214 protein-coding genes, 5 tRNA genes and 1 pseudogene (1 of these 220 running past the window's edge) are annotated in these 226,898 nt (G+C 57.6%); 108 read left to right on the forward strand and 112 right to left on the reverse strand.

Annotation, left to right across the window (positions count from 1 at the left end; translation table 11 throughout):
• Positions 1–343: 343 nt before the first annotated feature.
• The 6 genes from AC2FF7_RS05170 to AC2FF7_RS05195 are packed head-to-tail and all read left to right on the forward strand — an operon-like array spanning position 344 to position 3,364.
• Entirely contained in the window at positions 344–646 is a 303-nt protein-coding gene (locus AC2FF7_RS05170; protein WP_496905301.1) for a hypothetical protein, read from the forward strand.
• Positions 647–653: 7 nt separating this feature from the next.
• Positions 654–1,487 (forward strand): terminase large subunit domain-containing protein, encoded by an 834-nt coding sequence (locus AC2FF7_RS05175; protein ID WP_496905302.1) that lies wholly within the window; start codon positions 654–656, stop codon positions 1,485–1,487.
• Between the two features lie 29 nt (positions 1,488–1,516).
• Positions 1,517–2,308 (forward strand): hypothetical protein, encoded by a 792-nt coding sequence (locus tag AC2FF7_RS05180; RefSeq protein ID WP_496905303.1) that lies wholly within the window; start codon positions 1,517–1,519, stop codon positions 2,306–2,308.
• Complete coding sequence (locus tag AC2FF7_RS05185; protein WP_170756416.1) at positions 2,308–2,832, forward strand: hypothetical protein; 525 nt, start codon at positions 2,308–2,310, stop codon at positions 2,830–2,832. Before AC2FF7_RS05180 ends, AC2FF7_RS05185 begins: the two co-directional genes overlap by 1 nt.
• The gene (locus tag AC2FF7_RS05190) at positions 2,832–3,128 is read left to right on the forward strand and encodes a hypothetical protein (protein WP_496905304.1); all 297 of its coding nucleotides are present in this window, start codon (positions 2,832–2,834) and stop codon (positions 3,126–3,128) included. The genes AC2FF7_RS05185 and AC2FF7_RS05190 overlap by 1 nt, the downstream gene beginning before the upstream one ends.
• A gap of 26 nt (positions 3,129–3,154) precedes the next feature.
• Entirely contained in the window at positions 3,155–3,364 is a 210-nt protein-coding gene (locus AC2FF7_RS05195; protein ID WP_496905305.1) for a hypothetical protein, read from the forward strand.
• Between the two features lie 637 nt (positions 3,365–4,001).
• Here the strand turns inward: AC2FF7_RS05195 and AC2FF7_RS05200 are convergent.
• The 12 genes from AC2FF7_RS05200 to AC2FF7_RS05255 form a co-directional block, all read right to left on the reverse strand.
• On the reverse strand, positions 4,002–4,262 hold the full coding sequence (locus AC2FF7_RS05200) for a hypothetical protein (protein WP_496905306.1): 261 nt from the start codon (positions 4,260–4,262) through the stop codon (positions 4,002–4,004).
• Positions 4,259–4,840 carry a hypothetical protein gene (locus tag AC2FF7_RS05205; protein WP_496905307.1) on the reverse strand — a complete coding sequence of 194 codons (582 nt, stop codon included), beginning with the start codon at positions 4,838–4,840 and terminating at the stop codon, positions 4,259–4,261. The genes AC2FF7_RS05200 and AC2FF7_RS05205 overlap by 4 nt, the downstream gene beginning before the upstream one ends.
• Entirely contained in the window at positions 4,837–7,047 is a 2,211-nt protein-coding gene (locus AC2FF7_RS05210; protein WP_496905308.1) for a DNA polymerase, read from the reverse strand. The genes AC2FF7_RS05205 and AC2FF7_RS05210 overlap by 4 nt, the downstream gene beginning before the upstream one ends.
• Positions 7,040–7,552 (reverse strand): hypothetical protein, encoded by a 513-nt coding sequence (locus AC2FF7_RS05215; protein ID WP_496905309.1) that lies wholly within the window; start codon positions 7,550–7,552, stop codon positions 7,040–7,042. Before AC2FF7_RS05215 ends, AC2FF7_RS05210 begins: the two co-directional genes overlap by 8 nt.
• A 324-nt stretch (positions 7,553–7,876) precedes the next feature.
• Positions 7,877–9,469: an MTBMA_p00010-related P-loop-containing protein gene (locus AC2FF7_RS05220; protein ID WP_496905310.1), complete on the reverse strand. Its 1,593-nt coding sequence runs from the start codon at positions 9,467–9,469 to the stop codon at positions 7,877–7,879.
• Between the two features lie 96 nt (positions 9,470–9,565).
• Entirely contained in the window at positions 9,566–10,429 is an 864-nt protein-coding gene (locus AC2FF7_RS05225) for a bifunctional DNA primase/polymerase (protein WP_496905311.1), read from the reverse strand.
• On the reverse strand, positions 10,429–10,836 hold the full coding sequence (locus AC2FF7_RS05230; protein ID WP_496905312.1) for a hypothetical protein: 408 nt from the start codon (positions 10,834–10,836) through the stop codon (positions 10,429–10,431). The genes AC2FF7_RS05225 and AC2FF7_RS05230 overlap by 1 nt, the downstream gene beginning before the upstream one ends.
• A complete protein-coding gene (locus tag AC2FF7_RS05235) occupies positions 10,833–11,291 on the reverse strand; it encodes a hypothetical protein (protein ID WP_496905313.1) in 459 nt (152 codons plus the stop codon). Before AC2FF7_RS05235 ends, AC2FF7_RS05230 begins: the two co-directional genes overlap by 4 nt.
• A 131-nt stretch (positions 11,292–11,422) precedes the next feature.
• On the reverse strand, positions 11,423–11,641 hold the full coding sequence (locus AC2FF7_RS05240) for a hypothetical protein (RefSeq protein WP_496905314.1): 219 nt from the start codon (positions 11,639–11,641) through the stop codon (positions 11,423–11,425).
• 87 nt (positions 11,642–11,728) lie between these two features.
• Positions 11,729–12,187, reverse strand: a complete 459-nt coding sequence (locus AC2FF7_RS05245; RefSeq protein ID WP_496905315.1) for a hypothetical protein — start codon at positions 12,185–12,187, stop codon at positions 11,729–11,731.
• The gene (locus AC2FF7_RS05250; RefSeq protein WP_496905316.1) at positions 12,184–13,707 is read right to left on the reverse strand and encodes a tyrosine-type recombinase/integrase; all 1,524 of its coding nucleotides are present in this window, start codon (positions 13,705–13,707) and stop codon (positions 12,184–12,186) included. The genes AC2FF7_RS05245 and AC2FF7_RS05250 overlap by 4 nt, the downstream gene beginning before the upstream one ends.
• A 228-nt stretch (positions 13,708–13,935) precedes the next feature.
• Entirely contained in the window at positions 13,936–14,691 is a 756-nt protein-coding gene (locus AC2FF7_RS05255) for a 3-hydroxyacyl-CoA dehydrogenase (protein WP_480865716.1), read from the reverse strand.
• A 206-nt stretch (positions 14,692–14,897) separates the two neighbouring features.
• Between AC2FF7_RS05255 and AC2FF7_RS05260 the strand changes: the two genes are divergently transcribed.
• Positions 14,898–15,926 (forward strand): hypothetical protein, encoded by a 1,029-nt coding sequence (locus tag AC2FF7_RS05260; RefSeq protein ID WP_496905317.1) that lies wholly within the window; start codon positions 14,898–14,900, stop codon positions 15,924–15,926.
• A 73-nt stretch (positions 15,927–15,999) separates the two neighbouring features.
• Here AC2FF7_RS05260 and tyrS read toward each other — a convergent pair whose 3' ends face one another.
• Positions 16,000–17,244, reverse strand: coding sequence for a tyrosine--tRNA ligase (gene tyrS / locus AC2FF7_RS05265; protein WP_170752715.1), 1,245 nt, complete (start codon positions 17,242–17,244; stop codon positions 16,000–16,002).
• Between the two features lie 181 nt (positions 17,245–17,425).
• Between tyrS and AC2FF7_RS05270 the strand changes: the two genes are divergently transcribed.
• Genes AC2FF7_RS05270 through AC2FF7_RS05280 form a run of 3 tightly spaced genes read left to right on the forward strand, consistent with a single transcriptional unit; the run spans position 17,426 to position 19,971 of the window.
• A complete protein-coding gene (locus AC2FF7_RS05270) occupies positions 17,426–18,538 on the forward strand; it encodes an anhydro-N-acetylmuramic acid kinase (RefSeq protein WP_496905318.1) in 1,113 nt (370 codons plus the stop codon).
• A 40-nt stretch (positions 18,539–18,578) separates the two neighbouring features.
• Positions 18,579–19,343, forward strand: coding sequence for a hypothetical protein (locus tag AC2FF7_RS05275; protein ID WP_496905319.1), 765 nt, complete (start codon positions 18,579–18,581; stop codon positions 19,341–19,343).
• Positions 19,336–19,971, forward strand: coding sequence for a hypothetical protein (locus tag AC2FF7_RS05280; protein WP_496905320.1), 636 nt, complete (start codon positions 19,336–19,338; stop codon positions 19,969–19,971). The genes AC2FF7_RS05275 and AC2FF7_RS05280 overlap by 8 nt, the downstream gene beginning before the upstream one ends.
• A gap of 6 nt (positions 19,972–19,977) precedes the next feature.
• On the opposite strand, the gene AC2FF7_RS05285 is transcribed toward AC2FF7_RS05280, so the two are convergent.
• Together AC2FF7_RS05285 and AC2FF7_RS05290 are read right to left on the reverse strand one after the other, a co-directional pair.
• Positions 19,978–20,868 carry a fatty acid desaturase gene (locus AC2FF7_RS05285; RefSeq protein ID WP_480865711.1) on the reverse strand — a complete coding sequence of 297 codons (891 nt, stop codon included), beginning with the start codon at positions 20,866–20,868 and terminating at the stop codon, positions 19,978–19,980.
• A gap of 3 nt (positions 20,869–20,871) precedes the next feature.
• Positions 20,872–21,291 (reverse strand): cupin domain-containing protein, encoded by a 420-nt coding sequence (locus tag AC2FF7_RS05290; protein WP_480844877.1) that lies wholly within the window; start codon positions 21,289–21,291, stop codon positions 20,872–20,874.
• Positions 21,292–21,377: 86 nt separating this feature from the next.
• Here AC2FF7_RS05290 and AC2FF7_RS05295 point away from each other — a divergent pair, with 86 nt between their 5' ends.
• The gene (locus AC2FF7_RS05295; protein ID WP_496905321.1) at positions 21,378–22,796 is read left to right on the forward strand and encodes a protein adenylyltransferase SelO; all 1,419 of its coding nucleotides are present in this window, start codon (positions 21,378–21,380) and stop codon (positions 22,794–22,796) included.
• Here AC2FF7_RS05295 and AC2FF7_RS05300 read toward each other — a convergent pair.
• Positions 22,772–23,683 carry an FHA domain-containing protein gene (locus AC2FF7_RS05300; RefSeq protein ID WP_480865709.1) on the reverse strand — a complete coding sequence of 304 codons (912 nt, stop codon included), beginning with the start codon at positions 23,681–23,683 and terminating at the stop codon, positions 22,772–22,774. The genes AC2FF7_RS05295 and AC2FF7_RS05300 overlap by 25 nt on opposite strands.
• Positions 23,684–23,876: 193 nt before the next feature.
• Here AC2FF7_RS05300 and AC2FF7_RS05305 point away from each other — a divergent pair, with 193 nt between their 5' ends.
• The 5 genes from AC2FF7_RS05305 to AC2FF7_RS05325 all read left to right on the forward strand — a co-directional run bounded on the left by AC2FF7_RS05305 (position 23,877) and on the right by AC2FF7_RS05325 (position 27,973).
• Positions 23,877–24,581, forward strand: coding sequence for an endonuclease/exonuclease/phosphatase family protein (locus tag AC2FF7_RS05305; protein ID WP_480865708.1), 705 nt, complete (start codon positions 23,877–23,879; stop codon positions 24,579–24,581).
• 75 nt (positions 24,582–24,656) lie between these two features.
• Positions 24,657–25,070, forward strand: coding sequence for a Fur family transcriptional regulator (locus AC2FF7_RS05310; protein ID WP_170752731.1), 414 nt, complete (start codon positions 24,657–24,659; stop codon positions 25,068–25,070).
• A gap of 126 nt (positions 25,071–25,196) precedes the next feature.
• Positions 25,197–26,078 carry a DMT family transporter gene (locus AC2FF7_RS05315; RefSeq protein WP_170752733.1) on the forward strand — a complete coding sequence of 294 codons (882 nt, stop codon included), beginning with the start codon at positions 25,197–25,199 and terminating at the stop codon, positions 26,076–26,078.
• Between the two features lie 124 nt (positions 26,079–26,202).
• Entirely contained in the window at positions 26,203–27,480 is a 1,278-nt protein-coding gene (eno, locus tag AC2FF7_RS05320; protein WP_480865706.1) for a phosphopyruvate hydratase, read from the forward strand.
• Between the two features lie 325 nt (positions 27,481–27,805).
• Complete coding sequence (locus tag AC2FF7_RS05325) at positions 27,806–27,973, forward strand: hypothetical protein (protein ID WP_170354408.1); 168 nt, start codon at positions 27,806–27,808, stop codon at positions 27,971–27,973.
• A gap of 36 nt (positions 27,974–28,009) precedes the next feature.
• Here AC2FF7_RS05325 and AC2FF7_RS05330 read toward each other — a convergent pair whose 3' ends face one another.
• From AC2FF7_RS05330 to mazG, 3 genes are all read right to left on the reverse strand, one after another.
• Positions 28,010–28,459, reverse strand: a complete 450-nt coding sequence (locus tag AC2FF7_RS05330) for a GNAT family N-acetyltransferase (protein ID WP_480865705.1) — start codon at positions 28,457–28,459, stop codon at positions 28,010–28,012.
• Complete coding sequence (locus AC2FF7_RS05335) at positions 28,456–29,394, reverse strand: nucleoside hydrolase (protein ID WP_496905322.1); 939 nt, start codon at positions 29,392–29,394, stop codon at positions 28,456–28,458. The genes AC2FF7_RS05330 and AC2FF7_RS05335 overlap by 4 nt, the downstream gene beginning before the upstream one ends.
• 63 nt (positions 29,395–29,457) lie before the next feature.
• A complete protein-coding gene (gene mazG, locus AC2FF7_RS05340; protein WP_170354436.1) occupies positions 29,458–30,315 on the reverse strand; it encodes a nucleoside triphosphate pyrophosphohydrolase in 858 nt (285 codons plus the stop codon).
• Between the two features lie 66 nt (positions 30,316–30,381).
• On the opposite strand from mazG, the gene AC2FF7_RS05345 reads away from it, so the two are divergent.
• From AC2FF7_RS05345 to AC2FF7_RS05360, 4 genes are all read left to right on the forward strand, one after another.
• Positions 30,382–31,545, forward strand: coding sequence for a M20 aminoacylase family protein (locus AC2FF7_RS05345; protein WP_480865703.1), 1,164 nt, complete (start codon positions 30,382–30,384; stop codon positions 31,543–31,545).
• A gap of 12 nt (positions 31,546–31,557) precedes the next feature.
• On the forward strand, positions 31,558–32,523 hold the full coding sequence (speB, locus tag AC2FF7_RS05350; protein WP_170752744.1) for an agmatinase: 966 nt from the start codon (positions 31,558–31,560) through the stop codon (positions 32,521–32,523).
• Between the two features lie 63 nt (positions 32,524–32,586).
• Positions 32,587–33,528, forward strand: coding sequence for an agmatinase (gene speB / locus AC2FF7_RS05355; RefSeq protein WP_496905323.1), 942 nt, complete (start codon positions 32,587–32,589; stop codon positions 33,526–33,528).
• A gap of 71 nt (positions 33,529–33,599) precedes the next feature.
• Positions 33,600–34,004, forward strand: a complete 405-nt coding sequence (locus AC2FF7_RS05360) for a DUF1499 domain-containing protein (RefSeq protein WP_480865701.1) — start codon at positions 33,600–33,602, stop codon at positions 34,002–34,004.
• Here the strand turns inward: AC2FF7_RS05360 and AC2FF7_RS05365 are convergent.
• The gene (locus AC2FF7_RS05365; protein ID WP_480865700.1) at positions 33,945–34,232 is read right to left on the reverse strand and encodes a hypothetical protein; all 288 of its coding nucleotides are present in this window, start codon (positions 34,230–34,232) and stop codon (positions 33,945–33,947) included. The two genes, AC2FF7_RS05360 and AC2FF7_RS05365, sit on opposite strands and share 60 nt — an antisense overlap.
• Positions 34,233–34,295: 63 nt before the next feature.
• Between AC2FF7_RS05365 and prfA the strand changes: the two genes are divergently transcribed.
• The 3 genes from prfA (at position 34,296) to AC2FF7_RS05380 (ending at position 37,001) form a co-directional block, all read left to right on the forward strand.
• Positions 34,296–35,351: a peptide chain release factor 1 gene (gene prfA / locus AC2FF7_RS05370; protein WP_496905324.1), complete on the forward strand. Its 1,056-nt coding sequence runs from the start codon at positions 34,296–34,298 to the stop codon at positions 35,349–35,351.
• Positions 35,348–36,193 carry a peptide chain release factor N(5)-glutamine methyltransferase gene (gene prmC, locus AC2FF7_RS05375; protein ID WP_480865698.1) on the forward strand — a complete coding sequence of 282 codons (846 nt, stop codon included), beginning with the start codon at positions 35,348–35,350 and terminating at the stop codon, positions 36,191–36,193. The genes prfA and prmC overlap by 4 nt, the downstream gene beginning before the upstream one ends.
• A gap of 238 nt (positions 36,194–36,431) precedes the next feature.
• On the forward strand, positions 36,432–37,001 hold the full coding sequence (locus tag AC2FF7_RS05380) for a DUF4167 domain-containing protein (protein WP_170354398.1): 570 nt from the start codon (positions 36,432–36,434) through the stop codon (positions 36,999–37,001).
• A 56-nt stretch (positions 37,002–37,057) separates the two neighbouring features.
• Here AC2FF7_RS05380 and rsmA read toward each other — a convergent pair whose 3' ends face one another.
• From rsmA to lptG, 5 genes are all read right to left on the reverse strand, one after another.
• A complete protein-coding gene (rsmA, locus tag AC2FF7_RS05385) occupies positions 37,058–37,900 on the reverse strand; it encodes a 16S rRNA (adenine(1518)-N(6)/adenine(1519)-N(6))-dimethyltransferase RsmA (RefSeq protein ID WP_170752754.1) in 843 nt (280 codons plus the stop codon).
• A gap of 81 nt (positions 37,901–37,981) precedes the next feature.
• Positions 37,982–38,947 carry a 4-hydroxythreonine-4-phosphate dehydrogenase PdxA gene (pdxA, locus tag AC2FF7_RS05390; protein WP_480865697.1) on the reverse strand — a complete coding sequence of 322 codons (966 nt, stop codon included), beginning with the start codon at positions 38,945–38,947 and terminating at the stop codon, positions 37,982–37,984.
• Positions 38,944–40,194, reverse strand: a complete 1,251-nt coding sequence (locus tag AC2FF7_RS05395; RefSeq protein ID WP_170752759.1) for a peptidylprolyl isomerase — start codon at positions 40,192–40,194, stop codon at positions 38,944–38,946. The genes pdxA and AC2FF7_RS05395 overlap by 4 nt, the downstream gene beginning before the upstream one ends.
• Complete coding sequence (locus tag AC2FF7_RS05400; RefSeq protein WP_480865696.1) at positions 40,185–42,347, reverse strand: LPS-assembly protein LptD; 2,163 nt, start codon at positions 42,345–42,347, stop codon at positions 40,185–40,187. The genes AC2FF7_RS05395 and AC2FF7_RS05400 overlap by 10 nt, the downstream gene beginning before the upstream one ends.
• Entirely contained in the window at positions 42,347–43,447 is a 1,101-nt protein-coding gene (gene lptG, locus AC2FF7_RS05405; RefSeq protein WP_170752763.1) for an LPS export ABC transporter permease LptG, read from the reverse strand. The genes AC2FF7_RS05400 and lptG overlap by 1 nt, the downstream gene beginning before the upstream one ends.
• A gap of 240 nt (positions 43,448–43,687) precedes the next feature.
• On the opposite strand from lptG, the gene AC2FF7_RS05410 reads away from it, so the two are divergent.
• Genes AC2FF7_RS05410 through AC2FF7_RS05420 form a run of 3 tightly spaced genes read left to right on the forward strand, consistent with a single transcriptional unit; the run spans position 43,688 to position 46,696 of the window.
• On the forward strand, positions 43,688–45,154 hold the full coding sequence (locus AC2FF7_RS05410; RefSeq protein WP_480865695.1) for a leucyl aminopeptidase: 1,467 nt from the start codon (positions 43,688–43,690) through the stop codon (positions 45,152–45,154).
• Positions 45,155–45,158: 4 nt separating this feature from the next.
• Positions 45,159–45,617, forward strand: a complete 459-nt coding sequence (locus tag AC2FF7_RS05415; protein WP_170354391.1) for a DNA polymerase III subunit chi — start codon at positions 45,159–45,161, stop codon at positions 45,615–45,617.
• Between the two features lie 32 nt (positions 45,618–45,649).
• Positions 45,650–46,696 carry an aldo/keto reductase gene (locus AC2FF7_RS05420; RefSeq protein ID WP_496905325.1) on the forward strand — a complete coding sequence of 349 codons (1,047 nt, stop codon included), beginning with the start codon at positions 45,650–45,652 and terminating at the stop codon, positions 46,694–46,696.
• 93 nt (positions 46,697–46,789) lie between these two features.
• Here the strand turns inward: AC2FF7_RS05420 and AC2FF7_RS05425 are convergent, their stop codons facing one another.
• Complete coding sequence (locus AC2FF7_RS05425) at positions 46,790–47,776, reverse strand: GlxA family transcriptional regulator (protein WP_353390162.1); 987 nt, start codon at positions 47,774–47,776, stop codon at positions 46,790–46,792.
• A 131-nt stretch (positions 47,777–47,907) separates the two neighbouring features.
• Here AC2FF7_RS05425 and bcoG point away from each other — a divergent pair, with 131 nt between their 5' ends.
• The 3 genes from bcoG to AC2FF7_RS05440 are packed head-to-tail and all read left to right on the forward strand — an operon-like array spanning position 47,908 to position 51,109.
• Positions 47,908–48,822, forward strand: a complete 915-nt coding sequence (gene bcoG / locus AC2FF7_RS05430) for a 3-dehydrocarnitine:acetyl-CoA trimethylamine transferase BcoG (RefSeq protein WP_170752771.1) — start codon at positions 47,908–47,910, stop codon at positions 48,820–48,822.
• Between the two features lie 47 nt (positions 48,823–48,869).
• On the forward strand, positions 48,870–50,351 hold the full coding sequence (locus AC2FF7_RS05435) for a carnitine 3-dehydrogenase (RefSeq protein ID WP_496849070.1): 1,482 nt from the start codon (positions 48,870–48,872) through the stop codon (positions 50,349–50,351).
• Positions 50,348–51,109 (forward strand): SDR family oxidoreductase, encoded by a 762-nt coding sequence (locus AC2FF7_RS05440; protein WP_496905326.1) that lies wholly within the window; start codon positions 50,348–50,350, stop codon positions 51,107–51,109. The genes AC2FF7_RS05435 and AC2FF7_RS05440 overlap by 4 nt, the downstream gene beginning before the upstream one ends.
• Here the strand turns inward: AC2FF7_RS05440 and AC2FF7_RS05445 are convergent.
• Both AC2FF7_RS05445 and AC2FF7_RS05450 read right to left on the reverse strand, forming a co-directional pair.
• Positions 51,106–51,288 carry a hypothetical protein gene (locus AC2FF7_RS05445; protein WP_209194450.1) on the reverse strand — a complete coding sequence of 61 codons (183 nt, stop codon included), beginning with the start codon at positions 51,286–51,288 and terminating at the stop codon, positions 51,106–51,108. The two genes, AC2FF7_RS05440 and AC2FF7_RS05445, sit on opposite strands and share 4 nt — an antisense overlap.
• A 71-nt stretch (positions 51,289–51,359) precedes the next feature.
• On the reverse strand, positions 51,360–52,220 hold the full coding sequence (locus tag AC2FF7_RS05450) for a helix-turn-helix domain-containing protein (RefSeq protein ID WP_480865691.1): 861 nt from the start codon (positions 52,218–52,220) through the stop codon (positions 51,360–51,362).
• Between the two features lie 106 nt (positions 52,221–52,326).
• On the opposite strand from AC2FF7_RS05450, the gene AC2FF7_RS05455 reads away from it, so the two are divergent.
• Genes AC2FF7_RS05455 through AC2FF7_RS05465 form a run of 3 tightly spaced genes read left to right on the forward strand, consistent with a single transcriptional unit; the run spans position 52,327 to position 54,325 of the window.
• The gene (locus AC2FF7_RS05455; protein WP_480865690.1) at positions 52,327–52,530 is read left to right on the forward strand and encodes a DUF2061 domain-containing protein; all 204 of its coding nucleotides are present in this window, start codon (positions 52,327–52,329) and stop codon (positions 52,528–52,530) included.
• Positions 52,523–53,401: a fatty acid desaturase gene (locus AC2FF7_RS05460; protein WP_480865689.1), complete on the forward strand. Its 879-nt coding sequence runs from the start codon at positions 52,523–52,525 to the stop codon at positions 53,399–53,401. Before AC2FF7_RS05455 ends, AC2FF7_RS05460 begins: the two co-directional genes overlap by 8 nt.
• Before the next feature lie 21 nt (positions 53,402–53,422).
• Complete coding sequence (locus AC2FF7_RS05465; protein WP_480865688.1) at positions 53,423–54,325, forward strand: EamA family transporter; 903 nt, start codon at positions 53,423–53,425, stop codon at positions 54,323–54,325.
• Here the strand turns inward: AC2FF7_RS05465 and AC2FF7_RS05470 are convergent.
• From AC2FF7_RS05470 to AC2FF7_RS05480, 3 genes are all read right to left on the reverse strand, one after another.
• The gene (locus tag AC2FF7_RS05470; protein WP_496905327.1) at positions 54,322–55,725 is read right to left on the reverse strand and encodes a DEAD/DEAH box helicase; all 1,404 of its coding nucleotides are present in this window, start codon (positions 55,723–55,725) and stop codon (positions 54,322–54,324) included. The genes AC2FF7_RS05465 and AC2FF7_RS05470 overlap by 4 nt on opposite strands.
• Before the next feature lie 184 nt (positions 55,726–55,909).
• On the reverse strand, positions 55,910–56,848 hold the full coding sequence (locus AC2FF7_RS05475; RefSeq protein ID WP_496905328.1) for a glycosyltransferase family 2 protein: 939 nt from the start codon (positions 56,846–56,848) through the stop codon (positions 55,910–55,912).
• Positions 56,849–56,866: 18 nt separating this feature from the next.
• Positions 56,867–58,471 carry a peptide chain release factor 3 gene (locus tag AC2FF7_RS05480; protein ID WP_480865685.1) on the reverse strand — a complete coding sequence of 535 codons (1,605 nt, stop codon included), beginning with the start codon at positions 58,469–58,471 and terminating at the stop codon, positions 56,867–56,869.
• Positions 58,472–58,580: 109 nt separating this feature from the next.
• On the opposite strand from AC2FF7_RS05480, the gene AC2FF7_RS05485 reads away from it, so the two are divergent.
• From AC2FF7_RS05485 to AC2FF7_RS05520, 8 genes are all read left to right on the forward strand, one after another.
• Positions 58,581–58,943, forward strand: a complete 363-nt coding sequence (locus AC2FF7_RS05485) for a SnoaL-like domain-containing protein (protein ID WP_480865684.1) — start codon at positions 58,581–58,583, stop codon at positions 58,941–58,943.
• 70 nt (positions 58,944–59,013) lie between these two features.
• Positions 59,014–59,793: an SDR family oxidoreductase gene (locus AC2FF7_RS05490; protein ID WP_480865683.1), complete on the forward strand. Its 780-nt coding sequence runs from the start codon at positions 59,014–59,016 to the stop codon at positions 59,791–59,793.
• 3 nt (positions 59,794–59,796) lie between these two features.
• Positions 59,797–60,906, forward strand: a complete 1,110-nt coding sequence (locus tag AC2FF7_RS05495) for a YhaZ family DNA alkylation repair protein (RefSeq protein ID WP_496905329.1) — start codon at positions 59,797–59,799, stop codon at positions 60,904–60,906.
• Positions 60,907–60,993: 87 nt separating this feature from the next.
• Entirely contained in the window at positions 60,994–62,052 is a 1,059-nt protein-coding gene (locus AC2FF7_RS05500; protein ID WP_480865681.1) for a methyltransferase domain-containing protein, read from the forward strand.
• An 80-nt stretch (positions 62,053–62,132) separates the two neighbouring features.
• Positions 62,133–63,218, forward strand: coding sequence for an ABC transporter ATP-binding protein (locus AC2FF7_RS05505; RefSeq protein WP_480865680.1), 1,086 nt, complete (start codon positions 62,133–62,135; stop codon positions 63,216–63,218).
• Positions 63,219–63,339: 121 nt separating this feature from the next.
• Positions 63,340–64,122, forward strand: a complete 783-nt coding sequence (gene surE, locus AC2FF7_RS05510) for a 5'/3'-nucleotidase SurE (RefSeq protein ID WP_496905330.1) — start codon at positions 63,340–63,342, stop codon at positions 64,120–64,122.
• Positions 64,119–64,769 (forward strand): protein-L-isoaspartate(D-aspartate) O-methyltransferase, encoded by a 651-nt coding sequence (locus AC2FF7_RS05515; RefSeq protein ID WP_170752802.1) that lies wholly within the window; start codon positions 64,119–64,121, stop codon positions 64,767–64,769. The genes surE and AC2FF7_RS05515 overlap by 4 nt, the downstream gene beginning before the upstream one ends.
• Positions 64,770–64,832: 63 nt before the next feature.
• The gene (locus AC2FF7_RS05520) at positions 64,833–65,996 is read left to right on the forward strand and encodes a peptidoglycan DD-metalloendopeptidase family protein (protein ID WP_480865678.1); all 1,164 of its coding nucleotides are present in this window, start codon (positions 64,833–64,835) and stop codon (positions 65,994–65,996) included.
• A 61-nt stretch (positions 65,997–66,057) separates the two neighbouring features.
• On the opposite strand, the gene AC2FF7_RS05525 is transcribed toward AC2FF7_RS05520, so the two are convergent.
• Both AC2FF7_RS05525 and AC2FF7_RS05530 read right to left on the reverse strand, forming a co-directional pair.
• Positions 66,058–66,729 carry a helix-turn-helix transcriptional regulator gene (locus AC2FF7_RS05525; protein WP_353390124.1) on the reverse strand — a complete coding sequence of 224 codons (672 nt, stop codon included), beginning with the start codon at positions 66,727–66,729 and terminating at the stop codon, positions 66,058–66,060.
• 21 nt (positions 66,730–66,750) lie between these two features.
• Positions 66,751–67,056: a hypothetical protein gene (locus AC2FF7_RS05530; protein ID WP_170774376.1), complete on the reverse strand. Its 306-nt coding sequence runs from the start codon at positions 67,054–67,056 to the stop codon at positions 66,751–66,753.
• Between the two features lie 219 nt (positions 67,057–67,275).
• Between AC2FF7_RS05530 and AC2FF7_RS05535 the strand changes: the two genes are divergently transcribed.
• The 4 genes from AC2FF7_RS05535 to AC2FF7_RS05550 all read left to right on the forward strand — a co-directional run bounded on the left by AC2FF7_RS05535 (position 67,276) and on the right by AC2FF7_RS05550 (position 69,779).
• The gene (locus AC2FF7_RS05535) at positions 67,276–67,491 is read left to right on the forward strand and encodes a twin-arginine translocase TatA/TatE family subunit (protein WP_170354368.1); all 216 of its coding nucleotides are present in this window, start codon (positions 67,276–67,278) and stop codon (positions 67,489–67,491) included.
• A gap of 6 nt (positions 67,492–67,497) precedes the next feature.
• Positions 67,498–67,956, forward strand: a complete 459-nt coding sequence (gene tatB, locus AC2FF7_RS05540) for a Sec-independent protein translocase protein TatB (RefSeq protein WP_480865677.1) — start codon at positions 67,498–67,500, stop codon at positions 67,954–67,956.
• Positions 67,953–68,825: a twin-arginine translocase subunit TatC gene (tatC, locus tag AC2FF7_RS05545; RefSeq protein WP_170752810.1), complete on the forward strand. Its 873-nt coding sequence runs from the start codon at positions 67,953–67,955 to the stop codon at positions 68,823–68,825. The genes tatB and tatC overlap by 4 nt, the downstream gene beginning before the upstream one ends.
• 111 nt (positions 68,826–68,936) lie before the next feature.
• Positions 68,937–69,779 carry an ATP-binding protein gene (locus tag AC2FF7_RS05550; RefSeq protein WP_480865676.1) on the forward strand — a complete coding sequence of 281 codons (843 nt, stop codon included), beginning with the start codon at positions 68,937–68,939 and terminating at the stop codon, positions 69,777–69,779.
• Positions 69,780–69,842: 63 nt separating this feature from the next.
• On the opposite strand, the gene AC2FF7_RS05555 is transcribed toward AC2FF7_RS05550, so the two are convergent.
• The 10 genes from AC2FF7_RS05555 to alr form a co-directional block, all read right to left on the reverse strand.
• The gene (locus AC2FF7_RS05555; RefSeq protein ID WP_170354364.1) at positions 69,843–70,487 is read right to left on the reverse strand and encodes an SDR family NAD(P)-dependent oxidoreductase; all 645 of its coding nucleotides are present in this window, start codon (positions 70,485–70,487) and stop codon (positions 69,843–69,845) included.
• 41 nt (positions 70,488–70,528) lie between these two features.
• Complete coding sequence (locus AC2FF7_RS05560) at positions 70,529–70,777, reverse strand: hypothetical protein (protein WP_170752815.1); 249 nt, start codon at positions 70,775–70,777, stop codon at positions 70,529–70,531.
• Between the two features lie 265 nt (positions 70,778–71,042).
• Complete coding sequence (gene purF, locus AC2FF7_RS05565) at positions 71,043–72,566, reverse strand: amidophosphoribosyltransferase (RefSeq protein WP_170354362.1); 1,524 nt, start codon at positions 72,564–72,566, stop codon at positions 71,043–71,045.
• Positions 72,567–73,192: 626 nt separating this feature from the next.
• The gene (locus AC2FF7_RS05570; RefSeq protein ID WP_170354361.1) at positions 73,193–73,789 is read right to left on the reverse strand and encodes a CvpA family protein; all 597 of its coding nucleotides are present in this window, start codon (positions 73,787–73,789) and stop codon (positions 73,193–73,195) included.
• Positions 73,790–73,830: 41 nt separating this feature from the next.
• A complete protein-coding gene (radA, locus tag AC2FF7_RS05575) occupies positions 73,831–75,192 on the reverse strand; it encodes a DNA repair protein RadA (protein WP_496905331.1) in 1,362 nt (453 codons plus the stop codon).
• A 121-nt stretch (positions 75,193–75,313) separates the two neighbouring features.
• Complete coding sequence (locus tag AC2FF7_RS05580; protein WP_480865674.1) at positions 75,314–76,096, reverse strand: DNA repair protein; 783 nt, start codon at positions 76,094–76,096, stop codon at positions 75,314–75,316.
• A 156-nt stretch (positions 76,097–76,252) separates the two neighbouring features.
• Entirely contained in the window at positions 76,253–76,699 is a 447-nt protein-coding gene (locus tag AC2FF7_RS05585) for a paraquat-inducible protein A (RefSeq protein WP_170752820.1), read from the reverse strand.
• 536 nt (positions 76,700–77,235) lie between these two features.
• On the reverse strand, positions 77,236–77,982 hold the full coding sequence (locus tag AC2FF7_RS05590) for an ABC transporter ATP-binding protein (protein WP_170724251.1): 747 nt from the start codon (positions 77,980–77,982) through the stop codon (positions 77,236–77,238).
• Positions 77,979–78,761: an MlaE family ABC transporter permease gene (locus tag AC2FF7_RS05595; RefSeq protein ID WP_480865673.1), complete on the reverse strand. Its 783-nt coding sequence runs from the start codon at positions 78,759–78,761 to the stop codon at positions 77,979–77,981. The genes AC2FF7_RS05590 and AC2FF7_RS05595 overlap by 4 nt, the downstream gene beginning before the upstream one ends.
• A complete protein-coding gene (gene alr / locus AC2FF7_RS05600) occupies positions 78,758–79,792 on the reverse strand; it encodes an alanine racemase (RefSeq protein ID WP_480865672.1) in 1,035 nt (344 codons plus the stop codon). The genes AC2FF7_RS05595 and alr overlap by 4 nt, the downstream gene beginning before the upstream one ends.
• A gap of 218 nt (positions 79,793–80,010) precedes the next feature.
• Here alr and AC2FF7_RS05605 point away from each other — a divergent pair, with 218 nt between their 5' ends.
• Positions 80,011–80,550 carry a GNAT family N-acetyltransferase gene (locus tag AC2FF7_RS05605; protein ID WP_480865671.1) on the forward strand — a complete coding sequence of 180 codons (540 nt, stop codon included), beginning with the start codon at positions 80,011–80,013 and terminating at the stop codon, positions 80,548–80,550.
• Positions 80,551–80,553: 3 nt separating this feature from the next.
• On the opposite strand, the gene AC2FF7_RS05610 is transcribed toward AC2FF7_RS05605, so the two are convergent.
• The 6 genes from AC2FF7_RS05610 to AC2FF7_RS05635 form a co-directional block, all read right to left on the reverse strand.
• Positions 80,554–82,044 carry a replicative DNA helicase gene (locus AC2FF7_RS05610; RefSeq protein WP_170354353.1) on the reverse strand — a complete coding sequence of 497 codons (1,491 nt, stop codon included), beginning with the start codon at positions 82,042–82,044 and terminating at the stop codon, positions 80,554–80,556.
• A 224-nt stretch (positions 82,045–82,268) separates the two neighbouring features.
• On the reverse strand, positions 82,269–82,949 hold the full coding sequence (locus tag AC2FF7_RS05615; RefSeq protein WP_496905332.1) for an orotate phosphoribosyltransferase: 681 nt from the start codon (positions 82,947–82,949) through the stop codon (positions 82,269–82,271).
• 129 nt (positions 82,950–83,078) lie between these two features.
• Positions 83,079–84,260: an ammonium transporter gene (locus tag AC2FF7_RS05620; protein WP_480865670.1), complete on the reverse strand. Its 1,182-nt coding sequence runs from the start codon at positions 84,258–84,260 to the stop codon at positions 83,079–83,081.
• Positions 84,261–84,411: 151 nt separating this feature from the next.
• Positions 84,412–84,888, reverse strand: coding sequence for a CinA family protein (locus AC2FF7_RS05625; RefSeq protein ID WP_480865669.1), 477 nt, complete (start codon positions 84,886–84,888; stop codon positions 84,412–84,414).
• Complete coding sequence (locus tag AC2FF7_RS05630; protein WP_480865668.1) at positions 84,885–85,382, reverse strand: phosphatidylglycerophosphatase A family protein; 498 nt, start codon at positions 85,380–85,382, stop codon at positions 84,885–84,887. The genes AC2FF7_RS05625 and AC2FF7_RS05630 overlap by 4 nt, the downstream gene beginning before the upstream one ends.
• Positions 85,379–86,509: a bifunctional 2-C-methyl-D-erythritol 4-phosphate cytidylyltransferase/2-C-methyl-D-erythritol 2,4-cyclodiphosphate synthase gene (locus tag AC2FF7_RS05635; protein WP_480865667.1), complete on the reverse strand. Its 1,131-nt coding sequence runs from the start codon at positions 86,507–86,509 to the stop codon at positions 85,379–85,381. Before AC2FF7_RS05635 ends, AC2FF7_RS05630 begins: the two co-directional genes overlap by 4 nt.
• A 183-nt stretch (positions 86,510–86,692) precedes the next feature.
• On the opposite strand from AC2FF7_RS05635, the gene dusB reads away from it, so the two are divergent.
• The 5 genes from dusB to ntrX all read left to right on the forward strand — a co-directional run bounded on the left by dusB (position 86,693) and on the right by ntrX (position 93,936).
• On the forward strand, positions 86,693–87,676 hold the full coding sequence (gene dusB / locus AC2FF7_RS05640) for a tRNA dihydrouridine synthase DusB (protein WP_480865666.1): 984 nt from the start codon (positions 86,693–86,695) through the stop codon (positions 87,674–87,676).
• The gene (locus tag AC2FF7_RS05645) at positions 87,673–88,740 is read left to right on the forward strand and encodes a two-component system sensor histidine kinase NtrB (RefSeq protein WP_170354346.1); all 1,068 of its coding nucleotides are present in this window, start codon (positions 87,673–87,675) and stop codon (positions 88,738–88,740) included. The genes dusB and AC2FF7_RS05645 overlap by 4 nt, the downstream gene beginning before the upstream one ends.
• Before the next feature lie 34 nt (positions 88,741–88,774).
• Positions 88,775–90,142, forward strand: coding sequence for a response regulator (locus AC2FF7_RS05650; protein WP_170354345.1), 1,368 nt, complete (start codon positions 88,775–88,777; stop codon positions 90,140–90,142).
• A gap of 99 nt (positions 90,143–90,241) precedes the next feature.
• The gene (locus AC2FF7_RS05655) at positions 90,242–92,530 is read left to right on the forward strand and encodes a sensor histidine kinase NtrY-like (protein WP_170354344.1); all 2,289 of its coding nucleotides are present in this window, start codon (positions 90,242–90,244) and stop codon (positions 92,528–92,530) included.
• A complete protein-coding gene (gene ntrX, locus AC2FF7_RS05660) occupies positions 92,527–93,936 on the forward strand; it encodes a nitrogen assimilation response regulator NtrX (protein WP_496905333.1) in 1,410 nt (469 codons plus the stop codon). The genes AC2FF7_RS05655 and ntrX overlap by 4 nt, the downstream gene beginning before the upstream one ends.
• 12 nt (positions 93,937–93,948) lie before the next feature.
• Here the strand turns inward: ntrX and AC2FF7_RS05665 are convergent, their stop codons facing one another.
• Positions 93,949–94,428, reverse strand: coding sequence for a hypothetical protein (locus AC2FF7_RS05665; RefSeq protein WP_209194490.1), 480 nt, complete (start codon positions 94,426–94,428; stop codon positions 93,949–93,951).
• Positions 94,429–94,524: 96 nt separating this feature from the next.
• Here AC2FF7_RS05665 and trkA point away from each other — a divergent pair, with 96 nt between their 5' ends.
• The 4 genes from trkA (at position 94,525) to hflX (ending at position 99,076) form a co-directional block, all read left to right on the forward strand.
• A complete protein-coding gene (trkA, locus tag AC2FF7_RS05670) occupies positions 94,525–95,901 on the forward strand; it encodes a Trk system potassium transporter TrkA (RefSeq protein ID WP_170724253.1) in 1,377 nt (458 codons plus the stop codon).
• Entirely contained in the window at positions 95,901–97,439 is a 1,539-nt protein-coding gene (locus tag AC2FF7_RS05675) for a TrkH family potassium uptake protein (RefSeq protein ID WP_170752841.1), read from the forward strand. The genes trkA and AC2FF7_RS05675 overlap by 1 nt, the downstream gene beginning before the upstream one ends.
• Before the next feature lie 126 nt (positions 97,440–97,565).
• Positions 97,566–97,805, forward strand: a complete 240-nt coding sequence (gene hfq / locus AC2FF7_RS05680) for an RNA chaperone Hfq (protein ID WP_005982826.1) — start codon at positions 97,566–97,568, stop codon at positions 97,803–97,805.
• Positions 97,805–99,076 (forward strand): GTPase HflX, encoded by a 1,272-nt coding sequence (hflX, locus tag AC2FF7_RS05685; protein WP_496905334.1) that lies wholly within the window; start codon positions 97,805–97,807, stop codon positions 99,074–99,076. The genes hfq and hflX overlap by 1 nt, the downstream gene beginning before the upstream one ends.
• 3 nt (positions 99,077–99,079) lie before the next feature.
• Here the strand turns inward: hflX and AC2FF7_RS05690 are convergent, their stop codons facing one another.
• The 4 genes from AC2FF7_RS05690 to hemB form a co-directional block, all read right to left on the reverse strand.
• Positions 99,080–99,475 (reverse strand): SgcJ/EcaC family oxidoreductase, encoded by a 396-nt coding sequence (locus tag AC2FF7_RS05690; RefSeq protein WP_480865662.1) that lies wholly within the window; start codon positions 99,473–99,475, stop codon positions 99,080–99,082.
• A 108-nt stretch (positions 99,476–99,583) separates the two neighbouring features.
• Positions 99,584–102,046 carry a penicillin acylase family protein gene (locus AC2FF7_RS05695; RefSeq protein WP_496905335.1) on the reverse strand — a complete coding sequence of 821 codons (2,463 nt, stop codon included), beginning with the start codon at positions 102,044–102,046 and terminating at the stop codon, positions 99,584–99,586.
• Positions 102,047–102,215: 169 nt separating this feature from the next.
• Positions 102,216–102,788, reverse strand: a complete 573-nt coding sequence (locus tag AC2FF7_RS05700; RefSeq protein ID WP_170354336.1) for a lipid-binding SYLF domain-containing protein — start codon at positions 102,786–102,788, stop codon at positions 102,216–102,218.
• A gap of 139 nt (positions 102,789–102,927) precedes the next feature.
• A complete protein-coding gene (gene hemB / locus AC2FF7_RS05705) occupies positions 102,928–103,926 on the reverse strand; it encodes a porphobilinogen synthase (protein ID WP_496905336.1) in 999 nt (332 codons plus the stop codon).
• A gap of 120 nt (positions 103,927–104,046) precedes the next feature.
• Here hemB and AC2FF7_RS05710 point away from each other — a divergent pair, with 120 nt between their 5' ends.
• Together AC2FF7_RS05710 and mfd are read left to right on the forward strand one after the other, a co-directional pair.
• The gene (locus AC2FF7_RS05710) at positions 104,047–104,571 is read left to right on the forward strand and encodes a component of SufBCD complex (protein WP_209194497.1); all 525 of its coding nucleotides are present in this window, start codon (positions 104,047–104,049) and stop codon (positions 104,569–104,571) included.
• Positions 104,572–104,592: 21 nt separating this feature from the next.
• On the forward strand, positions 104,593–108,051 hold the full coding sequence (gene mfd, locus AC2FF7_RS05715; protein WP_480865659.1) for a transcription-repair coupling factor: 3,459 nt from the start codon (positions 104,593–104,595) through the stop codon (positions 108,049–108,051).
• Between the two features lie 136 nt (positions 108,052–108,187).
• On the opposite strand, the gene AC2FF7_RS05720 is transcribed toward mfd, so the two are convergent.
• The 4 genes from AC2FF7_RS05720 to AC2FF7_RS05735 form a co-directional block, all read right to left on the reverse strand.
• Positions 108,188–109,846: a tetratricopeptide repeat protein gene (locus AC2FF7_RS05720; protein WP_480865658.1), complete on the reverse strand. Its 1,659-nt coding sequence runs from the start codon at positions 109,844–109,846 to the stop codon at positions 108,188–108,190.
• 56 nt (positions 109,847–109,902) lie between these two features.
• Positions 109,903–111,111, reverse strand: a complete 1,209-nt coding sequence (locus AC2FF7_RS05725; RefSeq protein WP_480865657.1) for a multidrug effflux MFS transporter — start codon at positions 111,109–111,111, stop codon at positions 109,903–109,905.
• A gap of 75 nt (positions 111,112–111,186) precedes the next feature.
• Positions 111,187–111,846, reverse strand: a complete 660-nt coding sequence (locus tag AC2FF7_RS05730; RefSeq protein WP_496905337.1) for a DsbA family oxidoreductase — start codon at positions 111,844–111,846, stop codon at positions 111,187–111,189.
• Positions 111,843–113,360, reverse strand: coding sequence for a class I adenylate-forming enzyme family protein (locus tag AC2FF7_RS05735; RefSeq protein WP_480865656.1), 1,518 nt, complete (start codon positions 113,358–113,360; stop codon positions 111,843–111,845). Before AC2FF7_RS05735 ends, AC2FF7_RS05730 begins: the two co-directional genes overlap by 4 nt.
• Positions 113,361–113,425: 65 nt before the next feature.
• On the opposite strand from AC2FF7_RS05735, the gene AC2FF7_RS05740 reads away from it, so the two are divergent.
• Complete coding sequence (locus AC2FF7_RS05740) at positions 113,426–114,049, forward strand: helix-turn-helix domain-containing protein (RefSeq protein WP_170354328.1); 624 nt, start codon at positions 113,426–113,428, stop codon at positions 114,047–114,049.
• Here AC2FF7_RS05740 and AC2FF7_RS05745 read toward each other — a convergent pair.
• Positions 114,038–114,274 (reverse strand): hypothetical protein, encoded by a 237-nt coding sequence (locus tag AC2FF7_RS05745; RefSeq protein WP_170354327.1) that lies wholly within the window; start codon positions 114,272–114,274, stop codon positions 114,038–114,040. The two genes, AC2FF7_RS05740 and AC2FF7_RS05745, sit on opposite strands and share 12 nt — an antisense overlap.
• Before the next feature lie 468 nt (positions 114,275–114,742).
• Entirely contained in the window at positions 114,743–116,557 is a 1,815-nt protein-coding gene (locus tag AC2FF7_RS05750) for an extracellular solute-binding protein (protein WP_480865655.1), read from the reverse strand.
• A 292-nt stretch (positions 116,558–116,849) separates the two neighbouring features.
• Between AC2FF7_RS05750 and AC2FF7_RS05755 the strand changes: the two genes are divergently transcribed.
• A complete protein-coding gene (locus AC2FF7_RS05755) occupies positions 116,850–117,623 on the forward strand; it encodes a 3-hydroxybutyrate dehydrogenase (protein WP_480865654.1) in 774 nt (257 codons plus the stop codon).
• Between the two features lie 15 nt (positions 117,624–117,638).
• Positions 117,639–118,664 (forward strand): patatin-like phospholipase family protein, encoded by a 1,026-nt coding sequence (locus tag AC2FF7_RS05760; protein ID WP_480865653.1) that lies wholly within the window; start codon positions 117,639–117,641, stop codon positions 118,662–118,664.
• Here the strand turns inward: AC2FF7_RS05760 and AC2FF7_RS05765 are convergent, their stop codons facing one another.
• The 4 genes from AC2FF7_RS05765 to AC2FF7_RS05780 all read right to left on the reverse strand — a co-directional run bounded on the left by AC2FF7_RS05765 (position 118,665) and on the right by AC2FF7_RS05780 (position 121,864).
• Positions 118,665–119,342, reverse strand: a complete 678-nt coding sequence (locus AC2FF7_RS05765; protein WP_170354323.1) for a DUF502 domain-containing protein — start codon at positions 119,340–119,342, stop codon at positions 118,665–118,667.
• A 63-nt stretch (positions 119,343–119,405) separates the two neighbouring features.
• Positions 119,406–120,311, reverse strand: a complete 906-nt coding sequence (locus AC2FF7_RS05770; protein WP_480865652.1) for a pseudouridine-5'-phosphate glycosidase — start codon at positions 120,309–120,311, stop codon at positions 119,406–119,408.
• Positions 120,308–121,201, reverse strand: coding sequence for a PfkB family carbohydrate kinase (locus AC2FF7_RS05775; RefSeq protein ID WP_480865651.1), 894 nt, complete (start codon positions 121,199–121,201; stop codon positions 120,308–120,310). Before AC2FF7_RS05775 ends, AC2FF7_RS05770 begins: the two co-directional genes overlap by 4 nt.
• Before the next feature lie 45 nt (positions 121,202–121,246).
• Positions 121,247–121,864 carry a thiamine phosphate synthase gene (locus AC2FF7_RS05780; protein WP_480865650.1) on the reverse strand — a complete coding sequence of 206 codons (618 nt, stop codon included), beginning with the start codon at positions 121,862–121,864 and terminating at the stop codon, positions 121,247–121,249.
• 153 nt (positions 121,865–122,017) lie between these two features.
• Here AC2FF7_RS05780 and AC2FF7_RS05785 point away from each other — a divergent pair, with 153 nt between their 5' ends.
• From AC2FF7_RS05785 to AC2FF7_RS05800, 4 genes are all read left to right on the forward strand, one after another.
• Entirely contained in the window at positions 122,018–122,761 is a 744-nt protein-coding gene (locus tag AC2FF7_RS05785) for an RNA methyltransferase (RefSeq protein WP_170752876.1), read from the forward strand.
• 59 nt (positions 122,762–122,820) lie between these two features.
• Positions 122,821–123,966 (forward strand): heme A synthase, encoded by a 1,146-nt coding sequence (gene ctaA, locus AC2FF7_RS05790; protein WP_480865649.1) that lies wholly within the window; start codon positions 122,821–122,823, stop codon positions 123,964–123,966.
• Position 123,967: 1 nt separating this feature from the next.
• Entirely contained in the window at positions 123,968–125,437 is a 1,470-nt protein-coding gene (locus AC2FF7_RS05795) for a carboxypeptidase M32 (protein ID WP_480865648.1), read from the forward strand.
• A gap of 79 nt (positions 125,438–125,516) precedes the next feature.
• Positions 125,517–126,770, forward strand: a complete 1,254-nt coding sequence (locus AC2FF7_RS05800) for a DsbA family protein (protein WP_496905338.1) — start codon at positions 125,517–125,519, stop codon at positions 126,768–126,770.
• 186 nt (positions 126,771–126,956) lie between these two features.
• Here the strand turns inward: AC2FF7_RS05800 and gyrA are convergent, their stop codons facing one another.
• Positions 126,957–129,692 carry a DNA gyrase subunit A gene (gene gyrA / locus AC2FF7_RS05805; protein WP_170752886.1) on the reverse strand — a complete coding sequence of 912 codons (2,736 nt, stop codon included), beginning with the start codon at positions 129,690–129,692 and terminating at the stop codon, positions 126,957–126,959.
• Positions 129,693–129,886: 194 nt separating this feature from the next.
• On the opposite strand from gyrA, the gene AC2FF7_RS05810 reads away from it, so the two are divergent.
• Positions 129,887–130,156: an usg protein gene (locus AC2FF7_RS05810; RefSeq protein WP_170752888.1), complete on the forward strand. Its 270-nt coding sequence runs from the start codon at positions 129,887–129,889 to the stop codon at positions 130,154–130,156.
• Positions 130,157–130,160: 4 nt separating this feature from the next.
• Here the strand turns inward: AC2FF7_RS05810 and AC2FF7_RS05815 are convergent, their stop codons facing one another.
• Complete coding sequence (locus tag AC2FF7_RS05815; protein ID WP_480865646.1) at positions 130,161–131,705, reverse strand: caspase family protein; 1,545 nt, start codon at positions 131,703–131,705, stop codon at positions 130,161–130,163.
• Between the two features lie 159 nt (positions 131,706–131,864).
• On the opposite strand from AC2FF7_RS05815, the gene AC2FF7_RS05820 reads away from it, so the two are divergent.
• A complete protein-coding gene (locus AC2FF7_RS05820; protein ID WP_170354312.1) occupies positions 131,865–132,530 on the forward strand; it encodes a lipid-binding SYLF domain-containing protein in 666 nt (221 codons plus the stop codon).
• Here AC2FF7_RS05820 and AC2FF7_RS05825 read toward each other — a convergent pair.
• A complete protein-coding gene (locus AC2FF7_RS05825) occupies positions 132,527–133,480 on the reverse strand; it encodes a radical SAM protein (RefSeq protein ID WP_480865645.1) in 954 nt (317 codons plus the stop codon). The genes AC2FF7_RS05820 and AC2FF7_RS05825 overlap by 4 nt on opposite strands.
• 163 nt (positions 133,481–133,643) lie before the next feature.
• Here AC2FF7_RS05825 and zwf point away from each other — a divergent pair, with 163 nt between their 5' ends.
• The 12 genes from zwf to AC2FF7_RS05885 all read left to right on the forward strand — a co-directional run bounded on the left by zwf (position 133,644) and on the right by AC2FF7_RS05885 (position 147,501).
• Positions 133,644–135,092, forward strand: a complete 1,449-nt coding sequence (zwf, locus tag AC2FF7_RS05830; RefSeq protein WP_480865644.1) for a glucose-6-phosphate dehydrogenase — start codon at positions 133,644–133,646, stop codon at positions 135,090–135,092.
• On the forward strand, positions 135,089–135,760 hold the full coding sequence (gene pgl / locus AC2FF7_RS05835) for a 6-phosphogluconolactonase (protein WP_170354309.1): 672 nt from the start codon (positions 135,089–135,091) through the stop codon (positions 135,758–135,760). Before zwf ends, pgl begins: the two co-directional genes overlap by 4 nt.
• A 4-nt stretch (positions 135,761–135,764) precedes the next feature.
• Positions 135,765–137,372 carry a glucose-6-phosphate isomerase gene (pgi, locus tag AC2FF7_RS05840; RefSeq protein ID WP_480865642.1) on the forward strand — a complete coding sequence of 536 codons (1,608 nt, stop codon included), beginning with the start codon at positions 135,765–135,767 and terminating at the stop codon, positions 137,370–137,372.
• Between the two features lie 149 nt (positions 137,373–137,521).
• Positions 137,522–139,141, forward strand: a complete 1,620-nt coding sequence (locus tag AC2FF7_RS05845) for a long-chain-fatty-acid--CoA ligase (protein ID WP_480865641.1) — start codon at positions 137,522–137,524, stop codon at positions 139,139–139,141.
• Positions 139,142–139,334: 193 nt separating this feature from the next.
• Positions 139,335–140,531: a tyrosine-type recombinase/integrase gene (locus AC2FF7_RS05850; protein WP_496905339.1), complete on the forward strand. Its 1,197-nt coding sequence runs from the start codon at positions 139,335–139,337 to the stop codon at positions 140,529–140,531.
• 164 nt (positions 140,532–140,695) lie between these two features.
• Positions 140,696–140,959 (forward strand): helix-turn-helix transcriptional regulator, encoded by a 264-nt coding sequence (locus AC2FF7_RS05855; RefSeq protein ID WP_496905340.1) that lies wholly within the window; start codon positions 140,696–140,698, stop codon positions 140,957–140,959.
• A gap of 140 nt (positions 140,960–141,099) precedes the next feature.
• Positions 141,100–143,478 (forward strand): DUF5906 domain-containing protein, encoded by a 2,379-nt coding sequence (locus AC2FF7_RS05860; RefSeq protein ID WP_496905341.1) that lies wholly within the window; start codon positions 141,100–141,102, stop codon positions 143,476–143,478.
• 715 nt (positions 143,479–144,193) lie between these two features.
• Positions 144,194–144,772 (forward strand): hypothetical protein, encoded by a 579-nt coding sequence (locus AC2FF7_RS05865; RefSeq protein ID WP_496905342.1) that lies wholly within the window; start codon positions 144,194–144,196, stop codon positions 144,770–144,772.
• Positions 144,762–145,202, forward strand: coding sequence for a hypothetical protein (locus AC2FF7_RS05870; RefSeq protein ID WP_496905343.1), 441 nt, complete (start codon positions 144,762–144,764; stop codon positions 145,200–145,202). The genes AC2FF7_RS05865 and AC2FF7_RS05870 overlap by 11 nt, the downstream gene beginning before the upstream one ends.
• A gap of 2 nt (positions 145,203–145,204) precedes the next feature.
• Positions 145,205–145,777, forward strand: a complete 573-nt coding sequence (locus AC2FF7_RS05875) for a hypothetical protein (protein WP_496905344.1) — start codon at positions 145,205–145,207, stop codon at positions 145,775–145,777.
• A 237-nt stretch (positions 145,778–146,014) separates the two neighbouring features.
• Entirely contained in the window at positions 146,015–146,800 is a 786-nt protein-coding gene (locus AC2FF7_RS05880) for a terminase large subunit domain-containing protein (protein ID WP_496905345.1), read from the forward strand.
• On the forward strand, positions 146,785–147,501 hold the full coding sequence (locus AC2FF7_RS05885; protein WP_496905346.1) for a hypothetical protein: 717 nt from the start codon (positions 146,785–146,787) through the stop codon (positions 147,499–147,501). The genes AC2FF7_RS05880 and AC2FF7_RS05885 overlap by 16 nt, the downstream gene beginning before the upstream one ends.
• Before the next feature lie 149 nt (positions 147,502–147,650).
• On the opposite strand, the gene AC2FF7_RS05890 is transcribed toward AC2FF7_RS05885, so the two are convergent.
• Genes AC2FF7_RS05890 through AC2FF7_RS05900 form a run of 3 tightly spaced genes read right to left on the reverse strand, consistent with a single transcriptional unit; the run spans position 147,651 to position 150,863 of the window.
• A complete protein-coding gene (locus AC2FF7_RS05890; protein WP_496905347.1) occupies positions 147,651–148,715 on the reverse strand; it encodes a hypothetical protein in 1,065 nt (354 codons plus the stop codon).
• The gene (locus AC2FF7_RS05895; protein WP_496905348.1) at positions 148,712–149,755 is read right to left on the reverse strand and encodes a hypothetical protein; all 1,044 of its coding nucleotides are present in this window, start codon (positions 149,753–149,755) and stop codon (positions 148,712–148,714) included. The genes AC2FF7_RS05890 and AC2FF7_RS05895 overlap by 4 nt, the downstream gene beginning before the upstream one ends.
• Positions 149,739–150,863, reverse strand: coding sequence for a hypothetical protein (locus AC2FF7_RS05900; protein WP_496905349.1), 1,125 nt, complete (start codon positions 150,861–150,863; stop codon positions 149,739–149,741). Before AC2FF7_RS05900 ends, AC2FF7_RS05895 begins: the two co-directional genes overlap by 17 nt.
• Positions 150,864–151,160: 297 nt before the next feature.
• Between AC2FF7_RS05900 and AC2FF7_RS05905 the strand changes: the two genes are divergently transcribed.
• Positions 151,161–152,636: a DUF2779 domain-containing protein gene (locus AC2FF7_RS05905; protein ID WP_496905350.1), complete on the forward strand. Its 1,476-nt coding sequence runs from the start codon at positions 151,161–151,163 to the stop codon at positions 152,634–152,636.
• Positions 152,637–152,830: 194 nt separating this feature from the next.
• On the opposite strand, the gene AC2FF7_RS05910 is transcribed toward AC2FF7_RS05905, so the two are convergent.
• Positions 152,831–154,573 carry an adenylate/guanylate cyclase domain-containing protein gene (locus AC2FF7_RS05910; RefSeq protein WP_496905351.1) on the reverse strand — a complete coding sequence of 581 codons (1,743 nt, stop codon included), beginning with the start codon at positions 154,571–154,573 and terminating at the stop codon, positions 152,831–152,833.
• A 397-nt stretch (positions 154,574–154,970) separates the two neighbouring features.
• Entirely contained in the window at positions 154,971–155,678 is a 708-nt protein-coding gene (locus AC2FF7_RS05915) for a hypothetical protein (protein WP_496905352.1), read from the reverse strand.
• A 98-nt stretch (positions 155,679–155,776) separates the two neighbouring features.
• Between AC2FF7_RS05915 and AC2FF7_RS05920 the strand changes: the two genes are divergently transcribed.
• From AC2FF7_RS05920 to AC2FF7_RS05930, 3 genes are read left to right on the forward strand one after another with little or no spacing between them, the layout of a single operon-like run.
• Positions 155,777–158,158, forward strand: a complete 2,382-nt coding sequence (locus AC2FF7_RS05920; protein WP_496905353.1) for an ATP-binding protein — start codon at positions 155,777–155,779, stop codon at positions 158,156–158,158.
• On the forward strand, positions 158,158–159,837 hold the full coding sequence (locus tag AC2FF7_RS05925; protein WP_496905354.1) for a DEAD/DEAH box helicase family protein: 1,680 nt from the start codon (positions 158,158–158,160) through the stop codon (positions 159,835–159,837). The genes AC2FF7_RS05920 and AC2FF7_RS05925 overlap by 1 nt, the downstream gene beginning before the upstream one ends.
• A complete protein-coding gene (locus tag AC2FF7_RS05930) occupies positions 159,834–160,361 on the forward strand; it encodes a hypothetical protein (RefSeq protein WP_496905355.1) in 528 nt (175 codons plus the stop codon). The genes AC2FF7_RS05925 and AC2FF7_RS05930 overlap by 4 nt, the downstream gene beginning before the upstream one ends.
• Here the strand turns inward: AC2FF7_RS05930 and AC2FF7_RS05935 are convergent.
• The 10 genes and pseudogenes from AC2FF7_RS05935 to AC2FF7_RS05980 all read right to left on the reverse strand — a co-directional run bounded on the left by AC2FF7_RS05935 (position 160,358) and on the right by AC2FF7_RS05980 (position 168,302).
• Positions 160,358–160,966: an Eco29kI family restriction endonuclease gene (locus tag AC2FF7_RS05935; protein ID WP_496905356.1), complete on the reverse strand. Its 609-nt coding sequence runs from the start codon at positions 160,964–160,966 to the stop codon at positions 160,358–160,360. The two genes, AC2FF7_RS05930 and AC2FF7_RS05935, sit on opposite strands and share 4 nt — an antisense overlap.
• The gene (locus AC2FF7_RS05940) at positions 160,881–162,101 is read right to left on the reverse strand and encodes a DNA cytosine methyltransferase (protein ID WP_496905357.1); all 1,221 of its coding nucleotides are present in this window, start codon (positions 162,099–162,101) and stop codon (positions 160,881–160,883) included. Before AC2FF7_RS05940 ends, AC2FF7_RS05935 begins: the two co-directional genes overlap by 86 nt.
• Positions 162,098–162,508, reverse strand: coding sequence for a very short patch repair endonuclease (locus AC2FF7_RS05945; RefSeq protein ID WP_496905358.1), 411 nt, complete (start codon positions 162,506–162,508; stop codon positions 162,098–162,100). The genes AC2FF7_RS05940 and AC2FF7_RS05945 overlap by 4 nt, the downstream gene beginning before the upstream one ends.
• Before the next feature lie 153 nt (positions 162,509–162,661).
• A pseudogene (locus tag AC2FF7_RS05950) lies at positions 162,662–162,771 on the reverse strand (integrase core domain-containing protein); the annotation flags it as partial.
• Between the two features lie 117 nt (positions 162,772–162,888).
• Positions 162,889–164,220: a hypothetical protein gene (locus tag AC2FF7_RS05955; RefSeq protein ID WP_496905359.1), complete on the reverse strand. Its 1,332-nt coding sequence runs from the start codon at positions 164,218–164,220 to the stop codon at positions 162,889–162,891.
• Positions 164,221–164,228: 8 nt separating this feature from the next.
• Entirely contained in the window at positions 164,229–165,377 is a 1,149-nt protein-coding gene (locus AC2FF7_RS05960) for a UvrD-helicase domain-containing protein (protein WP_496905360.1), read from the reverse strand.
• 6 nt (positions 165,378–165,383) lie between these two features.
• Positions 165,384–166,754 carry a serine/threonine protein kinase gene (locus tag AC2FF7_RS05965; protein WP_496905361.1) on the reverse strand — a complete coding sequence of 457 codons (1,371 nt, stop codon included), beginning with the start codon at positions 166,752–166,754 and terminating at the stop codon, positions 165,384–165,386.
• A 279-nt stretch (positions 166,755–167,033) separates the two neighbouring features.
• Positions 167,034–167,108: transfer RNA gene (locus AC2FF7_RS05970), tRNA-Asn, on the reverse strand.
• Positions 167,109–167,237: 129 nt separating this feature from the next.
• Positions 167,238–167,312, reverse strand: a tRNA-Asn gene (locus AC2FF7_RS05975).
• 75 nt (positions 167,313–167,387) lie between these two features.
• Positions 167,388–168,302, reverse strand: coding sequence for an MBL fold metallo-hydrolase (locus tag AC2FF7_RS05980; protein ID WP_480865640.1), 915 nt, complete (start codon positions 168,300–168,302; stop codon positions 167,388–167,390).
• A 44-nt stretch (positions 168,303–168,346) separates the two neighbouring features.
• On the opposite strand from AC2FF7_RS05980, the gene AC2FF7_RS05985 reads away from it, so the two are divergent.
• Positions 168,347–169,666, forward strand: a complete 1,320-nt coding sequence (locus AC2FF7_RS05985) for an ATP-binding protein (protein ID WP_480865639.1) — start codon at positions 168,347–168,349, stop codon at positions 169,664–169,666.
• Between the two features lie 3 nt (positions 169,667–169,669).
• On the opposite strand, the gene AC2FF7_RS05990 is transcribed toward AC2FF7_RS05985, so the two are convergent.
• Positions 169,670–169,746 (reverse strand) — tRNA-Ile (locus tag AC2FF7_RS05990).
• 107 nt (positions 169,747–169,853) lie between these two features.
• Here AC2FF7_RS05990 and purM point away from each other — a divergent pair.
• The 3 genes from purM (at position 169,854) to rnd (ending at position 172,767) form a co-directional block, all read left to right on the forward strand.
• Positions 169,854–170,900 (forward strand): phosphoribosylformylglycinamidine cyclo-ligase, encoded by a 1,047-nt coding sequence (gene purM, locus AC2FF7_RS05995; protein ID WP_496850509.1) that lies wholly within the window; start codon positions 169,854–169,856, stop codon positions 170,898–170,900.
• Positions 170,897–171,493: a phosphoribosylglycinamide formyltransferase gene (gene purN, locus AC2FF7_RS06000; protein WP_480865637.1), complete on the forward strand. Its 597-nt coding sequence runs from the start codon at positions 170,897–170,899 to the stop codon at positions 171,491–171,493. Before purM ends, purN begins: the two co-directional genes overlap by 4 nt.
• A 116-nt stretch (positions 171,494–171,609) precedes the next feature.
• Positions 171,610–172,767, forward strand: coding sequence for a ribonuclease D (rnd, locus tag AC2FF7_RS06005; RefSeq protein ID WP_480865636.1), 1,158 nt, complete (start codon positions 171,610–171,612; stop codon positions 172,765–172,767).
• Between the two features lie 5 nt (positions 172,768–172,772).
• On the opposite strand, the gene AC2FF7_RS06010 is transcribed toward rnd, so the two are convergent.
• A complete protein-coding gene (locus tag AC2FF7_RS06010) occupies positions 172,773–173,303 on the reverse strand; it encodes a hypothetical protein (RefSeq protein WP_209194527.1) in 531 nt (176 codons plus the stop codon).
• Between the two features lie 138 nt (positions 173,304–173,441).
• On the opposite strand from AC2FF7_RS06010, the gene AC2FF7_RS06015 reads away from it, so the two are divergent.
• Positions 173,442–173,852: a SufE family protein gene (locus AC2FF7_RS06015; protein ID WP_496905362.1), complete on the forward strand. Its 411-nt coding sequence runs from the start codon at positions 173,442–173,444 to the stop codon at positions 173,850–173,852.
• 6 nt (positions 173,853–173,858) lie between these two features.
• Here AC2FF7_RS06015 and AC2FF7_RS06020 read toward each other — a convergent pair whose 3' ends face one another.
• Both AC2FF7_RS06020 and AC2FF7_RS06025 read right to left on the reverse strand, forming a co-directional pair.
• Positions 173,859–174,515, reverse strand: a complete 657-nt coding sequence (locus AC2FF7_RS06020; protein ID WP_480865634.1) for a DUF1638 domain-containing protein — start codon at positions 174,513–174,515, stop codon at positions 173,859–173,861.
• A 79-nt stretch (positions 174,516–174,594) separates the two neighbouring features.
• Positions 174,595–175,293: a corrinoid protein gene (locus AC2FF7_RS06025; RefSeq protein ID WP_480495167.1), complete on the reverse strand. Its 699-nt coding sequence runs from the start codon at positions 175,291–175,293 to the stop codon at positions 174,595–174,597.
• A 291-nt stretch (positions 175,294–175,584) separates the two neighbouring features.
• Between AC2FF7_RS06025 and AC2FF7_RS06030 the strand changes: the two genes are divergently transcribed.
• Entirely contained in the window at positions 175,585–176,649 is a 1,065-nt protein-coding gene (locus AC2FF7_RS06030) for a PA0069 family radical SAM protein (RefSeq protein WP_496905363.1), read from the forward strand.
• 51 nt (positions 176,650–176,700) lie between these two features.
• Here AC2FF7_RS06030 and gltA read toward each other — a convergent pair whose 3' ends face one another.
• The gene (gene gltA / locus AC2FF7_RS06035) at positions 176,701–177,996 is read right to left on the reverse strand and encodes a citrate synthase (RefSeq protein ID WP_480865632.1); all 1,296 of its coding nucleotides are present in this window, start codon (positions 177,994–177,996) and stop codon (positions 176,701–176,703) included.
• Positions 177,997–178,117: 121 nt separating this feature from the next.
• Complete coding sequence (gltX, locus tag AC2FF7_RS06040) at positions 178,118–179,518, reverse strand: glutamate--tRNA ligase (RefSeq protein ID WP_480866633.1); 1,401 nt, start codon at positions 179,516–179,518, stop codon at positions 178,118–178,120.
• Positions 179,519–179,596: 78 nt separating this feature from the next.
• On the opposite strand from gltX, the gene AC2FF7_RS06045 reads away from it, so the two are divergent.
• Positions 179,597–181,642: a ComEC/Rec2 family competence protein gene (locus tag AC2FF7_RS06045; RefSeq protein ID WP_496905364.1), complete on the forward strand. Its 2,046-nt coding sequence runs from the start codon at positions 179,597–179,599 to the stop codon at positions 181,640–181,642.
• Here AC2FF7_RS06045 and lexA read toward each other — a convergent pair.
• The 6 genes from lexA to AC2FF7_RS06075 form a co-directional block, all read right to left on the reverse strand.
• Complete coding sequence (gene lexA, locus AC2FF7_RS06050) at positions 181,636–182,334, reverse strand: transcriptional repressor LexA (RefSeq protein ID WP_496905365.1); 699 nt, start codon at positions 182,332–182,334, stop codon at positions 181,636–181,638. The two genes, AC2FF7_RS06045 and lexA, sit on opposite strands and share 7 nt — an antisense overlap.
• 78 nt (positions 182,335–182,412) lie before the next feature.
• A complete protein-coding gene (locus tag AC2FF7_RS06055) occupies positions 182,413–183,585 on the reverse strand; it encodes a molybdopterin molybdotransferase MoeA (protein ID WP_496905366.1) in 1,173 nt (390 codons plus the stop codon).
• Positions 183,582–184,055, reverse strand: a complete 474-nt coding sequence (gene moaC, locus AC2FF7_RS06060; protein WP_170354293.1) for a cyclic pyranopterin monophosphate synthase MoaC — start codon at positions 184,053–184,055, stop codon at positions 183,582–183,584. The genes AC2FF7_RS06055 and moaC overlap by 4 nt, the downstream gene beginning before the upstream one ends.
• Positions 184,055–184,867 (reverse strand): indole-3-glycerol phosphate synthase TrpC, encoded by an 813-nt coding sequence (trpC, locus tag AC2FF7_RS06065; protein ID WP_170354292.1) that lies wholly within the window; start codon positions 184,865–184,867, stop codon positions 184,055–184,057. The genes moaC and trpC overlap by 1 nt, the downstream gene beginning before the upstream one ends.
• On the reverse strand, positions 184,864–185,883 hold the full coding sequence (gene trpD / locus AC2FF7_RS06070; RefSeq protein ID WP_496905367.1) for an anthranilate phosphoribosyltransferase: 1,020 nt from the start codon (positions 185,881–185,883) through the stop codon (positions 184,864–184,866). Before trpD ends, trpC begins: the two co-directional genes overlap by 4 nt.
• Positions 185,880–186,461: an anthranilate synthase component II gene (locus AC2FF7_RS06075; RefSeq protein WP_170756363.1), complete on the reverse strand. Its 582-nt coding sequence runs from the start codon at positions 186,459–186,461 to the stop codon at positions 185,880–185,882. The genes trpD and AC2FF7_RS06075 overlap by 4 nt, the downstream gene beginning before the upstream one ends.
• Positions 186,462–186,654: 193 nt before the next feature.
• On the opposite strand from AC2FF7_RS06075, the gene AC2FF7_RS06080 reads away from it, so the two are divergent.
• On the forward strand, positions 186,655–188,163 hold the full coding sequence (locus AC2FF7_RS06080; protein ID WP_496905368.1) for a divergent polysaccharide deacetylase family protein: 1,509 nt from the start codon (positions 186,655–186,657) through the stop codon (positions 188,161–188,163).
• Positions 188,164–188,198: 35 nt separating this feature from the next.
• Here AC2FF7_RS06080 and trpE read toward each other — a convergent pair whose 3' ends face one another.
• The 5 genes from trpE to fabI form a co-directional block, all read right to left on the reverse strand.
• Positions 188,199–189,710, reverse strand: coding sequence for an anthranilate synthase component I (gene trpE / locus AC2FF7_RS06085; protein ID WP_496905369.1), 1,512 nt, complete (start codon positions 189,708–189,710; stop codon positions 188,199–188,201).
• Positions 189,711–189,721: 11 nt separating this feature from the next.
• Positions 189,722–191,563 (reverse strand): peptidyl-prolyl cis-trans isomerase, encoded by a 1,842-nt coding sequence (locus AC2FF7_RS06090; RefSeq protein WP_496905370.1) that lies wholly within the window; start codon positions 191,561–191,563, stop codon positions 189,722–189,724.
• Positions 191,564–191,642: 79 nt separating this feature from the next.
• Positions 191,643–192,818: an aminotransferase gene (locus AC2FF7_RS06095; protein ID WP_496905371.1), complete on the reverse strand. Its 1,176-nt coding sequence runs from the start codon at positions 192,816–192,818 to the stop codon at positions 191,643–191,645.
• Between the two features lie 67 nt (positions 192,819–192,885).
• The gene (gpt, locus tag AC2FF7_RS06100; RefSeq protein ID WP_170354285.1) at positions 192,886–193,395 is read right to left on the reverse strand and encodes a xanthine phosphoribosyltransferase; all 510 of its coding nucleotides are present in this window, start codon (positions 193,393–193,395) and stop codon (positions 192,886–192,888) included.
• Positions 193,396–193,400: 5 nt separating this feature from the next.
• Positions 193,401–194,207, reverse strand: coding sequence for an enoyl-ACP reductase FabI (gene fabI / locus AC2FF7_RS06105; RefSeq protein WP_170354284.1), 807 nt, complete (start codon positions 194,205–194,207; stop codon positions 193,401–193,403).
• Positions 194,208–194,343: 136 nt separating this feature from the next.
• Between fabI and pdxH the strand changes: the two genes are divergently transcribed.
• The 4 genes from pdxH to AC2FF7_RS06125 all read left to right on the forward strand — a co-directional run bounded on the left by pdxH (position 194,344) and on the right by AC2FF7_RS06125 (position 196,192).
• On the forward strand, positions 194,344–194,949 hold the full coding sequence (gene pdxH / locus AC2FF7_RS06110; protein ID WP_170354283.1) for a pyridoxamine 5'-phosphate oxidase: 606 nt from the start codon (positions 194,344–194,346) through the stop codon (positions 194,947–194,949).
• A 142-nt stretch (positions 194,950–195,091) separates the two neighbouring features.
• A complete protein-coding gene (locus AC2FF7_RS06115; RefSeq protein ID WP_174821856.1) occupies positions 195,092–195,598 on the forward strand; it encodes a cold-shock protein in 507 nt (168 codons plus the stop codon).
• Positions 195,599–195,604: 6 nt separating this feature from the next.
• The gene (locus AC2FF7_RS06120) at positions 195,605–196,072 is read left to right on the forward strand and encodes a DUF192 domain-containing protein (protein WP_480865622.1); all 468 of its coding nucleotides are present in this window, start codon (positions 195,605–195,607) and stop codon (positions 196,070–196,072) included.
• A 43-nt stretch (positions 196,073–196,115) separates the two neighbouring features.
• A tRNA-Pro gene (locus tag AC2FF7_RS06125) sits at positions 196,116–196,192 on the forward strand.
• 7 nt (positions 196,193–196,199) lie between these two features.
• Here the strand turns inward: AC2FF7_RS06125 and AC2FF7_RS06130 are convergent.
• Positions 196,200–196,610: a hypothetical protein gene (locus AC2FF7_RS06130; protein ID WP_353389949.1), complete on the reverse strand. Its 411-nt coding sequence runs from the start codon at positions 196,608–196,610 to the stop codon at positions 196,200–196,202.
• Positions 196,611–197,169: 559 nt separating this feature from the next.
• Here AC2FF7_RS06130 and AC2FF7_RS06135 point away from each other — a divergent pair.
• Positions 197,170–200,784, forward strand: coding sequence for a vitamin B12-dependent ribonucleotide reductase (locus tag AC2FF7_RS06135; protein WP_496905372.1), 3,615 nt, complete (start codon positions 197,170–197,172; stop codon positions 200,782–200,784).
• 300 nt (positions 200,785–201,084) lie between these two features.
• Here AC2FF7_RS06135 and AC2FF7_RS06140 read toward each other — a convergent pair whose 3' ends face one another.
• On the reverse strand, positions 201,085–202,629 hold the full coding sequence (locus AC2FF7_RS06140; RefSeq protein ID WP_480865620.1) for a trimethylamine methyltransferase family protein: 1,545 nt from the start codon (positions 202,627–202,629) through the stop codon (positions 201,085–201,087).
• A gap of 414 nt (positions 202,630–203,043) precedes the next feature.
• Here AC2FF7_RS06140 and AC2FF7_RS06145 point away from each other — a divergent pair, with 414 nt between their 5' ends.
• Positions 203,044–203,562, forward strand: coding sequence for an outer membrane protein (locus AC2FF7_RS06145; RefSeq protein WP_480865619.1), 519 nt, complete (start codon positions 203,044–203,046; stop codon positions 203,560–203,562).
• Positions 203,563–203,568: 6 nt separating this feature from the next.
• Here the strand turns inward: AC2FF7_RS06145 and AC2FF7_RS06150 are convergent, their stop codons facing one another.
• Positions 203,569–204,756, reverse strand: coding sequence for a pyridoxal phosphate-dependent aminotransferase (locus AC2FF7_RS06150; protein WP_480865618.1), 1,188 nt, complete (start codon positions 204,754–204,756; stop codon positions 203,569–203,571).
• A 258-nt stretch (positions 204,757–205,014) separates the two neighbouring features.
• On the opposite strand from AC2FF7_RS06150, the gene cysS reads away from it, so the two are divergent.
• The 3 genes from cysS to AC2FF7_RS06165 are packed head-to-tail and all read left to right on the forward strand — an operon-like array spanning position 205,015 to position 208,825.
• Positions 205,015–206,412 carry a cysteine--tRNA ligase gene (cysS, locus tag AC2FF7_RS06155; protein ID WP_496905373.1) on the forward strand — a complete coding sequence of 466 codons (1,398 nt, stop codon included), beginning with the start codon at positions 205,015–205,017 and terminating at the stop codon, positions 206,410–206,412.
• The gene (gene cimA / locus AC2FF7_RS06160; RefSeq protein ID WP_496905374.1) at positions 206,412–208,046 is read left to right on the forward strand and encodes a citramalate synthase; all 1,635 of its coding nucleotides are present in this window, start codon (positions 206,412–206,414) and stop codon (positions 208,044–208,046) included. The genes cysS and cimA overlap by 1 nt, the downstream gene beginning before the upstream one ends.
• The gene (locus AC2FF7_RS06165) at positions 208,043–208,825 is read left to right on the forward strand and encodes a squalene/phytoene synthase family protein (RefSeq protein ID WP_480865615.1); all 783 of its coding nucleotides are present in this window, start codon (positions 208,043–208,045) and stop codon (positions 208,823–208,825) included. The genes cimA and AC2FF7_RS06165 overlap by 4 nt, the downstream gene beginning before the upstream one ends.
• 4 nt (positions 208,826–208,829) lie before the next feature.
• Here the strand turns inward: AC2FF7_RS06165 and AC2FF7_RS06170 are convergent, their stop codons facing one another.
• Entirely contained in the window at positions 208,830–210,056 is a 1,227-nt protein-coding gene (locus tag AC2FF7_RS06170) for an MFS transporter (protein ID WP_496905375.1), read from the reverse strand.
• A 97-nt stretch (positions 210,057–210,153) separates the two neighbouring features.
• On the opposite strand from AC2FF7_RS06170, the gene AC2FF7_RS06175 reads away from it, so the two are divergent.
• The 4 genes from AC2FF7_RS06175 to AC2FF7_RS06190 are packed head-to-tail and all read left to right on the forward strand — an operon-like array spanning position 210,154 to position 212,252.
• Positions 210,154–210,786 (forward strand): DNA-3-methyladenine glycosylase family protein, encoded by a 633-nt coding sequence (locus AC2FF7_RS06175; protein ID WP_480865614.1) that lies wholly within the window; start codon positions 210,154–210,156, stop codon positions 210,784–210,786.
• Positions 210,783–211,448 carry an alpha/beta hydrolase gene (locus tag AC2FF7_RS06180; protein WP_480865613.1) on the forward strand — a complete coding sequence of 222 codons (666 nt, stop codon included), beginning with the start codon at positions 210,783–210,785 and terminating at the stop codon, positions 211,446–211,448. The genes AC2FF7_RS06175 and AC2FF7_RS06180 overlap by 4 nt, the downstream gene beginning before the upstream one ends.
• A gap of 4 nt (positions 211,449–211,452) precedes the next feature.
• Positions 211,453–211,947, forward strand: coding sequence for a GNAT family N-acetyltransferase (locus AC2FF7_RS06185; protein ID WP_480865612.1), 495 nt, complete (start codon positions 211,453–211,455; stop codon positions 211,945–211,947).
• Between the two features lie 2 nt (positions 211,948–211,949).
• Entirely contained in the window at positions 211,950–212,252 is a 303-nt protein-coding gene (locus AC2FF7_RS06190; protein ID WP_170354269.1) for a putative quinol monooxygenase, read from the forward strand.
• Here AC2FF7_RS06190 and AC2FF7_RS06195 read toward each other — a convergent pair whose 3' ends face one another.
• Positions 212,253–212,678, reverse strand: a complete 426-nt coding sequence (locus AC2FF7_RS06195; RefSeq protein ID WP_353389917.1) for a VOC family protein — start codon at positions 212,676–212,678, stop codon at positions 212,253–212,255.
• A gap of 31 nt (positions 212,679–212,709) precedes the next feature.
• A complete protein-coding gene (locus tag AC2FF7_RS06200) occupies positions 212,710–213,315 on the reverse strand; it encodes a pseudouridine synthase (RefSeq protein WP_480865610.1) in 606 nt (201 codons plus the stop codon).
• Positions 213,316–213,526: 211 nt separating this feature from the next.
• Here AC2FF7_RS06200 and AC2FF7_RS06205 point away from each other — a divergent pair, with 211 nt between their 5' ends.
• Positions 213,527–214,114 carry an HNH endonuclease gene (locus tag AC2FF7_RS06205; protein WP_170354266.1) on the forward strand — a complete coding sequence of 196 codons (588 nt, stop codon included), beginning with the start codon at positions 213,527–213,529 and terminating at the stop codon, positions 214,112–214,114.
• Here the strand turns inward: AC2FF7_RS06205 and AC2FF7_RS06210 are convergent.
• Together AC2FF7_RS06210 and AC2FF7_RS06215 are read right to left on the reverse strand one after the other, a co-directional pair.
• Positions 214,084–214,569: a disulfide bond formation protein B gene (locus AC2FF7_RS06210; RefSeq protein ID WP_480865609.1), complete on the reverse strand. Its 486-nt coding sequence runs from the start codon at positions 214,567–214,569 to the stop codon at positions 214,084–214,086. The genes AC2FF7_RS06205 and AC2FF7_RS06210 overlap by 31 nt on opposite strands.
• Positions 214,566–215,144 carry a YqaA family protein gene (locus tag AC2FF7_RS06215; protein ID WP_170752970.1) on the reverse strand — a complete coding sequence of 193 codons (579 nt, stop codon included), beginning with the start codon at positions 215,142–215,144 and terminating at the stop codon, positions 214,566–214,568. Before AC2FF7_RS06215 ends, AC2FF7_RS06210 begins: the two co-directional genes overlap by 4 nt.
• 144 nt (positions 215,145–215,288) lie before the next feature.
• Between AC2FF7_RS06215 and AC2FF7_RS06220 the strand changes: the two genes are divergently transcribed.
• Positions 215,289–215,374, forward strand: a tRNA-Leu gene (locus tag AC2FF7_RS06220).
• Between the two features lie 122 nt (positions 215,375–215,496).
• Here the strand turns inward: AC2FF7_RS06220 and AC2FF7_RS06225 are convergent.
• Positions 215,497–216,990 (reverse strand): BCCT family transporter, encoded by a 1,494-nt coding sequence (locus tag AC2FF7_RS06225; protein ID WP_496905376.1) that lies wholly within the window; start codon positions 216,988–216,990, stop codon positions 215,497–215,499.
• Positions 216,991–217,326: 336 nt separating this feature from the next.
• On the opposite strand from AC2FF7_RS06225, the gene AC2FF7_RS06230 reads away from it, so the two are divergent.
• The 3 genes from AC2FF7_RS06230 to AC2FF7_RS06240 all read left to right on the forward strand — a co-directional run bounded on the left by AC2FF7_RS06230 (position 217,327) and on the right by AC2FF7_RS06240 (position 221,436).
• Positions 217,327–218,295, forward strand: coding sequence for a TAXI family TRAP transporter solute-binding subunit (locus tag AC2FF7_RS06230; RefSeq protein WP_170354262.1), 969 nt, complete (start codon positions 217,327–217,329; stop codon positions 218,293–218,295).
• Between the two features lie 103 nt (positions 218,296–218,398).
• Positions 218,399–221,008 carry a TRAP transporter permease gene (locus AC2FF7_RS06235; protein ID WP_170354261.1) on the forward strand — a complete coding sequence of 870 codons (2,610 nt, stop codon included), beginning with the start codon at positions 218,399–218,401 and terminating at the stop codon, positions 221,006–221,008.
• Complete coding sequence (locus AC2FF7_RS06240; RefSeq protein ID WP_170354260.1) at positions 221,005–221,436, forward strand: universal stress protein; 432 nt, start codon at positions 221,005–221,007, stop codon at positions 221,434–221,436. Before AC2FF7_RS06235 ends, AC2FF7_RS06240 begins: the two co-directional genes overlap by 4 nt.
• On the opposite strand, the gene AC2FF7_RS06245 is transcribed toward AC2FF7_RS06240, so the two are convergent.
• Genes AC2FF7_RS06245 through AC2FF7_RS06255 form a run of 3 tightly spaced genes read right to left on the reverse strand, consistent with a single transcriptional unit; the run spans position 221,437 to position 225,525 of the window.
• The gene (locus AC2FF7_RS06245; protein WP_480865606.1) at positions 221,437–222,477 is read right to left on the reverse strand and encodes a lipocalin-like domain-containing protein; all 1,041 of its coding nucleotides are present in this window, start codon (positions 222,475–222,477) and stop codon (positions 221,437–221,439) included. It lies immediately after the preceding gene.
• Entirely contained in the window at positions 222,467–224,881 is a 2,415-nt protein-coding gene (locus AC2FF7_RS06250) for an ABC transporter permease (RefSeq protein WP_496905377.1), read from the reverse strand. The genes AC2FF7_RS06245 and AC2FF7_RS06250 overlap by 11 nt, the downstream gene beginning before the upstream one ends.
• Complete coding sequence (locus tag AC2FF7_RS06255; RefSeq protein WP_480865604.1) at positions 224,878–225,525, reverse strand: ABC transporter ATP-binding protein; 648 nt, start codon at positions 225,523–225,525, stop codon at positions 224,878–224,880. The genes AC2FF7_RS06250 and AC2FF7_RS06255 overlap by 4 nt, the downstream gene beginning before the upstream one ends.
• 170 nt (positions 225,526–225,695) lie before the next feature.
• On the opposite strand from AC2FF7_RS06255, the gene AC2FF7_RS06260 reads away from it, so the two are divergent.
• On the forward strand, positions 225,696–226,130 hold the full coding sequence (locus tag AC2FF7_RS06260) for an ion channel (RefSeq protein ID WP_170354256.1): 435 nt from the start codon (positions 225,696–225,698) through the stop codon (positions 226,128–226,130).
• Here AC2FF7_RS06260 and cls read toward each other — a convergent pair.
• Positions 226,127–226,898: the 3' portion of a cardiolipin synthase gene (gene cls / locus AC2FF7_RS06265; RefSeq protein WP_480865603.1), read on the reverse strand. 641 nt of this gene lie beyond the right edge of the window; the window shows 772 of its 1,413 coding nt (coding positions 642–1,413); the start codon falls outside the window, past its right edge; its stop codon occupies positions 226,127–226,129. The two genes, AC2FF7_RS06260 and cls, sit on opposite strands and share 4 nt — an antisense overlap.

The raw sequence follows: 226,898 nt of genomic DNA on the forward strand, positions 1-226,898 counted from the left end.
GCCTCCATTTTCTCGCGTTCGGTCATGAGGCAGGCTTACCGCATCCTGAGCGCACCGTCGATGCGGATGACCTCTCCATTAATTACCCTTTGCAATAAGGTGAATTGTTACAGTCATTCCATTTTTATTCATACAAAGCGCCCGTTTTTCGTGTTATATGGTAACGACAGGGCGACGTCTGTTGGCGTCTGCCTAACGTCTATACAGCGTCAAACGGTTGCGAGTATCGGTGAAAAAGCGTCCACCAACATCAGGCACCTTCAAGAAGGGCGATCCTCGGGCAAGAGCGGCTTCCAAGAAGGCGCGACGGGGTGGTCCGAGAAGTGTTGTTGATCCGACCTTCATGGACAAGATCAGGGCTATGGCTCCGCAGGCTGAAGCGGCCCTGGTGCGTGGTCTTGAGGAGGGCGACACCACATGCGTTCGTCTGGTGGTCGAGAGGCTGGCACATGTCGATCTGGTCAAAGACTTTGAAACGACAGAACTGATCGATGGTCTTCAGAAAGCGAATGCATCCCTGACAGCTGAGATCGAGGAGTTGCGCACCCAGTTGGCGCGCGCTCAAGAGGAGCAGTTCTTTGGTAAAACGGTCGGTGGCGATGCGGACAGCACTGGAGAGCGTCCGCCAAACAATCGCACGAACTGAGGCGATATTGGCAGCTGGTTCGGCACCCGATCCGGTTGTTTGGACCGAGCAGGCGCTTGGCATCACGCTGGACGACTTTCAGATCCGCATCATGCGTTCTCAACATCATCGGTTGTGTGTGATTGCCTGCCGACAGTCGGGCAAGAGCGTCATCACCGGAGCGAAAGCAGCCTATTCGGCCTACACACAACCAGGGCTTAGGGTGATCGTCGTTTCGCCTTCATTCCGACAAAGCCAGTTGTTGTGCAATAAGATCCAGGACGCTTTGGACGGGCAGGGCGTTTATTCGGAGCGCGTGCGGGAAAAGCTGACCTTGGCAAACGGTTCAACCGTAACTGTTTTGCCTGGTGACCGAGCCAGTACCCTGCGGGGATATACAGCAGATTTGTTGATCTGCGACGAGATCGGTTTCATCAAAAGCGAGGAGCTGGTTCCGGCCATCATGCCGATGGTGACAGCCTCGCAGGGCAGGTTGATCGCGGTCAGCAGTCCAAACGGTCCGAGTGGATTTTTGCATGAACTGTTTCATCAAGACGGCGTTGAAACCATGCAGGTTGCAGCCAAAGACGTGAAGCATTTCGATCCTGCGGTGATTGCCGAGATCCGAGGGCGTCTTGGACCGGCTATGGCCCGTCAGGAATTGGATGCTGAATTTGTTGCGTCTGCCAGCAGTGTGTTCGATGCGTCGGCACTGGACGCAATGTTTGCCCCCGATGTGGATCTGAAGGTTGAAGGCTCGGATATCCCTGCGCAGGAGACGGCATTGGAACAGCGGTTTCGGAAACTTCAGCAGGACGAGGACAACGACAAACGTCGATCAATGGGGTGGCCACGGATATGAGACGACGCAGGCAGATTAAACGAGATCGTATGCATGGCCGTGTTTATGCGATTTCAGGCGGCCAGCCTAACCAGCCGTTGGTCTGTATGGTGGCCGAGGTCTTCTGGGGCGAGACTGAAGACGACTGGCAAACCTGGTTAGACCCACAGGTGATATCGGTGCAGAAATGCTGGTTTGCGGCAAAAGATCATGCGGCCCTGCGCAGTTGGATCAAAGCGGACCGGCAGGCATGGCGGGATGAAGTTCTGACGCGGGAACACCTGCCCGTGATTATCTTACTAGATGTTAGTCAGGCTCCGGCGTCTGTGGAATTGCTAGAACCCCTGCGTGATGGTCAGACCAATATCACCGCGATCATGCTAAATGCGGGCACTGACAATGCGCTGGTGAACACGAGACAAGCGCAATCGGCGACGATATCGGTGGGTGCAAAGTGGTTGATCTCGTACTTTGACGGGCGTGTTGCAAAAGATCCTGCGCAGGCACTTCGATACAGTCGGCCCTATGTGCCTGACAGGATTGTCATGTCCTTCGATGATTTCGTCGACGGAGATCCCCCGCTTATGGATCGTAAGGATATCCGGTCCAGCATGTCTGCGGCTGAAAGTCTTATGAAAAAGGCGACCAAGGCGGATGGTGAGGCGCTGTTGGCCCTATCAGCCGATGAGGTCGTCGCGTCGTCTGTCATGTTTACGCTTTTGGCACCCGATATGTGTCGGCCTTCGGCGGACTATCAGCCGCCAGGGTCCAATGTCTATGGCGGCATGGGCCCCGAGGAACGGCGGCGTGCGGGCGCGAAGCTGGTTGCACGGGGTGCCTGATGCGCATTGCGGCCACCGATATCGGCCAGAAAACGGACCCTACGGCCCATGTTCAGCTTAGGCTTGAGGATGATATCTGGTTGGTCGAGTTGGTGCGGCAGTTGCCCCTTCAGACGTCGTTTCGGGATATGGCAGACATGCTTCAACCCGATGTGGACCGCGTTTCGCACTGGGCATACGACAGCGGTGGAACAGGGCAGTCGTTTGCGGAGTTTGTCGACACCTCCGGCCTGCGGGCTGTTGTTCCTATCGTCATAAGCGGTGGGCAGGCAAAGCCCCATATCGTGAAAGGGCGAGTTGTTGCGTCAAAAGCTGGCCTGATCGGTGGGCTGCAACAGATGATGTATCACCGCGAACTGGTCGTTCCTCAAGACTGTCCTGGTCGATCTGTCCTTATGAGTGAAATGCAGAACTTTGTGCGCAAGCCAAACGGTCGGCACACGAAAATGGAAGCCGCTGGCAATAGTCATGACGATACCGTTTTGGCGTTGGCAATGGCGGCGTTGTTGGCACGGAGGGTGTAATGCGGAAAAGCTGTAATGTGGGTATTCCCTCGAATGTCAGTCCGGAACAGTATTTGTTTCAGCGTGTGTTGTTCCTTCAGGTCACCGATGCACTAGGGCACACCTATGCGAGTTCACCGGGACAGCGTAGTGATCTGATCCATACAGCGCGCAAATGGTTGTGCTTTGGCGAAGACATGGTTCTGGTCTCGACCTTTGCAGGCTTTGACGCTGACACCGTAAGGCTTTGGGCAATCAAACAGCGCGATCGAGGCTGGCCAGACGCCATCGCACATCCGCAGTTGGACGCCGCATAAACCTGTTGATCTGGCTGCATCGTGGAATGGCGGTGCTTGTTCGGTCTACGCACAAGGATTTTGACGGACAGGCGATCCGTGCCCACCCGATGCAGATGGCTCGTCTGTCCTCACTTCTGCGGAAAGTCGTGCGTTCGGCAGTCCAGCGTGCGGTCGATATCGCCTGGACGCCGACGGGGGTTGAGATCTCGGAAATCGAGCGCGAGTTGGCAAAGCTGAAGCGCGCGATCCCATAAGTTATTTCGCACTTAATATTATTTGCGCCCTAAGTTACGCGCAGTCCCCCCGATGTAGACAGGACTGTTTTAAATCATTCGCGCGCGAATGATTTACTTTCGGAGGGGTATCAGACACGCGTGGCTGATACCTGCGCCCTGTGGTCCAGTTGCGTTCCAGATTTGGCGGGTTGGGGGGTATCAGCCCCCTGGGGCTGATACCTTTCTGAGGGGTCGTAAGAAGAGGTGTTGCGGTGCGCGGTTGGCTGGGTCAGGGGGGTATCATTCCCCTGGGAATGATACCTTTCTGAGGGGTCGTAAGAAGAGGTGTTGCGGTGCGCGGTTGGCTGGGTCAGGGGGGTATCATTCGCGCGCGAATGATACCCCTTGCCGTCGTCTTCAAACTGCGCGTCCTTAAAGATCGACAACGGCTATTTTGTGATCTTGGGGCGTGACAAAGGTGTGTCTTGCCTTGTGAAGCGCGGCTAAATCCCGCCCACTGCAGCTTCATCGCCGGTATCAGATCGTCTGATAACGGAAAAAGTTCTCGGGCAAACGCTGAACTCGGTAACAGTGCCCGATCCGACAGTCTTTACCTCGGCGTCTTTGCTGATACGGCCGGCAGCAATAAGCGTTAGCATGTGATTTCCCCTTTTGGTTAACGCTGGTCAGGTGGAAGTTTCATGCGTTCGAGCAGTTCGATCGCACGGTCGATCACGACTGAGCGCTTTTCGACACTCAGTCCGTTGAACAGCGGCGTGGAAACCGCGATCAATCGATGGTTTTCGGGGTCGACAGTGATTGCGAATGTGACCGTATCGACCAGGGGGTCGAGGATGTCGCGCAACTGGCCGTCTAGGGGCTGTTCGCTGGAACGCTTGGCTTTCGCCAGGATCCGTTTCGTCGTTTCCATACTCATACTATCTCACTTTCTCGGATTGCCTGTTTGATGGTGGTAAAGCCGTCGGTCTGCTCGTGGCGTATCCAGACGGGTTGATCCGCCCCCGCGATGCTGTTTGCCGCATCTTTTGCTGTCTCGGGTGGCAGGGTGCCGAACAATGTGCGCCATACCGCTTTTCGGAAGGCGGTGGCTTTTGGTGACCAGCTGATGAAGGTGATCACCGGCTGGTCGGCATCGGTTTCGATGATAAGGCGGACGCCTGGGTGACCACTCGCGCCATTAGAATATGCGTAGGCATCCAGCCCGATCACGTATTCAAACCCAGCCCGATGCAGGTCGATCGGTAGGTCGGCAGTGTCGACACCCCATCCAGCGCAGGTTTCGGATACACAGGTTGGCCACACACAGTCGCCGTTTTCGATCAAATCGTCCGAGCAGGCAGCGCAACGGATGTGGTGTCCGCTAACAAAGCAGTTAGGACAGGGCATATAGGTAGGTTTTTCCACGCCGCACCTTACTTTGCGGCTTTCCTGCCATGTTTCAGGTCGGTCTGCTCCGTAAAGCAGACCACATTCCGGGCATCCGTGTTTGGTCATTTCGTCTCCCCCCAAGTTTGACCGGTGTTTATGTCGACAAGGCCGCGCCACGGCGCTGTCGGATGGAACGACAACCAGGCGCGCGTCATTTTCTGAGCGACGAGCAAACGAAGACGGCGCTCAGTTTCTGGGTCGTCGTCGAACTCAAAGACGATCTCGTCATGAACCACGGCAACGATGCGGGTGGATGTGTCTTTGATAGCCTGGTCGATCATTGCGATCGCGCAGTTCAGAACTTCTGCACATGTTCCTTGCACAGGCAGATTGAGGCTGAAGTTCCGCTCAAAGCCGTTGATTGCATCTTCGATCGCGTAGTCGGGCAGTTCGTCCAGAACCGGGTCGTCGGCATCGCGTGCACGCCAATCAAACCACCACCTCCGACCGCCAAGCGTTGAGACGTATCCGGTCGACCGACAGGTTTCGATCAGGCCGCTTTGCCAGGCACGCAGCTGCGGATAGGCGCTGAAGAACCGGTTGATCAGGTGTTTCGCCTCAGCAAAATCCAGGCTCAAACCGAATGTTGCATTTGCATACTGTGCAAAGCCACGGGCACCCGCGCCGTAGATCAGACCGAAGGCACATGCTTTGGCAGCGGATCGTTCTGCTTTGGTCGGGTTGTCTGTTCCCATGACGAGCCGAGCGGTTCTGTCGTGCAGATCCTCACCACTTTGAAACGCGCCCCGCATGTTGGCATCGCCGGATTGTTCTGCCACCTCGCGCAGTTCTATCTGCGAGTAGTCCGCAGCCATCAGCTTCCGACCATCAGGAGCGGCAAAGATATCGCGATAGCCGGGCAGAAGAGGATTGCGTGCGGGTTGGTTTTGCAGGTTTGGACCGCTGCTTGCAGTGCGCCCTGTTCTCGCGCCGCCCAATTTGAACGAGGCGTGAATTCGACCATCAACGCCGATATTGGCAGCGAGGTTTGCACCGTATGTCGACAGGGCTTTGTCGAAGACTGCCAGTTCCCGGTATTCCGCAATTCCCGGTATTTCGCTGCCCCTCAGCTTGAGCGTTTGTGCGTCGGTAGACAGTTTTCCGGTTTTAGTCGTGGGCCAGGTTTGCAGTACCTCGACGGGTGCGGCCCCCTCGATATATGCAGCCAGCTGGTTTGGGGTTGGTTTGGCGTCTAGCTGTCGACGTGTAGCCTCGTACAGCCGCAAAACCGCATCGGTGTGGTGGGTGTTCCATTCAGCCACTTTCTCGGCGTGTGCGGCGCGATCAAACGGCATCCCGGCCAGTTCCATCCGTGCGTAGGCAACGATTGCGTTGTCCAGGATCCATTGCGCCTGAATGTCTTGTTCATCGAACCGCTGTTGCTGGAATTCCCAGAGTTTGAAGGCGATCAGAGGATCGGCAGCCGCATAAGCCAGCTGATCGAGGGTTAGTTCACCGCCCCAATCGGATGCGCCCAAGGTCTTTGGCAGGGCGAGGTCGAGATAGTTTCGCGCTGCATCGCCAAGACCCGGCCGAACAGCCCCATCGATCAGCACGCTGGCTGTCATCGTGTCGAAGATCCGCACCGTTGGCTCGATCCCGGCATCGAGCAAGAATTTCACGTCAAACGTCGCGTTATGCAGGGCGATCGCCGGTGTGTCAGTCACCAGAGGGACGAGGTTTTCGATCCCGCCATTCTTGCAATCGAACAGCACGATCGGGCCGATCCCGGCCCATGCCTGGACCAAACGGATATTAGAGCGCAGAGGATCCAGAGCAGCACCGGCAAGCCCGTCTTTTGGTTGGCGTTTGGCCACCGTGCCGGTCTTGGTGATTTTGACGGGGATCCACCCGATGTTGTCATCCGTTGGCGCTGTTTCCGTATCCAGAGCCAGACAGCCAGTGCGATCGGCGTTGCGCAGAAGGGTGTCGATGTGATCATCGGCATCGTTGGCCTCGACGACGATGACTTCGTGCTGGCCCAGAATGGCGGACACCTGGTTGCGCGCAGTCTCGTCGATGTTCGGGGTCACGAGCTTTGTGATCGTGTCGATGTTCTGGTCGATCCAGTGCGTCACTTCCGGATCGTCGCAGGTAAAACGAATACCTTGGCGCGGGTGGCGTTCGATTGTTCCTTCAGCCGCAACCAGCCGCCGCAAAGCTGTAGACGGACAGTTTATCCGTTTTGGTGCCCTGTTATTGGCGGGTCTAGGGGCATCCGTTCCACTATCCCCCCCGATACTGACCGATTTACGTGCGAATAGATCAGCCACGCGCTTTCTCCGCACGTTGCTGCATGAGGTCGATGAAGTCTTGGTGGTCCTTCAAGGATTGTTTGGTCGCTTCCAGTGCGGCAGGCAGGGTTCTGTATATTTCCCCGCTGTTCAGACCGACGTAGGTGTGGCCGTTGGCCTGTTTGAGGATCGCGCCGTGGGTGTCGAGGTGATCCAGAGGGGTCAGAGGGACAAGGAATTGGAGAGATGGGCAACAGTGCCAGGCAGGAATGTCGACTGCGTCGTAGGCAATACCCATCGGATCCTCATCCCATAGATAGCAGCACAGAAGGCTTGTTCCGGTCGTGTTAGGCAGCACGTCATGCAGAGCCAGCGGCCACCCGCACACATCGCAGGTGTTCTGGCTTTCGGTCTTGGCTATCAGCTCATTGTCCGACGTGTGGATCTCAAGTCCGGATCCAAAGCGGAGTTTGGCGTGGACAAGACGGTTGCCGTTGTCCAGATCCAGCAGCTCGTGGTTTGAAATCTCGATGTATTTACGCATGTGTTGTTCTCCTGCTTTCTTGGGCTGTCCGGTCTGGATTGCACTGGCCGGTGGTGGACCGGCTAGTCGACCGGCTAGTTATGTCTATGATTTCATTGACGTAATCCTGACTAGCCGGCTGGCCGGTGGTTTTTCGGGGGTATACAAAGGGGGGTATGTGTCTATTGCGATATACCCCGCCCCATACGCCCCCCCGGAAATCGACCGGATAGCCGGCTAGTGCCGATTTACTGTTTAGTTTCATGAAGATAACTAGCCGGTCGACTAGCCGGTCCACCACCGGCCAGTTGCACCGCACGCCGGCCAGCCGATGCGGGGTGCCGATCATGTGTCCTGCTCCATCTTGGCCTGTATCAGCGCAACGGGTGGCAATATCCAATGCCCTGCGTCGTCCAGCGTCTTTGGGCCGATGGATAGGCACGGGGGCTGTCTGGACCGGTTTTCGCTGTTGGTCAGAACACCAGCCTCGACAGCTTCACGCAGGCGTGCAGATGTTTGGCTGCTTTGTAGTCCAATCCGAACACTAATATCGCGGATTGGGATGGAGATCCCGACAGGCTGACCGAAACTGCAACCGGCACCGATGCTGGCCTGTCGTTCTACGATCAGTTCTTCGACGGCACGCACAAGGTCAATGATCTTGGAGTTTTGGGTTGCGTCGGCGTCGGCGCGCAGGGCGGGTTCGACGACAGAGCGCGCAATAGCGTAATCCTCGATCGAGGCGATCACATGCCCGTCGACAACATCGCGGTGCCGCTGGTGCAGAAGGGCAGATGCGCAGACCAGCGACAGGGTGTGTCGTAGATCGCGCCGATACCGAACGGCGTTGGTGTCGCTCAGGTCAGCGACCAGATCCGCAAAGGGGATTTGAACCCGGTTCACGCCGTATTGCAGATATTCGTGAAACAGGCGTTCTGCCTCGACAGCGTGATCGATGGTTGGATCTCGGTCGAGGGGCTGGAAAGCTGCGGCGGTTCGTGCCCCGATAGCTTTGGTCTGTAGAACGCTTTCGTCGCTTGGGATCGTAATGACCCGGTTTGCCAGTTCTTCTTGCAGCTCGGTCGTGCTGGTCATAACGAGTGCGACCGGGCCTTCGGCGTATTGCTCGGTAGAGATCCACCCACCGTCGGGATCTGGCACCCGCACGATACGCTTTGCCAGCTGGTCCTCCATCAGTTCACGGAAGGCGGTCTGCAAGGCGTTGTCTTTGTCGTCGCGTTGCAAGAGCGAGGCTTCAGCCAGAAACAGGACCGTGTTTGCAATAGGGTTTGGCGTGTCAAATAGGGCCGTGGCCGACATGTCCGTGATTTTGTCGACAGCAGCCTGCGGCAACAGCTTCAACGTCTGCGCAACAACGAATGATTTCCCGCTGGATGACGCGCCGGTGACCAGCAGGTGGATCGGTTTTTCCATGCTGCGTGTGGTTGCTGCGAGGATCGTCGCGGTAATGACGGGTTCTTCATTGGCCACACCCAGGCGGTGGACGAGCCGGATGATGCGTTTGATCGGATAGGGATCATCCAGCAGATCAGGAACAGCCCCCTCGATATAGGCAATCCGTTCTTGGCGCTGTCTTTCGCGTTCGGCTGCCAGGGCTTCGTCGTCGGTCTGTTCCTCGGGGGTCGTCTTGCCAGCCAGGATCTTGTCCAGTTCCGCTGCGTTGACGGACCATTTGGCGGACTTGAGGGTCGACAGGATCTTGTTCCGCATCCCCGGCAAATTCGCGCCGCCTGATGTGCGTAGCAGCTTCAGTTCGTCCAGGAGGCTGTCCACATCGTCGACATCTAAAGCGTCTATGCGGCTGGTGATAATCTCCAGCACATCGTTGTTGCCTTGGGCGCTGGCATACGGGCTGTCTTCGGTTTCGATCGCATCCGGGTCGAGTTCGTCGAAGTCGTCAGGATTTTGATGGTTCATGTGATTTATCCCTTTGCAACGGAGACGTTGTCCGTTGCGTTGTCTTTGTTTCGGTGGGTAATGGGGCGTCATTCCACTGCGCCCCAATTTCCGAGGCTATTCGCCGAAGATCCGGTCGAGTGTTCGATCGGTGTAGTTGTCAGAGGCGTCGACGTATTCGATCAGACCGGGCGCATAGAACCGCAGGGCAGCCAGGTATTCGTCGGAAGTCCGGCCAGCCCGACACGCGATGTTGGCGGTTGTCCAGACAGCGTCGTGGCGACCGAGGCCGCTGCACATAGCGTCCGCCGTGATCATTTTCGTGATCTCAAGCCAATCGAGGCCCATCGCCTGGAGTTCAGACGCGCGCTCGAACCAATCAAACGATCCACCGCCTGCGCTGTTTGTTCTCCGTGCCTGCCTTAGCGGGGCAAGGATTGGGGCAGCTTCGGCCAGAAACGTATCGATCAGAGCACCGCTGACGATGGGGATTTCCGCATCGTTTATTGCCAGGTTCATCGGCGATTTATCCGGCCACAGGTATGGGCGTCCTGCTCGTGCGTGCCACCCGAACAAAGCCACCTGGCCCGATCCGCTGAATATCTCGATCGGGTGCGGTTTCCGGCTGCGCGTTGTCCCGTCTGATCGAAAGATAGTCAGGGACTTTGGTGCCATACCGATGCGGACCAACGGGGTCTTGCCAAGCACGGCATCACGGATTTCAGAAACCTGGCTGGCGATAGTGTCGTCGAGGATATCGACGTCGACGGCACAAAGCGTTTTCTGGACAGCAATGCCGCACGCCTCGTCAGGCAGGGCACAGACGGCGTTTTCGACCTCGTACAGTTCCCAGGGGCGATCGTTGAGTTCGTTCCAGCCTCCGACAGAGGGGATCTTTGTTTCAGCACGCAACGGAATGGGTCGATACCCACCCCGATGCAGTTCGATCGCTGTTTCAGCGAATGTTGTTGGCGCGGACATCAGAGTGGGATGTCTTCGTATGGCGTCCGAAACACGTCCACCAGTTGTTGACACAGACCACGGAGCGCCTTCCGTTCATCCTCGTCTGGATAGAAGTGCGCATCCTCCCGTGGGTCTTTGACTTGAATGCCGTCGGAGTGGTTTTCGGGGCGTCTGGGTACGTTACCGAGCGATTGGATCGTGTGCAGTATAGGTTCCGCTGCCAGAAGCACATCATCAATGGCACGGCAGTTTTCAGCGACCTTCACGGCGATCTTGATCAGCTCGTTTTCCACATCGCACAAACGCTCGTACTCATCTGGGTCGCGGGTGGCGTGTTCCGCTTCCACGATAGTCAGGAGGGATTGGGCCAGGGAACGCACGATACGACGGGTGGTATCTAGATCGTGTCTTGTTTCGCGGTTCATGCTGCACCGCCTTCCACGCCGATATCGGCAGGCCGAGCAGCTTTGATCGTGTTTCGGGTTTTGTCGTTGGCGGTGCGAACACCCAGTTGGACCATCACGACAACCCCGATGCAGCTTTTCAGGACTGCGTTCGGATCTCCGGCGGCATCGACACCACAAGCGCCGATCAGTTCTTTTGCGATCGCGGTGTTTTCTTCGGCCAGTTCGACGTTGGCTGCGCTGGTTGATTGCACCATCATTGCCCAAGGCCGGACGATCTCGTCGCCGTCGGTTTTGAAGCTGATAGTCATGAGATCGTTGCCGCGCGCATTGCGTTCGATGCGACCGTCTTCGATCTTCAGGGTGTAGACGCCGGGCTCTAAGACGGTAGGGCGGTTGGCCGCTGCGCCGTCAAAGCTGAAGCTGGTCTTGGTCGATTTGGGCTTCTGCCGGAAATCTTTTATATTTGAAGACATGTGATTTTCTCCCTTGGCCCGTGCTGTTTTGGCGCGGGTTTCTTTTGAGGATTTGAGGTAACGGAGTGTTCATCCGTGGATGACTGCGGTTTGGACGGGCTGTTTTGCGCCCCATTCCATTATGCAGTCGATTATGCCGCTTGATCGGGTTCGATCAGGCCACGTTCGACCGCCTCATCGAGGCTATCCCCGATCAGTAGAAGCGAACCTTCAATTTTCGTGGCTTTGTAGACGCCGCTTTGGATGCGCCGATACAGTGAGGGCCGGCTTCCAAATCCGCGTTCTTCGGCTTCGGTTAGGGTCACCAGGCGACCAGACATCGGGCCGCGTGGTGTGTTTTCTGTCTGCATTTGGAGTCTCCGTATGAATCAGGACACTTCAACGCATACCTATTTGGAAAAACTCACCGTGTTACGCATCGGCGGTGAATTACGTTTTTATTTGAACAGACCGACTTTTTTCATCCGCGCTCGGATGGTGGCCGCGATCGGAGCTTCTTCTTTTTTCTCTTTGCCCGGCAGAAACGCATCGGCACAGCCCATTTCGCGCTCGATGATCCCGATAATCTCGTGGCGTGGTTTGGTTTCCGACAATTCCTGAAAGCGTGCCTCCCAGGGCTGCCAGAACGCATCGGTTTTTGCCCGGCGTTTGTCTCCTGCCTTTTGGGACGCCGTCTTTGCCTGATCGAGCCGGTCTTTGGCCTGCTTCAGCAGCTCGGTCACATCCCCATGCGATACGGATAGTTTGGCCAACAGATCCGTTGCCCAGTCGTTATACCAGGCCAGTTCTTCACGCAGGGCGTCGTTCTCGGCCAGCAGTTCGTCATAGGTCGGGTCTGGCTCAATGACCGGTGGTTTGCCGCGAACAGCCCACCCGCCGAGCTTTGGCGACCTCATTGCGCACCTTTCAGCGTTACGACGTTGTTCGTGCTTTCGCTGGCATGGATGAAGTCGCACCAGCGCTGGACAGCGACACGGGCGAGGCTTTCCATATTGGCGGTGCCTGAATAGTCGTCGTCGACCCCGCTGACGTGGTGGTTTGAGACGGCATCCCGTATTTCCTTATTCACCCCGTTTTCGCGCAGCCAGGTCAGCCCACGACGTCGACCCGCGTGCGATGTAAACCGATCGTCAACTTGAAAGGCAGCACGGTTGGCCGCGATCGTATGGATCGGGGTTTGCTTTGCGATGGGCGCGTTTGCGATCTTTGACGACGGAAACACCCATTCGGTGCCAGGGTTTTCAGCACGGCGGCGTTCGAGCAGCGCGACGGACTGCTCGGACAAATAGACCTTGTGTTCATGTCCGTTCTTTGCGCGCTCGGCAGGCAGCGTCCAGATTTTGCGCTCAAGATCGATCTCTTTCCAGGATATTCCGGCGATCTCGTTGACACGGGCGAAGGTTTGAAGCTGGAGCAGCAAAGCGTCGTTGTTGGGGCCGGGCGTGTTGATCAGGTTTTCAGCGTAACGCTGGATCTCCTCGTTTGAACTAACGTACCGTTTCGTCTCATGCGTGACGATCTCGGTGACTTCCGGCATCGGGTTTTTGATCTCGTTGGGCACCCAGTTTTTGGTGATGCGGAGCTTTGCACGCTTTGGCGGCTTTTTTCTGGCAACAGCGTTCATCACATGCAGCAGGCTGAACAGCTTTTGCTGTTGGCGCGGTGTTCCTTCCAGACCATCCAATAGCTCGTCAATCACCGCTGCATTGAAGTCGACGAGAGGCATGTCGCCATATTCGGGCAGCAGAAATCTTTCGATCAGCCGCTCGTCGTCATACGCGGACCGCTTGACCGGCTGGCCATCGATGTTGGTGGCATAGGCGTATTCGTGCAGGTATTTCTCGCAAAGCCAGCGGACCGTGTATTCGGTTTCGCTATGGCCGAGAGGTTTAAGCATTGCAGCCAGGGGCAGGGGTTTGCCTTCGTCGTCCGTGAAGGGCAAACCGTCCTTGCGCCGGGCATCCAGTAGCTTCCAGATGTGCCGGGCGTCTTTGATCTTCACCAGTTCAGCTGTGCCGTATTTGTCGATCAGAACTTTTTCGGCGTCACTTGGTTTATTGTCGTCGGACCCTTCGGCAGGTCCGGCTTTGTCCGTTGGCAGGCTGTATGCCCCGATGCGGATTTCCACCTGCTTTTTCGCCTGGGGGCAGACCGTCCGATACAGCCAGTATCGTCCGGTAGACTTACCGTGCCGCATTATCAGACCGCGCCGCTTTTCGTCTTTCATCGGCCGTGCTCCAGGCTGAAGCGCGTCATAGTCCTTATTGGTCCGGTCTTTTGATTTGTCGGTCGCTTCGATCGCGTCGATCGCAGAATTGATCAGGTTCGTCGCAGATGGATTGCCCTTCAGCAGATCATGCGCTTCCCATAATAGTTGTCTTGCCTGTTCTTCTTTCTTATTCAGTCTTCGAGCCACGGTAGTTCTCCTAACTTGACGTGGTTCCGGCTCGTCGGCGTTCCAGCGCTGACGGGCCACCACAGAGTGTCAGATTGGTATAAACCCCATTCCATTTCCGTTCCACTTTAGCCTGACACGGCCTGATAAATTGTGATCTGAATAGACTTTGGCGTGGGGCTGATGCTGCGGACAGGATTTCCGCAGGCATCGTTTTTTATCGTTATTTATCAGAGTTTTGCGTGGCGTTCATCGCATCCTGAGCGCCCCGTCGATCCGGATGACCTCTCCGTTAAGATAGCCCATTTCCACGATGAACCCGACGAGTCGCCCGTATTCGCGCGGATCGCCCAGACGAGCAGGGTTGGGCACATCGGCGGCCAGCTGTTGCTGTACCTCTTCAGGCAGCCCAGCCAGCATGGGGGTCATGAAGATGCCCGGCGCAATTGCCATCACACGAATGCCCGAGGACGCCAGATCGCGCGCCATGGGCAGGGTCATGCCTACGACCCCGCCTTTCGAAGCCGCGTAAGCGGCCTGGCCTTTTTGTCCATCAAACGCAGCGATTGAGGCGGTATTGATGATCACACCACGCGCGCCATCGGGTTCGGGGTCATTCTTGGCCATCTCGACCGCCGCCAGGCGGGATACGTTGAATGTGCCGACTAAGTTGATGTCTATGGTGCGTTGAAACGCGTCCAGAGGATGTGGGCCCTCTCGTCCAACTGTCTTGACGCCCACAGCGATCCCGGCGCAGTTCACGGCTGCGGTAATGCGTCCCATCCGCTCAACTGCGAAGGCCATTGCTTTGGAAACAGATGCTTCGTCGGTGACGTCCGTTGGTGTGAAATGGCCACCGATCTCGGCTGCGACCTGCGGGCCACGGTCGGCATCGCGGTCCAGAATCGTTACCTGCGCGCCCTTATCCGCGAAATGGCGTGCTGTAGCTTCGCCCAGTCCCGAGGCGCCTCCGGTGATCACGGCGGCGGTGTTCGATAGCTGCATTGCAGGTTCCTCCGAGTGATATGAACAAGTGTTCATTAACTTGGCAACCCCCTCGGTGTCCAGTGATCGAGCATGGGTTTGTTGTGTCTGGGGCGCAAAACCTAAAGGTATTCTCATATTCGGTTAATCCGCCTTTCACGCCCGGTCGCCACTTCGTGACTGAAGAAATTCGGGAATTTGAGTGTTTTGCGATTGGAGGTGCTGTGATGCGAAAATTTTTGAAAGGTAGTGCTTGCGGGCTGCTTGTCGTCCCGTTGGCTGGAGTAATTTATGTAGGCGAGGTCGCTGCTGCGACAGAGACCTGTAACTGGAAAACGGCGCGCGACGCGACCAAACGAGGAGACTACGCGTCTCTGTGCGAATGCGCGCAAGTAACACCCAGCTTTCTGGAACGTCTGCAGCGACAGGCGGATTTCGATACCACGCTGCGGGTCACCAGCGAACAATGCCCGGGCCTGACCGGTTTGCTGACCGATCTTCCGACTGCTTCGATAGGTGCAACGGGTTTGAACGGAGAAAGCCGCAGCAGCGAACAGTTCGCGGATGCTGGTCCCGGAGCAGGGGGCGGCGGCCCCGGTGATGGCGGCGGCGATGGCCCCGGCAATGGTGGCGGCGGCGGTGATGGCCCCGGTAATGGCGGTGGAGGCGATGGTCCCGGTAATGGCGGCGGTGGCGACGGCCCCGGTAACGGCGGCGGCGGCGATGGTCCCGGTAACGGCGGCGGCGGCGATGGTCCCGGTAATGGCGGCGGTGGCGATGGCCCCGGTAACGGCGGCGGTGGCGATGGCCCTGGTAACGGAGGTGGCGGCGATGGCCCCGGTAATGGCGGCGGTGGCAACGGCGGCAACAACGGAGGCCCTGGTAACGGCAACGGCAATGGTGGCAACCCCGGAAACGGTGGTGGCAACAACGGGGGTTCTGGTCCGGGCACCGGCAACGGCGGCGGTAACAATGGGCAGGGCGGCGGCTCTGGAAACGGCGGCGGCGGCAACGGAAATGGCGGAAACAACGGAGGCGGTAACGGCGCTGGCGGTCAGGGGAACGGAGGCAACAATGGTGGCCCCGGTAACGGTAATGGAAACAACGGTAACCCCGGCAATGGCGGCGGCAACACTGGCGGTTCCGGCCCCGGCACCGGTAATGGCGGCAGCAACAATGGTCAGGGCGGCGGCTCGGGCAATGGAGGTGGTGGCAATGGCAACGGTGGGAACAATGGCAACCGTGGGAACCGTTAACTTAACCCGCATATGAAATGACAACGGCCACCCTGCAAGGTGGCCGTTTTTTTCAGGAACAGGCGTATGGGTTTTAGCCCAGTTGCACCAAAGCGTGACGTTTCTTCCCGGCGCTCAACTTGATCGGCGAAGACAGCGCGTCTGCGTCGATCATCAACCCTGCGTCGGTCAAGGGGGCGTCGTCCAGCTTGGCTCCGTTCTCGGCGATCAGGCGCTTTGCTTCTTTTCCGGACTTGGCCAATCCAGACTTCACGATCAGCTGAACAATCGAGGCAGGCAACTCAGCTGCTCCGACAGTCAGGGTCGGAAGATCATCGCCCACACCGCCTTTTTCGAAGACCTCACGCGCGGTTGCTTCGGCTGTAGCTGCGGCCTCGGCCCCGTGCAGTAGGGTCGTGACTTCGTTGGCGAGGCGGATTTTGGCTTCGTTGATCTCGGACCCTTGCAGCGCGGCCAGGCGGTCGCATTCATCGACGGGCAGTTCGGTGAATATCTTTAGGAAACGCCCTACGTCTGCGTCGGTGGTGTTGCGCCAGAATTGCCAGAATTCATACGCGCTGAGCATGTCTCCGTTTAGCCAGACTGCGCCCCCCTGCGACTTGCCCATCTTGCGGCCGTCACTGGTGGTCAACAGCGGTGTGGTCAGGCCGTAGATCTCGTGATCCAATACGCGGCGGGTCAGGTCGATACCGTTGACGATATTGCCCCACTGGTCCGATCCACCCATCTGCAGAACGCAGCTATAGCGGCGGTTCAGCTCTAGGAAGTCATAGGCCTGCAGGATCATGTAGTTGAATTCGAGGAAGCTCAGCGATTGTTCGCGATCCAGCCGCGATTTTACGGACTCGAAAGACAGCATCCGGTTGACCGAGAAATGCCGCCCGATATCGCGCAGGAAATCGAGGTAATTCAGGCTGTCCAGCCATTCCGCATTGTTCAGCATCAGCGCGCCGGTCTCGCTGTCATCATAGGACAGGTACTTGGCGAACACCTTCTGCATTCCTGCGATATTTGCGTCGATCTGTTCGGGGCCTAGCAGGGGGCGTTCATCCGACCGGAACGAGGGGTCACCCACCTTGGTCGTACCGCCACCCATCAGCGTGATCGGCTTGTGGCCGGTCTTTTGCAGCCAGCGTAGCACCATGATGTTCATCAGGTGGCCCACATGCAGCGACTGCGCCGTTGCGTCATAGCCGATATAAGCTGTTTGCACCCCGCTGATCAGCGCCTCGTCAAGGCCCTGATAATCGGTGCAGTCGGCGAGAAAGCCGCGCTCGATCATCGTGGCGATGAAATCCGATTTGGGGTGGTAGGTCATATCCGTGCCCTTTGGGTTTATGTTGCGGGGCAGTGTATAGGCGGTGGGGGTGGCAAGGAAAAGGCACCTTTTGCACGAAAAGCGCGCGCCACACCCGATGTGGCTTGCACTGTCTTCGCGTTACCGTGCAGGTTGAGGCCAACGCGCCGGATCAACGGGCGTGAGGAACACGAGGGCAAACATGGGTCGGGCGATCAGCAAAACAGGCGCAGTCAGGGCATTGGGCGCCATGTCGGGCACGTCTCTGGACGGTGTTGATACGGCTGTGGTCGAAACCGATGGTGTGCGCATTCTGGGCTTTGGTCCCAGCGGATACCGGGCCTATTCAGATGCCGAGCGCGCCATTTTACGGGCCGCGCTAGGCCAGTGGCACGGGCCCGACGTCGATGCCGCCGCCGAGTTGGTGACGGTTGCCCATGCCGAGGCGCTGTCCGAGTTTGACGAGATCGACCTGATCGGCTTTCACGGCCAGACCCTGGCGCATGAGCCGCGCGGGCGTGGGACGTTGCAAGTGGGCGACGGCGACGGTCTGACACAGGCGCTGGGTGTTCCGGTCGTGTGGGATTTCCGCAGCGACGATGTGGCGATGGGGGGCGAGGGTGCTCCGCTGGCGCCGTTCTTCCATTTTGCCTGCGCCAAGTGGATTGGCGCGACTGAACCCTTGTGTTTTCTTAACTTGGGCGGGGTGGGGAACCTGACCTATGTGGATACCAGCTTTGACGGCCCCGAGGCCCCCGGCGCGCTGCTGGCCTTTGACACCGGCCCGGCCAATGCGCCCGTGGATGACCTGATGCAGGCGCGGCTGGGCCTGCCGATGGACCGGGACGGCGCGCTGGCCCGCCAAGGGTCGGTCGAGGCGGGTGCGCTGGAGCTGTTTCTGTCCGAGCCGTTCTTTCGCAAGATGCCCCCCAAATCGCTGGACCGGAACGACTTTGCCGAGATGATCCGTCTGGTGCAGGAACTCTCGGACGCCGATGCCGTGGCAACCCTGACCGGCATGTGCGCCGCAGGCGTGATGCAGGGGATGGAGCATTGCCCCAAACCCCCCGCGCGTGTGCTGGTGACGGGCGGAGGCCGTCGAAATCCGGTGCTGATGGACATGCTGCGCGCGGGCCTCGATTGCGCGGTCGAGCCGGTCGAGGCCGTGGGTCTGGACGGAGATATGCTGGAAGCCCAAGCCTTCGCCTACCTCGCCGTCCGCGTGGCGCGGGGCCTGCCGACTTCTTGTCCGGGGACAACCGGGGTCAAAGCGCTTGTCGGTGGGGGTGTGGTGAGTAGTGTCGCCGCAGGCTGAGCCGGTTGTATTTTGAGGTACAACCTATAAGTTAGTTAACATGTTTTCGTTTTTGCGTTTTCGGTTTTTGAATGTGCCTGCATCGGCGTGTTTGTTTGTTTTGGCGAGCGTGGGAATAACCAAGGGCGCGGACCAAAAAATTTCTTTTCGTCAGTATATCCGTGGGGTCGAAGCTACACCGTTGTTGTATGAAAACGAGTCCGGGTGCGAAGCGCCCCAAAGGCTTGTTTCGATAACTTTTCAAAAGGAATATGAATCCCTTGGCACCAACTACGATCCATTTTTGCCACCAGAGTCGCGCCGTAAACCGGTCACAGTAAGAAGGTCGGGCAAGATTGAAGAAGACAAAACTGTTACACGGAGCGCAATAACTGTTTCGAGTGCGCGGTTTTCGAACACGGACACAGCTAGGGTGGAGTTTCGGAAGGCCAGCAGCCTTAACTTGAGCGGTAAGCTCTTTTTTTGCGAAAATAGCGGATTTCTTGCTTTTGTGCGCGCAACAATTGATTTGTCGGGAGACCTTGGAGATTTCACCGCCGGATCAGATTGGGTGTTGGAGCCATCCACTGATCAACTTCGGATAGGGTATGGAAGTTCCAATCTACTTTCCGAAGAAGGTGAAATAGAATCCACGGGCATATTTCCATTCGATTTTCACCACGGTAACAGTCCTGGAAGTTTGTACATCGAGTTTTTTGCAGCGGATGTTCCTTTCGACCAAAAGAGTGGCGGGGACACGATGCCAGTGGATGTTCGGGCATTTGTGGATTTTGATATCGTGCTGGCGAGCGACATAGATGAATAGCCGAGCATTTCTCTTGTGTGGCGTATTGTTCGTTGTACTAGGCCAAGTTGTTCATGCGCGCGAATGGAAGGTTGTCCCACCAGAAACACCCGACTCCAACGTTTCCATCCAGGTGGCGGAGCATGCTTGCCCCGAACATTTCGACCCGGTTTCATTGTCTGCGGAACTGAAGGGTTTTCGCAAAAATCCAATTGAAGACAAAAAACCGGGCAATTTTTTCCCCGCGGGGTCCAGTCGGGCGAGGTCAGAAGGCGCACCAGATCTCGATACGCGTGTCGCGGTGACGGCGTGTCTGTATCGATCATATTTTCTTCCAATCCAAGCAAGCGTGACGTTTCTTGGCGATTGGGGCGAGGAACGGAAAGAAGCGCTTGAAATCCAACTGAGCGCTGAGAGCCAAGAAGATGGCCTTCGGCTGGAATACAACACATACTTGTTGAGCGGGAGCCGTGCTTTGGATGGTCTGAGGGATGTCGATAAAGAAGCGATTGAGGCCAATGTGGCTGGTTTTCTGGTCTTTCGCTTCGGGTACGATCCTGTGCGCTTGACTGGGGAAAATCACGATGGCGATTTGGTTCATCTGAAATCCGCAAATTTCAGCTTTTTCGTTCCGGTTTTCACAGAATAATCTGCACTAACGCTCAACCGACCGCCCATACTCCACCGAAAACGCACCATACCCGTCTGACGTCGATTTCAAATGCGCTCGGGTCCACTTGTGTAACGCTGGTAGCTGGTGAAAAGGGACATTCGGAAAAGCGTGGTGCTCGGCGTGGTAGGGCATGTTCCAGGCCAGAAAGCGGATCAGGCGGTTGGTGAAGGTGGTGCGGGAATTCTCGAGCATATTTGCGACCGGCGGGCAGAGCCCGTGTTCGGCCAGAAGGTACAGCCTTAGAAAGGGCTGGCCGACCAGAACGGGGAGCAGCCACAGCCACCACAGCACGGGTGATATAAATAGGCTGACAAGCGCTATGGCGTAGAGGCCCAGCAGCACCCGCGCCTCCAGCCGCATGGCTTTGTGCTGACGCGCCGGTAGATAGGGCGCGTTGATCCGGCCACGAACATTTTGCACCAGAACCTGCGCCATGCCGCGCCAATAGGGCCAGCCGCTGAGGTAAATCAGCAGGCTAGGCCAGTTATCGGGCTTGGGTTTGCCACCCAGTTCGGGATCATTCTCGGGGTGGTTGGTCCATTTGTGATGGGCCAGATGAAAATAACGGAACCAGACAAAGGGCAGGGCAATCGGAGTCGCCACCAGATGGCCCACGACCTCATTCATCCAAGGGGATTTGAACGGCGTCTTGTGCGTGCATTCATGGCTGAGGGTAAAGAGGAAGACCAACAGGATACCCTGAGGCAGGATCAGCAAAGGCCAGAAAGGCACCCGCGCGATGATGCCGATACTGGTGGCAGACAACGCCAGTAGATACAGCGCCAGATGCCGCAGCCCGGCCGTGTTGGACCGCTCTTGTAGCTTGTCTTTAGTCTCGGCTGGAATGGACGCGATGAGGGCGCGGTGATCCATGGCTTAGCTCTTGGGTATATCGAAACCCGGCGCAGCCAGCTCGAACCCGTCGAACTCGAACCCCGGAGAAACCGTGCAGCTGACCAGCGTATAGGCGCCAGTACTGCGCGCAGCCTGCCAGTGGTTTTTGGGAACGATCAGTTGGGGCGCGCCTTGGGTTAGATCTGAGGATAGGAAATGTTCGGTCGCCGGGCCGTCATCCGAGGCGCTGAGCGACAATATCAGCGGATCGCCAGCGTGATACAGCCAGATCTCGGTCGCGTCGACACGGTGCCAGTGGCTGCATTCCCCCTCGGCCAGTAGGAAGTAGATACAGGTGCCGGTGGCGCGGCCTGCGTTGTCGGCGCGCCATGTCTCGCGGAACCAGCCGCCTTCGGGGTGCTGTTGCAGGTTCAGGTGGTCGATAATCTCTTGTGCGGTCATGGGGCCCTCGGGGTGTTTGGGGCGATTATGCACGGGATCGCGCGATCCGCTATGGTATTCACGCAGAGGAGGAATATGTTTGCCGCATGACCCTTACGATCCCGTTTGACAACAGCTACGCCCGCCTTCCCAACAGCTTTTACGCTCGGCAGGCCCCGGTGCCAGTGAGAGCGCCGCAACTGATCGCCTTTAACAGCGATCTTGCGGCGATCCTTCGTGTGAGCCCTGGTGAGGTGCAGGATATGGCCGAAGCCTTTGCCGGGAATACGCTACCCGAGGGGGCAGAGCCGATCGCACAGCTTTACTCGGGGCATCAATTCGGCAACTACAATCCCCAGTTGGGAGACGGCCGCGCGGTGCTTTTGGGCGAGACTGTCGGAACAGACGGCGTGCGCCGTGATATTCAGCTGAAGGGATCGGGCCCCACGCCTTTCAGCCGTCAAGGGGACGGGCGCGCATGGCTGGGGCCTGTGCTGCGTGAATATGTGGTATCCGAGGCGATGCACGCGCTGGGCATTCCCACCACACGAGCTCTGGCGGCTGTCGAGACCGGAGAGATCGTGCTGCGCGAGGGCCCAATGCCCGGTGCTGTCCTGACCCGTGTTGCGCGCAGTCATTTGCGTGTGGGGACGTTTCAGGTTTTTGCTGCGCGGGGACAGTTGGACAGCCTGCGCCGCCTGACCGAATACGCGATTGAACGTCACTACCCACAAGCCGATGGACCCATGGGCCTGTTGCGCGCCGTCGTACAGGTGCAGTCCGAGTTGATTGCGGCATGGATGAGTGTTGGTTTCATCCATGGGGTGATGAATACCGATAACTGTTCGATTGCCGGAGAGACAATCGACTACGGCCCTTGTGCGTTCATGGACAGCTATCACCCCAATACGGTCTACAGCTCGATCGATCGGATGGGGCGCTATGCCTATTCGAACCAGCCCGACATCGCTGTCTGGAATCTGGCTCAACTGGCCACCGCCTTGATCCAGCAGATGGAGGACAAGGACGCGGCGGTTGAGGAAGCGACCGAGATCATTCACGCCATGCCCGACCTGTTGCAGCAGAACTGGTTAGCACGTTTCCGGGCCAAGATCGGCCTTGCGACCAAAGAGGATGGCGATCAGCAGATGATCTCGGACCTATTGGCACGGATGGCGCAGGGGCAGGCGGATTTCACCAATACGTTTCGCGCGCTGGGTAGTGACGCGGCGCGGGATCAATTCGCAGATCCTCAGGCATTCGATGCATGGTCCGAGGGGTGGCATTCTCGCTTGGAACGCGAGGACGACTCAACGGCAACCATGTCCTCTGCGAACCCGGCCTTTATTCCTCGTAATCACCGCGTGGAACAGATGATACAAGCGGCGGTGCAGGGCGACTATGCACCGTTCCAGCGGTTGAATGACGTTCTTTCACGTCCCTATGAAGACCAGCCCGAGGCAGTTGACCTGACACATCCGCCGTCAGAGGCTGAGGTCGTTCACGCCACGTTCTGCGGCACCTGAGGGCGGCCCAGAATCTGGAATTGCAGACAAGCCTCTGACACGTCGATGGGCAAGGTCGGAGATATCAGCCCACTATCCGCCAGCATGACGGATTCGCGTTTGAGCTGGATTTCCCGTCCGGTTTCCGACTTCACATAGGTGCCCGACGTGCTGCGATCCGACAGGATCAGCTTGCCATCCTTCATGGTCAAAACCATGTGCAGGCGGGACACCCATGGTTGGCTCAGTACCACGTCGCAATCCGGTGAACGGCCTATCTTTAACTCGCCATTGTCCTGACACCGCCACGAGCGCTCCTCGTGGGACACAACAAGCGTCAGCCCCTCGGGTGCGTTGAAATGCGCCTCGGTTCGACCATAAGACAAGGGCAACCGCGTCTGGGTGAAAGTGCTCATGGTCGGGCTGACCAGAGAATGCGCGGCGAATAGCTCAGTCAGGCCCTTGAGGTTCAGCCGACCCAGTGGTTTGAGCATGCGGCGCAGGGAATCCGGCAACAACCTGGCGGCATCTTCACTGACGCATGCCTCACCGGGATTTGCCGCCGTTGCAAGGCGGGCGGTGATATTTACGGCCTCGCCATACACCCCTTTTTCGGCCAAAACGATCTGTCCGGAGTGGACGCCCACGTGAACGGACAGAGAAGTTTCAGGCGATCCCTCGATCAGCTCCAGCACTGCGTTTATTGCGGCATTGGCATCCAGAAAGTAGCTAAGGACATCGTCCCCCTTCTGCCCAACCTGCGTGCCGCCATGTTGGCGCAACACATGTCTCAACCGATCCAGTTCAAGTTGGATCAACCTTTGGGCTTCTGTGTCCCCGACAGCCTTGTAGAGCGGCGTGCTTCCCGAGATGTCGGCAATTACCAGAGTGGCGAAGGTGGTTTCCACGTGAAATCCTTAGGTTCAGTTTGCGGCACTCTAGCTGCGCAGAACAGTTTGCACACGCGATTTGCGCTTGTTTAACGCACTTTGTGGCGAAATTATCCTTTGAAAGTTGTTCTGTGCCTAACTCTTGGAAATTTCATGTTGCGCTGGGCGCAGGGCGTGGCACTGTTGGGGCTGATAATCAGCCCCGAACGCTATGACCTCTTTACCCACACTGCGTATTGCCAGCTACAATATCCAGAAATGTGTCGGTTTGGATTTCCGCCGACAGCCGCAGCGTATCATGCAGGTTATCGATAGCATGAAGGCGGATATCGTTGTTCTGCAAGAGGCCGACAAACGCCTGCCGCCGCGCCCGGCAGCCCTGCCGCACTTCATGTTGGACGAGGCCGGTTGGGAGATTGTCGATCTTGGAGGGGCGGGTAGTCTGGGCTGGCATGGCAACGCCGTGATCTGGAAAGGCGGTGCGATTGAGGTGCGTCAGACAGGCCATCACGATCTGCCGGGGCTTGAACCGCGAGGTGCGGTCAGAGTCGAATTTGACACCCCCATCGGCCCTTTGCGAGTCATGGGGATGCATCTGGGTCTATTGCCGGCTTCGCGCCGACAGCAAATTACTCATATCCGCCGATGTGACGAAGACCTGCACGATATGCCTACGGTTTGGGCTGGTGACTTCAATGAATGGTCGCGCCAGCCGGTACTGGACCATCTGGCGCCGGATATGCGTTTCCTGCCTCCGGTCCCCAGCTTTCCCGCCGCACAGCCGCTGGGTGCACTGGACCGGATCGCACTTGGTGCAGGGCTTGAGGCGGTGGTGCATGGTGTCCACGATGCGCGGCCTGCGCATATTGCATCGGATCACTTGCCCATCTGGGCTGATCTGCGGCGCTTGGCCTAAGATACAAATCCCCGGTGGCGCAGAGTGCGCAGACGTACTAAGACAGAGAACCGAATATATCCCCGAGGGTCACTCATGTCCGATACGATCATCGCCCGTTGCGAAGCCAAGGGCCTGCGCATGACAGGTCAGCGTCGTACAATTGCACAGGTGCTGCAACAAAGCGAAGATCATCCGGATGTCGAAGAACTGTATGCCCGCGCCTCAAAGGTCGATGCGGGGATCTCCATCGCCACGGTCTATCGCACTGTAAAACTGTTCGAAGAGGCAGGGATTCTTGAGCGTCTGGAATTTGGCGACGGTCGCGCGCGGTATGAGGATGCTGAACGGGATCACCATGACCACCTGATCGACATGCAAACAGGTCAGGTCATTGAATTCGTAGACCCCGAGATTGAAGCGCTGCAGGAAAAGATTGCTGCCAAGCTGGGGTATAAGCTGAAAGGCCACCGGCTGGAGCTGTACGGCGTTCCGCTGGAACAAGACTGATTCATCACGAATCCCGAACGGTGATCGCACGCGAATTCATGTTTCTCGCGTGGATATCTCTTGCCTGAGTGATGGGCTTGCGATTTCTGTGAAGGGGCGGGCAGCGCTTTTCTGACGGAACGGATCATGAATAACGTAAACGGCATTCTATTGGTCGTCGGCGCAATGGCGGCCTTTGCGCTTGAGGATATGTTCATCAAGCACCTGTCGGTGTCAGTTCCGACCGGTCAGATCATGATTCTTTTGGGCGCGGTCTGTGGATTGCTCTTTGCCATTATGGCAGTCGGCACACGCAAACGGATCTTTGACAGGGTCGCATGGCGCCCTTTGCCGCTGATCCGCGCAGGCAGCGAAGGGATAGGCGCGATTGCTTTCGTGACCGCGCTGGCTCTAGTCGATTTGTCCACGGTGGCTGCGGTATTTCAGGCCATGCCGCTGGCCGTGACTGTCGGGGCGGCGCTGTTTCTGGGGGAACAGGTCGGCTGGCGCAGGTGGAGCGCGGTAGGCGTTGGTTTCGTCGGGGTATTGATGATCATCCGACCGGGGCTTGAAGGGTTTCAGCCTGAGACCCTGTTAGTCGTTATTAGCGTTGTTTGCATTGCCGCGAGGGATCTGATCACGCGTCGATTGGATGCCGACATTGCGTCGTCGGTTGTGGCTCTGCAGGCTTATATCGCGGCGATTTTGGGTGGGCTGGTGCTTATGGTAGTTCAGACGCAACCGCTTGTCCCACTTGGTTTTGCGCAGATGGCGCCACTGATCGGGGCCGTCATCTTCAGTGTCATCGGCTACTATGGCATCGTCACCGCTATGCGAGTGGGCGATGCGTCGGCGCTGACTCCGTTCCGCTACACGCGATTGGTTTTTTCGATTGCCGCGGGCATGATTATGTTTGGAGAGCGACCGGACCTGATGACGATTGCAGGGGCCTCACTCATCCTTGGCTCGGGCCTTTACACTTTCCTGCGGGAACGTCGTTTGGCGCGGGATATGGCCGCTGTGGCCTGACGGATCGTCGCAGGTTTGCGCAAACACCTGCCGTGAATCATGTTAGCGATAACATGCGTGGTTTACTTTTTGCCTCGTGATGCTATGAGGCGTGCAACTTATTGCAGCCACAGGGACGGGCCTCATGAGCACGATTATCGACATCCACGCACGCGAAATTCTGGACAGCCGGGGCAACCCGACGGTCGAGGTGGACGTGATCCTGGAAGACGGAACCATGGGCCGGGCGGCTGTGCCCTCGGGCGCGTCCACAGGGGCCTATGAGGCGGTGGAAAAGCGCGACGGTGATAAGGCGCGCTATATGGGCAAGGGCGTGCTGGAAGCGGTTGCTGCCGTGAACGGCGAGATCGCCGAGGAACTGGTGGGTTTTGACGCTACTGAACAGGTTGCCATCGACCAGGCGATGATCGAACTGGACGGGACCGAGAACAAGGGCCGTCTGGGCGCAAATGCCATTTTGGGCGTGTCGCTGGCCACAGCCAAGGCGGCGGCGGATTTTACCACCCAGCCTCTGTACCGCTATGTTGGCGGCACCTCTGCCCGCGTTCTGCCGGTGCCGATGATGAACATCATCAATGGTGGCGAGCATGCGGATAACCCGATCGACATTCAGGAATTCATGATCATGCCGACCTCGGCCAGCAATATCCGCGAGGCGGTGCGCATGGGGTCCGAAGTGTTCCACACACTGAAAAAAGAACTGTCCTCAGCCGGACTGGCCACCGGTGTCGGCGATGAGGGCGGCTTTGCGCCGAACATCGCCTCGACCCGCGAGGCGCTGGATTTCATCCTGAAGTCCATCGAAAAGGCGGGCTACAAGCCGGGTGAAGAAATCCATCTGGCGTTGGATTGCGCCGCCACGGAATACTACAAAGACGGCAAGTACGTGCTGGCGGGCGAGGGGATCACACTGACGTCCGAGGAAAACGCGGCCTATTTGGCAGCGCTGGTCAATGACTACCCGATCATCTCGATCGAAGACGGCATGTCCGAGGATGACTGGGACGGTTGGAAAGCCCTGACCGACGCCATCGGCAACGAGGTGCAACTGGTGGGTGACGACCTGTTCGTGACCAACCCCGAACGTCTGGCCGAAGGCATTGATCGCGGCTGCGCCAACTCGATGCTGGTTAAGGTGAACCAGATCGGCTCGCTGACCGAAACGTTGCGCGCCGTCGATATGGCGCACCGTGCGCGCTACACCAACGTGATGTCCCACCGCTCGGGCGAGACTGAGGACGCGACCATTGCCGATCTGGCCGTAGCGACGAACTGTGGCCAGATCAAAACCGGCAGCCTCGCGCGCTCGGACCGTTTGGCCAAGTATAACCAGCTGATCCGCATCGAAGAGTCACTGGGTGAAGTGGCCGATTACGCCGGGGCGTCGATCCTGAAGCGCTGATCAGCGTGAAACAGATAAATCTGACCCGGTCTTTCAAGGAAGGCCGGGTTTTTCATTTTGAAACCCGAATCCTGTGGCAACTAGAGAGCTGTGTGCCTTTAGTCGCACCCCCGAAGTACGCTGCCGGGCCGTTCTTGTTCGCCTCAAAATTGCAGTCAGGTGACGCTAGGTAAAGAATCTTCAATTATTTCTAGAAAAATTGTGCTTCGATTCTAATCCCTTGGCATAAGATTGAGGCCATAACTCCAATTATGTGTGAACTTTTACCTATTAGCGAGACCCCGCCGCCAAGTATCTTGGAGGAACTACAGAAAAGGAGAATACCATGTCAGGTTCGAAATTCCTTCTCGCGGTTTCGTTGATCGGTACTGTTTTCATGGCGGCCTGTTCGGCGCCCGGAGTGTACCCAATTTCAGGTCAGTCGGTCTCGACTTCCGACCCCGTGAAGAACATGGATTCCCCCACCTATATGTACAGCGGTGAAATGCGCTAAGGCGCGTTCTCCGGGGGGCTGAACAAACAATTGCTATCAGAGCTTTTTGCTCATCAAAACATACCGATCGCGCGGTTTGAAGCCAGTGCGCATATACAATTTCTGCGCGGTTTCATTGGTGCGGTCGACCTCAAGATGCAAAGCGGTTAGCCCGGCTCCGGCCAAGGCTTTCGGCAAATCTAACAGGACCTCTGTGGCGATGCCGCGCCCGCGCACTGCGGGGCGGATGTAAATCTCGTCGATGAAGGCATCCATGCCGCCGAACTCGATTGACCAGCCGAAGGTCAGTATGACGTAGCCAAGCGGCGCACGGGCAGGGCCAATCAGGTAGACGCAGCCATGTGGAATGCCCTCAAGCAGCGGTGCCAGTGCTGCGCGCCTGTGATCGGTATCTTGGTCGATGCCAGCTTCGGCGTGGAATGCCGAGACGAGGCCGATCAACCTGTCCAAATCCTCGGGGCGGGCGAGTTTTAATGCTGCGCTCATAGTCTTGCCAGCCTTTCGGTGAGCAGGTCAAAGAACCCCTGCGCGTCGACGTCACCCATGAACATGGCGTTTGCAGGGCGATCTGTGACGCGCCACCAATCGGCTACGGTCATCCCCAGTGTCAGCTCCGATTGGGTTTCGATCTCGACATTGATAAGGCGACCCGAGAACAGTTCGGGGCGGATCAGATAGGCGGTGACGCAGGGATCGTGCAGGGGTGCGCCCTCCGATCCGTATTTTTCCTTGTCGAACCGTTCGAAGAAATCAGTCATCTCGGCCACTGCGTGTCCGACCTTGCTGTCCAGCGCGCGGAAGGCGTCGTTGCGGTGTGGCGTGACCAGCGCGTCATGGGTCACGTCCAGTGGCATAACGACGATGGGCGCGCCGGATTTGAACACGATATCAGCGGCTTCTGGATCGACATAGATATTGAATTCCGCCGCCGGAGTGATGTTGCCGACCTCGAAATAGGCGCCGCCCATCAGGATGATTTCCTGTATGCGGTCGACGATATCAGGGGCCTTGGTGAAAGCCGTCGCGATATTGGTGAGGGGGCCCAGCGGGCACAGTGTCACCGTGCCCGGTTCCTGCGCGCGCAGGGTGTCGATGATGAAATCAACCGCGTGCCCTTGGGCCAGCGGCATTTGCGGATCGGGCAGAATGGGACCGTCCAGGCCGGTTTTGCCGTGCACATGTTCTGCCGTAACCAGGGGGCGGTTCAGTGGCCGATCACAACCTGCAAAAACCGGCACGTCCGTGTGGCCGGCCAGTTCGCAGACGATGCGCGCGTTCTTGGCGGTCAGCTCAAGTGGCACGTTTCCGGCGACAGCGGTGATGCCCAGCACGTCGATCTCATCCGGGCTGGCCAGCGCCAACAGGATGGCGACGGCGTCGTCCTGACCGGGGTCGGTGTCGATTATGATTTTGCGCGGCATGGGGGTCTCCGAGGGGCTAGAAGCGCGGACACTCGCAAGTGTCACAGCACTTGTCCAGCGGTTTCAGGCCCCGGTGGGCACATCTACCGGCGGGAGTTTGCCATTGGCGCGATGCTCCTCGGTTTTCACCTCGTCCCATAGGGCGTCCATCTCGGCCAAATCGCTTTGGCTGGGTGTTTTACCGCGTTCGGCCAGGCGGGATTCGACCTGTTCAAAGCGGCGGGTGAACTTGGCGTTGGTGCGGCGCAGAGCGGCCTCAGGCTCGATCCCCAGATGACGGCCCAGATTGACGATCACGAACAGCAGATCGCCGAATTCATCTTCGAGCGCGTCGGCATCCATGCTGTCGCGGGCCTCTTCCAACTCGGCGGCTTCTTCGGTGATCTTGGCCAACACATGGCTGGCATCGGGCCAGTCAAACCCCACGCGCGCGGCGCGTTTTTGTAGCTTATGGGCGCGCAACAGGGCAGGCAGGTTGGCGGCCACACCGTCCAGTGCGCCTTTCAGTTCCTTTCCTGCACGTTCAGCGGCTTTGATCGTCTCCCAATCCAGAGTCTGTTGTTCAGCCGACTTGTCACGGGATTCGTCACCGAACACATGCGGATGACGCGCGACCATCTTGTCCGACATGGTGCGGACCACGTCCTGAAAGGTGAAATGTCCCGCTTCTTCAGCCATTTGCGCGTGAAAAACCGATTGGAACAGCAGGTCGCCTAACTCTCCCTTCAGCTCGTCATAAGCCTCGCGTTCGATGGCGTCGGCGACCTCATAGGCTTCTTCGATCGTGTAGGGGGCGATGGTGGCGAAATCCTGTTCGATGTCCCACGGGCAGCCGGTTTGCGGGTCGCGCAGGCGACGCATGATTTCCAGCAGACGTTCCATGCCAGCGTCGCTATCGTGGATCAGAGGATTTTCGGCCATTGCGAACCCTTTCGTTCCGGTGTCAGATGCATCCATTCCGCAGTCCTGATCAGGAGTCCACCCCAGATGCCCGTCGTCAACCGAATTGCCGATTTTGCCGCCGACATGACCGCATGGCGGCAGCACCTGCATTCGATCCCCGAATTAGAGTTTCAGTGCCACCAGACGGCAGCTTTTGTCGCCGACCGGCTGCGTGAGTTTGGTGTAGATGAAATACATGAGGGCATCGCTACAACCGGTATCGTCGCAATCATCAATGGGCAGGCCGAGGGGGCGACGATCGGATTGCGCGCCGACATGGATGCGCTGCCGATCCCGGAAGAAACGGGCGTGGACTATGCCTCGAAACACCCCGGTAAGATGCATGCCTGCGGTCATGATGGGCATACTACGATGCTGCTGGGAGCAGCCCGTTATCTGGCCGAGACGCGAAACTTCGCGGGCCGCGCGGCGTTGATCTTTCAACCTGCCGAAGAAGAGGGCGGCGGCGCGGATATAATGGTGCAGGAAGGCATCATGGACCGGTTCGACATCGCGCAGGTCTATGCGCTGCACAATGCTCCGAACCTGCCCGAAGGCGCTTTTTACACCACGCCTGGGCCGATCATGGCCGCGGTTGATACGTTTCACGTTCACATTCAGGGCGTGGGCGGTCATGGTGCCATGCCCCACGAAACCCGCGATCCGGTGATGGCCGCCTGTGGCATCGCTCAAGCACTGCAGACCATCGTCAGCCGCAACCATTACGCGCTGGACGATCTGGTGGTTTCGGTCACCCAAATTCATACCGGGTCTGTCAACAACGTGATCCCAGATACTGCCTATATCAACGGCACCGTGCGCACCTTTGACCCGGAGGTGCAAAAGATGGTGATGGAACGCATGGCGCAGATCGTTGCCGGGCAGGCGGCCTCATACGGGGTTGAGGCCGAGCTGGATTACGAGGTCAACTATCCCGCCACCATCAATGATGCAGGCAAGGCCGGATTTGCTGCTGAGGTGGCCCGCGAAATCTCGGGCGAAGGGCTGGTGGTCGAAAACATGACCCGCAACATGGGGGCCGAGGATTTCTCGTACATGCTGAACGCGCGCCCCGGCGCGTATCTGAACCTGGGGCAGGGCGAGGGCGCCGGGCTGCACCATCCTAAATACAACTTCAACGACGAAATCGCGCCTGTGGGGGCTTCGTTCTTTGCGCGGATCGTCGAAAAGGCACAGCCGCTGGGCTGACAAGGAAAAGACATGGGACTGGAAGACGCAAAAACTCAGGTGGATGAAGCATTCACCAACCCCGATCTCAAGGGGCTGTCGTTCGAGAATACGTTTGGCGGGGCAACCTCATTCCTGCGGCGGCTCTATACGAAAGATCTGAAGGGCGTGGATATCGCCGTGACGGGCGTGCCGTTCGATCAGGCCGTTACCAACCGCCCCGGCACAAGGCTGGGTCCGCGCGCCATGCGTGAGGCGAGCGCGCTGCAGTCGCCAGACGCGCCCTATGGTTGGCCCTTTGATGCGCTCAGCGAGCTGGCCATCGTGGATTATGGAGATATGGCCTATGACTATGCCAATATCCCGGCCTTTCCCGACACGCTGACGGATCATATCCGTACCATTCTGAATGCCGATGTGGCCTCGGTCACTTTGGGCGGGGATCACTATATCAGCTTTCCGATCCTGAAAGCCTATGCCGAGAAATACGGGCCGATGTCGCTGCTGCAATTCGATGCGCATACCGATACCTGGGCCGATGACGACATGACCCGCGTGGACCACGGCACGATGTTCTACAAGGCGGTGAAATCGGGGATCGTGGACCCGAAACGCTCGGTTCAGGTGGGTATCCGCACCACGAACGAGGACACTCTGGGCGTCAACATCATCGACGCGCGCGAGGTATACGAGTCCGGCCCTGCCGCTGTTGCGCAAAAGATCAAAGGCATTCTGGGCGACAGCCCCGTTTATCTGAGTTTTGACATCGACGGGTTGGACCCGGCCTTTGCGCCGGGCACCGGGACGCCCGTCTGGGGTGGGCTGAGTTCGATCCAAGCGCAGATCATCCTGCGTGACATTGCCGGGATCAACATCAAGGGCGGTGATGTGGTCGAGGTCTCTCCGCCCTATGACACATCGGGCGCGACGGCGATTGCCGGGGCCCACGTGGCGACGCAGATTATTTGCCTTTTGGGGTGGAACAAGCTCATGCCTTAACCATTGGTTAGCCATCTTTCCGGTATCACCTTAACCAAAAGGTCGGACGGGAGAGATACGGGCATGACACAGTTTAACCAACCCATCAGCGGCAATGATCTGGCGCGGTTTTCGGGTCCGAACACGTTCATGCGCCTGCCGCAGGCAGACTCGTTGGCCGGGCTGGATGTGGCCGTGCTGGGCATCCCGATGGATATCGGCACCTCATGGCGGTCGGGCACGCGGTTTGGTCCGAAACAGATCCGCGCCGAAAGCGCGATGATACGGCCCAACAACATGGCCAGTTTTGCCGCGCCCTTCGACAGCCTTCAGATTGCGGATATCGGCGATCTGGCAATCAACACGTTTTCGTTGTCCGACAGTTTGAAAATAATACGCGAAAGCTATGACGCGATTCTGGCGCAAAACGTGACACCAGTTGCGATGGGAGGCGATCACTCGATCACATTGCCGATCCTGCGCGCGATTGCCGCCAAACACGGGCCGGTGGCGCTGGTCCATGTGGACGCCCATGCTGACGTGAACGATGAGATGTTTGGTGAAAAGGAAACTCACGGCACCGTCTTCCGCCGCGCCTATGAAGAAGGACTGATCGTCCCCGACAAAACCTTTCAGATCGGTATCCGAGGCTCGGGCTATTCCGCGTCGGACTTCACCGAGGCCAAGGGCTGGGGGTTCAAGCAGTTCCCTGCGTGGGAACTGTGGCAACAGAATCTGACCGTGATCGGCGCACAAATCCGAAAGGAAATAGGAGAGCATCCGGTTTACGTTTCCTTCGATATCGACAGTCTCGACCCATCCTTTGCCCCCGGCACCGGCACACCCGAGATTGCCGGTCTGACCACCCCACAAGCGTTGCAGCTGATTCAGGCTTTGCGAGGGATGAATGTGGCAGGGTGCGATCTGGTCGAGGTGTCTCCGCCCTATGATCCTACGGGGAACACGGCGCTGACCGCTGCCAACCTGCTGTTTGAAATGTTGTGCATTTTACCCGGAGTGACGTGACGGTACGGGGTGTCAAACCTTGCAGAGGGGGCGCGTGCCGTTAGTTTGCCCTCAAAGCAAAGGGATAAATGATGAAGATGGTTCTTTGGCTGATCGTGGGGGCGGTGATCGCACTTGGGTTCTACATCCGACTTGCACCCTCGGACCCTGCGCGCTGGCATGTGGCGGTTGCTGGTGCTACGGATGAGGACATGCAGGGTGGGGTCATCCGTGTGGTCGAAACTGGGCCAGACGGCCTCGCAAAACTGGACGTGATAGCACAAGCCACACCCCGCACGACCGTTCTTGCCGGATCTGTCGAAGATGGAATGATCACCTATGTCACCCGTACCCAAGTAATCGGCTTTCCCGACTACACCACGGTTCAGCAGGACGGCGACGTTCTGCGTATCCATGCCCGCCTGCGCTTTGGACGTTCAGATTTTGGGGTAAACCGAGACCGTGTTGATGGGTGGCTTGCTGCGCTCCAGCTCTGAGGACAAACACCCTTCCGAGACCTCGCGCCACATCGGGACGTTTAGTGACATCTGGCACTGCGCCATGAACATGCGGCCATCGACTTGAAGGCAGATCATCTGGCCCAGATCCACGCGCGCGCCTGACTTGTCCGTGCAATAGCAGTCGCGCACCTTTCCGTCCGGCCCGACGTAATCCGCCATGGCAGGCACCGCAAACAGCGACAAAATCAAAATCAACCCCTTCATGACGGGTAGCTTAGCACAAGCTCGGCCCTTGACCAAAGCCGCAGATTAGGGGACACCGCCGGGATGATCCCCGAAGAACGCCTTGAGCAGATAACCCAGCGATTCCAGTATCTCGAAGCGGCCATGTCAGATGGTGCCTCGGGCGGGGATATTGCTGCTCTGGCCAAAGAATATTCCGACCTCAAGCCTGTGGTCGACCAGATCATGGCTTGGCGGCAACTGCACGCCGATCTGACTGAGGCTCAGGCGATGCTGGCTGATCCCGACATGAAGGAGCTGGCCGAAGAGGAAATCCCCGATCTACAAGCCCGTATCCCACAGGCCGAACATGCGCTGCAACTGGCGCTTTTGCCTAAGGATGCTGCAGACGCGCGCCCCGCGATGTTGGAAATCCGCCCCGGCACTGGCGGGGATGAAGCCGCCTTGTTCGCCGGTGATCTACTGCGCATGTATCAGCGCTACGCTGAGGCGCGTGGCTGGCGGTTCGAGATTATCGAGGAGCAGGCTTCGGACCTCGGTGGGGTCAAGGAAGTCGTGGCCCATATCAAGGGTGACAATGTCTTTGCCCGCATGAAATACGAATCCGGCGTCCACCGGGTGCAGCGCGTGCCCGAAACCGAAAGCGGTGGGCGGATTCATACATCGGCTGCGACGGTCGCAGTTTTGCCCGAGGCCGAAGATGTCGATATTCAGATCGACGCGAATGACATTCGGATCGACACAATGCGCAGCTCGGGCGCGGGGGGACAGCACGTGAACACCACCGACTCGGCAGTGCGGATCACTCACTTGCCGACAAGGCTGGTTGTGACCAGTTCCGAGAAATCGCAGCACCGCAACCGAGAGATTGCGATGCAGGTTCTGAAAACGCGTCTCTATGACCTGGAAAGGCAGAGGATCGACAGCGAACGTTCGGCAGATCGCGCCAGTCAGGTCGGTTCGGGTGATCGTTCCGAGCGAATCAGGACGTATAATTTCCCGCAGGGCCGTATGACCGATCACCGCATCAACCTGACCTTGTATAAGTTGGATCAGGTGATGCAGGGCGATCTGGATGAGGTGATCGACGCGCTGACCGCCGATGATCAGGCGCGCCTGCTGGCCGAGATGGCCCTATGAACGGTCTGCAAACAGCGGCTCAGGCGATGGTGGCAGCCACGTCTCGCCTGCGGGCTGCAGGGGTCGATGATCCGGCACGTGATGCGCGCGTCCTGCTGGCCCACGCTGCCCGAATCGAAGCCAGCCGGGTCACCCTGATTGCGCCGGAAGAACTGTCGCACGAGATCGCTGAACGCTATGATCAGCTTATTTCGCTGCGCGCCATTCGCGTTCCGGTGTCGCACCTTTTAGGCGAACGTGAGTTTTATGGCCGCAGGTTTCGCGTAAGTCGTGATGTTCTGGATCCGCGCCCTGAAACCGAGATTCTGATCGAGGCCGCGTTGAGCGCACCGTTTGATCATCTGTTGGATCTTGGAACGGGTTCGGGCTGTATTCTGATCACGCTGTTGGCCGAACGCGCAAGTGCTTCGGGTGTTGGTGTTGATCTAAGCGAGGCCGCCTGCCTGCAGGCGAGCGCCAATGCGGTTCAACATCAGGTCCAAGCCCGAGCCGAGATACAGCAATCAGATTGGTTTGAGAGCATAGAGGGGCAATTTGACCTTATCGTCTCAAATCCGCCCTACGTTTCGCTGTCAGAAATGAATGACTTGTCACCGGAAGTCCGCGAGCACGAGCCTCGTATGGCGCTGACGGATGAAGGGGACGGGTTAGGAGCCTATCGTCGCATTGCTGCCGATGTCCCGGATTATCTGGTCCCCAGCGGTCGGGTGCTGGTGGAAATCGGCCCGACGCAAGGTCACGCGGTTGCCGCGCTATTTCAGGCGGCTGGGCTGGCAGAGACGCGGATTATTCCTGATTTGGATGGCCGTGACCGTGTTGTCTTGGCCAGAATGCCTGGGTGACGGCACATACTGAGGCTGAAAAGCGCCGATTGATGTAAAAAAGCTGCGAATTTTGGGATAAAGCCCTTGTCTGAACGCGCAGGACATGTTTACTCAGGATTAGTCGGAGAGGTTGACGCTATTGCAGCGCACCCCTGACGCCAAGCCCAAAAAAGTCGACATCGCGTTCCGGCTAAAGCCTTTGAGCAATGCAAGATGCGACGTGATCGACAGTGAATGACAAGGCTGACGAAAGTAGATGAGATCTTCCAAATCCCGCTCGCGGGCCAAGAATAACCGCAATCGTCCTTCTGGCGGCAACGTTGTAAACCGGGTTTTTGACAGCTCGGGGCCGGAAGGCAAAGTGCGCGGCACGCCCCAGCAGATCATTGACAAGTACAACCAGCTTGCCCGCGACGCGCAGCTGTCCAACGACCGTGTGGCTGCTGAGAACTTTCAGCAACACGCCGAACATTACCTGCGTTTGCTGAGCGAAGCGCAGCGTGAAATGGAGGCACGTCGGGAAGAACAGGAACGCCAGAACCGCGAACGGCAGGCCGAACGTGACCGAGAACGCGCGGAGCGTCAGGAACGTGAAGCGGCCCGCCAGGCCGATCCGGCCGAAGCACCGCAACCAGACGTCATGGATTTCAACGCCGAAGCGGCCCCGGAATCCGGTTTGGTGGAAACGCCCGAGGCCAAGGGGTCTGATGTTCCCGAAAAGAAAGAAAAGCCTGCCCGCAAACCGCGTGCCCGCAAGCCCAAACCAGCACCTGCCGCTGAAGAGGCTACTGCCGACAAGGGTGATGCACCTGAGGCGGCCGAGTAGGCCACGTTGAATATGGAATGGAAAGCCCTGGTCAAGTGACCGGGGCTTTTTTGTTTTCAGCCCGCGCGGATTTGGCGCGCCAGTGCGCAGAAGGCTTCTAGCGGGACCTGTTCTGCCCGCTCGGTTGGTTGAATACCGGCGGCCAATAGGCGGTCTTCGATATCGGAAGCGACCCCTTTCAAGGAAGCGCGCAGCATCTTGCGGCGTTGGTTGAATGCGGCTGCGACGACACGCGACAGGGTTGCAGCATCCGCGGGATGCCGAGGTTCGGGCAAGGCGGTCAGATGGACAACGGCGCTTGATACTTTCGGCGGCGGGGTGAAAGCCCCAGGCGGTAAAGACATGGCGATACGCGCATCCGCCCGCCATTGCGCCAGGATGGCCAATCGGCCATACGCCTTGCTGCCGGGTCGGGCAACAATACGCTCGGCCACTTCGCGCTGAAACATCAGAGTCAGGCTTTGCCAGAATGGCGGCCACTCCGGAGGGGTCAGCCAGCGGACCAGCAGTTCGGTACCGACGTTGTACGGCAAGTTGGCTGCAACTCGAATCGGCGGGGTGAGATGCGCCATGGGGTCGATTTCCAGCGCATCACCATTGATGATTTCCAGTCGACCGGGGTAGGCGGCAGCAATCTCGTTCAAAGCTGCGATACAGCGCGTGTCTTTTTCAACTGCCACAACCTTGCGCGCGCCCTCTGATAAAAGCCCACGGGTCAAACCGCCGGGGCCGGGGCCGATTTCGAGAACGTCACAGGCGCTGAGATCACCGGCCTGCCGCGCGATTTTTGCCGTCAGGTTGAGATCCAGCAGGAAGTTCTGCCCCAACGACTTGCGGGCCGAAAGTTGGTACGCCGCGATGACCTCGCGCAGGGGGGGGAGTGTGTCGATTGCGCTCATGATCCGATTACCGTGGCGCGGGCTGAGGTAAAGCGCCAGTTTTTTTGCCTCTGGCGGGGATATTTTTTGCCAGGTGAAGGATCAAGCGCTTTTTGCCATGCGTTGGGCCAGTTTAAGGGCTTCGATCATACTGGATGGGTTGGCAATGCCTTTTCCGGCAATATCCAGCGCCGTGCCGTGATCCGGCGAGGTGCGTATGAAGGGCAATCCCAGCGTGACATTCACACCCATGTCGAAATCGAGGGTCTTGATCGGGATAAGCGCCTGATCGTGATACATCGCAACTGCTGCGTCGTACCTGGCGCGGGCCGCTGCGTGAAACATCGTGTCGGCAGGATGCGGGCCGGTGACCGTGTAGTCATCTTGCGGCAAGGCTTGGATCAGCGGCGCGATCCAGTCAAGCTCCTCATGTCCCATTTTGCCGCCTTCGCCTGCATGTGGATTCAAGCCAGCCACACTGATGCGAGGTTTTCTGATGCCGAATTGTGCACGCAGACCTTTGGCTGTGATCTCGATCGTTTCGCGCAAAAGATCTGGTGTCAGAGCGGCAGGAACGCGGGACAGAGGAATGTGGATCGTGGCAGGCACCACCCTAAGTTGGTCGCTGGCCAGCATCATCACGACGCGTTGCTGTCCTGCGAGGGCTGCAAGAAACTCGGTATGTCCGGGGTAAGCAAAGTCCGCGCCTTCCATCAGGGCCTTTTTATGGATCGGTGCCGTACAAAGCGCTGCGGCTCGACCGGACTGAACCATAGATACGCCGAGTTCGATCGCGTCGATAACGCTGGGCGCGTTGGCCGCAACGGGTTGGCCTGGTGTGTTGGCAGACGGAAAATCAAGGTGCAGCACAGGCAGGGCCGTCGCGCAGATCGCGGTCGCCTCAGAAAAATCTGTGATCCTCTGAATGGGCGTACCGGCAGGAAGATGGTTGGCATCTCCAATGTAGACAAAGGGGCATGTTCCGCGTAGCTCTGCCCAGGCTTTTGCGGCGATCTCTGGGCCTATGCCTGCGGGATCACCACAACTCAGCGCGATTGGGGCTATCATTGCTCGATGATCGTTGCGTCCGCACGCAATTGCTCGAGTAGGCTTTCGGCAAAGGCAGTCAGACGTTGTTGGGTCAGAGCATTGGCGACATCCGCGCGCGAAGTTTCCTCGCCCCGGTCCAGAGTACGTGTGCACAGCATCAGGAATTTCAGCGTCTGGCCATTGTTGCCGGTCAGCGCGGTCGAGACCTCGTTCAAGTCCAGTTTCGATAATTCAAGTGCGACATCGCGAGGGATTTCCGACGGGCTGGCTTCAATCCGTTGCAGAACGTTTTCCGGTTGGTCTTTTGCAAGGCCATAGAGATCATCGCAATTATCAACCTCTTCGCGCAGATCGGCAGCACGGGCCAGTGTTTCCGCGCTGCGGCCACCGGGAAGGTTGTAGATCGCGTAGTCGATTTTTGAATAGGTCGGAGTACCCGACGCAAGTTCGCGTAGGCCCCGAAGCTGAAACAGAGCGACTGCGTTTGGCAAAGAAATGGGTTGCGTTATTTCGCCATTCTTCAAACCAATGATGACCGGTTGCAGGGCGGGTGGCAGGTCGGTCAGGTTCAGCCAGTCTAACCGCCCCCCGTTGGTCCGGGTACCTGCCGCGGAATACTGCGTCGCAGCTGCCGAGAACGCATCGAATCCTTCCAGAAGTGCGATCTCTTCAGCCAACAATTCGACCTGTGCAACCGTTTGCTGATTTACGGGAATGATGACTTCGGACAGCAGAACTTGCAGCCCGCCACTGCCCGATTGACCAAGAGCACGGTTGACCTCGTCTTCTGATGGGCGCGCCTGCGACAGGAATCTCGCGCTGATAAAGTCGCGCCACGACAGTTGGTCGGCCACAAAATCGCGGACGGTCTCGCGCGAAACACCTGCCTCGGACAGAAGCTGAAGGAACTCATCCGTCGACAAGCGACCGCGGGCAGCAAATTCGTCAATGCCCAGCTGAACGGCCTCGGGGCTGGCAGATATCCCAGCTGCGCTCATGGCTTGTTTGCGCAGACGATCGTCGATCAGGGCTTGGCGAACCTCGGCGTCCGACGCTCCGGGCGCGCCAAGTACGGTCAAAAACTGCTGGCGCTGCTCAAGTTCGTACCATGTGACGATATCCTGATTGACCTTGATGGCTGGGGAAAACAGGCTCTGGGCCAGGCCCGGCGACACGCTCAGACACAAAGATACGACCGCAACATATGCGACTGGCCTGATCACAGCGGATCGGATGAGATTGGAGAAACCTGAAATCAACTGCATCTTCTCTTGAACTCTTGGCCACCACCTTCAACGGAGTATCCCGTCAGGGCTACCGTAAAGCCGAATTCAGTGGAAGGCTCAATACTAGATGACGAAGTAAAACGTCTGCTGACGGTCATGTTAACCTGCACGCATTCATTCTGGTACGTAACACCCAAGCCATACCGAATGGGTTCAGACTCGCTCAGATCGTAACGGGCGACGGCTTGGGTTAGCCAGTTCTGGTCGACCCTATAGCGTCCATCCAATCGAATTTCGGATATTTCATCGTCCACGTTCTCGTCTGGGTCTGGCTCCTGCCAGATATAGCTGCCCGACAACCTAACGGTTTTTTGCTGCCAGGCCGCGCGCATTTCGGCTTTGGCAAAACTGAAATCTCCGTTCAGCAAGCCGCGGCCTGCAAGTGACCACCCATTTGCGGTTTGCAATTGACCTGCAAGCAGCAGATCCGACGATGTTCCCTGCAGTCCCGATGTCAGATTGAACTCTGGGTCGGGATCTGCGCGAAACACTTGCCCGACAGTGGCCAAAGCCCGGCGACCGTTCGCTCCGTAGCGCGCCCAGTTGACACCAATGACGCCGGTTGCCCCATCTTCGCGTCGATCCGGGGCTGGAAATCGGGACAGCGACAGCAAGTTGCCCTGATCGAATTCCTGAAACGTACTTTCGTCGATTGGCACATCATTGGTCGAGACTTGCGTCCAACCGATCTGAGCAATTGGCTCCAGCACCTGCGTAGCCCCGGATTGCTCGCGCCGTGCCATGGGATAGCGCAGGGTCAACGCCGCCCGGGGGGTGGTGCGGGTTTCTTGATCAGGGAAATTGCTGTCGTGGCGGATGTTGAACGTGTCAATCGAGGCCCCGAACCGTGCGTCCGCACGCAGACCCGAGGTGAAGATCCAACTGCGCAGCCATTCCGCGTCAAAGGTTGCTCGGGCCACATCTCGACCAACGACGTCCTCGTCACTTGTGCGTTCATGGGCGTGTGTAATGAAACTCAGCCGTGTTTCGCCGCCGATCGAAGTCGGAAAGTGGCGTTTCTGATAGTACAGATCGAATACACGAGATGGAATTTCGTCCTGATCTTCGCTGTCGCGCAAGGTTTTGTAGTGGATAAAGCTGGTGCGGAAGGCGGTGTCGCGTTTTATCCGCTCTAGCGCAACTTCGCTGCGCAGGCGGTCGAAATCGGGCAGGCCATAATCGGCCAGGTAGGCGTCATCGGACGTGGTTTTAATGTTGAACGTGAACCGATAGCCGTCATTCAGATTGAAAAAGCCATCTGCGAAGAAGTAACCGCGATCCTCTCCGGGCTGAAGATCGTCACGGGTGTGTGCGCCCAACAAGCGAAGTCGCCCACGCTTGAACGCCTGACGATACCGATACCCCAGCGTCCGAGTTTTTGAGGACAGATAGGGCGTCAATGTCAGGTCTTTGTGGTCTCCTAGCTTGAAGAAATATGGAACCTGAAGCCCCGTGCCCAACTGCGACGTTGTGCGAATCGAAGGCACCAGGAAACCAGTTGCCCGGTCCAGAGTGGGGTCAGGCAGACGCAAATAAGGGAAATAGAAGACCGGCAGGTCCAGAATTCGGAATTGTGCGCCTTCGAAATATAGTTGTCGTTCAAGCTGATCGTGGGTGACCTTGCGGGCCCTGATTTGCCATAAAGGCGGTCGGCCATCAGAACAAACATGACATGACGTGGCCGATACCTTGCTGAACTGTGTGTATCTGCCACCTGCGCGCGTAGCTTGAACCGATGCGACTTGGACCTGTTGGTCAAACACCATCCGCGCACCGATCAGCAAGCCGTTCTGAATACCGTCGTCCAGTTCAGCCGAATCCGCCAGAATCGTGGTTGAGCCGCCCTGATCAATGCGCACGGGGCCATCTAGGGTGAGTTGCCCGGTGTCCCGGTCATATGTGACCCGTTCAGCGGTAATTTTTGCATCGCCTTGAAATGCCTCGACATTACCTTCGGCGACCAGAACACGTTCGGGCGTGATGAAAATCCTGTCCGCAACCAGCAGGGCTGGCTGCTCTTCCTGCGTGGCGTCCGTAGGCGCGTTCACACCTGTTGGGGATTGTGCGTAGATCGTCGCGGGCAAGGTGATCGCGATGGCTGCCGACAACAGAAGGCTGGGAAGCAACCGCATCAGCCGTCCTCCGCGTGAAGCAAGAGACCAAGCGACAACAGTATAGCAGCGAAAGGCGGAGCCCAGGCCGCGACGATAATAGGCAATTGACCGTTTTCCCCCAATATTTGGGCAAAGTTGCGCACGAAATAAATCGCGAATCCCAGAAGAACTGCAGATAGGACCGCAATTCCAGTGCCGCCAAATCTCACATGGCGCATGGTGAAGGCCGCGCCGATAAGAACCATCGAAACCAGAAAGAAGGGCCGCGCCAGTTGCACTTGCAACCAGACTTCGTATTGCTTGGTTGAAAAACCAGCCTCGCGCAGATCCCGGATCAACTCGGGCAGATCATAAACCGAAACGGATCCCTGCTGCCCCAATGTGTCGAGAATGCGCTGCCGTGTAAGCGACGTCGGAACCTCGAGCTGTTCGTGAACGACCGAGTTACTCTCGGGGTTTGTGTCTTCCTCGAGGGACCAGACCTTGGCATTGTCCAATACCCATTTGCCCGGCCTCAGCTCGGCATTGTCGGCCGAGACTTGCTGGGTCGGGGTTCCTTCCTGTGAGAAAGTGATGATCGTCACGTTATTTAGCTTCAGTGTTTCACCGTTGGACGTACCTTTGGCGTGAATTACGGACTGACCGTTCTGTGATCCCTGGCGTAGCCACAAGCCCTCGCTGCTGATTGAAAACGCTGACGTGCCGTTGTTGCGGTAAGAGTCGGACAGGCGATTGTATTCCTCGGATGTCGCCGCGGAGATCGGGTTCAGCAGAGCTACGGCCATGGCTCCGATCAATAGGGCCAGTGCGACTGGCGCTAATAAAGACCGTATGCCTGAGCGACCAATCGCGCGGGTAACGACCAGTTCAGAACTGCGCGCCAGCCCAACGAACAGAGCGATCGTTGCTAGGATAACCAGCAAGGGCAGCATTTCGCTGATCGCAGCTGGTGTGTTCAGCAAGGTCAGATGCAGCAAGCGCCCGAATGAAAGGTTTTCGTCGTCGAACCGGCGGGCCTGTTCGATCAGGTCGATCAGAATCAGCAACGTCAGGAAAATGCCGCCGATCACCATAAAGTTCTGCAAGAAGCGGCGGGCAAAGTATCGGTCGAGGATCACGGCAGACCCCTCGCCATTCCTGCTAACGCGAAAAAACCACTAGCCCTCAGGTCAGAATCACAACCGTTCGCGCCTTGCCGCGACGGCATATGCCTGCCCTGTCTTGCCACTTTGTTCTCCCCCGAACCTGCCGGAATTTTTTCTGGACTGTACTGCAATTGAAGTGCGGGGAAAACTGCTATCTGGTCAAGTTGATCGGGGCGGGCTAGGTCTTGGGTCACAGATTTTCAGGAGTTCCCAATGAGCAGTCTAATCCCGATCCAGTTTCAGGCTTTTGACGTTGGCATGATGGCACAAGCCGAGGGCCGAGTCGCGATCATCATTTCTGACGAGGGCAAGATGGGTCCTGCCGCGCGCCGGGCCAATCGCCTGACTCGTGGTGCTGTCGCGCGGCTGGTCGAAAGCGAACAGTTCGAAAAGGTGAAATCGGGCGAGGTGATCTCGTTGGCATGGCCCGGTGGCATGGCGGCCGAGGCGCTGGATATTCTGATCCTGCCGCGCCGCCCGGATGCGGCCGAGGCCCGCAAGGCTGGTGTCGCGCTTGCGAAACTGGCCGGTGGCAAGGCGCTGTTGGTGATGGCGGCCAACCAGACCCGCTCCGAGGATCTGGCCATGGGTATCGCTCTGCGCAGTTATGAGTTCGACGCGCACAAAACCAAAGACTCTGATCCAGCCGCGACGGTCACTATTGCGCATCAGAAATCTGACGAGGTCGAAGCCGCCTTTGCGCCGCTCTATGCTATTGCCGACGGCGTGCGTATGACGCGTGATCTGACGAATGAGCCCGCCAATATCCTGACAACAACAGAATTCGCTGACCGCTTGGCCGAGATGAAGGATCTGGGCCTTGAGGTTGAGGTTCTGGAAGAAGACAAACTGGAAGAGCTGGGAATGCGCACATTGCTGAGCGTCGGTCAGGGCTCGGTCAGCCCGTCGAAGGTTGTGGTGATGCAATGGAACGGTGGCGACAAGGGCGATGCCCCGCTGGCGCTGGTCGGCAAGGGCGTTGTGTTCGATACCGGCGGGATTTCGTTGAAGCCTGCGGGTGGCATGGAAGACATGACCATGGATATGGGCGGCGCGGGCGTCGTCGCAGGCACCATGCGCGCGCTGGCCAAGCGCAAGGCCAAGGCCAATGTGGTCGGGCTGGTGGGGCTGGTCGAGAATATGCCCTCGGGCAATGCCACGCGTCCCGGCGATGTGGTCACGTCGATGAAGGGCGATACGGTCGAGATCATCAACACAGATGCCGAGGGTCGTTTGGTTCTGTGCGACGTGATGTGGTACGCGCAGGAGCGGTTCAGCCCTGTGGGCATGGTTGATCTGGCGACCCTGACCGGAGCGATCATCATTGGTCTGGGGCATGAGAATGCGGGCGTCTTCTCGAACAATGACACCTTCTGCGAGGCCTTCCTGAAATCGGCCAAAGCCGAGGACGAAGGCGCGTGGCGGATGCCCTTGGGCGCGGCATATGACAAGCAGCTGAAGTCTCGCATCGCTGATATGAAGAACGTAGGCGGGCGGCCTGCGGGCTCGATCACCGCTGCGCAGTTCCTGCAGCGTTTCGTGAAAGAGGAAACGCCGTGGATTCACCTGGATATTGCCGGTGTTGCTTCGGTGGCTTCCGAGACGTCCTATGCTCCGAAGGGTGCGACTGGCTGGGGCGTGCGCGCGTTGAGCCGTTTTGTGCAGGACAATTTCGAGTAATCGGATGGGTGCTGTCTATTTCTACCACCTGACCCGGCAGCCGCTGGAATACACGCTGCCGGTTTTGCTGGACAAAGCCCGGCAGGCCGGGTGGAAGATTGTCGTGCGGGGAACAGATCCCGCACGGATGGACTGGCTGGATGAAAAACTGTGGCTGGGGCCGGATGACGGGTTCCTGCCGCATGGGCTTGCCGGTGGGCCGCACGATGCGGCGCAGCCCATTTTGCTGACGACCGGACCGGATGTGTCCAATGACCCGGCCTGCGTAATGGCGGTGGACGGTGCGCAGGTAGGGCCGGACGAAGTGAACGCTCTGGAACGGGTCTGTATCCTGTTCGACGGCAATGACGAACAGGCCGTTCAGCATGCGCGCGGGCAGTGGAAGGCCCTGACCGGCGCGGGGTGTTCAGCGCAATACTGGTCCGAAGAAGCGGGCCGTTGGGAAAAGAAAGCCGAGGCTTAAGCCTTGTGCGCTAGTTTTCAGGAGATCGATACATGGAAATGAAGCCCTTGGGCCGAACAGGTGTTATGGTGACCGACCTGTGCCTCGGAACAATGACTTTTGGATCGCAGACATCCGAGGCGGACGCTCATCGCCAGATGGATATGGCTCTGGAAGCTGGGATCAATTTTGTCGATGCGGCCGAAATGTATCCGGTCAACCCCATCGCCAAGGAAACCATCGGACGCACCGAAGAATACCTTGGCAACTGGAACGCAGCCAATGCTGCGCGTCGTGAGAGTTATGTTCTGGCGACCAAGCATTCGGGCGCCGGCATGGTCCATGTCCGAAACGGCGCGCCGATCACCGGTCAGACGATCCCCGAAGCCATCGAGAATTCTCTGCGACGATTGCAGACCGATTACATCGACCTCTACCAATTCCACTGGCCGAACCGGGGCAGCTATATGTTCCGCCAGAACTGGAACTACGCTCCGTCCGGCAAGAACACGGCCGATGTGTTGGACAATATGTCGGAATGCCTCGAGGCGCTGCAGGCGCAAGTTGATAAGGGCAATATTCGCGCTTTTGGTCTGTCGAACGAAAGTGCATGGGGCACAGCACAGTGGCTGCGTCTGGCCGAGGCAGGCGGCGGGCCGCGGGTGGCATCGGTTCAGAACGAGTATTCATTACTGTGTCGGAATTTCGACACTGACATGGCCGAATTGAGCGCGCATGAAGACGTTGGATTGATGGCGTTTTCGCCTCTGGCGGCAGGGTTCCTGACGGGCAAGTATCAAGAGGGCGCAGTTCCCGAGGGCTCGCGCATGTCCTTAGTGCCCGATATGGGCGGTCGACACCGTGATCGGGTTTTTACGGCGGTGAGCGCTTATCTGGACATCGCCGAGAGACATGGATTGGACCCGGTGCATATGGCATTGGCCTGGTGCCGCACGCGCCCATTTGTGATTACAGCCATATTCGGGGCAACAACAGTCGAGCAACTTGCCCATATTCTTGACGGGAAAGAGTTGAAACTTTCCAAAGAAGTGATGCGCGAGATTGGCGATGCGCATCGGGCACATCCCATGCCGTTCTAAAATCTTTCCAGAGGTGGATAGGGGGCTCTGCCCCCGCCGCCCGTTCCGGGCGACTCCCCCGAGATATTTTTGGCCAGATGAAGGGGGATCCGGTCAGTGATGGGTGGGGTGCGCGCGCTCTTGCCTGAGATCGCGGGCAGAAAGGCCGTGAGCGGTGCGAAAGGCGCGGGCAAAGCTGGATTGTGATCCAAAGCCAGTGGCCAGCGCCACATCCATCAACGACATGTCTGTGTCGGTGACCAGACGGCGGGCCTCGGCCAGGCGCAGTTGCAGGTAGTGGTCCTGCGGTGTGGTGTTCAGGCGCAGGCGGAATTGTTGCTGCAGGGTGCGGGGGCTAGTGCCTAGTGTTTCGGCGATATTGGCCAGCGGCAGCGGGTCATCCAGCGCAGATTGCATCAGGCTATTTGCCTTGGCCGTAAGGGCCGTGTGGCGGTGTGGCGCACCGGTACGGCTTTGCGGTTTTGCGGGGTCTGGCGCGCCGTCATAAAGGAACAGACCAGACACGCGCGCGGCAAAGCCTGCGCCGTGGCGCGCGGCGATGATGTGCAGCATCATTTCGACCGCCGGGATCGCGCCGCCTGAGGTTAGGCGGTTTTGAGAGACGGTGAAGCGGTCCGGGCGCACGTCGACCTCGGGGAAACGGGCTGCGAAATTGTCCAAGTCTTCCCAATGGGTTGTAGCGGCGTGGCCGTCCAGAAGGCCAGCTTCGGCCAGTAGCCAGGGGCCTCCGTCGATGCCGGCCATTGTGGCGCCAGTGTTTGCGACCCGGCGGAGACCAGCCAGCAGGCTGGGGGTGGCGTGGCGTGCCAGTTGGAACCCGGCAACCACAATCATCAGGTCGCAGCCTTGCAGGCGGGCCAGAGGGATGCCCGGCACGGTCAGGGCGCTGGTCAGCATCGCGGGCTGGGCCGTGGCGGTGACATAATCCCAGTCGAAGGCGGGGCGATCGGCCAGACGATTGGCTGCGCGCATGGGGTCTACAGCGGATGCAAAGCTGAGCGTATTGCAGTCGTCCAGCACCAGCACCGCCGTTTTCAGGGCGCGATGTTCGGGTTGCAGTATGTTTTTTGCGGATTTCATCAAGTTCGATTCGCATTCTGCCAAGTGTTTCCCCAAGGCTGCGTCAGAGTCGCGGGCAACGCAAATCGATTGCCGGGGAGAAGTCTGGGGAAAACTCAGGGCAAAACCGGGTATAAGCTGGGGAGAACGCCATGCCTTTGGAAATGAACCGCGAGGTCTTTATCACCTGTGCCGTGACCGGCTCGGGCGGGACGCAGGATCGCAGCCCGCATGTGCCGCGCTCGCCGCAGCAGATTGCCGACAGCGCGATTGCGGCGGCTAAGGCCGGGGCGGCGGTGGTACATTGCCACGTGCGCGACCCCGAGACCGGCGCGCCCAGCCGTCGGCTGGACCTTTATCGCGAGGTGACAGACCGGATTCGCGACGCGGATGTCGATGTGGTGCTGAACCTGACCGCCGGGATGGGCGGGGATATCGTGTTCGGTGGCGTCGAGAGCCCGTTTCCGGTGGCTGAGGGCACCGACATGATCGGTGCGTCAGAGCGCGTGGCGCATATCGCGGAGTGCCTGCCCGAGATATGTACGCTGGACTGCGGCACCATGAACTTTGCCGAGGCGGACTATGTCATGACCAACACCCCCGGCGCGCTGCGGGCGATGGGGCAGATGATGACGGATATGGGTGTGAAGCCCGAGATTGAAGCCTTTGACACCGGTCATCTGTGGTTCGCCAAACAGTTGGTGAAAGAGGGAATTCTGGAGCCGAACGCTCTGGTTCAGCTGTGTATGGGGGTGCCGTGGGGCGCACCGGATGATCTGAACACTTTTATGGCGATGGTGAACAATGTGCCTGATGACTGGACGTTCAGTGCGTTTTCCTTGGGGCGGAACCAGATGGCTTATGTGGCGGCTACTGTGCTTGCGGGCGGCAACGTGCGTGTGGGGTTGGAAGACAATCTGTGGCTGGACAAGGGTGTTCTGGCTGAGAACTGGCAGTTGGTCGAGCGTGCAGGGACCATCATTGAAAATATGGGCGCTAAGGTCATTGGGCCTGCTGAGGTACGCAAGAAGCTCGGTTTGACCAAGCGCGCGCCGGTGGCGAAGTAAGCGTGATTGGGGGCCAGCCCCCAAACCCCCGAGGTATTTTTAGCCAGATGAAGAGGCGGATCGACTTGAAAACAGCGGCAATCATTGGTGGTGGTGTGATCGGCGGCGGATGGGCCGCGCGGTTTTTACTGAACGGGTGGGATGTTCGGGTTTTTGACCCTGATCCTGAGGCTGAGCGCAAGATTGGGGAGGTTCTGGACAATGCGCGGCGTTCTTTGCCAGGGCTGAGTGATGTTCCGTTGCCACCCGAGGGTTCTCTGAGTTTTCATGAAGATATGGTTGAGGCCGTGCAGGGCGCGGAGTGGATTCAGGAAAGTGTGCCCGAGCGGTTGGACCTTAAGTTGAAGGTTTACAAGGGGTTGCAGGAGGCGTGTGATCCGGGCGCGATCATCGGCTCGTCGACCAGCGGGTTCAAGCCTTCGGAACTGCAGGAGGGCGCGCTGCGGCCTGAACAGATTGTGGTGACGCATCCGTTCAACCCGGTGTACCTGCTACCGCTGATCGAACTGGTGCCGACGGACAAGAACCCGTCCGACATGGTCGAGCGCGCGCAGGGGCTGTTGAAATCCGTGGGGTTCTTCCCGCTGCACATCAAGAAAGAGATCGACGCCCATATCGCCGACCGGTTCCTTGAGGCCGTCTGGCGCGAGGCGCTGTGGCTGGTCAGGGACGGCATCGCCACCACCGAAGAGGTGGATGAGGCGATCCGTATGGGGTTCGGCATCCGCTGGGCGCAGATGGGCCTGTTCGAGACCTACCGCGTGGCGGGGGGCGAGGCCGGGATGCGGCACTTTATGGCGCAGTTCGGACCAGCGTTGAAATGGCCCTGGACCAAGCTGATGGACGTGCCCGAGTTCACTGATGAACTGGTCGATATGATCGCCGATCAGTCGGATGCGCAATCGGGGATGCATTCGATCCGCGAACTGGAGCGGATTCGCGACAACAACCTCGTGGGGATGATGCGCGCGCTCAAGGCGCAAGATTACGGGGCAGGGGCTGTGCTGAACCAGCATGACGCGATGCTGAAACCCGGTGCGCTGCCGACGATGGAGGAGGCCGATCTGAGCCAACCGATCCTGACCTTGTCGCGCGCGGTGCCGCTGGATTGGACGGACTATAACGGCCACATGAATGAGGCGCGCTATCTGGAGGCCTTCGCCGCTGCCACCGACCGGTTCATGGAGATCATCGGTTGTGATGCGGACTATATCGCGTCGGGTGGCAGCTATTTCACGGCTGAAAACCACATCCGCTATGTGGATGAGGCCCATGCAGGCGCAAAGATACAGGTGCGCACGCAGATGCTGTTGGGGCAGGGTAAGAAGCTGCACGTTTTCCACAGCATGTACGAGGGCGACAAGCTGCTGGCCACGGGTGAAAGCTTTCTGCTGCATGTCAGTCTAGATACCCGCCGTCCAAGTGCTCCGTCAGCGGAGATCGAGGCGGCCATGGCCCGTATTGCCGAGGCGCAGGCCGGGTTGCCTTATCCCGAGGGCGCGGGGGCGGCGATCCGTAAACCTGCATGAGCGCGCGGGTTCTGATCACGGCCGGGGCCTCGGGCGTTGGTCGGGCCATGGCAGAGGCTTTCGACGCCGTTGGCGCGCAGGTCTGGGTGGTCGATCTGGATGCAGAGGCGTTAGGTGCTTGCCCGAGCCATTGGAAACGGTCGCAGGTGGATGTGGCGGATGAGCCCTCGGTTGCTGCCCTATTCGCCGAGATTGCGGCGCATTGGGGCGGGCTGGATACGCTGTGTGCCAATGCCGGGATCGCCGGGCCGACGGCGCTGGTCGAGGATGTGGCGCTGGAAGACTGGCGTGCCTGTCTGGCGGTCAACCTCGAGGGGGCGTTTTTATGCGCGAAATACGCGGCACCTATCCTCAAGCGTCAGGGCAGTGGGGCGATTATCATCACCTCGTCTACGGCCGGGCAATACGGATATCCCAATCGCGCGCCCTATGCGGCGGCGAAATGGGGTGTCATCGGGCTGGCCAAAACACTGGCGATGGAGCTTGGCCCCCACGGCGTGCGTTGCAACACGATCTGCCCCGGCGCGGTCGAAGGCCCCCGGATGGAGGGCGTTCTGGCCCGCGAGGCCAACGCCAAAGGCATGACCCGCGACCAGATATATAACGGCTATGCCACAGGTACCTCGATGGGGCGGTTTGTCGAGGGGCGCGACATTGCCGATATGGCCGTGTTTCTGGCGTCAGACGCGGCGCGGCTGGTATCTGGGCAAGTGATCGCGGTGGACGGGCATACCGTCAACCCCGACCCCAAAATTTAGCCCTGATTGGGACCGCGAATCTGGCGGATGGTCTGGCGGACCGCCTGCCAATCCTGCGCCTGTTGTATATTCCCGGCGGCCTCGCATTCGCGCATCTTCTGCGCGGCTTCAGCCTCGGCTCTGTCTCCGTGGGCGGAGTATAAGGCCCGTGCGTATTGGGCGGTTTGCATTGCGTCCATTCCTGTGCTCCTCCGTTCATAATCGGAATGCGAAAGGGTTCGCGCCCAGCGACGTTAGCACAGGATTGAGTTTAACGCATACTGTCACGTAATGCGCGCAGATGGCCGGGAAAATCCCGCGCGGTGACGTCGGCCTCGCGGACCAGAGTGTCAAAATGCCGGGTGAACGTTTCGATCCGGTCGCGGTCGCGGAACGCCATATAGTGGCTGCCCGCATAGAAAACGCAGAGCAAGGGGCCAAAGATCGTGACTGGTGCCGAATAAAGCCTTTTTGCATCAAACAGATAGATGCGCAGGCGGGGATAGAGTTGGTCGCACAGAGCAAGTAGATGGTCGATCTGATCCTGACGTGTTTGCAGATCCAGCCCTCGGTAGTACCCGGATGCGCTTGCGAAGCTTTCGATTTCAAACAAGGGCATGGCTATTTCGTAGTCCGATTGCGCCCGGCGCATCCAGGTCAACCGGTCTTCAGATGCGCCAATGGCCTGATCTGCCGTCCGCCCCAGATGTGGTGCATACTCCCATTCCAGAACGGCGCGAGTCTTTAACATATCCGGCAAAGTCGCTGGAACGTAACGGATTTTATATCCGGCGGCCTCTTGGTGCCATTCGAAAATCCGCTCATCCACCAACGCGCGGGCGGCCTCGGTCACAGTTAGCGCACCCGCCAAAAGTTCGGCCGCGCTTTCGGGTCTGTCCGATAGCGACAAGAGCCAATCCGCCGAAACCCCCAGCGCTGACGCGCAGCCACCCACCACATGGGCGTTTGGCAACCGGGCTCCATCGCCGGTCAACAGTTGAGACACGGTCGAGCGGTCAACGCCGATGTTCCGTGCCAGAGCACTTTGGCTAACGTGCCGCTCCTCCATCGCGCGGGCAAGGCGGAGGCGGAATTGTGCGGCACGGTCTCGTTTGTCGATATTTTCGGACATGTGTTTGGTTTTATCACAAATGATGAATTTTGTTAATCACATTCAGAATGTTCACCATCTGCGTGATCCGTAATTCTTAAGCCATAACAAAAATATGGGTGACGGAATGGAGACACGACGCAGATCAGTCGTGAAGGCCGTATTGTGGAATGCGGTGGGCCTTGTCGTGATGACCGTTGTGGGGTTGGTCGCAACCGGATCAGCCGCGATCGGGGGCGGTTTGGCATTGGCCAACACGGCCATCGGCCTGACGCTCTACGTGATTTACGAGCGTATATGGGCAGGTATCTCATGGGGCCGCAATGTCTGAGCGTGCAGGGCCTGAATGGGGCACCTTCGCCCTGATCCTTGGGTGCTATGGGGCGTGGTTGGTGATGCTTTTTTATTTGCCGCTTTGGGCCGCCGTGCCATTGGTGGGCGTCGTGGCGGCACTGCATTCTTCGCTGACGCATGAAGCGATCCACGGCCACCCCTTTCGGAAAAAGGCGTTGAATGAGGCGTTGATGGCGTTGCCGTTGACACTGTTCATTCCGTACCGCCGGTTCCGCGACCAGCATCTGGCGCATCATCGTGACGCGACGCTGACCGACCCCTATGACGACCCGGAATCTAACTATCTGGATCCACAGGTCTGGGCAGGTCTGCGCGGTTGGCAGAAACGCTTGCTGGCAGTGAACAATACGTTACTAGGGCGCATCGTTTTGGGTCCGGCCATTGGTCAATTTGTGTTCATGCGAAATGAGTTACGCTGCGTTTTCAAGTCTGAAATCCTGCGTGCCTGGGTATTCCATCTATGCGGTGTTTTGGTGGTGCTGTGGATTGTGTCGCTGTCGCCCATGCCAATCTGGGCCTATGTTCTGGCTGCCTATCTGGGGCTAGGCTTGGTGAAGATCCGAACCTTTCTTGAGCACCGCGCCCATGATCGGGCTTCGGCTCGTACGGTGATCATCGAAGATCGGGGGCCCTTGGCATTTCTCTTTCTTCACAACAACCTGCACGTGGTTCATCACATGAATCCAGCGGCGCCGTGGTACCGATTGCCCGCCCTTTATCGCGCAGGGCAAGACACGTACTTGGCGCGGAACGAGGCTTATGTCTATCGCTCTTACGCGCAGGTGTTTCGAGCCCATTTCCTAAGGGCCAAAGACCCAGTGCCCCATCCGCTCTGGCCAAAGGGGTAAATTGCGGCCACAAGGGGCGGTATGAGCCTCTGGATACCCGTCACCATCGCCGCCGCTTCGTTTCAGACCGTGCGGTTTATGCTGCAAAAATCACTGAGCAGCGTGAAATTGTCCGCCGCAGGTGCGACCTTTGCCAGATTTGCCTATTCGATGCCGTTGGCCGTTCTGGCGCTTTGGGTCGCGCTGCGGCTCAGCGAGCTGTCTTTGCCTTCGATGCCACCGATGTTCTGGCTGTTCGCGACCATTGGCGGCACAACGCAGATCTTGGCAACCATCTGTGTGGTCGCCTTGTTCAAGCAGCGCAACTTCGCGGTCGGAATCACCTTCAAGAAAACCGAGGTGATCCAGACCGCTATCGTCGGTTTCCTCGTTCTAGGTGATCAGATTTCAGCCGGAGCGCTAGTCGCCATTCTGATGGGCCTGACTGCAGTTCTGCTGCTGTCGAAAAACCCCGGAGGCGACGGCGCGTGGTGGAAACACCTGACCAATCGCGCGTCACGGCTGGGGCTGGGGTCGGGGATTCTGTTCGCCATTTCCTCGGTCAGCTACCGGGGCGCATCACTACAGCTTGGCGAGATCGACGCATGGTTCCGCGCTTTGGTGACACTGGCCGTTGTTGTGACATTCCAATTCGTCAGCATGGGGCTGTGGCTGCTTTGGCGCGACCGCGCAGAACTGCGCGCGGTGTGGGAGACGCGGCGCACCGGCATCTTCGTGGGCCTCACCAGCCTGAGCGGGTCGTTTTGCTGGTTCTTCGCCTTCACATTGCAGAATGCGGCTTATGTGAAGGCGCTGGGGCAAGTCGAACTGATCCTCAGCCTGTTTGCCTCGATCCTGTTCTTCCGCGAAACCATCACTCGGCGCGAGATCGCCGGTATGGCATTGCTGGGGGCTTCAATCCTGGCACTTGTGTTGACGATTTAAGAGGCGTCCGCCTCGGCCAGCGCCGTTACGCCTGCGCGGCGTTCGTCAAAGCTCAGCGCGATGAAGCTGGGCAGGTGATCACCCATGCCAACAACCGCCGGACCTGAATCATTGCGGCGGCCCCGGCCACGCGGTTCTTTGTCCTTTTTGCGGTCCGAGTCCTTCTTGCGCTCGGGCTTTTTGTCGGCCTTTGCCTCGTCGGTCGGCTTGGCCTTCTTCTCGCGTTTGGGCTTTTCGTCCTTGGGCTCTTCCTTGACCGGATTGTCCAGCCGGGGAATGTCCTTCTGGATCAGCTTCTCAATTGCGTCCAGCGCCTTTTCATCGCGGCCCGAGCAGATTGTGATCGCCTTGCCCTCGCGCCCCGCGCGACCTGTACGACCGATGCGGTGCACGTAATCCTCGGCATGGCCGGGGACGTCAAAGTTGAACACATGGCTAACAGAAGGGATATCCAGCCCTCGCGCCGCCACGTCCGAGGCCACCAGCAGGCGCAGTGACCCGTCGCGGAATCCGTCCAGGGTTTTCATGCGCTGCGACTGATCCAGATCGCCGTGAATGGCGGCGGCGTTATAGCCGTATTTCTTCAGCGATTTCGCGCAGATATCCACATCCGTCTTGCGGTTGCAGAAAATGATCGCGTTGGTGCAGCCTTCACCCTCGGCGTCGATCAGCGCGCGCAGAACCTTGCGCTTGGCGCTGGCCTCGCGGTCGCGGCGGCCACCTTTGAACATGACCACGCCTTGTTCGATCGTCTCGGAAGCGGTGGCCTGACGGGCAACCTCGATCCGGGCAGGAGCGGACAGGAACGTGTCGGTGATGCGCTCAATCTCGGACGCCATGGTGGCCGAGAAGAACAGCGTCTGACGGGTGAAAGGTGTCAGTGAGAAGATGCGCTCGATATCGGGGATGAACCCCATATCCAGCATCCGGTCGGCCTCGTCCACCACCATGATCTGAACACCGGTCAGCAGCAGCTTACCACGCTCGAAATGATCCAGCAGACGACCCGGCGTGGCGATCAGCACGTCGACTCCTCGATCAATCAGCGCCTCTTGTTCCTTGAAGCTGACGCCGCCGATCAACAGTGCTTTGGTCAGTTTCAGGTGCTTGGTGTAGGTGTCGAAGTTCTCAGCCACCTGCGCGGCCAGTTCCCGCGTCGGGCACAGCACCAGCGAGCGCGGCATCCGCGCGCGTGCGCGGCCACGGGCCAGCAGGGTGATCATCGGCAGCGTGAAGCTAGCAGTTTTGCCGGTGCCGGTCTGGGCGATGCCCAGCACATCCTTGCCCTCAAGCGCAGGTGGAATCGCTCCGGCCTGAATCGGGGTGGGGGTTTCGTATCCGGCTTCCTCAATGGCTTTGAGGACCTTCGGGTTCAGGTTCAGTTCGTTAAACTTTGTCATGTATGTCCGGTTTTTGCGGACACTAGACCTGGCCCGCGCGTATGAATGTGTGCCGGGCCCGGATGGCCATGCGCATCCCGCGCATTTCGGCTGAGGCGGGACATAACAAAAACGTTGGGCAGGGTCAAATGAAGAGGGTTTCAGACCCCTGTGCTCCGATACTGTGCAGATTTAATGCAACAATTCAGATGCTTCCAGGGAAGTGTTTCGCAAGCTTCCGGTCCAGATCCAGTGGCCGATGCCGGATCAACCCGTGTTGTTCAAGCCGTGCCCGCACGTCGGGCTGCGCGCCGCTGATCTCATCGAAAAACGCGCGCAAGCCGTCGATACCGTCCTCGCTTTCGATCCAGCTGAGCAGTTCGTTCATGTTCATCCCACCCTCATCCCGCGGGACATTTGGCGTCATTCCGGGTTTGTATGACCCACGCTCAAGTCGGAACCGGTAATGCGCCAGCCAGTGATCCCAATCCGGGGCGTGCCGGTGGCAGAGCGCAGCCTCGGCAAGTTCCGCTTTGCAGATCAGGCGTTCTCCATGCTGGAACAGCCCGTGAATGCGAAAGTTGATGCTCGGCAAACCGGTGCGGGCAAAAACCTTGCCTTGCAGGTGACTGAGAAACCCGCCCTTCACGAAAGAGCCATAGTTGGGATAAAGCGCTTGCACCGTCGCGGCGCGATCGGGCCCCGAGCGAATATACACTTTGTACAGGTCCTTGGCTTCGGCCACCGCCTCTTCCGGGCGGACACGGACAAAGGGGGTGTCCGGTGCTACCCCGGCCAGCAGATCGGCCACCGGGCGGTCGGGCCACAGAAACTCGTCCAGATCGATATGCAGCAACCAGTCTTCGCTAGCCTTTCGATAAGTGAAAGAGGCATTGGCCGTCTGGCGCACCTGATGCTTGTCGGGGCGCACCCGCTGACGATTGGCCCAGAACCCGTCGTCGCAATTGCGAACCTCAACCTTTGGATGCCGATTCAAGGCATTGAACGCCTTGGGGCAGGGCTCGTCCAGATAGACATGCATCCGATCAACCCCAATGTCGAGGTGATAGGCTACAAAGCGCAGAATGTCCGGGGCCGTCCCCCGGACCGTCGAGACGATACCCCAGGTCGGTTTAGCGCCCATGCGCGGCCCTTTGGCCGGTCACGTCATCATTTCCTTGGTGGCCGTTAGAGTCAGGTCAGGATAGTCCCGCACCACCCGGTCGATATCCCATTGCAGACGTGTCAAGTAGACGATGTCGCCGTCATGATCATGTGCGATGTGCTGTTTGTTGGCGTTGACGAACTTGTCCACCGCCAGCTTTTCACCGCTGACCCAGCGGGCCGAGGTGAACTGAGACGCCTCAAACCGTACAGGCAGGCCGTATTCCATCTCGATCCGGCTGGCGAGCACTTCGAATTGCAGTGCGCCGACGACGCCGACGATAAAGCCCGACCCGATCGAGGGTTTGAACACCTTGGCCGCGCCTTCTTCGGCGAATTGCATGAGGGCTTTCTCGAGATGTTTGGCCTTCATCGGGTCGCCAGGACGGACGGTTTGCAGCAGTTCTGGCGCGAAGGACGGGATGCCGGTGACGCGGATTGCTTCGCCCTCGGTCAGCGTGTCGCCGATGCGCAGCTGGCCGTGGTTAGGGATGCCGATGATGTCACCGGCCCAGGCTTCCTCGGCCAGTTCACGGTCGGATGCCAGAAACAGCACTGGGTTTGAGATTGCCATGGGCTTCTTGGACCGCACATGGGTCAGCTTCATGCCGCGCTTGAAATGGCCCGAGGCCATCCGCACAAAGGCCACGCGGTCGCGGTGCTTGGGGTCCATATTGGCCTGCACCTTGAACACAAAACCGGCCACTTTCTTTTCATCCGGTGCGATCTGGCGCGGTTCAGCCGACTGAACCTGCGGCTGCGGGCCATAGGCACCAATGCCTTCCATCAGTTCTTTAACTCCGAACGAATTGATCGCCGAGCCGAACCAGATCGGGGTCATATGCCCCTCCAAAACGGCTTGCGGGTCCAGCGCGGGCAGCAGCTCGCGCGCCATCTCGACCTCTTCTAGCAGTTTTTCCAGCAGGTGTTCTGGCACGTGTTCAGCCAGTTTCGGGTCATCCAGACCGTCGATCTGAATACTCTCGGCCACTTTGTTGCGGTCGGCGCGGTCCATCAGCTCCAGCCGGTCGCGCAGCATGTCATAGCAGCCGATGAAATCGCGGCCCACGCCAATCGGCCACGCGGCGGGCGTGACGTCGATTGCCAGCATTTCCTGAATTTCGTCGATGATCTCGAAAGTATCGCGGCTTTCGCGGTCCATCTTGTTACAGAAGGTCAGGATCGGCAGATCGCGCAGGCGGCAAACCTCGAACAGCTTCTGCGTCTGGCTTTCCACACCTTTTGCACCGTCGATCACCATCACGGCGGCGTCCACAGCCGTCAGCGTGCGATAGGTGTCTTCAGAGAAATCGCTGTGACCGGGCGTGTCCACCAGATTGAACCGGAAGGTGCCATAATCAAACGACATGGCCGAGGCGGAAACCGAGATACCGCGATCCTTCTCCATCTGCATGAAGTCCGAGCGCGTGCGCCGCGCTTCGCCCTTGGCGCGTACCTGACCAGCCATCTGGATGGCGCCCCCGTACAACAGGAACTTTTCCGTCAGCGTCGTCTTACCCGCATCGGGGTGCGAGATGATCGCAAAGGTCCGGCGACGGGCGATTTCGGGCGGCAGGGTGGGTTGGTTCGAGGTATCAAGCATGACCGCGCGTATAGGCGGGGAAACCCGCCGAGGCAAGACAAAGGGGGTGGTTCGAATCGAGCACCTATGGCAATAAGAACATATAGAGAACAAATAATGGAGAGTATCAATGAATTTGAACGAAATTGCCGCCGAACTGGTCGCAGGCTGCCGCGAGGACCGCGCCAAGGAAAATCTTGAAAAGCTTTATGCCGAGGATGCCGTCTCGGTCGAGGCGCAGGATTTCATGGATATGGGTCGCGAAACCCATGGCCGGGATGCAATCCGCGGCAAGCATGAATGGTGGGAAGGCGCGCATGAGGTCTCGGGCGCATCGGTGAGTGATCCGATGCCACATGGTGAGGACCGCTTTGCCGTGATCTTTGAAGTGCAGGGCAAGGTGAAGGAAACTGGCGAAGCCTTTGATATGAAAGAAGTTGGTGTCTATCACGTCGCAAATGGCAAGATAGTGCGGGAAGAGTTCTTTTACTGATCTCTAACGACTGGTTTTCCCCATCTGGCCAGTGCTAGACATGTGGGCAACAACAGATGGGGAGGATCACATGGATCTGGGTATCAAAGGAAAACGCGCGCTGGTCTGTGCCAGCAGCAAGGGTTTGGGTCTGGGCTGTGCCGAAGCTTTGGCCGAGGCCGGTGTCAATCTGGTCATGAACGCCCGCGGAGCCGAGGCGCTTGAGGCGGAGGCCGCGCTTTTGCGGTCCGAGTACGGCATTGATGTGCAGACGGTGGCCTGCGATGTGACCTCGACCGAGGGGCAGGCGCAGGTGATCGAAGCCGCGCAGGGTGTTGATATCCTTGTGACAAACGCCGGTGGTCCGCCTCCGGGCATGTGGTCGGATTGGGAACGTGAAGATTTCATCAAGGCCATCGACGCCAACATGCTGACGCCGATTGCTTTCATGAAGGCGCTGCTGCCGGGAATGATGGACAAGGGTTGGGGTCGTGTGGTGAATATCACCTCGCAATCGGTGCGCGCACCGATCGCTGTGCTGGGGCTGTCGAACGCGGCGCGGACTGGGTTGACCGGCTACGTCGCGGGAACCGCGCGGCAGGTAGCCCCGCAAGGGGTGACAATCAACAATCTGCTGCCGGGTATCCACGCCACCGACCGCGCGGAGTCCTTAGATAGTGCAGTTTCGCTGCAGAAAAACATCTCGATGGAAGACGCCCGTGCCGAACGTGCCGCCACAATCCCGGCGCGCCGCTATGGCACACGGCAGGAATTCGGGGCCGCCTGCGCCTTTCTGTGTTCGCAACATGCGGGCTTTATCGTGGGCCAGAACTTCCTCTTGGACGGCGGCGGAACTAACTTGACGATGTAGGCGATGGCGCAAAACTTTTCACTGAAAGACCAGCTGTTTAATGCAGAAAAGACCCGCTATCTGGCGGGGCTTTTTTCGGCAGCCGACCCCGCTTTCGAGGCAGAGGCGTTCGAGGTTCAGGTCATGTCCCGCCTGCTGGATCTGGAATTGAAAGAGCGCATGGCGTGGATAGCCGACTGCCTGCAACAGGCTTTCCCTGGCGCGCTGCCGGACATTGCGCCCACGCTGCTGCGCGCGCTGCCGCCGCCACTGGACCCGTCAAAGAAAGATGATGATTTCGGTGATTTCATCTTTGCACCCTTGGGCGATTGGGTAGTGGCCGCTGGCCTCGATCATCCCGATCTGGCCTTAGATGTACTTGAGGAGCTGACGCAGAGGTTTTCGATGGAATGGGCCATTCGCGCGTTCCTGAACGCTCATCAGGAAACGGTGTTGGAACGGATGCAGGCATGGTGTGCCCATGACAGCTACCACGTGCGCCGTCTGGTCAGCGAAGGCACCCGCCCACGTTTGCCATGGGGGCAGGCGGTGGGGTTGGAACTGACCGACCCGCTGCCTTTGCTAGATCGGTTACACAGTGATCCGACGCGATACGTGACGCGCTCGGTCGCGAACCATCTAAACGACATCACCAAGAAAGACCCCGATCTGGTGCTGGACCGTCTGCAGCAATGGCGCGAGGGCGGGCAGGACGCAGATGAGTTGCGCTGGATGACCAGCCACACCCTGCGTGGATTGGTGAAATCGGGACATCCCGGCGCGATGAAGATGCTGGGCTATGATCCTGACGCCGCAATCTCGGCTGACATTCAGGTGCAAGGAGATGCCCGGATCGGGGGTGTGCTGAATTTCGATGTGGTGCTCTGTGGTGCCGGAGACCAGCCCGTTCTAGTGGATTATATCATTCACTTTCAACGCCCTGGCGGTAAAACCTCAGCCAAGGTGCACAAGTTGAAACAGACCGCGCTGCGGGATGGTGCGCTGACGCTAAGCAAGACCCACAAGCTCAAGGGCAATGCGACCACGTTCAAACTGGTGCCCGGACCACACCGGCTGGAGGTTCAGGTGAACGGGCAGGTGCGCGCTGCCGTGGATTTCGATCTGCTCGGGTAACGCTTTTGTAAAATCGCACATGTGCGGATTGCGCCACGGCCCTTGCTGCATTAGCTGATCCCCTACCAGACACAAGGGATACCTTCGATGAAGCATGAATCGGTGCAGAACTATTACGGTGACGTCCTTCAAAGTAGCGCGGATTTGCAGACCAATGCCTGCTGCACGCCCGATGACATGCCGGATCATGTAAAGAAAATTCTCTCAAAAATTCATGATGATGTGCTGACGCGTTACTATGGCTGCGGTCTAATTGCACCGCTGGATCTGGAAGGGATGAGCATCCTTGATCTGGGCTGTGGTGCCGGGCGCGACGTCTATGCGCTGTCGGCGATGGTCGGCGAAAATGGCCGCGTGGTCGGCGTGGACATGACGCCCGAACAGTTGGATGTGGCCCGCGCTCATCAAGAATACCACGCGCAGGCGTTCGGCCATGGTGCGTCAAATGTGGAATTCCACCACGGCTATATCGAAAAGCTGGACGAGCTGGACCTTGAGCCCGGTTCCTTCGACATCATCGTTTCGAACTGCGTGATCAATCTGGCCACCGATAAAGAGGCCGTTCTGCGCGGCGCGCACCGTCTGCTGAAAGATGGCGGCGAGATGTATTTCTCGGACGTCTATGCTGACCGCCGCATCCCCGCCGCCATGGCCGAGGATGAGATTTTGTATGGGGAGTGCCTGTCGGGCGCGCTCTATTGGAATGATTTCCTGTCGATCTCGCGCAAGGCCGGGTTTGCCGATCCGCGCCGAGTGACACATCGCCCGCTGACCATCGAAAACCCGGTGCTGGAAGAGCGGGTTGCGCCCTTGAGATTCCTGTCGGCCACGTATCGTCTGTTCAAACTTCCCGAGCTGGAACCAGCTTGCGAGGATTACGGCCAAGCGGTGATTTACAAAGGCACGATCCCCCACGCGCCGCATCTGTTCGAGCTGGACGACCATCACGCGATCGAGGCGGGCAAGGTCTTTCCGGTGTGTGGCAACACCTGGATGATGCTGAAAGACACGCGATTTGCGCGCCATTTCGAGTTTGTTGGCGATTTCTCAACCCATTACGGCATTTTCGAAGGCTGCGGTGGCGAAAGTCCGTTCGAAGCTACTGGTACAAACACTGGTGAGGCCGCCTCGGGCGGTTGCTGCTGATCGCTTGCGCCTGACGGGCGGGGTTGCTATCCCCGCCTAAGCCCGATGGAAATGATCGGGAAAGGCTACGGGGTCCTTCGGTGACAGTGAATTCAACTCCTCCACGTCTGGAAATCCGCAATCTGGTCGCCCGGTACGAAGGGCGTGTGGTGGTGGATGACGTCTCGCTAAGTGTTCAGGCGGGGCAGGTGACGTGTCTGCTAGGGCCGTCTGGCTGCGGCAAGTCGACCACGCTGCGTATGATCGCCGGGGTCGAGATGCAGGAGTCCGGCCAGATTTATGTGGATGGCAAGCTGATCTGCGACACGGTGTTTCGTGTCCCGCCCGAGCGGCGCGAGATTGGGCTAATGTTTCAGGACTTTGCCCTGTTTCCCCATCTAAGCGTGGCCGACAACGTGGCTTTTGGTCTGAAGGGCCACAAGGACGAAAAACGCGCGCGGGTCGAGGAGTTGCTGACGAAGGTTGATCTGATGCGCTTCGTCGACAGCTATCCGCATCATCTGTCGGGCGGCGAACAACAGCGGGTCGCACTGGCGCGGGCTTTGGCGCCGCGTCCCCGGATCATGTTGATGGACGAACCGTTCTCGGGGTTGGATAACCGTTTGCGCGACGGTATCCGGGATGAGACGCTGGCGATCCTCAAAGAAGAAGACGCCGCCGTGGTTCTGGTCACGCATGAGCCCGAAGAGGCGATGCGAATGGCCGATGAGATCGCCCTTATGCGGCGTGGCAAGATCGTGCAGCAGGGCGCGCCCTATAATGTCTATACCCGGCCTGCGGACAAAGCGGCGGTGGCATTCTTCAGTGATGTCAATGTGTTGAAGGCGCAAGTTAATGGCGCTTTGGCAGAGACGCCATTTGGGCGCTTTTTGGCTCCGGGCGTACCTGACGGCACGGATGTTGAGATCGTCTTCCGCCCGCAGCATGTCAAACTGGATTTCGACCGTAACGGCAAAGGGCCGCTGCCCACGCCGACCGATGGCGTGGCCGCGCGTGGCGTTGTCCAGCGGGCGCGCTTTCTGGGCAATGAAAGCCTGGTCGAATTTCGCATGGACTATGACGGTTCAATCCTGAAAGCCACTGTGCCGAACGTCTTTGTTCCGCAGCCGGGACGTGTCATGTGGCTGACCATTCGCCGCGACCGGTGCTTTGTTTTCCCCGAATAATTCCTGACGTGGCAATTTAGACCCAGCTGATGCGTGAAAGCCGCAGTTTGCGTGTGCGCGTCGCTTGCCGAGGCGCGGGGCCGGGTCTATCAAGGGAAAAACGCAGGGATGGATGGGGCATATGCGTATTCTTCTGACCAATGATGATGGCATCAATGCACCGGGCCTGATCACGCTTGAGGCGATTGCCGCCGAGCTTGCCGGGCCGGACGGAGAGATTTGGGTCGTTGCGCCCGCGTTCGAGCAATCCGGCGTCGGACATTGCATCAGTTACACGCACCCGATGATGGTCGCTAAACTGGGTGAACGCCGATACGCCGCCGAGGGCTCGCCCGCTGATTGCGTGCTGGCTGGTTTGCATGACGTGATGAAGGATGCGCCGCCAGATCTGGTGTTGTCAGGGGTAAACCGGGGCAATAACTCGGCCGAAAACACGCTGTATTCCGGGACGATCGGTGGCGCGATGGAGGCCGCTTTGCAGGGTGTCCCTGCGATTGCCTTGTCGCAATACTTTGGCCCGCGCAATTTGGGGCTGGATGACCCATTCGAGGCCGCAACGCGGTTTGGGGCCGATCTGGTGCGCAAAATCTTGGATGCGACGCCAGCCGAGCAGGGCGATTATCGTCTGTTCTACAACGTAAATTTCCCGCCCGTTCCCGCCGACGAGGTTCTGGGCACTCGCGTGGCGGCCCAAGGATATCGCCGTGACACACATTTCTCTGTCGAGCCGCACAGCTCGCCATCGGGGCGGCGGTTCTTGTGGATCAAGGGCGGGTATCAGCACAACCCGACCGCGCCGGGGACGGATGCGGCAGTCAATCTGGTGGGTTATATTTCGGTCACACCGATGCGGGCGGATTTGACAGCGCATGACACGCTTGAGGCACTAAAGACAATCGAATGACCGGGTTGAGTGCAGAAACAAAGATGCAGTTCCTTTTTGCCCTGCGCTCTCGCGGGGTGACGGATGCGCGCGTATTGGCAGCGATGGAGCAGATTGATCGCGGCAAGTTCGTCAAGGGTTTGTTCGCGGACCGAGCGTATGAGGACACGCCGCTGCCGATTGCTTGTGGCCAGACGATCAGTCAGCCTTCGGTCGTGGGTCTTATGACTCAGGCGCTGGATGTGCGACCTCGGGATACGGTGCTCGAAATTGGGACCGGGTCCGGATATCAGGCGGCTGTCCTGTCTAAACTGGCACGCCGGGTCTACACGGTCGAGCGACATAAGCGGCTGGTGCGCGAAACCGGCGACCTGTTCCGCGAGTTGGGCCTGACCAATGTGACAGCGATGCTGACCGATGGATCATTCGGTTTGCCTGAACAGGCTCCGTTTGATCGTATCATTGTGACTGCGGCGGCCGAGGACCCGCCAGGGCCGCTCTTGGCGCAGCTCAAAATCGGCGGTATCATGGTTTTGCCGGTCGGGCAGTCGGATACGGTTCAAACATTGATCCGGGTTCGGCGAACGGAAACCGGCCTGGACTATGATGAATTATTGCCCGTTCGGTTTGTTCCCCTGCTTGAGGGATTGGGCAAAGACGAGGCGTAGAGGCTTTTTGAAAACCCACCGGAACCCCGATCAACAGGGGCAGGTGATGAGGACAGAAAAAAGATGAGAGCAGTTTCCAAATCAGCGATGATGCGCTGCGCGACCGGAATGGTTGCGCTGGCCGTATTAGCCGGGTGCGAAGGCCCGCTTGACTATGATCTTCGCGGTCAGATCGGAGGGTTTTCCACCACGGATGCGGCCCAGACGGCCACCACGAACCGCCCGCCGCCGGATGCGCGCGGCGTGATTACCTATCCGACTTATCAAGTTGCCGTTGCGCGCCGGGGTGACAAGGTCAGTGACATCGCAGCGCGGGTGGGTTTGCCCGAAGCAGAGCTGGCCACGTTCAACGGCCTCAAACCCACTGATACGTTGCGGGACGGTGAAGTAATCGCTCTGCCGCGAACGGTCAGTTCGGCAAGCTCGGTCGATATTGCGACAATCGCAGGGACCGCCATCGATGAGGCACCAGCGGATGGCTCGGTCCGCACGTCGACCTTGGCGCCTGCGCAGCCTACCGCGACACCAGCACCTCCTGCTGCGCCGTCAGGACCCGAACCCATCAGGCACAAGGTGAAACGCGGCGAGACTGCGTTCACGATCTCGCGCCTTTATGACGTGCCAGTGGACGCGCTGGCGGATTGGAATGGTCTGGATTCGGACTTTACGGTTCGGGAAGGTCAGTTCCTGTTGATCCCGATCAAGACGCAGTCCGCGCCGCAACAGGCCGCTGTGCCAGCAACCAATGTCACGCAGCCGGGGCAAGGATCACCCACTCCAACGCCGCCAAGTGCGACTCAGCCTTTGCCAGACGAACAGGTCGCTGCGCCGGTTCCTGCGCCGGATGTAACGGCTGAGGCACCGACCAATCAGAGCAACTCGGCGCTGGGTTTGCCGGTGACCGGGACAATCATTCGTACCTATAAGAAAGGTCAAAACGAAGGCATCGATATCGCTGCTGCACCGGGCGCCGCCGTTAAGGCCGCCGAGGCCGGAACCGTGGCTGCAATCACCGCGGATGCCGATCAGGTGCCGATCATCGTGGTCAAGCACAACAATGACCTTCTCACCGTGTATGCAAATGTCGAAGGCATAACAGTCAAAAAGGGCGATCGGGTGCGGCGAGGCGAGAGAATTGCAGCCCTAAGGGATGGTGACAATGCCTATGTCCATTTCGAGGTTCGCAAAGGGTTCGAAGCGGTCGATCCAGAGCCGTTTTTGAAGTAGAAAATGGCCCGGTCCGGGCCATGCTTCTGGCAGGGATATTCTCTGCCAGATGAAGGACGGATCAGGTTTGCGGATCGAAGTCGCTGAGGCGTTTTCCGGGCTCATCTGTGAACAGTTCGGGCAGGGGGCGGATGGCTTCGATCAGGTCAATACGGAAGACGCGGAAGCTGTCTCGCAGCTCACACCATGCGGTGAGTGTCCAGACGCGGCCCCAGTATTCCATATGAAGCGGGCGGATCGTGCGCTCGGTCAGCACGCCGTCGATGCGGCGGTAGTTGAGGTGCAGTTTCTGGCGTGATTTGATGGCGGCGCGGATCGGGGCCATATGCGCCAACCCACGCGCAGCATCGGCAAAGGGGTAGACGGCGAATTTCCAGGTATCTGCTTCGGCGACGACTTGCGTCGGCAGCACGGCGTCGATCTTGTCGGCCAGCGTCTCAGCGGCGGCTTTTAGCTCGGGGTCGGCGGCTTGGGCCACGATGGCCATGCCGAGGTTCAGCGCCTCAAGCTCGGCTGGGGTCAGGTTTACCGGGGGCAGGGTGATCTGTTCGCGCACCATGTAGCCGACGCCGCGCTCGCCCTCGACCGGGACGCCTGAGGCGACCAGCGTGTCCATGTCGCGATAGATCGTGCGGACCGACACCTCGAGCCGGTCCGCGATGTCCTGCGCGCGGTGCAGTTTGCCATCGCGCAGGATCTGGATGATGTCGAACAGACGATCCGTGCGGCGCATGTCACGCCGTCCGAACCGTGTTTAAGCAATCATGTTCCATAGCACTTTCTCGTGACGCATCTGGATGCTGTCGGGTTTGATCGCCGTCATCAAGGCAGCGGCGAAGTCTTGTTGTGGGAACTGCGCGGCGGCATTCTGTGCCGCTTTCATGTCGGTCCAGACGACGTAGTCGGTCCAGCGGCCATCCTCGCCTTGGCTCAGCTGTCGATGCGCAAAGCCGGGGGCCGCGCGCACGAAGGCTTCGGTGGATTGGCTGAGCTTCACGAACGCCTCGGGCGTGGTGCTGTCTGCGAGCGAAAAGGTGACGATTTCGGCAACATGGGTCATTTCAATCTCCGTTGACCAGGTTTCGATGATCTCTTCCTAGTCACGTGCAACTGACATAAACCTGTCAGTTGAGAAAATCCAGCGCCCAAAAAACGCGTGAACGGATCGAATTCGAACGCGGATTTGATCTGGCGCACTGTTGTCCACCGCTCGTCAGGCGTAGACACATGGCCAAACAACATTCCCGACGCGTGGCGTCGATGTAGAAGGAGACAAGACATGCTTAACAATATCGGCCTTCCCGGCCTACTGCTGATCGCCGTTGTGGTTCTGGTTCTGTTTGGCCGCGGCAAAATCAGCTCGCTGATGGGCGAAGTGGGCAAAGGCATCACCTCGTTCAAGAAGGGCGTCAAAGAGGGCGCGGATGAGCTGGAACAGGACGCGTCCGAGATGGCCAAGGACGTCACCCCCGAGACCGATAAAGACAAGGCCTAAGCGCAGATGTTTGATCTGGGCTGGACCGAGCTTCTGGTCATTGGCGTTGTTGCCCTGATCGTTGTGGGGCCAAAGGACCTGCCGGTGCTGTTCCGCAATGTGGGGCGGTTTGTTGGCAAGGCCCGTGGCATGGCGCGCGAGTTTTCCAGCGCCATGAACGAGGCTGCTGACCAGGCGGGCGTCAATGAGATCAAGAAGGGTCTGAACGCTGCCACCAACCCTGTCGGCAGCGCCATGGACGGCGTGAAAGAGGCCGCGCAGGATTTGGCCAAGAGCATGGACCCGACCAAGTTCGACCCCGACAGCGAGACCGGCAAACTGGCAGCCGAGCGCGCCGAGCAGGCCAAGAAGATTCAAGCCTCGACCGCGCGCGCCGCCGCCGAGCGTAAGGCGAAAGAGGCCGCAGACGCCCTGGCCAAAGCCGAAGAAGCCGAGGCTGCGTTGAAAACCGAAAGCAAATCATGACCAAGACCGACGAGATCGAGGACAGCTCGGCCCCATTGATCGAGCATCTGGCAGAACTGCGTACGCGGCTTATCCACTGCGTCGTGGCGTTTCTGATCGGGATGATCATCTGCTTTACAGTGGCCACCCCGCTGTTCAACTTTCTGACGCAACCGTTGTGTGACGTTCTGGCCGAGCGCGGGCAGGATTGTGGGCTGATCTTCATCTCGCCGCAGGAAGGGTTCTTTGTAGCCATCAAGGTCTCGCTGCTGGGTGGGTTCATTCTGGCCTTTCCCTATATCGGGATGCAGATGTGGCGGTTCGTGGCTCCGGGATTGTATAAGTCTGAAAAGAACGCGTTCCTGCCGTTCATGCTGGCCTCGCCCTTCATGTTCTTATTGGGGGCCAGCTTTGCCTTTTACGTGGTTACTCCGCTGGCCTATGACTTCTTCCTTGGCTTCCAGCAGTTCGGCGCTGAAGGGGAGGCCGTGACGGATGGCGTAACCGCCGCACCGCTGAGCGTGGTCTTTCAGGGCTCAGCACAGGAATATCTGAACCTGACGATCAAGTTCATCGTAGCGTTTGGTCTGTGCTTCCAACTGCCGGTTCTGCTGACGCTGATGGGCAAGGCGGGGCTGGTAACGGCCGAAGGTCTGGGTTCAGTCCGCAAATACGCGGTGGTCGCTATTCTGGTGCTTGCCGCGCTGGTAACACCGCCCGATGTGATTACTCAGGTGATCCTGTTCGTGGTGGTATACGGACTGTACGAAATCTCGATCTTCCTCGTGGCCCGTGTCGAGAAAAAGCGCGAAGAACAGCTGCGCGCTGACGGCTACTATGACGACGAAGAAGAGGCGGATGCCGAAATCGTCGACGAAGAAAGCAAGTAAACCGGCTTAACCCGGATCAGGCGCGCCCATTCGTGGCGCGCCTTTTTTATGCGCGGGTCTTGCCGCTTGCATCTGATCATGGTTTGAACCCCAAAACAGCCGGAGGCCCTGATGGATGACCAAGCCCTGAACCGCATTGCTGATGCCTTGGAGCGCATGGCTCCAGCCCCCTTGGCAGCCCCTGATTTCGGCGCGGCCCCGGCTTTTGTCTGGCATGTGGACCCTGACCGGCTGGAACCAGTGACCAAGGTTAACCGAGTCGATTTGGACCTGCTGGTGGGCATCAACCGCTCGCGCGACACGCTTCTGGACAACACACGGCGCTTTGCGGCTGGGTACAAGGCAAACAATGCGTTGCTCTGGGGTGCGCGGGGTATGGGCAAGTCCAGCCTTGTCAAAGCGGTCCACGGGAGCCTGCAAAATGAATACCCCGATCTGAAACTGGTCGAACTTCAGCGCGAGGACATGGGCTCGGTCGCGCGTCTGCTAAACCATCTGCGGGCCGCACCGCATCGGTTCATCCTGTTCTGCGATGATCTTTCGTTCAGCCATGATGACCAACACTACAAATCGCTCAAGGCGGTGCTGGACGGCGGTATCGAAGGCCGCCCGGAAAATGTGGTGTTCTACGCCACCTCGAACCGCCGACACCTGATGCCGCGGGACATGATCGAAAACGAACGCTCCAGCGCCATCAACCCGTCCGAGGCGGTCGAGGAAAAAGTCTCACTCTCCGACCGCTTCGGCCTTTGGCTGGGCTTCCACCCCTGCGATCAGGACGAATACCTCGCCATGATCAACCGCTACTGCGCCGCCTATGGCGTCAACGTCGCCCCCGACACCCTGCGCGCCGAAGCCATCGAATGGCAGGCCACACGCGGCGCACGTTCTGGCCGCGTAGCGTGGCAATTCTTCGTCGATCTGGCCGGACGCACCGGCGCGCATATAGGCTGATCCGCCCGCTTCATCTGGCCAAAAATACCTCCGCCGGAGGCATGGCCCGCAAGGGCCATTCTCTTATAGGGACGCCAAAATTCGGGCCGCCTCATCCGCAGGGCTCGTCAAAGCATCACGGTCCTCGCCGGGATGAAACCGCGCGCGCACGGCCGTAGGCATGGGCGCAGGTTCCACAATCGACACACGTGGCCCTGTGCGCTCGGTCTCAGCCGCCCAACTGCGGGCCAACGCCATCTGAGCGCCCTTGGTCGCGCCATAGATGCCATAGAACTTGTCGCCCGCTTTGGGGTCGTCAAAGAACACGGCATGACCGCTCTCGCCCAGCAACGGAGCGATATAGGGAATCAAAACCGAAGTCGCCGTGGCATTCACATTGACGGCCTTTGCCCATTCCTTCGGGTCGATAAAATGCGCAGGCGTCAGAGCCGAGCTGTGAACAGCCGTGTGCAGCCACAGATCCACCTTGCCCCAACGATCATGAATACCCCGGCACAGCGTCGCCATGGCGTTCGGGTCGGCGATGTCCATGGGGGCCAGCGTGGCCGCGCCACCTTTGGCCTGAATACGGTCATCCAGCTCTTCCAGCCCACCGGTGGTACGGGCGACAGCGACAATGTGGTACTCGGGGGCCAGCGCCTCGGCCAGAGCAGCGCCCAAGCCCCGTGACGCCCCAGTGATTAGGGCAATTTTGGTCTGATCGGTCATGACAGCGGTTTGAACCCCCGCAGGCAGGGCGTCAAGACGGTTTAGCTGCCGGGAATGGCGATGCGCCGGGTCTGGCCGCTTTGTCGCAGCATCACGCCATCCGGATCAATTGCCACCACAGTGCCCGAGGATACGCGGCTGCCGGGCTTGACCTCTTTCACTCGTCCCGACGACAATCGCATGAGCGCGCGCAAATCCGATTTCGGGCCAAAGACCCCAAGGAGGGATACAGAGTTCTTTTTAAGCGCGCTTTTTTGCGTGGCCGCGCTTTTGACGGTGGCGTTCGACATAAATTCCGGCCGGGCCGCAGCGGCCCGATCCCTTGTTGTGAGTGCTTGGTAGGCGGGGCCTTAACAAAGCCAACCAGTAAGAAAAACCCCCTTGGGGGATCACGAAAACGACAGCGAATGTGCCCGTGGAGAAGCCCTTGAGCTTACGTTTTCTTCGCCGCAGAGTTGTGGGCGAAAACCCACCGATCTAGTATGCACGGGCAAAAAGAAAGCCCGCATCACTTCAGTGACGCGGGCCTTCGTCATTACCGATTCGGTAGATAAACTAACCCGAGGCCAGTTTTGCGGCGTTCCACGATCCGCCGGGTACCTGCATATCCTCGCGTTTTTTGCTGACGCGGCTGCTGTTTTCCAGCGTGTCCAGGTAATCCCCACTGACGCTGCCAGTGATGTAATTACCGTCGAAACACGAACAGTCAAAAGCCTCGATCTCGGGGTTTCCTTCCTTGGCCGCCCAGATCAGATCGTCGAGGTTTTGATAAAACAATGCATCCGCGCCCAGTTCCTGCCGGATTTCTTCAATATCCTTGCCATTAGCGACCAGCTCATGCTTGGTGGGCATGTCGATGCCATAGACATTGGGATATTTCACAGGCGGCGAGGCGCTGGCGATATAGACTTTCTTCGCTCCGGCCTCGCGGCACATCTGCACGATTTTCTTGATCGTGTTGCCGCGCACAATGGAATCGTCGATCAGCAGCACGTTGTGACCTTTGAACTCCAACGGAACCGCGTTCAGCTTGCGGCGCACAGATTTTTGACGCTCTTCCTGACCGGGCATGATGAAGGTCCGGCCCACATAGCGGTTCTTTACCAAACCCTCGCGGTATGGGATGCCAGTTGCCTTGGCGACCTCCAGCGCGACGGGACGGGCGCTGTCCGGCACAGGAATAATGCGGTCGATATCCAGACCGGCGGCCTCGATCTGTCGGGCCAGTGTTTGACCCATGCGCATTTGGGTTTTGTAAACCGAAACCCCATCCAGCAGCGAATCCGGACGCGCCAGATAAACATACTCGAAAATGCAGGGCGTCAGTTGCCCATCAACCGCCTGGAATGTGTGCATGTTGCCGTCCAGATCGATCAAGATCGCCTCGCCGGGTTTCACATCGCGTAGTTTGTCAAAGCCGTTGATGCCAAAGGCCACATCCTCAGAGGCAAAGGCATAGTCGTCACCCTTTCCATCCACATCACGCTTGGCGACCGAAAGCGGTCGGATGCCATAGGGATCACGGAAGGCCAGCATTCCGACGCCTGCGACAAGACAGATCACCGAATAGGCGCCCTGTACCCGCTCCATTGTCATCTTGACGCCGGCAAACAGGTTGCGGATCGGTTCTGCATTGCCGTTAACCTTGATCGCATCGGCGACCTTGTCGGCCAGCACGTTCAGCAGGATCTCGGAATCCGAAGTGGTGCGCAGGTGGCGGCTGTATTTAGCGGTCACCTTTTCGCGCTGTTCGGCGGTGTTGGTGATGTTGCCGTTATGGACCAGATAGATGCCGTAGGGCGCATTGACGAAAAAAGGCTGTGCCTCGGCCGCGCTGAGCGAGCCTGCGGTCGGATAGCGTACATGGCCCATGCCAACTTTGCCCAGCAAGGTTTCTGCGTCCTTGGCGTTGAACACGTCTTTGACCAGACCGTTGGCCTTTTTCTCTCGGAAGAACTCTCCGGTATATGTGACGATCCCCGAGGCGTCTTGCCCCCGGTGCTGCAGCATCAGCAGCCCGTCATAGATTTCCGCAAAGACATCATGTGTCCTGCTTGCGATCCCCAAAATCCCACACATGTACGGGCTCCAATTTTCTATGACGATTTGAGAGGTTTCGGTGACTGGTGGTGCTGGATGGCAGTATCTGAGGACTCGATCGCCTGACAGGCGTTGAATGCGCGCGCTTTGTCCTTTGCAGGGGCGGGCACGTGAGAAAACAGATACAGCAAGATCGGCAGCTCCGATTCCATGTCAGTTCGGCTCTCACATAATGCCTTACGGTGCCTGTGTCATCAAAGGATCACAATTGCGATTTGACGCAGGTGGTTTTTGCGGGAATTGCGCTTCAAACAGTGACAGGTCAGGCCGCATGTGCTGTCATTTCTGTGATTACCAATTTTCTGTTTTGATACCATTCGGACGGACCTACCCATGTGGCAACACAAACAAGGACAAAAAAAAGAAACACAGCCAAAACGCAGATGTCACCGATGCCGTGGCATGGGTCGGTCTCCTTGTCCGATTTGCAACGGCGCGGGCGAAGTTGTCAAAAGCCGAGACATTCACGGAAAACCAATCTTTACACGGTGTACCGGGTGTTTTGGGCTCAAAAACATCAAATGCACGGTCTGTGCGGGTGAAGGGTTCACCTGAGCAATACAGTCTTGCCCAAAAAAAAGCCCGGTCCATGCCGGGCTTTTCGCTTATTCTGTGGTTGCCGGGGCGGCTTCGGGTGTGACCTCGCCGCCTTCTGTGCAGCTTGCCACCAACTCCTCGTATTGGCGTGTCACCCAACCGAGCGCTTCTTCGGGGTTCTGTTCTTCGATCTGACCGCTGAACTGTTCAAACACCTTGGCCGAGCGGCTTTCATCGACGATCGTATATGACTGACCTGTCATGACGGTATCGTAGACAAAGAATGCGATTGCGACCAGCAGGATGCCGCGCGCGATCCCGAAGAAGAAGCCAAGTGCTTGATCCAAACCACCCAGGGCTGAGCGTTGCACAAGCGACGAAAATAGAGGGGTGAAGATGCTGACCACGATCAGCGCCACCGCAAAGACCGCCGCAAAACCGGTGATAACAGACAATTCACAACTGTCTTGCAGGAAATCTCCGACGACCGGAATCTCTTTCACCAATGGCACCGCTTGAGGTGCAAAAATAAAGGCCAGAACCGCGGCGGCGACCCATCCCGCAATCGCCAGAATCTCACGCAACAAACCGCGGGAATAGGCCAGAAGGCCCGACACCACGATGATCAGGGCAACCACCCCGTCAATAATTGTAAAACCTTCCATGGCCCTCGCCTGTAATTTTTTCAGCCTCTTAAGGCGTTACCTTAACCTGCTCCGAAGGTTTCGCCAACAAACCCTACCAAATCAGAGGGGCGGGTGAGTGTCAGACCTGCCACAGTGCCAGTTTTGCCACCTGCCGGAGCTATGGCTGATGTGAAACCAAGTTTCTGGGCTTCTTTCAACCTATTTTCGGTTTGTGCAGCTGGTCTTAGGGCACCTGACAGAGAGATTTCCCCGAATACAACGGTGTCTGAAGGCAGAGCTGTATCCTCGCGCGCGCTCAGCAAAGCTGCGGCAACGGCAAGGTCGGCCGCCGGCTCGCTGATTTTTAGTCCGCCTGCAACGTTTAGATATACGTCCAAACCAGTGAAGGGGACGCCACAGCGGGCTTCTAGCACCGCCAGAATCATAGCAAGTCTACCGCTGTCCCACCCGACGACCGTGCGACGCGGTTGCGAATGTGGTGATGGCGCGACAAGTGCTTGTAATTCAACCAAAACCGGGCGCGTTCCTTCGATTCCGGCAAATACCGCCGAGCCAGGGCTGGGTGTTCCGCGCTCGGACAAAAACAAGGCAGAGGGGTTCGTGACCTGGGCCAGTCCTTTACCCGTCATTTCGAAAACGCCGATCTCGTCCGCAGGACCAAAACGGTTCTTCACCGCACGCAGGATACGGAACTGATGGCCACGTTCCCCTTCAAAATAGAGCACAGTGTCAACCATGTGTTCGACGACACGGGGGCCTGCGATCTGACCCTCTTTGGTTACATGGCCGACCATGATGATCGAAATGCCATGTCGTTTCGCAAACGTGGTCAATTCATGCGCTGCTGCCCTTACTTGTGACACCGATCCGGGGGCGCTGTCGACATTGTCGGCCCACATGGTCTGAATCGAGTCGATAATGGCAAGGCTGGGTTTTTCCGCTTCAAGCGTGGTAAGGATGTTGCGCAGGTTTGTTTCGGCCGCGAGTTGCACCGGCGCGTCCTCCAGTCCCAGACGGCGGGCGCGCATCCGCACCTGGGCGCTGGCTTCCTCGCCCGAGACATAGATGGTCTTGACGCCAGCACGAGCAAACCGTGCGGCGGCTTGCAACAGAAGGGTGGATTTGCCGATGCCTGGATCTCCGCCCACCAGCAGGGCCGAGGCGGGGACAAGGCCACCGCCCAGCACGCGATCCAATTCCTCGACCCCACACAATGTGCGAGGCGGAGGGGTTTCCTCGGTCGACAGGTCCGTGAGTGCGATGGTCTGGCCCCGCTTGCCGCCGAGGGATTTCTTGGCCGGGCCAGCCGAAAGGGGGGCTTCTTGTATGATCGTGTTCCACTCGCCGCAGCCGTCACAGCGGCCGGACCAGCGGGAATGCGTGGCGCCACAGGCCGAGCATGAAAAAGTCGTCTTTGCCATGCGGCCCTTGGTGCCTTAGGTAGGGCGGTTCTTCAAGCCCTTGCGGGCTTTCATCGCCGCCGGTGGCGCGCCACGTCCTCAAGCCCTGCGGGCCATCGTCCGCGGCGGGCGCCTGTGGCGCCTATTCAGCGGCGCGAGGGGGCGACATCGCGATGACACTGGATTCGGTGGACTTGTGCTCGTCCGACTGCGATTGCAGTTGCGTGGACAACTCGGGCAACAGGTCGAACAATTCGTCACGTAGGCGGGCGAGTTGCGATTTGGCGATGGACTCCTCGATCTCGACATCGCGGGTCCATTGCCGCAATTCTTGCTGGATGATTTGCGCGTCACCGATGCGCTGTTGGAATTGCTCGATCTCTTCTTGGCGCTGCTGGAGGAACGTACGTGCCCGCGCCACGCGTTCGTCGCTGTAGGTGACGGCGAGTTCGTGGCTGATCTGGCTCATTTGCGCGGCCAGTTCGAGGATTTCCGGCTCCAGCGATTGGAGGTCGGGATGTTGACGCAGAAAGGCAATACGCTCTTTGACCGCGTCGAATTCAGACGACATCATGAACGTGTCACCTCGGTCCGCAGCATGGGCCATTTGGTAGGCGTAGGTGATGTCATGCATGTTCATCGCGAACTTGCGATGCGCATTCTCAAGCGCCATCATTCGACCGTTTGCGGGCAGATAGAAGGCCAGCATGAGAATCAGTGCGGTCAATCCGATCTGGATAAACATGCCCGCATCTATAGCCGGTGTGGTGCCGAATCCGGCTTGCATGGACAGCCAGGGCAGGACCCCAAATGCCGATAAGGCGGTGGTCGTCACGGCCGCAAGCGCAGCCGCGCAGATTACGATAAAGGTCAGTCTTAAAAAGGCATTCTGAAATTGCAATGTTATGTTTTGGAGGGCGGCCATGGTTGTCGATCTCCTTCTAGAACCGGAACACACCGGAGCCGAAGCGGAGTAGACTTAACTTACAGGCAGAGATCCGCCACGGACCCGAAAACTACTATTTGTTGCTGCTCGAAATATTAAGATGATACTTGGGTAAATGTTTTCAATCAATTAGCTTTAAGCTTTTCGTGAGGCGGATGTCATCTCTGTAATATGTCCCAATGCCAGTGAAGCCAGAATGCAGCCTGTAAACAGGTAGAGACCCCATGCGGTTTCGATGGTCGCGTAAGAGATGCCCTTGGCCAGCGTGATGTAGAGCGCGATCAGGAAAATATCGGCCATGGCCAGCTTGCCGAGGATGTTGAGCGCGGGCTGGACGCGCGGGTCCAGCAGGTTCCATTGGATCAGTGCGGTGCCGATGGTTTTGACGTAAGGCGCGAAGAGCGCGAAGACGGTGACGACCAGTGCGAGGAAGATATCGGATTTCCAGAGCGATTGCAGGCCAGTGATGACGCTGATTTCGCTTAGGCCGAAGATCGGCAGGAGGCCCGCGCGCATCAGCGGGGCGAACCATGCGATGGGGTAGAGGATCAGGAGCGAGAGGGTTGCGAGGCGGAGGGTCATTGCATTGGTAAATCCGGTTCTTGTTGCCAACACCTATGGGCCGACAAATCCAGTCGCAAGTTTTTCATTGAGGTCGCAATTGTCTATGTTTAAGTGTTTTGGGGCTTAGTCATTCTTCTTGGAGTTGTATTGCCTGATCCTGTGACAAAAATTGTATACGGTCCGTCTGCACTGAGCAAAGGTGTCTCTAATGCGTCGACAGGAGGACTAGGCGCTCTTCTGTCCGCCGGCAGTTCGGTTGCTGACAGATTGCCCTTCGACCGGGAGCAGCTTTTTGAAGTGCTGCATTTCCGGTTGTACAAAACGAACCGTGCTAGACAAAGGGCCAATTGGTTTGGAGGACGGATTTACAACAAGTTTTCTGGCGAAGATCCCGAATACATACCAGTTTCGGGAACACATTTGACGCAAACACTGGATGCAATCCGAATTCAGGCTCCGGACATTGTAGTTGCTAGTGGGCACTACTTGCTGAGGTATGACTACGCTAAACGGGCTTATGACCAATTGAAAAGCGAACGGCAGCGGGAAGGCGATTAACGCACCGCCTCAATCGGCCCCTCAGCACTGCCACTGATGAACTGCTCGACATAGGGATCACCCGACGCATCCATCTGCTCAACAGGGCCAGTCCACTGTATGACGCCTCCGTGCAGCATCGCCACATTATCGGCAATGGCGCGGACGGAACTCATATCGTGGGTGATGGTCATGGCCGTTGCGCCCATCTCGGTCACGATCTCGCGGATCAGGTCGTTGATGACGCCGGACATGATCGGGTCCAGCCCGGTGGTGGGCTCGTCAAAGAAAATGATCTCGGGCTCGGCAGCGATGGCACGGGCAAGGCCCACGCGTTTTTGCATCCCGCCCGACAGTTCCGAAGGGAACCGGTCGGCAACGTCCGATTTCAGGCCCACACGCCTCAGTTTATCAATCGCGATCTCGCGGGCATATTCCGCGGGGCGCTTGAGCGGGCCGCGCAGCAGACGGAACGAGACGTTCTGCCAGACGGGCAGAGAGTCAAACAGAGCCGCCCCCTGAAACAGCATCCCGAACCGGGCCAAAAATGCATCGCGGTCGCCTGTTGCGGCATCCTTGCCATCCACATAGATCATGCCGCTGTCGGGTTTGATCAACCCGAGAACGCATTTCAGCGCCACAGACTTTCCGGTTCCCGAACCGCCTATGATCACCATCGACGTGCCCTTGGGGATATCGAGGTTCATGCCTTGCAGGACTCGGTTATCACCGAAGGCTTTGTGTACATTCTCCAGCCGTATCATACCGAAAAGAACACCCCTGTGAGAATGAAGTTGGCGGCCAGGATCATGATCGCCGCCGCTTCGACCGAGGATTTGGTCGCACGGCCCACGCCCTGCGCGCCGCGGCCCGAGTTCATGCCATAGTAGCAGCCCATCACGGCCGTGATGAGGCCAAACGTAGCACCTTTGACCAGCGATGAAATCACGTCGTGCAATTCCAGAAAATTGACCGTGTTCTGAAGGTAAGCGGCAGAGTTGAAACCTAGGTTCTGAGTGGCAACCACATAGCCGCCTGCGATGCCGATCACGTCGCCCACGGCAACAAGCACTGGCACGGTCAATATGGCTGCCAGAACACGCGGTGCGGTTAAGTATTTCATCGGGTGCGTGGACAGGGTGACTAGCGCGTCGATTTGTTCGGTCACTTTCATCGTTGCGATCTCGGCCGCGATAGAAGAGGTCACGCGTGCCGCGATCATCAGACCACCAAGAACTGGTCCCAGCTCGCGTACCATGCCGATGGCCACGATCTGAGGTACCACGGCCTCGGCGTTGAAACGGGCGCCGCCAGCATAGATTTGCAGCGCCAACGCGCCGCCGGTAAAAATGGCGGTCAGGCCGACCACGGGCAGAGAAAGCCAACCGATATTCATCAGCGCAACGACAAATTCGCGTGGATAAAACGGAGGGCGGAAGACGTGCGATAGCGCATCCACTGTAAACAGTGCCACCTTTCCAAAGGTGGCAAACACAGTCAGGACGGCACGGCCTATACCGCCCAGCAGTCTCAAAGGGTTCATTCCACGTAACCTCGGGAATAGCGCGCACCGAGCGACGTGAGGATCTCGTAGCCGATAGTGCCTGCGGCCTCGGCGAGGTCGTCTACGGTCTGGTGGCCGTTGAGAATGCGCATTCGTTCTGGGTCCTCAGGCAAATCAGTGACATCCACGGTGATCAGATCCATGGAGATACGCCCAACGACGGGGCAGGGTTGACCACCTGCGAACGCATCAATGCCGCCCCCGATCGCGCGGTGCAGACCGTCAGCATAGCCCGCTGCAACGGTCGCGATACGTGACGGACGGCGCGCGGTCCAACTGTTGCCGTAGCCAACAGTCTCGCCCTCGGCCAACTCGCGGACCTGAATGACGGGCAGGTCCACAGTCACCACAGGTTTCGCGTCGGCAAAAGGCAGACCGCCGTACAGACCAACACCGGGTCGGCAGAAGTCGAAATGGAATTCCGGCCCCAAAAGTAACCCTCCGGTCGCAGCCAAGGACCGTTGGGCCGAGACTCCATCAGTTATATCACGGAAAGTCTTTAGTTGTTGCCGGTTCATCGGGTGATCCGGCTCGTCCGAGCAAGCCAGATGCGACATAACAACCACCGGGTTCAGATCCTCAACCCGCGTGCGCAGCTCGGCCCAATCGGATGGTTCAAAGCCAAGTCGGTTCATGCCGCTGTCGAGCTGGATGCCAAATGAATGCGAGGGCAGGCTTTGTTCGTGGCGCAGAAACTGCTCGGGCGAGTTCAGCAAAGGTGTCAGGTCGTTCCCGCGCAGCAGTTCGGTATCGCCTTCCATATGCCCTGAGAAGACGCCGATCATCGGACCTGGGCCAACAGCTTCGCGGACGGCTGCGCCTTCTTCGGCGACGGCAACAAAGAACTTGCGAACACCTTCTTCGGCGAGGGTGTCACAGACAGGACCCGCACCCAAGCCATAGGCGTCTGCCTTGACCACGGCGCCGGTCTCGACATTCGTTTTCGTATCTAGTGCGCGCCAGTTGCTGGCGAGCGCATGCAGGTTGATCGTCAGACGTGCGGTACTCATGGAACTGTTCATGACATTGGATCGCTGCAGGTCAAGGGGGTACGCACCGTTTATTGCCGGTTTGACGGGAACGTGGGCGAGGAATGGCTTGTCAGTATGGCAAACAAGGAACCTATGCGCCGAAAAGATCAGGGCTTATTGTTTTCACTGCGTCATCAACACAAGATTGGTGCGAGAATCATTTACGCTCATCCTGAGCGTCGGCAGGAGTAGAATTTGTGCAGTTTTCATCAGGTGTTACTGGCATGGAAGCCGAAATCCCCGAGTTCTTCCGGGCCGTTTTCAGCGCATCCGAAGGCTCGGACGAAGGCGAAGCGTTGAAGGCGCTGACTGTTGCACTGATCAAGACCACTGAGGCCGATGATTTGCTGTGCGTGACAGTGCATACATCCGAGCGCCTGTGCGGGTGCATTTTCTTTTCTCGCCTGACCTATGACGAAGACCCGCGCAAGGTGGTGCTGATGTCCCCGGTTGCGGTTGCTACAGATCGTCAGAAGCAAGGGATCGGGCAGAAGTTGATCGCGTACGGGTTGGAACAGGTTCGCCAAGCAGGGGCCGAGGTCGCGGTGACTTATGGTGACCCGGCCTATTACGGTAAGTCGGGGTTTCAGTCGATGACACCAGAGTTCGCGCGACCGCCCCACGATCTGAGCCAGCCGCATGGGTGGCTTGGCCAATCGCTGAACACCAAGGAATTTAGGCCAATAGCCGGGCCATCGCGCTGTCTGCCAGCCTTCGATCAGCCCGGGTTGTGGTGACTGTCAGTAGCCTTCGATCTGGCCGTCCTGCTGCCAGGGTTTGACCAGGTTGCCAAAGCGAGTGAACTGCGCCTCAAACGACAGTTCGACCGTGCCGATGGGGCCGTGACGCTGCTTGCCGACAATGACTTCGGCCTTGCCATGCAGGCGGTCCATGGCCTGCTTCCACTCTTCCATTTTTTCCAGCTCATGATCGCCGGGCTTTTCACGCTCTTTGTAGTATTCCTCGCGGAACACGAACATCACAACGTCGGCGTCCTGTTCGATCGAGCCCGATTCCCGCAGGTCAGACAGTTGCGGGCGCTTGTCGTCGCGACTTTCCACCTGACGCGAGAGCTGAGACAGGGCGATCACCGGGATATTCAACTCCTTGGCGATGGCCTTCATGCCCATCGAAATTTCGGCAATTTCGTTGACGCGGTTGTCGGACATGCCCCGGCACAGCTGCAGATAGTCGATCACCAACAGATCCAGCCCATGCGTTCGCTTGAGCCGCCGCGCGCGGGCGGCAAGCTGCGAGATCGGCAGGGCAGGGGTGTCGTCGATGAACAGCGGGCAGGCTTCCAACTCTTTGGCGGCGTCCACGAACCTGCGGAACTCGGCCTCGGTCATATCGCCTTGGCGGATCTTGTGGCTTGAGATTTCAGAGGCTTCGGCCAGAACCCGGCCGGCCAGTTGTTCCGCGCTCATCTCCAGAGAAAAGAATCCGACCACGCCGCCATCCACAGCCCCTTCGGACCCGTCCGATTTGGTGCCGCGCTTATACGCCTTGGCCACGTTGAACGCGACGTTGGTCGCCAATGAGGTTTTCCCCATCGACGGACGCCCGGCCAGAATGATCAGGTCCGACGGGTGCAGGCCCCCAAGCTGTTTGTCCAAATCGGCCAGACCGGTGGAAATCCCCGCCATGCCGCCACCGCGCTGATACGCTTCGTTGGTGACGTTGACGGCTTCTGTGACCGCCTTGAGGAAGGATTGAAATCCCTGTTCGGTCTGGCCCTGCTCGGATAACTGGTAAAGCTGTTGCTCGGCCTCGACGATCTGTTCCTTGGGCTCGCTGGACACATCAACCCGTGCCGCCTTGTCCGAGATGTCGCGGCCCAGCCGGATCAATTCGCGCCGGATGGCGAGGTCATAGATCATCTGGGCATAATCATGCACCGCAAACGCACTGATCGAAGCACCCGCCAGTTTGACCAGATAGGCGGGGCCACCCAACTCTTTCAGGCCCTCATCCTCGGCCATGAAGGATTTCAGCGTCACGGGCGAGGCCAGCGCATTCTTGGCGATGCGATTGGCCGCGACCTCATAGATGCGGGCATGGACCGGATCATAGAAATGCTCGGCCCCAATGATCGAGGCCACCCGGTCATACAGATCGTTGTTCGTCAGGATGGCACCGAGAAGCTGTTGTTCAGCCTCAATGGAATGCGGCATGGTTTCGGCGTTCTGAATCTGCGCCGCTGCCTGCTCGATACTGCTTATCTCGTTCATTTTGTCCCCACTGCCCTGATGAGGTTCTACACGCGAATGGCCGTCCCAATCCATCTGGAAATCCCTGTGGTTAACTTGGGGTAAGACCTAGGGATAAGTTTCCAGACAGATAGGATATCTGAATGTGTATCGCTTATTATGTAGGAAAGGCGGGGAAAGTCACCAGATATCGTGCTTGGTGCACCGATTCTTCCGGGCTTATCCCCAAATTACCCACAAGAGGTTTATGTGGATTTATTGGCTTCCTGCCATCCACGCGGATCGTTCAGGAAGGCCTCGACCCCGTCAAGTGTCTCAGTGTCAAAGGCTTTCTGCGCCTTGGCCTCGGCCAGAACGTCCCACCACGTACACAGCGAATGCAGCTTCACGCCGTGGTCGCCCAGCGTCTTTTCGGTCTCGGGGAAGATGCCATAGTAGAAGATCACCGCCGTATGGCCGCAGGTTGCGCCGGTTTCGCGGATTGCATCCACAAAAGACAACTTGGACCCGCCATCGGTGGTCAGGTCCTCGACAAGCAGCACGCGCTCACCTTCGGACATTGCGCCCTCGATACGGGCGTTGCGGCCGTATCCTTTGGGCTTTTTGCGCACATAGGTCATCGGCAGGGCGATGCGCTCGGCGACCATGGCGGCAAAGGGGATGCCTGCGGTTTCGCCACCGGCGATGTTGTCGAACGCCTCGAACCCGGCATCGCGCATCACGGTGACCGTCAGGAAATCCATCAGAGTCGAGCGGATACGCGGGTATGAGATCAGCTTGCGGCAGTCGATATAGGTCGGGCTGGGCAGGCCCGAGGCCAGCGTGAACGGCTCGCGCGAATTGAAGTGGACGGCCTTGATCTCCAGCAGCATCCGCGCGGTCAGGCGGGCGATTTCGGTGCTGTCGGGGTACGAGCTGGGGATCATGGTGCAAACCTCTGGGCTGAAAACAGGTTGCGGGCTGATAACGCGCGGTGCCCCCCAGAGTCGAGAGGGCGGGCAAAAGAAAAGCGGACCCGCAAGGGGCCCGCTTAGCACGTTTAGTATGGCGCGCGATCAGCTTGTCATGTCATAGGCGCGTTCACCATGCACCGACAGGTCGAGGCCATTGGTTTCTGTCTCGGCATCCACACGCAGCGGCGTGATCAGAGCGACCAGTTTGATCAGCACAAAGGTCACGACGGCGGTGAAGACACCAACGATGACCAGGCCACCCAACTGTGCAGTCCAGGCCCCTAGGCCAAAGACGGCGATCATGATGGTGCCAAAGATGCCCCCAACGCCATGCACGGCGAACACATCCAGTGTATCGTCGATTTTCAGAACGTTGCGGATGACATTCACCGCTTCCTGGCACAGCACACCAGCCACGGCACCGATGATCAGCGCCTGAACCGGATCCACATAGCCCGAGGCAGGTGTGATGGAGGCCAAACCAGCGATCGTACCGGTCACCAGACCGACCATCGACGCTTTGCCGTATTTAATCCGTTCGTAAAGTGCCCATGTCAGCGAGGCGGTTGCAGCCGAGATATGCGTCACGGTCATCGCCATCGCGGCGCCCCCGTCAGCGGCAAGTTGCGACCCGCCGTTAAAGCCGAACCAGCCGACCCACAGCATCGCGGCGCCGATCATGACAAAACCCGGATTGTGCGGCGGCGTCGTGCGGTTGCGGCGCGGGCCCAGCACCACGGCAATGATCAGCGCGGCCAGACCGGCGGTTTCATGTACCACGATACCGCCTGCGAAATCGCGCACGCCGACCTCTCCCAGAATGCCGCCATCGGTCAGCATGCCGCCGCCCCAGATCCAATGCACCACCGGCGCATAGCACAGCAACATCCACAGGCCCGAGAAGGTCAGCACAAAGCCAAAGCCCACGCGTTCCACATATGCGCCTACGATCAGCGCGGGCGTGATGATGGCAAAGGTCATCTGGAACGCGAAAAAGAGAACCTCAGGCAGGTTGCCTGACAGGCTGTCTGCATCGACCCCATTCAGAAACGCCTTGCCCAGACCGCCCCACAGCCCAGATCCACCGTCGCCGAACGCGATGGAATAGCCTGCGACCAGCCACAGGATGCTCATCAGGCAGGCGATGCTGAAACAGTGCATGAAAACGCTCAGCACGTTGCGGGCGCGCACGAGGCCACCATAGAACAGGGCCAGGCCCGGAAGTGTCATAAACAGGACCAAGGCGGTTGCCACTATGATCCAGGCGGTATCGGCTCCATTCATCAGCCGCTCTCCTCTTCAGCTTGCGTGGCGGGGCTTGAAGCGGAGCACGGGTGGGGAAAAAAGAGGCAATCGTTAAAAAAGACGCCTATTTATGGGGCTTTTGTCTTATTGATGATTAAATGTGCGTCATGTTTGCAGGGTTGCGAAAAAATTAGGCGATATTAGAAAGCGCATCTGACAACAAATTCAGCGCGTGATCGCGCGCGGCCAGCCGGACGGCGTCACGGCCAAGTGCACCAAATTCGATGGTTTGCGTTTGGGTCAGCTGCCCTGTAGCGGCGATTCCGAAGCAGACGCGCCCCTCGGGTTTGAACTCGGACCCACCGGGGCCCGCGATGCCGGTGATCGATACGGCCAGTTGCGCGTTGGAATGCTGCAGGGCGCCCTCAGCCATCTCGCGGGCAACCTGTTCCGAGACCGCGCCGTGCGCGTCCAGAGTCGCCGCCTGTACGCCCAACATCTGCTGTTTTGCGGCGTTGGTGTAGGTCACGAAACCTCGGTCCACCACGGCCGAACTGCCGGGGATGTCAGTCAGCGCCGCGGCGACCATACCCCCGGTGCAACTTTCGGCGGTGGCGATCATCACTCCTTGCGCCTTGGCGCGGTCCAGTAGCGCGGCGACGGTCATAGCCCCAAAACCCCATGCGCGATCCCGGCCAGGATCAAGACGCCGATGGCGGCAAAGACCCCGGCGATCACGTCATCCAGCATCACGCCCATCGCATCCCCCTTGCGGTCGGCCCAGCCAACCGGGCCCGGTTTGGTAATGTCGAACAGACGGAACAACAGGAACCCTGCAACCCAGCCGGGCCACAGCGCCGTGATCTCGATCCCATGCGCCCATGAAGGGTATGAGATCGCCCAAAGCGCGATGAACTGGCCTGCGACCTCATCTATGACGATCTCGGACGGGTCGTGGTCCTCTTGCCCTGCGGTCATCAAGCGGGTCGCCCAGAGCCCGCCAAAGAACACCGCGAACGTGGCGATCATCAGCAGGGGGAAACCACCCAGTGTATGCAAGACCCACGCCAAGGGCAGGGCGGCGAGCGATCCCCATGTGCCGGGCGCAGGGCGCAGATAGCCCACACCGCAGACGGTGCCGATCAGGCGCGCGGCGGTCATGATTTCACCAGGCAGGCTGTAGCCAGCGAGGCAATGCCTTCGCTGCGGCCCGTGAAGCCCAGCCGTTCGGACGTTGTCGCCTTGACCGAGACCTGATCGGTCCGCAGCCCCATAATCCGGGCCATCTCGATCCGCATCGCCTCGGCATGCGGGCCGATCTTGGGGTATTCGCAGACCAGCGTGCAATCGATATTCGAGATCGCGTATCCCATCGTCGCTGCCAGCTCGACCGCGTGGCGCAGGAAAATCTCGCTGGCGACCCCTTTCCATTGCGGGTCCGAGGGAGGGAAGTGTTGGCCGATATCTCCCTGCGCCAGAGCGCCATAGATCGCATCGGTCACGGCATGCATTCCCACGTCAGCGTCCGAATGCCCCTGAAGGCCGCGATCATGCGGCACCTGAACGCCGCACAGGATTACATGATCCCCGTCGCCAAACCGATGCACGTCATACCCGTTGCCCAGCCTTACATCCATATTCGTTCCCAATATGCGTTCCGCCCGTGCAAAATCCTCGGGCCTTGTGATTTTGATGTTATCCGCGTCGCCCGGCACGATGGCCACGTCCAGTCCTGCGGCGCGGGCAACCTCGACATCGTCCGCCGCGCCGCCCGCATGAGCGGCATGGGCCGCGACGATGGTGTTATAGTGAAAGCCCTGTGGTGTCTGTGCGGCGAAAAGGCCGGTGCGATCCTGCGTGCCGGTCACCGTTTGTCCGTCTCCGGTCCAAAGCGCATCCGTGACTGCCAAGCCGGGGGCGGCAGCGGGGCTGGCTTCGAGCGCCTGCAACACGTTGTGAATAGTCTGAGCGCTAACACAGGGACGGGCGACATCATGGATCAGAACTCGGGTCACATCCAGATCGCTCAGGGCGGCCAGCCCATTGCGCACCGAACCCGGACGATCTGCGCCACCTGCGGTCAGGATCAGATCTGAAGCGGCAAATTCTTCCCATGCGGTGCTGTCCTCGGGGGACAAGACCAGCACGATGTGATCGACTTGCCCGTGAAACTGCTCAATCGTCCAGTCCGCGACGCGGCGTCCGCCTAGCGGTCGCCATTGTTTCGGGATACCCCCTCCGGCGCGCAGGCCACGTCCTGCGGCAACGATTATGGCTGCGGTGGTCATGGGCGGTGTCTCCGGTAAATTCGGGGCAATGTTTAGGGTGCGGTGAATGCAGAGGCAATCACCCGCGTTATCCCGCCTAAAAATTAAGCAAGTGATGATTTTGCGGGCTTTTCAGCTGCCGTTTTGTTGTTCATATACGCTCAATTCGATATCTAAGTCGCAACTGCCCAAGGATTAAGCACGTTGACTCTTCAACTCGCAGACAAAGACCTGACTCCGCCGGTGCTGCTGGCCCCGATGGCCGGAATCACCGACCGCCCGTTTCGCGATTTGGTGATGCGCTTTGGCGCGGGTATGGTGGTCAGTGAAATGGTTGCAAGCCAGGAAATGGTGCAGGCCAAACCCGGCGTGCGCGAACGGGCCGAGCTGTCGGCCGACGTGGAAAACACCGCCGTTCAACTAGCCGGGCGTGAGGCGCATTGGATGGCCGAGGCCGCCCGGCAGGTCGCTGATCGGGGCGCGCGGGTGATCGACATCAACATGGGGTGTCCGGCCAAGAAGGTCACGAATGGCTATTCCGGCTCGGCGCTGCTGAAAACGCCGGATCATGCGCTGACATTGATCGAGGCGGTGGTCGCGGCGGTTGATGTGCCGGTCACGCTGAAAACGCGCTTGGGGTGGGACGACAAATTACTGAATGCGCCGGACGTCGCGCGGCGCGCGCAGGCGGCAGGGGTGCAGATGGTGACGATCCACGGGCGCACGCGCTGTCAGTTCTACAAGGGGCAGGCGGACTGGCAGGCGATCCGCGCGGTGAAAGAGGCGGTCGATATCCCTGTAGTCGCAAATGGGGATATCGTGGATACGGAAACAGCGGGAACCGCGTTGGATCAGTCAGGCGCGGATGGCGTCATGATCGGGCGGGGTGCTCAAGGTCAGCCTTGGGTTCTGGCTCAGGTCTGCCACGATCTTTATGGCGCGCCTGCGCCGGTGGTGCCTCAGGGCGAGGACCTGATCGAGATGGTCCGCGCGCATTATCAGGCGATGCTGGGCTTTTACGGTAGCGATCTGGGTCTGCGCGTCGCGCGCAAACATCTGGGTTGGTATATGGATCAAGCTGGTACGCCAGCAGCCTTGCGCCGCGCCGTTCTGACCTCTCGCGATACGGAAGAGGTGATCCGCCTGCTGGGTGACGCCGTAAGCACTGAGGCGGAGGCTGTCGCATGAATTCAGACCAGAGTATTTGGACTTCGCTTCCGGTACCGGCCTTCATAATTGATGGCGATGATCGGATATCCGACGTTAATTCAGCCGGCGAAGGATTCCTTAATGCCTCGCGTAAATCGGTGATCGGGCACCCGGTTTGGGATCAGATTGCGGTCGACGCGCCACTAGAAGAGGCGTTCGAGCGCGCGCGGGCGCAGGGAACACCCTTGTTCGTGAATGATGTAGATGCGGGCTCGGGCAATCGTGCGCCGCTGCAATGCGCGCTGCAGATTGCACCATTGGTTGGTCATCCGGGTTCAATGATCATGATCATCTCGCCGCGAGAACTGGCAGGGCGGATGACGCGGGGCAATACTGTTAAATCGGCGGCGCAGTCGGCGATCGGCATGGCCGAGATGCTGGCGCATGAGATCAAGAATCCACTGGCCGGCATCACTGGCGCGGCGCAACTGCTGAGTATGAACATCTCACAGCAAGACCTTGAACTTACAGACCTTATCGTCGCTGAGAGTCGTCGTATCGTAAAGCTGTTGGAACAGGTCGAGCAGTTCGGAAACCTGTCGGAGCCTGATTTCAAGCCAGTGAATATTCATGATGTCCTGGACCGCGCACGCCGGTCGGCCTTGCTAGGATTCGGCGCGCATATGAAAATCATCGAGGAATACGACCCTTCGTTGCCGCTGGCCTATGGTGATCCGGATCAATTCCTGCAAGTCATTTTGAACTTGTTGAAAAACGCGTCTGAAGCTGCTGATCCCAAAGGCGGAATAATTCGCATCAGGACGTATTTCGAACATTCCTTCCGACTTCGGCGCAGTGATGGTTCGGGCCATTCCCTGCCATTGCAAATCGAGATTATCGACGACGGGCCGGGCCTGCCCGAGAAAATCCGTAGCGATATCTTCGACCCGTTCGTGTCGGGCAAGGAAAACGGCACCGGCCTCGGGCTGGCGCTGGTGAGCAAGATCATCTCGGACCATGACGGCTGGATTTCCGCCGACTCGGTGCCGGGCCGTACGGTGTTCCGCATTTCGCTGAGGCGGGCACCGAAGGATGCAACGTAAGACAAAGCCGGAAAGAGCTTAAGGAGAGCACCAAATGGATGGAACAGTTCTGGTCGCAGATGACGACCGCACGATCCGCACCGTTTTGACACAGGCCCTGACGCGGGCTGGATGCAAGGTGCATGCGACCTCTTCACTGACCACGCTGATGCGCTGGGTTGGTGAGGGCAAGGGGGACGTGGTGATCTCGGATGTCGTAATGCCGGACGGCAACGGTCTGGAAATGCTGCCAAAAATCGCTCAGGACCGTCCAGGTTTGCCAGTCATTGTAATCTCGGCTCAGAACACGATCATGACGGCAATTCAGGCGGCCGAGGCGGATGCTTATGATTATCTGCCCAAGCCCTTTGACCTGCCGGATTTGATGAAGCGCACTGCGCGCGCGCTGGAGCAGAAACAGCGCGTTCAGACCGAAGTGGCGGAACCTGTCGACGAGCGTCCGGAAGAATTGCCTTTGGTCGGACGGACACCGGTAATGCAAGCGCTTTATCGGCTGGTTGCACGGGTTATGAACACTGATCTTTCGGTCATGATATCTGGTGAAAGTGGAACGGGTAAATCGCTGATTGCAAGGGCAATTCATGATTTCTCGGATCGTCGGACGCTGCCATTTGTAACTGCAACTGCGGCCGATCTGCGGGATCTGGAAGGCCCCGCGCGGGTGATGGCCCGTGTGCGTGGCGGTACGTTGCTGATTGATGAAATTGCCGATATCGAGGATGAACTGCAGGCCCGTATCGTGCGCATGATGGACACGCCCGGCGATCACGTTCCGCGCTTTATGGCAACCAGCCAGTCCGACCTGACCGAGGCGATGGAGAGTGGGCGCGTGCGTCAGGATCTCTATTACCGTTTGTGCGGTGCGACCATTCATGTGCCGGCATTGCGGGAACGGGTTGATGACATCACCTTGCTGGCCGATCACTTTCTGGCACGGGAAGAACGTGAGCACGGCACCAAGCGCTGGCTTAGCGCTGACGCGGTGGAACTGGTTCGACGCTATTCCTGGCCGGGTAACGTGCGGCAGCTTGAAAACGCAATCCGCCGTCTGAGCCTGACCAGCCGCGCCGATGAAATCTCGAAAGCCGAGGTTGAGATGGTGCTGGGCAGTCAGCCCGAGGCTGAACCTGTTCTGGGTGACGGCGAACGCGAAAAACTATCGGCGTCGGTTGCGCGTCATCTGAGGCGGTACTTTGATCTGCACGGTAATTTGCTGCCACCTCCGGGTCTCTACCAACGCATTCTTCGCGAGGTCGAAGCCCCGCTGATCGAACTGGCGCTGGATGCAACTGGTGGGAATCAGGCAAAATGTGCTGATCTTCTGGGGATTAACCGGAATACGCTGCGGAAAAAGATTACAGACCTCGATATTCAGGTGACACGCAGACGCAAACTGATGTAATATGGCCACACAAAGCGTGGCATCCGGGTTCTGACCCGGCAAGGACCACGAAATATGGCGGTTAGCCGCGAAAGCGGCGCATCAGGATGAGGGCAGACGGTGGCATCCCGAGCACAGAGCGGGCTGATCCTATCGATTAATCGGTGGCGAAAATCCCGAAAGCTGCGCAATTTTAGCACCTTGGGTCTGGTTCTTCTGGGCCCTGCTTTGGCGTTGGCGACGTATCTTGTGATCGGCCCCTTTGACCTTGGGGCTTCTGCACCAACTCTGCGGCTCATCCTGCTTGCGGACTTGGTCTATGTACTGGTCGTTGCGGCGCTTGTGCTCAGTCAGGTTGGTACGTTGATTGCGGCACGGCGCGCGAAATCCGCGGGCTCGCGCCTGCACCTCAGACTGATCGGCGCATTTACGCTTTTGGCGTTGGTTCCAACCGTGACAGTTGCCATCTTCGCCGGATTGACGGTGAACATCGGGCTTGAGGGTTGGTTTTCAGACCGTGTTCGGCAAGTTGTGGGCTCATCTCTCACGGCCGCTGAAGCTTACGAGCAAGAGCACCGCGAGGGCTTGACGCAGGACGCCACAGTTCTTGCGCGGTTCTTGGACAATTCACGCGCAGTAGATTTCTACATCTCGGACGCCGAATTGCGGTCTGTGTTGGCACAGGGACAATCTCAGATTCAGCGTGGTCTGCGCGAGGCTTATGTCATCGACGGCAGTGGCGAGATCAAATCGCGCGGCGACAGGTCGTACCTGTTCAACTACGAAGCTCCGACGCCAGAGCAACTGGTCGAAGCCGCTGATACGGGCCTTTTGATCATTGCAGATTGGCAGAACAGCGAATTCCGGGCGTTGGTTCCTCTGCGCGCCTTTCTGGATCGATACCTTTATGTAAGTCGCGAAGTCGACGGGCAGTTGCTGACCTTGCTGGACGACACCAAGGAAACGGCACAGTTCTATCAACAGCTTGAAAGCGACCGGGGCCGGGTTCTGTTCGAGTTCGGTCTTTTGTATCTTGGCTTTGCGGTCATTTTGATCCTTGCTGCGATGTCTTTGGGAATGTGGTTTGCCGAGCGCCTCTCGCGCCCGGTGGGGCGGTTGACAACGGCGGCCCAAAGGGTTGGTGCGGGTGATCTGAGCGTTCAGGTGATTGAAGAGGCCAGCGATGATGAGATCGCGATGCTGGGCCGTTACTTCAACCAGATGACACGGCAGTTGAAAGGGCAGCGCGATACCCTTCTTGAGAATACGCGGCAAATCGAACGCCGCCGGCGATTGTTTGACTCGGTTCTCAGCTCGGTCACGTCCGGGGTTGTCGGCGTAGATCCGGATGGTTGCGTAACATTCGTGAACCGCTCGGCTGAACGGTTGCTGGACTGGTCGCGTGGCGAAGAACACTTGGCCATCGGCATTGCCGTTCCTGAATTCCTTCCCCTATTCGAAACGCTGAAGGACAGCGGTCAGGAAGCGGTTCAGGGTGAGGTCAAGGTGACCCGTAAAGGGCGCTTGGAAAACCTGTTGGTACGTATGGCCACCCGCCGCGGCGAGGACGGTGGACTTGAAGGATACGTGGTTGCATTTGACGACGTAACCGATCTGGTCAGTGCGCAGAGGTTGGCAGCCTGGGGTGACGTGGCGCGCCGGATCGCGCATGAGATCAAGAACCCTTTGACCCCGATCCAACTGAGCGCGGAACGGATCAAACGCAAATTCTCGACCAAGCTGGATGAAGAGGATTGCGACAAGTTGGTGTCGATGACGGATGTCATCGTGCGTCAGACCAATGATTTGCGCCGGATCGTCGACGAATTTTCGAAATTCGCCCGGATGCCCGAACCCGAGCGGCGCGAGGAAAACATTGTTGAGCTGGTGCAAGAAGCGGTCTTGTTGCAGCAATCGGGACAACCGGATGTCGAGATTCTGGCCTCTTTGCCAGACCAGCCCATCCAACTGGATGTGGATGCGACGATGTTGAATCAGGCTTTGACGAACCTGATCAAAAACGCGGGTGAAGCTATCGAAACGCTGAAAAGAAAGGGTGCCCCCGACAATCTGAAGCCACAGATAAAAGTGGACGTGACGCCCGATGACGCAGGTACGGTGATAACGATAGCAGATAACGGAATAGGTTTACCGGAAGACAGGGCGCGATTGTTCGAGCCCTATGTGACCACACGAGACGAGGGGACGGGCCTTGGCCTGCCCATCGTTAAGAAAATAATCGAAGAACATGGCGGTGCACTGACTTTGGAAGATGCACCGGTATTTGACGGACAGGACCATTTTGGCGCGATGGCCGTGATCCGGTTGCCCGGGGGCAATTTCCCCCAATCCTCGGCGCCACAAAAGCAGGCAATTAAAACAAACAAACTGAAAGCAGGCCAAAGATGAGTGACATTCTAATCGTAGATGACGAACGCGATATTCGCGAGCTGGTGTCCGACATTCTGGAGGACGAAGGCTATTCAACCCGGCTGGCTGGCAACTCGGACGAGTGCATGGCCTCGATCAATTCCGAGCCGCCGGGTCTGCTGATTCTGGATATTTGGCTGAAGGACAGCCGTATGGACGGGATCGACATTCTTAAGGCGGTCAAACGCGACAATCCGGATGTGCCCGTGGTGATCATTTCGGGTCACGGGAACATCGAGATCGCCGTCGCGGCGATCAAGCAGGGGGCTTATGATTTTATCGAAAAGCCCTTTAACATTGATCAGTTGATGGTTGTTATCCGTCGCGCGATGGAAACCTCGCGCTTGCGCCGCGAGAACGCCTCGCTCAAGCGCAAGGAGGTCACGAGTTCCGACATGATCGGCAAGTCCGCCTCGTTCCGCGCGATGCAGGGACAGTTGGACAAGGTGACCAAGTCGAACGGTCGCGTCATGCTCAGCGGTCCTGCCGGATCCGGCAAAGAGATCGCCGCGCGGTACATTCACGCCCATTCGAACCGGGCAAACGCGCCATTTGTGACGGTCAATTGCGCCGGTATCGAACCAGAGCGTGTGGAAGAGGTTCTGTTTGGTCGAGAATCATCAGAGCGCGGCGTCGAATCCGGATTGCTGGAAGAGGCTCATGGGGGCGTTGTCTACTTTGACGAGGTTGCCGATATGCCGTTGGGGACTCAGTCCAAGATCCTGCGGGTGCTGGTCGATCAGCAATTCCAGCGTGTTGGCGGCTCAGACAAGGTGCGCGTGGATCTGCGTGTCATTTCATCGACCAACAAGAACCTCGACGAAGAAATCGCGGCAGAACGGTTCCGCGAAGAGCTGTATCACCGCCTGAATGTTGTTCCGATTGACGTGCCCTCGTTGGAGGATCGGCGCGAGGACATTCCGGTTCTGGCGCAACATTTCATAGAAATGTGCAATGAGTCTCAGGGTCTGCCGGTGCGCGAGATATCGGATGAAGCCGTGGCCTTGTTGCAAACCATGACCTGGCCGGGCAACGTGCGTCAGCTGAAGAACTTGATCGAGCGTGTGTTGATCCTTGGGGATGGGACCGGCCCGATTGAGGCCAGAGAACTGCCGACCGAGGATGAAAAATCCGACGACTCCGGTCGTGTGGTTTTGTCGGGTGCACTGGCGACTCTGCCGCTGCGCGAGGCACGCGAGGCGTTCGAGCGTGAATATCTGCTGACGCAGATCAACCGGTTTGGCGGGAATATTAGTCGCACCGCCAGCTTTGTCGGGATGGAACGCAGCGCGCTGCATCGCAAGTTGAAGTCGTTGGGCGTTGTGACATCGAACAAGTCGGGTGCGCGGGTTGCGCAGATTGACGAACCTGAGCCGGCGGAATAATCCGCCGGGTCTTTAACCTGCCTGGCCAGGTGTGATGATCTGGAAAGAGCCATCGTCAAATTTGACGAAACAGGACTCGGTGCTCAGGGGTGGTAGTTCGGTTGTACGAACGGCGGGCACGCGGCTTTTAACGCTTTGCTTACAAGGCGGCAGGCTGATCGGGCGATAACCTTTGGCGGCCATGCACTGTGCTTCGACCGTGTTGCGCAGGCCTTGGTTGACATCGACTGTGTAGATCTGACCAGGTTGCCACCAACCGCCTGTGCGGTGGCATCGACCGCGGCTGTCGCAATATGTTCGCCCGGGCCAATAAGTCGGCGGTCCCTGACGAACCTGATTGGCGACTGGCGCATCATTCAGGGCCTGCACCTGACATTGCGTCGTCTCGGTCTGCACGCGCGATACACTTTCGCCCTCGCGATAGTACATCGACAATGGCCCGCATGCGGTCAGGACTGTCAAAGGAATGAGTAAACGAATTACTGTTTTCATGGACTTAGAATGCCCTGACCTCAGGGATTTTACAATTCAATTGACCACTTCGGGACCATCTGTCATTCAAAACGTTCAGGCAGAAGGGCCCACGATATGAAGGTCATCATTTGCGGCGCTGGCCAAGTAGGCTGGCAGATTGCACGGCATCTGTCGGGCGAATTGAACGACGTGACGGTAGTGGACAATAACCCTGATCTTGTCCGCAGGGCTACTGAAACGCTGGACGTTCAGGGCATTGCCGGCTTTGCCAGCTACCCGGATGTCTTGGAACGCGCTGGTGCGCGTGACGCCGAGATGATCATCGCCGCGACCCATTCGGACGAGGTGAACATGGTCACCTGTCAGATGGCGCATTCCGTTTTTTCAATTCAGCGCAAGATCGCGCGTTTGCGGTCAAAATCCTACCTGCAAGCTATTCACTCAGATCTCTACCGTCGGGATCACCTGCCTATAGACGTCGTAATCAGTCCCGAGCGCGAGGTGGCCGCTGCCGCCATGCGCCGCCTTTCGGCGCCTTCGGCATTCGATACCGAGATGTTCATGGATGAGAAGGCACAGCTTTTGGGCATCCGTATCGATGAGGATTGCCCGATCGTGAACACGCCCCTGAGGCAGCTGACGGATCTGTTTTCGACCCTCAGTTCCATCGTTGTCGGGGTGCGGCGCGAGGGTACGTTGTTTGCGCCGGAATCCGAAGATCAGCTGTTCGTTGGTGACGAATGCTATGTCTTTGCCAATGTCAAAGACGTGGACCGCACGATGGAGGTTTTCGGCAAAGCGCAGAGGAAACAGGATCGCGTGGTGATCGTTGGAGGCGGCAATGTCGGGCTGGAAGTCGCGCGCACATTGGAAGAACGCGAAAGTCGTGTCCGCGCCAAGATTATCGAGCGGGACCGCAGTTGTGCAGAACAAGCCGCCGAAGCATTGGAACGGACAATTGTTCTGAACGGCGATGGTCTGGACGCTGCACTGCTGCGTGAGGCCGGGATCGAACGGGCGGATGCCATGCTGGCCGTGACGGATGACGACCGCGCCAACATGTTGGCTGCCGTGCGAGCCAAAGCTGAAGGATGCGCATTGGCGATTGCTTTGATCAACGACCCCAGCATGGTCGCGCTGATGGGGCCGCTTGGCATTGATGCATATATCAACCCGCGCGCGACAACGGTCAGTTCGATCCTGCGCCATATCCGGCACGGACGGGTGCGGCAGGTCTATTCGATTGGGGACGCCGAGGCCGAGGTGATCGAGGCCGAAGTCCTCTCGACCTCTCCAATGGCCGGGCAAAGGCTACGCGACATTGACTTCCCGGAAGGTGTTCTGGTGGGTGCGGTCCGCAAGGGCGATGAGTTGGTGCGTCCCTCGGGCAGTCTGCGGATCGAGGAAAAAGACGTGGTCGCGATCTTTGCGATGGCCAAGGATGTGCCAGAGGTCGAGCGCTTGATGCAGGTTTCGATTGATTTCTTCTGATGGCGCGGGTTGTTGCACATCAGATCGGACTGGTGCGGCGCTTGCCGTTGTTCTTGCTGATCTGGGGCATCGCCGCAGTGTCGATGTGGATACCTGCGGCTTATGCGCTGGCTTTGAATGACCACGATACCTCGCGGTCGTTCTTCTACTCTGGATTACTGGGTTTGTTCGTGGTGGCCACGATTGCGTTGGCCTCATCCAATCGTATTCCTCGCCGGGGAACTCTTGGGCAATTGGCCGTGCTTCTTGGCTGTTTTACCGTTCTACCGTTGTTTTTGGCGATTCCTTTGCATGATGCGCTTGGAAACACCACTTTTCTGAACGCCTATTTCGACATGGTCAGCGCCTTGACTACCACGGGGGCGGATATCTTCCCTGACCCCGAACGGTTGAGCGCCCCACTGCATCTGTGGCGGGCCCAAGTAGGCTGGATGGGCGGGTTGCTGATGTGGATTTCGGCGGCGGCCATTCTTGCGCCGTTGTCGCTGGGCGGGTTCGAGGTTACGGCACGTGGTCAGCCGGGACGTCCTGTGACAGGCGTGGCGCAAAGTGAACGTGTTGATCCGCGTGGCCGTCTCATCCGCGTAACCCGGACGCTGACCCCGGTTTATGCCGGGTTAACGCTGGTGATCTGTTTGTTGCTGCTGATTACCGGGGAAACCGGCCTGACCGCGATCTGTCATGCGATGTCCACGATGGCGACGTCGGGTATCTCTCCGGTCGGGGGATTGGAAGGAGCGCAGGCTGGGATCACTGGTGAGGCGATCATCTTTCTGTTCCTTTTCTTCGCGTTGTCGCGTCTGACGTTTTCCACCGATACGGCAACAACCGGGTATTCGCGGTTGGACAAAGACCCCGAGTTCCGGATCGGCCTTATGATCGTTGTCGCTGTCGCCGCACTGTTGTTCACCCGCGTTTGGGCCGGAGTGAATGAAATCGGCAACCAACTGACGCCGGTTCAAGCGCTCAGTGTGATCTGGGGGATGGTTTTCACAGTATTGTCCTTTTTGACCACCGCTGGGTTCGAAAGTGCAAACTGGAACGATGCGCAACAGCTGTCGGGGTTGGGGACTCCGGGCCTTGTTCTGTTGGGAATCGCGCTGATTGGCGGTGGTGTCGCGACCACGGCCGGAGGGGTCAAACTGCTGCGTGTGTTTGCTCTTTACCTGAATGGTGCGCGCGAGATCGACAGGCTGATCTACCCGTCTTCTGTTAGCGGGGTCGGGGGCGGAAATAAGCGCATCCAAAGCGACGGCGCCTTTATTGCGTGGATCTTTCTGATGATGTTCGCGTTGACGGCTGCATTGTTCAACATGTTGTTGGCGGCAATGGGCGCGGGGTTCGAGCAGGCGATGGTTTTGACAGTTGCCGCCCTCAGCACCACGGGCCCTCTGATCGAATTGGCGACTGACGTGCCCATCAGACTGGTTGATCTATCGGGGGGCGCAAAGCTGACAATGTGCGCCGCCATGGTGATTGGACGGCTTGAGACGCTGGCAATTATCGCCTTGATCACACCGTCCTTGTGGCGGGACTGAGAATCAACACTCGTGTTAATGATTGATTTTTCATCTGGAAACTCGGTTAACGACACTCCATACTCTGCCAGAGGGAGCGCGTTGGTCCGCAGCGCGTAGCAAGAACAATGGCGAGTTTATAAAAATATGGCTTCGGACAGACAGAATCTGCAGGACGCGTTCCTGAACAATGTACGTAAGGCAAAGGTCCCGGTCACAATTTTCCTGATCAACGGTGTGAAATTGCAAGGTGTGATCACGTGGTTTGATAACTTTTGCGTGTTGTTGCGCCGCGACGGACAGTCGCAGCTGGTTTATAAGCACGCGATCTCGACCATCATGCCATCACAGCCGATCAACCTGTATGAGGGCGAAGACGCCTCTTGATGGAACATGACAGGACGCGCACCCGGGCTTGGGTGCTGCATCCGGAAATCAAGTCAGATGAACAGCGCCGTGTCCCTGAACCGGCGCTGGCAGAAGCGGTTTCTTTGGCCGCTGCTTTGCCCGGCCTTGACGTGGTCGGGTCAGAAATTGTGCGCTTGCCGCGGGCGCAGGCCGGTTTGTTGTTCGGCAGTGGCAAGATTGAAGAACTGGCCGAGCGGCTGCACGACAACAAAATCGAACTGGTGCTGATCGACGGTCCGGTGACGCCTGTCCAGCAGCGCAACCTTGAAAAGGCGTGGAAAGTCAAAATCCTCGACCGGACGGGGCTGATCCTCGAGATTTTCAGCGACCGCGCCCGGACACGTGAAGGTGTTCTACAGGTCGAGATGGCCGCACTCAGCTATCAACGGACACGATTGGTACGCGCCTGGACCCACCTGGAACGCCAGCGGGGCGGTTTGGGTTTTGTCGGCGGCCCCGGCGAGACGCAGATCGAAGCCGACCGGCGCGCCATTGACGAACAACTTGTTCGCTTGCGGCGGCAATTGCAGAAAGTTGTCAAGACACGCACCTTGCATCGTGCGGCCCGTGCCAAGGTGCCGTATCCTATTGTGGCGCTGGTGGGTTATACAAACGCGGGCAAGTCCACTTTGTTCAACCGTCTGACCGGTGCCGAAGTGATGGCCAAGGACATGCTGTTTGCCACGCTTGATCCAACTATGCGCCGGGTCGAACTGCCTGATGGTCCCGAGGTGATCCTGTCGGATACGGTGGGGTTTATCTCGAACCTGCCGACCGAGCTGGTGGCTGCCTTTCGCGCCACGTTAGAGGAAGTCCTGGGTGCCGATATCGTCGTCCATGTCCGCGACATCAGCCACGAAGAGACTGAAGCACAGGCGCAGGATGTCGAAACCATCCTGACGTCTCTTGGGGTCGAGGATAACCGCCCGCGTCTGGAAGTTTGGAACAAGATCGATCTGTTGAACCCCGAAGAACGCGAAGCGGCTGTTGCCCGTGCGGATCGTGACCCTGAGGTTTACGCGATTTCGGCGGTCACAGGAGAAGGCGTTGGCCCGCTTTTGGCCGACATCGCGACCAAGCTTCAAGGGGTTCGACACGAAACGACGCTGTTGCTGGGCTATGCCGAGGGTGACAAGCGGGCATGGTTGTTCCGTCAGGACGTGGTTCGGGCCGAAAAACAGACCGAGGATGGTTTCGAACTGACCGTTCTATGGACGGACAAGCAAGCCGCGCAATTCGCAGCGCTTTAGGCGTTATTTCCCGTCGATCTGGCGTTGATAATCGTCGGTGTCGAACCATCCCAGCGAAGTTTTCACCTTGTGGTCCTCGGTCAATTCCCACTCTTCCCAGCCGCGGGTGATGACATGGTTGCCGGTTTGCGCGTGATGACCTTCCAATGTCCAAACAAAGATGGCGTGACTACCTGCCCATCGCATCATGTCGCAGCGCACCTCGAGGTCAGGAAAGTCTGCGTAGAACCCGCGCGCCATTTCAGCAACTGCGGCCCGTCCGACAATCGGATCTCCTCGGTTTATCGTGATTTGCCCATCAGGAGCGTAAAACCGTGCCACTTCGTCAGGGTTGCCTGAACTCCAGGCAATCGCATAGTCGCGCGCGAGATTGTTCAACCTATCCCGAATGCTGGCCATAAATACCCCCAAACCAAATGTCTTTGCCTTAGGCGAGGGTACGGCAAAACCACCGCTTTCGTCCACGTAAGCTGAAAAAAGGGGCAAGGTCTTGCCGAACAGGGGAAATTAGCGCGGGATCAGGTTGGTAACGCCGACCGCAGCCGCGCGGGCGAGATCCAGGTCCAGCGACATCGGAATATACTCTCCGCGGCGCCACAGTTGGGCTTGGTCATCATAATAGCGGGATAGAAAATGACCCGACTGACCGGTTGCCGTTATAAAGACCGAACTGTCGGGGTCGGCAAAATCATAGACGCCCCGATATCCTGCACCATGAACGTTCTGGAACGGGTCCGGCCCTTCGCCCGAGGTGCGCCCGCGTAGCAAAGTATTGTCGCCGCCGCTGGTGGATTGGCGGATATTGACGAAGAACCGCAGAACCGGGACCGAGCCCAGAACCGGGTGATCATGGGTCGCCTGATGCGCATCGCCCCAGCGTAAGGACTGTAGCGCGCCGCCGTATTTCTCGGTGATCCAGATCAGCGCATCATCCAGTGCAAGGCGGGCCATATCACTACATGTTTCCGTTGGTGCGCTTTGCCGAACGTCGCACCAGACCGCCGCGCCATCAATGTTCCGATAGACGCGTTCGATGAACAGCGGCTCGACATGTTTAAACTCTGCCGCAATCGGCCCCAATTCGTCCGAGATCAAACGGATCTGAAGCGCCCGCAGCCACGCCGCATAGATCAAAGGTTCAGGCAGATGTTCGTTCATCTCGCCATTCCACTCGGCCAGCAAATTAAGTGCAATCTGACGTTGCCGTTCTGGTGTACCTTCGGGGGCCGAAGCTCCAGTGAACCACAAATCTGCCCCGATCAGCGGCAACAGGGACCGGGCAGTGAAGCTTACGGTGTCCAGCTGTGCCTCGATAAAGCTGTCGCGCGTATGGACCTCGCGCGATTGCATCAGCCTTTCCCATCTGTGAATGCGTTGGGTATCGCCCCATTCATACGACACATGTCTCGGAAATGGGCGGTTGATGACCTTGTTGTTGGTATTACCTAGGATACCGCCTGCAGGGGCCACGAATTCGGGGTTATCGCCATAGGGCAGACGTCCCTGCCAGCGGTTCTCGTTCAGCCAACCCGGTGTCGGAATGCGTCCCCGGCTTTGGTTTCGCAGGTCGCGGCGGGGCATCGCACCGATCAGTTTCATACCAATGGTATCCGTATCGACCAGCGAAAGGTTCTGGGACGGAGCAATGAAAAGCTCGGCCGTGTCAATCGCCTGTCGCACTGTGTCCGCATTCATCAGCGCCATTGAAGCAGACATCGAGGTATCCTGCGCGCTGAGCGCAGTCCACGACAACGACGTTACATGCCCCGGAGGCGTGATGGTTTTCAAGTCAAAGTCACTGCCGGGCAGGACAGGTCCGTTCTCTGTCCAGCGCAAGGTCAGTGTAATGGGCGCTTCGTCCTTTATTTCTATGATCGATGGACGGCTGCGGAACTGTTTGAAACCGTCAGGCGTCAGGTATTCTTCAGGGTTGTCGGGGTTGAGTTGTTCGATATGTATGTCCTGGTCGTCCAGATAGGACGATGTCAGCCCCCATCCCAGACGATCGCTGCGCCCGGTCATGATTGCCGGAACGCCGGGGATACTTGCACCGATCACCCCACCCTTGGCCAGTTGCAGACGGGCCAGATACCAAATACCTGGCGCTGTAAAGCCCAGATGCGGGTCATTGGCCAGCAAGGTGCCCCCGATGGCCGAACGTGAAGGTGCGGCGCTCCAGGCGTTGGAGGCTCCGGCCAGTCCGCGCTTGGGAAATGGTGATAACGGGGTATCGGGCCTTGGGGTTCCCGCCGCGTAGCGGGGAACGCCGGGAAACAAAGTTGCGTATTCGGGTAGCGCTGCGATCCCCGACCCCGGAACATCGGGTAAAATATCAGCCAGTCTTTCGGCATCGTTCAGCATTAGCGATGTGCGCGCCCGCAGCACCTCATCCTCAAGATGTCCGGACAGTTGCAATGCCATCAGCTTGATGACCGCTAGGCTGTCGCCGGGTTGCCAAGGAGAGACCGACGCGTTGAAAAGGAACATCTCGGGTGCGCCGCGACCCAACGCGCTTTCGTTGATCTCGGCCAGACGTGCGTTTACCCCCGAGGCATACGCCCGCAGGGCCGCTTTGGTATAGTCGTCCTGAACCGTGACCGAACGATGGGCCAGCCCGTACAGGTCCAGTCTGCGCAACAGTTTGTCGATGTGAACGGTGCGTGCGCCAAAAACCTCGGATAAACGCCCCTGTGCCGTTCTGCGCAGAACGGTCATCTGCCAAAGCCGGTCCTGAGCATGCGCATAGCCCAGCCCAAAGAACACATCCGGGTCAGTCGCACCCAATATATGAGGAACATTTGCAGTGTCGCGGACGATCTCGACCGGGGCTGTCAGGCCCTGAACTTCGACCGTCTGATCATATTCCGGCAAGGATTGACTGGCCAGAAAATACACCAGCAGGACAGCGGCCAAAGTTAACAGAACGAGGCCCGATGCGATACGCACCAGCCAGCGAAATACTATAGCCATCTGCGGTCCAATTTCCTGTTCATCCGTCGAATGGCGCAAGAGTAAAGGAACCCATCGCGAACCGAAAGAGCAGCGCGGGCAGTTTGTTCCACTGCGCCGTTACGAAACGCAAACCCCGCCGCTGACCGGGGTCAGGGCGGGGCGAAACCGGGGGTCTCCGGTTCGGGTCTTACGGAATGATCCGTGTGTATTTCGTGCCTTCTACGGTGGCGCCAATCTGCAGGCCGGCTTGGCCAAATACAGCAGCCAACACGGGTGAACGCAGTGTTGTTGTGTCGGTCGAAAGGCTATCGCCCTGATCGCTGACCACATAGCCGATATCGGCCCCAGCGGTCCAACCGCTGGAACGGCGGAAATCGTTTAGCGCGTCTTGCGTCATGAAGAACAGGACATGTGCATATTGCTGCGCCCCGATCTGCAACCCGGCGGTGCCTTTGACTGCCGAGTAGTAATCGACAGTGGCACCGTTGATACGCAGTGCGCCGCGGCCATATCCGCCACCAAATACAAATCCGGCCTCTGTTATCAGCGGCATGACCAGCATGCCGTTGGCTTTTTCGGCGATCTCAACCGTGTTTGGGTAGCGCGCGTACATTTCGGTCAAGGTCGCATCGACACGCGCATCAATCGTGGCTGCGTTCGAATTGCCGACACCGTTGCCGCAAGCGGCAGTCAGGGTCAGGCCGGCCATGCCAATGGCAAAGCCACGACGGCTTAGTCGGGGGGAGTTGGAACTGCTCATGTTTTTTCTCTGTATAACTGCCTGAATTGTCGGGTGTTCCCGATCTTATCTGCAAGGATACGCCGATTGATTCTGCGTGTCACGGGAAAGCTGGCCCCGTACCGATCACAATCGGCGAAAATTCGCGACAATATGTCTTTTAACCTTGCAACAGCTTAGCGACCGCGGGTGCGAAATAAGTCAGTATGCCGTCGCAGCCCGCGCGTTTGAATGCAAGCAGGCTTTCCAGCATCACTTTTTCCCCGTCGATCCAACCGTTCTGCGCCGCGGCCTGAACCATCGCGTATTCACCCGAGACCTGATAGGCATAGGTCGGTGCCCCGAAGGTGTCTTTTGCTCGGCGGCAGATGTCCAGATAGGGCATCCCGGGTTTGATCATCACCATATCCGCGCCTTCAGTCAGGTCGCGTTCAATCAACCGCAGGGCCTCGTCCGAGTTTGCCGGGTCCATCTGGTAGGTCTTTTTGTCCCCGGTCAGCGCGCCTGAGGCACCCACCGCATCGCGGAACGGACCATAAAAGGCGCTGGCGTATTTGGCAGCATAGCTCAGGATCATCACATTATGGTGCCCTGCCGCTTCCAAGGCCTGACGCATAGCCCCGATCCGACCGTCCATCATGTCCGAAGGGCCGATGATGTCTGCTCCGGATTCGGCCTGCGCCAGCGTCATTTTGACCAATGCCTCGACGGTCTGGTCATTCACAATCTCGCCATCTACGACATAGCCGTCATGGCCATTGTTGTTGTAGGGGTCCAGCGCCACGTCGGTCATCACTGCGATATCAGGCGCCGCTGCCTTGATGGCCCGTATTGCCCGGTTGGACAGATTGTCAGGGTTCCAGGCTTCGGCACAGTCCTCGGTTTTCAGGCCGGGATCGGTGTAAGGAAATATGCAGATTGCCGGGATTCCAAGCGCCTGTGCCTCGACAGCGGCCTTTGAGATCAAGTCGACCGAGCGGCGGACGACGCCGGGCATCGATGGAACGTGCTCTTCCACACCCTCTCCATCGCGGACAAAGACCGGCCAGATCAGATCATCCGTGGTCAGAGTGTTCTCGCGCACTAACCCGCGTATAGCTGGCGATTGACGGGCCCTGCGAAAGCGGGTCTGGGGATAGGGGGCGATGGTGGGTTTCATGTCGCACTCTCCTTGAATATTCCCGCATTGGGTGGCATGAATTCCGCGTAGTCTCAAGGGTAACGATGGACGCGCCGGTGCGAAGAGGGTCCCTGGTGACAGTGAACAAGGGGCCGATGCGTGAACTTATACTCTTCGATCTTTGAAGTCATTGACATGCGCAGCTTTTCCAATCTTTGGTATTGGATCGTGCTGGCGGTGCTTTGGTCGTCAGCTAGCCACTGGGCGATGGGGGTTCCGTTTGATCTCGTTTCGCGCGCCCGTCGCAACGGAGGTCAGGCCGAGCAGGATCTGTTGGATATCGTTCGGATAAACGTTAATCGGCTGATTTACATCGTCGAGGTTTCGGGACTGGTTATTCTGGCGTTTGGCTGTTTCTTTTTCACAGGTCTGGCTACGCTTGGCTTTTATTACGGGATTGAACTTGCACAGGCGGTATTCTTGTTGTTGTTTCCGGTCGGTTTGGTCATGCTGATCAACATCTCGGCGGCTCGTAAGTTGCAGCGAACCGAGGTTGGCCTTGAACCGGTTGCTAAAATACTGACCCGGTGCAGGATTTATACGCAGATTGTCGGAATGATTTCGATCTTGATCACCTCGCTCTGGGGTATGTATCAGAACTTTTCGATTGGCGTTCTGGGATAGAGAATTCGGAAAGGCAGGGCGATGAAGGCTCCGAACCATGTCACGGTTGGCGGCGCGCCCGAAGGGTTTGACGCGCAGCTTGTCCTGAATGAGATCACCCGCTCGGGCGGACCGGTATGCCATGTGGCGCGTGATGACAAACGGCTTGAAGCGATGCGCGCCGCGCTGGCGTTCTTTGCGCCCGATATGCCCGTCTTTGTATTTCCGGGCTGGGATTGTCTGCCCTATGACCGCGTCTCGCCCAATGCCGATATCGCCGCCGCCCGTGTGGCGACGCTGGCCGCGCTGGTGCATCAGATGCCCGACCGGTTCGTGCTGCTGACCACGCTGAATGCCGCCACCCAACGCGTGCCCGCGCGCGAGGTTCTGCGCGAGGCCGCGTTTACCGCCCGCGTCAATCACCGCGTGGACGAGGCCGCGTTGCGCAACTTCCTTGTCCGCATGGGTTTCACCCAAAGCCCCACGGTGATGGAGCCCGGCGACTATGCCATTCGCGGCGGCATCATCGACATCTTCCCTCCGGGCGAGTCCGGCCCCGTGCGTCTGGACCTGTTCGGAGACGTTCTGGACGGCGCGCGCCGGTTCGATCCCGTCTCGCAGCGCACCACCGAAAAACTGGAGGTGGTGGAACTGGCCCCGGTCTCCGAGGTTATTCTGGACGAGGCCGCCATCACGCGTTTCCGCCAGAACTATCGCATCGAGTTCGGAGCGGCGGGCACCGATGATCCCCTGTACGAGGCGGTCAGCGCAGGGCGCAAACATCAAGGCATTGAACACTGGCTGCCCTTCTTCCACGACAAGCTGGAGACGCTGTTCGACTACCTTCCCGAAGCATCGATCACCGTCGATGATCAGGTCACACCCGCGCGTCTGGCGCGGTGGGATACGATTGCCGATCAGTATGAAACCCGAAAACTGGCACTAGCCAACCGATCCCGCATGGACACGGTCTACAAGCCGACCCCGCCCGGATTGCTCTATCTGGACGATACGGCTTGGGAGGCTGCGGTCGGCGATCGTCGGGTGATGCAATTCAGCCCTTTACCTAAGGCCAGCGGGCCGGGCGTGATCGACGCGGGCGGGCGGATCGGACGCAACTTTGCACCCGAACGGCAGCAGGAAAGCATCAGCCTGTTTGGGGCTTTGGCCGCGCATATCACCGACAAGATGGCCAAAGGCCCGGTGCTGATTGCGTCTTATTCCGAAGGCGCCCGCGAACGCCTGACCGGTTTGATCGAAGACGAAGGTCTGGCCGAGGCGATCCCTGTCACCGATGGCACCCGCGTCGGTAAACGGGGCCTGCATCTGGCCGTCTGGGCGCTGGAGCATGGGTTTGAGACGCCCGACCTGACGGTCATTGCCGAACAGGACGTGCTGGGCGACCGCCTGATCCGCCAACCCAAGAAGCGTCGCAAGGCCGAGAACTTCCTGACCGAGACCCAATCCCTAACCCCCGGCGATCTGGTCGTCCATGTGGATCACGGCATCGGCCGCTATCAGGGGATGGAGGTCGTCACCGCCGCCGGCGCCGCCCATGAATGCCTGCTGCTGGAATACGCCGAACAGTCGAAATTGTATCTACCGGTCGAAAACATCGAGTTGCTATCGAAATACGGCCATGACGAAGGTCTGCTGGACCGTCTCGGCGGTGGCGCATGGCAGGCTAAAAAAGCCAAGCTGAAAGAGCGTATCCGCGAGATGGCGGATAAGCTGATCCGCATCGCCGCCGAACGCGCGCTGCGCAAAGCACCGGTGATGGACCCACCGCCCCACGCGTGGGAGGAGTTCAGCGCGCGCTTTCCTTATCAGGAAACCGACGACCAGCTGCGCGCGATTTCCGAAGTGATGGAGGACATGCATTCCGGCGCGCCGATGGATCGACTGATCTGCGGCGATGTGGGCTTTGGCAAGACTGAGGTCGCCATGCGCGCCGCCTTTGTCGCCGCCATGTCCGGCGTGCAGGTGGCGGTGATTGCGCCGACAACGCTGCTGGCCCGCCAACACGCGGCCTCGTTCAAAGACCGCTTCCGGGGGTTCCCGCTGGAAGTGCGCCAACTGTCGCGGTTCGTGTCCGCGAAAGAAGCGCAGCAAACCCGCGACGGGCTGGCACGCGGCACAGTCGATATCGTGATCGGCACCCACGCACTGCTGGCCAAGGGCATCCGTTTCAACAATCTGGGCCTGCTGATCATCGACGAAGAGCAGCATTTCGGCGTCGGCCACAAAGAACGCCTGAAACAGCTGCGCAGCGACATCCACGTCCTGACCCTGACCGCGACGCCGATCCCGCGCACCCTGCAGCTGTCTCTGACCGGCGTACGCGACCTGTCAATCATCGGCACGCCACCTATCGACCGCCTGGCCATCCGCACCTATGTCAGCGAATTCGATGCGGTCACCATCCGCGAGGCGCTGCTGCGCGAACATTACCGTGGCGGGCAGAGTTTCTACGTTGTCCCGCGTATCTCGGACCTGCCCGAGATCGAAGAGTTCCTGAAAGAGCAACTGCCTGAACTGACCTATGTTGTCGCCCACGGTCAGATGGCGGCGGGGGAACTTGATGACCGTATGAACGCTTTCTACGACGGCAAATACGATGTGCTGCTGGCGACTACGATTGTGGAAAGCGGGCTGGATATTCCGACCGCAAACACGATGGTCGTACATCGGGCCGATATGTTCGGCCTGTCACAACTCTATCAAATTCGCGGCCGGGTGGGGCGCTCAAAAACCCGCGCCTATGCTTACCTGACCACCAAACCGCGTAAGAAACTGACGGCCACGGCCGAGAAACGCCTGCGCGTTCTGGGCTCGCTGGATACACTGGGGGCCGGGTTCACGCTGGCCTCACAGGATCTGGACATTCGTGGCGCTGGCAACCTGCTGGGCGAGGAGCAATCGGGTCAGATGCGCGACGTGGGCTATGAACTCTACCAGTCCATGCTGGAAGAGGCGATTGCCAAGATCAAATCCGGAGAGATGGAGGGGCTGTCCGACAGCGATGACCAATGGGCGCCGCAGATCAATCTGGGCGTTCCCGTCCTGATCCCGGAAGACTACGTACCCGATCTGGATGTGCGTTTGGGTCTTTACCGTCGCTTGTCCTCGCTGTCGACCAAAGTTGAGCTAGAGGGCTTTGCGGCCGAGTTGATCGACCGGTTCGGCAAACTGCCGAAAGAAGTGAACACCCTGATGCTGGTTGTCCGCATCAAAGCCATGTGCAAACGAGCAGGTATCGCCAAGCTGGACGGGGGGCCGAAGGGCGCGACCATTCAGTTCCACAACGACAAGTTTGCGTCTCCGCAGGGGCTGGTTGAGTTCATTCAAAACCAGCGCGGCATGGCCAAGGTAAAGGACAACAAGATCGTTGTGCGGCGCGACTGGAAGAATGATGGCGACAAGATCAAAGGGGCTTTTGCCATCGCTCGTGATCTGGCCGAGAAAGTCATCGCCCAGAAAAAGAAGGCCAAAGCAGGCTGATGCCGGTGCAGGGGGCGCTGCCCCCGCCGCGCGTGCCGCGCGACTCCCCCGAGGTATTTCGGACAAGATGAACAAGGGATCCCAGCTTCATCTGGCTAAAAATACCTCCGCCGGAGGCATCGCGCGTCAGCGCGAATTAACTGCGCATCGCGGCTTGGGCGCAGAAACACGAGGCTGCGACTGCCCGATCTGCCCGAGCCAAGGCAAGGTCCAACCGTTGTCTGATCTGTTGGATTTCGACCGTTTCGTTCCGCGCCTTGAGGCAATCGTGTAGGCCCTTGAGGCTCCAGACGTTGTCCGGGTGGATCGACGCGCGGCTGAGTGTGCCGCCAAGGCCAAGGTCTTCGCGATAGATGGCCTCGGCTTCGGTCACGTGGCCTTGTTCGAACAAAAGAGCGCCTAGCGCATGACGGGTGGGCTGCATCCAGCCCCACGGCTCGTCATAGGGCAGGTTGTCGTCCAATTCGACCGAGCGGCGCAGGTGGGCATAGGCCGCGTCGAAGTTTTCCTTTCGGTATTCGATCTCACCCCGCAGCATTTCGTGGGCGATCTCCAGCAGGTCTACAACACGGTTGTTGTGCATCAGACGAGTTTCGGGGACGCGGGCTTTGGCTGATAGAAAGAGTTGTTCTTCGGTTTCGGCCTCGGCCACGTCTCCGGTCGCGGCATAGGCAATCGCGCGGGCGTAAAACGTGGTCGCAGTCAGTGTTCGATATAAGTCGGGGTCCGAGGGCAGCTCCAGCGCTTTGGCCTCATCCCATCGACCAAAGCGGATCAGGATATGGGGGCCCATGGACATATAGCTTTCGAAGTAATCGGCCATGGGCGGGCTTTCGATGCGCAACATGTCTTCGGGTGTGGTGTCCCAAAGGCCCTGATTGGCGCGCAGGGCAGGTTCCATCTGCCCCAGAAACAGCGCGCCGTAGATGACGAAGTGGTAGTCGTGCTGACGGTAGCCTGTGTAGATATTGAACGCGCCTTCGCGTTCATAATACTTTAAGTCGGCCTCGATGGCCTTTTCGTTCCAATGAACCACATTGTGATAGTGGCCGCATAGTACGTCTATATGGGTGGGCATATGCACCAGATGACCCGCATCAGGGACCAGAGTGCGCAGGACATCGCCCGCTTTCAGGGCTTTTTCAGGGGTCGGAGACATCTCCATCAGATGCACATAGAGATGCAGAAGCCCGGGATGGGACATGGCGGCGGGATCATTGGCCATGGCGTCTTCTAACGCCTTTTGCGCTTCGATCGTGGCGGCACCTTTGGCGGGCTGGCCGGTTTTCAAGTCCCACATTTGCCAGGGGGTCAGGTTCAGCAGCGCCTCGACATAGATCGTTCGCAGGTCCAGGTGATCGGGCTGTGCGGCAAAAGCGTGGCGCATAGCGTCGGCGAAGTTGTGGTCCCAGACATGCATGTCGGGGATCGGATCGCGCTGAGGATACCGCGCGGGCAGGGCGTGGATCAGGGCTTGCTCGACTGGTGACCCACTGTCTGCCAAAGCAACCGCCTGCTGTGTCGCGTCATAGGCCAGCACCAGCGCCTTTTTCTGCCCTCGATTATCGCGCAAATCCCAGGGCAGGTTGTAATTTGGCCCTGCCGCATAAGCGATCCCCCAATAAGCCATCGCACAGTCGGGGTCGGCATCGGCAGCCTTTTGAAAGCAAACGACCGCTTCGTCATGGTTATAGCCATAGGTCCAGTTTAATCCGCGGTCGAACCACAGCTGTGCCTCGGGTGAGGTGGTGGTGACCGGGCAGGAATATGTGCCCAAATCGTAATAATCGCTCATCGGAGTCTCCCCTCGGGTTGGGAGAAGCCTAGCGCGATTTCAAAGTCTTGCACAGATCAGGCAGGCAGTCGGTTTTCGATCCGCCCCATATGCAACATCAGGACGAAACCCAGTGTGCTCATGGTCAGAATGCCAGCGCCCAGCGGCAGAATTGACCCATCGAACAGCAACCCGATCGAACCGGCAATGACGGCAGCCAGAACAGTTGAGACCGCGCCGATGACCGAGGCCGCCATGCCAGCGATGTGGCCCATCGGCTCCATCGCGATGGCGTTGAGGTTACCCATGGTCATTCCGGCCATGAAGAACACCGCCGTTTGCCAACTGACGAACAGCGCGAAGGAGAGGTTGGCCGACAGGTCGAATGAATTCAGCAGCAGCACAGATGAAGTAAACAGGATCTGACCGCCCAATACCCAGGTCACGATGCGCCGCATTCCCAACCGTACCACCAGCGCCGCATTCAACAGGCTGGCCGAGCCGGACATCAGCGCGACGAAGCCAAACCAAAACGGGAAGCTATGGGCGCTGTCGTGGATCTCGCCATAGACCTGCTGAACCATTGTCAGCATCGTGAACAGCATTCCAAGGCACAGGGTCTGAACCAAAATCGACACACGGACCGAGGGATGGGCAAACATCTGATGCGCCGCATCCAGCATCAGCGGAAAGCGCAGGGGGCGGCGGTCCTCGGGTGTCAGAGACTCGGGAAGGCGTAGGCCCATCCAGACGATGGTAATCAGCGAAAACAGCATGAAACATACGAAAATGCCGCGCCATCCCGTCAAAGCGATGACACCAGCGCCCATCATCGGAGCAATCGCAGGGACCAGGGTAAAGATCATCATAGCGATAGAGACGATGCGCGCCATTTCACGCCCGGAATAGAGATCGCGGATGATGGCCATCGCAACCACGCGCGGGGCAGAACAGCCCATTCCCTGAAAAATGCGGGCGATGAGTAACATCTCAAGCGATGAGCTGACCCAAGCAACAGCCGCTGACACAACGTAAAGCGCCGAGCCCACATAGATTACGGGTTTGCGGCCAAACGCGTCTGACAACGGGCCAGTGAAGAACGTGCCAATCCCCATCCCCAACACAAACGAGGTCAGGATCAGTTGCGCCTTGTTGATGTCATCAGGGCTGAACTGCGCGCCGATATCAGGCAGCGCAGGCAGGATCGAGTCGATGGAAAAGGCGATCGTCGCAAACATCATTGCGACAAGCGCGACAAACTCTCCGCGTGACATACGATGCGCCATTGGGCCCTCCTGATCTGTTCGCGCTATCACGCGCGGTCAGGGGGCGCCAGCCATGTCGATGCACAGGGGGTTGTGCTAATTTGCAGAGGAAGCCTCAAGTTGAGACATGATGTCAGCGATTACACGTTCCCACATCTCGGGCGGTTGCGCACCGGGAACCGCATGCTGGTTGGCCACGATAAAGGTGGGGACCGAGTTCACTCCCATCTGACGTGAGTGGCTGTCGCGGTTGCTGATATCTTCCCGGTCCGCGTCTGACTTCAGCAGTTTCAGAACGACAGCGGCGTCGATGCCGATTGTATCTGCGATATCGGCCAGAACCTCGTGGTCGCCAATGTCACGGGTCTGCACGAAATAGGCATCAAACAGGGCGTCCACGGCCTGGGTCTGTTTGCCTTCGATTCCGGCCCAGTGAATAAGGCGATGTGCGTCCAGCGTGTTGGGGGTTCGCTTCATCCCTTCAAAGTCGATTTTCAGACCCGCGTTTTCGGCGTGTTCCACCACCGGCGCATAAGCGCGCACCGCGCCCTCTTTGCCACCGAACTTGCGTTCGAGGTATTCGCGGCGGTCCATACCGGCATCGGGCATGTCGGGGTTCAGTTGGAACGGGTGCCATTCGATAACGAACGGATGATCAGGGATCGCAGCCAATGCCTTGTCCAGGTGGGTCTTGCCGATGTAACACCACGGGCAGATCGGATCGGACATGATATCAAGCTTGACGGTCTGGGTCATGGTTGGCTCGCCTTGAAATAGGCCGGAAGCGCCCGGCGCAGGAGTTTTCCGTTGCCGCCAGTCGGAAGCTCGGGCAGGTGGATGAAGGCGCGAGGTTGTTTGTACCGCGCCAGGTTGGCCTCCACATAGGTGCGCAGGACCGTCTCGTCCAGCTTTTCCGGCCCGGTGTAGAAGGCTGCTATCAGGAACGTGTCCTGTTTGACCTCGACTGCGGCAGCGCCGACCTGTGTGATGCCGGGATGCTGGGACAACACGGCCTCAACCTCGACAGGTGACACGCGATAGCCGCCCGCGTTCATCATGTCGTCATCGCGCCCGAGATAGGTGATCTGACCGTCTATGGCCATGGCACCCTGATCGCCGGTCAGAAACCAGTCACCCTGCATCCGGGCCTGTGCCTCTTCCGGGGCATTCAGATAGGTCAGCATCAAACCCGGATCATCGCGGTGAATGGCGATGGTGCCTTCCTGACCCTGCGGGACTGGACCATCCGGGCCCAGGATCGCCACGCGGCGACCGGGTTGCGGTTGTCCCAGCGCCTCACCCCGTGCCGGATGGTCGGGGCTGGACGAGATGAAGGTCGAGCATTCAGACATTCCGTAGGCTTCGAACAGCTCAGTCCCTGTGGCGCGCAGCCAATGCTGGTGCAAAGTTGGCGACAGCTTTTCGCCTGCGCATAAGCCGTGGCGCAATTCGGGCAAATGCAAAGTACCAGTCGATGCGACAATCTTGCGGAATACGCCCGGCGCGGCTGCAAAGATCGAGACCCTGTGGTCGCGTATCACATTTGGCAGTGAGGTAAGCTCGGTGCCGGGGTCGGGGATCAACGCGGTCGCTCCGATGGTCCAGGGGTCCATTAGCCCCGTGCCCAAGGTGTAGGTCCAGTTAAATGCACCCGCATGACAAAGTCGGTCATCCTCGCGCAGCCCATACCAGCCGTCGACCATCATTTGTCGCGCCCAGATCGCACGATGTGCATGCGCCACGGCACGCGGTTTGCCGGAAGTACCAGACGTATAGACCACATAGGCCATACGATCGGGGTCACCCATCTGGAACGCGGCGGGCGATAGGTTCCGCATCACGGCAAGGTCTGGCAGGGTGATCTGCATCGGGTGATCCGTGCATGCGACCGAGGGGTCTCGGAGCACAGCGGTGGGGTTCAGATCTTGAATGATCTTCGCCGTCTCGGGCGCAGTCAGCTGCGACGAAGTAGGAACGGGTACAATCCCAACTGCGATCGCTCCAAGATAGGCGATTGGGAAATCAACAGTATTCCCAAGGCGCATCAACGCGATATCGCCGGGATGCAAACCGGTTTGAAGCAACCCGGCCCCTGTTCCCAGAATAGCCTGTTTGAGCGCGGCATAGGTCCAGTCCTGAGGATCATCTCCGCCGATGACGGACAAGGCCGTCTTTTCCGCCAGACGATCTGCATGACGCAACACATGGGCCGCCAGATTGAAGGGCGCGGGACAGGGCGGGGGAGGGCCTTGATCAAACACAGACAGCATGGGCCTTGGCTAACGTGACGACTGCCGCGTTGCAAGCGGGACAGCCTGCCCCTATAGAATGACGCATGAGCAAAGAAGACCAGACATCGCTGATCCGCATCGCGCGCGAAACCGGAGAACACACGGAACTAGAGCCGCTGGACCTGGGTGCCCGTGTGCGCGAATTACGCAAGGCGCGCAGCTGGACGCTGGAACAGGCGGCCACGCAGGCGGGGCTGGCGCGATCGACGCTTAGCAAGATCGAGAACGGGCAAATGTCCCCTACCTATGACGCTCTGAAAAAACTGGCTGTAGGGTTGGAGATTTCGGTGCCTCAGCTGTTCACGCCTCCGCAGCGCGAACAGGTGATCGGGCGGATGTCAGTCACGCGGATGGGCGAGGGCGCGGCACACCCGACCACGACCTATGAGCATGAGTTGCTGGCCGAAACGCTGACAAAGAAGCAGATGCTCCCTTACCGCGCCCGCGTTCGTGCCCGGTCAATGGATGAATTCGACGGCTGGGTGCGTCATGACGGTGAAGAATTTCTGTATGTGCTGACTGGGGTAGTGCGGCTGTATACGGAATTCTATGAACCGGTCGAAATGCGCCGTGGCGACAGCGCTTATTACGACGGCAGCATGGGGCACAACGTCGTATCTGTCAGTGATGAGGACGCGATGATCCTTTGGGTGACGTCACTTGCCTAGCCCGCGGCTGAACTCGCGGTTCAGTCCTTCGGTGAACAGGAAGTCTTCCAGCTCTTCCCGAGCTTCATTTACGGTCAGGTGGTGGCGCTTGGCCAGATAGGCTTCAAATCCCTTGCGATCTTTGCTGAGTTGCGTCTTGTCCTGTTCGCGCAGGTTCGGAAAACGCCGTTTTGCCCGCGCGTACATCGCATCCCAGTCTTGCGTCAGGTCAGTCCAGTTCAACATCTGTTCGCATCCCGTTTTTCAGGTTCCATCGCTGCCCGGCCTTCCAATAGGTTACGAAGGGGGGGCTGCGCGGGTCGCATGACAAAATGTCGCACCCTGAGGGTGCTTTGGGCGCAATACAAAAAAGCCCGTTGCAGGCAAACCGCAACGGGCCGACGGACCGGTGTTTGGAGTGAGTGGAGGCTGGTCCGTGATTGTTGTGCGCCGCGCGGCAGGTGGAACGTTATGGTATTAAAAACAAATGAATATTATGGCCGCGCGAAGCGTATCTCTGTCAAAAGGCTACAACGCAAAGATGTATTTCGTAAAGGTATTTCTGCGATTGTCGTAAATATGATGAAAACCAAAGGCATACGCAGCTTTTGGTGGCTGGCAGTCTGCAACACACACCATGTAGGGAATGTTGCAGTTTGTGCTGATTTCCGCCGAGGGCCTTTTCTGACCTTCAGGTGCCAGAGTTGAAAGCCGCTAGGGCTCGTACCACCAAACCTGAGGCATGTACTCCGGCCCGTCGCCGTAGATTGGCAGGACCTCTGGCTGCTTCAACTCTTTGGCATGCGCAATACGCCCGACATCGAAGTTCCAAATTGGAATGACATAACGGCCAGCGGTCAGAACCCGATCCAACGCCCGTGTGGCGGCCACGAAGTCCTCGCGACTTTCTGATGCCAGCATAGCGTCGATCAACCCGTCGACAGCAGGTGACGCCACCCCCATCAGGTTGCGTGTTCCTTGCGAGTCGGCATTGTCGCTACCCCAGTACAAGCGTTGTTCATTGCCGGGCGACAACGACAGCGCTCGGCGGAAGAAGGTCATGTCGAAATCCAGATCGCCAGTCCGTCCAGTGAACTGAGCGCTGTCGACTTGTTCGATGTTGACCTGAATCCCAAGGCGTTCCAGTGCGCGGGAATAGATTTCGATTGCAGTCTCACCCTCGCTGTCGCCTTGTTGCAAGAGGACGTTAAGTGTGAATGGCTTACCTTCCGCGTTGCGCAGCATTCCATTTTGAATGGTCCACCCAGCTTCGGCAAGCAATTGGGATGCTTTGCGGATATTGGCCCTGTTGCGCGCGGATCCGTCGCCTTCGGGAAGAGAATACCCTTCAAGGGTGCCTGGCAGCAAATCCTCCTCGAATTGCAGCAAAAGCTCCTCAACCCGCCCCGTCGCCGCGCCGGGTTGCATGGCCAATTCCGAGCCTGAGAAATACGAAGTGATCCTTGGTTGGGCGCCGCCAGTGATTGTGTCGTTGATGAACTCGAAGTTGAACGCCAGCATCAATGCCTCGCGTACACGCCAATCGTCAAACGGCGCCTTGCGTGTATTTATCACAAACCCTGTCATTCCTGAGGGCTTGCCGTGGGGTATCTCGGTCTTGATGACATCTCCACGCTGAATTGCCGGGAATGTATATTGCGTGTCCCACTTGTCCGCGTTGAACTCACGAACGGCCGTCAGTTCTCCGGCCTTGAAGGCTTCGAACAGGACAGTCCCGTCGCCATAGAACTCAATCCGTATTTCATCCAAGTTCATCGTGCCGCGGCGGAAGGGAATATCTGCCCCCCAGTAATCTGGATTGCGACGCAGGTTCACGTAGCGGCCAGCCTCATAGCTGTCGACCAAATACGGTCCGGTACCTAGGGGAATGTCTTGCAACGGGGCATTCGCGAAATCCTTTCCCTCCCACTGCGCTTTTTGAAGGATAGGTCTCAGACCGGCGATCAGGGCCAATTCGCGATCGGGTTCATTGAAGGTGATCCTGACAGAGCGGGGGCCGGTCTGTTCGATACTGTCTATTTTGCCCCACAAGCCGCGATAGCGCAGGTGACCTTCAGTTCCCAATATCTCATACGACCAGATGACATCGTCTATCGTGACCGATGTTCCATCCGAGAAGCGAGCGTCTTCGCGCAGCGTAAATTCGACCCAAGAGCGGTCCGGCGCAGTGTCGACTGATTCGGCTAACAACCCGTAAAGTGTGAAAGGTTCGTCCCAAGAACGTCCCATCAGGCTTTCATGGGTCCAAAATCGCAATTGCCAAGGGGAGGTCCCTTTTTGCACAAACGGGTTCAAACTGTTATAGCCGCCGGTATTCCCGAAAACGACTTTGCCGCCTTTGGGCGCGTCTGGATTTGCATAGGGCAAAGACACAAAATCCGGTGGTAGTGCCGGGTCGCCGTACATAGCTATGCCATGGGCCGATTCTGCATTGCCTGACGCAGCGGCAAAAACAATAGTGATTCCCGTGATCACAAGGCGAACGGGACGAAGAAAATCGGGGCTCATTTTGGAAACAATCCTGCTCTGGCCTTATTTTGTTGGGATTCATCGTACCGATGATTTTTCTTATTATCAAACTTTTAGCTTGGACGAAGGCGTGGAATTGCTTATAAAGGGTTCACTGCTCGATAGGTTTCTTGCCTGTATGAAACCTGCCTCAATAACTTAACGCCCGCTTCGTGCGGGCGTTTTTTTTGGGCGGTATGCATGTCTGAAACTAAGCTTCGATGTTTCCCGTTCCCTTTGCAGGTGCAGCATGGCACTGTGCGCCCAAAGTGGTTTGCAAGGGAGAGGCGGCATGAGCCTGACGGGAAAAACGGCGATTATCACGGGGTCGAATTCTGGTATCGGACTTGGCGTCGCACGCGAGCTGGCCAAGGCCGGGGCGAATGTGGTTTTGAACTCGTTCACCGACAGGGATGAAGACCATGCCCTAGCCGAAGAGATTTCAAAAGAGACCGGTACAAAGGCGCGCTACATTCAAGCTGATATGTCCAAAGGTGATGAGTGCCGCGCCCTGATCGAGCAGTCTGGGGCCTGCGATATTCTGGTCAACAATGCCGGCATTCAGCACGTCGCACCGATTGATCAGTTCCCGGTCGACAAGTGGGACGCAATCATCGCGATCAATATGAACTCGGTCTTTCATACAACTGCTGCGGCGCTGCCGATGATGCGGCAGGCAGGGTGGGGGCGTGTGGTCAATATCGCCTCGGCTCATGGCCTGACGGCCTCGCCTTTCAAAGCGGCCTATGTGGCGGCCAAGCATGGGGTTGTGGGTATGACCAAGACGGTTGCCCTGGAGACGGCGCAGGAGCCGATCACCTGCAACGCTGTCTGTCCTGGCTATGTGCTGACGCCTCTGGTCGAGGCGCAAATCCCTGATACGATGAAGGAATACAACATGAGCCGTGAGGACGTCATCAAAAACGTCATGTTGCAGCGCCAGCCATCCAAAGAGTTTGCGACGGTCGAACAGCTTGGCGGAACGGTGCAATTCCTATGCTCGGACGCGGCGGCGCAGATCACGGGGACGACGATTTCTGTGGATGGCGGCTGGACCGCGCTCTGAGTCAGGAGTTTTTCGGTGAAACGCATCAATCTGGCTTTGCAAGGCGGTGGCGCGCACGGGGCGTTTACCTGGGGCGTATTGGATCGGATTCTGGATGAAGAGGATATCGAGGTTGCGGCGATCACCGGAACCTCGGCCGGGGCGCTGAACGGGGCGGCGTTCAAGTCTGGCATGGTGCGTGATGGGCGCAACGGGGCGCGTGCCATCCTGAACGGATTGTGGGAGCGGATGGGCGCTGTGGGCGACATGCGGTTGGCCAACTGGATGCAAGCGATTGAACCCGCTCAGGTCGCGCAGGCGATGGAATATTCGCTGCCCTTTTCCGTGGGCGATGCGTGGTCGCGGCTGGTTTCGCCCTATGCCTACGGCCCGTTCTACCGCAATCCGCTGGAGCCTGTGGTCGACCGATTCAATTTCGATCAGGTCTGTGCGGATGAAGGCCCGCGCCTTCATGTCTGCGCCACTTGTGTACGCAGCGGCAAGATTCGTGTTTTTACGGGGGATGAGATTTCAACCGACGCGATTTTGGCCTCGGCCTGTTTGCCGACGCTGTTTCAGGCGGTTGAAATCTTTGATCCCAAATCGGGCCGGACCGAAGCCTATTGGGATGGGGGATACACCGGCAATCCGGCGCTGTATCCTTTGTTCAACAAAGACCTGCCAGATGACGTAGTGATCGTGAATATCAACCCGCTGGAGCGCGACGAGGTACCGAAGACCCCACAGCAAATCCAGAACCGGGTCAATGAGATCAGCTTCAACTCATCTCTGTTCCGAGAGCTGCGCGCGATCAGTTTCGTGCAGCGCCTGCTGGCCGAGGGCAAGCTGCAAGCGGGTGAGATGAGCCGCGTTCTGGTCCATATGATTGCCGATGACGACTTGATGAACGATCTGTCGGTGGCGACCAAGACGGTGCCGAACCCGGTGATCCTGCACAAATTGAAAGAGGCCGGGCGCAGGGCAGCTGATCGTTTTCTGGCCGATCACAAGGGTGATCTGGGTCAGAAAAGTACTGTAAACCTGCCCGAAATGTTTAGCTGATCACTCTGGCGGCTGGGTCGGGTCTTTATCATTCGGATAAACCAGCCCGGCCGAAATCACCAGTTTGGCAGCGTCCTCGATTGACATGTCCAACAGGATCACATCCTCTTCGGGGAAGAACAGCAAAAAGCCCGAGGTCGGGTTAGGCGTGGTTGGGACAAAAATACTCAGCAAGTTGCCGCCGGTCTCGGCCCGGTCGTTGACCTCGCCCCGGGCCGTGGTCGAGACGAAGCCAATCGCCCAGATGCCCCGGCGGGGATATTGGATCAGGCAGGCTTTCTCGAACGAGCGTTCAGTCTGGGCAAAGACCGTCTCCGAAATCTGCTTGATCCCTGAATAGACCGACCGCACCACAGGCATCCGGTTCACAAGGCTTTCGGCAAAATGGATCAGCGAGCGGCCCAGAATGCCTTTGGCGATCCAGCCGACCAGCACAGTGAAGATCAGGAAGATCACCACGCCCACGCCGCGCAGGTTGACCCCCACATATTCGGATGGCTGGAATTTCTGCGGGATCAGCGGCAGGACCGCGCTGTCGATCCAGCCCACGACGGACCAGATCAGCCAGATGGTCAGCCAAACCGGCGCAATGACAACGATGCCCGTCAAGAATGACGCGCGCAGCCGGGAAAACAGGCCCGGTCGGCGGTGAGGTTCTTCGTCAAAGGGCGTGTTCATTGCGGTCCTGAGTGATTTGCCGATTTAGTTAAGCAGTCCGGGGCCTTGGTACAATAGCTTTGCTCACTCGGACAGGGCGCGTGCGATTCCAGCGGCCAATTTTGCGTTATTTCTGACCAATGCGATGTTTGCGGTCAGCGAACGCCCCTCGGTCTGTTCGTAGATGCGCTGCAACAAGTAAGGGGTGACGCCTTTGCCTGTGATCCGATGCGCGTCGGCGTCTGCTTGGGCCGAGGCGATGATTGGGGTCAATTCCTCGGCCGGGATTTGATCTGCGTCGGGGATCGGGTTGGCCACAAGTTGCCCACCGGGAAGCCCGAGGGCGCGACGGGTGGCGTGGGCCTTGGCGATAGCTTCGGCTGTGTCCATGCGCAATGGTGCCGCATACGGGGATTTGGCGGACCAGAAGGCAGGGAATTCGTCCTGTCCATGCGAGATGACCGGAACGCCCAGCGTTTCAAGAACCTCAAGCGTTTTGGCCAGATCGAGTATGGCTTTTGCACCGGCGGCCACAACAGTCACAGGGGTTTGAGCCAACTCATGCAGGTCCGCTGAAATATCGAATGAGGTTTCGGCCCCTTGATGCACGCCGCCGATCCCGCCGGTGGCAAAGACCTGTATTCCAGCGTAATGCGCAGCGATCATTGTGGCGGCGACGGTGGTGGCTCCGGTCCCGCCGGTCGAGATGCAGGCCGCCATGTCCGCGCGCGAGATTTTGGCGACACCTTGCGCCTGACCAAGCGCTTTGAGCTGATCCGCTTCCAGCCCGACGTTCAGCACGCCGTCGATGACTGCAATCGTTGCCGGAACCGCACCTGCGTCGCGGATATCCTGTTCCACCTGTGCCGCGACCTCGATGTTCTGAGGGTAGGGCATCCCGTGGGTTATGATGGTGCTTTCCAGCGCAACGATGGGCTGGCCTGCGTCTTTGGCGGCGCGGACCTCGGCCGAGTAGTGGATGTCGATCACAGTGGGGTTTCTCCGGAAACGTAAGTGGCGGCGGCGTGCAAGGCGCGGGTCAGGGCAGCGTCGGGGGTGGCCCCGGCGGCCTCGGACGCGATATGCGCCGCCATGAAAGTGTCGCCCGCACCGGTCACGCGTGTCACCAGAACAGACGGGGGTGTTTGGGTCAGAATCTCGTCTGCGGTGCCCACGGTGGCCGAGTTGCCGCCATCCGTGACCAGCACCCGCAGCGCGCCGCGATCCAGCAGACCTTTGGCGGCGGATTCGGAATCGGTGAACTCACGCTGACACAGGAGCCCTGCCTCTTCGAGGTTCACGTAGAGCGTCGCGCGGGCGTGTTTGAGGAAGGGCAACAGGCGCTCGGCCTTACCGGGTGACGCAGGGGCCACGCGCAGATCGGCTTTTGCGAAGGCCGGGCTTTGGGCGATTTCTTCCAGCAAAGATAGCGTCAGGTTACCATCCAATGCGATGGGGCCTTCGAACGGTGTGTTCTCGTAGCCCAACGGTCCGTGCATCAGCGGGCGTAGGATTTTGGCCCCTGCGGCCTCTAGCGAATGGGCATCCGCAATGGCGGCGATCAGCCCGTTGGCGCCTTCGACCGCCATATAGCGGTCGGTCGGCAAATCCTGCGAGCGGTAGATGTGATCCGTGACCATGCCCAGCCGTGCGCAGGCATTGACCAGTTCGTCGCCTTCAGGGTCGCGGCCAATTGCGGTCAGCAGTGTAGGCGTCATACCGAACCGCACCAGCGTCATGGCGATATTCATGGCCACGCCGCCGGGCAGGCGGGTGATCCGTCCCGGCACGTCTGACCCCTGCCGCATGGCGCTGGCAGACCGCCCGATCACGTCCCACAGGACCGAGCCGATACACAGTATTTCGCTAGTCTGAGTCATGCCCGTGTCATGCCGCAGCGTCACGGCAGGTGCAAGGGTTAACGCTCACATCGCGTCGGTCAGAGCTTTCAGCGCGGCAACCGGATCGTCCTGCGACCAGATCTCATCGCCGATGCCGAAGAAATCAGTGTGCGGCGACAGCGCGCGGACCAGCTCGGGGGTCAGGCCGCCTTCGGCCACAACCGGCACTTCGATCATCTCGGACCACCACTGGAACAGGTCTTTTTCTGCGATTGTGCCATCGCCCAAGGCAGACGCGCCAACCGGGCCAAAGGCCACGTAGTCCGCGCCGTTCTCGCCCGCGGTCATACCATCATGGCTGGAGGCAGCGCAAAAGCTGCCGACGATGGCATCCGCGCCCAGTTCTTTGCGTGCTGCCCGGACCGAGCGCGCACCGTCATCCAGATGCACCCCGTCCAGCCCCAGCCGCTGAGCCAGCAGGACATGGTTCGAGATCACGAGCGCCACATCCCGCGCATGGGCGACCTCGCGGCAGGCATCGGCGGCGCGGGCGATAGTGTCTTCGTCGTTGCCCGCCAAGGCGAGGCGGATGCAGGCGATCTCGGTGCTGTCCAGCACGCGGCCCAGCTGCTCGGGGAAGGTGCTTAGGGTGATCGTGGGCGGGGTGATCAGGTAAATCTGCGGCTGCTCGGGGGTGTCCATTGGCGCGTCCTTCGCTTTCAGTCTTTGGCGCGGTTTAGCGGATTGGGCCGGGGAAGCAAACTTTTTAGCCGGATATTGGCGCAATTGGCCGCCCGGACGGCTTGCCCTGCGCCAATGTGCCGATTACAGCAGGCGGAACTTTCGGAGACAGCCATGCCCAGCGACAAATCCCAGCCTTCCTTTGTGCTCGTGCGCCCTCAGATGGGCGAAAACATCGGTGCTGCCGCGCGGGCGATGTGGAATTTCGGGCTGGACCGGATGCGGATTGTTGCGCCACGTGACGGTTGGCCGAACCCCAAGGCCGTAGCCATGTCCAGCGGGGCGGGGCGGTTGCTGGATGAGGCGCAGCTGTTTGATGATCTGGCCGGGTCGTTGGCTGACAGCACCTTTGTCTTCGCCACTACGGCACGTCAGCGCGGGTTGACCAAGCCGGTCTACAGCCCCGAACGCGCCATGCAAATCGCCGCCGAAAAGGTTGCGGCGGGCGAAAAGGTTGCCGTGCTGTTTGGCCCCGAACGCGCGGGGCTTGAGAATGAGGATATCGCCAAGGCCAACGCCATCATCTCGGTCCCGGTGAACCCCGAATATGCCTCGCTCAACCTCGGGCAATGTGTGCTGCTGACTGCCTATGAGTGGATGCGCCAAAGCGCCGATGTGGTGCATGAGGCCACTGATTTGGGCAAGGGCGATTGGGCGACAGGTATTGAGGTTGAAAAACTGGTCGAACATTACGAAGACCGGCTGGAAGAGGCGGGGTTTTTCTACCCGCCCGAAAAGGCCGAAGGGATGAAGACCAACCTGCGCAACCTGTGGTCGCGTATGCGGATGACGCGGGCCGATGTGCAGATGCTGCACGGGATCATGCGGCAGATGGTCCGCTGGAAGGACAAGGGCTAAGGCTGGACCTATCTTCCGCTTCACCCTAGCGTGCGACGAAACAAGGACATGAGGACAGCATGAGCGGCAAGCGCAGCATCTTCGAAGAGGTCTCGGGCGACCAGAAACAAGAAGCGGTTCAGCCCGGTATGATTGACCGTGGCCGAGGTGGCGCGCGTAAGGCGATCCGGGCGTGGCTGATGGTGCTGTTTGCGCTGGTCGTGGTGATGATCGCTGTGGGTGGCCTGACGCGCCTGACCGATAGCGGGTTGTCGATTACTGAGTGGCGACCGATCACCGGGGCCATCCCGCCGATGTCCGAGACCGACTGGCAATCCGAGTTCGACAAGTACAAGGAAATCGACCAGTGGCGCATCCAGAACCAGTGGATGGAGTTGGACGATTTCAAATTCATCTACTGGTGGGAATGGGGCCACCGCCAATTGGGGCGCGTGATTGGTCTGGTCTGGGCCATCGGGTTCTTTGGTTTCCTCGTCGCGCGAAAAATCCCAACGGGTTGGACCGGCAAGCTGTTGATCCCCGGTGTTCTGGGCGGTGTGCAGGGGGCCGTTGGCTGGTGGATGGTCGCTTCGGGCGTGACGCAGGGCGAGGGTATGACCGCCGTTGCCAGCTATCGCCTGGCCACCCATTTGGGGCTGGCCTTTGTGATCCTTGGGTTCCTGGCGTGGTACATCTTTGAGCTGGGTCGCGAGGAGCGTGACCTGATGCAAGCGCGCCGCGCGAAAGAGGCAAAGCTGTTTTCGCTCTCGACCGGTTTAATGCATTTCGCATTCCTGCAAATTCTGATTGGCGCACTGGTCGCCGGGATCGACGCGGGGCGCTCTTATACCGACTGGCCTCTGATCGGCGGGCAGCTTTTGCCGCCCGACGCCACGATGCTAGAGCCGATGTGGCGCAACTTCTTCGAAAGTCCCGGTCTGGTGCAGTTCATTCACCGTTGCGCGGGCTATCTGCTGCTGATCTTCGGCGTCATCGTCTGGCGGCGCGGAGGCACCAGCGCGCATCCGCAAACACGGTTTGCCTTCAACGCGGCTTTTGCAGCGCTGGCGCTGCAAGTGGCGATCGGGATTGTGACCGTGGTCTATGCCGCGCCGTGGCAGATCGCGATTGTCCATCAGTTCATGGCCGTTGTTGTCTGGACCCTGATCCTGCGTGCACGTTTCCTGACCGCTTACCCAATCGCAACCTCGATCCGCGGAGCGTGACATGACCGCCTTTGACGACCTGATGGCCTTTCAACGGGAAACCTCGGCGCTGGGGCAGATTGCCGGGCGGCTGGGCTGGGATCAGGAAACGGTGATGCCGCGCGGAGCTGCACCGCAACGGGCCGAAGAAATGGCTGCGATCGAAGCTGTCCTACACGCTCGACGCTCTGACCCGCGCGTGGCCGAGTGGCTTGATCAGGCCGACCCGCAGGATGAAGCTGGCAAGGCGCAGATCCGAGAAATCCAGCGGTCCTATGAGCGCACGGTCAAAGTTCCCGCTGACTTGGCCAAGGCGATTGCGCGTGTCACATCCGCGGCGCAAGGCACATGGGCGCAGGCCCGTGCGGACGAGGACGTGGCGACCTTCCTTCCCGTGCTGCAAGAGGTCGTTGCCCTGAAACGCGAAGAGGGTGCGGCGCTGGCCCAAGGCGGTGATGTTTATGACGCCATGGTCGAAGATTATGAGCCCTACACCACGGGCACTCAAATTGCCGAGATATTCGACCAGATGCGCCCGCGTCTGGTGGCCCTGCGCGCCGCTGTTCTGGATCGCCCCGCGCCGCAAACCCTGACCGGCACTTTTGACGAACTGATCCAGATGCGCCTGTCGCAGAAACTGGCGACCACCTTCGGCTATGATCTGAACACGGGCCGCGTAGACAAGGCGGTGCATCCGTTCAGCTCGGGCAGTGGTCTGGATGTGCGCATCACCACCCGCACCAGCGAAACCGACCCGTTCAACTGCTTCTACTCGACTATTCATGAGGTCGGCCATGCCGCTTATGAGCAAGGCATCGATCAAGCTTATGCGCTGACCCCGCTGGGCAGTGGGGTGTCGATGGGTGTGCATGAAAGCCAAAGCCGGATTTATGAAAACCAGCTGGGCCGATCCCGCGCCTTTACAGGCTGGCTGTTCGATCAGATGACAGCGGCGTTTGGCGATTTCGGGATCAGCGACGCCGACGCATTCTATGCAACCGTCAATGGTGTCCATAACGGCTATATCCGGACCGAAGCCGATGAGGTGCAATATAACCTGCATATCATGCTGCGCTTTGATCTGGAACGCGCCTTGATGGCCGGAGACCTGCAGGTCAGCGATCTGGAAGCCGCGTGGAATGACCGTTTCAAGGCCGATTTTGGCTATGCGGTCGACAAGCCTTCGAACGGGTGTTTGCAGGATGTGCATTGGTCGGTGGGGTTGTTTGGCTATTTCCCGACCTATTCGCTGGGCAATGTCTATGCCGGGTGTCTGTATGAGGCTCTGCGCGCGTCGCTGCCCGATCTGGACGCGCAATTGGCGCAGGGCGACGCGTCCGCCGCGACCGGTTGGCTGCGCGAGAACCTGCAACGCCACGGTGGGCTGTATGCCCCACGCGAAACCATACAACGCGCCAGCGGGATCGAGCCCGAGGCCGGTCCTTTGCTGGACTATCTCGAAGCCAAATTCGGCCAGCTTTACGCGCTGTAATCCTCACGTTCTTGTGTTGAGGCATGGGAATTACCGCCTCAACCGATAAACTATCCCGGATATGTTCTGGGAGGAGCGCATGTCGTTCAGAAATAAGGTCAAATCGCACGCTGCCGTCGTCCTGACAAGCGAGGGATTGCAAAGCGCACGCCGAACGGTGCGGGAAACACGTCGACGGCTAAGCGGCACACCTCATGTCGTTCAATACTTCCACGACGTGAGCGATCCTTATTGTCACCTGAGTGTGCAACTTCTTGGCCAACTTCGCCACAAATATGACGTGCGGATCGAACCGCATCTCATGTCTCGCCCGACATCAGATATCCTGCCTGCGCCAGAACAATATCGGCACAACGTTCTGCTGGATTCTGTTAGATGGGCAAAACGATTGGGTTTGAATGCGCCGGGAAATACTTCGCCGGAAGGTCCCGTATTTGATCTGGCCGAGCGGCGGCTTGCAGCCGAGCTGAACGGGGCGGATTTTGTCAAAGCGGCTTCGCAGATTAGCCAAATGCTTTGGTCAGCCAAGGACATACCCGATGGGCCGCAGGCCGATCCGATACACGCGCGTGCAGATGGCGATCGGGCGTTGCAGGCCGCGGGGCATTACCTGGGTGGTACGGTTTCCTATGGTGGTGAATGCTATTGGGGGCCAGACCGGCTCTCCTATTTGGAAACTCGGCTTGAGACGCTTGGGCTGGGGCAAGCAAACCCGTTTATCGTGCCCGAGATCAGCGAACCCACGCTCGATGCTGCGGGACAGGAACTGGAGTTCTTCTTTTCTTTCCGCAGCCCTTATTCCTACCTCGCATTTGATCGCGTCCGGGATTTGACGGCCCGATCGAATGCGAAACTGATCCTTCGACCCGTGTTGCCGATGCTGATGCGGGGGCTTCCGGTTCCGAGTGCCAAATCGTCATACATTCTCAAGGATTGCGCCCGCGAGGCGCGACGGCTGGGCATCCCGTTTGGACGCATCAGCGACCCGTTGGGTGCGGGGGTCGAACGTGGATACGCTTTGTTGGACCATGCCGAGGCCCACGGGCGGCTGGCCGAATATTGCTCGTCCTTCATGACGGCGGTCTGGTCCAAGGGGATGGATGCCAGCACCGATGCTGGGCTGGCCTATATTGTCACGGCTGCCGGCCTGGATTGGAACGCGGCGAGGGGGCAGATTGAATCCTCACACTGGCGCGACAGGGTTGAAGCCAACCAGGCCAGACTGCAGCAAATAGGTCTTTGGGGGGTTCCTAGTTTTCACCTCGCGGGTCAAAGCGTATGGGGCCAGGATCGGCTTTGGGTTCTGGCAGACCTGTTGCGTGGCAAGGCTTAGTTTCACGGCCGAACGGATTGGAAAGACGCTGTAAATTGCCCAGAACATGATCGCGCAGGCCGCCCCCAAGCGTTTCCAAGTTGAGGTAATTCCTCAGCACATTCAGCCACAACACCAAGTTTCTCATTCAGAAAAAAAGCCCCGCAGCAAAAGGTGCGGGGCCGGATTTGTTGTTAGCAGTTTTGCCTATTCCTCGGCTTCTTCGTCACCCTGATCGGCGATCCATGCGACGCTAACGACCTCTTCGCCTTTCCCGGTGTTGAACACCCGCACGCCGCCCGCGCTGCGCGACCGGAAAGAAATGCCGTCGACCGGAACCCTGATCGACTGCCCCTTGGAGGTGGCCAGCATGATCTGATCGTCGATCTCGACCGGGAACGAGGCCACAAGCTCTCCGCCGCGCATGGCTTTGTCCATCGCCGCAACGCCCATGCCGCCACGCCCGCGCACGGGGTAGTCGTGGCTGGAACTCAGCTTGCCTGCACCGCCCTTGGTGATCGTCAGGATCAAGTTTTCGGCTGCCGACATCTCGGCGTAGCGTTCCTGCGGCAGAACACTATCTGCGTTGCCTTCCTCGTCATCGCCCTCGGCCTCATCGGTGACACCGGCCATCAGGCGGCGCATCTTGAGGTAAGCCGCGCGCTCGTCCGAGCTCGCGTCGAAGTGACGGATGATCGACATCGAAACAACCTCATCCTCGCCGTTCAGGCGCACGCCCCGCACACCAACCGAGGATCGGCTGTTGAACACCCGCACATCCGTGGACGGGAAGCGGATCGCGCGGCCGGATTTGGTAACCAGCATCACGTCGTCATCTTCGGAACAGATGCGCGCGTTGATCAGCTTGGTGTCGGCGTGCTCGTCCTCGAACTTCATGGCGATTTTGCCATTGCGCTTGACGTTGGTGAAATCCGACAGGCGGTTGCGCCGCACGGTGCCCGCGCTGGTGGCGAACATGATCTGCAGGTTTTCCCATTCCTCATCCGGCACATCCACTGGCATGATGGCTGCGATGGAGACACCGGTCGGGATCGGCAGGATATTGACGATCGCCTTGCCTTTGCCGGTGCGCCCGGATTGCGGCAGGCGCCAGGTTTTGAGCTTGTAGACCATGCCGTCCGTGGTGAAGAACAGCAGCTGCGTATGGGTGTTGGCCACGAAGAGGGTGGTGACTACGTCCTCTTCCTTGGTCTGCATTCCCGACAAGCCCTTGCCGCCACGCTTTTGCGCCCGGAAATCGGCAAGCGGCGTGCGCTTGATATAACCGCCCGAGGTGACGGTTACGACCATGTCTTCCCGCTCGATCAGGTCCTCGTCTTCCATGTCGCCCGACCAATCGACAATCTCGGTGCGACGGGGGACGGCAAACTGCTCACGGACTTCGCGCAGCTCATCGCCGATGATCGACATGATCCGTTCGCGTGAGGACAGGATATCGAGGTATTCCTTGATCTTGGCCGCCAGTTGCTCCAGCTCGTCCGTGACCTCTTTGACGCCCAGTTGGGTCAGTCGCTGCAGGCGCAGTTCCAGAATGGCGCGGGCCTGAACCTCGGTCAGGTTATAGGTGCCGTCGTCGTTCATCTTGGACAGAGGATCGTCGATCAGACGCAGGTAGCCCTCGATCTCGGCCGCAGGCCAGCGGCGCGTCATCAGTTTCTCGCGCGCCTCAGCCGCGTCAGCCGACGAACGGATGGTGGCAACCACTTCGTCTACGTTCGAAACGGCCACAGCCAGGCCACACAGGATATGGCTGCGTTCGCGCGCTTTGCGCAGGTCATAGGCGGTACGGCGGGCGACGACGTCTTCGCGGAAGTCGATGAATGACGTCAGGAACCGGCGCAGGGTCAGTTGCTCGGGCCGCCCACCGTTCAGGGCCAGCATGTTACAGCCGAACGATGTCTGCATCGGCGAGAAACGATAAAGCTGGTTCAGCACCACCTCGGGCGTCGCGTCGCGCTTGAGTTCCACCACGACGCGCACGCCGTTGCGGTCGGATTCGTCCTGCACATGGGCCACGCCTTCAATGCGTTTTTCACGCACCGCCTCGGCGATCTTTTCGATCATCGAGGCCTTGTTCACCTGATAGGGAATCTCATCCACGACGATGGCGTAGCGGTCCTTGCGTAACTCTTCCACGCGGGTCTTGGCGCGGATGATGACGCTGCCGCGTCCTTCCAGATAAGCTTTGCGCGCACCGGACCGACCCAGCATGACACCGCCGGTCGGGAAATCAGGGCCGGGGACGTATTCGATCAGTTGCTCCGACGTCAGGTCCGGATCGTCGATCAGCGCCAGCGTGGCGTCGACCACCTCACCTAGATTGTGCGGAGGGATATTCGTCGCCATACCCACGGCGATACCGCCGGCACCATTGACCAGCATGTTCGGGAACCGGGCGGGCAGGACGGTCGGCTCTTTATCCTTACCGTCGTAGTTGTCCTGAAAATCGACCGTCTCTTTTTCGATATCGGCCAGCAGAGAGGCGGCGGGCTTGTCCATCCGCACTTCGGTATATCGCATGGCCGCCGGGTTATCGCCGTCCATCGAGCCAAAGTTGCCCTGACCGTCAAGCAGTGGCAGCGACATCGAGAAATCCTGCGCCATCCGCACCAGCGCGTCATAAATCGCGCTGTCACCGTGCGGGTGGTATTTACCCATCACATCGCCGACCGGACGGGCCGATTTGCGATAGGCCTTGTCATGCGTGTTGCCGGTTTCGTGCATCGCATACAGAATCCGCCGGTGCACCGGTTTCAGCCCGTCGCGCAGATCAGGGATCGCGCGGCTGACGATGACCGACATGGCATAATCCAGATAGGACGTGCGCATCTCGGATTCGATAGACACCGTCGGACCGTCATAAACGGGGCGCTCGGGCGGGGTTTCATCCATGTTTTCTGGGGTTTCTGGCGTATCGCTCACGTAAACTGCCCGATCTTTAGCTTGGGTCTATATCTTGTGGATGCACTCTATCAGACCCGGCACATAAGGTGCAAGCAAGCTGATCATTTCCGCCGAAAAAGCCAGGGTAACAGTTGGGTAACATATTGTTATCCAAGTATTAGGTGGTTTCCGTGCTACCCTAAAGAGACCTTGCAATAAACTTGGAGGTCTGAATGACGCAAAGCGAAACCGAATTGATGCTGAAAGGGTACGGGCTGACAACGGCGGAATTCTTCTATCACATGCCCGACTATATCCACGTCCTGAACACGTTCATCTGGCAGGATTACGATCTTGCCCCGGACCATCCGAAACTGTTCGATTTCATCGAATTCTGGCAGCGTGAGATCGACGGCCCGCTGCATTCCGTGCGCTATACGCATCGCAAGATGATCGCGCCGGGCGAATGGCGCAACATGGTGGGTGAGTTTCGAGTAAACTAGCGGATCAGCCGACCCGCCATGCATAGACTGAGCAGCCGGTTGAACCGCTGCCTGTAAAGCTGTTGCCATCTTCGGACAGGCGTCCACGCCAAGTCACCGTTATGCCCGGGAAGTAATCTGTACCGCTGAGTTGCTGATCGTTCAGAAAGACCACAGTGTTGGCGTTCTGTCCCAATGAATCAGTGAGGCTTCCGGTAAACTTATTCCCGCCCGCGTTGGCATAATTGATTGATCCCGTAACCTTGATGACCAAGGCGCAGGTCGCTTTGTATTTCCAGCTTCCGGTCAGGGTCACAGCCGGTGCTGTCGGTGTTCGGGCAGAGGCCACGGCTTTGCAAACCGTTCCGCTTTTTGCGTCAAGCTCCTCGAGCGCGTGTTTCGTGCCCAGATCATCAGCGCCCAGCTCCGAGCCACTGGCGGACAGATAGTTGGCAAAAGCGCGTCGGGTCCTGGGGCCGGCGATTCCGTCCGCTCCACCGGCGCTACATCCAAGCCTGTTCAATGCAGCTTGTGTTTCGCGCATGACCTTAATGTCATCGGAAACAACTGGCAGCTCATTGTCGAAGGGAACAGTGTCATCGGTCTGCGTTAAGGTATCTGAGCTGACCAAAACCTCTCGGAGTTGCAGTGCAACTTGATAGGAATAGTCATCAGATTGATCCGAGTAGTTTTCAAGAAACGTGTCGAAAGCGGCAATCGTGCCGACGGACCGCGCAATGCTAAGATCGGCGCGAATATCCGTTGCGGGCGCCGCTGCGGCTGCTGTTGTCTCCAGAGCGGCGGGCGTGAAATAGAAATCACCCAGCAATTCGTCATAATACGCAGGGACTTGGTTATGCTGAACGGTCCGGGAAAGGTCGCGCACTTCGGTGCGCAGGTCGGCGACCATACTGCGCAATTCCAGCCCGGGTTCTGACAGACGCGGCAGCAGGGCGCGGGTGAACACCGAGTTTTGCGCCGCGTCCTCATCGCTCAGCCGGTCCAGGGCCATCTGGCCAGCGCCAGCCGAGAAAATCACAAACATCCCTTGCGGTGTGTTGATCCGACCAAGACCACGTGTTCCGCCGATGCTGCGCCCATTCGTCGTTTCAAAAGGGTTGTCGCGGCATGCATCGATGATCGCGATAGAAGTTCGCGCACCAGTGGCGCGCACACGATCCAACAGGCTCGACAGGGCTATGGACTCGGCTTTTACAAAGCCGGTCTCGCCGGACGTGGGGGTTACAATGTCGGTCGGCAGCAGATAATTCTCTCCGTCGATTTCAACGCCATGTCCTGCGAAGAAAACAAACGCGGTATCGCCCGCATCCAGTCGAGATGTGAATTCTGAAATGCGCTGATTCATGCCGCGACGATCAAGGTTGAGGCCGGTGATTGTCTGGAAGCCCAAACCTTGCAGTTTTTCCGAAACTGCCTCGGCATCGGCCACGGCCTTTTGCAAATCGACCACCGTATCGTAGCTGTCATTTCCGATGACGAGGGCCAGACGCTCTTGCGCGAACAAGGGCATGCCAATGACCGCAAACCAAACGATCCAAAACCATTTCATCCGGGCTACCTTTCATAAGTCGACCTGCGGAAAACATAGCGTGTAGCAGTGAAAAGGTCAGTGACTTCGATTACATTGCCTTGTCGGGCATGGATCGTAGATTTTGAAGCGTGTTTGCTTATGATCTGTTCTAAAGAGTGACCGTTCGAGGAGGAGCAGATGAACAGGTTAAGTTTCGTGATCGCAGTCGCGACCATGTTGGGCAGTCCGGTTTTGGCGGACGGCATAATGGGAAACCTAAAAAAAGGCGCGGAAAAGGTCGGGCAAACTGTCGGCAAAGGTGTCGATGCTGTCGGTGATACCGTAGATTCGACCACTGAACTTTTGTCAAACGAGGCCACACCGGAAGAAACGCGTGCCAAGTTAGACGCTATGGCCAGCCAGATCTTGAACCAGCTCATGGTCGAAAACCCACAGGCTCAGGCGCTATATGACGTTAGCGCAGGGTATGCTGTGTTTGATTCCCGTAAAATCACTGTATTCCCGGTTGCCGCAGGTTACGGGCGTGGGGTGGCCGTTTCGAAAGAAACGGGCGAGCACACCTACATGAACATGGGCACGGGCGGTGTAGGAGCTGCGCTTGGCATTGGCGGATTTGAAACGAAATATGTGATCCTGTTCGAAACTCAGGCAGATTTGGACAAGTTTATCGACCAAGGATACGATGCAACTGCAGAAGCCGAAGCCATGCACGGCTACGAAAAAGAGGGCGACACCCTGCGTTTTACCGATGGGCGGTCATTCTTTGTGCTCAGTAAAAAAGGCTGGCGCGTGTCCGCAGGGGCTTCGGGAACAAAATACTGGAAGTCTCCTGAACTGAACTAGCCTGAACAGCTCGCACCACCCAACACGCAAAACTTGGCGCAATGAGGATGGTTCAGATGCACGTCCGCTTCGGCTTCGGCCAGAGTGGACCCCATTTCGAACTCGGGCTCATACGCCAACAAGGTGCAGGCCAGAACCGCGGGCTTTTCCGCGCCTTTGCGTTTCACGACCATCCGCGCATTTGAACACATGACGGCTTCGGGGGATTTGTCCAGAATGCCCCAACAAGCTGTTGTGATCTCGGGTACTTCGATGGTTTCATCCATTTCGGGGAACAGAACGGTTTGAGCCGGGTTCTGCGCGTCAATGTCAAAACCGTGTTGCTGGAAGAATGACGCAAATCCGGTCCGGCTGTCAGCATCACTGTCGCCCCACACGGTACGACCGGCAACTGCCATCTGAAACCCGTTGTCGCGCAACCACTCCATTCCGGTTACAGTCTTGGCAAAGCTGCCTTTGCCGCGCTCCTCATCATGCAGGGCAGGGTTGTAGTGGTCGACGGAAATCCGAAGGGTCAGCTTATCCCCATAATCCTGCTGCAACGCCAGCAGTCCGTCGCGCATCTTCCGGCGCATCATTGGCACCATCGCATTGGTCAGAATCAAAACCTCATAACCGCGTTCAAGAGCGGCGCGGGTCATGTCGATCATCTCGGGGTTCATGAACGGCTCGCCGCCGGTAAAGCCGATCTCGCGTATGGGCCAGTTTCGCTGCTCGATCTGGTCCAGATAGTCGCGCACGTCGTCAGCAGTGATATAGACCAGCGCGTCATTGGTCGGGCTGCTGAGGATATAGCAGTTCTGGCATTCGATGTTGCACAAGGTACCAGTGTTGAACCACAACGTTTCGGGGTTCTTCAACGCCACCGTCGCACGGGTTTGCCCGTCCGCCGTTACCAACTTGTCTTGAAATTTGCCGATATTGGCGCTGCTTGGGGCGTTGTCTTTCATTCCGGTATCCGGTTCTTTGAAGTCATGTCACTGAATTAGCTGTTTGATATGGGTTCGTTAAGTGCGACATCAACGACCTGACAAAGTTTTGAAGATGAGGATAATGGCCTCGATGGTTGCGCTAACATTGGACATAACCCAGAGGGCAAGGTAAGGAAAACACATGGTTTCTCGTGTTATCCCTGTTGATCCGTTCGACCTGGTCATATTTGGCGGAACCGGTGATCTTGCGCAGCGCAAGATCCTGCCGGCGCTGTTTCGCCGGTTTTACGCCGGGCAATGGGCCGAGGGCGCGCAACTCATCGGGGCTGCGCGGACCAATTATGACAGCGTTTCGTTTCGTAAAGTCGTCCGCGAATCGCTTTTGAAATTCGCTGCAAAGCAGTGCAAAAACGGTCCTGCGTTGGAGGCATTTTTACAGCGTATCGATTATGTCGCGCTTGACGGTTCGTCAAAGGATGGGTGGGCGCAATTGGCGGACAAGCTCCAACCCGATCGGGTCCGGGCGTTCTACTTTTCAGTAGGGCCAAACTTGTTCGGACCCTTGGCTGAGAGGATCGAGGCTCATGACCTGATTTCACCATTGACGCGGATCGTGGTGGAAAAGCCTTTTGGCCATGATCTGGCCAGTGCTCAGGCGCTGAACGCGACTTTGGCCGCTTATTTCTCGGAAAAACAGATTTACCGGATCGATCACTACCTTGGAAAAGAGACGGTCCAGAACCTGATGGCCGTGCGCTTTGGAAACATGCTGTTCGAACCGCTCTGGAACAGTCAATATGTCGATCACATCCAGATAACGGTGGCCGAGTCCGTCGGGATTGACGGGCGCGAAGAGTATTACGAGCGCGCGGGTGCGATGCGTGACATGATGCAGAACCACCTCATGCAGCTGTTGTGCCTAATCGCGATGGAGCCTCCGGCGAAGTTTGACCCCGACGCCGTGCGGGACGAAAAACTCAAGGTAATCCGCGCTCTGGACCCGGTCGAGCCGCACCATATCGTTCGCGGCCAGTTCGAGGATGAAGATACCGGGTATCGCCAAATCGTAGGCAATCCGCGCTCGACCACGGAAAGCTATGTGGCGCTGAAGGCGCATGTCAGCAATTGGCGATGGGCGGGCACTCCATTCTATTTGCGCACCGGCAAGCGGTTGGTCGCGCGGTCTTCGGTGATCAACGTAATGTTCAAGGACGCGCCGCACTCGATCTTTGGCGCTGACGCCGGCCGGCACGCGAATGTCTTGTCAATCCGGTTGCAACCAAACGAAGGCATTACCTTGAAGGTGACGATCAAAGAGCCGGGGCCGGGCGGTATGCGTTTGGTCGACGTGCCGCTGGACATGAGTTTTGCCGAGGCATTGGGGCCGGAAAATCAGGACCCACCCGACGCGTATGAGCGGTTGGTGATGGACGTCATACGCGGCAACCAGACCCTGTTCATGCGCGGCGATGAGGTCGAGGCCGCATGGGCGTGGACCGATCCGGTTATTGCAGGTTGGCAGGCGCGCGGCGATGTGCCGAAACCATATGATAGTGGCAGCACAGGTCCGGGCGACGCCGAGCTGCTGATGAAACGAGACGGTCGCCGCTGGCAAGGAATAAACCCATGAAAATTCAGGAATACCCCGACCGGGACATGCTGGCTATCGACGTTGCCAACGCGTTGGCCGGAGAGCTTGAGGCCGCCTTGCTGCACCATGACATGGTCTCGTTCGCGGTGCCCGGCGGCACCACGCCGGGGCCGATCTTTGACGGATTGTGCGCCGCTGATCTGGAGTGGGACCGCGTTCGCATCCTGCCCACCGATGAACGCTGCGTCCCCGGTGACAGCGAGCGTTCGAATGAACGACTGATCCGTCAACGCTTGCTGACAAATCGCGCTTCGGTCGCGCAATATGTTCCCCTGTATGTCGACGGTAAAGACCCGGACGCAGTTCTGCCCGAGATCGAAAGCCTTATCTCCCCGGTTCTGCCCTTGTCTGTCCTGGTTCTGGGCATGGGCGAGGACATGCACACTGCCTCGCTGTTTCCGGGGATGGAGGGGCTTGCCGCTGCCTTGGACAGTCACGCACCGCCGCTGGCCGTTGCGCGTACACAGACCCAGCCCGAGGCACGCATTTCGCTGACGGCACCCGTACTGGACGGAGCGCTGTCCAAGCATCTGGTTATTTTCGGCGCGGCCAAGCGTGACGCTTTGAACAAGGCGATGGCCTTGCCACCGGAAGAGGCACCGATTGGTGCTGTTCTCAGCGGTATGACAGTTCATTGGGCGGAGTGAGACGATGAAACTGGATGATCTCAAGAGCCTGTCGGACGACAGTAAGACCATTCTGCAGCTGTTCGATCTGCACCCCGACCGGGCGCAGGCGTTTTCAGCCTCGACCGGTGATTTGTTGTTCGACTATTCCAAGACCCAGATTGACGCCGATATTCGCACAGCTCTGATCGGTCTTTGCGACCAATCGAATCTGGCTGATCGTCGTGATGCCATGTTCTCGGGCGCTAAGATCAACGAAACCGAAGGCCGTGCGGTTTTGCATACAGCGCTGCGTAACCTCGACGGTGGCCCGGTCGAGGTCGACGGGCTGGATGTCATGCCCGACGTTCTGGACACTCTGCAACGAATGCGGGTCTTTGCGGAAGAAGTGCGTGGGGGAACCTGTGCTGGGGCAGGGGGCAGTTTTACAGATGTGGTGAATATCGGCATTGGCGGGTCCGATTTGGGACCGGTGATGGCGACGCATGCGCTGTCGCCGTATCACGACGGCCCTCGGCTACACTATGTATCCAATGTGGATGGGGCGCATATCGCAGATATTCTGCGCCAGCTGGACCCGACGCGTACTCTGGTGATTGTGGCCTCGAAAACCTTCACAACGATCGAAACCATGACCAATGCCCGCACGGCACGGGCTTGGATGTCCGAGGGGGGCGGCGATCCGGCACGCCAATTCGCTGCCGTCTCAAGCGCCATGGACAAAACCCGGGCCTTTGGCATTCCCGAAGAGCGCGTGTTCGGGTTTGCCGATTGGGTCGGCGGGCGATACTCGGTTTGGGGGCCGGTGGGCTTGCCGGTGATGATCGCCGTGGGATCGAACGCGTTTGATGCATTCCTGCGCGGCGCTCGGTCGATGGACGTTCATTTCCGAGCCGCCGATTGGATCGAGAATATGCCTGTTATGCTGGCCCTTGTGGGCATCTGGCATCGGCAAATTCTGGGGCACGCCAGCCGAGCGGTTTTGCCCTACGATCAACGTCTTCTGCGTCTGCCCGCCTATTTCCAACAGCTTGAGATGGAGTCGAACGGCAAATCCGTCGCGATGGATGGTTCAACCTTGGATGTACCATCGGGGCCTGTGGTCTGGGGGGAACCCGGAACCAACGGTCAGCATGCCTTTTACCAACTGATCCACCAAGGCACCGACGTGATCCCGTGCGAGTTCATGGTCGCAGCCCAAGGGCACGAGCCTGAATTGGCCCATCATCATCGCTTGTTGCTGTCCAACTGTCTGGCGCAATCCGAGGCGTTAATGCGAGGTCGATCCTTAGAGGAGGCGCGAAACCGGATGGCCGCCAAGGGGCTGGACGGGGCCGAGCTAGAACGTCAGGCGCGCCACCGTGTCTTTCCCGGTAATCGTCCGTCGACCACGTTGATCTATCCGCAGCTTACACCATTTGTACTGGGTCAGATCATTGCGCTTTATGAACACCGCGTCTTTGTCGAAGGTGTTCTGCTGGGTATCAACTCGTTCGATCAATGGGGTGTCGAACTGGGTAAAGAGCTTGCGACTTCGCTGGGTCCGATCGTGGACGGAGAGGAAGACACCGCTGGAAAAGACGGTTCGACTGCCGCTTTGGTCGAATACGCGTTGCGACACCGGGCTGAGTAACCCTCTGCTTGCCGCCGTGCGGGCGCATAAACTTGTTGTAAGGCAACGGATTGCTTGGCAGGGTTTTCCCAATCACTTGGTCTTTCAACTGGCCGAGCTAATATGTGGTGCCGCCGACAAGAAGCGGTATCAATAAAGGGAGGATGTCCATGCTAGGACAAATGATGACGCAGCCGCTGCTGATCTCGTCGCTCATTGTGCACGCGGATCGGTACCACGGCCAAACCGAGATCATCTCGGTCGAGACAGACGGGTCGGTGACCGAAAGCAACTGGTCACAAGTGTCCAAGAACGCGCGCAAGCTGGCGTCGGCGCTGACGGCACTGGGGCTAGAGCCTCAAGCGCGGATCGGTACACTGGCATGGAACAATCGTCGGCATCTTGAAATCTATTATGGAACCTCTGGTGCCGGGTTTGTCTGTCATACGATCAACCCCCGCCTTTTCCCTGAACAGCTGACTTACATCATCAACCACGCGCAGGACCGTGCGCTGTTCTTCGACGCGACCTTTATTCCTCTGGTCGCGGCGTTGAAGGATCATCTGACCGAGGTCGAACACTTTGTTCTGATGGGACCGCGAAACGAGGATGTGATTGCCCAAGTCCCCGGTGTTCAGTTTTATGACGAGCTGATCGAGACAGGTGATGCGGGCTTCGAATGGCCGAGTTTTGACGAAAACACCGCATCCAGCCTGTGTTACACCTCTGGCACGACCGGAAACCCCAAAGGGGTGCTTTATTCCCATCGCTCGACTGTGCTGCATAGCTTTGGTTCAAACACGCGCGACGTGATCGGGTATTCGGCGATGGATGTGGTCATGCCTGTAGTGCCGATGTTCCATGTGAACGCGTGGGGCTCACCCTATGCTTGCGCCATGTCGGGGTCTCGCATGGTTCTGCCTGGGCCGGATCTGCATGGTGAAGCATTAGTCAAGCTGATCGACGCTTATGGTGTCACGCTTGCAATGGGGGTTCCGACGATCTGGCAGGGCTTGTTGGCCTATGCACAGAAATCGGGCAGCAAGTTAGACAGCCTTGAACGTACTGTGATCGGCGGCGCCGCGTGCCCACCGTCGATGATTGAGACATTCCGCGAAACCTATGGCGTGGACACGGTTCATGCTTGGGGCATGAGCGAAATGAGCCCGCTTGGAACCGCGAATTACCCCTTGGCAAAGCATGGTGACCTGCCAATCGAAGAACAACACAAGCTGCGCGAAAGCCAAGGACGCCCGTGTTATGGGGTCGAACTGAAGATCGTGGACGATGACGGGAACGAACTTCCAAATGATGGAGAAACGCAAGGTGACCTGATGGTGCGCGGCCATTGGGTTTTGGATAACTATTTCCAGATGCAGGATGATGATCTGCTGCAGGATGGTTGGTTTGCTACTGGCGATGTCGCCACGCTGGACCCAGACGGTTACATGACCATTCGGGACCGATCCAAAGACATCATCAAGTCGGGTGGCGAGTGGATCAGTTCGGTTGAGCTGGAAAACATCGCCGTGGCTCATCCCAAACTGGCTACGGCTGCCGTCATTGGCGTTCCCCACCCGAAATGGGATGAACGCCCTTTACTTGTTGCGGTCAAGGCTGAAGGCCAAGACCCGAGTGAAGATGAGCTGTTGGCGTTTTTTGACGGTAAGATTGCCAAATGGCAGGTGCCGGACAAGGTGGTCTTTGTGGATGCACTGCCGCTGAACGCGACGGGAAAGGTGCTTAAACGCAATCTGCGCGCAGATTTCGAAAACGCACTGACAGCTTAGGTCCGTAGAACTAGAGAGAATGGCTCCGGCGGTAGGGATCGAACCTACGACCAATTGATTAACAGAGAACAACCATGAGTTGTGGTTGAGCGGGTTTGATCGGGTAAACCACTGCAAAACATAGAAAAATAACGTTCCACCTCAATCTCCGGTTGGGCGCTTGGTGGGTTAGGTCGTATTACGTCAGGAACGAATGTTGCAGAAACTGTTGCAGAGCCCCGATATGCCCAATTACGCCAATCTACGTTCACGCCCAAAGATTAAGTCAATCAAACCATCGACTTGTGACACGACCTTCTATCGTCACGACGGCGATGCCTTCCAAGGTTTGCGCCTTGCCGTCGGCGCACAGACCAAGACATGGGTCATGTCGAAACGGATCAATGGCAAGGTTCGCTCGATCACGGTTGGGCGTTGGCCTGAAATCGCCAACGGTGACGCGGCGATGGACATCGCGCGGGAGAAAATCGCCGCCCTCGAAGCCGGAACGGATGCCGCTGCGACGCAGGTCGTGACGCTAATGGACGCGTTCGAGTCCCACATTGCCCGGTCGTCGGCGAAACCCGAGACCAAGGACAACTACCGCCTCCAGATCAGAAACCATCTCGCCGACCTGTTCGACAAACCTGTTGAACGGATTACGCTGCCGATGCTCGAGAACGCGATCAAAGGCAAGACGCCATCGACTGCGCTGCACTTGGCCCAAATCATCCGCATGGCGTTCCGTCGGGCATCCACCTTGCGGCGTTGCTTCGATGTGTCCGCCGACCTGAAGGTCATGGAGAAGCACAAACCCGCGAGTCATGTGCTGTTCGACCCGCAGGAGACGTGGCCCGCGCTCGACCTCATCATGGGGCGACGTAGCCTTGTCCATCGAACCGCATGGCTGACGATGTTGTTCACCGGCTTTAGGTCCCTCAACACGCGCACGCTGACATGGGATCAGGTCGACTTGGAGCGCAAGACCATCACACTCAACGAAATGAAGAACGGCCTGACTCGAACATTTCCCGTCGCAGACGTTCTGATCGAGGCGCTGACGAGCCTTCCGCACCGCGAGGGGTATGTGTTCCCGGCAGAGTCACGCACCGGGCACATTCACCAGCTGATGGCCTTCACGAAGACTGTGGGGAAGGGGAGGAAGGCGAAAGAGGTCAAAGTCTTGCGTCAACACGATTGCCGCCGCCTGTTTACGACCGCAGCACGCCGTGCTCGGTTGCCCGACTACATCATAAATGAGTTGCGTGGCGATACCCCAAAGAGCGTGCAGGACATTTACGATCAAGGTTCGGCCAACCATCAAGACGCGAACAAGATCGCCGAGTGCATCATTGCGGAGTGCGGTCTAACACCTGATTTCGTACTTGATCGGATCAAAAGCGGCGCATAGTCGTTAACACATAACATGCCCCATCTCGCACGCGTCCTTCCGTGAGATGAGGCCGTGATGCAGAGTCAGGATTATCGCCCGCGAATGGGCCCTAAGCAAATGCGATCCTGAGCGCGAAGGCATAAGCACACGGTCAACGGCTTCATTCTGAAAGGATGAAACCCTTGACAGAGACTGAACTCTCGAACGAATTGCGCGCCTTGCGCGAAAAGATAGGCCAAATTTCAGATCAATTGGTTCGCATCGGTGTCGGCCCAAAACTCATGAACACTCCTGAGTGCGCGGAATTTCTGGGCGTGGGCAAGGACATTGTTTTCGAGTGGCGCAAAAAAGGGATGGGGCCTCCGTACCTGTCAATCACCGAACGGACCCTGAGATATGATCGTGATGCTGTGCTCGAATGGGCGCGGTCGCATGAAGTGAAATAATCGGAGCGAGGGCGGACTCCTCGCTCCGGTCAAGCGTGTCACGAAGTATTTGGAATAGCCAAATTATAGCGGTTTTCGAGACATGCCAAAACCATGGATTTAGGAGATCGCCATCGCTCTCTTGCAGAAGAGAGAATGCAATGGCTTACGAAAAACTGTTTGCAGGCAACCAGGAGCGGTACCTGACGTTCAACCCTGCGACACTCAAGGTACGCGAAGAAGACGGAAAGATGGTCCCTGACTATCGCACTGTGAAACGCGAAGTGTCGGAAAAGCTTTGGCGACAACATCTCGATGGTGTCGCACCGCTAGGGCTGTCACCGCTGCGTGACGGCAAAGTGAAATGGGGTGCGATCGACATCGATGTCTATCCGTGCTTCGAAACCGAAGAAAAGTTGCTCGATTTCTTTAAAGCTTGGCGCGATCCGTGCTTGGTTGCTCGGTCCAAATCTGGCGGCGTCCATATCATCGCCTTTACCAAGGATTGGGTCGATGCGGAAGTTATGCGCAGATATTTAGCCGCCAAACGGGATACGGTTTTGTCCTCTGAGTTGCTCGAATTCGCAACCGAGACTTTCCCTAAGCAAACGGATGGCAATGGCTCCCAGATGAACCTACCTCAATTCGGGAATGATCGTCCCGTCTTGGCATGGCAGGCGGCATCCATCGTTCATCACTGCAACTCGACAACCAAATATGGCACCGAAATTGGAGTCGACTGGGAGGCCGTTGAGCAGCAGTGTTTCGTCCGAGAGGCGCACATGGCATCTGTCTCTATTGCTGCTCTGACCAAAACACCGAAGCGCCAGGCCAAGCGGAGAGAAAAGAAAAGCTACGCAGGCGGTTTCAAACGTCCAACGAGCGGGCGCGGTGTAGAGGGGCGCAACAGCTACCTCTACCATTGCGGAGCGTCGGCGCGGGCGCGCGGGGCTGACGACGATGAAGTAGACGAGATCATTCGATCCATAAATGAAGAATGGGCGAACCCTTCAAACGGCTTCACAACCAAAGGATCAATCAAAAACGAGAAGCGATTGGCTACCGTCATCGGTCAGGTGCAGAAGTTGCCACAGGGGGAGGTCGCCGACTTGGCATTCGACGTGGTCGAGCGCATCAATTCAGAATGGGCGCTCATGTTCGTTGATGGGTCGGTTGAGGTATTGAATACGGTTAAAGAGCAGCCGTTTTCCCTTTCCGCCTTCCAACTCAAACTGCGACCTTACAAACTGCGCGGCAAAGAGGTATCGGACCTCTGGCTCGATGATCCTGACCGTCGCGAGTACGATGGGTATGTGATCGAAGCGCCCGACTATGACGGTGACGGGTACAACATCTTCCAAGGGTGGAAAGTCGAACCCACAACCGGCGACGCGTCTCTTTGGGTGCAATACATTCGAGACATCCTTTGCTCTGGTGATGATGCTCTTGCCCATTGGATAATGACGTTCCTTGCCGACGCGGTACAACGCCCATGGTCGAAACATCCAGGCACAGCGCTCGCTCTGCGAGGCGGACAAGGTGGAGGAAAGTCATTCCTCGGCAAGGCAATGCGCACAATACTACGCAAAGAGCAGATCGCCGAGTTCGCACAATCGGATCGTCTTCTTTCTCAGTTCAACCGTTCCATGTTCGGGGCGACGTTCATTCTCGCTGAAGAATCCTTCTTCGCGGGTTCGCGCAAATTGGCTTCGGCGTCAAAAGCACTGGTCGAGGCGGATACTTGGACCTACGAGCAAAAGTATCTCGCATCGTTCGAAGGCAAGAATGTCCACCGCGTGATCGCGACCACCAACGAAGATCAGGCAGTGCATGTCGACTTCGACGACCGCCGTTGGACCGTTGTGGAAGTGCCCACAATGTTCGGCGACGAAACCAGGCAGGAGAGTTTCAGATTTTGGGAACCGTATTACGATCTGATCCGCAATGATCCCGGCGCGGTTTTGCGCTACCTTCTCGAGTATGATGTCGACCAAAACCTGATCCGTGCCCCGTGGGTGACGGCGGCGAAGGCGTCGGACAAGATCACGTCTGATCCTGTGGTCGCTCTCATGGATGACATTGCACAGAATGGCTACTGCCCCGACGACCTACGCGGTGATGGTCGCATCTCGACCGCGACGCTTGCGCGGGAGGTGTATTCCCGGGGTTCCTCACGGATGGATGCACCCCGTCGGTTCGCCAACCAGGTGCGTGACAAATTTGGTGGTGAAACAGACGCGAACTGTATCCACATCGAGCGGGTCGATTATAGGCAAACGCCTGACGGTATTCTGACGCCTTTCGTGATCAAGCGGACGGACCGTTCAGGCGTGCAGCTTCCATCGCTGGCTGAGTTTCGCCGCCTCGTGTCGAAGGTTACAGGTACGCAGTATCCTGACTGCGGTGATTGGGCGGCGTTCCCGATTGCCGATCCCGAAACGGTCAACGATATTGATCCGAATGGCGGAGATGCGGATGCGGTGTTGCAGTATTTAAAAGAGAAGGGCGCCATCGTGAAGGACGACGACATTCCATTCTAAACCCACGGTGGCGCGGTGAACTCCCAGGGGCGTCCCATGGTGGTGAAACTTTCCGTGGGACGATTTTTTGCTCGCAGTTCAATCGGTTGGTCGATTTTCCCACGTTAGCCCCGTTCCCACGGTGGTTTTCAAGAAAGCATTCTGGCTCGTTGTCGCCGATGCGCGTTGCAACGCTACTCCAATTTCAAAGTGGTTTTTCAAGAGCAGTGTGGCTTCCCTGGGAAGCGTGGGTTGATCTTAAGAAAAAGTGGTTTGCACCTCCCACGGAAGTAACCGTTGCATGGGAAGCGTGGGACGTTCCGTGGGAACGTATACTGATCGGTGCTTATCTCTCCCAGAATTCTCCGCCTGGTCGAAACGCGCCCCATCATTTCGGGCAATATTTCCCAGACTAATTGATGCTAAATCGACCGCCGCGTGTGACTGGTTCGCTTTCCAACCAAGCGGTTAGTCGAAACCATCTTCGTCTCTACAACATGGCTTGCAACAAGTGCGCGAAATCCCCTCGAAACCCTACAAGCCAACGTCAGTGTTGGGCAGTTAAAACCACTTGTTTACAAGGCTCGGCAGTACCTTTTTCTTTGGTTGCAGCACACCCGGGACGGCACCGATTGTGTTTGAGCAACGCCGACGCATTGCTCCTATCTGTTCAATCCAGATGAGCGCGACGTCAAGAGGCGTCGCGTTCGTTTTTTTGGAAAGATAGGAGGCGATTATGCCTGACGATTCAGTGGCCGCTCTGCAGGCCCTTATTAAACAGGTCGACACTCTCACCGCCCAGGTTGAAACACTCAGCGGCATTGTGACTGATCAGAATACGCGAATGGACGGCCTCCATGAGCATAATTCGCGGCTTCTCGATCAAATCAAGGATGCCAAACGCGCATCGTCAGATGCGAAGGACTCCCTGCAACAACACGCAGATGAACCGGGTGTTTACCTTACCCGTGAAGAGGCACGAGACCCGCGCAGATATGCAGAAGCGAAAGCACAAGCGCAGGCCGAAGACATCCCGCTATTCGTATTGCGCGATAATGAAGAACCGCGTGACCTCTTAACCGGCAAAGCGATCGCGCCAATTCAATCGGTCATCGTCACCTTTGACGACGAACTTGAACGTGTCAGATGGCTACGGTCGGATCAAAACACTGCGTCAGGATACGTCTCGCGCAGATTGCAAGCAGAACAAGACGGTTACCGCATAAAGACGTTCACGACGCTGGACGATCTTCCGGATCATGCCCGGACCAAATTCGAAATGTTGGAGCGCGCGGCAAATGCAAATGAAACATGAAGATAGGGCACTGCTGCAAGTTGTTGCCCACTGGGTGATGGCGCGCGGTCTCCCTGTAAACGAGGACACATGTATTCTTCCCCAATCCGTAAAAGTGAGTCCGACGGGAGCGATTTCACCGCGACCGTCAAAGCGTCAAATGCGGTTAATTCGGTTGCTGACCGAGTATTGGTCGCGTGTTCGCTGTCGCGGGCCACTCGACGACAAACTCTGGCCGGAGCGAACCACATTTGGTGATACCGCCATGTCTTCTGAACTTAAAGAATTCAATCTTGAAATTGCGTCGCAGAGCGGAAGGCAGCGGGACCGGGGTTTGTTTGTTGGGTTTGTGATCGATAGTCACGGATATGTTCTCAGATATCTTGACGACGCGCTGGAAATGTATCGCCCCAACGAAAGCGATGAAACCAACGCACTGGGAAAAACCTGATCATGCGCGGTGGCAATAAAAATTCTGGCCGGCGTGCCATCATCGACATGCGTCCGGACCGGAACGAGATCATCAAGGATATTGTGCTCAGTCGCCGGTCGCTGTCCGACATTGCGCGTCGGATCGGCTGCAATTACTCGACGGTTCAGCGGTATCGGGATGATAAAATTACCGAAGAGATGCGCCGGGAGATTTTGGCACGAGAGCGCATCCAGCGGATCGAAGCGGACACCGAGATCGTTAATCAGGATCGCTTGGATGTCGCCATGACTTATGAGTCCTTGGCCAAGCGCGTGGAACGTCTGATCTCCAAGGCGGAGCAGAACGAGGATGACGCATTTGCGCTGTCCGCGATGGAAGGATTGCGGCGCGTCTTGCGTGACATCGCGCAGGTGCAGGGCAAGTTGGCACAAAACCTCACCGTCAACGTGACGCTCGCGGAAAGCAAAGAGTGGGTCACGCTGCGCGGCATTCTGCAAAGTGTTTGTGAGGAGGTGCCTGCTGCGCGCGAACCTCTCCTTCGTCACATGCGCCACCACGTCCTAAGCGTTACCAAAGACGAGGCCGTTCTGTGACCCGTCATCGCGACTTCGGTGGTAAGCATAGATATAGCCGCTTTGCTGCATCCAAAGCTGGTTCGACAGAGTGGGTAGAGCTTCCGTCTTCGGAACGGGTGAAGCGTGACGCGGGCGGCGATCTCAATATCACGGGCAAGCATCGTGCTCGCGGGCATGTCTCGGCCTGCGACTGCAACCGTTGCTGCACTCAACTCAATGTAATCAATTCGCGCGCTCTCTATCAGAGGAGAGAGCATGCCGTTTGACAGTTTTCATAACTGGTGCCGCGGACTTGAACGTGACCTCGACCCGGCGGCAAAATTGACCCATTTCCTGCGACAGGAAATTGGCAACGCCGAGCCGGACCCTTGGCAGGTCGAGGCCCTTTCGTCGACGGCACAAACGGTCGCCTTGCTCGTTTGTCGACAAGCCGGAAAGTCCTGTGTCTTGGCAACGCGGGGCGTCCGTGAGCTCGAACGTGGTGGCACAACTATTTGTCTTGCGCCCGCAGAACGTCAGACGCGGGAGATCACTCGTAAAGTGCAACTATACCTCCGGGCGACGGATCTCGTGGTAGAGCGGGCGACACAGACGGAGATCGAATGCAGCAATGGCGGGCGGTTCATTGCTTTGCCTGCATCCGGCGCAACGATCAGGGGCTACACAGCAAATCTGCTTCTGGTCGACGAAATGGCGTACCTCCCTGGAGCTAATGGTGGAGAAGACGTCGTCGTTGCCCTATTGCCTATGCTCAAGGACGACGGACAGACCTTCTACGCAAGTACCCCATCAGGCAAAGGTAATCTGTTCGCCAGCCTGTTCCTGGATCCTAAGGACAACGTGCATCGCATCAAGGTGCCCGGTACGTCGATCCCGCGCCTTGCGCCGCGTGTCGAACGTCTTCGCACGCAATTGTCTGCTACCCGTTTTCGCCAGGAGGTGCTCTGCGAATTCTTGAGCGACGGCCATGGCTACTTCGACATCGCCGCTATCGAGAATGCCACCAGCGCGACGGAGGCAGCTATATGCCCGAGGATCTGAATCTGATCTATCTTCCAAACGGAGACGTCGTGAACAAGACCGGGCAAGACCCGGCGATCCCCGTCGTGACCGGATTTGTCAAATATTGGATTGGCGTCGATCTCGGGCAGGCCCATGATTTTAGCTCAGTATGCGTTCTCAAGGATCAACAGATACCGATTGGCGACGGCAACCGCGTCACACTTGGGCTGCGCGAGCGCACCGTGGTTTTCGCCGACAAGTTTCGTGGTGTTTCTTATGTTTCGGTTGTCGATCACCTGATCAAGCTTAGAAATGCGCCGCCTTTTGGCGGGAAATCCGAACTGGTGATCGATGGCACGAGCTTGGGTAGAGTGGTGAGCGACCTTTTGGCAGATCAGAATGTTCCGCACTCGGCAGTTCAGATGACGGGAGGTGCTGACTGGTCCCGCAAAGGGCGGTATGTGAACGCGTCCAAAACGCTGATGATCGAAAATCTCGCTGTGCTTTTTGCGTCAGGGGAATTGAAATTCGCTCACGACCTGCCTCTGAGGCGGGAGATAGAGGAGGATCTAGCCTCGTTCACCACTCAGACGACGGCGGCAGGCAATACGATAATCAGTCAATCGCGGAACGCCAATGGCCATGGTGATCTAGGCATTGGGTTGATTTGCGCAGCATTTGCGTCGCAGTATCTGACGCCTCAAAGCATTCAGGTCAGTACTCTCGCTGGACTGTACTAAGGAGCGGTAGAGCAGGGCGTGCGTTGGTGTTTTTCGTAAAGGTGCGCTGTGGTGGCGAAAACGGTCAACCGGTTTTCAAATGAGGACTTGTTCGGGATCAATCATGCATCTTTATGCACCGGGCTAGCGTTTCTCAAAGGCACGGTTTCTTAGCCTTCAAGACGTGACTGTTCGTCTTTGTCAGTGATCCAGATTCCATGTCCTGTTTCAGCGATCTTAGGCAAGGCATCGCGTACCTTGCGGACGCGAGAGGGGTTCAATCCAAAATGCCGCATCCATGTCTCTAAGCGGGAGAGGCGGCGATCCACATCCGCCACGGTCTCTGAGGATGGTTCAGTCATTTCGCAAAGTGCTCCACGTTCGCCGTCCACTCGCAGCATTGCCCAGCCACGTCCGTAGAGCTTCTGCGTGAAATCGGCTCGCGGTGCCTTCTTTTTGTGCATGATCGAGCGCAGCAGCTCGAAGTCACATGAAAATGGTTGCGAGCCGTGTATTAGGCAGCGGCCATCTTCAAGGTTTAGGTTGCGGCACTTATGACCATTGTGATCGTCCTGTAAGTCGGACCATAGTTCGACCTTCCGACCGTCAAAATCGACGACGCGCTTGCTCAGAGGATGCCCGGTAGGGACGTAGTCAGGCGGAATGTAGTCGAGCGAGAAGCGTGGGCAGCACCCGCCGCAGCCCGCGGGACAGGTGTAGCCGCGCACGATTCCAGGACTCACCCAAACGTCACGCGGTTCATACGTCTTCCCGCGCCACTCGAATTTCTCAGAAGTCAGGGCCGCGAAGTAGCTTGTGACGATCTTGTCTACGGAGTCATTCTTAGTCGAGGACCTCGGCTTGTCGGAACAATCGCCAACTTTGGTTGCTTTTGCACCGCAGGGCTCTTCATATTCGGACATGTCGGCATCGGGCACTTCGTTGCAAGAACCAAGATAGGCGACCTTTAGCGCTGGATCGCCGATCCTTCGCGCCGTTGCATAAAGACGTGCTTGATCGACCACTGCCTCGACATCTAAGGAGCGGAGTCGGTAGAATCTGTCCTTGGCCTTGACGCTGAACCGGAGGCGTAGCAGGGCACTTCGCTTCTTTGCCCCAACGTCAAGTTTTGTGGTTTTGTCGTGAACCTCAGCAAACGTGAGTTCTGTTTTCCCGGGCAAATTCGGCGCTTCACCGCCAAACAGTTGCCAGAGGTCATGTTCAGAACTGATCATCCTGGCCCCGCTCTCGGTTCAATTGCAGTGAGGCTCTTCCATGCAGGGACAAGCGCGTCCCGTGGAAAGTCGGGTGAAAAGACCGTCCCAACGACATTCTCAATCCGCTGACGGATTAGCTTGCGTACCGTCGGTTCCGGTAGTTTCTGACGGTACGTGACGTAGACATATTCGCCGTCGTTTCGTTCGCTGCACTGCTCCCAACCCTCTAAGGTCTTTGGCAACTTCGGCAATTCTTCGGCGGCTTCTTTCTGCTCCGAACTCTCTTTTCTGTTGATCAGAGTCTCGCACGACGGTTGCAGGCTTTCCTTTTCCGCTTCATCGAGCTCATCGCCTCGGCGAAACTTATCCAGCGTATCTTCAAACGTGCATAACTTGTGATCATCAGCGGCGATTTCTTTTTCAATCCGCGCGAGCTCTCGTTCGATGCGAACTTGCTCGTCAAGAAGCCGGTCTCGTTTCCGCTCGTTTGCCTTACGAGTTGCCTCAAGCTCCTTCCTCTTGATCTGAAAAAGATCATCAAGCCGGAGATCGGAATCGCCTTCGATGAGCCGCGATGTGGGAGTGCCGTTACTGCAATAGAAGAAACCGTTGCGAGGAGCGAGTTTGCCGTCAACGATCCGTGGACCCTCGGCGATCGCGATGGCGCGACCGGGATGGCCAAGATCGAACGTCGATGCACCTTCGCTACGGTGCCAGTCGTCTAGCAGCCGGACAAAATGTCCGATAACGTCCTGATGATCATATTCATTCTTGACGCTAAGATATCGATCATTTTCCCAACCGAACCTAATCTCGTCACCAACTTCGATGTTAACGGGCGGGTCCTGAAAGGTCCTGAGCAGGTCGATTGTTCTAGTCGTGAACACTGCTTTACCTTCTAAGCCGCACTTAATCTCAACGATTTGACGGTTGTTTGAAGCGTAAAGATTGCCATTGGAAAGGATGACATAGCGTTGCCATGGCGCAGCCTGAGCGAATGGACCCGTGAACTTCTTCGCCGTCTTCAGGAGATCAGTAAAATCAGGCGGCAAGCGCATGCGCGTCCTCCGCTACTGACTGAATTTCTCCTAAACTCACCAGGCTCATGGCCCGACGGTCAAGTTGAACCATTGGAAATGGTAGATACTGTTCGGCACGCTGCAAAACATGGGCTTGCTCGTGTTCCCCAAGCTCGGTCAGGTGGTTCTTGTTGTTCGGTAGCGTTCGTTTGCCGTCGAACTCGTTGCGTTCAATGGCAACATGAGCCTTGCGATAGTATGGTGTGAGCGGTGGTGCGCCAAACTGATCCGAGACACGTGGTTCGTCCCATCGAACATCAATGTCACCGTTCCCGCTGTGCGTTCGCCAAGAGGTGGAATCGCCTGAGAAAAGCCCGGCGATACTCATCATACGGTTCCCGGTCGTAGCGAGCCCGTGGCACCGGACGCCCGGTACAGCTGTATTGTGAAAAAGCGTCCAATCCTCGCGCTTGCTCTGAGCATAGTCGTTTTTTGGGGAAAGGCAGATATAGCCGTCTGCCATGGCGACAACTTCGTTCAGGCGCGAAAACGTCTCGTCCTGATGAAAGACAGGAAGGACCGGCACATCGAACTCGGAGGTCAGTTTCGCGAAGTTCGCGTCCGACTGTGCTATCGCTTCAGTTGTTTCGGTTTCGGTGGCAGGTTTTCCTTTTTCACCCGGTATCACGTCGAGGTTGATCAGGTAAATTTCGTCGAACAGGTGGGCTGCGCGCTCAAGAAAGTCGGAGTAGGAGCGAACAACTGTCTCGACAGCGCTTCGACGGCCCTTTTGCCAATCGGTGAAAGCTCCTGAGTCGAGTATGATGCGCCTAGGATAACCGGGGCCCAGGCGATTGCTCAGGCCGCGAAGCGCCTCCTCATAAGTTATCCACGACTTTGGGTCACGTCCGTGTTCCGACAGTTCCTGGCGCATTCGGGCGTCCGCGCGAGCGAGCTTACCGCTCAAGCTCGGCGTTCGGGTTAACTGATCTTCGAAAGAAAATATACCTTCCTGAAGGTCGTCAACCCAACGGAGAAGAGGCTTAAAGTGATTGGGATGCACAGAGAACAAGCGCTGACGGGCCAGTTGGTTTTCAACCACCTGGAAATCGTCATTTTCTGGTGTTCCTGATGCATAATGCAGCATCACCGCTCCCTTTCACTGAACGACGGTATTTTCTCTATGTGTCAGAACTTTGGCGAGAAATTCCGTATCGTTGGCGATATCCGGACCGATTTGCTCCAAAGAGACTCGACAAGACTTGGCAAAATTAGGCGTGTGACACCATTATAGTGTTCAGATATTGACGCGTCCGCACGATTGACTCGGCTTGGGGTAATTGGACCATTTACCGGCAAGTTTCGATCGCGAACTGATCGGGGTTTGGTTTGCCGACGCCGACCAAGGATGTTCTTTCAACGTCAGCGGATACGGGTGATTGACATGCAAATTTCCAAGTCAGACTACATGCTGTTTCTAAAGCATCCTGCCTGGCTCTGGATTAAGAAGCATGCCAAGCATCTCCTTCCGCCGGTGGACGCCGCTCTTCAAGCCCGCTTTGACGAGGGGCACGCATTCGAACCTTATGCTGAGGCACTCTTTCCTGACCTTATTCGCCTCGGTTTTTCGGATTTTGCGGGCTATCGATCTCTGACATCTCGCACGTCTGAAACTTGGCAAGAAGGGGTGCAAGCAGTTGCACAGGGCCGGTATGAGGTTGGCCCAATCACGTGTATCACCGACATTGTCAGTCGGGATGGCGACAGCTACGTCCTGACTGAGATAAAGAGCAGTACTTCAGCCAAACCAGAACACACCTTTGATCTAGCCTTTCAGCGTGTTGTTCTCGAGGGAGCTGGTTTGCCTATCTCGCGCTGCGAGGTTGCACTTGTGAATCGCGACTACGTCAGAGCTGGCCAGATTGATCCAAAGGAACTGGTCGCCATTACCGACATCACTGAAGCGGTTGATAATCAGATCGAAAACACGCGGGCGTGGATAGACCAGGCTTTAAGAGCGGCCCGCAGTGACACCATGCCTGATCCAGCCCCAGAACGGGCACGCCTGAAATCCTACGACGAATGGCTTGAAATTCGCGAGAAGCTTGATCCAACTTTAGAGCCAGACAGCATCCATCGTCTTCCGTTCATCAACGCGAAACAAGCCTCAGCTTTGATCGAGGCAGGGATCACTTCGATCGATGCTGTTGATGATCCTTCTGTCTTGGGCAAATCGACCCAGCGTTATTTGAGTGCGCGGGCCCGAGGTGGCCGCGCCGTTGACAAGGATGCATTAGATCGCTTCTTAGGCGAGATTGTTTATCCGGTTTATTACTTCGACTACGAGACATCACAAAGCCTGCTTCCCCCTTGGGATGGCACACGTCCGTATCAGCAAGTACCGTTCCAGTATTCCCTGCATATTCAACATGAACTCGGCGGTGATATTGAGCATAGAGAATACTTGCATCGCGATAAGAGCAATCCGATGCCAGCGCTTCTCGAAAGACTTCGAGCGGATGTCGGCGACGTGGGCTCCGTGTTGGTATGGTACGAGCCCTTCGAGAAGAGCCGCAATACTGAGATGGCAGCATCTTTTCCGGAATATGCGGCCTTTCTAAGCGATTTGAACGAGCGTGTGATCGACCTCATGAAGCCGTTTTCGGACGAAACCATCACCGATCCGGCGTTCATGGGCAGTGCTTCGATCAAGAAGGTTCTACCAGTTCTGGTCCCGGAGCTTGCGTACGACGACCTTGATATTCAGGAAGGGGCAAGTGCATCCCGGCTTTGGAAGGAAGTTACGCTGACCAATCCAGAAGCTTCGAAGCGTGACAAGGTTTATGCGGATTTAGTGGATTATTGCACTCGTGATACCTGGGCGATGGTGGCAATTCATAGGGCGTTGATGGGGATGTGAACGGCGCTGCGATTCAGGCTCTGGACCTATAAACAGGTCAAAACTTCAACGGCAGGTTTTACCAACACCAGACGTTCGCCGAAATCGAGCTAATGACTGCTGTGCGGACAAAACAGCCATCGAAAAATCCGGTCAGCCACCGAAAACGACACACCCGGCAATTAACTGCAAGTAGCGGGGTAACACTATGAGTATCACTCGGGCAGACCTGCCTTTTCGAGCATTTCGAGGAAGTATTCTTTGTCCTCATCAAGACGATACGGCAGGCGGCTCTGAACGAAGTCTCGCGTGTAACCCGGGCTGATTTCGCGTATCTGGCTGATGACCTGTGCAGCTTCGCTGCGCATGTCGAGCGAGGCAAAAATTGCAGCTGTGAGCGCTAGCGCATTGCTCGCCTGCGGCATGTGCGTGCGCACCTTCACAGCATGTGGCCGAGCCTCTGCGCTTCTTCTGAGGTGAAACAAGGCCCGCATGTAATGATTGTCGTAGAGTACCGGAAAGTGAGGGTTTAATCGCATGGCGTGTTCGAGGTTATGCATACCGTTGCCATGGTCGCCCGCGTAGATTTGCGCGAACGCGAGATAACTTCGGTAAGATGCATTGGACGGATACAACTCGCAGACTTTCTGCAATTCGGCCAGCGCGCGGTCATGCAACCCATCTCGCCAAAGGTACACCCACGCAAGCACAACCATCGCAAACGGCTCATCTTCGTCAACGTGCAAGGCCTTGAGAGCCGCATCCCACGCCTTTGAATACGCAAGGTCCGTATCCATGCCCCATGAATTCGTAGCTTCAGATATGTAATACCAACCGATTAATGAATGTGCGCGGGCATTTTCCGGTTCAAGTTCGAGGGCCTTCTGAGCGCTCTCAAAAGCACCGCGCGCATTTTCGCGGCCGACCACAAAAATTCCATGCTGCGCTTTAAGGCAAAAATGGTATGCCCCCAGACTGTCCGAGCTCTTCATCGCCCTTTTTCGATGCTGGCGTTCGATCTGACCCGCAAGCCGGTTGACGATCACCTCGGTTATTTCGTCCTGCAGGGAAAAAATATCAGTCGCTTCTCGGTTGTAGCGTTCCGACCAGACATCTGACGCCGACCCCGGATCAACGAGCCGGACAGTTATCCTTATCCGGTTCGCGGCCCTTTGAACCGACCCTTCTGCAATGTATTGAACCCCAAGTTCATCCGCAATTTCTGCTCTGGTCTTTGTAGAATTGCGATACGCAAAGCTGGAATGCTGCGCTATTACGAACAGCTCCTTGTAACGCGACAAATCGGAAATAATGTCATCGGTTATGCCATCTGAGAAGAATTCCTGATCCGGATCTCCGGACAGGTTCCTGAACGGGAGTACCGCAATGGAAGGCCGCTTCGGCACAGATTGCTTTGTCGCAGACGAACGCGCTTGCTGCGACGGCGCTGGTGACACACCGGGCTGAGACCACTGCCAGACCCGGACCGGCCGGTCGATGTTTTTGAGATGTCGCTCACCCAATTCAGAAAAAACCTGATCCAAATGGTCACGCACCTGTTCGTAAACTGCATCCGACACGCAGACTGAGCCTGGGTCAGCTTCCGCTTCTATTCTGGCAGCAACATTCACGCCGTCGCCGAATATATCGCCGTCTTCCAGAACTATGTCACCCACATGAATCCCGACCCGGAATGTCAGCTGTGCATTTGACGGGTTCAGCGACAGGTTTGTCTGGAAATCCAAAGCCGCTTTGGTGGCTTCCAGTGCAGATGCAAACTCCACAAGTAGTCCGTCTCCCGTCGATTTTACTATTCTGCCTCCTCTTGCAGACAACGCAGGTTCAATCACTTCCTGACGGACTACTTTTAATCCTTTAAGCGTCGCGCTCTCGTCATTGCGCATCAGACGAGAGTAGCCGACCACGTCGGTGACCAAGATTGCCGCAAGGCGTCTCAATGAATATCTCCACTGTTAATTGGAAGGACGGTATCCGCGCTTCAAAGAAATTGCTATCCTATCGAGCATTCATGGAGTTTGTCGATTTTGTTTCGATGATGGATTGGCTGCTTTGGGCTCTGAGGCGACATCTGAGTCTTTTTGTCAGATGTCAGCACTGGTACGCTGAGCGGTCGTTCGAGAACTTTCTCGGTTGGGTTCAGATCCAGCTTCTATAGCTGTCCTACTGCGCCCAATTGATAATCAATCATTTGCGGAAGTGGACTTATGGTGCAGATTACTCACGCATTTCTTCAATAAGCCATTCAAATTGCAACAGTTTCTGCAACAATCAGTAGTTTTCCGATGGCTCGTGAGGTCCACAGATCGCTGCTTCTGTCGACATAAACACTGATTACTACTCTTCCTCTATCAAAGCATGTAGCTGGTTTTTGAAGTAGTCGTTAACGGATTCGACAGCTTGGTAAACTGGAAAGCCGAAGTGGTCATCTAGTTCATCACCAGCTATGCACAGATCGTCCGGAACAGACTTTAAGCCATAGTAAAAGATCACCAGTGCAGAAGACGTCTCAACGTCGAAATCGAGCGCGTTTCCATAACTCGTTAGAAGCAGATGCGTACGGAATAATTCCGTCATAATTGAACGGCGTTTTCCGGCGTCATATGAACCATTTCCTCTTTTAATGTTGTAAGAGTTCAGAGTTCGCTTCTCCTTGTCGAATACAACCATGTCCAATGGAATTTCGCGCTCACATTCACCGTAGGGAAGATCGAGCTTAAGGAGCGTTTCCGTGTTCTCCACTTCTCGGCAAACTTGCAAAGACTGCGTTGATAATTTGAAAGACGGTTCACGCCAGACCTGAAGGCGTGGGCACTCGCTGAGCCGCGAGACAATCGCTTCTTCGAGCAAGGTTCCGTGCCTCTTGTAGGCCGAGCTGATGATGCTTGTGGCTCTAGAGTATTTTCGGCCGCCGATCGGATCTTCACGAAACCTCTTCGCAGCCAAACGTTCCAAGGTTGCGTCCACACTTGGCTTCAGTCGAAGCACCAAATCTGCAGCGTCAGATGCACCGGTCGAAGCAGATTCTCGATTGTGGTGATCCATCAAGGGATTTCCCGCTTGCTCGTTCCCTATGTTACCAGCAACATATAGTTATCATTAGTTCTTTTATCACTACCCAAGCCGAGCAAGGAGCGCGCTAAATGTCGCAAAGCGAAACCTCTTCCGAAAGCGTCGCCGAAGAATTTGATCTTTTGCCCGATCCTAGGGTCCTTCCGATGCTCGGGGAAATCAACCTGGAACAATGGCGTTGTATCTCGGAACTAGTGGATAATTCGATCGATGGGTTCATTCACGAGCGCCGAAATGGGAAAGCAGTGCAAAATCCCGAAGTATACGTGAACTTACCAAATGCGGATGTTGAAGGCGCGATGCTTGAAGTCCGCGACAACGGTCCCGGAATGACAGCAGAAACGCTACAAAGAGCTGTTAGTGCCGGTTGGTCCGGAAACAATCCAGTGGATAACCTAGGCCTCTTCGGCATGGGGTTTAACATTGCGACCGCGAGGTTGGGCTCAGTGACCGAGGTTTGGACCACTCGGGAAGGTGACAAGGAGTGGCATGGCCTCGAGATAGACTTCGAACGTTTGCGGCAGCAGAAACATTTTAAAACACCTCACCTGAAACGACCAAAAGCCGACCTTTTGCAACATGGTACAGAAATCAGGGTCAAATTGCTCAAGCCGCAGCAAAGATCGTGGCTTTCAAAAAGCTCGAACCAATCCAAGCTCAGAAAACGACTCTCTCAAACCTATTCTGCAATGCTTCGAGCGAACGGCTTGCCAATAACCTTCAGTCTTTTCGTGAATAACAAAAGGATCAAGCCACGGCTACATTGTGTTTGGTCAGAGGATCGCGTGACCTCTACGCCAGACCTTGGTGACATTCCTGCGGTAATTAACTTCAACTTTAAGCTTCAAACCCGGAAATACTGCAACAACTGTATGAACTGGGTGCACGGTGAACTCGCCGCTGATGATCCTTGCACTGTGTGCGGCTTGAGCGGTTCCGTAGTCAATAGGGACAGAAGCGTAAGGGGGTGGATCGGAATCCAAAGGTATTTGGACAAAACTGAATTTGGATTCGATTTGCTACGGAATGGTCGGAAGATCGAGATAAACTCAAAGGATTTGTTTTTTTGGCGATCCGACGATGCCGACGAGCCAGAATATCCAATAGATGATCAAAGGGGGCGTGGTCGGTTCGTTGGAGAGATCCATTTCGATCACTGCCGCGTCAGCTATGCAAAAGATCGTTTCGACCGCACTGACCCTGCTTGGGAGGAAATGGTTGAACTGATCAGAGGTGCGGGTCCATTGAGGCCAGAGAAGGCAAAAAGCCTTGGTTTTCACAGCAATTCGAGTCCGTTGTTTCGTTTGTTTAGGGCTTTTCGAAGAACAAGTCCGCAATCAAAAGTTGCAGGTGCTTGGAAAAAAATCGTTGTCGTGAAGGACAATGCTCGGGCGACCGAAATGGCGCGATCATTTCATGATGGGCATCCAAACTTCCAAGATGACACGAAATGGTGGGAGTTGGTTGAAGAGGCAGAGCATGAACTCTTGGTAGGAACACAGTCTGCAAATCCGGCGCCACCCACGCCAGCAGAGTTGGGGCTTCTCGAGGAAATGCTAGAACCTGAGCAGACTGGTCAAGATGGAACTAGTGAGCAAGTTGACGAGCCACAAGATGACTTGCCGCTCAGTTTCCCGAGGGAACGGATCGCCAGCCTGTCGAAGCAATATATTGAAAATCACTCTGGGACGTCATGGAGTATCGAGGCATTTTCGATTCTTGATGATGACGACATTTTGGAACCTGAAGAACCTTGGGGGTTAGAGCTTACAGAACCTGCAACCCGCAAACACAGCTTCTTTTTCAGAGCCGAGCATGAGGTTTTTCGCTCCTTGACCATGACACCCAAGGATGCGCTGCTGCTGGAGCTCGCCTGGAAGACCGCAGATTTTCTGAGGGGTACTCGGGCAGAACAGCCGCTATCCTTGCTTGTCGCTCAATTGCGCAAAACATACACTGAAGAGGAATTCCTAGATCCGCTAGTCATTCAGCCAGAGGCAACTGATTTGATTGGCATTCTGACTAGAGCCTTTTTGGCTGCCGTGGCTGATGAAGAACGCACTACGCTGTTCTCTAGTTTAACTGATCTCGATCAGAACAAGACTATGCGGGAGATGGCGCGCCGCAATGTCAGCCCGGGATCAGCCATTCAAGATGGTTCATTTCTCGAGTATGCGCCGGTTCAGGTGTTGGGCAGCCTAATAGATGATTTCCCTGAGTTTTTCTTTGACGGAAAGATCTGGGACGAGGAGTACCTTGGACTTGATTACGGAGACCCAGAACTAACAAATGAAGCTCGTGCCGTCGTAAGAAACAGATACAAGAATCTCGTTTCGGACGTGGGATGGCTCGCAACTAAGGATGTCGCCGACTTGGTTCATTCTTCGAGGGATGCACTTATGCGGGCGGTCGTATCGATGAGGATGCTACGACCAGATCATGAGTTTGATTGATGGGTGACCATTTTTTAGACGATCGGCGATTGTTGAATGGGCCGTGGCAAGCCTTCGAGCGGGACGTGGCGCGAGCGCTTGTTTATTCGGGATACGCTGACGTTCGTATTGTTGGCGGCAGTGGAGACAAAGGTGCAGATATCTTGGCCGTAAAGGGCGGTCAGTCTTGGGTGGTTCAATGTAAGCATACCACCTCTGCGTCACCTCAAAAAGATGCCGTTAGGCAAGTAGTCGATGCAGGAGAATACTACAAAGCCGACCGTCTACTTGTAGCGACCTCTCGACGACCCGGCGCCGGCTTTCAAGGTGAGGTTTCACGATACGCAAAATTAGGAATAAAGGTCGAAGTCCTTGATCCTTCATACCTGCAGGCACTTGGAAGAAAACTGCCTGAGTATTCGTCGGCACGGAGACAGCTTAGAGATTACCAGCAGGAAGCGCATGCCAAACTCAGAGAGGCCCTCGTAGACACGGGCCGAGGCCTTGCCGTTTTGGCCACTGGTATGGGCAAGACTGTTGTTATGGCGGAGCTTGTTGCTGACCTGTTCCGAGACAGTCTTGTCGAACACGACCGAGTACTGGTGCTTGCCGACAAGCGAGAGCTTGTGCGACAGCTACAGATTGGCTTTTGGAACCAGCTACCCAAGTGGGTGCAGACACATAGACTGTCGGGTGATGAAAATCCCTCATACTGGGAAGGGATTACCTTTGCGACGGTGCAAAGTGTTTTGTCACGGCAGGAAAAACTGCCTGCCTTTGGGCTTGTTCTGGTCGACGAAGCACACCACATTGGGTCGCCAACATTCTTACAGGCATTAGATGCACTAAAGCCTAAAATGCTTGGTGGGGTTACGGCTACACCTTGGCGTGGCGATGGTTTCGACATTGAAACGGTTCTTGGCCAGCCGTTAGTCCAGTATGGAATTTCTGAGGGTCTGGCTCGAGGTTTTCTTTGCGATGTCGATTATCGACTATTCGCTGACAACATCGATTGGAATTTTGTTCAAGAACGCTCTGCCTACAACTATTCAATCTCTCAACTGAATCGCAAACTTCTTATCCCTACAAGGGATCAAGAGGCGGCCCAGAGGGTGGCTCAAGTCTTTCACGATGAAAAAAGACGTGCTGGATTGGTCTTTTGCCCAACTGTTGAGCACGCCAAGGTTTTTTCAGGTATCCTGCGTTCGTTTGGCCTCAAGACGGAGACAATCTCTGCCGAACTTCCGGCTCGGGATAGAGATAAGTTGATGTCCTCCTTCAAACGGGGCGACATCGATGTTCTTGCTAGCGTCGACCTCTTTAATGAGGGGGTCGACGTGCCTGACGTAGATCTGATTGTGTTCATGCGGGCAACGCACAGTCGAAGGATTTTCGTTCAACAGATTGGCCGCGGACTGCGCGTAAGTGAAGGAAAGGACAAGGTGGTCGTTCTGGACTTCGTGACCGATCTAAGACGGATCGCTGAAATTGTGGAGCTTGAGCGAGCTGTTGCGAATACAGGCCTCGAGACGCTGCCACTTGGCGATAGGTTAATCCAGTTTGCGGATCACTCTGCAGGAAGCTTCATGCGAGAGTGGATGAAGGACCAAGCAGACCTAATGCTGAGGGAAAACGATCCGACCCTGGAGCTGCCGCGATTTGACTTTCCACCTCCGCGACACCCAGGAAATGTCCAATGAAGCTGCCAGAACATATTCGGACGGAGGTATTCGAAATGATCTGGGCGGAGGCGGATGAAGTCGGGTGGTTGCACCTCGATTCCTCTGAGAAGTCGCGCCTTTACTCATATTGGACAGAGGCCGAGGCAATTGGAGGTCGGCTAGGGGGCTATATGGATCCGCGGCAAGTTCGGGTGTATCTCAAGGATACGGTGTTGAAGTCTTACTCCATCGAGCGCATGTCGGACCCAACGATGGCCAGACGCGTTCTCCGAATAGAGGATGGAGCTATCGCTACTGAAATCTACACGAAACCTCATGGACAGAAACTGGATGACGGTCGAATAATCGCTTGGAGCAATGCTTCTGATTGGAAACTTACGCTCTTCGCTGTGTTTGAAAGAGCTTACCCAAGCCCGAGTTCCGTGCCATTTGGCGTAGTGTTGATTCCAAACACGGGGAAGTTCCGCACGCTGGAAGATAGGCGATTGGTTGAAGAAGCCGGGCGGAGGCTAGGCATTCAGAACATTGTGTGGCTTGATTAGGCGCTCCCCAACGTCTTGAAGTGGTTGGCAATCTTAACCCGCACATCGTCCGCCGTCGTCTCTCCCTCGGCCAGCTTGACTGCCCAAGGGCGACCCGGATGCAGTATATCCCACGATGATCGGTACTGTGTCGCGCGGCGTTTGCCGGGATCGTTGTTTCCGAAGCCATCCACAACGACATTCCAGAGCGGGCGATACCATGAGATTAGCATCCGCTCCGCCATTCGCACCCACACGTCATCAAGTACAAGGTAGCGGCAGCGGAAATCAGTAACGTCGAGGTTTTCAGCCTGCGTCACGGAAGTCGAGTGTTTCCGCAGGCGATCCGAGAGAGCGGGACCGGCGGGTGCGTCCCAATCGCCGCCCCGTCGCCCGCCTTTCGGATCAGCCTTACCCACATAAATCGGTGCCTCCAAAGTCTCACGGTTTATCTCCGCAAGCGGTTGATAGGCGTCAAAATCGCCAAGGTAGTAGATCGCATAAATTCCAGCGCCTTCGAATGGCTCTGGCGGGAGTGGCTCAGGTTCTTGTTTTAACAGCGCGCTTGCCGCGTTTTCGGCTAGGTGCTGTTTGTCCAACGGATTGTAAGGCGTTACTTTTCTCATGTGACAGTTCTATCTGGTCACGAACTGCCTTAGCAACAATCTCGGCGAGTTTTACAGGAACGGCGTTCCCAAGCTGACGCATCGTTTCCGTCCATGACCCGTGGAATCGGAAGTCGTCAGGAAATGTCTGTATGCGGGCGCTCTCTCGCTCTGAGAAATAGCGGATCGAACCATCGGGACGGCGAAGCATGTTCTCGCCACCGGGGACGCCGTGCACGCCAGCCTTGAGCGTTTTGGCGGGTTCATCGAGAGGGCTTCCCGTGTGCCCCGGATACGAGCGTGCGCCGGGAATGAAGCGATGATCCGCGAACTTCGCTGCAGCCTTCGGATGGAACTCTGGATCGGGTATGTCGTGCAAGGCATCGCGCACCGTTTGCCAAGGCATTTCCCGTGGCTTGTCCTTCAATCGAGCGGCGCGTGCCTGCTCGCGCACATTGGGGACCGGTTCTATGCCGTGCCGCGTCCAGTATTCGCCACTGCGCCACTTTGACCAGAGCAAGGCGTCCCGCGAGTGCGTAGCGTCTGGAAAGTGGAAGGCGGTAGTGAGGTCGTCACGGATGCCTACGATGAAGACACGCTCCCGCTTCTGAGGCACGCCATAGTCGGCTGCATTCAGGAGGCGGATTACGACGTTGTAGAGCAAACCGCCGCTCGCTCCGCTCGTTTCGTAGTCCTCAAGCCGCTTGAGGTGCTCAAGCCATTCCTCGCCATCGTTCGGAACGAGATCGGGATGACGAAGGCGCAGACGGATGTATTCGAGGTAGTTTGTGAATGCCTGCCGTTTCAGACCTTTAACGTTCTCGAAGATGAACGCCTCGGGTCGCAACTCGCGAACTGCGCGCGCGGCTTCGGGAAACATGTCGCGCGGATCAAGGAAGGCACGATGCTGACCGCCCATCGAAAATGGCTGGCACGGCGGGCCACCTGTGACGAGGTTCACTTTTCCTTTCAGCGGCGTATAGTCGAACTTCCGAACATCGCCCTTGTCCCAGCCATGCAGAGGCCACTTGGTGTTCTCGGCCAGTGTATCGCAGGCCCAGCGGTCAATCTCAACCACTGCTGCGTGTTTGTACCCGGCTTCACCAACCCCCAAACCGAGGCCTCCCGCGCCAGCGAACAACTCGACCGATTTCATCTCAAAAACTCTCTTATCTTATTGGCTAACAATTCCTCGTCAGCGGTTTCGCATTCCCAAACTTCTAGGACATCCCATCCCATTTCAGCCAGCGCCGCGTTGTTGCGTTCGTCCCTTGCCCGATTTCCTTCGAGTTTTGGCAGCCAAAAGTCCCGCCGCGATTTCGGCAAGCGCGCCAGCTTGCAAGCGGGATTGGGATGGCGGTGCCAAAAGCAGCCGTGGACGAAGATCGCCTTTCGGCGCGGCCCAAAAACAAGATCGGGTTTGCCGGGAAGGTCGCGCCGATGAAGACGATACCGATAGCCGAGTGAGTGGATCAGACGACGGACACGCATTTCTGGCTTGGTATCGCGCCCGCGAACCAATGACATGCGCTTTGAGCGCTCTTTTGGTGTTAACGTGTCCATACTGCATATCGTGCCTCTGCTTCAATATGCGCACAATATGATGGTTTCCTCAATCGGTGATTTTGTTCGTTTGATTGTCAAAACCCTTACGACTATAGCGCATCGGCTTTAGTTGAAATGACCCCTATACCCGGCTTTCATGGCCCTGCTTGCAGATGAGTGGCGTCTGACGTTGTTGTAGTCAACCGCCAGAGTGCCATTCTGTGGCGTGCGCCATTCAAACTGTCGAACCATTCTTCGTTCAGCAGTTCATCTCGGAGGCTGTGATCGACTATCACTGCAGGGCGCAGCTCAAGCCTTCTATGTTTATTATGATTTGCAGTATTGGCACTCATGAAAAACAGGCCACCGTATTAACTAAAGTGGGTTAATTCTGCCAGTTACTCGAAAAGATCACGTCGCCTATTTTGCGAGAGTTTCCGACTAATGTGGGTCGCTCGATCCAAAATATTCCTGAGCTCCTCAAGTTGTTCAGCGTTTACGCGACGGGCCTGTTCCAGTTCGAAATTCCGTTTCTCATTTTGACTGCTCTGATTGGACTTGAACCTCCCGCTAACATTACCAAACAAGTTCACTTTCATGCTTGTAGGTTGAGCCGTCCTGAATGCCGTGTTGCCAGGCCTCTCAGCTCGTATCATCGCAAGTTCATCGACGGAAATGTCACCTTCAACCTCGGAAAACAAGTTTGCGTTTTTATGCATGTCTCTAAGCACTCGCCGACCAAGGCAGTTCCCGACAGTAAGCGCGTCATTGCCACCTTGAAAAGATGAAACAACGCCAAACCAAAGTGCGGATGCAGGCATTTCGGCCAACAATTCTTCTAGAATGGGTAGCTGTTGGAACGAACCATTCCCAATCATTGACAATACCGCGCCTGCCAAGAATTCTTTCAATAGCGGTTCAGATTTCGATCCTTCAATTAGGGACAGTACATCTTTCGCCGTTCTTACACGTTCCTCCCTTGAATGAGTCATGCGCGGCAACTCTTTCGCCAGAAGGGGTATTTCATTAGTCAATGGAAGCAACCAATCTTGCGGTTTGCTCCCTGACTTTTCCGTTTCTTTAAGAGCCTGCGTAATACTCCGTCGGGGTTCTGGGATCTTTCTTGAGGGCTTTGCCAAAACCACATCCGCCACAATTTGCCAAATCTCCGTGATCTTTTTGGGGGACAGATGAAGTCGGTCCGAATTTTCTAACTTGCGAACCATTTCCCATCGATCCGCGATTTCCGGTATGATATTTGATGAATAACCTTGTCGGACCGCCTCTGCGAGCGATGCAGACAGAGTGGCCTCAACGGCCGATACTGAAATTCTGTCAATTGAGGTAATGCGCCCACGCGACTGAGCATAGACTTCCGCAATGGCAACGCCGACCAAAGCGTCCTCTTGAAAACTGACATCTTTGCGATTCTGAGAGATGTTTGACACTTCATCAAGTGACTCAAAAGGAACAACCCTGAAGTAAGCAGAGAAAGGTCTGTACTGCGCGGCGTAAGTTCCCACAAATGCATAGAAGTCCGAAAGTTTTGTTTTTGGAACGGAAATCACCGGAGGCCCCAAATCTTCATCGGCATCGTCGTCAAAGACGAGAGCAATATCTCCGTCAAACTTGCTCTTCATTTTCTGCTGTGTCAGCCGGACCGGCTGCGGTTTGAATTTTCCGCCCAACCAATCCAGCAGCGTTTCCCTGTCGATGATACAAATGCGCATTTCAGGTCCTACTCAAAGAGGTCATCGAGACTGGTCTTGGCAGGGGGTGCGGAGCACGCTTGTATTCCGTTTTCCAAGTATCCAGGCAGCGGTTGTTCGTGGTACACTGACAGAGATGTCTTGCACCTCGTTACGGCCGTGTAGCACATTTTTTTCTGCAGTTTGAAATTCTTCACAAAGTTCATGCCAAGAAGATGAACAGCCCGAAACTCCAATCCTTTGGCTCCATGAATGCTTGCAACGATGATCCTCCGCTCTTGTTCGATAGCGGCGTAGTTGTCGTCTTTCTGAATCTGGACTTTGTCAAAAATATCAGAAGCTTCAAGGAGGGTTGCGATTTCCTTTAGTTCTTCTTTTCTCGGACAAAGCACGCCTATGAGTTCATCGGGATATGCGACAAGCTGGTCCTTAATTGCAATAACAGCCTGACTAACCTGATCAGGCAATTCCAGTTCTTCGAATACCTGAACGGTAGATGGAAAACTGTCCTCGTCATAATTTGAGGTAGCCTCCATACCCTCCGGGTGGTTGACTAAGTTTTGAATGCCGTCAGCTACTCGGCAGACGTATATGCCATTTCGATAATGTGCACTTAGTTTGGACACCGTGACACCTGACTTCTCAAGCTCATCCAACGCCCCATCTTGTTCGGACAGGATTCTCTGTTTGCTGTCGCCAACCGCAAACAGACGAGTGGTAAATCTGGAGACCACTTGAATTTCGTCAGGGGAGTAGTCTTGGGCTTCATCCAAAAGAATGCAGTCGAATTGGTTTTCGGGTTTGTTCAAGTCTGCCAGCGCATGAAGGTCCTTTAGCAAACGCGATCTCAACGATTCAAAATCACTTGCATCAACTTTGACGCCGTTTTCTTGAAGTAAAGCTGTTGCCCATTTTACGTAGGTCTGGATCTTGTCTCCGTCGAATGGGTAGTGTTCAGAACCCGAAGCAAGAAATTCCCGAAGAACGCGGCCAAAAGCAAGGACAACTAAGTTGTTCAGGCCGTTCCGGTGCAAATACGAAGCCCTTAGAAGTAGGAGATTGGTTTTCCCGCTACCGGGTGGCCCCAAGACCAGATGGTGTCCGTCTGGGGCCAGTGATACCACCTTCTTTTGTTCCTCGTCTAAGTCGGAAGAGTTGGTCCACCAGGTTGTACCCATTGCAAATCAGCTTTCTAATTTGTGTAAATCCAAGAATTTTTCATTAGCGCTAGCGTCAGCATTTTGCGCAATTTCTACTGAGACATAGACACATTCTTCTAATACTTCGGCGATACTGTTTGCGGAAAACACGCCTTGAAAGACACTCACAGGATTTGGGAAATCATCCTTTGGTTCATCACCCAAATAGGCACAAACGCTAAGCGATATTCCGCCAATGTTGACATCCAAAATATTCACGTAAAAGCAGATGCTTAACCTTGAAGGCAGGTCGTGTGCTTTCGAGGGGCCAAAGCAAACTCTTATTGATTGCTCATCGCTAGTCACAGTGACTGGAGGTAAGCTAGATGTGTTGCTGTTTCTTATCCCCCGTATTTTGATCTTGATAGTTTCGATGACTGAGTGGAGTAGTTCACGCGGGTCGGCTTCTGGTTCATAACTAACATCCTGAAGGGCCTGCTTCGCGGCTTGGCGGCTTGTAACACGCACCTTCGCAGTATCGTCTGCGTCCAAGTCTGCTTCAGGAGGAAAGAAAGATTTCCAGTTTAAGATTTCTACTCGCACTTCCGGCTTTTTGGAGAGGCAGGCTTTTGCGAGGTCTACTAAATAACTCGGAACTGATTTGTTGTGGATTGTTGGAATGTCGTTTTGTACTGCCATTACCAGCCGAGCATAAGGATTGGATCTGTCTGCGAACAGCTCGGTCCTCATCAGCAGGTCATGTAGAACACCTCCAATTTGATAGAATGTGAGCGCCCTCCAGCCTTCAAGTGTGTCCTTCTCTTCTCTAATCAAGAACTCAGGGGAACTGTATTGTAGTGTCCCAACGAATGACTGCACACCTTGGTCGTCGGTTAACCCGACATCCCCAACGGGTCTAAGAACTCCAAAGTCAAGCAAAACTAAACGTTTGTAATCATCTAGAATTACGATGTTTTCCGGCTTTATGTCCCGATGAGTGAGGCCGAGCTCCTCAAGAAATCGACAGCAATCGGCAAGTTGAGAAATAAGTAGCCCAATATTCGCAGATGGTACGTCTTGCAAACACTGCTTAAGATTTGGTCCATCCAAGAACTCCATCATCAAATAGTGGTTTGCTGTGATCTGGTCGACGCCCCCTCCAAGTAACTGGACCATGTTTGGGTGGTGTTTGCCTACGAGTTGTAACTCTCTTTCTATTCTAGCTAACTGGGTTTCGTCACCGTATTTCTCAATCAGCTCATCGTCGAAAACTTTTAATGCGCATTTTTGGTCTTTTTGGGTTGCTAGAAATACTGCCGCAGATTTCCCGTGATTGATTAAGCTGACAATTTTCCAGCCCTCAATTTTCTGACCTTTGAGAGTTTCCTCTAGTTCCAGAGCTTTTACTTTGTCCAAACAGGTGTCCTCAAAAACTTGGATTACGCATATTTGTGCGCCGAGGGGTGCATATGCCGAGAGTACACGTTAGAAGAGAAGCCCCATGTGTTCAACGTCATACGTCATGACAATCAAGTTTGCTGGATCGTGAAAGATGTACCTATCGATGATGGTGACGACAACATTCCGTACTGACTTCTGAATAAGCAGCAAGCCACTATGTTGCAGAGATGTTGCAGAAAACATAAACCGCCCTTCGAGGCGGCTTTTTATCCACTTGTAATACAAGTGAAAAATTGGCTCCGGCGGTAGGGATCGAACCTACGACCAATTGATTAACAGTCAACTGCTCTACCGCTGAGCTACGCCGGAACGGTTCGCGCCGTATAGCAATCACAATCTCTGCCGTCCAGAGGGGAGAGGGAAGTTTTTTGACGAAAAAAATTCGACCGCAGGACGACGATCGTTTCATGCCAAATCAGTGTGCCTTCGAAGGGGATTTGGCTCCGGCGGTAGGGATCGAACCTACGACCAATTGATTAACAGTCAACTGCTCTACCGCTGAGCTACGCCGGAACTGAGGGCCGTATAACAACCTCGAAAATTGCCGTCCAGAGGGGAACGACCCGAAATAACGAAAAATTTTTCTGATCATGCAATTCGATGGAATTCGGCGTCTATAGCTAGGTTCCCTTTCGGTGAAGCCATTGAATTTACGGTTAAATCGACCAAATGAGCGAACACGTTGCGTTCGGCGGCAGGAAGCAACGCTTTGGGAGTTTCGATGTAGATACGCTCAGCCAATTGTCTCGCCGTGCCGGGTTGATCGGCAAGCGCACCCAGAATCTGTGCCTCGCGTGTCAGGCGATGCTGTATCAGCCAATCCAGCCGGGCAGCTGGATCAGTGATAGGAGCACCGTGTCCTGCGTGAAAGGTTGACCAAGTGCGGTCGCGCAGACGGTGACAGGCTTGCATAAAGTCCGTCAGATCTCCGTCCGGGGGTGAAACCAATGAGCTGGCCCATCCCATGACATGATCGGCGGTGAAACAGGTATCACCCCAGCCCAAAGCGATGTGGTTGCCCAAGTGCCCCGGGGTATGAATGACTTCAAGCTGCCATTCGTCACCTTCGATGGTTTCGCCATCGGCGAGTTCGATATCCGGACGAAAGGCGGTATCGATTCCTTCGCCGCCTCCGGCCAGGCCCTGTTGCGCCAGGTCCGCCATCACTGTACTGCGCCCGGCTTCGGGGCCTCCAAAAGCCAGAATCGGCGCGCCGGTGCGCTGCGCCAATAGAGCGGCGAGCGGAGAGTGATCCAGATGGGTATGCGTGACGATGATATGGCTTATGCGTTGACCCGCTTGAAGGGCGGATAGAATCGCGTCCAGATGTGTCTCGCTCATCGGTCCGGGGTCGATGACCGCGCAATCCTTTGTGCCCAGCAAATAGGTATTCGTCCCGCGATACGTCATCGGCGACGGGTTCGGCGCCAGAATGCGCCTAAGCCCGGTTTGTAACTCGACCGCTTGGCCGGGCGGTGGGTTGAAATCATCGGGGGCCTGCATTCTGCGCTCTTTCTCTTGTCCGATCAGCCCGTTAGGTTTAGCGCATGTCGAGTGCATGGCTCAAACCCTATATGCCGCGAAGTCTTTATGCGCGAGCGGCCCTGATACTGGTTCTGCCAGTGATCGTGCTGTTGCTTGTTGTTGGCATCGCCTTTTTGCAGAAACACCTTGAAGACGTGACAGAGCAGATGACCCGCACGGCTTCCCGAGAGGTGATGCTTGTGCTTGCGACGATGCAGGATGCCGAGACCCAGCAGCAAGCCATGGCCGAGATTCGGCCTGATCTGAGCGCGCTTGAGATGAAGGTGCGTTTCCTTGGCATCAATGAACGCCCCGAAGTTGGTTATCGCCGATGGTACGATTTCATTGCGCCGCAGGTCGATTCCGATTTGCATGCCTTTCTACCCAATCTGGTGGCAATTGCGCTGCCCAGCGGGGATGAAGCGCGCCTATATTTGAATACAGATTTGGGATTGTTGCAGCTTACAATGGATCGGCGACGCTTGTCTCCGGCTGCTCCGCACCAGTTGATCGTGACGATGGTGTTTTTTGCGGTCATCATGACGTCGATATCGTTCTTGTATATGCGCAACCAACTGCGTCCGATTACACGGTTGGCTGATGCAGCGCAGGCGTTTGGCCGTGGCAGGGTAGTACCGTACGCGCCCGGAGGCGCAATTGAGGTCAGAGCTGCGGGAAACGCCTTTCTCGATATGCGCGCCCGAATCGAGCGGCAAATGGAACAGCGCACCATGATGTTGTCAGGTGTCAGCCACGATCTGCGCACTCCCTTGACCCGTCTGAAACTGGGGCTGTCGATGTTGCCCGAAGATGAAGCCACGCCGTTGCAAAAAGACGTGGACGAAATGCAGCTGCTGCTGGACGCGTTTCTCGACTTTTCACGCGGTGCGGCGGAAGGCGCGCCCGAACAGGTGGATCCGTCTGAGTTGTTGAAACAGATCGTCAACGACGCCCAACGGGCCGGGCATACCGCTGAACTTGTCGCAACCGAAGGCTCTGGTACCGCCATGTTGCGTCCAACGTCGATCCGCCGGGCTGTCGAGAATCTGATCGGAAATGCTGTTCGATACGGAAATCGAGCTGAGGTCAGCCTATCGCTTACCCCCAAAACGCTGCGTATCCGGGTCGAAGATGACGGGCCGGGCATTCCGCCAGAACAGCGCACCGAGGCCGTGAAACCGTTCTCGCGCCTGGACCCGGCGCGCAACCAGAATCAAGGCAGCGGTGTTGGCCTGGGGCTTGCAATTGTTGCGGATATTGCCCGCGCACACGGGGGTGTTTTGCGGCTTGGGAAAAGTGCACGCCTGGGCGGGCTCAGCGCGGATATCATCATAGGACGGTAAATTTGGTAGGCCCGGCAGGACTTGAACCCGCAACCAAAGCGTTATGAGCGCTCTGCTCTAACCAATTGAGCTACAGGCCCGTCTGAGCGCTTTGAGTATCACGGTGAACGCCCGCGTCAAGCCTGACCGTTGCAACGACGGCCACAATCGACTAACCCGCGCGGGAACCATTCATAAGGGGTTGGCCATGACAGCGGGCAAGAACGGAATCACCTATGCGGACGCGGGTGTTGATATTGATGCAGGCAACGCGCTGGTCGACCGGATCAAACCTGCGGCCAAGCGGACCAACCGCTCGGGCGTGATGAGCGGGCTGGGCGGGTTCGGCGCTCTGTTCGACCTCAAGGATGCGGGCTACACCGATCCTATTCTGGTGGGCGCGACCGATGGTGTGGGCACCAAGCTGCGTATCGCTATTGATACCGGCGTGGTTGATGGCGTTGGCATTGATCTGGTGGCCATGTGCGTCAACGATCTGATCTGTCAGGGCGCCGAGCCTCTGTTTTTCCTCGACTACTTCGCCACCGGCAAGCTGGACACGGATACTGCCGCGCGGATCATCGAAGGCATCGCCGAGGGCTGTGTGCAGTCCGGCTGTGCCCTGATCGGTGGTGAGACGGCGGAAATGCCCGGCATGTACCCCGATGGCGATTTTGATCTGGCCGGGTTCTCGGTCGGCGCGATGGAGCGTGGCGCGCATCTGCCCGCAGGCGTGCAGCAGGGCGACGTGCTGCTGGGGCTGGCGTCGAACGGGGTGCATTCCAACGGCTATTCGCTGGTTCGCAAACTGGTAGGGATTTCGGGGCTAGGATGGGACGCCGAGTCGCCGTTCAGCGACGGTACGCTGGGTGAGGCACTGCTGACGCCCACGCGTCTTTATGTCAAGCAGGCGCTGCAAGCGATCCGGGCAGGGGGCGTTCACGCGCTGGCCCATATCACCGGCGGCGGTTTGACAGAAAACCTGCCGCGTGTCTTGCCCGAAGGGCTGGGTGCCGGGATCGACCTGAACGCCTGGGATTTGCCGCCCGTCTTCCGTTGGATGGCTGAAACCGGTGGGATTGCCGAGACTGAGATGTTGAAAACCTTCAACTGCGGTATCGGCATGATCGTAGTCTGCGCCGAAGACCGCGCCGATGAACTGGCCGATCTGCTGGTCGAAGCCGGGGAAACCGTATCGCGCATCGGCACAGTCACCGAGGCGGCCGGTGTGGCCTACACTGGCAAACTGCTGTGAGCCACAAGCGCGTTGCCATCCTGATCTCGGGCGGGGGGTCCAACATGGTGTCGCTGGTCGATTCCATGATCGGCGACCACCCCGCGCGACCCTGTCTGGTGCTGTCCAATGATGCGCAGGCCAGGGGGCTGGTCAAGGCGGCTGAGCGGGGCATCCCGACGGCTTCGGTCGATCACCGTCCGTTCAAAGGCGACCGCGCTGCGTTCGAGGCAGAGCTGCTGAAACCGCTTGAGGCCGCGCAGCCTGATATCGTCTGTTTGGCTGGGTTCATGCGCGTTCTGACCGGTGATTTTGTATCGCGCTTTCAGGGGCAGATGCTGAACATCCACCCTTCACTGTTGCCGAAATACAAGGGCCTTAACACGCATGCCCGCGCGATCGAGGCAGGCGATGAGGAACATGGATGTTCGGTTCACGAGGTAACGGCGGCATTGGATGACGGTCCGATCCTTGGCCAAGCCCGTTTGCAGATTGAGCCAAACGACACACCTATGACTTTGGCGGCACGGGTTCTGGTGTGGGAACATAAGCTTTATCCAGCCGTGCTGCGCCGCTTTAGCTCTGGCGACCACACACCCGTGTTGCTGCCCTGATCGCCGCAGAGTGATTTACACGCCAGTGTTATTCGGCCTATGGTTTGGGCTATCGCCCTGAACGGCACAAAAGCGACGGGCTACTACGAAAAACAAGAGCAAGAACACCACCGCGCATGAAGACCCTGACAACGACGCAAGAGCTGGCCGAATACTGTAAGGCCGCTGCAAGCTATGACTATGTGACAATCGATACCGAGTTCCTGCGCGAGCGGACGTATTATTCGAAACTCTGTCTGGTGCAATTGGCGGTGCCATCTTCGGACGAGAACAGCGCAGTGCTTGTTGATCCACTGTCTGAGGGATTGTCGCTTGAGCCTCTTTACGAACTGTTCAGAAACGAGGGTGTGGTAAAGGTTTTTCACGCGGCCCGCCAGGATCTTGAGATCTTTTGGGTTGAAGCAAATGTGTTCCCGACGCCCCTGTTTGATACCCAAGTTGCCGCGATGGTTTGCGGCTTCGGAGAGCAGGTCGGTTATGAAACGTTGGTGCGCAAGATTTGCAAGCAGGGTTTGGACAAGACCTCGCGCTTCACCGACTGGTCTCGCCGTCCGTTGTCGGACGCGCAAAAGACCTATGCCTTGGCTGATGTGACCCACCTGCGACAGATCTACGAACATCTGGCGAAAGAGTTGAATAAAACGGAACGCAGCCATTGGGTTGCTGAAGAACTGCGCATACTGACCCACCCCGAAACCTATGATATCCGCCCGGCAGATGCGTGGAAACGGGTTAAGACACGAACGAACTCGGCCAAGTTTTTGGCTGTGGTACGTGAGTTGGCCCAGTTTCGTGAGGCCTATGCGCAAGAAAACAACGTACCCCGCAGCCGTGTGTTCAAGGACGACGCGCTGATCGAGTTGGCCTCGACCAAGCCGAAATCCCCGTCTGATCTTGGTGGCTCGCGTTTGTTGCTTCGCGAGGCGCGCAAAGGCGCGATTGCCGAAGGTATTTTGGCGGCCGTTAAAAAGGGTGTGAATTGCCCGCCTGACCAGATGCCGCGTGTTGATAACAGCCGCGACAAGCTAAAGGTCAACCCGGCATTGGCCGATCTGCTGCGGGTATTGCTAAAGTCCAAGACCGAAAGTTCGGGCGTGGCAGCAAAACTGATCGCCACCAGTTCGGAATTGGATCAGATCGCGGCGGGAGAGCGTGACCTGCCTGCGATGTCAGGTTGGCGGTTCGAAGTGTTTGGTGAAGACGCCCTTAAACTGTGCGAAGGTAAGATCGCCTTGGCAGCCAAGGGCCAGTCGGTCAAGGTTGTGTCGTTGTAGCCGACTTAGCGCCGCCGCGATTCCAGAGCATTTTCCTGACCGACTACGCGAACCAGACGGATGCCTTGCAGATCGTCTTGTGACACGTTGATTGCATCCAACACCTGACGTGAACGTTCAGAGCCTTGATTGGTTGCTGTGGCCGGATACGAAACGCGGAAGGTATATTCCAGTACGCCGTTCTTCTGGTTTTCTTCACTTTCAACACGAACGAGTCGGGCATCATAGGCGCCCTGACGTGCGGCGACGCCAGTGACCAGAATGATCGCCCCCCCGGGTGTTGGGTCGATCCTCAGCTCATCAACGCGCGCAATAGCAACGCTGTTGTCCACGGGGTCTGGCCGACTGAATAGGCCGGCGCCTTCACGCTGTTGGGGCACCAGTGCGTTTGGGTCATTGGCCAAAGTCTGTGTCGGTGCAGGCGCGGGTGTGCTGGACCCAAACCAGTTGGTCGGATTTACACGCGACTCGCGCCATCCGCTACAAGCCGACAGTGTTAGCGTGGCGACCAAAAGAACAGACAGTGTTTTTTGCATGGATTTAAAGCTCTGACCGGTATTTCCCGAACTGGCCTAACGCAAATTCCCTGCTTTGAAAACCCACGCTGGGGCTGGACAGGCAGGGGGCAGAGGCATAGGTCACGATTGTGACCGCAATGAAAGGACCGCAGGGATATGGCAACGCCTGCCTTTGAAGACATCGTCGAGGATTTCGAGTTTCTGGAAGACTGGGAAGACCGCTATCGCCATGTCATTGAGCAGGGCAAGGCTATGGAACCCCTTGAGGACGCGCTGAAAGTTCCCGCAACCAAGGTTCATGGCTGCGCCAGTCAGGTCTGGCTGCATCCGGTTATCGAAGCTGGAGTATTTAGGTTTGACGGAGACAGCGACGCGCTGATCGTGCGCGGCCTGATCGCGGTTTTGCGGGCTTTGTACAATGGCGTGCCACTTGCCGAGGTTGCCAAGATTGACGCCGGCGCAGAATTGGCGCGATTGGGCTTGAACGACCACCTCTCAGCGCAGCGGTCCAATGGTCTGCGGGCGATGATCGAGCGTATTCGCGAAGTTGCGCAAGAGAACGCGTGACGTAACTCAGCCGCGATTGGCCCAATCTGTTAACGTCGACTCGAGATCGCCATATCCGGTGAAACGCCTTTCGAATGCCAGGCCAAGGCGGTCGGCGCATTCCTGAGCGCGTTTCGTCAGCAACGGGTCGTCAGTCTGAGCCTGATAGACCAGTTTCGTGTAGTTGCCGAAATACATGTCGCGCAATTCGGGATGCCGGTCCAGGCCCAATGGCTTCCAAACAAAGGCGTCAAACTGGCGTGCCAGAAAATCGGTCAGGTAGAAGGCAGTTGTTTCATCCTCGCCGCGTGCGTCGAAAACATCATTGCCTTCAAAAAACGAATAGCAATGCGGGCCTTTTACCATCTCGACGCCCAATTCTGCACACGCGTTTTGCAGCAGGCCCCCGGTGCCGCAATCGGCATAGACCACGTAGATCGTGTCGTACTGCGCGCGATGTTTGGTGATTGCATCCTGCACGGCCTGAGTAATCCGCTCGGGATGGACATGTAAGATGGCGGGCAAGCAGGTCAGGTCCATATGGTCCCAACCATTGAGGTTCTTCAGGTCCAGAATCTCGCGTGCCAGCGCGCCGCAAGCCAGCAACAAAATTTGCCCTTGCGCAGCGGATTCGTATCCGTCTGTCGTCAAGCTTGCATCGTCTGGCAGATTGTCCTGCGGCATGGCTTGGCTCCTGCGCCAAAGATGTAAACGAAAAAGGCCGCCTGTTGCCGGACGGCCCTGAATTCAGATGTCCGTCTGATCAGCCCGCCAGTTGGTTGTGCTTACGCGACACGAAGTCTTTCGCGGTCTCAACGGCGACGGCCGCGTCGCGGCAATATGCGTCGGCACCAATGGCTTTTCCGAACTCTTCGTTCAGCGGAGCGCCACCGACCAGTACGATGTAGTCTTCGCGCAAACCTTGCTCGACCAGAGTATCGATCACGACTTTCATGTACGGCATGGTGGTTGTCAGCAGGGCCGACATGCCCAGAATGTCGGGCTTTTCGGTTTCCAGTGCTTCCAGGTAGTTCTCGACCGGATTGTTGATGCCGATATCGACGACCTCAAAACCAGCGCCTTCCATCATCATCGACACAAGGTTTTTGCCGATGTCGTGGATGTCGCCCTTGACGGTGCCGATCACCATCTTGCCAACGCGCGGAGCGCCGGTTTCGGCCAGCAGCGGTTTCAGGATGAACATGCCGCCCTTCATCGCGTTTGCGGCCAGCAGAACTTCGGGGACAAACAGGATGCCGTCGCGGAAGTCGTGGCCTACGATGGTCATACCGCCAACCAGCGCCTTGGTCAGAATGTCATAGGGGGTCCATCCGCGTTCCAGCAGGATGTTCACACCTTCTTCGATTTCTTCCTTCAAACCGTCGTAAAGATCGTCGAACATCTGTTCGACCAATTCCTCGTCATTCAGTTCGGACAGGACGATGTCTTCTTCATCGGACATTGGGTGTTTCCCTAGAGCTGTTCGGGCTTAGCGCCCATTGGTGGCATTTTTTTCGTTTTGGCCAAAACGTCGCACTTAGACTGTGACGATTGCGACCTTGGCGGTTCCGAGACCGACCTATACGTCAAAATATTGATCAACTCGACGTCATAATCTGCAAGATGATCCTGCATTCGGTTCAATTCCAGCATGTTTGGCCAAGCAATTTGAAATCAACACGTAAGACGAGGGGCGCTTGCCTGAACCGCGTATGGCGAGTATACCTGCAAAGGGAACATAAAGAGAACAAATATGACTGACGCGCAAATCCGGGGCCGAGGTTTCGCTACAAATGTTGCTGGTCGGTTCGAAGCGTTTACCACTGAACGCTGCGCGGATGGATGGCCCGAGGACGATGATCTACCGCCATTGCGCACCGAGTTGCGCGACGAGGTCGCGCGCAGCATCATAACCTACAACCGGTCGCCCGATTTGCCGTTTGACCGCTCGATCAACCCGTATCGAGGATGCGAACACGGGTGTGTTTATTGCTTTGCGCGGCCGTCCCATGCCTATCTCGGTCTGTCGCCGGGGCTGGATTTTGAAACACGCCTGATTGCCCGGCCCAACGCGGCCGAGGTGCTGCGGCGGGAACTGTCCTCGAAATCCTACAAGGTGGCCACAGTGGCGTTGGGCACCAATACTGACCCTTACCAACCAGTCGAAAAAACACGCTCTGTCACAAGGGATTGCCTGCAAGTCTTAAGCGATTTTCAGCACCCGATCGGACTCGTCACCAAAGGTGCTTTGATCGAGCGTGATCTGGACATTTTGTCCCCCATGGCAGCCAAGGGGCTGGTACGGGTGGGGATTTCCCTAACAACTTTGGACGCCGGCCTGTCGCGCCGGATGGAGCCTCGTGCCCCTTCGCCCCAGCGGCGTCTGGCGATCATACGGCGGCTGACCGAGGCCGGGATACCGGTGCGGGTCATGACCTCGCCTCTGATCCCCGGCTTGACGGATCATGAGCTTGAGCAGCTGCTTGAGGCCGGGCGCGACGCAGGCGCCGATGCGGCCAGTTGGATCATGCTGCGCCTACCACGAGAAGTGTCCGAGCTGTGGCAGCGTTGGTTGGCAGATCATGAACCGGCCCGGGCGGAGAAAGTCATGTCGAAACTGCGCGAGATGCATGGGGGCCGCGACTATGACCCGCGCTGGGGGCATCGGATGCGGGGTGAGGGCGAATATGCCGCGCTGATTGCGAAACGATTTACCGTGGCGGTCAAACGGTTGGGGCTGGCCACGCGCACCCCGGCGTTGCGTCTGGACCTGTTCACAAGGCCACCACAGGCGGGCGACCAACTGGCTTTGTTCTAACGAAAAACGCCCCGGAACCGGTCTGGGGCGTTCTGCAATCTGTAACCGCGATCAGCGGTTTTCGATATCCACATAGTCACGAGTGGTCTCGCCCAGATACAGCTGGCGCGGACGGCCGATCTTGTTCTGGGGGTCGGCGATCATCTCTTTCCACTGGCTGACCCAGCCCACGGTGCGCGACAGGGCAAAGATCGGAGTGAACATCGAGGTCGGGAAGCCCATCGCCTCGAGGATGATACCCGAATAGAAGTCCACGTTCGGGAACAGCTTTTTATCGGCGAAATACGGATCTTCCAGAGCCTGCTTTTCCAGCGCCTTGGCAACCTGCAGTTTCGGGTTGTCTTCGATGCCCAACAGATCCAGCACTTCGTCGGCGGACTGTTTCATCACTTTGGCGCGCGGGTCAAAGTTCTTGTAGACGCGGTGGCCAAAGCCCATCAGGCGGAACGGATCGTCCTTGTCCTTGGCGCGGGCGATGAATTCTGGGATGCGATCAACGCTGCCGATTTCTTCCAGCATCTCCAGACATGCTTGGTTTGCGCCACCGTGCGCCGGACCCCACAGGCAGGCGATGCCAGCCGCGATACAGGCAAACGGGTTGGCACCCGAGCTTGACGCCAGACGCACGGTCGAGGTCGAGGCGTTTTGCTCGTGATCTGCGTGCAGGGTAAAGATGCGGTCCATCGCACGGCTGAGGATCGGATTGACTTCATATTCTTCGGCCGGAACGCTGAAGCACATGCGCAGGAAGTTCGATGCATAGTCCAGATCGTTGCGCGGATATACGAAGGGCTGGCCAGTGTGGTACTTATAGGCCCATGCCGCGATGGTTGGCATTTTTGCGATCAGGCGGTGCGATGCGACCTCACGCTGGCGCGGGTCTGCGATATCAGTTGAGTCGTGATAGAAGGCCGACATCGCGCCCACAACACCGACCATGATTGCCATCGGATGCGCGTCGCGGCGGAAGCCACGGTAGAAATACTGCATCTGCTCGTGCAGCATGGTGTGGCGCGTGATGGTGGTTTCGAACTTTTCCAAAACGGGCGCGCTCGGCAACTCTCCGTACAGCAGCAGGTAGCAAACCTCGAGGAAGTGAGATTTTCCGGCCAGCTGGTCGATCGGATAACCCCGATGCAGCAGCTCGCCCTTTTCGCCGTCAATATATGTGATGGTGCTGTCACAGCTGGCGGTCGACGTAAAGCCGGGGTCATACGTGAATACACCTGCCGTTCCGTAAAGCTTACGGATGTCGATCACGTCAGGCCCAGCGGTCGGTGAATGAATCGGCAGCTCATAAGTTTCGCCATTAAGTGACAGAGTGGCTGATTTGTTGCTGTCGGTCATAGTGTCCCTTCCTCAATCATGCGCAGTATGGATCGCTGTCCGATCCTGCGGGCAACGGATGCGCGCAATCGCGCAAACCGGGTGTTAGCGGAGCAGCGTTACCCAAATGTGAACCTTTTACTCAGGTCGCTGCGTCAGAAAGCCGTGCCAGGGTTTCATCCCGCCCAAGCACCAGCATCATGTCAAAAACCGAAGGTGTCACCGCGCGGCCTGCCAGTACGGCGCGCAACGGCCCCGCCAGCTTGCCGAACTTGATGCCTTGTGCTTCCGCAAAGGAATTCAGGGCGTCCTCCAGTTCGCTTCGCGTCCAGCTAACACTTTGCAACTGCGGCGTCAATTCATTCAGTATACCGTCGGATACTGAGGCAAGCGCCTTGGCCGCTTTTTCATCCGGTTGAATAGTGCGGGAAGTCAGGGCAAAATGAGCCTTTTCAAGCAGTTCGGGGAATGTGCGCGCCCGATCCTTGAGGCAATACATCGCACGTTCCAGATCACTGGATTGTGTTTCTGTCAGCGCAGGCAGGTCAGCCGCGGCCAGATACGCCTCGATTTCCTGCCGCAATGCGGCATCATCGGCGACGGCAATATGCTGACCGCACAGGTTTTCCAGTTTCTTCAGATCGAAACGGGCCGGGCTTTTGCCGATTCCGTCCAGATCGAACCATTCTTTCGCCTGCGCGTCGGTAAAGAATTCGTCGTCGCCGTGACTCCAGCCCAGACGCGCCAGATAGTTGCGCATCCCGGCCGCCGGATAACCCATAGCCTGGTATTCCTGAGCGCCCAACGCGCCGTGGCGTTTCGACAGTTTCTTGCCATCGGGCCCGTGAATGAGCGGGATATGAGCCCAGACGGGAACATCCCAGCCCATCGCCTGATAGATCATCATCTGGCGCGCTGCATTGTTCAGGTGGTCGTCGCCCCGGATCACATGGGTGACGCCCATATCGTGATCGTCTACCACGACGGCCAGCATATAGACCGGCGTCCCGTCCGAACGCAGCAGGATCATGTCGTCCAGCTGCTCGTTGCGGATGGTCACGTCCCCCTGAACCTGATCGCGGATCACCGTCTCTCCGTCCTGCGGGGCCTTGATGCGGATCACGAAAGGCGCGTCGGGGTGGGTCGCTGCGTCAGCGTCGCGCCAAGGGCTACGGAACAGGGTTGATTTGCCCTCGGCCTTCGCTTGTTCACGGAAGGCGACGATTTCTTCTTGCGTCGCAAAGCACTTGTACGCTTTGCCCTCGGCCAGCAGCTGGTCGGCCACCTCGGCGTGGCGAGCCGCGCCCTCAAACTGGCTGATCACATCGCCATCATGGTCAAGACCCAGCCACGCCATACCCTGCAGAATGGCTGCCGTCGCCTCGGGGGTCGAGCGCTCGCGGTCCGTATCCTCGATCCGCAGCAGGAACTTGCCACCGCGACCACGGGCATAGAGCCAGTTGAACAGCGCGGTGCGGGCGCCGCCGATATGCAGAAAACCGGTGGGCGAGGGGGCGAAACGGGTGACGACCTGATCGGACATTGTTTGGATTAACCTTTTGGTAACCGTGTCGGGCATAGTTTGACGCCTGTCTAACGAGGCTGAGAGACGGGAGCAACCATGCGTGTTCTGGCCCGGGTCGAGGCCGCTTTGCTGAACCAGACAGGTTACCTGTTTCAATGGTCTCCGGTCTGTCTGGCGATCGGAATCGGCCTGTACTTCGGTTTGCGGTCTGAGCCGGAATGGCAGGTCTATGCCGGCTTGTTCGTGGCGGGTATGGCAGCTTTGGCTGCTGCGCGCTGGATGCGGCCAGGCTGGGCGTCGTTGGCAATCGGGGGGGCGCTTGTTTGTGCGGGGTTTATCTTTGCAGGAGTCCGCGCCCATACGGTGGCAGAGCCGGTCTTGTCATGGCGTTACTACGGCCCGGTCGAGGGGCGGGTCGTTGCCATTGACCGCTCTGCGTCGGATGCGCTGCGGGTAACGCTGGATCGGGTGCGAGTAGGGGACGTGCCACTAGATCGCAGACCGCAGCGCGTCCGGCTATCTTTGCATGGCGGTGATGCTTCGCTTGTGCCAGGACAGCGGATCATGACCACCGGTCACCTGTCTCCGCCACAAGGCCCGGTCGAGCCCGGCGGGTTTGATTTCCGGCGTCATGCTTGGTTTCAGGGTTTGGGTGCGGTCGGTTACACCCGCGTTCCTGTTCTCACGGTTTCGGGTCCGGATCCGGCCGGCGTCCGCATCACCGCGTTAAGGCTGGCATTGTCCGAACATGTGCGTGCCGTGTTGCCCGGAGAGATTGGAGGGTTCGCCGCCGCAGTAACGACAGGGGATAGAAGCGGAATGGGGCAACAAACGCTCGCGTCTTTGCGGGCGTCGAATTTGGCGCATTTATTGGCGATCTCCGGTCTGCATATGGGGCTACTGACCGGTTTTGTTTATCTACTGTGCCGAGTTGCTTTATCGGCGTTTCCTGCCATCGCGCTTCGGGTCTCGGTCCGAAAGATCGCGGCGGTTGGTGCACTTATTGCCGCAACGCTGTATCTGCTGCTGTCTGGCGGAAACGTGGCAACCGAACGCGCCTTTGTCATGGCCACTGTGATGCTGGGTGCGATCTTAGTCGACCGGCGGGCAATCTCATTGCGCGCGGTTGCCGTGGCCGCGTTGATCGTTTTGATCCTGCGGCCGGAATCCCTCTTGAACCCCGGATTTCAGATGTCCTTCGCGGCAACTACGGCGCTTGTGGCGGTGTTTGGGGCGTTGCGAAATGTCGGCCCGGTTCCGGGGCCGAAATGGCTAAAGCCAGTGATTGGATTGTTGATGTCGTCTGCCATCGCTGGGCTTGCGACGGCACCGATCGGAGCTGCACATTTCAATACGATGTCCCATTATGGCTTGCTGGCCAACATGTTGTCAGTCCCTGTGATGGGGACCGTCGTTGTACCTGCAGCCGTCGTTGCAGCCCTGTTGGCACCGTTTGGTCTGGACTGGGTCGCGCTCGCCGTTATGGGCCTGGGGTTAGAGTGGATATTGCTGGTTGCTGAGACCGTATCAAACCTGGATGGAGCGCAAGGCTATATCGTCAGCCCGCCTTACTATGTATTGCCTCTGTTCGCTTTGGGGGCGTTGTGGACGGTTTTGTGGCGTGGGCCCGCGAAATGGGTTGGTTTGGGACCATGTATCGCGGCCGTGTTCATATGGGGTCAGGGTGAACGTCCCGATGTCTTGGTCGCGGATTCAGGTGGATTGGTCGGGGTCTTGACGGACAAAGGGCGCGCCTTGAGCAAAGAGAAAGGCAGCGGGTTCATCGCCACAGTATGGTTGGAAAATGATGGCGATGGTGTGAACCAGAAGACAGCCGCCGACCGATGGCCCCCAGCTGACGACCTTGTCCAAAGATATGTGTGGAAGGGGCAGGAGGTGATCCACCTGACCGGAAAGCGATCTGCAGGTAGCTTTACCGAGTGCCACCAAGGCCAGATTGTTATCTCAGCTGTGCCAGTTGTACTAAGCGGAAATTGCGTGTTGTTCGACCCGGATAAATTGATGGAGACCCGGAGTCTGGCTTTTCAGAACGGTAAAATAAAGACCAGCGCAGAGGTCATCGGTCGCAGATTGTGGTCCCCGAAGGAAGCCGAAGACCACCAGACACAAAAAGGTCAGTAGCTGCGGATCAGGCCGACCAATCGGCCTTGCACCTTGACCTTGTCTTCGGGCAAGACGCGGGTTTCATAAGCCGGGTTCGCGGCCTCAAGCGCAATGGCTTGACCGCGGCGGAAATATCGCTTCAGTGTTGCTTCTTGATCTTCGACAAGTGCCACTACGATATCGCCGTTGTCTGCGACCGATGTCTCGCGGATCACCACAACGTCGCCGTCATTTATGCCTACATCGATCATCGAGTCGCCCCGAACCTCAAGCGCGTAGTGCTCGCCCTTGCCTGAAACCATTGATCCCGGCACAGCGACGCGGTGCGAGACGTGGCTGATCGCTTCAATCGGAACACCCGCCGCGATACGGCCCATGACTGGCAATTCCATGGCATCGACGGTAACGGGTTCGAAATTCGCCGGTCGCGGCCCTTCGGGCTTGTCGCCTTCGATCACACGCGGCTTAAAGGCGGCTGTGGGCTCGCCGCCAAGACTTTCGGGCAGTTTGACGATTTCGATCGCCCGCGCCCGGTGGGCAAGCCGGCGGATAAATCCGCGTTCTTCCAGCGCGGTGATCAGCCGGTGAATTCCGGACTTGGATCTGAGATCCAGCGCGGCCTTCATTTCGTCGAAACTAGGGGGAACACCATCCGCTTGAACACGTTTGTGGATGAATTCCAACAAATCCAACTGCTTCTTGGTCAGCATTGCTCACACCTCGTCGGTCATGCGTTTTCTTTTGTTCTACGCATGTTCACGTTTTGTGTCAATGGATTTGAGCGTTTGCTAAATCGGTAGGTACAGGACCTCATCACCAGCAGGCCGCGCCGGATCATTCGGCTGTCGAACCAACAAAGCATTGGCCTGCGCCAGGACGCTTAAAAGCGAGCTGTCCTGATCGTCGCAAGCCCGTATGCCATCATTGTCAAGAATGGCGCGCATATAGTGTTCGCGCGGACCATTCTGGCCGAGCGGGGCAACCAGTCTAGCCGTTTGGAACGGCGTCAAAGCCTCGGCCAGCCCCACCATGCGGCGTACCATTGGTACCAAAAAGAGATAGCCGCAAACCATTGCGCTGACAGGATTTCCCGGCAATCCAACCATTGCAGCTTTGCCAAGCCGCCCGGCCATCAGCGGCTTTCCGGGGCGCATGCGTATCTTGTAAAATGACCGCTCCATCCCGAGATTGGCGGATACGTCCGACACCAGATCATAATCCCCGACCGAGGCTCCTCCGATCGTGACGACCAGATCCGCGCCTGTTGCCAGATCAAAGGCTGTTTCAAGCGAAGCGACTGTGTCTCGCGCGATAGGCAGAATGCGAACTTCCGCTCCAACATCCTCTAGCAACGCCTTGAGACCAAAGGTGTTTGACGCGATGATCTGATCAGGTCCGGGCGTATCGCCCGGCATGACCAATTCGTCTCCGGTCGAGATCAGTGCAACGATCGGCTTGCGGGCGACGGGAACCTCGGGGATGTTCATTGCGGCCATAAGGGCCACATCCTCGGGGCGGATGCGACGAGGGGCAGAGATCGTTGTGCCGGATTTAAAATCAACACCCTTGGGTCGAATGTTGGTCTTGTCGCCGGGCATGTCCGTGATTGTAATCAGATCATCCCTGCGTTCAGTATCTTCTTGGATCACGACAAAATCCGCGCCGTCTGGCACGGGGGCTCCGGTGAAAATGCGAACTGCCTGACCAGCGCCAACTTGACCAGAATACCTGCGCCCAGCGGCGGCCTCTCCGACGACTTTGAACATTGCGTGCAGTTCGACTTCGGATGACTTGACTGCGTATCCATCCATCGAAGATGCCGCAAACGGAGGTTGATCGCGCTTGGCCGCAACGTCCTGCGCCAAAATCCGACCGGCCGCTTGCGAGAGTGAAACGGTTTCTGCGGGCAGGCGGTCAACCAGGCCAAACAGAAGGGCCCGCGCGTCTTCGACAGTTATCATTTCGCTTCGTAACGGCCTGATTTACCGCCATCTTTTAGCAAAACTTTTATGCCGCCGATCTCCATTGCTTTGTCCACGGCTTTGGTCATGTCGTAAACCGTCAGGGCTGCGGTCGAGGCCGCAGTTAGCGCTTCCATCTCTACACCTGTTTGACCCGAGGTCTTGACGGTCGCTTCAATCTGAACGCCCGGTAGATCGGGGTCCAACGTCAGTTCGACGGCCACCTTGGTCACGGGCAAAGGATGACACAGCGGGATCAGGTCAGGGGTTTTTTTCGCGCCCATGATACCAGCAAGACGTGCAACGCCCAGCACATCACCCTTTTTTGCACGCCCTTCTGATATTAAATCAAAGGTTTCCTGCGCCATCTTGATGTGCCCAGCCGCCACGGCAACCCGGTCCGTTACCGCCTTATCGGACACATCCACCATGTGGGCTTGGCCCTGTGCGTCAAAGTGAGTGAGCGACATTACATTACTCCGGGGATCAAAGGGTTAGCCAGCAAGTTTCGCGTCGCCGCAGTGACATTGTCCTGCCGCATCAGGCTTTCGCCGATCAGGAAGGACCGTGCGCCATAGCGGGCGATGTCGGCCAGGTCGGCAGGCGTGCTCAAACCGCTTTCGCAAACAATAGTCCGATCGCCGGGCACCAGTTTTGACAACCTGCGCGTTGTATCAAGAGTTGTCTCAAACGTCTTGAGATTACGATTATTTATCCCAATCAGACTGCTTTTGAGCTTGGTCGCGCGTTCCAGTTCGGCCTCGTCATGCACTTCGATCAGGACATCCATGCCCCAGTCAAAAGCCGTTTGCTCCAACTCGGCGGCTTGTTCATCTTCGACCGAGGCCATGATGATCAGAATACAGTCGGCGCCCAAAGCGCGAGCTTCGACGACCTGATACGGGTCGTACATGAAATCCTTACGCAGCGCAGGCAATGACGTCGCTGCGCGGGCCGCCGTCAGGTATTCTTTGGCCCCTTGAAAGCTGGGCGTGTCCGTCAAAACCGACAGACAGGTTGCGCCGCCTTCTTCGTAGGCTTTTGCCAGTACCGGAGGGTCAAAATCCGGGCGGATCAAACCTTTTGAGGGGCTCGCTTTCTTCACCTCGGCGATCAGACCGTAGCCGGATCGCGCGGCGGCGGTCAGTGCTGTCGCAAAACCGCGCACCTCAGACGCAGACTTGGCTTCATCCTCCAAATCTTCCAAAGACTTATTGGTCTTGTCTAATGCGACTTCCTCAAGCTTGTATGCTTTGATCTTGTCCAGAACCGTCTCGGTCATGCGGCCTCCTGAGTGATGCGGGCCAGTACCGCGATTTTTTCTTTGGCAGCGCCGCTGTCGATGCTGTGCGCGGCCTTCTCGACCCCGTCCTTGAGGTCGCTTGCAGCTTCGGCCACCACCAGTGCAGCGGCAGAGTTCAAAAGGACTGCGTCCCGGTACGCGGACGGAGTGCCATCCAGCAGGGCGCGGAAGGCAACAGCGTTTTCTTCAGGTGTTCCGCCCAGAATGTCCTCGAACGGGTGCACTGGCAGGCCAGCATCTTCTGGATGCAGTTCAACCTCACGCACACCGCCGTTTTCCCATGAGGCTACCCAGCTGACACCAGTGATGGTTAATTCGTCGGTGCCATCGGACCCGTGAACCAGCCATGCGTGTTCGGTACCAAGCACGCCAAGCGTCTCGGCCATTGGGCGGATCAATTCGCGGCTGAACGCGCCCGTCAATTGCCGTTTCACTCCGGCCGGGTTTGTAAGTGGCCCCAGAATGTTAAAGATCGTACGTGTCCCAAGTTCCTGCCGTGTTGGCATCACGTGGGCAATGGCCGGATGGTGCATGGGGGCCATCATAAAGCCTATACCAGCCTCTTTCAGCGCTTTTTCAACGACTTCTGGCCCGACCATCACGTTGATACCCATCTGACCCAACGCATCGGCTGCACCGGATTTCGAACTTAGGTTCCGGTTCCCGTGTTTTGCAACTGTGACGCCAGCGCCCGCGACGACAAAGGCTGTTGCGGTAGAGATATTCAGCGTTCCCTTGCCATCGCCACCTGTGCCGACGATATCCATCGCGCCGTCCGGCGCATTGACCGCGTTGCATTTGGCCCGCATCACTGCCGCCGCCGCCGCAAATTCGTCGACCGTCTCGCCTCGGGTTCGCATCGCCATCAGCAAACCGCCGATCTGGCTGGGTGTGGCGGCGCCATCGAAGAGGATGCCAAAAGCCTGTTCGGCTTCGGCGCGCGTCAAAGGCCGATCAGCAGCAGTGCCGATCAGCGGTTTCAATTCGTCGCTCATGCGGGGACTTTCATCTCGGACAGGAAGTTCTTGAGCAGGGCATGGCCGTGCTCGGATGCAATCGATTCTGGGTGGAACTGAACGCCGTGTATAGGGAGCTGCTTATGTTGCAGACCCATGATCGTGCCATCTTCCAGCTCAGCTGTGATTTCCAGGCAATCGGGCAGGGTGGTTCGGTCGACCACCAGCGAATGGTACCGGGTTGCCTCGAAGGGGGAAGGCAGCCCAGCGAACAGACCTTTCCCAGTGTGATGCATGGTGCCCATCTTGCCGTGCACAATCTCATGGCACCGAATAACGTCACCGCCGAATGCTTGCCCGATGGTCTGATGCCCAAGGCAAACGCCCATCAAGGGGGTCTGGGTTTCAGCAGCTGCCTGTGTCAGCGCCAGGCAAATCCCAGCCTGATCCGGGTCGCATGGTCCCGGGCTAAGAAGGATTCCGGCCGGGTTCATGGCCATGGCCTCTTGCACATCCAGCGCGTCATTTCGCCGAATGACCATTTCGGCACCAAGTTCGCCTAAATAGTGTACCAGATTGTAGGTAAACGAGTCGTAGTTGTCGATCAGCAGCAGCATTTGGGCACTTGTCTCGGATTGGGCATTTGGGACTGGCGATACAGCCCCGAGCCGCGATATAATGTCGGGACATACATGCTCAGGCTTGCGAGGCAGCGTCAAGAGGACATCCGGTTCCATACGCGCTTGCGGGTGAGTGTCGCAGAAGACGACGCAGGCAATCGAAGCAGGAATTAGTCGAAAGGCAATTAGAATGGGCGGATTTCTAGGAGGGATGATCGCAGGTGCGGTCGTGGTAATGCTGTTGGGAGCGGCGTTGTCTCTAACCACGCCTCTGTCGCGCAAACCCGTTGTTGCGGATGTTGCACCCGAACCTGCACCAAGCGAAGTACCCGAGGTCGAGGCAGACAAGCCCGAAGCCATTGCAGATGCCGATTTGGTCACTTTGCCCGCGACAGAGCCTGAATCAACCGATCAACAAACAGATACGCTGGCAGGGCTTTCGGAAATTGAAGAGGCTCCGGATGATCAGCCGCAGGTCAACGAATCCGCGCCCGTTGTCGAAGAGGCAGCCGTCGTCGAGCCTGATGAGGTGGCAGTGACGAGTGAGGCACCTGTTCAGCCGCAAGCGCCTGCAGTTTTGCCAGATACGCCTATTGCCGAAGGGCAGCCCGAGTTGATCGAGGAGCCCCCAGCCCCTCCAGCCCCTCCAGCCCCGGAAGTCGCTGCACTAGAAGTACCTGTCGAACAGCCCCAGCCTGAGTCTGTCGAGCCGGAACCAGACCAATCCCAGGCTGCCGAGTTGGAACCGGCCCCTGACTTTGAACCAGAAAGTACAGAAGCAGAGCCATTGCCGGAAATTGCCGCGCTCGAGCCGAAGGAAGATTTACCTGAAGAAAATCCCATCGCGGTCGAGGGTGATGAAACGGACCTCAACCGCCGTCTGCCGCGCATTGCAGCCGTTCCACAGATCGGTGGCGACCAAAACGGCGCGGGGGGATCAACGGTTGGTCGGCGCGTTGTCCCGCTGACCGAACGAGACAACGCTCCGGCTGATCAGGACGGATCAGGTCAGACTGCGGTGCCGGGAAAACCGATCGAAGCCTATGCGGCCAAATTCGATAACCCCGACGCCAAACCGCTGATGTCAATTATCCTGATTGACGACGAAGGCGCTTATGGTGCCGAAGCGTTGCAGGATTTCCCGTACCCGATCAGCTTTGCCGTCAGCCCCTCCGACCCCGACGCTGCCGAAAAGATGGCTAGACATCGCTCTGCAGGTTTCGAGGTTCTTGCGATGGCGGATCTTCCTAAAACCGCCAGTGCGCAGGATGCCGAAGTGTCAATGGCCGTATGGTTGCAGACCTTGCCAGAAACGGTCGGTATTCTCGAAGGGGTCGAGACAGGCATTCAGGGCAATCGCAAGCTGGCTGATCAGGTTGCCGCTATTGCTGCCGGGACAGGCCGTGGCTTGATCACCCAGGACAACGGTCTCAACACGGTTCAGAAGCTGGCTGCCCGCAATGGGACGCCGTCCAGCGTGATTTTCCGAGACATAGACGGCGCACGTCAGGACCCAAAGATCATGCGCCGCTTTCTGGATCAGGCCGCTTTCCGGGCCGGGCAGGAGGGGACGGTTGTCATGCTGGGACGGTTGCGCCCTGACACCATCTCGGCCTTGCTTGTCTGGGCCCTGGAAGACCGGGGAGGGCGTGTGGCCATGGCACCGATTTCCGCCGTCATGAAACAAGCCGTCCAATAAGCCCGTGTGGCTGGCCGGTTTGGCCAGCCGTTTGATCAGCTGTTACCCGGTCCCGTAAAGCGCGCAGCATCAGCAGCCGCGCGTCGGATGGCATTGGATTTGTGCACTGTCTCCATGAATTCCGCCTCGGGGTCGCTGTCATAGACAACACCGCCACCGGCCTGAATATACAGCTTGTGATCTTTCACAATCGCTGTGCGCAGGGCGATACACATATCCATGTCTCCACCCGCGCTGAAATATCCGACCCCGCCGCCATAGACACCGCGCTTTTCCGGCTCCAATTCGTCAATGATCTCCATCGCGCGGACCTTGGGCGCGCCTGAAACCGTGCCTGCAGGCATCCCGGCAAAGAACGCATCCAGCGCGTCTTTCTCTTCGGCCAGTTCGCCGACCACGTTCGACACAATGTGCATCACGTGGCTGTAGCGTTCGATGATGAATTCTTCGGTGGGTCGCACGGTGCCAATCTTGGCCACGCGGCCCGTGTCATTGCGGCCCAGATCCAGCAACATGAGATGCTCGGCCAGTTCTTTCTTGTCGGCCAGCAGATCGGCCTCGTTCGCCTTGTCTTCCTCGGGGGTCGCGCCACGGGGACGGGTGCCTGCAATGGGGCGGATCGTGACCTCATTGCCAAAGACACGCACCAGAATCTCGGGGCTGGCGCCCACAACCTGAAAGCCGCCAAAGTTGAAGTAGAACATGAAGGGCGACGGGTTCGTGCGGCGCAATGACCGATACAGTGCAAAAGGCGGCAGCGGAAAATCCTGCGTCCAACGTTGGGCCGGAACCACCTGAAAGATATCGCCTGCGCGGATATAGTCTTTGGCTTTCTCGACCGCTTCCATATAGCCCGACTTGGTGAAGTTCGAGACAGGCGCGGCCACTTCGGACGCGTCGCCCAGATCGCGGGTTTCGGCGGGCATGGCGCGTTCCAGATCGCGAACGGCATCCATCACGCGCTCGGCCGCTTGGGCATAAGCCGCTTTGGCGGACTGACCTTCACTGACCCATGCGGGGGAAACAACTGTCACCTCACCTTTGACGCCGTCCAGAACGGCCACGACCGAGGGACGCAACATCACCGCATCTGGTAGCTCCAGAGGGTCAGGGTTCACGTCTGGCAGATACTCGACCAGGCGCACCATGTCATAACCCAGATAACCAAACAGCCCGGCGGCCGCCTGAGGCAGATCATCGGGCAGAGCGATCCGACTATCAGCAAGCAGTGCCCGCAAATTATCCATCGGGTTGCCATCCTGAGGCTGGAACGCCTCGGGGTCGAAACGCGCCGACCGGTTCAGCTCGGACACGTCGCCCTGGCAGCGCCAGATCAGATCCGGTTTCATACCAATGATCGAATAGCGCCCGCGTACCTCTCCGCCGGTAACCGATTCCAGCATGAACGCGTCTTTTTGCGCGCCCGTCAGCTTGAGCATCAGGGAAACGGGCGTATCCAGATCGGCCGCAAGTCGCGTATAGACTACCTGATTTTCGCCAGCCTCGTAGGCGCGGGCGAAACTGTCAAACTCAGGGGTAAGGGCCATATCGGTCTCTTTTAATAGCTCGCCTGAACGGCATTCAGGGCACGCTGGTCCACGGTTGGTCGGGCACGAACCTGCGCATCGCGGACAAAAGCGTCGAAAATATTCTGTGCCAACGCCTGGTCCAACTGCGCAGCAAGGGCCTCTCGGGCTTGCCGCAGTTCGTCTGTTTCATCTGGCGGCAGCAGCTCTTCCAGACGGACGATCAGAGCAGTACCCTCACCGGAAACAACACGCAGTTCGCCGGGCTCCATTTCAAACACCTGAACCATGAAATCGGCAGGAACATCTTCAAGGAAAGCTGTACGCGTTAGGGCGTTCTCGACCCGGAATGGCAAACCCGTTGCGGTGAAATCGCCATCGCCCTCAAGCTGCTCAAGGACAGTTGCGGCTTGCTCCTCCAGCGCCTTGTTCGTCTCGGCCTGAGTCCATGCGGCGATTACACGGTCGCGCGCGCTGTCCAGCGGTTCGGGGCGGCGAGGTAACACTTCGTTCAAGCGCATCGCAAAGATCGAGCCGTCTTCCAGGAACGCGACCTCGGGGAAATCGCCCTCGTTCACGGCTTGTGCAGCAGTGCGGAACCCGTCATAGGCCGCCACCCCGTCCTCGCTTTGCGTGGTCCAGTCGATCTGACCCAGTTCCATCTCGGTTTCGCCGACCAGCTCTTCAAGCGTGGCACCACCTGCCAGCAGGTCGTTGATGTCTTCGGCTTGCGCCTCAATCTGGCGACGCGCGCGATCTGCGGCCAGCTCTTCGCGCAGGGCTGGGGCCGCGTCTTCGAATGAGGTGTTGTTTTCAGCCAGCGATCCATTGATGCGGAACAGAGCCGGCCCCAGAGAGGACGGAAGCGGGCCGACCACGGCGTCCAGATCGGCAGCAAAGACGCCGTCAGCTGCGTCCCCCAGATCGTCGCGGGTGACGTCGCCCAGATCAACATCGCTTAGTTCAAGCTCGCGCTCACGCACCAATTGCTCGAAAGTTGTTCCTCCAACCTCAAGCTGCGCTTTGGCTGCTTCGGCGGCGGCTTCATTCGCAAAGGGCAGGCGTTCGACAAGACGGCGTTCGGGCTGCAGATATTCGTCAGCACGCTGGTCATACAGACGGCGGACCGAGTCTTCGTCAACGTCTACACTGTCCAGCAACATCTCCGGAGAAAGGATCGCATATGTCAGCTTCTTGGTGCGGGGCAGGGTGAACAGATCCCCGTTTTCATCGTAATATGATTGAATTTGCGCGTCTGTCGGCGCTGCAATCGGCGCTGCCAGTGCGTCCGGACCCAGCGTTGCCACTGTAAAGCTGCGCCGCGCGCCAACAAAGTTCATCATCGCATCCGTCAGGGTTTCGGGCATTTCGATACCCCCCATGACCGCGCCCTGAACGATGGTTCGAGCCGACTCTTTGCGCAGGTCGGATTCGAATTCGGCATCGGACATTCCGACCTGATCCAGTTGGAATTCATAGGCGTCGCGGTCAAAGTTCCCGTCGATCCCCTGAAAGGCCGGGATTGCGACAATTTCCTGTTGCAGGTTTGCGTCCCCGATCGAGATGCCCAGCAGCCCAACTTCATTGTCCAGCGACGCCAGCGCCGTCAGACGCGACAGTGCCAACTGATCCAACCCGAATTCATGTGCCTGCGCGATCTGCAGCGGCTGACCGGTCTGTTGTTCCACGGCGCGGATTTCGCGTTGCAGCTCGCGGACATATTCATCGACCGAGACGCTTTCGTTCCCGACCTGTGCGACTGTGCGCACTGTGCCGGACAAGCTGGTTGCGCCAAACCCTGCGAGCCCCAACATCAAAAGGCCCATGAGGATCCAGACAAAGGTCTTCGATAGCTTTTTTACGCCTGCGGCCATGGTGCCCTCTTGTTTTGTGGCAAAGGTCTGCCCTGTCGGTTGCGGCCCTGAATACGATGCGCGCCGCCGAGGGGCAAGCTCAGAAGGTCAACGCTTCGAGCCGGTCGAACAATTGCGCCAGTCCGGCGCGGTCCAGGTTGGCAAAAGCCACTCGGACTTGCTGCTTTCCAGCCGGGTCTGTGTCGGGCATGAACATCGTTCCAGGCAGCAACAGAATGCCTGCCTCGGAAACCAGTTTTTGCGCCAATACGTCCGAAGGCATGTCGAACGGGTGTTCGAGATAGGCAAAATACGCGCCCAGTCCCAGCAGGCGCCAGCCTTTTGAGGTCAGGCGCGGCAGCATCTCTTGGATGGCGACACGGCGATCAAGGATCTCATCCCGCTCGCCCACAACCCACTGGGACAGGTTTTGCATCCCCCAGAGCGCCGCAAACTGCCCCATCTGGCCAGGGCAGATGGCGACTGTATCCAGAAACTTTTCGATTTCAGCCAAAAGGTCGGGGCTTGTCGCGATGGCACCGACGCGGTGGCCGGTCAGCCGATAGGCTTTGGAAAAGGAATACAGGTGAACCAGCGTTTGATCCCAGTCGGGCTGGCTGAACAGGCGATGCGGCGGACCGCTGCGGCTGTCGAAGTCGCGGTATGTTTCGTCGACCAGCAGCCGGATGCCGGTTTCGCGGGCGAGATCGTAAAAGGCTTGGACCAGATCGGATGGGTATTCCACACCGCCTGGGTTGTTCGGAGTAACCAATGATATTGCGCGGGTTCGATCCGTGATCAGCGCCCGGGCGGCGTCGGGGTCAGGCAGAAGGTCGTCATTGGTTTGCAAGTCGACCGCCGTCACCCCGGCCATATCAAGCCACATTTTATGATTGAAATACCATGGGGTTGGCAGGATAACCTCATCCCCTTCATCAGTGAGCGCCGAGATCGCCGCGGCGAAAGCCTGATTGCACCCCGAGGTGATCGCCACCTGGGATGGTTGTACTTCGGCGTCATAGTGCTGGCTGATTTGTGTAGTCAGCGCCTCGCGCAGGTCAGGATTACCCAGAACGGGGCCATACAAATGCGCTGCATCTGTATTGACCGCGAAATCCGCCATTGCCTGACGCAAGGCCAGTGGCGGCGGGTCAACAGGGGCCGCTTGGCTGACATTGATCAGGGGGCGGTTTTCGGGGAAGTCCACGCCTTCAAGCCAGCGACGCGCCTCCATCACCGGAGGAGGAAAAGTGGCGCTGGTGCGGGTCTGTGTCATGGCGTGGCTGCTGTTTGCGAGGCGTTGCCTCGCATTCCCAAGTATTTTCGGCGGAAAAGGCTACGGATCAGTCCGTGCCTCGATATGGCTCGACATATTGTAGGGCCATATCCCAAGGGAAGAAGATCCAGGTATCTTGGCTGACCTCGGTGATGAATGTATCCACCATCGGGCGGCCCTTGGGCTTAGCGTAAACGGTGGCAAAATGTGCGTTGGGGTACATCGCACGCACCAATTCCAGCGTTTTTCCACTGTCGACCAGATCGTCAACGATCAGCACGCCGGTACCATCGCCCATCAACTGAGCATCGGGGGCTTTCAAAACCTCCGCCTCGCCTTGTTCCTGGTGGTGGTAGGAGCGAACACTGATTGTATCGACGGTGCGTATATCAAGCTCGCGGCTGACGATCATAGCAGGCGCCATGCCGCCGCGGGTGATTGCGACCACAGCGCGCCACGCGCCGTCATCGGGGCCTTGCCCGTCCAGACGCCAGGCTAAAGCACGGGAATCACGGTGAATCTGATCCCAACTGATATGAAAGCCTTTTTCGTGGGGTAGGCGGTCTTTGGCGCTCATCGGTGTTAACCCTTCTCAACGTCTGGTGCATCGACGGCCTTCATACCGACAATATGATAGCCCGAATCCACGTGCAGGTTTTCACCGGTCACGCCACTGCTGAGGTCGGACAACAGGTACAAGGCCGAATTGCCAACATCGTCGATGGAGACATTGCGACGCAGGGGCGAGTTATACTCGTTCCACTTCATGATATAGCGGAAATCGCCGATGCCGCTGGCGGCCAGCGTCTTGATCGGGCCGGCCGAGATTGCGTTGACGCGGATACCGTCTTTGCCCAGATCTTCGGCAAGGTACTTGACCGACGCTTCCAGTGCCGCCTTGGCCACACCCATGACGTTATAATGCGGCATGACCTGCTCGGCCCCGTAATACGTCAGCGTGATCGCGCTGCCGCCGTCGGTCATCATCTTCTCGGCGCGTTGCATCACCGCTGTGAAAGAATAGACCGAAACGTCCATGGTGAGTTTGAAGTTGGCACGAGACGTATCCACGTACCGACCACGAAGCTCGTTCTTGTCCGAAAAGCCAATGGCGTGGACGACAAAGTCTAATTTGCCCCACTTTTCTTCAAGCGCCGCAAACAGCGCGTCAATCGACTCTTCGTCACTGACGTCGCAAGGCAGCACAATCTCACTTCCAAGCTGAGCGGCCAGAGGGTCAACTCGTTTCTTCAGCGCGTCGCCCTGATATGAGAATGCAAGATCGGCCCCCGCGTCGGACAATGCGCGGGCAATCCCCCATGCGATTGATTTGTCATTGGCCAGTCCCATGATGAGGCCGCGCTTGCCGGCCATCAACTGATTTGACATGTTCGGTTCTCCGCCTGTCCTTCGCATTATGTCTGGATGGTTTATGCCATCGGATGGCCTGCATCAAGGCCGTGTGCTCTTGCTCGTGGCGGGTTCTGGCCGTAGTGTGGTTAACAAGAGTTTCCAGGGGATGGAAATGAGTGAAAGAGACGGCATTTTTGCTGGCACCGATCCGTTTGAAATCGCGACTCGGTGGCTGGAGGACGCCAAGGGCAGTGAACCAAATGATCCTAATGCGATTGCCTTGGCGACCGTAGACTCTGAAGGGTTGCCCAATGTGCGGATGGTCCTTCTCAAAGAGATCGAGCGGGATGCGTTTGTGTTTTATACAAACTATGAAAGTGCAAAGGCAGCAGAGCTGGACAGCGCTGGCAAGGCAGCTTTCGTGATGCATTGGAAATCTTTGCGGCGTCAAATCCGAGTTCGTGGTACAATTACGCGTGAAACCGGGCCGCAGGCTGACGAGTACTATGCGTCCCGCTCACTCAAAAGTCGTCTTGGGGCCTGGGCTTCGAAACAGTCACGCCCCCTGAGCAGCCGATCGGCCTTGATGGCTGAAGTTGCAAAAGTTACGGCAAAACTGGGTCCGAACCCTCCGCGTCCGCCGTTTTGGGGCGGATACAGGCTGGAACCAAACGAAATAGAATTCTGGGCCGACGGTGCGTTTCGGCTGCATGACAGGTTCCAATGGCGGCGCGATCAAGCGGGCTCTGGGTGGCAAGTGCAAAGGTTGAATCCATGACTTTCGCGTATCGTGAAATGCAACACTCAGAGATCAAAGGGTTTTTTCGGCTTGAATTTGTGTGCCAATCCCATACACATCGGACCCTTAACAAATTGAAAAAACTCGCGATGGAAACACCGTGCCAGAAGATCTGAACAACATGTACCGCGTTCGCGGGCACGTAAAATGGTTCGACCCCGCCAAAGGTTACGGGTTCGTCGTGTCTGACGAAGGCGGTCCTGATATTCTGTTGCATGTGAACGTGTTGCGCAATTTCGGTCAAAGTTCGGTGGCTGATGGCGCCGGGATCGAGATCATGACGCATCGCACGGATCGGGGTGTCCAGGCAGTTGAAGTGATTAGCGTTGATCCGCCTGCGCGAGCCGACTCGATGTTGTTGGCGGACTTCGCGGAACTTGACCCGGTTGAGATCGCCCAAGCCCCACTTGAGGCGGCACGGGTAAAATGGTTCGACAAAGGCAAGGGATTCGGTTTTGCCAACGTCTTTGGTCGCGGTGAGGATGTGTTTCTGCATATCGAGGTATTGCGTCGGTCAGGTTTGGCCGACCTTCAACCCGGAGAAGCGCTTGCGATGCGTGTCATTGATGGAAAACGCGGACGTATGGCGGCTCAGGTCATGGCCTGGGAAGCGGCGCTGGACGACTGAATCACCATGAAAGGGCGGCTGGCGGTTCTGACGACTATTGCAGTTCTTTGGACGAGTTCAGCGTTTGCCGCATGCAGCCCGGACCGGGTCACACTAAAAAATGACAAATCCCAGGTCAGTTTCGATATCGAGCTGGCTGTAAGCCCTCAGGAAAGAGCGCAGGGTCTTATGTTCCGCGAGTCTTTGCCCCAACGGGCAGGGATGATGTTTATTTTCGATCCGCCTCAGCCCGTCGCGTTCTGGATGAAAAACACGCTGATTCCATTGGATATGATTTTTTTGGATCGCAGTGGGTCGGTCGTACATGTCCACAGCAACGCCATTCCTGGCGACCTGACTCCGATTGAGGGGGGAGATTCGGTCTATGCGGTCTTGGAAATCAATGCAGGGCTGGCCGAACGTTACCTGATCACGCCCGGAACTCAGATGCGGCACGAAGTTTTTTCACAAGGTCCTGCAATTTGGCCCTGTTAGGGCTTTTCAAATCAGAACAGCGCGTTTAGGAAGGCGCACGGTCCGGGGCGTGGCGCAGTCTGGTAGCGCACCTGTTTTGGGTACAGGGGGTCGTAGGTTCGAATCCTGCCGCCCCGACCACTTCTTCTTACAATGTTGGTGATCCACCCATTGCCTGGTAGAGCGCACTTAGCGCTTTATCCAGAGTCTTGCTTTCGACTGGCACCTGCACAGGCGGGCCTGTCCTTTGGGGGACATTAAAAAACACCTCGGCATCGATCCGATAACCAGCAGTGTTTTTGGTCGATGTCAGGCGCATGACACTTTGAGGCAAGTCCTGCGGATATCCCTCGTAGTTGAGAATCAGATAAGCAGTCGTGTCCGGAGGCAAAAGCTCGGTGCATTCAAACACTTGATTCCCGACCCGTTCGAACTGCTCTCCTGGACCGCTACAGCTGACTTCAAACGTATCGAACAGACGCTTTGGATAGTCTTGAAACTGCGCGCTGCGGGTTGGAGTGGGCACATCTTGTGCTGTGCACGCCACGATCAGGCCCATTAGGGATAGGATTCCAAGCCTCGGTATCAATTCCTGTATCCTCGATCTGTCGTTTGTCGCGGTATGCCCGGATGTGCTTGTCCGATATGGGCCGTGCTGATTCTGTTTCAGTTTAAATACCTTAACGTAGGTTTATCAAATGCCGATAACTGTGCCGGAAATCACAGTTAATTGCGCGTTAGATTTAGTCGGCGGCTGACCAATACCGGTGGATGAACTTGTGGAGGAATCGGGAAACACCTCGTTTCACGAAGGCGTTACAATCCGGTCAACAAAAAAGATTTCAAAAATGACGGAAAAATGACGTTGACGATCTATGGCTGAATACGTCAGATTGTATGGGCCGAATGTGGTGCCACTAAATCTGGTAGAAAAACCGGTGTTGGGCACAGGGCGAGGGTCGGAAAGCACATAATAGTAACGTGCAGCCGTTTGGACGGGTTTGCGCTGCCGCGGGTAGCGCAGGGTTCGTTGCGCCCGAATTTTTTGGCAGGTGGGCGATCCTTGATTTGGGGGTCAATCACTAAGGGACAAGTTGATTGAATCTAGGGCGGCGGACATGCAGATTGACAGGAAATTCACTAAATCGGGACAAGATGCCTACGCGGATTTGGACTTTGTGTCCGCAACGTCTGAGATTCGGAATCCTGATGGCACGATAGTCTTCCGGCTGGAAGATATCGAAGTGCCGTCAAGCTGGAGTCAGGTGGCCAGTGACGTCATCGCTCAGAAATACTTCCGCAAAGCCGGTGTGCCCACCAAGCTGAAGAAAGTTAAGGAAAAAGACGTGCCCGAATTCCTGTGGCGCTCGGTCCCGGCCGAGGGTGCAGAATTCGACGGAGAAACGTCTTCGAAACAGGTGTTCGATCGACTGGCTGGTGCCTGGGCTTATTGGGGCTGGAAGGGTGGCTATTTCTCGACCGAGGAAGACGCACGCGCCTACTTTGACGAGATGCGCTATATGCTGGCTACCCAACGCGCCGCGCCGAACTCGCCACAGTGGTTCAATACGGGCCTTCACTGGGCTTACGGTATCGACGGTCCTGCGCAGGGTCACCACTATGTCGACTATAAAACCGGCAAACTGACCAAGTCGAAATCCGCTTACGAACATCCGCAGCCGCACGCGTGCTTCATCCAGTCTGTCGATGATGATCTGGTCAACGAAGGCGGCATTATGGATCTGTGGGTGCGCGAGGCGCGCCTGTTTAAATATGGCTCGGGCACCGGGACCAACTTCAGCCATCTGCGGGCTGAGGGCGAAGCGCTGTCGGGTGGCGGCAAGTCTTCGGGCCTGATGGGCTTTCTCAAGATCGGCGACCGCGCCGCTGGCGCGATCAAATCAGGCGGAACAACCCGTCGAGCAGCAAAGATGGTAATCGTCGATGCAGATCATCCCGATATCGAGCAATTCATCGAATGGAAGGTGATCGAAGAGCAAAAGGTGGCCTCGATCGTTGCCGGATCGAAGATGCACGAGAAGATGCTGAACGGCATTTTCGAGGCCATCCGCTCTTGGGACGGCGCCGCCGATGACGCCTATGATCCGAACAAGAATGACAGCCTGAAAATGGCTGTGCGCGAGGCCAAAAAGGTCGCAATCCCCGAGACTTACATCAAGCGCGTGCTGGATTACGCGCGGCAAGGCCACGACAGCATCGAATTCCCGACCTATGACACGGACTGGGATTCGGAAGCTTACAGCTCCGTCTCGGGCCAAAACTCCAACAACTCGATCCGCGTGACCAACGCGTTCCTGACCGCCGTCGAAAAAGACGCCGATTGGGAGCTGATCAACCGCACCGATGGTAAGGTCGCCAAGACCGTCAAGGCCCGCGATCTGTGGGAAAAGGTCGGTCACGCTGCATGGGCCTGTGCCGATCCGGGCATCCAGTTCCATGACACCGTTAACGAGTGGCACACATGCCCGGAAGACGGCGAGATTCGCGGATCGAACCCGTGCTCGGAATACATGTTCCTCGATGACACGGCCTGTAACTTAGCGTCGATGAACCTGCTGACCTTCCTCAAGGATGGTGAGTTCCAGGCGGCGGACTATATGCACGCTTCGCGCCTGTGGACCCTGACGCTGGAAATCTCGGTGACGATGGCGCAGTTCCCGTCGAAGGAAATCGCGCAACTGTCTTACGATTTCCGTACCTTGGGCCTGGGCTACGCGAATATCGGCGGTCTGTTGATGAACATGGGCTACAGCTATGACTCGGATGAGGGTCGGGCGATCTGCGGCGCGCTGACCGCGATCATGACTGGTGTGGCCTATGCGACTTCGGCGGAAATTGCCGGTGAGCTGGGTGCTTTCAAAGGCTATGAGCGCAATGCCGACCACATGCTGCGCGTCATCCGCAACCACCGCCGTGCGTCGCAGGGTGTCACGACCGGCTATGAGAAACTGGCCGTGAAGCCGGTGCCTCTGGACCATGGCAACTGCCCGGACAAGCGTTTGATCGACTTGGCCATGTCGGCTTGGGATGAGGCGCTAAGCCTCGGCGAAAAGAACGGGTATCGCAACGCGCAGGCTACTGTGATCGCACCGACCGGCACCATTGGTCTGGTTATGGATTGCGACACCACAGGGATTGAGCCGGACTTTGCGCTGGTTAAGTTTAAAAAGCTTGCGGGCGGCGGTTACTTCAAGATCATCAACCGTTCGGTGCCTTCGGCGCTGGAGAAGCTGGGTTATTCCTCGTCTCAGATCGAAGAGATCGTGGGCTACGCGGTAGGTCATGGCACCATCGGCAACGCGCCGGGGATCAACCATACCTCACTGACTGGCCACGGCTTTGGCCCGAATGAGCTGGCGAAAGTGGACGCTGCGCTGGAAAGCGCGTTCGACATCCGGTTCGTCTTCAACCAGTGGACACTGGGCGAGGATTTCTGCACCGGCGTTCTGGGCATCCCGGCCACCAAGCTGAATGACCCGACTTTCGACCTTCTGCGTCATTTGGGTTTCACCCGCGCGGATATCGAAGCGGCGAATGATCACGTCTGCGGAACCATGACGCTGGAAGGCGCGCCGCACCTGAAAGAGGAACACTATTCCATCTTCGATTGCGCCAACCCGTGCGGCAAGAAAGGTAAGCGTTTCCTTGGGGTTGATAGCCACATCACCATGATGGCGGCGGCGCAGAGCTTCATCTCGGGTGCGATTTCCAAGACGATCAACATGCCGAACGACGCGACCATCGAAGACTGTCAGAAGGCATATGAGTTGTCGTGGTCGCTGGGTGTGAAGGCGAACGCGCTGTACCGCGACGGCTCGAAACTGTCTCAGCCTCTGGCCGCTGCATTGGTTGAGGATGATGATGAGGCCGCCGAGGTTCTGGAAAGCGGCACACCGGCCGAAAAAGCTGCCGTGCTGGCCGAGAAGGTCATCGAGAAGGTCGTCGTCAAGGAAATCGTCCGCTCGCACCGCGAAAAGATGCCCGAGCGTCGGAAGGGTTATACTCAGAAAGCCATCGTGGGCGGCCACAAGGTCTATCTGCGGACGGGTGAATATTCGGACGGCTCGCTGGGCGAAATTTTCATCGACATGCACAAGGAAGGCGCTGGCTTCCGGGCCATGATGAACAACTTTGCCATCGCGGTCTCGGTCGGCCTGCAATACGGCGTTCCGCTGGAAGAGTTCGTGGACGCCTTTACCTTCACCAAGTTCGAACCGGCGGGGATGGTGCAGGGTAACGACTCGATCAAGAACGCGACGTCGATCCTAGACTACATCTTCCGCGAGCTGGCCGTCAGCTATCTGGACCGCACTGATTTGGCCCATGTGAAGCCCGAAGGCGCGACCTTTGACGATATCGGCCGGGGCGAGGAAGAGGGTGTCTCGAACGTATCGGAAATCAGTGAAACAGCGGCCTCCAAGTCATTGGAAGTATTGAAGCAAATCAGCTCGACCGGGTATCTGCGCAAGCGGTTGCCGCAGGATCTGGCCGTGTTCACACCGCAAGCAGATGCGACCGGGATGGCGGAACCTGCCGCCGTGTTCGAAGCGCCTGCTGAAACTGCAGTGGCGACCGGCATGGACGCCCGCACCAAAGCCAAGATGCAAGGGTACGAGGGCGATCCCTGCGGTGAATGCGGAAACTACACATTGGTGCGCAACGGCACCTGCATGAAATGCAACACCTGCGGTGCGACCAGCGGGTGTAGCTAAGGCAAACGCCCCGTCAGGCGGGGTGTAGGGACCTGGGCTTTCCCCCGAATGCCCGGTCCCGACGAATACGGAAGAAGGCGCCGAGACTTACCGACGATGCCTTTTTCCACTCGGCCGACATGCCCGTGTCGGCCGGGAACAGGGTGGGGCGGAATATTGCTCTTTCCCACTCTCTCACGGGACGGGTGCGCTCGTCCCATGCGCAGTCCAGGCCGCAGGCAAAAAAACACCGGGCGGTCAACGATATGAGCCTGGATGGCGAAACTTAAAGGGGGCCTCGGCCCCCTTTTTTTCCTACACTTACGTTGGCAAGTGAATGTTGAATTTCTCGCGAAGGGCCGCGTCCAGCATGGGATCGAACCGTGCGGGTGACGGCGTGGACAAGATTTCCTCTTTCCGGGCCGTGGCCTTGGCGATCAGATCAGGCTTGTCCAATTCGGCCCATTCTTTGGGAGACGTGCGGTCGCCATAAGTCGGATACACGTAATCCGCTTGCATTCGGCTTAGCGTTGCATCGGTGCCGAGGTAATGGCCCGGGCCGCCCATGCAGACTTCGGCGATCTGGTCGAGCGCCAGCGTTTCATCCGTGACTTCGATCCCACGAACACAGCGCTGCGCCTGTCCTATAATGTCATCCCCTAGGATCAGGCTTTCAAAACAGAAACCCAGCAATGAGGCGTGCATTCCAGCGGCCTCGTACACCATATTCACGCCAGACAATCCCGCCATGACATTCGAGCACATCTGCTCCCAGCCGGCCTGCATATCTGGCATTTTCGAGTCCGATGCGCCGGCCGCCGCGCCGCCGGGAAGATCATAGAACTGGTGCATTTGTCCGCACCCGGCAGTCAGCAGGGCTTGCTCGCCCGAGCCTATGGACATAGCGCCGGTTCGCAGGTCCAACCCAAAGGGCCAGGTGCCAAAAACTGCAGGTGCGCCTGGGCTTACGGCATTTACATAAACCAGTCCGGCCAGGCATTCGGCGGTGGCCTGTGTGATTGCGCCCGCGATGGTCGAGGGGGCCGTCGCACCGGCCATACCTGCGGACAACATTAGTACAGGCATTCCAGCCTTGATACACTCCTCCATCACTTCGCAACTTTCGGTGGCGAATTTCATCGGAGGAACAACGAAACAGTTCGAGTTCGATACAAATGGTCGCTCGCGCCACTTATCCTCTCCGCCCGCGATCATGTGCAACATCTCAACCGCTGGGGCGACATGGCTGGGCTCTGTGAACGACGTGCCGATGTGTTTGAACGTGCCAGAACAGGCGGCATACACGGTGTTCAGGTCCATCTCCATGTTATCCGTGATGTCACGACACACCATAGGGCGTTGAACGAAATGGATATTATCCAGTTGCTGACAAATCCGCGCTGCATCGTGCAGGTCTTGAACGGTCGAGTCCCGATACTCCCGACCATGGACGTCGACCATGCTGACAGCAGCGCCCGCGGTGCCATAGTGGACGCGCGTGCCCGACAGATCGAGATCCATCTGCCCATCACGGCTGTGCAGGGTCACGGAACGATTGGCATTGGCAATCGTGTCTTCGACCAGCGCCCGCGGAAAGCGAATGCGCCCGTCGTCGCCCAAGGTGCATCCAGCGCCGACCAGATAGTCAATCCCGCTTTGCGGCGCGTCCGCAAGCCCGATCGTTTCAAGCGCGGTCAGCGCGGCCTCGTGTATCTGTTCAACCTGCCGAGGGGTGAGCGGTTTCAGTGTTCCGCCTTCAAGGCCAGGGCGAACGGGGCGCAAGTGGTCGGGAAGGGCCGAGGCACGGGCCGCGCGACGTGCGGCACGGCCGCCGCTGCGAGAGGAGGTACGGGATTGGTCGTTCATATCAAAGTCCGATTGGTGAGTTGCGAGTGGTCTAAGGGCGGTTCAATCCCGGACTGGTCGCCCTCGGGCCGCGCGACCACGATCCGCACCGATGGTGCGGCTGATCAGCCGGATCTTCCAAACGTCACTGTGCATGAGGCTCCTCACCTTGTGGCATGCAGTGTTCCAAGTTGGGTCGCCTCATTCTGTTCTGTTTGCGACTTCGATGACCAAAAGCGAAACAAACCTGAGTTTTTCGGCACATAGATTACCTTAGGTAAAGAAATTACCCGTTTGATCCGGAAATCTGTTATACTTCGGTCACTTATTTAGCAGCAATTCGTGATCTCAATTGATTTTTAACGATTGGCTTCCAGTTGTATGGCACTCTGAAAAGAATACTCGAATGTTTTGATGAAAGGCTTTTGTAGTCTAATGAACCATCTGCTGCCCATCATTGTCGCGATGACACTGACCGGCACCATCTCGGCTTTCGCCGAGGATTGGAGCGGGGCTTATGCAGGATTCAGCTTTGGTTATGCGGATGCAGATGGCCGGAACGGCGCAAGCGGTAGTGATTCTAGCTTCGGTCCTCATGTCGGGTATGACCACGATTTTGGGAATTTCGTTCTGGGAGGCGAGCTTGAGTATAATCGGCTGTCTTTGAATCTGGGCCAGAACGAAGGTAGCCTAGACGGCATGACCCGCGTGAAACTGCGTGGCGGGTACGATTTCGGATCTGCGCTTGGGTATGTAGTTGTGGGAGCCGCACGAGTAGATTCGTCGGTCGAAAATGACACGGCTGCGGTCTACGGAATCGGTGTTGCCTATCCGGTCACCGATAGATTTGTCATCAGTGGTGAGGCTTTGCGTCAGAACTTTGACGACGTGACCCGTTCCGAAGGCGGCCTCGATTCCAACGTGTTCAATTTGAGAACGACCTTTCGGTTCTGACCACGGCTACTCTGCTGCATTCTGGTCAGCCAACTCTTTCGCGAAATCACATATGGTTTTTAAAGCAGACGCAAAGCGCACGTCTTCGATTGTCATGGCCACGCGAATATGTCCTTTAGCAGCAGTGCCAAAACTTTCACCAGGCATCACTGCGATTCGACGTTTATCCAACAATGCATTTGCGAACTCTAAACCACTGAGGCCGGTCGCTCGCACGTCCAGCATCAGGTACATCGCGCCTTGCGCGGGCACTAAACCGACTGTGGTCTGCGCGCTCAGAATTTCGACTGCCAGCGTCCGTCTGCGGCGAAACGGAGCCGCGATGCTGTTTTCAAGTTCATCTCCGGCGGTCAGCGCAAAATGAGCCGCGTCCTGAACGAAGCCGGGTACGCCGTAGGTCGTGTGTGTGGCCAATGTGATCAGATAAGAGATCACTTTTTCAGGTCCGACGACCCACCCGCATCGAGAGCCCGTCATGGCATGCGATTTGGACATTGAGCCAACGACCAAAGTGCGGTCCGCCATATCAGGCAGGCTGCGGGGCGAGATGTGCGCTCCATCCCAAACCTGCGTGTCGTAAACTTCGTCGGAAATCAGCCACAGGTCGCGTTTACGGCAGACATCGGCCAGGCCCTCGAGGGTCTGGCGGGAATACACGACCCCGGTAGGGTTGTTTGGCGTATTGATGAGCAACGAAACCGCACCGTCAGAGGCGGCTTCGATCTGCTGGGGGTCTGGCTGAAAGGCTGCCTTGGCTGTGGTTTGAACCGCCCGGTCGATGGCGCCGGCGCCGCGGATCGTTCCAGGGTAGGTGGCATAGTACGGGTCCAGGTACAGGCCAACATCACCCGGATCGCAAACCGCCATATGGGCCGCGAACAGAGCCGATTGACCGCCGGGTGTAATCAATACGTTGTTACGTGTGGTGGGAACACCGGTTCGCGTTTGAACGCGCGCAGCTACTGTATCGCGCAGCAGATCCGTACCGGGCACCAATGCGTATCCCGTGTGGCCTTGTCGGGCGGACAGATTCATCGCACGCAGAATTGACGGGTCTGTGCGGATATCATGTTCCCCAATGGTCAGTTCGGTGATCGCAAGGCCTTCGGTTATCATTCGTCGGGCGCGGTAGAATACGTCCCACCCGTCGCCGTCGCCTCTGGTCAATTGCTTAATACGCCGTGACAGTTTCATGATGCGCCTCTGCCTGTTTTGTAGCCGAAAGGGCCAGAGCGTTTTGTGAATGTCAATTTGAGGCAGCGTGAAAACAGGGGCTTGGCGGAACAATGCCCGCATGATAACCAAACTCTATGAAACTGACGTTCTGCATCATTACCTGCTGCATTTCCTGCTGATTTATCAAGCGGGCCAGTTTCTTTCGTTTTCATCCCTGAGACAAGTTGCTAAGCCCGCGCCAACGCGAGACGCCACGCCGTTCTTAGGAGCCGACCGATGACCACGATCAAACTGCACAACACAAGGACCCGGACGAAAGAGGATTTCGTGCCGATCAGTGCTGACAACGTGCGGATGTATGTCTGTGGTCCGACGGTTTATGACCGCGCCCATCTGGGCAATGCGCGGCCCGTAGTGGTGTTTGACGTGCTCTATCGGTTGCTGCGCCACACCTATGGCGCGGATCACGTAACCTATGTGCGCAATTTCACCGACGTGGATGACAAGATCAACGCGACTGCTCTGGCTCGGCAGAAAGCGGGTGCAGCGGGCACGTTGGAGCAGCTTGTGCAGGAACGCTCGGACGAGACGATCGGCTGGTACCTGCATGACATGGGCGCTTTGGGCGCGCTGGAGCCCAACGAGATGCCGCGCGCGACGCAGTATATTGGCCAGATGATAGCCATGATCGAGGACTTGATCGCCAAAGGCCACGCCTATGCAGCCGAGGGGCATGTTCTGTTTGCTGTGGACAGCTGGAAGGCTAAATACGGCGCGCTGTCTGGTCGTTCGGTCGATGACATGATCGCCGGGGCGCGGGTCGAGGTTGCGCCTTACAAGAAAAACCCGATGGATTTCGTGCTTTGGAAACCGTCGAGTGACGAGTTGCCGGGCTGGGACAGCCCGTGGGGACGGGGACGTCCGGGATGGCATATCGAATGCTCGGCCATGAGCTATGAACTGTTGGGCGAAAGCTTCGATATTCACGGCGGCGGAAATGACCTGATGTTCCCGCATCATGAGAATGAGATCGCCCAAAGCTGCTGCGCCCATCCCGAGGGCGAGTTCGCGCGGGTTTGGCTGCACAATGAGATGCTGCAGGTCGAGGGTAAGAAGATGTCCAAATCGCTGGGCAATTTCTTCACCGTCCACGACCTGCTGGATCGGGGTGTGCCGGGTGAAGTGATCCGGTTTGTGTTCCTGCAAACGCATTACCGCAAGCCGATGGACTGGACCGAGAAAAAGGCGCGCGAAGCCGAGGCGACGTTGCGCAAGTGGCGGGCGCTGACAGCGGGCTTCGAGCCCGCCGCCAGCGCGGCCCCCTCGGTGATCGCCGCGCTGGGTGATGACCTCAACACGGCGGGGGCTGTCGCGGAACTCCACCGTCTGGCGGCAGAGGGTGACGCAGCGGGCCTGTTGGCCAGTGCGCAAGTTCTGGGGTTGTTGGAGCCTGAAATGGGCGCTTGGGCCGATACGGGCTCGGCAGATCTTTCTGGTCATGCGGCGCGTCTGGCCGAGGCGCGGGCGCAGGCGATGCAAAGCAAGGACTTCTCGGAAGTGGACCGGTTGAAGGCGGCCTATGTCGCAGCAGGGCTGGAAGTGAGGATGAGCAAGGACGGTGTGGAGCTGGTGCCCGGGGCCGGGTTTGACGCTGCCAAGCTGGAGGGTGTGTGATGTCGAAGGAACGGCTTTATCTATACGACACCACCCTGCGCGACGGGCAGCAGACCCAGGGTGTGCAGTTCTCGACTGCTGAAAAGGTGCAGATTGCCAAGGCTCTGGACGAGTTGGGCGTGGACTATATCGAGGGCGGTTGGCCCGGTGCAAACCCCACCGACAGCGCGTTTTTCGAGGTTGCGCCAAAGACCTCGGCCCGGTTGACGGCCTTTGGTATGACCAAACGGTCGGGCCGGTCGGCCGAGAATGATGATGTGCTGGCCGCCGTGATGAATGCTGGCACGCAGGCCGTCTGTCTGGTGGGCAAGTCCCATGACTACCACGTGACCCACGCGTTGGGGACCACGCTGGAAGAGAATGTCGAGAATGTCCGCGCCTCAGTCGCGCATATCGTGGCGCAGGGGCGCGAGGCACTGTTTGACGCCGAGCATTTCTTTGACGGCTACAAGGACAATCCCGCCTATGCGGTTCAGGTCTGTCGGGCCGCGCTGGACGCAGGCGCGCGTTGGGTTGTTCTGTGCGACACGAATGGCGGCGCGCTGCCAGCCGAGGTGTCGCGCATTGTGACCGAAGTGATCGCCGCAGGTCTGCCGGGCGATCGTTTGGGTATTCATACGCACAATGACACCGAAAACGCAGTCGCCTGTTCCCTTGCAGCTGTGGATGCAGGCGCGCGACAGATACAGGGCACGCTGAACGGGCTGGGCGAGCGGTGTGGCAATGCGAACCTGACCGCTTTGATCCCGACCTTGTTGCTGAAAGAACCCTATGCATCGAACTTTGATATAGGCGTCACCACACAGGCGCTGGCCGGTCTGACGCGGATCAGCCGGATGCTGGATGACATCCTGAACCGGGTGCCCAGCAAACAATCGGCCTATGTGGGGGCCTCGGCCTTTGCGCATAAGGCGGGGCTGCACGCCAGCGCGATCCTCAAGGATCCCTCGACCTATGAGCATGTAGATCCGGGGGCAGTCGGCAATGCGCGGATCATCCCGATGTCAAATCAGGCTGGGCAATCGAACCTGCGCAAGCGCCTGACCGAGGCGGGGCTGTCGGTGGAAAAAGCCGACCCTGCGTTGGGGCGCATCCTTGACCGGATCAAACAGCGCGAGGCCGAGGGCTATTCTTATGACACCGCACAGGCCAGTTTTGAACTGCTGGCGCGGGATGAGTTGGGGCAACTGCCCGAGTTCTTTGAGGTCAAGCGGTACAAAGTGACCGTTGAACGGCGCAAGAACAAGTACAACAAGATGGTCAGCCTGTCCGAAGCCGTGGTCGTGGTGAAAGTCGACGGCGAAAAGAAGCTATCGGTCAGTGAGTCTCTGGATGAGGATGGCAGCGATCGCGGACCGGTGAACGCGCTTGCCAAGGCGCTGGCGAAAGATCTGGGGCAATATTCGCAGGTTCTGGCGGATATGCGGCTGGTGGATTTCAAGGTGCGCATCACCCAAGGCGGGACCGAGGCTGTGACCCGCGTCATCATCGACAGCGAAGACGGGCAGGGGCGGCGCTGGTCGACCGTGGGCGTCAGTGCGAACATAGTCGATGCCTCGTTCGAGGCTCTGCTGGATGCGATCCAGTGGAAACTGGTGCGTGATTGCGGGCCGCAGGCGGTGGTGGCCGAGTGAGCGTTGCCTTCGACGATGACGTAAAGGCCTGCGCCGCACTTGTGCATCGCGCTGATCCGGATCGGTTCATGGCGGTGATGGCGGCTCCGGTTGCGGTGCGACCCAAGCTCTTTCCGATTTACGCACTAAATGCCGAGGTGGCGCGCGCGCCGTGGGTCACGCAAGAGACGATGATCGCCGAAATGCGTCTGCAATGGTGGCGCGATGCGTTGCAGGAAATTGCCGAAAGTGGAACTGTGCGCCGCCACGAGGTTGTAACGCCCTTGTCCCGTGTGCTGTCGCCTCATCTGGCCGCGCAACTGGATGAGTATGTGGCTGTAAGGCGTTGGGATATATATCGTGATCCGTTCGAAGATCAGGCCCATTTCGACACCTATCTGGACCAGAGCGCAGGTAGCCTAATGGTTGCTTCTGCGCAGGTTCTGGGGCTAGCGGATGAGGGAGTTTTGCGCGACTTCGGCTATGCGGTTGGCGTGGCGAATTGGTTGCGCGCGATCCCCGAGCTCGAGGCACGCGGGCGCATTCCATTGTTGGACGGCACACCTGACGGGGTGCGGGCGCTGGCGCAAGCAGGGTTGGACCGGTTGCGGCGGGCGCGGGCGAATGCGGCGATGGTGTCGGCACAGGCACGTCCGGCGCTGTATTCCGGGTGGCAAGCCGAATGGGTGCTGCGTCGCGCCATTGCCAAACCGGATCGTGTGGCTGCCGGGGATATGGCGCAGGGGGAAATGCGGCGCAGGTTGTCCCTGATGTGGACGGCCGCGCGGGGGCACTGGTAGGCGATCAGGCGGCCTCGGGTTCCGTGGGCTTCAACACCAGCCACAACAGCGCGCCACCGGCCAAGGTCAACAGAGGGATCATGGCAAGGCTCACCGCCGTCCACCCCTCGACCGCCGAACCGCCCGAGCAGTTCATCAACCCGCCCGAAGCAAGCGAGGCAAAGGTTACGCCGCCGAACACCAGCAGGTCATTCAGGCCCTGCATCCGCCCGCGTTCATTCACGTCATGGGCAGAGGCCAGCATCGTAGTGGCCCCGATAAAGCCAAAGTTCCAACCGATACCCAGCAGGATCAGCGCGATGAAGAAATTGCCAAGCTCGACCCCTTGCAGGGCGACCACTCCGGCTGCGCCCAGAATGGCAAGGCCAAGGGCTACGATTCTCTCGACTCCGAAGCGGGCGATCAACTGACCGGTGAAAAAGCTGGGGATATACATGGCCAGAACATGCCCAGTCACCACATCGGCCGCGTCATTGGCCGAATAGCCGCAGCCGACAACCGCCAGCGGGGTTGAGGTCATGACAAGGTTCATCAGCGCATATGACACCATCGCGCAGATGATCGCGACCGCGATGCGCGGGGTTTTCAACATCTCAAGCCGGGTGCGACCTTTGGGTGCGCCCTCTGCCATTTTTGCCGGGGTCGGGATGTCGAGAAAGAAGAACAGGACAGAGCCGATCACATTCACCGCAATCACCGCCATATAGGTGCCGAGGAACGGGATCACATAGGCGGTTGAGGTCAGCTTGACGATCTGTGGCCCGATGATCGCCGCCGCAAGCCCTCCAGCCATGACATAGGAAATCGCTTTGGGGCGGAAAGCGTCCGAGGCCGTATCGGCGGCGGCAAAGCGGTAAAAGCCGTGTGCGCTCATATAGATACCGGTCAACAGGCTGCCTAGCAGAAAGATGGGGAATGACCCCAGATACAGGCCGTAAGCCCCGACCAGACCGCCAAGCGCACCTGCGGTTGCACCCACCAAAAAGCCAACGCGCCGTCCCCAGCGCTGCATGATGGCCGAGATCGGCGTGGCCGCCAGCATCGAGCCCAGCACGATCAGTGAGATCGGAAGGGTCGCCAGACAGGCATTGGTCGCCAGCGACTCGCCCGCCAAGCCGCCGACGATAAAGATCATCGGCATCTGTGCGCCCAGCACCGCTTGCGCGGCCACCAGAACGGCGACGTTGCGTTTGGCCTGGCTGTCATCGGGGGTAGTGGCGGTCATCGTCATGCGCTCATGGGTATCCGCGAAAAGCATGTCGCACAAGCGGGTTGCATATGCGTCAAAGCAGCCTAACGTGTGCGCAATCAAACAGCCTGAGGCCCGCATGTCCGTCGGACGTATCATCGAAACCAACGACTGTGTGCGTGAGGGGGCCGAGTGGCTGGGCAATGCCTGCCCGCGCATGGCCTATGCGCTGGATCAGGTGGGACCGTTGCCCCTGCGTCGCAAGCCTGACGGGTTCGCGCAACTGCTCAGCGCGATTGTCAGCCAGCAGGTCAGCGTGGCCTCGGCCAATGCGATCTGGAAACGGTTGCAGGACGCGAAACTGACCGGCCCGCGCAAGATCATGTGGGCCACGGATGATGACCTGCGCGCCGTTGGGCTGAGCCGTCAGAAAATTCGCTATGCCCGCGCGCTGGCCGAGGCGCGTATTGATTACAAGGTGTTACGCGATCTTCCTGACGCGGAGGTGGTCGCCGTTCTGACCGAAGTTCCCGGCATCGGGGTCTGGACCGCCGAGATCTACGCCATGTTCTCGCTGGGCCGCGCCGATGTGATCGCACCGGGCGATCTGGCGCTGCAAGAGGCCGCGCGTATCCTCTACGATCTGCCCAAGCGCCCGACCGACAAAGAATTACGGCAGATGGCCGACGCTTGGTCGCCCTGGCGGTCGGTTGCGGCGCGGGTGTTGTGGGCCTATTACCGGGTGGCAAAGGAACGAGAAGGGATCAGATGACTCGAGTATTGAATGCGCTCCGAAAAGAGCCTGTTTCGGGCGACACGCGCTCGGTCGTGGTGTTTGTGCATGGCTATGGCGCCAACGGGGCCGATCTGCTGGGGCTGGCCGAACCACTGGGTGAGCATCTACCCGACACGCTGTTCGTGGCGCCCGACGCGCCCGAGCAAATCCCTGGTATGCCCAACGGATTTCAATGGTTCCCGATCCCGTGGATCGACGGCTCGTCCGAAGAAGAGGCGCGCCGCGGGATGGAGATGGCGGTCGAGGATTTCAACGCCTTCCTTGACGCGCTGATGGTGGATGAGGACGTGCTGCCCGAACAGGTGGTGCTGTTCGGCTTCAGTCAGGGCACGATGATGAGCCTGCACGTGGCCCCGCGCCGCGAAGACCCGGTAGCTGGGATCGTCGCCTTCTCGGGCCGGTTGCTAGAGCCTGATCTGCTGCCCGATGAGACGGTCAGTCGGATGCCGATCCTTCTGGTGCATGGAGACGCTGATGATGTGGTGCCGCCGCAATCGCTGCCTGAGGCGGCCGAGGCGCTGCAGGCTGCCGATTTCAAAGAGGTTTACGCCCATATCATGAAGGGCACCGGCCACGGTATCGCGCCTGATGGCCTGAGCGTGGCGTTGGCCTTCATGCGTGACAAGCTGAGCCTTTGATCCAATGATCGCAGTCCGGCCAATGATGCCCGAGGATGTGGCAGCCGCGTGCCGGATCCTCAACCAGATTATCGAGATCGGGGGGACGACTGCGTTCGAGATCCCGTTCTCTGAGGCACTTTTTGCGCAAAGTTACCTGGAAGGGCCGGACAAGATTTGTTGTCATGTTACGCTGGACCGTGATGGCGAGGTGGCCGGTTTTCAGTGGCTGGGATCGCATGCAGAATTGCCTGACGACTGCGCCGATATCGCCACTTTTGCGCGCCGCGATCCGGTTCTGAAAGGTGTTGGGCGCGCGCTGTTTGCCGAAACCTCGAAACATGCGGCGGCTTTGGGGTTCAGCGCGATCAATGCCACGATCCGGGCAGATAACCGGCAAGGGCTGAGTTACTACGACAAGATGGGTTTTCTGGACTACTCGGTCGCTTATGGCGTTCCCCTTCGTGACGGCACACCGGTTGATCGGATTTCCAAACGGTTTGAACTGAGAAAGGGTTAGGAATGCTAGTCGTTACTGGAACGGTTGAGGTCGCGCCGGAAGGCATTGAACAGGCGGCAAAAGCCGCGCAGGAAATGGTGGCGGAAACGGTGAAAGAACAAGGCTGTAACATCTACGAATTCAGCCAGGTTCTTGGGCATTCCAACCGCTTCCGAGTGTACGAAGAGTGGGAAAGCCAAGCTGCGCTTGAGGCGCATATGGCCACGCCGCATATGGCCGTGTTTCAGGATGCTTTGGGTGAGGTTGGGGTCACATCCGCAGATATTTACCGCATCGTAGGCGGCGAAAAACAGCCGCTTCGGTGATCAATTCCAAAGGTGGGGTTCTGTGAACTCCACCGAGTTGCCCGCCGGATCGCGCACGTAAAGCGAGTGCGCACCGTTCGGCCAATCGAACTCGGCATCCAGGGGTACGTTCCAGTCCAGCAGGTGTTTGCGCATCACCGCGATCTGGTCGCGGGGCATGGACAGGCAGACATGGCCCGGTCCGCGCGCTCCATGAGGGGGCACGGGCAGGTCGGGGTTCAGTGGCGGTTTCTCGGTCTCGTCAGCGTTGAAGATCAGCAGAACCGTCGCACCCACGCGATAGAACACATGCCGGTCGGTGACCCGCTGGATTTTTTCAAGTGCCAGAACCTCACCATAGAATTGTTCGGCCACGTCAAGGTCATCGACGTACAAAGCGGCCTCAAGAATGCCCTGCGGGGTGGGGATATCCGACGTGATTTTCATGGCCTAAGCCTATCACAAACGGAGTTTTTTGTCACCGACGGGGTCGGCGGTCACGTTTACGCTGTGGTGCCGCGTTGATCGCGGGTTCGGGCAGGCTGTCCCATTGGCCGGGATCCAACCCGTCCAGCGTCCAGTCGCCAATCCGGGAGCGGATCAGGCGCAGGGTCGGGTGGCCTACAGCCGCCGTCATGCGCCGAACCTGCCGGTTCTTGCCTTCGCGCAGGGTCAGTACGATCCAGCAATCGGGCACTGTCTGACGTTCGCGGATCGGAGGGGTGCGCGGCCAAAGACCATCGGGTTCATCCATCATCCGGGCCTTGGCGGGGCGGGTCACGCCATCTTTCAACTCAACCCCGTCGCGCAGCGCCTTTAGCGCGGCGGCATCGGGCAGCCCTTCGACCTGTACCCAGTAGGTTTTGGCCATCTTGTGCTTAGGGTCGGCGATATGCGCCTGCAGCCGCCCATTGTCGGTCAGCAGCATCAGCCCTTCGCTGTCACGGTCCAACCGCCCGGCAGGATAGACGCCCGGTAGGTCGATGAAATCCGACAGGGTGCTGCGCGGTGTGTCCGCGTTCGCCCGGTCGGTAAATTGCGGCAGCACGTCGAAGGGTTTGTTGAATCGAATAAACCAGCTCATGGCCTTCGCCATAGCGCGGCGGATACTGTCGTGCAACCTGTGGATAACTGTCATGTGCCTGTTACGCAGGCAGCTTACCCATTCCCCGAGATATTGTGGATACTCAGGGCTTGTCAGAGTTTTAACACGATATATAGTTAACTTAAGGCCGGGGCGGGTGTTCCCCGCTCTGATGTCAAACGGGCAGAGCAGAGCGAGGAGCGATTCTGATATGGACGCAGACTTCAGGACCGAATTTGTCAGGGAACCCGGTGCGCTAAAGCATCATCCGGCACTGGTTTTGAACGCCGATTATCGCCCTTTGTCTTACTATCCACTGTCCCTTTGGCCATGGCAGGAGGCTGTGAAGGCCGCCTGGCTGGATCGGGTGGACATTGTGGCCGAGTATGACGAGGTTGTCCGAAGCCCCAGCACTGAAATCCGAATACCGTCGGTTGTTGTGCTGAAAGACTATGTAAAACCCAGAAAGCGCGTGGCCTTCACGCGCTTTAATTTATTTCTAAGGGATGAATTCCGCTGCCAGTATTGCGGCAGCCGGGGGGATCTGACGTTTGACCACGTGGTGCCGCGTGCCGCAGGCGGAGTGACCAGCTGGCAGAACGTGGTGGCGGCGTGCAGCCCTTGCAACCTGCGCAAAGGGTCGAAATCGCTGCGGCAGGCAGGAATGACCCTGCGCAAGCCGCCGCGCCAGCCCGATGCTGAAGCCTTGCGCAATGTCGGGCGGAAGTTCCCGCCCAATCACCTGCATGACAGCTGGATCGACTTTCTTTACTGGGATGCCGAGCTGGACGAGTTCTGACGCCAGGCCAGCATCCAGAATACAATCAGCACAGTCGAGATTACGCCGTTCCAGGCGGCCATGGACAATCCAAACATCTCCCACGGGATGTCATCGCAGCGTACAAGGGGCGCGGTCATGATCTGGTCGAACAGGTCCTGAGTCGATAGTCCTCCGATATCACCGGAAGTGCAGCTTGAGGGGCCTTCCCACCACCCTTGCTCGACCCCGGCGTGGAAAAAGCCGATAGCCGCAGTGGACAGCGCAGCTAGTGCTCCGACGAGGGGCAAAAAGTTCAAACACGGCAGCGCCAGAGCCAACGCGCCTACAACAAAAGCTACGGCATGAGGATAGCGCTGCCAAATGCACATTTTGCAAGGTGCCATACCGCCAAGGTATTGAAATGCCCACGCCCCCAGCAGCAACGCGCCAGAGCCGCCGGCAGCGACCAAAATCAGTTGAGCTCTTCGTGTCATATGTATTTCACCACAAGAAAGCCGCCGAACAGCAGGATTATGAACAACGTGAACATCAGGCCCAGTCGCTTTTCGATGAAGGCGCGGATCGGCTCTCCAAAGCCCCACAAAAGACCGGCTACAATGAAAAAGCGCAATGCACGAGCCAGAATCGACGTCGCAATGAATGTGCCCAGAGGCATGCCGGTCCAGCCCGACATGATGGTGATGACCTTGTAGGGAAACGGGGTCACGCCCGCCGCCAGCACAGCCCAGAACCCGAAATCGTTGAAACGGGTGTTGAATTCCTCCATCGCGTGAGCCTTGCCCATGGATTCGAGGATGGGCTGACCGAGGCTTTCATAGAAAAACGCCCCAATCGCGTATCCAAGCAACCCACCGAGCACCGAAGCGACCAACGCAACTGTCGCGATCAACCACGCGCGTGACGGTCGCGCCAGGATCATCGGAATCATCAGCACATCGGGCGGAATCGGAAAGAACGAGCTTTCAATAAAGGCCACTACGGCCAATGCCCACAAAGCGTGCGGGTGTTCGGCCAGACGAATAGTCCAGTCATAGAGTGATCGTATCATTCGGCGCCAAAATCCCGGTCAACAGATGGGTTAGCCAAATCACGCGGTCATCCTAGGGTCAACTGCCGCCGGAAAAACAAATGACGATGGGTTGTTTTTTGCCTCTGGACCTTCCTGAACTTGGGCGCTAATCCAGTGTTCGTGGCCCAAGTGGCGGAATGGTAGACGCAGGGGATTCAAAATCCCCCGCCTTCACGGGCGTGAGAGTTCGAGTCTCTCCTTGGGCACCACATCTTCCGTTAAGCAAAGTGTGTTGGCGACCCTTAAGGGTCCGGTCGGAGGCTGAGCCAGACCAGAAAGCCGATGAACAGGAACACATTGATGTTTAGAAGCGTGTCAATCAGGGAAGTGCTCATGAGTGGTCCTCGCGGGCCAGTGATTTGATCAGGCAGATAACCAGTACCGGAACGATGAAAACAAAGGCTATGGCCGACAAGGCTATGATCGACCGGACAAGCCCAATGTCACCGACAAATATCATAGCCAGCCCTAAAGCTCCGAGAATCGCCCCCCAGATTGTGCGTATGCGGGGCGAGGGGTTCTCGTCCCCACCGGTTCCGATCATCGCCAAGGTGAATCCGGCGCTGACCACACTGGTAATGACGAACAGAAATGCCGCCAAAACCGTTGCGGCCCTCGTCAAGCCGTCCAATGGAAACCGTTCCAGCAGAGCAAAGGTCGTGGCGTCCAGATTTTGCGCGTTTATCGCAGACAGTTCTGCGTCTTGGCGCAGGGCGTCGTAAAAGCCTAAGCCTCCGAAGATTCCGAACCACAAGATCGAAAACAGGGTGGGTGCGATGATAACGCCTACCAGAAACTCACGAATGGTTCGCCCGCGCGAAATACGAGCGATAAAGATACCCACAAAGGGCGACCAAGCTAACCACCAGATCATGTAGTTCAGCGTCCAGCCCTGAAACCAGTCGACGATGATGTCATCGAAAAACTCGGCGGTCGAAAACCCGGCGGGTAGAACTTCGAACAGGTACCGGCCAAACCCGGCGACGATGTCGTTCATAAGGAACGATGTTGGGCCAAGCAGCAGCAGATAGATCATCATACTGACAGCAATCAGCATCGCGGCGTTTGACAGCAGCGCCATCCCGTCGCCAAGGTCCTTGCGCAGCGGAATAATGAACGCAACACAAAGCGCGACAAAGACCGGTATCGTCAGGGTGTCGGGGTTTTCAACTCCGATCAGCCCTGCCAACCCTGTTTGTATCTGGAAAACCCCCATTGCCATTGACCCGGCCAACCCCACAGCGATCGCAACGATTGACAAAAGATCGAACAGCCAGCCCAGGGACCGGGTCCAGGGCATATCGCCAAAAGTGTCCAGCACTGGTGCGCTCAAAAGCAAGGCCCTGCCTTTGCGATAGGCGAAATAGGCGATGACCAACGCCACGATTCCGTAAATGGCCCATGCATGAAACCCCCAGTTAAGGTAGGTGACGAACATGGCGTAGCTGGCCGCATCCGGCTCGTCGCGGTATTGCCGCAGTACTTCGAAGTGGGTCAACGGCTCGGCGGCTCCGTAAAATAACAGGCCGACGCCCATCCCGGCGGCAAAAAGCATAGCGATCCAAGCCGGGGTGGAAAATTCGGGCGTATCCGTGTCTTTGCCCAACCGAGTGTTCCCGAACCGGGAAAAGGCTAGAAAGAGCGCGACGAACAGCAACCCGCTGACCTCGAGCATGATAAACCAGCCGCGGCTGTTGAATTGAGTCGCCACTGCGGCAGCGGCCAATTTGCCCAGCCCTTGCGGGTCGGCAAGCCCCCAAACTGCGATGGCGGCACTTAGGGCAAGCGCAATGGCCAGCAGCGGGCTGAACGATGTTTTGTTCACGGCTTTTCGCCCTTTCTACTCCGGGTTTGAACGAACCAACCAAACCATTCCGTTAGGACCGGCCAATGGCTGAGTTTGAAGCGGTATACACTCAAATTCGACCAATGGGGAAACTTTGGCAGATTCCGTCATATATGCTGATTGAGGACGTTACGTCATGTGCAGGGGTTGACAAGATGAGTGTCTGAATGAAACGTCGTCTAAGTTGGGAGATTTTGGAATTTCAGATGCTTGACCCTGTTGCATGATAGGGTGGCTTGCCGTACCGGCATGGTCCCAGATGGGGGGCCGCTGACATGTCTCTCATCCACAATAAGAGTTTGGGAGTTCTCAAAAATGAAAAACAGCAGCAAGCTAAGCCTTGGCGCGTTTGTCACGGCAGCCATGATGGCTCCGGCAGCTTATGCGGAAGAGTTCATCACCATCGGTACCGGCGGTGTGACTGGCGTGTACTACCCGACCGGTGGCGCGATCTGCCGTCTGGTGAACAAAGGACGCAAAGAGCATGGCGTTCGGTGCTCGGTCGAGTCAACGGGCGGATCGGTTTACAACATTAACACCATCCGCGAAGGCGAGCTGGAGTTCGGTGTGGCCCAGTCCGACTGGCAGTACCATGCCTATAACGGCACCTCGAAATTCGAAGATGCTGGTGCGTTTGAAAATCTGCGCGCTGTGTTCTCGGTCCACCCCGAGCCGTTCACTGTTGTCGCCCGTGCCGATTCCGGCATCAGCAGCTTTGAAGACCTTAAGGGCAAGCGCGTGAACATCGGCAACCCCGGTTCCGGTCAGCGCGGCACCATGGATGTTGTTCTGGACGCCATGGGCTGGACGATCGATGATTTCGCCCTGGCATCCGAACTGAAAGCAGCCGAACAGTCGGCAGCCCTGTGCGACAACCAGATCGACGCGATGATCTACACCGTGGGCCACCCGTCGGGCTCGATCCAGGAAGCCACCACCGCCTGTGACTCTGTTCTGGTCAACGTAACCGGCGACGCGATTGACGGCCTGATCGACGGCAACTCGTATTACCGCACCGCGACCATTCCGGGCGGCATGTATCGCGGGTCTGACGGTGACACCACGACCTTTGGTGTTGGCGCGACTTTCGTGACCTCGGCGGATGTGTCGGAAGACGCGGTCTATGCGGTTGTCAGCTCGGTTTTTGAAAACTTCGACGATTTCAAAAAGCTGCACCCGGCTTTCGCCAACCTCAAGCCCGAAGAAATGATTTCCGACGGTCTGTCGGCTCCGCTGCATCCGGGCGCCGAGAAGTACTACAAAGAAAAAGGCTGGATTCAATAATCCAGACCTGATGCGGAGTGCCTTCGGGCGCTCCGCCACCCAAGCCCGGCGTAACCGGGTAGCGAATAAGGCCAAAAAGGTCGCATGACGGGGAGACATCCTGATGAGTTCCGACACCCAATCCAATCGCCCTCTATCCGAAGAAGAGCTACAGGAGCTTGTAGCCTCGTCCGATGCAGGGGGGCGTAATCCGGTTGGCAGTGTCGGGATTTTTCTGGCTGTCGTTGCAGCGCTTTGGTCGGTGTTTCAGGTCGTTCTTGCCTCGCCGATTTCCAACGTGGCTCTGCCGGGCAGCGTGGTGAACAACTCGCGCCAGATCCATCTGGCTTTTGCGATGTTCCTGGCCTTTGCGGCCTATCCGGCACTGAAATCTAGTCCGCGAAACTACATTCCCATTCAAGACTGGATCATGGGCGCTCTTGGGGCGTTTGTGGCGCTTTACGGGTATTTCTTCTACGACAAGATCGTAAACGCCGGTGGTCTGGCGGATGATACCGACAAGTGGATCGCGCTGGGTGGCCTTTTGCTGCTGTTCGAGGCCGCACGCCGCGCGCTTGGCCCGGCTATGGCAATCATCGCGACGATCTTCCTGCTCTATGTGTTCTTCGGTTCCTCGGAATGGGTGCCCGAGGTGATCCGCTGGAAGGGCGCAAGCTTGAAAAAAGCCATGAGCCACATGTGGATCACGTCCGAGGGTGTGTTTGGCATCGCGCTTGGTGTGTCTACGAAATTCGTTTTCCTCTTCGTGCTGTTCGGCGCATTGCTGGATAAGGCCGGGGCAGGGAATTACTTTATTAAGATGGCCTTTGGCGCGCTTGGCCACCTGCGGGGTGGTCCGGCCAAAGCGGCTGTTGTTGGGTCGGCCGCAACCGGCCTGATTTCGGGCTCGTCGATTGCGAACGTGGTGACCACCGGCACCTTCACCATACCGCTGATGAAGCGGGTGGGCTTTTCCAGTGAACAGGCGGGTTCGGTCGAGGTGGCGAGTTCGGTGAACGGACAGATCATGCCGCCGGTGATGGGGGCTGCGGCCTTCCTGATGGTGGAATATGTGGGCATCTCCTATGTCGAGGTGATCACCCACGCCTTCCTGCCCGCCGCGATTTCCTACATCGCGCTGGTCTATATCGTTCACCTCGAAGCCGTGAAGCGCAACATGCCGACGCTGGGCAATCGCGAGGTGCATCTGGCGCGGACCGTTGTCGGGATGCTGTCCTTTTTCCTAGTGTTTGCAGGGCTGTGCTATAGCTCGCAATTCCCGGTCGAGGCGGTCACGGCGTGGGCTCCGTCTGCGGCGGGTCTGATCCTTAGCCTGATTGTGTGTGCGGTTTATGTGGTCCTTCTTTATCTGGCTTCTCAGGTCCCGGATCTGGAGCCGGACGATCCAAATGCCAAAGAGGTAGAGCTGCCCGTTATCGCCGAAATTTACAAAGCGGGTCTGCACTATCTGCTGCCGATTATCGTGTTGGTCTATTTCCTGATGATCGAACAGAAATCGCCCGGCTTATCGGCGTTTTGGGCCACCGCGCTGCTGTTTGTAATTCTTGTGACGCAGAAGCCGCTCAAGGCAATCTTCCGGGGTCAGAGCAACCTTTACGATACGTTCATCGACGGCGTGGCCGATCTATGGCAGGGCCTGATTGACGGCGCGCGGAACATGATCGGCATCGCGCTGGCCACCGCCACGGCGGGCGTGATCGTGGGCACCGTGACGCTGACCGGCGTGGGGCAGGTGATGGCTGATCTGGTCGAGTTCCTGTCGGGCGGCAACCTGATTCTGATGCTGGTGATGGTCGGACTGCTTAGCCTGATTCTGGGCATGGGCCTGCCGACCACTGCGAACTATATCGTCGTCAGTTCTTTGATGGCCGGAGTGGTGGTTGAGCTGGGCGCGCAAAGCGGGCTGATCGTGCCGCTAATCGCCGTGCATCTGTTCGTGTTCTATTTCGGTATCATGGCTGATGTGACACCGCCCGTGGGTTTGGCAAGCTTCGCTGCAGCCGCCGTTTCTGGGGGTGACGCGATCAAGACAGGCTTCACCGCGTTTTTCTACAGCCTGCGCACCGTAGCGCTGCCATTTGTGTTCATCTTCAACACGGATCTGCTGTTGATCGACGTCACTTGGGTCGAGGGCATAATCGTCGCTATATTCGCGACCATTGCCATCCTCGTCTTCACTGCGGGGACAATGGGCTATTTCCTGACCCACAGCCGTATCTATGAAAGCATCGCGCTGATCGCTGTGGCTTTTGCACTGTTCCGACCGGACTACTTCATGGATCGGATCGCGCCTCCGTACACATCGGTCGAACCGGCTGCTTTGGTCGAAACGATCGGCCAAACCCCACCGGGAACCGAGATGCGACTGGTCGTTGCTGGCCCCGATTTTGACACGCTTGAGATGACTGATACCACGGTAGTCGTGACCGTCGGCGACGAAGAGGGCGGCGAAGCGCGGGTTGAAGCTTTGGGGCTGTTGCTGATCCCAGAGGATGGGTTGGTCAAATTGGAAGAACCCTTGTTCGGTGCGCCGGTTGCCGATGATCTGGACATCTTTGACTATTACGGGGATGAGGCGGTCCGTCTGACCTCGGTCAGTGTGCCTTCCAGCCAGCCTCCGAAACAACTGATCTATATCCCGGCGATGATATTCCTGGGTCTGATCGCCTTCCTGCAACGTGGCCGTGCCACCAGACAAGAGGTGCCCGCATGACAAACTCTGTCCTCTGTGCCGTTGACATCAGCAATGGTGATCTGGATGTCCATGTCCTCAAAAAAGCGGCTGCCTTAGCCCAGATGGAAGACGCGCAGCTTGATGTTGTAACTGTTCTGCCGGATTTCGGCGAAAGCTGGGTGTCCGGTTTCTTTCAAGCCGATTTCCATGAAAAAGCGTTGGAAGAAGCGCAGACGAAACTGACCGATATGTGTGTCGCGGCGCTGGGTGCGGAACGGAACGAGACTGTCCGCCATGTGGTTGCAACCGGTACAGCCTATCAGGAAATCCTGAAAACGGCCGATAGTGCCGGGTCAGATCTGATCGTGATCGGAGCGCACAAACCGGATTTCAAGGACTACCTTCTGGGTCCGAATGCGGCACGGGTAGTGCGACACTCTAACGTCTCGGTTTTTGTCGTTCGCTAGTCAGTATCCGGTCATTTCAAGGTAGCCACGACCACTGTGGCTGCCAGTGACGGTAACCGGACCCTCCCAATATTCAAACATCGTCGCCATCCATGAATCCGGTGTCATAGCCGATACCTCTACATCAAGATCGCGATCCGGCAGCGTGACCTGCCACCGAATGGGCACATCACGATCAGCCACCTGTGCCGTGTCCAACGGAAGGACCCGTACAGCACCATCGGGCAAAGAGATGGTTGTACCGTCAGGGGCAATCCACGTGGCGGCGGTAAAGTCCCCACGGCCCCCCCTTAGGCGGAAGGCCATCAGCTTGTCACCGTCATCGAAGCTGAGGGAAAACCAATCCCACCCGGTCTGGTCGGCAGCCAGCGGCTGCGATGACCATTCGCGGTCCAGCCAGGCTTGCCCCGTGACAGCGATATCGCCGTCAGGCAGCCGCAGCGTCCCTTCAACGGTGTAGAAAGGTTGCGAGTAGTAGTAACTGGCTTGCCCGTCTGCGGATTTGACGGAATACCCGCCGTTTCCATGGAAAACCAACGGACCCTGCGCGTCGAGGGACACATCATACCCAAAGTCAGCCCCCTGAGCGCGAAGGTTCAGACGATCCAGATCGTCCCCCTGCATGTACCATTCATCGATCCACGCCGCGAACGGGTCGGCTGTGACGCCCGCCTGACCAATACCGCCACGCGACAGGCGCTCTGCAAAGTGATGCGCTTCGGGTGTGGTGACAGCTGCGTGGCCCATCCAGATTTGAGGGCTTTGCCACCCTTCGACTTCGTTTGGTCTGAGGGCCGATCTGAACAGGGTCCATTGCAAACCATAGCTGCGCCCATCCTCTCCGCTCAGGTTTGCCGTTAGATACCACCATTCGATCCGGTATGACGGGTGCGGACCGTGATCTTGCGGAAAGCTGAAATCATAACCTGCTTGAGGTACGTCGAACCCTTCGGCCGAGCCGCCCAAACCGGCATAGCCTTGGCTCTGTGCCGTGCTTGGCAACAGCAAAGTCAGTATCAAGAGGACATATTTAACGCTCATTGGCGAACACCCTTAAAAGGTCGGCTGGCGGCAGGCGTAACAGGCGAAGTGCAGGCAGGGCAGCCGCGATGAGAGCGGCCACAAGGGTGAGCACCAGAAGATAGACCCAATCCGATGGAAACAGATACATCGGCAATCGCCAGCCGAAGGCCTCGACATTTATGACCGCAAGTAGGGTCCATGCCAACACCAACCCAAGCGGCAGCGCGAAAACCGCCGTCAGCGCCGCAAGCAACACGCTGCGCAACAGCTCTAGCCGGGCCAGACGCGCTCGTGTTAACCCCAGCGCCCAGATCGGCGCAATTTGCGGCAAGCGCTGCGTCCACAGTGTTAGCAGGCTTGTCAGAATCGCAAATCCTGCGACACCAAGTGTCAGGATGTTCAGCGCCGCAGTGACGACGAATGTTTTTTCAAAAACCGCCACGGATTGCGCCTTCATCGCCGCCTGTTGAACGACCGACCGCGATGGCAGATCAAAGCGGTCACGCACGGTCTGGGCCAGTTCCGTTGCCCGATCTTCAGGGACTCGGATGCCAAAGCCACGGATTTTCGCGCCGGGGGCGATTTTATCAAGGCGATCCATCGAAACAATGGCTTGTCCGGTGGGGTTGCCATAATCAGAATACACCCCTGCTATGGGCAAACTGAGGTTCGCGCCAAGGCTTAGAACGTCACCCGGCCAAAGGTCTTCGCGCCGGGCCAATTGTTCGTTGATCAAGATTGCAGTTCCGTCCATCACACGGTCCCACGTTTCTGATGAAGATGCGATCAGGGGCCATTTTTCGCGATAGGTCTGATCGTCGACAACGCCGTACAAAAACAAAGGTCCCGAGCTATGCGACAGCTCCACGTTGCGAATAGGTAGTAATGCGTGCACTTGTGGGGCAAGCCATTCGGCAATCTCTTGCGCCTGTTGTTGATCGGAAGGTGTCAGGTACAGTTCGGACGTCAGGCGTTGATCCAGCCATCCGGTAAAGGTCAGTCGAAAGCTGGACACCATCGTGCCCACACCGACATTGGCAGCCAGGGCCAACAACAGGGCCATCAAGGCCAAGGACAGACCGGGAAGCTGAGCGCGCATGTCGGACCATACCCATTGGGCGATCGGGCCTGTTGCACGGCGTTGCAGCACTTGCAGCGCGAGGGATAACAACGTTGGCAAAATGAGCGCGGCACCGACCAGAAAGCCGGCGACCATGGCAAAACCGCTTACCAGGCCTCCGACCAAAAGGTGCGCCGCGACACCACCTAGGATCGCCACAGAGCCCGCAATAGGGGAAAGCCACCTGTCTGACGACGCTACACGCCACGTCTGAAGCTCAGCGCCCGACAGCAATGGCATTCGGGACAAGCGGAACAGGGCTTGCCCGCTGGCAAGCAAGGTGCCACCGACGGCCATCGCAAGGCCCGCCAGAACCCATTCAGGTTGCAAGGCGATCTGGCCACTCACAGGTGCCCCGTACAAACCGCGCAAAGTGGCTGCAACATCAGGCAGCAAAGCGCCCGCAATGAAGAACCCAAGCATCAGGCCAAGGATGCCTCCGACGATGGCAAAAAGGGTCAGTTCCGCCATGATCATCCAGACCAGTCGCCGCATCGAGACTCCAAGTGCCCGTATGGTGCGGATCATTGCGCGCCGCTGAGCAAAGGCAAGCCCGACCGTACCGTGGACGATGAACAGCCCAACTGCAAAGGACAGCAATCCAAAAGCTGTCAGGTTCAGATGGAAACTGTCGGTCAGTTGGGCCGTGTCCAGTTGCGAGGCTGCGTCTATCCGTTCCAGAGACGGAGCGACGGCGGCAAGATCTGGCAGGTTGCGTGGTTGGTTCGGTAAGATGATGACACGGGACAAAAGACCGGGGCGGTTCAGCAAAACCTCGGCCACACCAATATCTGTAAGGATCAGGTCTGATGGAAGGTTATCTGTCACCACCATTGGTGGCAGGTCCTGGGTTCCAGTTAGCAACGTTGCCAGCTCAGGGTGTACCAGCAATCGGCCTGGAGCGGTCAGTATCTGGGCCGGATCAGGAGGGGTTTCGCCTTCCTCCATCTGGGTAACTGCGGGCAGGGCAGGGTAGCTAAGCATATCTACACCCAGCACTCGAACCGTGCGGCCGTTTATGCGCATAGAGCCCTCTAGCGCGGCGGCCACTTGCCATCCTGCACGCCTCAGCTCGGTGTAGCGTGCTAAGGGAAACAGGCCCGAGGGGTCTTGAAGGGTATCGAATTGCCCCAGAGCCAACTGGTTGTTCGCCCTTTGATAACTGGCCCTGGCTTCGGCATTGATGGCTTGTACAGCCGACCACAGCGCTGTCGCCAGCGCGATCCCGATCAGAAGGGTGGCGAGTTGTATTCGATGTGCGCGCCAATGGGACAGCAGGGCCTGAATAACGGCTTGCGTCATGCTATGCGACCACCGCTGAGATGCGCGCGCTTGTCCAGCCGGTCTGCAATCTCGCTTGAGTGTGTCACCAAAAGCAGAGCGGTCCCTGTCTCGGAGACCAGCGACAACATCAGGTCCAAAACATTCGCGCTGGCGGTTTCGTCGAGATTGCCTGTCGGTTCGTCGGCAAGCAGCAGCTTGGGTCGAGACGCCAGCGCGCGCCCGATAGCGACGCGTTGTTGTTGGCCGCCCGAAAGCGTCTCGGGGTAGCGATCCAAAAGATCAGACAGGCCCAACCGGTCGGCCAGATGGGCGTTCCAGTCTTTATCCTCTTGCCCCGCAAGCCGGGCGTGGAAGGATAGGTTGTGCCTGACCGTCAAAGATGGGATCAGATTGAACTGCTGGAAAACAATCGACAGGCTATGCCGGCGTAGATCGGCCCGGCCGGGGTCGTCGAGCGACGACAAACCTGTGCCATCCAACGTGATCTCTCCGTCTTCGAAACTGTCCATCGCCGCCGCGAGGTTCAGAAGGGTGCTTTTGCCGCTGCCGCTTTCACCGGTCAGCGCCAAAGTTTGGGCCGTGTCCAAGTCAAGCGAAACACCCTGAAGCACCGGTCGTCCTCCAGGATAGGATTTTCGAACATTCTCGATTTTCAGCAGCATTCTGATCGCTCTCTTACCGTGCGCCACAATGTGGACCCAACGCAGTCGGAGTCCAGCACTGACACGGATTCGTTTCCATTCGTCGCAGCGGATCACGCAGGGTTGTCCCGATGGGCCTAACCAGTCATTGTTGCAGAGCTTTTTCAGAAGGCAAAACGAGATACGGACACATGACCTTACTTGAACAGATCGTATGGGGCAGCATCTATCTTGGGATTTGCTTCGTTTTGGAAATCATTCTGCTGACGTGGTGCACGCAGGTAATCCGCATCTTTGCGTTGCGACTGGAGAACAGCAAAAGGTTTTTCACCATTGCAGCTCCGTTATGTGTGGCATTGGTGTTTATCGTCGCGATCCATACGTTTCAGGTCTGGCTATGGGCGGTGGTCTGGATCCTGGGGGATATTCTACCCGACTGGAACACAGCGCTGTATTTCTCGTTGGTGACGTTCACGACGCTTGGGTATGGCGACATCGTCTTGGGCGAACCCCTGCGTATCTTCGGTGCTTTCGCGTCGGTGACAGGTTTGTTGGCCTTTGGTCTGTCCACAGCCTTCATGGTGGCCGTGATGACGCAGGTCTTCAAAGAAGAGCTTATGGGTTAAAGGATCGGCGCAAACAGGCGCGCCAGGGGCGATCCGAACCGGATATAAGCGCGCTGGTCGGGCAGGTTCCGTTCAAGCTCATAACTGTTGTCAAAATCGTTCTTAAGCATTTCGGCGACGGCCTCGGCGGCCCGGCTGTCAAAAAACAGGGCCATCGCTTCGAAATTCAGCCGGAATGAACGGTTGTCCAGATTTGTCGTGCCCACGGCAGCAAGAGTGTCGTCCACCACGAATACCTTTTGATGCATAAACCCGTCCGTGTAGCGAAAAACACGAGCACCGCAGTCCCGGATTTCGTCGAAATAAGCAAAGGCAGCCAGCCATGGAAGGCGGTGGTCAATGACTTCGGGGACCAGAATGCGCACATCGACGCCGCGAAGGGCGGCGTGTTGAAGGGCCGTCATCACATCGATATCGGGAACGAAGTATGGCGATGCGATCCACAGGCGTGTTTTGGCCTCGGCGATGGCGGCAAAAAACATCATGGCTCCGGTCTCGGTCTCGTCGCCCGGGCCGGTTGCTACAAGAAGGGCGTTCATGTCTTGATCGGACTCCGGCCCTGCCCAGACCAGTTCGTCAATCAAGTCTTCTTCATGCGCCCAGTGCCAGTCTTCCGTGAAAATCAGTTGCAGCTGGCGGACAATGTGACCGGTCATCCGGATATGCGTGTCCCGCCAATGGCCAAAATGATTGTCCTGGCCCAAATACTCGACACCGACGTTGTGGCCGCCGATGAACCCGATCTCACCATCAATAATCACTGTCTTT

Source organism: Ruegeria sp. YTSC325 (genome assembly GCF_059609525.1).

Excerpts from the sequence above, each read along its gene's own strand:
- AC2FF7_RS05735 (WP_480865656.1), bottom strand. The coding sequence starts at position 113,360 with ATGCTGTCTGTGTTTGATCAAGGCCCTCCCCCGCCCTGTCCCGCGCCC.
- AC2FF7_RS05550 (WP_480865676.1), top strand. The coding sequence starts at position 68,937 with ATGGATGACCAAGCCCTGAACCGCATTGCTGATGCCTTGGAGCGCATG.
- lexA (WP_496905365.1), bottom strand. The coding sequence starts at position 182,334 with ATGCTGACCAAGAAGCAGTTGGATTTGTTGGAATTCATCCACAAACGT.
- AC2FF7_RS06095 (WP_496905371.1), bottom strand. The coding sequence starts at position 192,818 with ATGACACAGACCCGCACCAGCGCCACTTTTCCTCCTCCGGTGATGGAG.
- AC2FF7_RS06260 (WP_170354256.1), top strand. The coding sequence starts at position 225,696 with ATGACCTTACTTGAACAGATCGTATGGGGCAGCATCTATCTTGGGATT.
- AC2FF7_RS05930 (WP_496905355.1), top strand. The coding sequence starts at position 159,834 with ATGAAGCTGCCAGAACATATTCGGACGGAGGTATTCGAAATGATCTGG.
- AC2FF7_RS05420 (WP_496905325.1), top strand. The coding sequence starts at position 45,650 with ATGGAAATGAAGCCCTTGGGCCGAACAGGTGTTATGGTGACCGACCTG.
- AC2FF7_RS05270 (WP_496905318.1), top strand. The coding sequence starts at position 17,426 with ATGGGTCGGGCGATCAGCAAAACAGGCGCAGTCAGGGCATTGGGCGCC.
- AC2FF7_RS05690 (WP_480865662.1), bottom strand. The coding sequence starts at position 99,475 with ATGGCCAGCATTCGGGATAGGTTGAACAATCTCGCGCGCGACTATGCG.
- AC2FF7_RS05890 (WP_496905347.1), bottom strand. The coding sequence starts at position 148,715 with ATGATCAGTTCTGAACATGACCTCTGGCAACTGTTTGGCGGTGAAGCG.
- AC2FF7_RS05230 (WP_496905312.1), bottom strand. The coding sequence starts at position 10,836 with ATGAACCGCGAAACAAGACACGATCTAGATACCACCCGTCGTATCGTG.
- AC2FF7_RS05470 (WP_496905327.1), bottom strand. The coding sequence starts at position 55,725 with ATGACAAAGTTTAACGAACTGAACCTGAACCCGAAGGTCCTCAAAGCC.
- AC2FF7_RS05985 (WP_480865639.1), top strand. The coding sequence starts at position 168,347 with ATGTCGAGTGCATGGCTCAAACCCTATATGCCGCGAAGTCTTTATGCG.
- AC2FF7_RS05360 (WP_480865701.1), top strand. The coding sequence starts at position 33,600 with ATGAAGATGGTTCTTTGGCTGATCGTGGGGGCGGTGATCGCACTTGGG.
- AC2FF7_RS05845 (WP_480865641.1), top strand. The coding sequence starts at position 137,522 with ATGCTAGGACAAATGATGACGCAGCCGCTGCTGATCTCGTCGCTCATT.
- AC2FF7_RS06235 (WP_170354261.1), top strand. The coding sequence starts at position 218,399 with ATGAGTTCCGACACCCAATCCAATCGCCCTCTATCCGAAGAAGAGCTA.
- AC2FF7_RS05475 (WP_496905328.1), bottom strand. The coding sequence starts at position 56,848 with ATGGGCGCTAAACCGACCTGGGGTATCGTCTCGACGGTCCGGGGGACG.
- mazG (WP_170354436.1), bottom strand. The coding sequence starts at position 30,315 with ATGGCCGAAAATCCTCTGATCCACGATAGCGACGCTGGCATGGAACGT.
- trpE (WP_496905369.1), bottom strand. The coding sequence starts at position 189,710 with ATGGCCCTTACCCCTGAGTTTGACAGTTTCGCCCGCGCCTACGAGGCT.
- AC2FF7_RS05940 (WP_496905357.1), bottom strand. The coding sequence starts at position 162,101 with ATGAAATCGGTCGAGTTGTTCGCTGGCGCGGGAGGCCTCGGTTTGGGG.
- AC2FF7_RS06175 (WP_480865614.1), top strand. The coding sequence starts at position 210,154 with ATGTCCGTCGGACGTATCATCGAAACCAACGACTGTGTGCGTGAGGGG.
- AC2FF7_RS05590 (WP_170724251.1), bottom strand. The coding sequence starts at position 77,982 with ATGATACGGCTGGAGAATGTACACAAAGCCTTCGGTGATAACCGAGTC.
- AC2FF7_RS05820 (WP_170354312.1), top strand. The coding sequence starts at position 131,865 with ATGAACAGGTTAAGTTTCGTGATCGCAGTCGCGACCATGTTGGGCAGT.
- AC2FF7_RS06015 (WP_496905362.1), top strand. The coding sequence starts at position 173,442 with ATGGCAACGCCTGCCTTTGAAGACATCGTCGAGGATTTCGAGTTTCTG.
- hflX (WP_496905334.1), top strand. The coding sequence starts at position 97,805 with ATGGAACATGACAGGACGCGCACCCGGGCTTGGGTGCTGCATCCGGAA.
- gltX (WP_480866633.1), bottom strand. The coding sequence starts at position 179,518 with ATGTCCGATCAGGTCGTCACCCGTTTCGCCCCCTCGCCCACCGGTTTT.
- AC2FF7_RS06180 (WP_480865613.1), top strand. The coding sequence starts at position 210,783 with ATGACTCGAGTATTGAATGCGCTCCGAAAAGAGCCTGTTTCGGGCGAC.
- AC2FF7_RS05885 (WP_496905346.1), top strand. The coding sequence starts at position 146,785 with ATGCCCGAGGATCTGAATCTGATCTATCTTCCAAACGGAGACGTCGTG.
- AC2FF7_RS06025 (WP_480495167.1), bottom strand. The coding sequence starts at position 175,293 with ATGTCCGATGAAGAAGACATCGTCCTGTCCGAACTGAATGACGAGGAA.
- AC2FF7_RS05380 (WP_170354398.1), top strand. The coding sequence starts at position 36,432 with ATGAGATCTTCCAAATCCCGCTCGCGGGCCAAGAATAACCGCAATCGT.
- AC2FF7_RS05560 (WP_170752815.1), bottom strand. The coding sequence starts at position 70,777 with ATGTCGAACGCCACCGTCAAAAGCGCGGCCACGCAAAAAAGCGCGCTT.
- AC2FF7_RS05490 (WP_480865683.1), top strand. The coding sequence starts at position 59,014 with ATGGATCTGGGTATCAAAGGAAAACGCGCGCTGGTCTGTGCCAGCAGC.
- AC2FF7_RS06135 (WP_496905372.1), top strand. The coding sequence starts at position 197,170 with ATGCAGATTGACAGGAAATTCACTAAATCGGGACAAGATGCCTACGCG.
- AC2FF7_RS05905 (WP_496905350.1), top strand. The coding sequence starts at position 151,161 with ATGCAAATTTCCAAGTCAGACTACATGCTGTTTCTAAAGCATCCTGCC.
- AC2FF7_RS06185 (WP_480865612.1), top strand. The coding sequence starts at position 211,453 with ATGATCGCAGTCCGGCCAATGATGCCCGAGGATGTGGCAGCCGCGTGC.
- AC2FF7_RS05465 (WP_480865688.1), top strand. The coding sequence starts at position 53,423 with ATGAGCCTCTGGATACCCGTCACCATCGCCGCCGCTTCGTTTCAGACC.
- AC2FF7_RS05665 (WP_209194490.1), bottom strand. The coding sequence starts at position 94,428 with ATGAAAACAGTAATTCGTTTACTCATTCCTTTGACAGTCCTGACCGCA.
- AC2FF7_RS05240 (WP_496905314.1), bottom strand. The coding sequence starts at position 11,641 with ATGCAGACAGAAAACACACCACGCGGCCCGATGTCTGGTCGCCTGGTG.
- AC2FF7_RS05330 (WP_480865705.1), bottom strand. The coding sequence starts at position 28,459 with ATGAGCGCAGCATTAAAACTCGCCCGCCCCGAGGATTTGGACAGGTTG.
- AC2FF7_RS05530 (WP_170774376.1), bottom strand. The coding sequence starts at position 67,056 with ATGACCCATGTTGCCGAAATCGTCACCTTTTCGCTCGCAGACAGCACC.
- AC2FF7_RS06020 (WP_480865634.1), bottom strand. The coding sequence starts at position 174,515 with ATGCCGCAGGACAATCTGCCAGACGATGCAAGCTTGACGACAGACGGA.
- ctaA (WP_480865649.1), top strand. The coding sequence starts at position 122,821 with ATGAGCGGCAAGCGCAGCATCTTCGAAGAGGTCTCGGGCGACCAGAAA.
- zwf (WP_480865644.1), top strand. The coding sequence starts at position 133,644 with ATGGTTTCTCGTGTTATCCCTGTTGATCCGTTCGACCTGGTCATATTT.
- AC2FF7_RS05755 (WP_480865654.1), top strand. The coding sequence starts at position 116,850 with ATGAGCCTGACGGGAAAAACGGCGATTATCACGGGGTCGAATTCTGGT.
- pgi (WP_480865642.1), top strand. The coding sequence starts at position 135,765 with ATGAAACTGGATGATCTCAAGAGCCTGTCGGACGACAGTAAGACCATT.
- AC2FF7_RS05595 (WP_480865673.1), bottom strand. The coding sequence starts at position 78,761 with ATGAACCCTTTGAGACTGCTGGGCGGTATAGGCCGTGCCGTCCTGACT.
- AC2FF7_RS05345 (WP_480865703.1), top strand. The coding sequence starts at position 30,382 with ATGCCCGTCGTCAACCGAATTGCCGATTTTGCCGCCGACATGACCGCA.
- AC2FF7_RS05280 (WP_496905320.1), top strand. The coding sequence starts at position 19,336 with ATGAATAGCCGAGCATTTCTCTTGTGTGGCGTATTGTTCGTTGTACTA.
- tatC (WP_170752810.1), top strand. The coding sequence starts at position 67,953 with ATGACCAAGACCGACGAGATCGAGGACAGCTCGGCCCCATTGATCGAG.
- AC2FF7_RS05400 (WP_480865696.1), bottom strand. The coding sequence starts at position 42,347 with ATGCGGTTGCTTCCCAGCCTTCTGTTGTCGGCAGCCATCGCGATCACC.
- hfq (WP_005982826.1), top strand. The coding sequence starts at position 97,566 with ATGGCTTCGGACAGACAGAATCTGCAGGACGCGTTCCTGAACAATGTA.
- AC2FF7_RS05700 (WP_170354336.1), bottom strand. The coding sequence starts at position 102,788 with ATGAGCAGTTCCAACTCCCCCCGACTAAGCCGTCGTGGCTTTGCCATT.
- AC2FF7_RS05415 (WP_170354391.1), top strand. The coding sequence starts at position 45,159 with ATGGGTGCTGTCTATTTCTACCACCTGACCCGGCAGCCGCTGGAATAC.
- AC2FF7_RS05435 (WP_496849070.1), top strand. The coding sequence starts at position 48,870 with ATGAAGAGGCGGATCGACTTGAAAACAGCGGCAATCATTGGTGGTGGT.
- AC2FF7_RS05325 (WP_170354408.1), top strand. The coding sequence starts at position 27,806 with ATGTCAGGTTCGAAATTCCTTCTCGCGGTTTCGTTGATCGGTACTGTT.
- trpC (WP_170354292.1), bottom strand. The coding sequence starts at position 184,867 with ATGACCGAGACGGTTCTGGACAAGATCAAAGCATACAAGCTTGAGGAA.
- AC2FF7_RS06210 (WP_480865609.1), bottom strand. The coding sequence starts at position 214,569 with ATGACACGAAGAGCTCAACTGATTTTGGTCGCTGCCGGCGGCTCTGGC.
- AC2FF7_RS06150 (WP_480865618.1), bottom strand. The coding sequence starts at position 204,756 with ATGAAACTGTCACGGCGTATTAAGCAATTGACCAGAGGCGACGGCGAC.
- AC2FF7_RS06130 (WP_353389949.1), bottom strand. The coding sequence starts at position 196,610 with ATGGGCCTGATCGTGGCGTGCACAGCACAAGATGTGCCCACTCCAACC.
- AC2FF7_RS05570 (WP_170354361.1), bottom strand. The coding sequence starts at position 73,789 with ATGGAAGGTTTTACAATTATTGACGGGGTGGTTGCCCTGATCATCGTG.
- AC2FF7_RS05850 (WP_496905339.1), top strand. The coding sequence starts at position 139,335 with ATGTTGCAGAAACTGTTGCAGAGCCCCGATATGCCCAATTACGCCAAT.
- AC2FF7_RS05635 (WP_480865667.1), bottom strand. The coding sequence starts at position 86,509 with ATGACCACCGCAGCCATAATCGTTGCCGCAGGACGTGGCCTGCGCGCC.
- AC2FF7_RS05245 (WP_496905315.1), bottom strand. The coding sequence starts at position 12,187 with ATGAGGTCGCCAAAGCTCGGCGGGTGGGCTGTTCGCGGCAAACCACCG.
- AC2FF7_RS05615 (WP_496905332.1), bottom strand. The coding sequence starts at position 82,949 with ATGATCCCCAGCTCGTACCCCGACAGCACCGAAATCGCCCGCCTGACC.
- AC2FF7_RS05620 (WP_480865670.1), bottom strand. The coding sequence starts at position 84,260 with ATGAATGGAGCCGATACCGCCTGGATCATAGTGGCAACCGCCTTGGTC.
- AC2FF7_RS06205 (WP_170354266.1), top strand. The coding sequence starts at position 213,527 with ATGGACGCAGACTTCAGGACCGAATTTGTCAGGGAACCCGGTGCGCTA.
- AC2FF7_RS05295 (WP_496905321.1), top strand. The coding sequence starts at position 21,378 with ATGACCCTTACGATCCCGTTTGACAACAGCTACGCCCGCCTTCCCAAC.
- AC2FF7_RS06215 (WP_170752970.1), bottom strand. The coding sequence starts at position 215,144 with ATGATACGATCACTCTATGACTGGACTATTCGTCTGGCCGAACACCCG.
- radA (WP_496905331.1), bottom strand. The coding sequence starts at position 75,192 with ATGGCAAAGACGACTTTTTCATGCTCGGCCTGTGGCGCCACGCATTCC.
- AC2FF7_RS05695 (WP_496905335.1), bottom strand. The coding sequence starts at position 102,046 with ATGGCTATAGTATTTCGCTGGCTGGTGCGTATCGCATCGGGCCTCGTT.
- AC2FF7_RS05730 (WP_496905337.1), bottom strand. The coding sequence starts at position 111,846 with ATGACCCAGACCGTCAAGCTTGATATCATGTCCGATCCGATCTGCCCG.
- AC2FF7_RS06010 (WP_209194527.1), bottom strand. The coding sequence starts at position 173,303 with ATGCAAAAAACACTGTCTGTTCTTTTGGTCGCCACGCTAACACTGTCG.
- AC2FF7_RS05650 (WP_170354345.1), top strand. The coding sequence starts at position 88,775 with ATGGATGGAACAGTTCTGGTCGCAGATGACGACCGCACGATCCGCACC.
- speB (WP_496905323.1), top strand. The coding sequence starts at position 32,587 with ATGACACAGTTTAACCAACCCATCAGCGGCAATGATCTGGCGCGGTTT.
- mfd (WP_480865659.1), top strand. The coding sequence starts at position 104,593 with ATGAAGGCTCCGAACCATGTCACGGTTGGCGGCGCGCCCGAAGGGTTT.
- AC2FF7_RS05305 (WP_480865708.1), top strand. The coding sequence starts at position 23,877 with ATGACCTCTTTACCCACACTGCGTATTGCCAGCTACAATATCCAGAAA.
- AC2FF7_RS05185 (WP_170756416.1), top strand. The coding sequence starts at position 2,308 with ATGCGCATTGCGGCCACCGATATCGGCCAGAAAACGGACCCTACGGCC.
- AC2FF7_RS06170 (WP_496905375.1), bottom strand. The coding sequence starts at position 210,056 with ATGACGATGACCGCCACTACCCCCGATGACAGCCAGGCCAAACGCAAC.
- AC2FF7_RS06030 (WP_496905363.1), top strand. The coding sequence starts at position 175,585 with ATGACTGACGCGCAAATCCGGGGCCGAGGTTTCGCTACAAATGTTGCT.
- AC2FF7_RS05235 (WP_496905313.1), bottom strand. The coding sequence starts at position 11,291 with ATGTCTTCAAATATAAAAGATTTCCGGCAGAAGCCCAAATCGACCAAG.
- AC2FF7_RS05255 (WP_480865716.1), bottom strand. The coding sequence starts at position 14,691 with ATGCAGCTATCGAACACCGCCGCCGTGATCACCGGAGGCGCCTCGGGA.
- AC2FF7_RS05895 (WP_496905348.1), bottom strand. The coding sequence starts at position 149,755 with ATGCGCTTGCCGCCTGATTTTACTGATCTCCTGAAGACGGCGAAGAAG.
- AC2FF7_RS05555 (WP_170354364.1), bottom strand. The coding sequence starts at position 70,487 with ATGACCGATCAGACCAAAATTGCCCTAATCACTGGGGCGTCACGGGGC.
- tyrS (WP_170752715.1), bottom strand. The coding sequence starts at position 17,244 with ATGACCTACCACCCCAAATCGGATTTCATCGCCACGATGATCGAGCGC.
- AC2FF7_RS06230 (WP_170354262.1), top strand. The coding sequence starts at position 217,327 with ATGAAAAACAGCAGCAAGCTAAGCCTTGGCGCGTTTGTCACGGCAGCC.
- bcoG (WP_170752771.1), top strand. The coding sequence starts at position 47,908 with ATGCCTTTGGAAATGAACCGCGAGGTCTTTATCACCTGTGCCGTGACC.
- AC2FF7_RS05720 (WP_480865658.1), bottom strand. The coding sequence starts at position 109,846 with ATGAGCGATTATTACGATTTGGGCACATATTCCTGCCCGGTCACCACC.
- AC2FF7_RS05310 (WP_170752731.1), top strand. The coding sequence starts at position 24,657 with ATGTCCGATACGATCATCGCCCGTTGCGAAGCCAAGGGCCTGCGCATG.
- AC2FF7_RS05645 (WP_170354346.1), top strand. The coding sequence starts at position 87,673 with ATGAATTCAGACCAGAGTATTTGGACTTCGCTTCCGGTACCGGCCTTC.
- AC2FF7_RS05215 (WP_496905309.1), bottom strand. The coding sequence starts at position 7,552 with ATGCGTAAATACATCGAGATTTCAAACCACGAGCTGCTGGATCTGGAC.
- AC2FF7_RS05440 (WP_496905326.1), top strand. The coding sequence starts at position 50,348 with ATGAGCGCGCGGGTTCTGATCACGGCCGGGGCCTCGGGCGTTGGTCGG.
- AC2FF7_RS05585 (WP_170752820.1), bottom strand. The coding sequence starts at position 76,699 with ATGACCCTCCGCCTCGCAACCCTCTCGCTCCTGATCCTCTACCCCATC.
- AC2FF7_RS05425 (WP_353390162.1), bottom strand. The coding sequence starts at position 47,776 with ATGAAATCCGCAAAAAACATACTGCAACCCGAACATCGCGCCCTGAAA.
- AC2FF7_RS06250 (WP_496905377.1), bottom strand. The coding sequence starts at position 224,881 with ATGACGCAAGCCGTTATTCAGGCCCTGCTGTCCCATTGGCGCGCACAT.
- AC2FF7_RS05865 (WP_496905342.1), top strand. The coding sequence starts at position 144,194 with ATGCCTGACGATTCAGTGGCCGCTCTGCAGGCCCTTATTAAACAGGTC.
- trpD (WP_496905367.1), bottom strand. The coding sequence starts at position 185,883 with ATGAGCGACGAATTGAAACCGCTGATCGGCACTGCTGCTGATCGGCCT.
- AC2FF7_RS06255 (WP_480865604.1), bottom strand. The coding sequence starts at position 225,525 with ATGCTGCTGAAAATCGAGAATGTTCGAAAATCCTATCCTGGAGGACGA.
- AC2FF7_RS05625 (WP_480865669.1), bottom strand. The coding sequence starts at position 84,888 with ATGACCGTCGCCGCGCTACTGGACCGCGCCAAGGCGCAAGGAGTGATG.
- AC2FF7_RS06200 (WP_480865610.1), bottom strand. The coding sequence starts at position 213,315 with ATGAGCTGGTTTATTCGATTCAACAAACCCTTCGACGTGCTGCCGCAA.
- AC2FF7_RS05675 (WP_170752841.1), top strand. The coding sequence starts at position 95,901 with ATGGCGCGGGTTGTTGCACATCAGATCGGACTGGTGCGGCGCTTGCCG.
- pdxA (WP_480865697.1), bottom strand. The coding sequence starts at position 38,947 with ATGATAGCCCCAATCGCGCTGAGTTGTGGTGATCCCGCAGGCATAGGC.
- AC2FF7_RS05395 (WP_170752759.1), bottom strand. The coding sequence starts at position 40,194 with ATGCAGTTGATTTCAGGTTTCTCCAATCTCATCCGATCCGCTGTGATC.
- AC2FF7_RS05880 (WP_496905345.1), top strand. The coding sequence starts at position 146,015 with ATGCCGTTTGACAGTTTTCATAACTGGTGCCGCGGACTTGAACGTGAC.
- AC2FF7_RS05795 (WP_480865648.1), top strand. The coding sequence starts at position 123,968 with ATGACCGCCTTTGACGACCTGATGGCCTTTCAACGGGAAACCTCGGCG.
- AC2FF7_RS05535 (WP_170354368.1), top strand. The coding sequence starts at position 67,276 with ATGCTTAACAATATCGGCCTTCCCGGCCTACTGCTGATCGCCGTTGTG.
- AC2FF7_RS05525 (WP_353390124.1), bottom strand. The coding sequence starts at position 66,729 with ATGCGCCGCACGGATCGTCTGTTCGACATCATCCAGATCCTGCGCGAT.
- AC2FF7_RS05220 (WP_496905310.1), bottom strand. The coding sequence starts at position 9,469 with ATGAACCATCAAAATCCTGACGACTTCGACGAACTCGACCCGGATGCG.
- AC2FF7_RS05485 (WP_480865684.1), top strand. The coding sequence starts at position 58,581 with ATGAATTTGAACGAAATTGCCGCCGAACTGGTCGCAGGCTGCCGCGAG.
- AC2FF7_RS05775 (WP_480865651.1), bottom strand. The coding sequence starts at position 121,201 with ATGACTCAGACTAGCGAAATACTGTGTATCGGCTCGGTCCTGTGGGAC.
- AC2FF7_RS05315 (WP_170752733.1), top strand. The coding sequence starts at position 25,197 with ATGAATAACGTAAACGGCATTCTATTGGTCGTCGGCGCAATGGCGGCC.
- purM (WP_496850509.1), top strand. The coding sequence starts at position 169,854 with ATGACAGCGGGCAAGAACGGAATCACCTATGCGGACGCGGGTGTTGAT.
- AC2FF7_RS06075 (WP_170756363.1), bottom strand. The coding sequence starts at position 186,461 with ATGCTGCTGCTGATCGACAACTACGACTCGTTTACCTACAATCTGGTA.
- tatB (WP_480865677.1), top strand. The coding sequence starts at position 67,498 with ATGTTTGATCTGGGCTGGACCGAGCTTCTGGTCATTGGCGTTGTTGCC.
- purF (WP_170354362.1), bottom strand. The coding sequence starts at position 72,566 with ATGTGTGGGATTTTGGGGATCGCAAGCAGGACACATGATGTCTTTGCG.
- moaC (WP_170354293.1), bottom strand. The coding sequence starts at position 184,055 with ATGTCGCTCACTCACTTTGACGCACAGGGCCAAGCCCACATGGTGGAT.
- AC2FF7_RS05945 (WP_496905358.1), bottom strand. The coding sequence starts at position 162,508 with ATGGACACGTTAACACCAAAAGAGCGCTCAAAGCGCATGTCATTGGTT.
- AC2FF7_RS06195 (WP_353389917.1), bottom strand. The coding sequence starts at position 212,678 with ATGAAAATCACGTCGGATATCCCCACCCCGCAGGGCATTCTTGAGGCC.
- AC2FF7_RS05170 (WP_496905301.1), top strand. The coding sequence starts at position 344 with ATGGACAAGATCAGGGCTATGGCTCCGCAGGCTGAAGCGGCCCTGGTG.
- AC2FF7_RS06145 (WP_480865619.1), top strand. The coding sequence starts at position 203,044 with ATGAACCATCTGCTGCCCATCATTGTCGCGATGACACTGACCGGCACC.
- AC2FF7_RS05810 (WP_170752888.1), top strand. The coding sequence starts at position 129,887 with ATGACGCAAAGCGAAACCGAATTGATGCTGAAAGGGTACGGGCTGACA.
- cysS (WP_496905373.1), top strand. The coding sequence starts at position 205,015 with ATGACCACGATCAAACTGCACAACACAAGGACCCGGACGAAAGAGGAT.
- AC2FF7_RS05630 (WP_480865668.1), bottom strand. The coding sequence starts at position 85,382 with ATGACCGCCGCGCGCCTGATCGGCACCGTCTGCGGTGTGGGCTATCTG.
- AC2FF7_RS05935 (WP_496905356.1), bottom strand. The coding sequence starts at position 160,966 with ATGAGAAAAGTAACGCCTTACAATCCGTTGGACAAACAGCACCTAGCC.
- AC2FF7_RS05610 (WP_170354353.1), bottom strand. The coding sequence starts at position 82,044 with ATGAACGAGATAAGCAGTATCGAGCAGGCAGCGGCGCAGATTCAGAAC.
- AC2FF7_RS05800 (WP_496905338.1), top strand. The coding sequence starts at position 125,517 with ATGTCGTTCAGAAATAAGGTCAAATCGCACGCTGCCGTCGTCCTGACA.
- AC2FF7_RS05410 (WP_480865695.1), top strand. The coding sequence starts at position 43,688 with ATGAGCAGTCTAATCCCGATCCAGTTTCAGGCTTTTGACGTTGGCATG.
- cimA (WP_496905374.1), top strand. The coding sequence starts at position 206,412 with ATGTCGAAGGAACGGCTTTATCTATACGACACCACCCTGCGCGACGGG.
- pdxH (WP_170354283.1), top strand. The coding sequence starts at position 194,344 with ATGAGTGAAAGAGACGGCATTTTTGCTGGCACCGATCCGTTTGAAATC.
- AC2FF7_RS05785 (WP_170752876.1), top strand. The coding sequence starts at position 122,018 with ATGCCCAGCGACAAATCCCAGCCTTCCTTTGTGCTCGTGCGCCCTCAG.
- AC2FF7_RS06080 (WP_496905368.1), top strand. The coding sequence starts at position 186,655 with ATGGGCGGATTTCTAGGAGGGATGATCGCAGGTGCGGTCGTGGTAATG.
- AC2FF7_RS05275 (WP_496905319.1), top strand. The coding sequence starts at position 18,579 with ATGTTTTCGTTTTTGCGTTTTCGGTTTTTGAATGTGCCTGCATCGGCG.
- AC2FF7_RS05920 (WP_496905353.1), top strand. The coding sequence starts at position 155,777 with ATGTCGCAAAGCGAAACCTCTTCCGAAAGCGTCGCCGAAGAATTTGAT.
- hemB (WP_496905336.1), bottom strand. The coding sequence starts at position 103,926 with ATGAAACCCACCATCGCCCCCTATCCCCAGACCCGCTTTCGCAGGGCC.
- AC2FF7_RS05290 (WP_480844877.1), bottom strand. The coding sequence starts at position 21,291 with ATGACCGCACAAGAGATTATCGACCACCTGAACCTGCAACAGCACCCC.
- AC2FF7_RS05520 (WP_480865678.1), top strand. The coding sequence starts at position 64,833 with ATGAGAGCAGTTTCCAAATCAGCGATGATGCGCTGCGCGACCGGAATG.
- AC2FF7_RS06090 (WP_496905370.1), bottom strand. The coding sequence starts at position 191,563 with ATGGCCGCAGGCGTAAAAAAGCTATCGAAGACCTTTGTCTGGATCCTC.
- fabI (WP_170354284.1), bottom strand. The coding sequence starts at position 194,207 with ATGTCAAATCAGTTGATGGCCGGCAAGCGCGGCCTCATCATGGGACTG.
- AC2FF7_RS05745 (WP_170354327.1), bottom strand. The coding sequence starts at position 114,274 with ATGTTGAACTGGACTGACCTGACGCAAGACTGGGATGCGATGTACGCG.
- AC2FF7_RS05875 (WP_496905344.1), top strand. The coding sequence starts at position 145,205 with ATGCGCGGTGGCAATAAAAATTCTGGCCGGCGTGCCATCATCGACATG.
- prfA (WP_496905324.1), top strand. The coding sequence starts at position 34,296 with ATGATCCCCGAAGAACGCCTTGAGCAGATAACCCAGCGATTCCAGTAT.
- prmC (WP_480865698.1), top strand. The coding sequence starts at position 35,348 with ATGAACGGTCTGCAAACAGCGGCTCAGGCGATGGTGGCAGCCACGTCT.
- gltA (WP_480865632.1), bottom strand. The coding sequence starts at position 177,996 with ATGACCGACAGCAACAAATCAGCCACTCTGTCACTTAATGGCGAAACT.
- AC2FF7_RS05740 (WP_170354328.1), top strand. The coding sequence starts at position 113,426 with ATGAGCAAAGAAGACCAGACATCGCTGATCCGCATCGCGCGCGAAACC.
- AC2FF7_RS05260 (WP_496905317.1), top strand. The coding sequence starts at position 14,898 with ATGCGAAAATTTTTGAAAGGTAGTGCTTGCGGGCTGCTTGTCGTCCCG.
- gpt (WP_170354285.1), bottom strand. The coding sequence starts at position 193,395 with ATGAGCGCCAAAGACCGCCTACCCCACGAAAAAGGCTTTCATATCAGT.
- AC2FF7_RS05285 (WP_480865711.1), bottom strand. The coding sequence starts at position 20,868 with ATGGATCACCGCGCCCTCATCGCGTCCATTCCAGCCGAGACTAAAGAC.
- AC2FF7_RS05765 (WP_170354323.1), bottom strand. The coding sequence starts at position 119,342 with ATGAACACGCCCTTTGACGAAGAACCTCACCGCCGACCGGGCCTGTTT.
- ntrX (WP_496905333.1), top strand. The coding sequence starts at position 92,527 with ATGAGTGACATTCTAATCGTAGATGACGAACGCGATATTCGCGAGCTG.
- AC2FF7_RS06115 (WP_174821856.1), top strand. The coding sequence starts at position 195,092 with ATGTACCGCGTTCGCGGGCACGTAAAATGGTTCGACCCCGCCAAAGGT.
- AC2FF7_RS05980 (WP_480865640.1), bottom strand. The coding sequence starts at position 168,302 with ATGCAGGCCCCCGATGATTTCAACCCACCGCCCGGCCAAGCGGTCGAG.
- AC2FF7_RS05205 (WP_496905307.1), bottom strand. The coding sequence starts at position 4,840 with ATGACCAAACACGGATGCCCGGAATGTGGTCTGCTTTACGGAGCAGAC.
- AC2FF7_RS05860 (WP_496905341.1), top strand. The coding sequence starts at position 141,100 with ATGGCTTACGAAAAACTGTTTGCAGGCAACCAGGAGCGGTACCTGACG.
- AC2FF7_RS05870 (WP_496905343.1), top strand. The coding sequence starts at position 144,762 with ATGAAACATGAAGATAGGGCACTGCTGCAAGTTGTTGCCCACTGGGTG.
- AC2FF7_RS05825 (WP_480865645.1), bottom strand. The coding sequence starts at position 133,480 with ATGAAAGACAACGCCCCAAGCAGCGCCAATATCGGCAAATTTCAAGAC.
- AC2FF7_RS06140 (WP_480865620.1), bottom strand. The coding sequence starts at position 202,629 with ATGAACGACCAATCCCGTACCTCCTCTCGCAGCGGCGGCCGTGCCGCA.
- AC2FF7_RS05960 (WP_496905360.1), bottom strand. The coding sequence starts at position 165,377 with ATGGGTACAACCTGGTGGACCAACTCTTCCGACTTAGACGAGGAACAA.
- AC2FF7_RS05195 (WP_496905305.1), top strand. The coding sequence starts at position 3,155 with ATGGCGGTGCTTGTTCGGTCTACGCACAAGGATTTTGACGGACAGGCG.
- eno (WP_480865706.1), top strand. The coding sequence starts at position 26,203 with ATGAGCACGATTATCGACATCCACGCACGCGAAATTCTGGACAGCCGG.
- AC2FF7_RS05515 (WP_170752802.1), top strand. The coding sequence starts at position 64,119 with ATGACCGGGTTGAGTGCAGAAACAAAGATGCAGTTCCTTTTTGCCCTG.
- surE (WP_496905330.1), top strand. The coding sequence starts at position 63,340 with ATGCGTATTCTTCTGACCAATGATGATGGCATCAATGCACCGGGCCTG.
- AC2FF7_RS05445 (WP_209194450.1), bottom strand. The coding sequence starts at position 51,288 with ATGGACGCAATGCAAACCGCCCAATACGCACGGGCCTTATACTCCGCC.
- pgl (WP_170354309.1), top strand. The coding sequence starts at position 135,089 with ATGAAAATTCAGGAATACCCCGACCGGGACATGCTGGCTATCGACGTT.
- AC2FF7_RS05815 (WP_480865646.1), bottom strand. The coding sequence starts at position 131,705 with ATGAAATGGTTTTGGATCGTTTGGTTTGCGGTCATTGGCATGCCCTTG.
- AC2FF7_RS05480 (WP_480865685.1), bottom strand. The coding sequence starts at position 58,471 with ATGCTTGATACCTCGAACCAACCCACCCTGCCGCCCGAAATCGCCCGT.
- AC2FF7_RS05180 (WP_496905303.1), top strand. The coding sequence starts at position 1,517 with ATGCATGGCCGTGTTTATGCGATTTCAGGCGGCCAGCCTAACCAGCCG.
- trkA (WP_170724253.1), top strand. The coding sequence starts at position 94,525 with ATGAAGGTCATCATTTGCGGCGCTGGCCAAGTAGGCTGGCAGATTGCA.
- AC2FF7_RS05455 (WP_480865690.1), top strand. The coding sequence starts at position 52,327 with ATGGAGACACGACGCAGATCAGTCGTGAAGGCCGTATTGTGGAATGCG.
- AC2FF7_RS05580 (WP_480865674.1), bottom strand. The coding sequence starts at position 76,096 with ATGGCCGCCCTCCAAAACATAACATTGCAATTTCAGAATGCCTTTTTA.
- AC2FF7_RS05365 (WP_480865700.1), bottom strand. The coding sequence starts at position 34,232 with ATGAAGGGGTTGATTTTGATTTTGTCGCTGTTTGCGGTGCCTGCCATG.
- rnd (WP_480865636.1), top strand. The coding sequence starts at position 171,610 with ATGAAGACCCTGACAACGACGCAAGAGCTGGCCGAATACTGTAAGGCC.
- AC2FF7_RS06240 (WP_170354260.1), top strand. The coding sequence starts at position 221,005 with ATGACAAACTCTGTCCTCTGTGCCGTTGACATCAGCAATGGTGATCTG.
- AC2FF7_RS05780 (WP_480865650.1), bottom strand. The coding sequence starts at position 121,864 with ATGGACACCCCCGAGCAGCCGCAGATTTACCTGATCACCCCGCCCACG.
- AC2FF7_RS05955 (WP_496905359.1), bottom strand. The coding sequence starts at position 164,220 with ATGCGCATTTGTATCATCGACAGGGAAACGCTGCTGGATTGGTTGGGC.
- AC2FF7_RS05500 (WP_480865681.1), top strand. The coding sequence starts at position 60,994 with ATGAAGCATGAATCGGTGCAGAACTATTACGGTGACGTCCTTCAAAGT.
- alr (WP_480865672.1), bottom strand. The coding sequence starts at position 79,792 with ATGAGTACCGCACGTCTGACGATCAACCTGCATGCGCTCGCCAGCAAC.
- AC2FF7_RS05925 (WP_496905354.1), top strand. The coding sequence starts at position 158,158 with ATGGGTGACCATTTTTTAGACGATCGGCGATTGTTGAATGGGCCGTGG.
- AC2FF7_RS06120 (WP_480865622.1), top strand. The coding sequence starts at position 195,605 with ATGAAAGGGCGGCTGGCGGTTCTGACGACTATTGCAGTTCTTTGGACG.
- AC2FF7_RS06190 (WP_170354269.1), top strand. The coding sequence starts at position 211,950 with ATGCTAGTCGTTACTGGAACGGTTGAGGTCGCGCCGGAAGGCATTGAA.
- AC2FF7_RS05460 (WP_480865689.1), top strand. The coding sequence starts at position 52,523 with ATGTCTGAGCGTGCAGGGCCTGAATGGGGCACCTTCGCCCTGATCCTT.
- AC2FF7_RS05495 (WP_496905329.1), top strand. The coding sequence starts at position 59,797 with ATGGCGCAAAACTTTTCACTGAAAGACCAGCTGTTTAATGCAGAAAAG.
- AC2FF7_RS05225 (WP_496905311.1), bottom strand. The coding sequence starts at position 10,429 with ATGTCCGCGCCAACAACATTCGCTGAAACAGCGATCGAACTGCATCGG.
- AC2FF7_RS05725 (WP_480865657.1), bottom strand. The coding sequence starts at position 111,111 with ATGGCGCATCGTATGTCACGCGGAGAGTTTGTCGCGCTTGTCGCAATG.
- AC2FF7_RS05750 (WP_480865655.1), bottom strand. The coding sequence starts at position 116,557 with ATGAGCCCCGATTTTCTTCGTCCCGTTCGCCTTGTGATCACGGGAATC.
- AC2FF7_RS05450 (WP_480865691.1), bottom strand. The coding sequence starts at position 52,220 with ATGTCCGAAAATATCGACAAACGAGACCGTGCCGCACAATTCCGCCTC.
- AC2FF7_RS05200 (WP_496905306.1), bottom strand. The coding sequence starts at position 4,262 with ATGAGTATGGAAACGACGAAACGGATCCTGGCGAAAGCCAAGCGTTCC.
- AC2FF7_RS06245 (WP_480865606.1), bottom strand. The coding sequence starts at position 222,477 with ATGAGCGTTAAATATGTCCTCTTGATACTGACTTTGCTGTTGCCAAGC.
- AC2FF7_RS06055 (WP_496905366.1), bottom strand. The coding sequence starts at position 183,585 with ATGATAACTGTCGAAGACGCGCGGGCCCTTCTGTTTGGCCTGGTTGAC.
- AC2FF7_RS05335 (WP_496905322.1), bottom strand. The coding sequence starts at position 29,394 with ATGCCGCGCAAAATCATAATCGACACCGACCCCGGTCAGGACGACGCC.
- AC2FF7_RS06045 (WP_496905364.1), top strand. The coding sequence starts at position 179,597 with ATGCGTGTTCTGGCCCGGGTCGAGGCCGCTTTGCTGAACCAGACAGGT.
- rsmA (WP_170752754.1), bottom strand. The coding sequence starts at position 37,900 with ATGAGCGCAATCGACACACTCCCCCCCCTGCGCGAGGTCATCGCGGCG.
- speB (WP_170752744.1), top strand. The coding sequence starts at position 31,558 with ATGGGACTGGAAGACGCAAAAACTCAGGTGGATGAAGCATTCACCAAC.
- AC2FF7_RS05190 (WP_496905304.1), top strand. The coding sequence starts at position 2,832 with ATGCGGAAAAGCTGTAATGTGGGTATTCCCTCGAATGTCAGTCCGGAA.
- AC2FF7_RS05915 (WP_496905352.1), bottom strand. The coding sequence starts at position 155,678 with ATGGATCACCACAATCGAGAATCTGCTTCGACCGGTGCATCTGACGCT.
- AC2FF7_RS05900 (WP_496905349.1), bottom strand. The coding sequence starts at position 150,863 with ATGCTGCATTATGCATCAGGAACACCAGAAAATGACGATTTCCAGGTG.